This is a genomic window from Mycoplasma sp. NEAQ87857 (assembly GCF_009792315.1).
In the GTDB taxonomy this organism is placed as follows: Bacteria; Bacillota_I; Bacilli_A; order Mycoplasmatales; family Metamycoplasmataceae; genus Mycoplasmopsis.
Window position 1 is genome coordinate 288,357 of sequence record NZ_CP045542.1, and the last position, 230,686, is coordinate 519,042.

Sequence of the window (230,686 nt, forward strand, 5' to 3'; positions counted from 1 at the left end):
CGTTTTTTACTCAGTTAGGAATATTTAATCAATCACTATTTTTGAATTCGTCATTAGCTAATATTTTCTTATCAATGATACTTTCATATTCCTTGCTATTTAAGTTAGTATCATATTCTTTTGTTCAAAAACCATGTTTTTTAATAGCTTTTATAGGTAATGAGACTTTTATAAGATCAATAGTAGTTATCAATTTCGCATCTTTTATGAATTTCTTATAAAATTCATTATATATACTTTTATAATCTTTCTCATATCTGCTGCTGAATAAAAGTTCTTTAGATTGTTTATCAAATTCCCAAGGTCAATAACCGATTTTTTGAAAATCAATAGCGAAAACCGTATTCAATTTCATTTTATTTAATTCATTATTTCAATCATCTATTTCTTTGTTACTATTCTCATTTATCTTATTTAATTTATCAATGTTGTATTTCTTGATAATTAGTTTAGAAATTGTCTCTTCTTTTTCTTGTGTTCTAGAACAAGATACTATGGGTAATAAAACGGATAATGATGCTAATGGAATAAAAATTAGGTTTTTGAGTTTCTTAATATTTAATTTTAGTTCTATACTAAACATATTTTTTATAAATTTCTTTTTCATGATTGCCATTCATTTTTAGATAATTTTTATTTATCCATAGAAGTTTTTTACTTTTATTTTGTGTGCATTTTTATGGATTTTTGCAATATAAATTCTAAATAAAACAATATAAATAGGATAATTTTTAATTATGATTAGCCTATAGTAACTTCCCTTCAGTTTTTTTCTCATTCTATAAGGTTATATTCTGGCTTAATCTTATTTTTTCCTTTTAATATTTCTTTTTTGAAATCTAAATTTAAAAATTCAATACTATTCAATTTAAAGTTTTTAAACTCATCATCTGATAAATGAATTCCTATTGCTTGGTGTTGAGTTTCTTGTTTAGGTTGAACATCCTTTAGATTGATATTTTTAAATTTATAACCTAGACTTTTTCTAACACCATCTATAACATACTCACTATCATAATATAGAAAAGGGGAATCATTATTTCTGTTATGTTTTCCTATATCTTTCACTAGGTATAGTGTATTTTTATTGAATAAAGGTGTAACGTAATTTAAATTGGTCATTAGTAGATGGTTATAAAATGATGTATATTTATACTCTAAATCAATAATTAGAATGTTTTTTTCTTGAATGTTGTTTGAATTTCGATATGGTAGTGATACATATTCATTTATATGTTTCTTAATATTTTCTTTAGATATAAGATATAAATTGATTTTTAATTCAGGGCTTGTGCTTTGAATTTCATTAAAAATTTCTGATTGATAAAAATCTACATTATGTTTCCCACCACTACTTCCGTATTGATAATAAGGTTGGTGAAAAATCAAGATATCATTTCATTCATTTTTTGTAATTAACTTATTTGGAGAAAATTTAAATCTATCGATATAGTTACCGGTAAAGTAGTTTATGTGTATTATTTTATTGTCAGTGTCACTTTTTACTCAAGTGGGTGTAATTAACGAAATGCTAGTCTCAAATTCTTCATTAACTAATATTTTTTTATCAATAATACTTTGGTATTCTTTGCTATTTAAGTTAGTATCATATTCTTTTGTTCAAAAACCATGTTTTTTAATAGTTTTTATAGGTAATGAAACATTTATAAGATCAATAGTAGTTATTAATTTCGCATCTTTTATGAATTTCTTATAAAATTCATGGTATATACTTTTATAATCTTTCTCAAATCTATCTCTTGATAAAAGATATTTAGATTGTTTATCAAATTCCCAAGGTCAATACCCGATACTTCTAAAATCAGCAGCAAAAAGAGTGTTGAGCTTCATTTTATTCAATTGTTTTTCTCACTCTTCTATTTCATCTTCGCTTTTTTCATTTATCTTGTCTAATTTATAAATATTGTATTTTTTAACAATTAATTGTGCAATCCTTTTTTCTTTTTCTTGCGTTCTAGAACAAGATACAATGGGTAATAAAATGGGTAATGATGCTAATGGAATAAAAATTAGGTTTTTGAGTTTCTTAATATTTAGTTTTAGATTTGTATTAAGCATATTTTTTAAAAATTTCTTTTTCATGATGCCTTTCATTTTTTAAATAATTTTTTTATTAACGAAACTCCTTTCTACTTTTATTTTATTCTTTTCTATATTAGATTTTTTAAAATTCTTGCACCATAAAAAGTAAAAAATTAATATAAAAAAAGTAGTATAAACCAAGACAAAAAAAGATGGCATTCATATCCATCTTTCACTCTAGTTTAATATACTCATTTAAATTATTTTCCTATTATCAAAAAAAGTATTAGAAGTTAAAAAATATTAATTACAATGTAAAATTTGCAAAAAATATTAAAAAACATATTTTTTAAGCGTTTTATTAACTTTTTTATTAATGTTGGAAACTTTAAGAATAAAAAAATAATCCTTGATTAAGGATTATTTTGTAGGACCAATTTTTTATTAATCGCTATTGGTTTGCGATAAATATATATACATATTATTAATTAATTTCAATTCATATATATTCTATATAAAAATTAAAATATCTCTAGTAAAAAATGATATTTTGCATAAAAATTGCATTTTTTTATGCAAAATTGCTGTTTTATACAATTCTAATGTATGAATATCAAGGATAATCAGCTATTATGGTTGAAAAATAATGAATTTCTAAACTAATTAAAGTTGTAATTGTAATAACAATTAATAGAATAATTACATCTCTTCAAGAAAATGTTAATTTTCTATATCTGGTTCTTACTGCATAAGGATCATAACCTCTTGTTTCCATTGAATTACCTAAATCTTCAGCTTTAGCAAATGATGAAACAAATAAAGGAATAATTAATGTAGTAAAAGCTTGAATTTTATCTTTTATGTTACCGTGTCTAAAATCAACCCCTCTACTTGATTGAGCTTTCATAATTCTTTGAGCTTCATCTAATAAAGTAGGAATAAATCTTAAAGCAATAGAAATAATCATCGCAATAATATGAACAGGTATAAAAAATAGTTTTAATGGTCATAAAACATCTTCTATTGATTTAGTTAATAAAATCGGTCTAGTAGTATTTGTTAATAATGACATGCTTAAAATCATTATGTAAATTCTAAAAAATACCATTATAGTTCTATTAACTGCATCATAAGAAAATCCATATAAGTTTTGGAATGAAACTTTGTTATTTTGAACAGTTTTTAATACATCTAAGCTAGTTAATTTAGCTTCTACAGTGGATAAAGAATCTTTAGCAATATCTAATGTTTTTATATCACCAGAGTTTTTGACTGCTATTTTTCAAAAACCATTTACAAAATAATTATCTTTTAATACAGTTTCTAAATCTACAGTATATAAATTAACTAAAAAGATAACTAAAGCAATATAAAAAGGAATTTTCACCATTCTTAAAACAGTTAAAAAACTTTTAGTAATCATTAATTGAACAATGATTAGCGGGATTAAAAGTAACCCAACATCAACTACAGATCTAACTAAAAAGATTAAAACAATATAGAAAATATTGATTAGAAGTTTTAATCTTGGATCAACTCTATATAAAAATCCATTTCCAGGGATATATCTACCAAAAACACTTTTCATATTATCCCCTTCCTTTATTAGTTAAATAATTATTTAAAAATTCAGCTAATTCATCAATTGATGTAACTTTAGGTACATCAATTCCTTTAACTCTTAATTTATTAACAAATTCTAATAATTTAGGTGGTTGAAGATTATTTTGCTTAAGAAATTCTACATCATTTAGAATTTCATAAACATCTCCATCTTTTGCAATTTTACCTTTTTTAAGCAATACAACTCTTGAAGCTCTTTCAAGCACATTATCTAAATCATGAGTTACATTAATAATAGTTTTACCTTTTTTATTTAAATCACTTAAAATATCTAATATTTCTTTAATACCAACAGGATCTAATCCTGCAGTTGGTTCATCCACGATTAAAACATCAGGTTCCATTGCTAAAATCCCTGCAATTGCTACTCTACGTTTTTGTCCACCACTAAGTTCAAATGGACTTCTTGATAGATATTCTTCACTTAAGCCAACCATTGCTAAATAATCTTTAGCTTTTTCATAAGCTACTTCTTTACTTTGTCCATAAGCTATAGGTCCAAAAGTAATATCTTCTAAAATAGTTCCTTTAAATAATTGATATTCAGCAAATTGGAATACAACCCCAATTTTTTGTCTTATTTTTTTTGCTCCTTTAAAAGAATGTTTTCTTTTAGGATCAGGATAAATAAACTGAATTAAATCATCTTGTAAAACATATTTAGAATATTTTTTATTTTTAGCTAATTCTTGATCTTTATAAACTCACTCAATTTCTCCCATAGTAGGTTTTAATAAAGCATTTAAATGCTCAATTAATGTGGTTTTACCACTTCCTGTAGCTCCAATTATTCCAATGTATTCACCTTGATTAATTTCAAGATTTAAATTATCTAAAGCTTGAAATTCTCAAGGTGTTTTGGGTGTAAAAATATGAGATAGATTTTTAACTTTTATTTGCATATTTCATTAATTAATTCCTTTTTGTTATATGTTGGAGTTACAGCATTGATTTTTTCACTAAGTTTATAAATAAAAGGTGAATCAATTTTAGCTAATTCAATAATTTCTTTATTATTTAATATTTCTTTAGGTGATCCTGCAGCTACAAGTTCTCCTTTTGAAAATACTAAACACTTATCTGCTAAAATAGCTTCATCCATATCATGTGTAATTGAAATTAGAGTTTTATTTTTATTCCTTTGAATCTCTTGAATAATCTTAATCACACTACTTTTTCCTTTTGGATCTAGCATTGAAGTAATTTCATCAAAAATAATAACTTCAGGATCTAAAGCTAAAACTGATGCTATGGCAACTCTTTGCTTTTGACCTCCAGATAAATGCTCTGGTTCACGTTCTAAATAATCTTGCATATCTACCTTAGTAGCAAATTCTACAATTTTATCTCTCATTTCTGATTGAGGAACTTGTCTATTTTCTAAACCAAAAGCAATATCATCCTCAACTGAAGAACCAACAAATTGATTATCTGGATTTTGAAAAATTATTCCAATTTTTTTTCTAATTTTTCTTAAATTAGTTTTTTGATATTTAATTCCATCAATTTCTAAACTTCCAGATTGAGGTTTTAATAAAGCAACAAGCACTTTTGATAAAGTACTTTTACCACTACCATTATGTCCTAAAACCGCTACATATTCCCCTCTTTTAATTTCAAAAGAAACGTTTTTTAAAGCAGGTTCACCTTCATCAGGTCTGTAATTAAATGTTATATTTTTGACTTTTATCATAGTTAAATTTTAATAAAAAAACTATTTTTATTATGCATTTAATAAATTATTTAATTTGACTATTATGCTAATTCTATATATATTAATTTATTAAATATTATTTAATAAAAGATTAAAATTAATTTATGTCTATTTTTAAACTTCATTCTAATTATCAACCTAAAGGTGATCAACCTCAAGCAATTAAGCAGATGATTAAAAACATTAAACAAGGTAAAAAAATTCAAGTTCTTAAAGGGGTTACCGGAAGTGGTAAAACCTTTACAATGGCTAATGTTATTAAAGAATTTGATAAGCCTGTTTTAGTCCTTTCACATACTAAAACCCTAGCTAGTCAGTTATATAATGAGCTTAAAGCATTTTTTCCAGAAAATGCTGTAGAGTATTTTATTAGTTATTTTGATTACTATCGTCCTGAAGCTTATATTCCTGAAACTGATAGCTATATTGAAAAAGATTCTAAAACTAATGAACAAATTGAAATTTTAAGACTAAGTGCTTTAAATTCTTTAATTACTCGTAAAGATGTAATTGTTGTAGCTTCTGTTAGTGCTATTTTTGGTGCATTAAATCCTGAAGTATATAAAGAATCTTTTTATCGTTTTTTTAAAACTCAAAAAATTTCAATGCATGATTTCATTTATAAATTAATTAATATTAATTATCAAAGAAATGATGTTGAGCAAAAAGTTGGTGAATTTGGAGTTAAGGGTGATGTTATTATTATTCGTCCTGCAGATGAAGAAGAAAATGCCTTAAGAGTTAGTTTTTATGATGATGAGATTGAAGAAATAGCTATTATTAACCATTTAAATAAAAGTGTTATTGAAAAAGTTAATATTTATACTTTATCTCCTGGAGATGAATATGCTACTAGCAATGATGTTTATAGTCAAATTACTCCATTAATATTAGATGAATTAGATAAACAAGTAGCTTATTTTGTTCAAGAAAATAAACATATTGAAGCTCAAAGAATTAATCAAAGAGTTAAAAATGATGTTGAAGATATGAATGAATTTGGACATTGCAAAGGTATTGAAAACTATGCAATGTACTTAGATAAAAGAACTTTTGGTCAAAGACCTTATACTATTTTAGATTTCTTTCCTCAAGATTCATTGATGCTAATTGATGAGTCTCATCAATCTATTCCGCAATTAAGCGGAATGTATAAATCTGATCGTTCAAGAAAAGAAAAATTAGTTAATTATGGATTTAGATTACCTAGTGCAATGGAAAATAGACCATTAACTTTTAATGAATGAGAAACAGAGTTTAATTTTCAAAAAATATTTATTTCAGCAACTCCTGGAGAATATGAATTAGAAAAACAAGATGCTTCAACCATTAATTTATTTATTCGTCCTACAGGTTTAATAGATCCTGAAATTATTATTAAACCTAATGAAAATATTATTGATGATATTTATGACACAGTAATAGATCAAAGAAGCAAAAATGAAAGAACAATAGTTTTTACCACCACTAAAAGAACTGCAGAAGAAATATCTAATGCTTTAATTCAAAAAGGAATTAAAGCAGCATATATTCATTCAGATTTAAAAACCTTTGTAAGAAACGAAATATTAAGAAAACTTAGAATGGGTATTTTTGAAGTGGTTATTGCAATTAATCTTTTAAGAGAAGGAATTGACCTTCCAGAAGTTTCTAAAGTTTTAATTCTTGATGCTGATTCTACAGGATTAACTAGAGATTTAACTAGTTTAGTCCAATTGGTTGGTAGAGCCGCAAGAAACACCAATGGTCAAGCTATCTTTTATACTAATAGAATCACCAAAAGCATTCAAGAATGTTTAGATGATAATGCTTTAAAGCGTAAATTACAAATTGAATACAACCAAAAACACAACATTGTACCAAAAACAATTATTAAAGATATTCCTGAGCCAATTTATGGTCATGGGTTAGATAATGTAATTGATTTATTAATTAAAAAATCTCAAGCAGGAAAACATTTAGATGTTAATACATCGAAAGATAAAAAACATTTAATTAAAGAATTAACCAAACAAATGAATGAAGCTGCTAAAGCTTTAAACTTTGAAAAAGCAATTGAATTAAGAGATATTATTACAGAATTAGAAACACAATAGGAGCAATATGAAAAACAACCAAATTATAATTAAAGGTGCTAAAGAAAATAATTTAAAAAACATTGATTTAATTATTCCTAAAAATAAGTTAATTGTATTTACTGGACTTAGTGGTAGTGGTAAAAGCTCTTTAGCTTTTAACACTATTTATGAAGAAGGGCGTAGAAGATATGTTGATTCTTTATCTTCTTATGCCAGAATGTTTCTTGGAGGAACTAAAAAACCTAATGTTGAAAAAATTGATGGATTGTCTCCTGCAATTTCCATTGAACAAAAAACAGTGCATAATAATCCTAGATCTACTGTAGCAACCATTACTGAAATATATGATTATTTAAGATTATTATTCACTAGAATTGGTAAAGCTTTTTGTCCTAAGCATAATATTGAAATTTCTTCTCAAAGTACTTTAGATATTTTAAAAAGCTTATATAATCAAACTCCAGATTCTAAATTAATAATTTTTGCACCTTTAGTTGAACAACAAAAAGGTACCTTTGTTAATTTATTTGAAAAATTAAAAATTGATGGATTTTTAAGAGTTAAAGTTGATGATCAAATCTTTTTATTAGATGATCCTATTGAATTAGATAAAAATAAAAAACATACTATTGATTTAGTAATTGATCGGGTAAATTTAGAACAAGCAAATTACAATAGAATTTCTCAAGCAATAGATGTTGCAAGTAATTATAGTGATGGTTTAATTAAGGTTTATAATCAAACTGAGAAAAAAGAGTATATTTTTTCTAAAGTTTATGCTTGTATTTATAAAGATTTTAATATTGGTAAAATTGAAACTCGTTCATTTTCATTTAACTCTCCCCAAGGTATGTGTCCTAACTGTAAAGGATTAGGAGTAGAATTAAAAGCTGATTTTGACGCAATAGTTCCTGAACCTTGAAGACCAATTAATTATGGTGCAATTAAATACTTTGAAAACACTGTTAATACATCAAATTTAGAATGACAAACCTTTAATGCTTTATTGGAATATTTTTATATTCCTAAAAATGTTCCAATTGAGGAATTATCAGAAGAAGATATTGACATAATTAAATATGGTTCAGGTGAAGAAATAGATTATGTAATAGTTTCTGAATCTAAAAATCGTTATAGAAAACATGCTGAAATTGAAGGTATATGTACTAAAATTGAACGTTTATATTTTGAAACAAGTAGTGAAAAACGTAGAGAATATCTTAAAAAATATATGGGTTCATTTGAATGTTCAGTATGTAAAGGAGCAAGATTAAACTCTAATGCTCTAGCAGTAAAAATTAATGGTTATAACATTTATGATTTAGTTAAAATGTCAATTCATAATTTATTAGATGAATTGTATAAGTTTAATGAAACTTTTACCGAACATCAAAAACAAATTTCGAACTTAATAATGAAGGAGTTAATTGATCGTTTAACTTTCTTAAAAGATGTAGGTTTAGATTATTTATCTTTAGATAGAAGTGCTGAAACTCTTAGTGGTGGAGAAGCTCAAAGAATTAGATTAGCTACTCAAATTGGTTCAAATTTAAGTGGAGTATTATATGTTTTAGATGAACCTTCTATTGGTCTTCATCAAAAAGATAACATTAAGCTAATTCAAACTCTTAAAAAAATGGTTGATTTAGGTAATACATTAATTGTTGTTGAGCATGATGAAGATACTATTTATAGTGCTGATCATATAGTCGATATAGGTCCTGAAGCTGGAATAAATGGTGGACAAGTAGTTGTTCAAGGAACTATAGATGATATTTGTAATAACCCTAATTCAATTACAGGTAAATATTTATCTAATGAATGAGAAATTGAAACTCCTAATTTATATCGTGAAGGTAATAAAAAGTTCATTACCATCAAAGGTGCTAAAGCTAATAACTTAAAAAATATTAATGTTACTATTCCTTTAGGTAAGCTTATTGTAGTTTCAGGAGTTAGTGGTAGTGGTAAAAGTACTTTAGTTAACGATGTTTTGGTTAATGGATTTGAACATTATCTTTCTAAAGGTGATCATCATATTAAAAAACCTAAATTTAAATCTATTGACGGAATTGAAAACATTGATAAAGTAGTTGCTGTTAGTCAAAGTCCTATTGGTAGAACTCCTAGAAGTAATCCTGCAACTTATACTGGAGTTTTTGATGACATTAGAGAAGTTTTTGCTAATGTAGAATTAGCCAAAGTTCGTGGTTTAACCAAAGCTCATTTTTCATTTAATTTACCTTATGGTAGATGTGAAAAATGTACTGGAGATGGTTTGATTAAAATTGAAATGCACTTTTTGCCTGATGTTTATGTTCCTTGTGATGATTGTAACGGTCAAAGATATACTAAAGATATTTTAGAAGTTCAATTTAAGTTCAAAAACATTGCTCAAGTTTTAGATATGAGTGTAGATGAAGCTATTGAATTTTTTGAAAATAAAAAGAAAATCATTGAAAAATTACAAATTCTTCAAGATGTAGGATTGGGTTATATTAAACTTGGTCAAATGTCTACTACACTTAGTGGTGGAGAAGCTCAAAGAATTAAACTAGCTACTTATTTACAAAAGAAACCTACAGGTAAAACTATTTATGTGCTAGATGAACCAACTACTGGATTACACATTCATGATGTTAAAAAATTATTAAATATTTTAAATAGAATTGTTGATAACGGAGATACTGTATTAGTTATTGAGCATAATTTAGATATTATAAAATCTGCTGATCACATTATTGATCTAGGTCCTGATGGTGGAGATTTTGGTGGAAAAATTGTAGCTCAAGGAACTCCAAAGCAAATAGCAGAAATTTCAAAGAGTCATACAGCGATATTTTTAAAAAAAATTTTATCGAAACTATATTAAGTTAAATATATATAATTAATTAATAATTAAACAAAGGAGATTATGCAAAAAAAAATTAGTGTAGAAAAGGTAATTAAATTTTTTAATTTAAACATAATTAATAAAGATTGCCCAAATATTAAATATGATTACATTTATTTACCAGCTATTAAACGTTTAGGTTTAGAATTAGCTGAATTATTTGTAACAGATCGGATTTATAAGAATGTGATTTCTTGAGGAACTAGTGAATCATTGTGATTTATGCAAGTTGGTAAACAAAGATCACTGAAAGCTTTAAGACATGTCATTAGTCAAAAACCACCTTTAATCCTTCTTTCTAGAGGTGTAAGTAAACCAGCATTAAGTTGAATTTATGATGTAGCTTGTGAATATGGAGTACCTGTAGCTTTGGTTAATTCAAGCTCAAGTGATATTTCTACTAATATTGGTTCTTATTTAAACAACTTTTTTGCTGATGAAATTCAAATTCATGGTTGTTTAGTACTTATTGGTGGAACTGGAGTTTTAATCGTTGGAGAAAGTGGTATTGGTAAATCTGAAGCTGCTTTGGAATTAGTTCAAAAAGGACACATTCTAGTTTCAGATGATTCAGTATTAATCAAAAATACTTCACCAGTATTTATTGGTAGATCACCAAAAATTACTCGTAATTTCTTAGAAGTAAGAGGTTTAGGAATTATTGATATTAAATATACTTATGGAACTTCAGCAGTTACAAGCTCTGCTCCAATTAATTTAGTAATTGAGTTAGTAAGAAAAGAAAGACAAAATGAATTAGATCGTATTGGCACAGAATTTCTTAAATTCCCATTATACAATCGTTTCATTCGTAAAATAATGGTCCCAATTAAAGAAGGAGGATCTGCTTCAAGTTTAATCGAAGCTGCAGTAAGTGCTTATTTATCAAGACATGAAGGCAAAGATATAATTGCTGAAATGGAACAACGTAGAAAAGAGGAGGATGAAGATGAATAATACAATTTATCCAAGTTGAGTACCAGCAGAAGCTTATGGTATTGCAAACCCTAATAATCAAACTGTTTTATTCCATATTGGTAGCACACCTTTTTATCTTTATTCATTAATGATACTTTTAGGTTTCTTATGTTCAATTTTGACAGTATTTTATTTTTGACATCGTGAAAAATTTAAGATTGATACTTTAATGACTTTAATTATTATTACAGTACCTACAGCTATTTTAGGAGCTAGATTAGGATATGTAATTGAAGCATTGTTATATGATCCATCTTTTAGTATTGGTGATTGATATAAAATCTGACAAGGGGGATTAAGTATCCAAGGAGGAGTTACTTTAGCTGCTATTTGTGATTTAATCTACCTATATACTCAAAGAAATGTAATTGACATAAGAAAAGCTGCAAGTTTAGTTATTCCTGCAATTTTAATTGGACAAGTAATTGGACGTTGAGGAAACTTCGGAAACCACGAACTTTATGGAAAAATCGATTGATCTGGTAAAAGTTCATTAGTATTTGGTCATGGTTTTGCTAGTCATATGTTTATTAGTGATAACTACTCTCAAGCATTAGGTTTAAACGGTGCTTATAGATATCCATTATTCTTATATGAAGGAATAGCTAACTTTGTTGGTTATCTAACAATAGTTTGAATAATTAATTTCTTATGATTATTAAAACCTGGGGCTAGCGCAGGATTATACTTCATTTGATATGGTACAGTTAGACTTTCTATGGAACCATTAAGACAAGATTCATTTAATTTATACATTTATGCTTCATTAGCATTCATTATCTTTGGTTTATTAATCTTTAGTTACTTCCAATTCTTTTCAAGAGTTAAATATCAATTAGTTAAACAAAATAAACGTAGAACTTATGTATATGCTAATCCAGAACAATACGCTAATAATGTTAATGTAAGCTCTTTTGGATATTTATACAAAAAACTTATAATTACAAACTTAAAAAAATAATCCATTAGGAGGATTTATGGAAAACAAATACGACCTTGTTATCGTAGGAGCAGGACCTGCAGGATTAAATGCTGCATTATATGCTTCTAGAGCAAATTTAAATGTGGCCTTTGTTGAAAAAGGAGCTCCTGGAGGTAAATTATCATCTACTTCAAAAATCGAAAACTGAATTGGTACTGAGATTGTTGAAGGATGAAAATTAGCTACTGACTTTTTTGAGCACGCTCAAAAATATGGAGCCAAATATGTTTATGGTGATGTTGTTGAAATCAACCGTTTAGGTGATTATGATTTTGAAATAATTTTAAAAAATGGTGAAAAACTATTTTCTAAAACCGTTCTTATTGCTGTAGGAATGACTAATAGACGTCCTACTTTTGTAAAAAACCACCAAATGTATGAAAACAGAGGAATGAGTTTCTGTGCTATTTGTGATGGACCTATGTTTAAAGGTCATCCTACTGTGGTTCTTGGTGCAGGTAATTCTGCAGTTGAAGAATCAGTATATCTTTCAAGCATTGCTTCAGAAGTACATATTGTACTTAAAGATGATAAATTTACTGCTGAGCCTAGATTAGTAGATGATTTATTAAAATTACCTAATGTTTATGTTTATAAAAACTCTCAAATTGATCGTTTAGAAGGTGAAAACTCTTTAGAAAGAGTTTATGTAATTAATCAAGATGGTAAAGAAGTTGAAATTTTTGCTAAATCATTCTTCCCTTACATTGGTATGGAACCTAATGCAGGTTTTGTTAAACATTATGAACACATCTTTGATGATAAAGGATTTATCATCACAAATAACTTTATGGAAACAGCAATCCCTGGATTATTTGCTGCAGGAGATATTAGATCAAAAGATATTCGTCAAATCATTACCGCAGCTAGTGATGGAGCAATTGCTGGTAAAAAGATTGTTGATTTAATTAACGCAGAAGCTAAATAAAACTATTAAACCAAAAGATGAACCTTATAGTTCATCTTTTTTATCGCTCTTAACATAGAAAGTTGCTTTACCCTTACCATGTCTTTCAATATAACCCTCTTCTACAAGTTCCTTTAATGTGTTCTCTACAGTTGCGTGTTTAACACTAGGTACAAGATCTAAAATTTCTACTTTGGTAAATATACCAATTTTCTCTCTAATAGCTCTTTGAATCATTTCTTTTGATGATGCGTTTAAGTCAAAATAATTAACTCTTTGTTCAAAATCAACATAGCTCATTAAAATGATTCTTAGCATATATTTAATAAATGGAATAGGGTTAAAGTCTTGATTATATCAAGTGCTGCTAGCTTGCTCTAAAGCACTGTAATACGCTTCTTTAGTTCGTTCTATCCTTGTTTCTAAACTTATATACCTACTGATTAAATGACCTTCTTTTTGTAATAATAAACTAGTTAATAATCTGCTCATTCTTCCATTTCCATCACTAAAAGGGTGAATGCAAAGAAAATCTAAAATAAAGAGAGAAATAGTAATTAAAGGATTTACATCGTGCTTACTTAAAGCATAATTAAACTCTTTACATAAATTTTCCATTGCTAATGGTGTTTGATTCGGCTCTAATGACCTAAACCTTTCTTTCATACTTCCATCACTATTAACTTGGACAATAACATTAGGAGTATCTTTAAATTTACCACCAAAGCTTTTGTTACTATGTTGATATAAATCTCGATGTAATTGCAAAATGTAATTATTATTAATTGCAATCTCTTGATAATTTTTATTAATTGTTTCTAAAACATCTTTATAACCCAAAATCTCCTGCTCTTCTATATTTAATGGTGTTGTATTGTTTTCTACTAATTCCTTAATTCTAGAACTGGAAGCCATAATCCCTTCGATCTTATTTGAATCTTGGACACTTTCAAACATTGCTACTTTAGCTAAATGTTCTAAGACCGCTGGTTTTTGTTTAATAAACACTTCCATTTTACCTTGATGATAATTAATTAAACTCACTAAATTAACAATTTCGTTATCTCAAGTTCAATTATTATATTTTCTGTAATTAAATTCTTTCATATCTTTTCCTTTTTTTATTCTCCTAAAATTATACAACTTTTAGGAGAATAAAAAATTTATATATGTAATAAATTACTTATTTTTTTAGAAAATTTATAATTATCGATTTTCTAAAAAAAATAAATATATAAAATAAAGATATAAATTGAACAAAGGATAAAAATGAATAGAGAAAATACTGTTTTATTTGGAATGGAAAATTCCTTAAAACTTGCACAAAAAGTGTCAGAACTTACAGGTATTGAACTATCAAAGGTTAACCGTACTGTTTATGCAGATGGTGAAGTTATGATGGTTTCAGAACCTACTGTTAGAGATAAAGATGTATTTATTATTGCATCTACTTCTAGACCAGTAAATAATAATATTATGGAATTATTATTATTTATTGACTCTTTAAAAAGAGCTAGTGCTAGAAGCATTAACATTTGCTTAAGCTACTACGGGTATGCAAGACAAGACCGTAAAGCTAGCGGAAGGCAACCAATTGGAGCTAAATTAGTAGCAGATTTATTACAAACTGCTGGAGCTTCTAAAGTTATTTGTGTGGACTTACACAACCCTTCAATTCAAGGATTCTTTGATATCCCTGTTGATGATTTAAGAGGACAATTCCCTCTTGCTAAAGCTCTTAAAGCTAGAAAAGAAAAATTCACTGTTGTATCTCCAGATCACGGAGGAACTACTAGAGCTAGAAAATTAGCTGAATTAATTGCTGATACAGTTAAAATTTGTATTATTGATAAACGTAGAACTGGTGTTAATCAAACTGAAGTTATGGGATTAATTGGTAACATTGAAAACCAAAATGCTGTTATTGTGGATGACATTATTGATACTGGTGGAACTATTTTAAAAGCTGTTAAAACCTTAAAAGACAATGGTGCTAAAAAGGTTATCGTTGTTGCAACTCATGGTATTTTTACCAAAGGTTTTGATATGTTTGAAAACAATGATGATGTTGAAAAAGTTATTATTACTGATAGTATTGATAACTATGAATTATTAAACAAATACAAAAAATTAGAAATTGTTGGTTTGGGAGAATTCTTAGGTAAAGTAATTAATGCATCACTTAATGGCGGAAGCATTTCAAACGTTTATCTAGACTTTAAAGAAGAAATTAAAAATATGTAATACAAAAATGCAATAGTAATATTGCATTTTTATTTATAATTTTAAAAAAGGTGTCAGTTAGCGTTATATATCAAGTAGAGAGAAGGAATTATGAATAAATTACAGCAATTAATTAATGAATATTGTCCTAATGGAGTGGAGTATAAGAAAATCAAAGATATTTGTGCTGTTTCTAGAGGTGTAGTAATATCCAAGGACTATATTTCTAAAAACATTGGTAAATATCCTGTTTATTCATCACAAACTCAAAACAACGGAATTATTGGATATATAAATACCTATAAATATTCAGGGGAGTATGTTTCTTGAACTACTGATGGAGCATATGCAGGAACCGTATTTTATAGAAATGGTAAATTTAACGCTACAAATATTTGCGGATTATTAGAACGCAAAAATAATGATATTAATATGAAATATCTATCATATATTCTTGGTTCATACACACCTAAATTCGTTAATCAAGCAAATGGTAATCCTAAATTAATGTCAAATGTAATGTCAGATATTGAAATTCCTGTTCCTCCTTTAAAAATTCAAGAAGAAATTGCAAGTGTACTAGATTCCTTTGCCGACCTTACAGCTGAGCTTACAGCTGAGCTTACAGCTGAGCTTAACTTACGTTCATCTCAATATGTCTATTATAGAGATAGGTTACTTGATTTTCGAGAAAATCAAGAAATAAAAATTAAAAAATTAGGTGATTTTTGTTCTGTAAAAATGTGTAAAAGAGTTTTAAGTAGAGATACTAACGATATTAGCGGTATCCCTTTTCACACAATTTCCACAATAGGAGGAAAAAGCAATAAATTCATTTCACAAAAATTATTTAATGAATTAAGAAACAAATATTCTTACCCTTCAAAAGGTCAAATATTAATCTCTACTTCTGGAACCGTTGGCAAAATTCTTGAATTTGATGGTGAAGATCAATACTTTCAAGATTCAAATATTGTTTGATTAGAAAATGATGAAAAGGATATTTTAAACAAGTATCTCTACTATTTTTTAAAAACAAAACCTTGAAGTATAGGTAAAACAAGTACAATTGAAAGACTTTATAATAAAGACATTGAAAATATAACTATTAAAATACCTTCTATTTCTATACAAAGAAAAATTATTTATTTCTTGGATAATTTCGAAACAATATCTTTTGATTTAAATATCGGTTTACCAAAAGAAAGCGAGTTAAGAACCAAACAATACGAATACTACCGTGATCAAATATTTAATTACCTAAATACCGGTGCTGTTGATAGAGCAGAGAGAGAGAGAGAGAGAGACGATCTGAATTAATTACAATTCTTACTCATATATTTGGTCATATTAATGTTAAATTAATCGATGTAACTGAATTTATTCGTGGTGTTTCTTATTCTAAAAATGATGAAATAAAAGATTCTTCAACAGATGATTATATAAATATTCTTAGAGCAAATAATATCTCACTACAAAGTCAATTATTATTTGAAGATATTAAAAAAATTAAAAACACTATTAAAATTAAAGATTCTCAAAAACTATTTAAAAATGATATTTTAATGTGCATTGCAAGCGGATCTAAAGAGCATATTGGTAAAGTTGCTTTCATATCAAATAATATCGAAAACTATAGTTTTGGTGCTTTTATGGCAAAAATTAAAACCTTGAAATCTGCTAACCCTAGATTTATTTATCACTTTTTAACTAGCGATAAATTAAATGATCAATTACATAAATTAATTGATAGTTCAACGATAAATAATATAAATAATGATATTTATTCAAATATAAATATAACTATTCCTTCATTATCTGTTCAAAATAAAATAGTTAATGTTTTAGATAACTTTAAGAAAGTATGTTCTAGTTTAAATATTGGTTTACCCAAAGAAATAGAATTAAGAAATAAACAATACCAATATTACCGTGATCAAATCTTTAACTACCTAAATACTGGTAAGTTTGATAGAGCAGAGAGAGAGAGAGAGAGACTAGATCTAGTTAAATTACTATTATTTATCTTTGATCAAGTTGAGGTCTCTCTTGAAGATATTGGTTATTTTTACAACGGCTTAACAGGTAAAACTCAAGTTGATTTTACTCATAGTTCTAATTCATATTTTGTTTCTTTTATTGATGTGTTTAATAATATAGAAATAAATAATGATTTGAAATTAAATAATAAAGTTCAAATAAAAGAAAATGAAAAACAAAATAAGGTTCTTGTTAATGATTTGCTTTTTACAGGATCATCAGAAAATCAAAACGAATGTGCTATGTGTTGTTTATACAACAAACAAAGCGACGAAAGAGTTTATTTAAATAGTTTTTCATTTGGACTTAGATTATATGATTACAACTTCATAAATCCACATTACTTAAAGTTCTTATTTCACACAAATAACTTAAGATCTAACATCAATAGGTGTGTTAATGGTGTAACAAGATTTAATTTATCTAAGGATAAATTTAAGAAAATTAAAATTGTTATCCCTTCATTATCTATTCAAAACAAAATAGTAAATATATTAGACAATCTCCATCAAATATCAAATGATTTTTCTCAAGGTATACCTTTAGAAATTGCACTTAGACAAAAGCAATATAATTACTACAGAAATTACGTTTTTAGCTTATTAAATCAAAAATATAAAAAGTAAAAAAGTACAAAAAGTAAAATTGTACTTTTTTATTTATAATTAGTACAAAGGATAATATGACAAGTAAAGAAATAGTAAAGAAAAAATGTATTGATAATAATTGAGATTTCTCTCTTTTTGAACAATATGTAAATATGATAGAAGAAAAAAATAAAGTAATGAATCTTACTGGGTTTTCTGGTGAAAGATTATGAACTGAAGGTATTTTAGAATCTTTAGATTTTATGTTAGAAATAACTAAAGATTTAGAAAATGGAACAATTTTAGATATAGGTGCAGGAGCAGGTTTTCCTTCTATACCTTATATCTTGACCAAACCATCTAATAAAGTAGTTATTTATGAACCAATTCAAAAAAGAGTTAATTTCCTAAATGAAGTTATATCAGAACTTAATTTAGGAAATTATATTCAAGTCTTTAAACAAAGAGTTGAAGAAGTTAAAGATAAAAATATCTTTGATATAGCAACAGCTAGAGCTGTTGCTAGTGTTCGGTCATTATTAATGGCAGCATTTCATGTGGTAAAAGTTAAAGGTAAAATGATTTTATTAAAATCTAATTTAGTAGATCAAGAATTAAAAGATGCTAGTGATGTAATTAAACAATTAAGCGTAGATATAAATTATTATAAATTTGATATACCTAATTTAGATAGAACCAACTATATTTTAGAAATAACCAAAAAAAGATCAACTCCAAAGCAATTCCCTTACTCTTGAAAAGAAATCAAAGCTAAATCAAAATAATTTTGAGAAAAGAACATGAACAAAATAGAAAAATTAATTTATGAGCTTTGTCCTAATGGAGTAGAGTATAAGAGAATAAAGGATATCGCAATATTTGGTACAACTAATTTAGTAAACAAAAAAAGCAATATAGAAAATGGTAAATATCCTATTTACAATTCAAGTATTAATATATTTGGCAGAAGTGATAATTATAACAATCCTGGTGATTCTATAATAATTGCTTCCAGAGGCAATGCGGGTTTTATAAATTATTCTAGCGAGAATTTTTTTGCTGGTAATTTATGCTATGTAATTAGATCTAAATCTAATAATTTATTAACTAAATTTATTTATTATTATTTAAAGAATAATCAAGATAAAATTATTAACCAATTAGTATCAAAAGGAGCAATTCCTGCTCTAAATAAATCTGATTTTATTCTTTTTGAAGTGCCGGTTCCACCATTAAGCATCCAAAAAGAAATCGTAAGTGTACTAGACTCCTTCACCGAGCTTACAGAAGAGCTTACAGAAGAGCTTACAGAAGAGCTTAACTTACGTTCAGCTCAGTATGTCTATTATAGAGATAGATTACTTGATTTTGAGGATAATTCACGAATAAAAATAAAAAAATTAAGTGAAATATCTACCATATTAGTCGGTAGAGATAAACCTAATGATTATCTAGAGTATAAAAATGAAAAATATAAGTTTCCTATTGTAAGCAATGGTAAAGGACAAAAGGCAATTTTAGGTTACTCAGATACATTCAGCATTAATGATGAATGTGTAACAATATCAGCAAGAGGAACAATAGGATATTGTGAATATAGAGATTATCCATTCACCCCTGTTGTTAGATTACTAACATTGATTCCAAATAATAATACTAGTGCTAAATTCTTATATCATTATTTATCCAAATATTTTAGTGAAAAAACATTTGATACATCTACAATACAACAATTAACTAGAATAGATATTCAAGATATCAAAATATATGTACCTTCATTATCTATTCAAAATGAAATAGTTAATTTTCTAGATAATTTTGAATATGTATGTAACGATTTAAATATCGGTCTACCTAAAGAAGTAGAACTAAGAAACAAACAATACCAATACTACCGTGACCAAATCTTTAATTACCTAAATACTGGTGTTGTTGATAGAGCAGAGAGAGAGAGAGAGTGGTAGCCTTCTCAAAATACTTCAATATATCTTCAATTCAATTACAATACCTTTATCATATGTAATGAATTATCAACAACCCGCTAAGTATTTAGTTGGTAAAGATCCAAAATATAATAATAAATATAAAACACCTGTTTTGACAGCTGGTAAAAGTTTTGTTTTAGGATACACCAATCAAACAGAAGGTATATATAATGCAAACATAAATAATCCCGTAATTATTTTTGATGATTTTACTTGCGACAATAAATGAGTTGATTTTGATTTTAAAATTAAGTCTTCTGCTATTAAAATATTAAAACCATTTGATGAAAATATTATTAATTTAAAATTCGTTTACTATTGAATGCAAGTTAATATAAATCAAACCAGCAATCATAAAAGACATTGAATACAAGACACTTCTAGCAAGTTAATCACTTTAACTTCTTTATCTATACAAAATAAAATTGTTGATTTTTTGGATAACTTTGAACAAACTATTATTGATCTCAATATAAAATTACTTAAAGAAGTAGAATTAATAAACAAATAATACCAATACCACCGTAATCAAATATTTAACTACTTAAATACTAGTGAGTTTGACAGAACAGAAAGAGAGATTAAATCCAATTAAATCACTATTATTTATCTTTATCAAGTGAAAGTTACTTTATTTTATATATCGCTAATAAGCAGAATGGCCTGGCAAAACCTATTTCTTAAAACAAAATAGTAAATATATTAGATAATCTCCATCAAATATCAAATGATTTTTCTCAAGGTATACCTTTAGAAATTTCACTTAGACAAAAGCAATACACTTATTATCGTAATTACCCATTTGAACTTCTAAGCAAAAAATAATAAAAAATCATATAAGTATGACTTATATGATTTTATTTTTGTTTTCTTTTCATAGTAGGGAATAATAAAACATCTCTAATTGAATCTTTTTCTGTTAATAACATTGTTAATCTATCAATTCCAATACCACAACCACCTGCAGGAGGCATTCCGTATTCTAAAGCATCAACAAAGTCTCAATCTATGTCACTTGCTTCATCATTTCCGTTGTTTTTCTCTTCTAATTGTGCTTCAAAACGTTCTAATTGATCAATTGGATCTGAAAGCTCTGTATACATATTTGCATATTCTTTAGTATTAATAAATAACTCTGCTCTTTCAGTGAATCTTGGATCATCTGTTTTAGCAGTTAAAGGAGAAATTTCAATTGGATGACCATATACAAATGTAGGTTGAATTAATGTTTTTTCAATTAATTCTTCAAATAATTCATTAATAATATGACCTAATTGGAAGAATTTTTGAATCTTAATACCGTGTTTTTTAGCTACTTCTGTAGCTTCTTCAAATGAAATAGTTCTAAAATCTACTCCTGTTGCTTCTGAAACTGCATCAACCATATCAATACGATTAAATGGTTTAGTTAAATCAATTTCTACACCTTTATTAATAACTTTAGTTTTATTTAATTTAACAGCAATTCTTTTGATTAATTCTTCAGTACGATTCATCATACCTTCAATATCAGTATATGCTTCATAAAATTCAATAGAAGTAAATTCAGGATTATGAGTTGTATCAATACCTTCATTTCTAAAAATACGACCAATTTCATAAACTCTATCAATTCCACCAACAAGTAATTTTTTAAGTGGAATTTCTGTAGCAATTCTTAAAACAAATTCTTGATCTAATGCATTATGATGAGTTTTAAATGGTCTTGCTGAAGCTCCTGATAAATAATCGTGTAAAAATGGTGTTTCAACTTCCATGTATTCTAACTCATCAAAATATCTTCTAATTTCACTAATAATTTTAGTTCTTGCTCAAAAGACATTTTTTGATTCTTCATTCATAATTAAATCAACATATCTTCTACGGTATCTTTCTTCAATATCACTTAATCCGTGGAATTTATCAGGAAGTGGTTTTAAAGCTTTTGAAAGTAATTTAATATTTTTAGCTTTAACTGTAACTGCACCTGTATTGGTTTTCATTACCAAACCTTGCACATAAATAATGTCTCCAAGGTCAAAAGTATCAACTAATTTAGTTAAATTTTCATCCATTTTTTTATTAAAATATGCTTGAATTTTTCCATGATAATCTTGAATTAAAATAAAAGGTCCACGCATTGTCATAATTCTTCCAGCAATAGCTGTAGAAAATGCTTTTTCTTCTAATTCTTCTTTAGAATATCCTTCATATTTAGCAGCTAATTGATCTGAATATTCAATATCTTTTAAGTTTTTTGCTTTAGCAAAAGCTTCAATATTATTATCTTTGTAAAAATCTAATTTATTACGTCTAATTAATTCTTGTTCTGTATGTTTTTCCATATTTAACTCCTTATTTTTTACTTAAAGTTAATGTAAATAAAGTATACATTATTTATAAATTTTATGTTATTTACTTATAGCATCAATAATGATTGGTGCATGATCACTTATATTTCTTATTAAATTAAAATCACTGGTTGATTTTTTATATAAATCCTTATATTTTTTAGCTGTAATTTCTTTATTAAATAAATGGTTTTTAAAACCTTTAACAATATCGATTTTAAATCAGAAATTAGGTTCTTCATTATAGTCTCTAAAATCAATATCACCTTCTTTAAATACTCATTTATCATAGCTATTTGAATAACCTGAATGATTTTTCTTTTTTGCAAAAGCGTTTGCAGTAGTTAATGATGTTAAGAATTTAGTATTATTTGCAATGTTTGAAGGGTAAAAACTTTGAGTATTTGATTTTAAATTAACATAATCAAAAATTGATGCTGATTCTTCTTTGATATTAGTATCTCCACCAAAGATGATATTATTTGAGTTTGAAATTGATTTAAAGAATTCAAAAGCTTGAATTAATCCTATTGCTTCTGATATCTCTTTACTTCCTTGATTTTTTATCTCATAAGTTCCATCTAAAATACCTTTAACAGGTGTTTCATTACTATTTGCCTTTACTCCTGGAGAATCAAAATGACCAAAGAAAGTAGTAATTAACTTATTGTTATTTTTAATTCTAAATTGCATACCAAATAAAGGTCTAACAAAACTATCATCTGCATCTAAAACACTTACAACATCATCATTTGATTCAACTTTTTTAATAGGTCCTTTAAATGAATCATACATCTTATTATTGTTGAAATTTACTGGTTCTACTGTTTGGTTATTATAAATAATAGCAATTTGTTCTTTTGAAGTTTTATAATCCTTATTTAAAGCTTGATCAATAGGCTGGAATTTAAAAGAATATTTCTCAACTTTTGCAAAATCATTCATTCATTTAACAATTCTTGCAACCTTAGGACCATCATCATAATTAACTTCAGTTAATCCCATAATATCAGCATTAGATTTAAATAAAGCTGTTGCTATGTTATACACTTTTGATGATAATGCAGTAGATTTTTCTCCACCATAATTTAAGATATTTCAATGAAGAATTCTTGTTCTGTTTGAATCTTTTACGAAATTAGATTCTTTTTCTAATTCTGCATAAGAAATATCTTTGTTTATTGGTGTTTTTGGATTAGTATTTGTTTCACCAGTTGATTCTTTTGGTGTTTTATTTTCGTTATTCTTTGAACCTGATTGATCTTTTGATCCTTGATTATTTGGATTTTTAGATACTTCTATAGCAGGATCTTTAGCTTTATCATCCTTTGATTTTTTACTACCTAAATCAATACAACTTATTGCTGTTGTAGTTGCTAGGGTAGTACTTATTATTAATGAACTTAAGATTATTTTTTTAATTGTTTTTAACTTTGATATTTTCACAGTTATTATTTTACATTAATTAAGTAATTAAAAATAACAGTTAATTAAATTAACTGTTATTTTATATTTATTTAATAATTGGTAATTGTTCTACCATCTTCATATATAGATCCGCCACAGTGTCACAAACACTAGATAAACCAACAGCAACAAATCCACCTTCAACAAAAGGAGTTTTAGCAATCATAACTCTTTGTTGATTATTTAGATCTAGTCCATCAATTACCATTTCACTAGTCATAATTGAAGAACCTAAATCGCAAATAATAATTAAATCATTATTATTTGCAGTTAATAAATTATTTACCTTAGTATTAATATCAACATAATCTGTTCCAATGGTTTCAACATCTAATCCACCAGAATAATCAATTATAAAGACATTAGTAGTTTTTACATCTTCTAATAATTTAGCTAATCCTTTAGCTAAATGATAACTATGACTTACTATCATTATATTAACCATTAAATACCTCATTTACTGATAAGCAAATTAAATAAATAGTATATGATCCAGGATCATAATGTCCTATACTTCTAGGTCCTAAATAACTTGCTCTACCACTTTTAGCAATAATATCTTTAGTTTCTTGAAGTTTGCTATTAGCTCAATTAGCACAATTAGCTACAAATTCTTGATAGTTATTAACTTCTTTAGCTTTTTCTTCTACAAAATAAAGTACATCATACATAGTTTTATTATTGTATGCTGTATTACCTCTTTTTCTTAGTGCTTCATTAGCACTAGCAAAGTAATTAATAAAATCACTATAATCTAAAGCTAAATTATTTGCTTTTAATTCTTTAGCAAATCCCATTAATCAAGTAGCTAATAATGGGCCACTAGATCCACCAACATTAGATAAAATTAACATTGCAATTTTATTTAATTTAGTAGCTAAATCTAAATTATTTAATGATTCTAATTGTTCAGATACTTTTACTAAAGCTCTAGCAACGTTGGTTCCATGATCTCCATCACCAATAGCTGCATCTAATTCATTTAAATAATCTTTATTCTCATTGATGTTTAAAGTTATTTTATTAATTAATTCATTAAATTTCATATCACTCCTAAAGTTTAGTATATGCTCCTGTATCACTTGATTTAGTTAATAAATCTTGTAATTCATCATCTAGTTTTAAAATTGTCAAACTAAATCCAGGCATATCTAAGCTAGTCATATAATTTCCTACTAAAAATTCTACTACTTCTAATTGATCTTCATTAGCTAGTAATTTAATTTTTCTAGCTAAAATATATAACTCCATTAACATAGTAGAACCTAAACCATTTACCATAATAGCAACTTTATTGCCTTTTTCTAGTTTATGATGAGCTTTTAGAATTTCATAAAGTTGTTGAGTGTGTTCATCAGCAGTTTTGATTTTTTCTCTATGAGTTCCTTTTTCTCCATGGATTCCTAAACCAACTTCTACTTCATCATCTGGAATTTCAAATGATTTTTTGCCTAAAGTAGGTAAAGTACAAGCATCTAAAGAAATTCCATAAGATGCTAAGTTGTTAATAGTTTTATTAGCAACTGCTTTAACTTCAGCTAAAGTTGCTCCTAATTCTGCTTTAGCTCCTGCAATTTTATGTACAAATACAGTTCCTGCAATTCCTCTTTTTCCTACAGTATATTCACTATTTTCTAAAGCTATATCATCATCAACTACAACATAATCAACTTCTAAATCATTCATAGCTCCCATATCAGCAGCCATTTGGAAGTTCATTACATCTCCAGTATAGTTTTTAATAATTAATAAAGTTCCTTTTTTAGAACTATAGTATTCAATTGGTGCATAAACAGCATCAGGGGTTGGTGAAGTAAATATTTCTCCTAATACTGCAGCATCAAGCATTCCTTGACCTACATAACCAGCATGAGCAGGTTCATGACCACTTCCTCCACCACTGATTAAAATAACTTTATCTTCTGGTTTTTGTTTTTTAACAATAACATTGTGATCTGGTAGTTTTAATAATTTATCTGAATGAACTAAAGCAATTCCTTGAGCTAATTCACTAACAATATTTTCTACCTTATTGAATAATTTTTTCATAATTTCTCCCTGAAGAAAAACACAGACTAAGCTGTGTTTCATGTTTTATTTTGCTAATGATAATGCTAATGGAATCAAACCAATTAAGATACCAGCAAGCATAGGTGCAGCTCCTGGCACAATTAATCCATATTTAAAATCTGGAGAGGTTTGTTCTCTTGAACTTAAGAAGAATTTTTGAGTTAATGCATATACCATTCTTGGTCCTAAATCTCTTGCTGGGTTAATTGCATAACCTGTAGATGATCCTAAAGACATACCAATAGAAACAACTAATAATGTAACTGGAATTGGACCTAAGTTAGATAGAGATGGGTTTTTACCTATTGCTAAAATAACCCCAATTAACACCGCTGTTCCTACAAATTCGTATGAAAAGTTTCTTCCTGTTGCGTTTGCATAAGCAGGACCTGTACAGCTTGATCCTTTTAAATCAGCATTAGTGCTGTCTTTAATGTGGTTTCAGTTAATAAAGTTTAAAACTACTTGTCCTAGCATTGCTCCAATAAATTGTCCTAAAACATATAACAAGAACAATCCAATTGCTTTACCTTTATTAGCTAATACTCCTATATTACCAACAAGATCATATACAGTAACTGCAGGATTTAAATATCCAGGAGCTTTAAATGCTTGAGCAACAATTACCCCTACTAATACCGCAAATCCTCAAGCAAAAGTGATTAGAACTCAATTAGGTGCAGTGAGTTTAGCAAACATATTTTTGAATTTAACACTAGCAACTACACCATTACCTAAAATAATTAATAACATTGTTCCTAATATTTCTCCAAGAAATATTAGTCCAATTTCGCTACCTGTTGCAGCAAATGCACCCATTATTCCTCCACATCCTTAATTCAATTTAAAGTTCTTTTAACAGCAACATCTCATCCATGAGTGAGTTTTGATACTTCTTTGTCATCCATTTTTGGTTCAAAGACTCTATCAACTTCAGTTGTTTTTTCAATTTCTTCTAAATCTTTTCAGTATCCTGTTGCTAATCCTGCCATAAATGCAGCTCCTAAAGCAGTAGTTTCTACATTTTTAGGTCTAACAACATTGGTTTTTGAAATAGAAGCTTGGAATTGCATTAAGTAGTTAGAATTACTTGCTCCTCCATCAACTTTTAATACTTCAATTTTGCTTTCAATATCTGATGACATAGCTTTAATTAAGTCATTTGATTGGAAAGCAATAGATTCTAAAGTAGCTTTAATAATGTGTTCTTTTTTGGTACCTCTTTCAAGACCAAACATTGCTCCTCTAGAATATGAATCTCAATAAGGTGCTCCTAATCCTGTAAATGATGGAACTAAATATACTTGGTGGGTTTTATCTTTTTCTGCTAGTGATGCATAAAAATCACTTTCAGCAGCATTATAGATTAATCTAAGTCCATCTCTAATTCATTGAATAGCAGCTCCTGCTACAAAGACTGATCCTTCTAAAGCATAAACTGGTTTTTGATTTCCAATTTTTCAAGCTACAGTTGTAAGTAATTTATTTTTTGAAAGAATAGGTTTTTCACCAATGTTCATCAAGGTGAAGCAACCTGTTCCATAAGTGTTTTTAACCATACCAACTTTGGTACATAATTGACCAAATAAAGCAGATTGTTGATCTCCAACAACTCCAGCAATTGGTACTTCACTGGTTGCTCTAAGTGATCAAAACATTGGATCAATATGACCATAAACTTCTGATGATGATTTAACTTCTGGAAGTATTTCACGTGGGATTTCAAATAATTCTAAAAGTTCATCATCTCAATCCATAGTATTGATGTTGAATAATAAAGTTCTTGATGCGTTTGATACATCAATTGCATGCACTTTACCTCTGGTTAATTTTCAAATTAATCAAGTATCAATAGTACCCGCAAGTAAGTTTCCTTTTTCTAATGTTTTTTGTGCTAAAGGCACATTTTTTAAAATCCATCTAATTTTTGTACCACTAAAGTATGGATTAATAATAAGACCGGTTTTTTCTCTAATGACATCTTTATATTCATCTAAAGTGTCGCAATATTCACTTGTTCTACGATCTTGTCATACGATCGCATTATAAACAGGAGTTCCTGTTTCTTTATTTCAAAGAACAACAGTTTCACGTTGGTTAGTAATCCCTACAGCTTGAATATCTTTTGATTTAATTTCAGCTTGAGTTTTTACTGATTGCATAGTTGAAAGTTGAGTATTTCAAATTTCAATTGGATCATGTTCTACTCATCCGCTTTGAGGGTAATATTGAGTAAATTCTTTTTGTGAAACAGCTACGATTTTTGCATTTTGGTCAAATACAATAGATCTACATGAAGTTGTACCTTCATCTAGAGTAATGACATATTTTTTATCCATTTATAACTCCGGTTTTAAAATAAGATTATTTTTTAATATACATCTATTGAATAATCTGGTTTGAAGTCTTTTCTAGGTTCAAGTTTAAGTTCTAATAACTTAACAATTTCTTCTGCAATAGCAGGTGCTGATGATAAAGCAGGTGATTGCATTCCTCCAGCAAGAATAAAATCTTTATTATTTTTTGATTTTCTAATAACAAAATCATTGGTTTCTACATCAATTGGTCTAGAACCTGACAATGTCATAATAGTTCTTTCTAGTTTTAATGAAGGAATGATTTCATGTCCTATTTCTCCAATGTAGTCATATTTAGCAGGAGTTACTAATCTAGTATCTTCTTTTGGAACTCCTTCTTCAGCTGTAGGTCCTACTAAGTAATGACCATCTAATGTAGGAGCAACAATAACTCCTTTTCCATGAATTGTAGGAACTTTAAATAATACAGAGTGAACTAAATTAGGGTCATAGTTATCTAAAATTCTGTATTCTCCTCTTCTGGTAGTTTGTTTGAAATCATCAAATCCATTTTCGTTTGCAATAGTATCTGCATAATGTCCTGCAGCATCAACAACTTTTTTAGCTTTTACTTTAGTATCGTGGTTAATTGTAACAATGAATTCTCCATCAACATATTCAACTTTTGTTACTTCTGAACTTACTTTAAGTTCAGTACCATTTTGTTTTGCTGCACCTAAAAGTGCTTTAGTTGCTTCAACAGGTTGAATTGCAACAGATGATGTACATAATAATGCTCCTAAAACCTTAGGGTTAACATTTGGTTCTCTTTTTAATACTTCATCATGTGTAAGAACTTTTAAATCTTTTGGATCTAATTTATTTTCTAAACCACGGTCATATAACATATGAACGTGTTTCATTTCTTCTTCATTAAATGCAAGAATTAATGAGTCAATTTTTACTCTTGGAAATTGTAAATGCTTAAATCAATCATTTTGTCATTTTTTATTTCCTTCTAGATTAAGTTTTGCTTCGATTTTTCATGGTTCTGGATCAAATCCACCATGAATCAATCCAGAGTTTCCTAATGATGTTTCATTAGCTACTTTAGGGTTTTTTTCTAGCACTAAAACATCTAATTCATATCTAGATAATTCATAAGCGATTGAGGCACCAATAATTCCAGCACCAATAATAACAACGTCGTATTTTTTCATAAATCTCCTAATCTTAAGAAAGTTTTTGTGGTTACCCACTAATCTAATTTTAGTTTTTTTGCTACTAAGTAATTAAAAATAGTGAAATTTATATGAAAATGTGCAAAAAATTACACATTTATTTTTAACAATTAGCTTTTTGAAGCTTCTTTTGGTGAAAGCTATACTTAAAATCAAAAGTTAAATAAAAAAAGAGATCTTGCGATCTCTTAATTATTATTTAGATTATTTTACGATGTTGTAGAAAGCTTTATCTCCGTAGAATTCAGCAGCACCTTCTAATTCTTCTTCAATAGCTAATAAACGGTTGTATTTTGCAATTCTATCTGTACGTGATAATGAACCTGTTTTAATTTGTCCTGTGTTCATAGCAACAGCGATATCAGCGATTGTTGAATCTTCTGTTTCTCCTGAACGGTGTGAAACAACAGCTGTCATGTTAGCTTTTTGAGCCATTTGGATAGCGTCAAATGTTTCTGTTAATGAACCAATTTGGTTAACTTTAATTAAGATTGAGTTCATTGCTTTTTCTTCAATAGCACGTTTTAAAATAGCTGTATTTGTAACTGTTAAGTCATCTCCAACGATTTGTAATTTATCACCCATTTCAGCTGTAAATCTTTCAAATCCTTCTCAATCACCTTCTGCAAATCCATCTTCGATTGAGATAATTGGGTATTTAGCAACAAGAGATTTTAAGTATTCTCCCATTTCTTCTGATGTAAATGTTAATTTAACATCTGTTAAGTTTTCAAATCCAGGTTGTTTTGATTCGATAGCTTTTTGTAATTTACCAAATGTATATACACCATTTTCATATAATTCTGATGAAGCACAGTCCATTGCAATAGCAACAGCTTTTTCACCTTTAGTTGCAGGTACATAACCAGCAGCTTTAATAGCTTCAACTAAGAAATCTAAAGCTTCTTCGTGTGATTTGAAGTTTGGAGCAAATCCACCTTCATCACCAACTTGAACTCCGTGTCCATTTTGTTTTAATAATTTAGCTAAGTTGTGGAATACAAAGTTTGCCATTTGTAATGCTTCTCTGAAAGTTTTAGCTCCAACTGGCATAATCATGAATTCTTGGAAGTCGATTGTGTTTGATGCGTGTTCTCCACCGTTAATAACGTTTAACATAGGAACTGGTAATTGGTGAGCGTTAAATCCACCTAAGTATTTGTATAATGGAATTCTTAATTCATTTGCAGCAGCTCTAGCAACAGCTAATGAAACTCCTAAGATAGCGTTAGCTCCAAATTTTTCTTTGTTTGCTGTACCATCTAATTCACACATTAATAAATCGATTTTTCTTTGGTCTGTAACTTCCATACCAATTAAGTGTGGTGCAATATCTTGGTTAACGTGATCAACTGCTGTCATAACACCTTTACCACCAAATCAGTTTGCTTCGTATTTTGTACCTTTATCTCTTAATTCAAGAGCTTCTCTTGTTCCTGTTGATGCTCCTGAAGGAACCATTGCTGATCCATATCCTTCATATTCTGTATAAACTTCAACTTGAACAGTTGGATTACCACGAGAATCTAAAACTTCACGTGCATGAATTTTTGTAATTGCTGACATATTTCTCCTTAAATAAGTTAAATAAAATGACTATATATAATAGTTTTTAAGTATTTAAATAATACCACATTATTTTATTACTTTTATTTAGTATTTAATCACTCTTAAAATTCTTATAAATAAAAATGTGGAAGTCTTTTCATTAAATATCTTATTTAATTTAAATAAAAATATTTTTGTGGTATTTATACACAAATATTTTTATTTCAAGATATTAAATGCAAAATAAGTCATAATTCTATACTTTTATTTGCCTTATAAATTGTAATTAACTATATTTAATTATAATATTAATTATATTAATAAATAATAGGAGGTTATTTGTGGAAAAGCAAAATATTAAAAGATGAAAAGAAAAATTATTAGACCTTTCTTTGAATAATAAAGCTCTAAATCATAAGAAAAATAAAAACAGTACCATTAACATTGTAAGTCCTGATGTTAAAACTTTTTTAGATCAAATTGTTGGTAAAAGAGAAACAACTATTGGTAATGTTTTTTCTGGTAAAAAAGCATCAAGCAAAGATGAAACTATTACAGTTAATGGTATCCAAGTAGCTAAAAAAGATTATTATACTCAAAGCGAAATTCTTCCATTAATTACTAAGTCTAAAACTAAAAATATTATTTATACTAATGCTTATAGTACTAAACAAAAACAAGTTTTAAGAAACTTATTTAAAATTAGCAATTACTACCACGATGAAAATGCTATTGATGTTTTATTTTTTGCTGTTGGATATTTAAAGTGATATCAAGATAACTCAGTTTATTATGCGCCTTTAACATTTTTAAATGCTGATTTAACACAAAAAAAAGACGGTGAATATTCTGTTAAATTTAATGGTGATGAATTAGTATTAAATGAAACATTAGTTTATAAAATGTGAAGCGAATACAATATAGATATTGAAATGCCTAACTACAGTAATTTATCAATGTATGAGTTTTACAATGAATATAAATCAAGATTTCAAGAAAAAATTAAGGAATTTAAATTAAAAAATTGAGAAATTATTGATCGTATTGATTTATCAATTTTTCACTTTGCAAAAATTGATATGGTTAAAGATATTGAGCAAAATGAAAACAAAATTGAAGAAAGTAGTTTTTACAAAAAATTAATTTCTGACACTAATACTGTTGATTATGGAAATTTAGTTAAAGAAAATCAAGTTGATCAATACATTAATCCTAATTTCTACTATCATAAATTAGATTCTGATTCTTCTCAAGAATCTGCGATCCAGTCAGCTATTAATGGTCAAAGTTTTGTGCTTGAAGGTCCTCCAGGAACTGGTAAATCTCAAACTATTACTAATATTATTACTGAGTTAATTGCTAGAGGTAAAAAAGTATTATTCGTTGCAGAAAAAAAAGCAGCTTTAGATGTTGTTTATAATAATCTTAAAAAAATTGGTCTAAATGATTTTGCTTTACCAATTCATGATTCAAATTTAGATAAAAAAGAAATTATTCAAAACCTATATGAGACATTATTAAAAGCTAGTGAAGGAATTCAAGTTATTTCTGAAACCTATTCAAATGAAAAGGTTGATAGATATAAAAATATTAAAAAAGATTTAAATACCTACTATGAAAAAATAACAACAATAAACCCTCCATTAAATAAAAGTTTATATGAATTATATGGACTATATGGTTTAAAGAAAGATTCTCAATCTTTAATTTTTTCAATTAAAGATGTTGATACTTTTGATGAAAATAAATTATTTACTTATGAGAAAAAAATTGATTTATTTCAAAATAAATTCAAAAATATCAACTTCAACTTTAAAAATAATGATTGATATGGTTTAAATAACCTTTCTAATAACATTAGTTCTAAAGAAAACTTAATTAATTTAATTGAAGAAACTCTTAAATTATCAGAATCTACTCAATATTATTTACAAAATAATTTAAAACCTAGTTTAAAAATTTCTTATAAAGATAATTTAGCTTTCTTACGATCAATTGAACAATTCAAAGAATTTTTAGAACATTTAACTCAATTAAAAAGAATTGATGAAAGATTTAAAAGAATCAATGATCTTTCTCGTGAAATTGAATTATACGAAAAACTTTATAACGATTTTAAAACCAAGGTTGAATTAAAGAAAGAAATATCATCAAATTACAATCTTGATACTATTAATTCTATTGATGGTCAAAGTGCAGTTCATGCATTTAACAAAGCTAATACTTTTGTTAAAAGATTTTTCTCATCAGAATATAGAAAATATAAAAAACAATTATTAAACGCAAGAAACAACAAAAAAGCTTCATATTTAGAATTGAAAAATGAAGCATCATTAATTCATCAAAAACAAGTAGTAAGTTATCAAATTAAAAAGAATTCTAGTCAAGTGATTTTTGATAAAAACTTCTCGGGAATTATTGATTTAGAAAACATTGTTAATGACTTACATTGATATGCAAAATTTATTGAATTATCTAAAAATGTTTTAATTTATGAAAATGATGTAATTTATTTATTAATTAACTGATTCCACAATAAAGATTATGCGTTTTCAGTAATTCATAAATCACTAGAATTATGTACAGAATTAATTGAACAATCTAATAAACTCCAAGATCATTTTGATAATACTATCTTGAATTTAAAATTCTTAGATTCAAGACATTTATTCGATAAATTACAAAAATTTATCGAATCTAAATATGAATTAAATAACTATTTAGAATTCTTATCTTCATACGAAGAAATGAAGCAATTAAATTTAGAAGAATTTGCTAACAAATTAATTGATTCTAATATTCATAATGATTACTTTAATATTTTTACTAAAAGATTTTACTTATTATTAATTGAACATCTATTAGTAAAACAAGGATTAAGTTCTAGTTACAATGGAACCGAAATTCAAAAAATGAAAGAAGAATTTGGTACTGTTGAAAAAGACATTCAAAAAATTGCAGAATTTAAAGTTAATGCACAAATTATGTCTAAAATACCAAATATGAACTCAGTAGAAGGATTAAATCCTTCAATTAAATTATTAGTTCAAGAAGCTAATAAAGATCGTAGAATAATGCCTTTTAAATCATTATTTGAAAAAATTTCTGATCTAATTACCACTATTAAACCTTGTTTAATGATGTCTCCTTTAGCTGTAAGTTCATTCTTTAAAAAATCAGATATTAATTTTGATTGTGTAATATTTGATGAAGCTTCTCAAGTTTGTTCAGAAAGTGCTATTGTTGCATTATTTAGAGCTAAACAACACATTATTGTAGGTGATGAGCACCAATTACCCCCTACTAATTTCTTTAATAGTGATAATTCAGATGATATTTTAGAAATTGAAAAATCAGATACTGATGATTATGATTCAATTCTTACTGCTGCTAAATCATTCTTACCATCTATTAAACTAAGATGACACTATCGTAGTAAATTTGAAGAATTAATTGTTCCTTCAAATAAAGAAATTTATCACAACTTAATCACCTTCCCTTCAATTGCAAAACCTTCAAAATTCCAAGGAATAGAATTCCATAAAGTTAAAGGTATTTTTACTAATCAACAAAACGAAGTTGAAGCAAATAAAATACTTGAAATTCTTGAAACTATTTATAAAAAATACAAAACTACTAAAAGTGTTGGAATAGTAACAATTAATAAAAAACAACAATTATTAATTGAAAATAAATTAGATAAAGCTAGAAATTCTAAACCTTGAATTGATCAGTTTATGAATACAGATAATCCTAGTCCTTTATTTGTTAAAAATATTGAAACTGTTCAAGGGGATGAAAGAGATATTATTATTATAAGTATTTGTTATGCCCCTGATGCTAATGGTAGAATGTATATGCGTTTTGGACCAATTAACTATGATGATGGATACAAGAGATTAAATGTTGCATTCACTAGAGCTAAAGAATCTACAATTATAGTTTCATCAATCTCAGGAGATGATATTAGTATTGATTCAACAAGTTCTAGAGGTAGAAGATTCTTAAAAGATTACCTAATATATGCTGAAAATGGTAATAATAGTTTAGATGATTCAACTCATAAATCAAATTCTATGAATCCATTTGAGCAAGAAGTATATGACTCACTAGTTCAACTAGGTTATGATGTTAGAACCAAAGTTGGATCAAGCGGTTATAGAATTGATTTAGCAATTGTGCACCCTAAAAATCCTGATCAATTTGTCTTAGGAATTGAATGCGATGGTTCAACATTCCATTCATCAAAATCCGCTAGAGACAGAGATAGATTAAGACAAGAAATTTTAGAAAATAGAGGTTGAAAAATCTATCGTATATGATCTACTGATTGATTTAAAAACAAGAATCAACAAATTAAACAATTAGAACAATTTATTCAAAAAAACTTAGAAGAAATTGATAAACCTAAAGTTGATATAACTATAGATAACACAATTGCTTCTAAAGAAAAAGAAACAAATACAACCCAAAAACAAGAGCAAGAAATCACAACAATTGAACAAATCAATAACCAAACTACAATAGGTGAATTATTTGAAGAATATCCTATTTTAGATTTAATCAACTTCTATAAATATAGAAAACCTTTTGATTATATTGATGAAATTATTGAACTTGCTGCTCCTGTTTCTATTGATGAAATTAAAAAATTCATTCCTCAAGTTTATGGAAGACAAGTATTTAACCAAACAGTTAAAAACGATTTTTTAAACTACTTACAAAACCTTGAAAGAGCTAAACAAATTACTTTCACTAATGGGTTTATTTATAGTAATAATAAAAAAATAAAATTCAGAAAAGCAACAACTGATATAAACAAAAGAACTTTTGCAAATATTAGTTTATTAGAAATTTCTGCTGGTATTTTAACTATTTTAAAAAATTGCAAAGCTATTAGTGTTGATGTATTAGTTGCTGAAATAGCTAAATTATGTCTTTATGGTAGTGTTAATGCTGCTATTAAAACTAAAATAAATAATGCTATAAATGTTCTTATTAAAGAAAATAAAGTTACTTTAAAAGGTGATGTTATTGAATTAAACTAAAAATATGCATAATTATGCATATTTTTTTATGACCTTTAGACCTATTGGGGTTTAGTTGTACAAAAAAAATACAGAGATTAATTCTCTGTATTTTGAATTATAAAGTTGTAATTAAATATTAATCTTCATCTTTTGATTGAATATTTCTACGTTTAATGATTTCATCAGAAATTGTTTTTGGACATTTTTCGTAGTGATCAAATTGCATTTGGTATGTACCTCTACCACTTGTCATAGATCTAAGTTCTGTTGAGTATCCAAACATTTCTGAAAGTGGAACGTGTGCTTTAACAATAACAGCTCCATCGTTTCTTTGTTCTTGATCTTGAACTAATCCTCTTCTACGTGATAAATCACCAATTACATCCCCCATGTGATCTGAAGGAACAACTACTGAAACATCCATAATTGGTTCTAATAATACTGTACCAATTTGGTCTTTAGCTTTTGTAAGAGCTTTAGAAGCAGCAATTTTATAAGCCATTTCAGATGAATCGACATCGTGGTATGATCCATCAAATAATGTAGCTTTCATATCAATCATTGGGTATCCAGCTAAAATACCAGCTGCCATTTTTTCTTCAAGACCTTTTTGAATTGATTTAATGTATTCTTTAGGAATTTTTCCACCAACAATTTTATCAACGAATTCAAATCCACCATCTGGGTTTGGTTCGAATTTAATTCATACGTGTCCATATTGACCTTTACCACCAGATTGTTTAATGTGTTTTCCTTCAACATCTGCTGTTTTAGTAATTGTTTCACGGTATGAAACTTGAGGTGCTCCAACTTTAGCTTGAACACCAAATTCTCTTTTAAGACGGTCAACGATGATGTCTAAGTGTAATTCACCCATACCAGCAATAATTGTTTGACCTGTTTCTTCATCGGTGTAAGTTCTGAATGTAGGGTCTTCAGCTGCTAATTTTTGTAATCCTAATGATAATTTTTCTGTTGCAGCTTTTGATTCTGGTTCTAATGCTTGAGAAATAACAGGTTCTGGGAACACCATTCTTTCTAATACAATAGGAGCAGTTTTTTCTTGAACTAATGTATCTCCTGTTGTTGTGAATTTAAGTCCAACAGCAGCAGCAATATCTCCTGCACGACATTCATCGATTTCAACACGGCTGTTTGCGTGCATTTGTAAGATACGTCCAATACGTTCTTTTTGATCTTTTGTTGAGTTAAATACGTAACTTCCTTTGTTTAAAACTCCACGGTAAACACGGAAGAAAGTTAATGATCCAACAAATGGGTCTGTCATAACTTTGAAAGCTAAAGCAGCAAAATCACCATCATCTGTTGCTTTAACAAATACTTCTTCATCTCCGTTGTAAGCTTTAATAGCAGGAACATCTAAAGGTGATGGTAAGTAATCAATAACTGCATCGATCATTCTCTTAACACCTTTGTTTTTGAATGATGTACCACAAACTACTGGGAAGAATTCTGAAGTTAAAGTAGCTTTTCTAATAGCTGCTTTAAATGTTTCTTCATCAACATCTCCACCTTCAAGAACTAACATCATTAATTCTTCGTCAAAGTTTGCAACAGCTTCTAATAATTCTTGACGTTTGATTTCAACAATATCAACTAAATCAGCAGGAATTTCTGTAGGAAATTCTTCTTCTGCAGCTTCTCCGTTGTATGTGATTGCTTGTCTTGTAACAAGGTCAATAATTCCTTTAAAATCTGATTCTGCACCAATTGGTCATTGGATAGCAACTGCGTTTCCACCTAAACGTTGTTTAACAGATGCTACAGAAGCTGCAAAGTCAGCTCCGGCTTTATCCATTTTGTTAACATAAACAATACGTGGAACTTTATAGTTTGTAGCTTGTCTTCAAACTGTTTCTGTTTGAGGTTCAACTCCTGATTGAGCATCTAATACAGCTACAGCACCATCTAATACACGTAATGAACGTTCAACTTCAACTGTAAAGTCAACGTGTCCTGGAGTATCGATGATGTTAATTCTTTTTCCTTTTCAGAATGCTGTTGTAGCAGCTGAAGTAATTGTGATCCCACGTTCTTGTTCTTGAGCCATTCAGTCCATTTGACTAGCTCCGTCGTGTGTTTCACCAATTTTGTGAATTTTTCCTGTGTGGAATAAAATTCTTTCTGTTGTTGTTGTTTTCCCTGCATCAATGTGGGCCATAATACCGATGTTACGGTAATCTTTTAAATCGTAATCTCTAGCCATTATAAATACCTATGATTATCATCTGAAGTGTGCGAATGCACGGTTAGCTTCAGCCATTTTGTGTGTGTCTTCACGTTTTTTGATTGCTCCACCTGTTTTGTTTGATGCATCAATAATTTCGTTTGCTAAACGTAAATCCATTGTTTTTTCGTTTCTTAAACGAGAGTATTGCACTAATCATCTAAGTGCAAGAGTTTGTTTTCTACGAGCAGGAACTTCTGTAGGAACTTGGTAGTTTGTTCCACCAATTCTTCTTGTACGAATTTCTAATTGTGGTGTAATGTTTTCTACAGCTTGTAAAAACACTTCCATTGGTTCTTTTCCTGTTTTTTCTTTAACTATTTCAAATGCTGAATATAAAATATCTTGAGCAATTGATTTCTTTCCGTCAAGCATAATTTGATTAATTAATTTTGTAACTACTGTTGAGTTAAAAACTGGATCAGCTAGTACTTCACGGATAGGCGCTTGTTTTTTTCTTGACATATTTCCTCCTATTTTTAATTAATTTTAATTATGCTTATTTAGCTTTTTTAGCTCCGTATAAGCTACGTCCTTGGTTACGTTTTGCAACCCCAGCACAGTCTTGTGTTCCACGAACAACATGGTATCTAACCCCAGGTAAGTCTTTAACACGACCTCCACGTACTAAAACAACAGAGTGTTCTTGTAAGTTGTGTCCTTCTCCTGGGATATATGCTGTTACTTCCATTCCGTTTGATAACTTAACACGAGCATATCTACGTAAAGCTGAGTTAGGTTTTTTAGGTGTCATAGTAGCAACACGAGTACATACACCACGTTTAAATGGTGATGCCATTTTTTTAGCTTTTTTAATTAATGAGTTGTAGCTAACACTTAACGCAGGAGCGTTTTGTTTTTTAATTTTTGAACTACGACCATTTGTAACTAATTGGTTAGTTGTAGGCATTTTTCTACTTCCTTTCTATAGTAATATAAATAAATGAAAATTAATATTTTTAGTAAGCTATATTGCAAATTTGCAATAAGCGAACATATTATACAACAACTTTGCCGTGTGTATCAACTTTTTTTACAAAAAAACAAAAGATCAACACAATCTTTTGTTTTTAAACATTTGATAATTTCACTACTTTTAACTCATTAGTTTCGGGTTCATAAACATATTTAAAACGTCTTTCTTCAACTTTATATTCTATTTCATCAATGTTTTTGATGAATTTTCTTAACATAAACATAATTAAGTCATAAACCATAATCATTGCTCTAACGTCATTTTCACAATATTTCTTTAAATTAGGTACAATTTGCTTTTCTCAGACATTATCACTAATACTTCCCATATATCTTTGAATTGCTTTTTCCATAGCATCAGTACCTTTTTGCACATCTTCTAATTCTGTATATGGTGTAATTAAATGTTTTAAAGGTAGTTCATCATGAGTTATATATTTTTCAATCTTTTTAATAGAATAAAAGAAATTTAAATACTTAATAGTTGATAAACTTTTATTATAAGTTGCTTTATTAACCTTTTCAAAATCATTAGCTAATTTTGTAGGAATAATATCACCCTTAGTTGTTTCAAAAGCAAAATAATAACTATCACTAGATTCTTCACTAGCTTTTTTTCAATTATTTATATTTTTATAATCAAAACAATCATCTAAATCAACTGTATGAAGCTTAATGTGGTCAATTTTTTGAGTAAATTCATAAATTGATTCATATCTATTATTAAATCATTCTTGAAATCTTTTTACTTCGTTACTTGGGTTTTGTTGATTCATATATTTGATTACACCTTGTTTAACATCTTCATTTCTACTATTTTCATAAGTTTTATTATAAACAACATAATAATCAGCTTTATCAGCATATATTTCATCAATCATTTCACAAATATCCATTAAAGTTAAATTTTTAGTATCTTTAACAATATTTAAACATCTTTCTTCAACACCGTTTTGAGTAACAATAATAGAAACTTGATTAGTTACTTGTCCATAAGGAATTCATCCTTCTAAAATCGGGTACAAATCAGCAAAACCTTCATAGTCATATCAACAAATTCTTGCATCTTTAATATGTAATTGTCTTACTATATTAGCAATATTGACATCAAAATAATTTTGAGCACTATCAAATTCATTTTTTTTATGTAAGAAAGTTGTATTACTTTTTAAATCTGCTGTTTTTAAATAATTACCTGAAAACAATTTATATTCAGGTCCTATTAAATAATTTAATAATATAGAAGTTTTAGTTTTATCTTTTTTAAGGTAGCTAGGAATTGAAATTCCTGATAATGTTTTAATATCACCTTCTTTTTTATCATAGAAATTCTTAGCAACTTTTTCTCTTAAAGAGTTTTCTGTTTCGTAGTTTGTTTGACCTTCAAGTCATAAATCATAATAACGGTATTTATCTTTTGATTCGGTATATAAAAAATATTTATAAGCTTCATAATTTCAAGGTTGTAGTTCAAATTCTAAATATGATTTAGCAATAATTCTACTATAGTAACCAAAATCTCTAATCTCTTCAAAATCCTTGCTCTCATCAAAAGTTTTATATCCATGAATTTCTGGATATTTATTTAAAAATTCATTTACATTTTTTAAATTCACAAAATCATAAGATGCATTTTTTGAAATTGCAACATTATTTCTTTTAATAATTTTTTGATTTTTTATGCAATTATAAAATGATCAACCACGAGTTTTTGAAGCTTCTTTATTAGCTTCATCATATAAAAAATAATATCCAGAAGTATAATAAACACTTTGAGCTTGAGAATAAATTTCTTTAGCTTTATCGCCACTAGGTTGACTAAAACTTCTAGGTCCTGAAAACGCTTCATAAAATGGTATTTTATTAGATTCAAATTGTTTTGTAGCTCTAATAAAAGGATCAACAATGATTACTGAAAAATCATCAACTTTAATATTATTTTCCTTTAAGATTTGATTTAAATAAAAGAATTTATAAAAATAATCTTGATTTGCATAATGTTTGTAAGCTAAATCAATAACTTTGTTATTGATTTTGTCATACATTAAAAATGAACCTTTATATTCAATATCTATTTCATTTGATTCATCTATAAACGAAAATACAGGACTAATAATTAATTTAACTTTTGGATCATTATATAAATCTAGTGTTATTTTTTCTTTTAATTCTTTTGTTTCTTTGATTGAAATATATTTAACTTCTTCAGGTTTAATATTATATTTTTCAACATAAAACTTAATTGCATCATTTTTATAACGATCAAAACTTGTTGCTTTAACCAAAATATATTTATTTGAAGTGTTTTCATTTATTTTTTGATCAAATAAAGCATCTAAATCATGACTAACTTTAAATTCTTCTAATTCAACTAATGAAAAAGAATCTTTTTGAGGTTCGATTGATAAACTTTGCATTAAATCAAAGTCAATTTCTTTTTCTTCTCCATCATTAACATCATCACTGGTATCATTAACTACTTGATCATACTTACTATTTCATTTAAGGTCAAAATATTTATTTTCTATATCAAAAAAAGTTTGTTCAATATCTTTATGAATAAAAAAAGGGTTATAATCAAAAACCCTTTTAAATTTTGATCAATTAATTTCTATTTTTTCTTTATTCATTATTTTCACTCTCAATCATTTTTATTTCTTTATCATTTTCTATTAAATTTGAATCATTTTCTTTTAGAGCAAGATTTTCAATTTTTTTAACAATTTTATTTCCGATATTATATTTCTCAATTTTACTTTGAATTAATCTAATATCTTTTTCTTTTAATAATCTTGCTGTACTTTCAATTGAATCTAATGCTTTTCTAATTGTTTCGGTGTTTTTTGTGATTGTATCTATTTTTTTATTAGCTAAATCAATTTGATTTTTAATTATATTGTTTTTAAACTCTTCAAATTCTTGATAAATTTCATCAACTGATTTTAGTTTAATATCTAAAAATTGTAATTCTGCTTCTTTTTTCTTAATTACATAAAACATATCAATCATCTTATCTACAATATCAATTCTTATAATAAAAATATTTGGATAATTTCTATCATTTTGAATAAAGAAGTTTTCATCAGGTTCTAATTCAGTAACTAATAAAGCATAATCAGCTTTAAATTTAATTCTGTCTTTTTCTAATTTTTCTAAGAAACTAGTATTTTTCTTAGCTCCTTTAGATGAAGCTATTGATTTAGCTTCAATAATTACGCTTGATTTATATACATCATTTTCATTTTGTTTAATTTCAAAATCAACTTTTAAATCAGGCATTGTTCCATCAACTACTTTTGTTGTTTTTTCAACATTAATTGATTCATGAGTTGAATATTTTTCACTCAATATTTCAAAAATCGCTTCTTCAAAATCGTTTCCTATTGTTTTAATATTTGAAGATAATTTTCTAGCTTGATAAGATGTAATTTGCCCTTCAAGGTTTGAAATTTTTTCTCTTTTTTCTAATAATTGTTCTTGTAATGTTTGAATTGCTTGGTCTTTTTGAGATAGATTAAATTCTTTTTCTTGGATTAAAGCTTTGAATTTTGCTCATTCTTCATCTTTAATTCTTTTTTCTTCTTTGAGTTTATAACTTTCTTTTTCGTTATTTAATTTAAGTTGATATTCAAGTTCAATGTTTTTCTTAATTGATTCTTGATTTTGATTGATGTGTTTTAATTCCACTTTAAGCTGATCAATTTCTTTATTTTTATCATTGATTGCTTTTTGAATTTCGTTTTCACTGTTATTTTTTAAAATTTCAAGTTTAGTTAGTAATTGAGTAATCTCATTGTCTTTCTTATTAGTCATTTCTTTAATTTGGTTTTGATTTTCACTTTCTTGAAGTTTAATTCTAGTTAATAAATCAGCAATTTCTTTTTCTTTTTGACTAATTGCTTGATTAACTTCATTTTGGTTATTATTTTTTGATAATTCAAGTTCAGTTTTTAATTCAGCAATTTGGTTATTTAATCCTTGAGTTTCTTTAATTCATTTATTATTAAATTCAGTTATTTTTACAACATATGCTGGTTGTTTTTCAATATTATCTAAGATCTCTTTTTGTGCTTTTAGTTCAATTGCTTGAGTAGTTCTATTCTTATTTTCTTCAATAAATTTTTGAATTATTGCGTTTTCATTCTCGTTAAATTCTTGTAGAGAAAAATAATCTCCTGCTTTAGCATCTTCTAATAATTCAAATTCAAAATTATCAATATTTTTTAATTTAATATTAATTTTTTTAGCCATATTCACCTCTTTTATTTTTATATATTAGTATTATAAATTTATCAACGAATAAAACTTATTTTTAAAAATAATTTTTCATTTATTTTTAAAAATATAAATATATTAATCTTAATTAACTTAAATATATACTATTTAATAATGTTATATAATCATAATTATGTATGACACAATAGCAGCAATTAGTTCAGGTGCTCACATTAATCAAGCTATATCAATAGTTAGACTTTGTGGTCCTGAAGCAGAATCAATTTTTAAAAAAATTTATAAAGGAAAAATTGGTAAAGACCATCAAATTACTTATGGTCATATTTATGATGATGAACAATTAGTTGATGAAGCTTTAATTATGTGATTTACAGGTAAAGAAGTTGATAATAAAGTAATTTATAACAACTATGTTGGAGAACCAATTATTGAAATTAATTGTCATGGTGGAATAGTTGTAACTAATAAAATTCTTGAGCTTTTATTAAAAAATGGAGCTAGATTAGCTGAAAATGGTGAATTTACTCGCAGAGCTTTTTTAAATGGTAAATTAGATTTAGTTAAAGCTGAAGCAATTCATGATTTAATCACTGCTAAAACTTCTGTTCAAGCTCAAGCATCAGTTAATAAATTCAACGGTAAAACTAGTCATCTAGTTGATATTTTTTTAAATAAAATTGCTTTATTAATTGGTATTTGTGAAGTAAATATTGATTATCCAGAATATGAAGATGTAGAAAAAGTTAATGAAACTATGATGCTTAATTCATTAACTGATTTAGTTAATGAATTAAATACTATTATTAAAGTTTCTGAAGATTCTAAATATATTTTTGAAGGAGTTAAAGTTGCTTTATTAGGTAAACCTAATGTTGGTAAAAGTAGTATTTTAAATGCTTTATTATCTGAAGAAAAAGCTATTGTTACAGATATTGCAGGAACTACTAGAGATTTAGTTGAAGCTTCTTATCAAATTAATGGAATGTTATTTAAATTAATTGATACTGCAGGATTAAGAAAAACTAATGAAAAAATTGAAAGTATTGGAATTACTAAATCATTAGAACAAATTCAAAAATCTGATTTAGTAATTCATGTCATTGATCCAACTCAAGAAAATAATGAATACGACAAAATAATTGAGCAAGAAAGTAAAAAATTCAATAAATTTTACTTAAAAGTTCAAAATAAATCTGATTTAGAAGTTAATTCTAATCAAGAAATAATTAATATCTCAGCAATCAATAATGATATTGAACAATTAGAAAAAGCATTAATTAAAATGTTTGCTAATATTGATATTTATGATGAAAGAATCTTTTCAAATACAAGACAATTATCATTAATTAAAAAAGCACAATTAGCTTTAATTGAAGCTAAAAATGCAATTGAATTAGGTAATACTTTTGATGTGATTATTGTTGATTTATATGCTGCTTGAGATAGTTTACAAAATATAAAAGGAAATGTTAATCGTGAAGATTTACTAGATGTTATGTTTAGTAACTTCTGTTTAGGAAAATAATGAGTAAAAAAAGAAATAAATTTGTTGATGCACATAATCATTTAAGTATTGCATATTATAAAAGTCCTCATATCATAGATATGATTGTTGAACAAGCTATTGCTAATAGAATTGAATTTTTTATAGTTAATGGTGGTCATCCAGAAGAGAATTTAGAAGTTATACAACTATCTCAAAAGTATCCTATTATTAAACCTTGTGTTGGAATTCATCCTGAATCTGGTATTGATGGAAATGATTATTTAAAAGTTGAACCATTGATTACTCCTCATATAGTAGGAATAGGTGAAATTGGATTAGATTACTATTACGAAGATGCTCCAACTAGAGAAAATCAAATAGCAAGTTTTAAAAATCAAATTAAATTAGCACATAAATATAATCTTCCTGCAGTAATCCATTTAAGAGATAAAGAAAATGAATTTCAAGCATATCAGGATGCTTATGAAATTCTTAAAGAATTTCCAAATTTAAAATTTATGTTTCATACTTATGCAGGTAATTTAGAATGAGCTAAAAAATTTTTAGAATTTAAAAATTGCTACTTTTCATTTAGTGGTGTTGTTACTTTTGGTAGTGCTAATATTACTAGAGAAGTAATTAAATTTTTACCTTTAGATCGTATTTTAACTGAAACTGATTCACCTTATTTAAGGGTTCATCCTTATACTGGTGATACCAATGAACCTAATACTGTTTTATTTGTTGCTTACTATATTGCTGGATTAAAAGAAGTTGGTATGGAAAAATTTGTTGATCGTGTCAATCGTAATTTAAGGAATTTATTTAATTTATAATGAAAAAGAATAATAAAGAAGTATTTGCAAAAAAGAAATATGGTCAAAACTTTTTAAGTGATAAAAATATCATTAATAAAATAATTAAAGTTTTTGATTATAAAGACCAAAACGTATTAGAGATAGGGCCTGGTAGAGGTGCTTTAACCAAAGAATTAGTTAAAGATGCAAAACAAGTAATCGCTTATGAAATTGATATTGATATGGTTAATGTTTTAAATAATGAAATTCAAACAGATAATTTTCAATTAATTAATCAAGATTTTTTACAATCAGATTTATCTAATTTAGATAAATCTTGAGTTATCGCAAACATTCCTTACTATATAACAACTGATATATTATTTAAGTTATTTGATAATAGAACTAAGTTCAATGGTGCTTTATTAATGGTGCAAAAAGAAGTAGCACAAAGAATTTGTGCTAAACCAAACCAAAAAGATTATTCAAAATTATCGCTTTCAAGTCAATATTTAGCAGATTGTAAATTAGAATTTATTGTACCTGCTAAATGTTTTAATCCTGCACCAAAGGTAGATTCAGCAATTATCAGTTTAGTTTTTAAAAACCAAGAAGAAACAAAAGATTGAGATTTATTAAAAGATTTTTTCAAAATATGTTTTGAAAATAGAAGAAAACAATTAATCAATACATTAAAAAATCATTTTGAAACTCAATCAATTTTAGATTCATACCAAAAAATGAATCTTGATAACAAAATAAGAATTCAACAACTATCATTAGATCAAGTAATTGAATTATTTTGATTATTAAATAACAAAAATACACTTAATTAAGTGTATTTTTTAATTATCTTTTTTTTCCTGAGTTTCCAAGTTTTAACAAAAAACGATAAAAAGAGCATTTTATTGCTCTTTTTTTAACTTTTTCAAAAATTTACATTGTAATTTAAGGTTTTTGAGTTTCTAATATCTTTTTGATAATAGCAAAATCATTTAAATATTGCATATTATCTTTATTTTCTATTAATTTTTCAGTGATAATTTTTGAATTTATCACTTCAACATATTTATTAGCACTTAAAATTGCTTTTATTAATCTTGTGTTAGTAAATCTTTCGTTTTTAACACCTAATACAGGTTCTAAGTTTTTATTTACTAAAGTTAGTAAATATCTCATAAGAACCAATGATATAAAGCATAAAAGAAAATATCCTTCAATGTGTTTGTCACTTCGCACATACACAGGTCTGATTCTTAAAGCGTTTTTTAATGTTCTAAAGTTTTCTTCAACTTGTCATTGTTTTGCATATAAATCAACAACATCTTGAACTGTAAGATCGTGTCTTGATGTTTCGTAAGCGTATAAACCATCAAACTTTTTATCTCTCTCGATTTTTTCATAATCTAACTTGTATGAAGTTGTTTTACCATTTTCAATTTCTTTAAAGAATTTGTATTTTTTACCAGCAAGCAAATCAGCTTGAGCAACAATACCATTTTTAGCTTTTTTATTGAAATTATCAATAAGAATTTGTCTATCTTGTTTATCTTTTTTAGCACGTTTTTCACTATAAGTTATTATTCTACGTCTAGTTCTTCCGTTTGGACGTTTTTTCTGTCATAGCGATTCATAAGTTTCTTCTTTAAATTTAAAATTATCTAAATCAACATATCCTTCAGGATCTTGAGCGAATAATTTAGTTCTTTTAGTAGCGATTTTTAATCTGTAAGAGATTATAAAATCAATATTATTTTGTTCTAGGAATCTAATGTTTTTATTAGTACTCATTCCTCTATCAGCAATTATTGTAACCATTCTAACATTGTAAATTTTCTTGATTTCATTGATAAATGGAATGAAAGTATTTGGATCAGCTGTATTACCTTTAAATAATTTGTAATGGATTGGAATACCATTTTCATCAGTGATTAAACCTACTACAATTTGATCTTCTTTGAATTTTCCATCTTTTGAATATCCAGGGTGTTTAAGACCTAAACTTGTAAAAGTTTCAAAATATACAGTTGATGAATCAAATCACATAACATCAACAGATCTTAGGTTTTTAGAAATTAATGAATTATTGATGTTTTTTAAAATAGTTGTTTTATTATCTGAAAGATAATCTAAAGAGTTGTAAAATGTAGTCTTTTTTGAATCAAATTCAATTTCATAATCAGGAATACTTTCAAAAGTTTTAATAAGACTTTGTTGTTTTAAGATACGTGTTGAAATTATAAATTTCAATATTTTTATTAATTCTTTTGATCTTGTTTCTTTAGTTTTCTCAAAAATATCCAAGTCATTGATTGTGTTAAATAAAACTTGATGACCATAATTAACAACTTTTGATTCAACAACTGAATTTTTAAGAACTTTATTTACTTCTTGCAAAATTTTATCTTTAGGTCATTCAGGATCTCAATTAACACAAGCTTCTTTTAAGAGATTAATTGGGTCTTTTGTAGATTTTTCTAATTTTTCTAAATTACCTAAACCAATACTTCTCTTATAACCTCTAGCATGACCATTTGAGATAGCAACTGTGATGTAGTATGTGTCTTTTCTTTTACTTCTAACAATAATTCACTTTTCTTTTTTCATACTCCTAATTATACCATAATTACAATGTAATTATGTGGAAAAAATAATTTTTTTACTATACGTAGTATAGTAAGTATGGAAAAGTGTTAAAAAATTGGTCAAAACTTGGAAACACAGGAAAAGATGGTCAATATTTAGAGGTTAATTAAGCTTAAACAATAATAAAATCGACAGATATCTGTCGATTTTTGAATCAAGTATTATTGGTCTTTAGCTACTGAATCACGATATTTTAAGCGATAAAAATCAATATATTTATCATTGATTTTTAAAGTGGTTCAAGCATTAGTGGGTTTATTATATATTTTCTTACATAATTCATTAGGTGTATATAATTTTGAGTTATATTTTAGTTTTCCATTTTTATCAAAATGTAAAACTAAATCATCTAATATTACATCATCTTCAATTGAAATAAAATTATTATCAATTAAATCCTTAAATGAAACCTTTAAGGGTTTTTTATCATAAATAGCATATTTTAAATCTTCTTGAGAAAAATCTTCTACAGTTGAATTAATTCTATTTACACTATGTTCTCAATAGTTTTTATCTAACTCAATCCCTAGATATTGTCTAGCTAATTTTTTAGCTGCAACTAAAGTAGTACCTGTTCCACTAAAAGGATCTAGTACAATATCTCCTACTTTAGAAGTAGCGAGTATGATTCTTTCTAATAAAGCTAATGGTTTTTGAGTTGAATGAACTTTGTTTCCGTTTTTGTCTTTTAATCTTTCGTTTCCTGAACAAATAGGAAGTGTTCATACCGATTTCATTTGCTTACCATTATTGATTTGCTTCATTGTTTTATAGTTAAATGTATATTTTGCTTTTTTATTTTTAACTACTCATAATAAGGTTTCTTGAGCATTAACGAATCTAGTTCCAGCAAAATTAGGTGTAGGATTTGATTTAGCTCATACTATTTCATTAATGATTCAAGCGTTTAAATCTTGTAAAATATACCCTAATCGATGTATATTTTGAAATGAACCAATAACTCATAAAGAACCATTTGGTTTTAAAACTCTTAGACATTCAGTTAATCATTGTTTACATTCTTGATCATATTGTTCTAAAGAATCATATTTATCTCAATCATCATCAACACCATTATATTTAGTACCTTCGTATCTAATTAATTCTTTTTCTAATGTCATATTATAAGGAGGATCTGCAAATATTAAATCAACACTATTAGATTCAATATCTTTTAAAATTTGTACATTATCACCTAAGTTAATCTTATTTATATATTTAGATAATGACATATTTATTTCTCCTTATTTTTTATAATGATATTGTAAGTATAATTTTCATTAATTAGCTCTTAGGACAATTTGAAAATTGAGTTTCATTAATTATGTTTTTATTATATATAAAACAATATAACCAAAAAGATTCTTAATTTTATTTAAAAGTTTTGCATTTTAGTTTTATTAATATGATGGTTGAAATAGCATATTTTAATAATTTTGTTATTGAATATTCACAAATTATTAAAAGCAAATATGAAAGTAATTAATTTGAATTTAAATGTTGACAAATTGAGCATTAATACACCCTAATATTCACAAAATAATTATTTTATAATTATTTTGTTAAAATTTTAATATACAAAAATAAGAAAGAGAGACATATAATGATATTAGCAATAGTATTAGGTGTTATAGGAGCAATAGTGTTAATTATAGGAATTATTGCATTGTTTAAATCAATTGTAATAATTCCTGAAACTAGTTTTGCTATTATCCAAAGATTGGGTAAATTCAATAGAATTATTGAACGTGGAATTCATTTAATTATTCCTTTTATTGATAAAGTAGCAGTAAAAGATAACTCTAAAGAAAAAGTATTTGATTTCCCAGCTCAAAGTGTAATTACTAGAGATAATGCTACTATTAAAGTTGATACAGTTGTTTATTTAAAAATAGTTGATCCTAAACTTTATGCTTATGGAGCTGAAAGACCTATAGTAGCTATTGAAATGCTTACAGCTACTACTTTAAGAAACTTATTTGGGGAATTAGAGCTTGATGAATCTTTAACTTCTAGAGAAATTATTAATGCTAAATTAACTAGAATCTTAGATGAAGCTAGTGATAATTGAGGAATCAAAGTTAATAGAGTTGAAATTCAAAATATAACTCCACCTAAAGAAGTTCAAGAAGCAATGATTCGTCAAATGCAAGCTGAAAGAGATAAAAGAGCAAGAATTTTAGAAGCAGAAGGTATTAAACAAAGTTTAGTACTTAAAGCTTTAGGGGAAAAAGAAAGTACTATTTTAAGTGCTGAAGCTAAAAAACGTCAAATTGTGCTTGATGCTGAAGCTAAGAAAGAAAAATTTGTCCTAGAAGCTCAAGGACAAAAACAAGCAATTGATATGATTAATAGTGCTAATTTAAATCCAAATTATTTACAATATAAAGCAATTGAACAAATCAAAGAATTAGCTAATGGAAAAGCTACTAAGATTATTATTCCACCAAACTTAGCAGAAGTTTCTAAAGTAATAGCTACAGGATCAGAGATCTTTGAAAGCACAAAAGACAAATAACAAAAAATCCAATACTATGTATTGGATTTTTCTATTATTTTCTAGTTTTGAACTTAAAGTAATTAATACCTGTGTTATATAAAGTAACAGCAGGGTTTAATGCGTTAAGATCATATAAAACTTTGGTTTTATCAGTGTTTAAGTGAGTGCTTTTTGGATAATTTTGATCTCTATATACATAAACAGCATCGCTACGTGAGTAAGCGTTGATATAACCATAAGTATGATCTGCAATTTGTTGTGGGTATCTAGATTCATCACCAGCAGTAGAATGATCTGGTTTAGTTTTATCATCAGTTTCAGTATTTAATGATGTACCATCTAAACCATAAGTTGGTGTAGTTTTTACTCATTTATCAGTATTTTGAATTAAATACATAGCAAAATTGTCTGGTGTTTCAGATTCTACAGCAGGATTTTCTGCTTTAAGAGATAATCTGTTTCTAATAACTGTAAATCCTTGATATCAGTTATTGTACATATATAGTTGCTTTTTAGTTGAATCATATTCAAAAGCAAATCTAAATAAGTTCAATACTGCTGCAGGCATAGTTTTGGAAACATCATAAGTACCATCATTATTTTTAACAAATACTCTAGAATTAGTTACTCAAGAAGCTTGCTCATTAGTTGTAGTAGCAGGTACTCCTGTAATTGAAGCAGGAGATACTTGAGCAATTACTAATTCATTTGTGGCATCATCAAATCATATTTTAAGTTTTTGCTTATTACTATCAACTGATAGTTGTAAATAAGCACTTAAAATATATGATGTTTGAGGTTGAATTTTGATTAATGTATCAAGAGTTTGCATTTGATCTTCTGTAATAGTATTTCAATCAATAACTATTTCTTTTCGATTGTTTAATACTACGGTTTTAATGATTTCTTTCATTTTTGCAATTGCGTTTTCATTTGAAATATTATCATTTCATCCTGCAAGAGTAGTATTTAATACTGGTTGTTTAGTAGCGTAACCTATATTATTACCATTAAAGAAAATAGTATTTGAATTTACTGGTAATTCTACAGTTGATAAAGTATTAAAACTTAAATTATTAATTTCATATTCAGTTTGAATAGTATTTAAATTAGTAAATGTATTTAAACCATTAGGTGTATATACGTATTTAAGCTTAAATGAAGCAGATTTAGTACCTGTATTTTCATTAGTTGATAAATTAGTTACTCAATCATTATTAGTTTTAACTATATAAACTTTTAAGTTAATAGGGTTAAATACTGAATCATTATCAATTTGAGTAAATGCAAATTGATCAAATAGTTTTAAAAATGCATCTGTGGTGGTTATTTCTAATTGAGTATCATTTGTTGTTGATAATGAATTAATAGTATTTATAAAATCTTCCATAGTGGTTGAAGCTTTAGGAGTAATTAATTGATATCTAGGTTTAGAATTTTGTTCAACATTTAATTGAGCTAAGAAATCATTTTTAGCATCTTCAGTATTAATTCAATTAACAAAAGTATTGAATTTGTTAATTGAATCTACTAGATTATTTTTATTTTGGTCACTAAAAGTAGTATTTAATTGACTATTAATATTACTTGCATCATTTAATACTTGATTATAATCGCTAATTAATTTATCTAATACATTACTATGACTAGCAACTGATTGATTTGCTTTATACAATTCATTAAAAATTTCTTGCAAGCTAGATCTGTTGCTAATAGTTGAAGCAATATTTGATTTAATGTTGTTGATTAAATTAATTAAATTGGTTTTAGCACTATTAACTTTAGCAACAAAGTTTTTAATTACACTAGCTACTTTAGAAGTTTTTACACCATCTAATTCAGTATTTAAGGTATTAATATTATTTTTTAAACCTGCATTATATAAGATACTTAAATTGCTTAAGTTAGTAGCTAATGCAGCATCATTAGTTGTTAAAGCAGTATTAAATGCGTGCATTTCATTTACTATCACTTCTAAATCAGCTTTAACTTTTTGGTTAAATGCTTCAATTTCAGTATCAATGTTTGAAATTTGAGTTGCAATAACTTTTAATACTTGGTTTTGGAATTGTTGATCTGGATCTTGATTATAGTTTTTGTAATCATCTTTATCAAAATCACTAAAGTTATTAAAGCTATTTTTAATTTGAATTAACTTATTATATAAAGTATTTTCATCATCATTTAATCTATTATTAGGATTAGCAAATTCATCAATATAGTTATTTAAATTATTTAAATTATTATTTAAATCTCTAGTTTGAGTTTGATAAAGTGCTTGAATTGCATTTGCATAAACGCTAAATGCTTTAGCGATATTATCATTTAAGTTTTTAATGAAATCTAAATTATTTTTCTCTGTTTCATTAATGTTTAAAGAATTTATAGCTTCTGTGTATTCTTGAGTAATTAAATTAGCATTAGCTGATAAATTATTAGTTACATAAGTATGTAAAGCATTCATTTTAGTAGCAAGAATATTAGCATCAGAGATTTTACTATCAATTAATTGATTAATTTTATCATTTAGAATATTAATTTCATTTTGTTTTAAAACTAAGCTACTATTAATATCTTTATTAATATTAACTGCATTTTGAACTTCGGTTTGTAATTGAGCATAAATAGCTTTAGTATTAGCACTATCTAAATATGATTCATCAGCAATTTTTTGCATTAATAGATAAGTATTAGCTTTATTAATCACTTCTCTAAGCATTTTAGTTTGTTGGAAAATATTTGAAATAGTATTTTCGCTGCTACTATTTTGATCAAAGTATTTATCATAAATAGTTTTAAATACTTGTTCAGGATTTATCGTAGTTGGACCTATAGCATCAATTTCAGCTTTAGCTTGATTATATTTAGTTCTAACTACTTCTTTTTCATCATTAGTTAATTTTTTATCGTTTTTGATTTCTTCACCAAAAACAGAAATTTGGTGATAAATATCTAACTTAGTTAATAAGAAGTTTAAATTATTAATTTCATCTAAAATCACATTATTATTTACTGCTGTTAAATAAATATTATTTACCGCATTTAATTTTATTTGTAAGTTTGATTTTAATTCTGAAACATCTGCACTTATAGGTTGAATGGTATTAATCTTAGCACTAACTGTTTCAACAGTTGTTGCTAAAGAAGTTAAATCATTATAAATATTATTTAAAGTATTAATTTTAGTTTCTTGATCAGCAATTACACTAGCAGAACTTTCATTATCAACAATCATTGAAATAGCATTTAATCTATTAGTTAAGCTATTATACAATGATGGATAAGTATCTTTAATTGGTTGGATATTATCAGTAGTAAATTCTTTGATTTTGTTAAATAATTCAATTCTTTGAGCATTAACTGCTTTAGCATTAGCTAATTGGTTAGTTAATTGTTGAGTTTTATTAATAATATCAGCATTATTTTGATCATTTTTAAATCCAACAGTAGGTACTGCAAGTCACATTTTAGCAATTAAAGCATTAATATCAGTTTCATATCCAATGTATTTAGTATCAGATTTAGCTTGATATCAATCATTAATTTGAGCTTCAACTAATTTTAATTCATTGATTAATAATTGAACTTTGGTGGTTCTAGCTAACAATTGATCTAAAGTAAAATTATTAGCATTAATTGCATCAAGTAAAATATCATTAACTCATTTAGCAAACTCATCACGTTTTTGAGTTCCTAATAAACCATTATTAACAAAGAAATCTATTTGATTAATTTGAGCTACTAAATTATTAATTTCTAATTCTAATGAAGCAGTTTTAGTTAATTGCTCATTTAATTGATCAATACTAATAGCTAATTGTTTTAGTTCTAATGAATTATTACTATCTGAAATATAAGCTTTTTGAGCTTCTAAAATCTTAGCATTAAGCTTATCTTTAAGATCTTGAACTACTGCAGAAGTAGCATTAGTTGTATTGTTTAATGTATCTTTAGCAGCTTTAACGTGTTTAGATAAATCCACAATTAAGTTTTTATTATTATAAATATCATTAATAGTTTCAGAGATTTTTTGAGCTTTAGCTAAAGTATCGGCGTTTTTATTTTGTTCTAAAATATCATCTAAAGCTTTAGTGATAATAGTATTAGCTTCAGGATCTATATCATCTCCTACTAAAGCAGTTTCAAAAATTCTTTTTAATCCTGCTTCATTTTTATTATCAACCTTAAATTCAATTTGAGATCTATTACTATCTTTTAAAGCAATTAATTTACCTTCTGCAGCATAATCGTTTTTTAATTCAGTAAATCTAGTATCTAAATCACTATATTGATTAGTTGATGAAGGAAGAGATTTAGTAATAGCAGCTCTTAGGTTAGCTAATTGTTTTTCAACTTCTGATTCATGAGAATTGGATCTAGAAGCTATATAATCAGCTACCAGTTTTTGTTGAACTAATAATTGTGATTCAGAATCAATTTTATCTTGTAGTGCTTGAAGATCTTTTAGTGAAATATTAGGATTATTAACTTGTTGATTTACAAAATCAACAAATAAAGCTGTAGATTGTTTAATTTGCTCATGTTCAGGAGAAGAACCAAAATCACTAGCATTTAAAATTCTTTGAATTGAAGCTAATTTATTTAAAGTTTTATCTTTTTCTAAAGCTTGTTGAAGTTTTTGTTTATAAGCTAAAAGATCGCTAGAAGTTGTATTATTATCATTTTTAATTGCATCAAATTCAGCTTTAACTTTTAAGTAATTATCAAATTTATCTCTAGGATCATTTGAAATTGCTTTAGTATCAAGCGATACTATAGTGTTTTCAACTTCTTTAATATCAGCATTAAATTGAGCAATTAATGCATCTCTTTGAGCTTTTAATTGCTCAATTTTATTATTTAATTGAGTATTAGCTTGTTCAATTTGAGCTTGAGTTAAATTATTTTGTTGTACATAATTGGCATTTAAATAAACTTTTTGATTTTCCAATAGTTGTTTAATTTGTTGATCAACATCATTAAGATACATTTTTTCTGCTTGTTCAGGGGTTAAAATGTTATTTAACTGATCATAAGTTGAAGCAAAATCATCCATTGCATTAGCTGCATTGATTGCATTTTGCATATTAGCAATTTTATTATCTACAGCATTAGTTGTATCTAAAGGATTTAAATTATTAGCTAGCACACTATTTTCTAAATACTTTTGAATTTCAGGTTGAACATTTTCAAATCCATTAGCATTATCTATAGCTTCTTTTAATAAATTAGCTAAATCATTTTGTTTAGCTACAACATCTGATTTATTATTAATTGAATCAGTGTTAGTAGATTCTAAATTAGCATTAACATTTTGGTTAATTGCTTCTAATTGTTTATTAAATTCTTGTTGAGCAGTAGTGGTTGGATTAACTATAGCATTAGCTTGTAAATTATCATTTAATTTATTTAACTTATCTTTAGCATAAGCTAGAGATAAGTTATCATTATCTTTCTTTAATTGATCTAAAGTATTTTTTAAATCTTTAGAACTTAAAGCATTATTAGCTAATACATCATTTAATCCATAGTTATCTAATTGATTTAATGCTTGATTTAACGCTTGATTTACTACATCAATTTCAGCATTAGTTCTATTAGCAACAAATTGATTTTTAGGACTAGAAGTTAAATCATTTAAATTATTATTTGTAATTTGAACTTGATTTTCAATTTGTTTAACCACATCTATAGCATTAGTTAAATCTTCAATTTGATTAGCTAATTGAGCTTTTTGTTCTTTAGTTAGATTTGGATTTTTAGCAATTTCTTTTAGTTGCTTAAATTTATTTCTAATAGCTTGTTCACCTCTAGAAGGATTAGAATTTTTAGGATAAGCTTGATTAATTGCTTGTTCTAAAGTATCTAAACCACTAGCAGTATTTAAATTAGCTTTTTTAGTATTAATTTGATCAGCTAAACTTTGAAGTAATTTACTTTGATTAGCTATTTGATCATTAGTTAAATCATTTTTGCTAAAAATATCTTTAGCAGTAGCTATTTGATCTTGAGTTTGTTTGATTAATTGATCTAATTCATTTTTTAATCTAGGATTAAATTCTGCAGCATTTTTGTATTCTTCAGAATTTAAAATGCTATTAATGTTATCTTGAAGTTTAGAAGCAATATTATTGTAATCATTAACTGCAGGAGCAATTTGGGTTAAATGTTGTAATTGGTTAGTAATTTCTTTAGCTTTATCTAAAGTTTTAGTATCTAAATCTTTACCACTTTGAATTACTTGTTTAATTTGTTCTGCTTCTATTTTTAAAGCTTTAATTTTATCTAACTGAGTATCTTCTAAATTACTTGGTACATAATTAGGATTACTAAAATCATTAAAGATATTTTCTAAATCAGCTTCAGTTTGATTAATACTATGAGTTAATTTTGAATATTCTTTAATTCCTTTAATCTTATTAGCTAATTGTTTATATTTAATAATTTGATCAGCTAGCGTAAAACTATCAGTGGTACTAAAGTTAGCAATCATTACTAATGAATCTTTATTTAAGTTATTTAAAACTTCTTTAAATAACTCTAATTCATCTTGATTGAAGTTATTGAATCTAGTTAATGACTCATTAACTAGATTAGTTAATTCTTCTTTTTGTATTGATCTAAATTGTTCACGTAGTGAAATAACTTCAACGTTTAATAAATTAGTTAATTCATTATTATTTAAAGCTTGAATATTATTTGCTTTTAAGTAAGTGTTATTTTTACTATCAGCAACTTTTTGTTTTAAGATGTTTAATTTTGATCTAAGATCAGATGATAAAAATGGTTGAAAGATATTATTAGTAAATTCATTAACTAACGAATCAATGAAAGTGTTAATAGAATCAAATTGTTGTTTTAAGCTCAAATATTGATCTATAGTTGTTTCCTTAGATTCTAAATTTGCTAAATTTGATTGAGCAAATTTAGTTAATAATAATGATTCAGGTTGGTTGATTAAATTATTATTTTTAGCATTTTCTACTTTATTAACTAAATCTAAAACTAAGTCTAATTTATTTTTAGCTAAAGATATTAAAGATACAATGTTATCTTTAATATTAATTAAACTAGATTTAGGTTTTAAATTATTATTTGCTGTATTAGATTCAGAATAAGAATCTTTAATTACTTGAATGTAGTTATTATCATTTAAGATTTGATTAAAAACATCAATTGCATGATGTTGTTCAAAATATGTTTTGTTAGCATTAACAAAATCTTGTAATGAAGTTTTAATTTGCTCAATAGTTTTTTGATTATCATCATTGTTTGATGATCGATTAACTACTAAGTCATTTAATTTATTAATTTGATTAACTGTAGTAACTAATTGTAATTGATCATTAACTTTATTATTAAATTGATTAATCTCATTAATTGCATTTAAACTAACTTGTTTATAAAATTGGGTTTTGATATTTGGGTTAATATCTACAAAATAGCTAACACTATTTTGTAGATCTTTTAAGTTTTCTAATGAAATTTGATCATCTTTTAAAGAATTATTTAATAACTTAATAAATTCTGTTTGATCAGCATTATTTTTATTGATTAAAGTATTTAATACAGCACTAGCATTATTTAAATGATTTAAATAAACATTTTTGGTTAATTTATTTAAATTGTTATTTAAATTTGAGATTGAATGATTAATTTCAACTGATAAAGTTGAATCAGTTTGATCATTAAATGAATTGTAATTATTAATTAAAGCTTGAGTTTTAGCATTTAATTGTTCAATATCATTAAATCTAAATGATTTACTTGCTAAAAGATTTAATGCTTGAGCTAAATATTGTCCTTTTTGTTCTTTTAAAGCGACAGTAGGTAAATTATTAACAAAGTAAATACTATCGTTGATTCCGTTATCTTGGTTAAATAATTGATTAATGGTGTCATTTTGTTTATCTAAGTATTTTTTAAGTTGTTCTTGGAAATTATTTAAAAAGGCTTGATTTTGGTTAATGGTATTAGTGTAAAAGAATTGGTTAAAGAATATGTCTAAATCAATATAATCGTCATTAATAAATTGGTTTAATAAATCACTTTCAGTTAAACGTTGTTTTTGTAAATTAAGTAATTTAACTAAATAATCTTTTTGTTCTTGAGTTACACTATTGGTTTTTAATAATCTATTAAAACTATTAACTGTATAACTTAATACTGCATTTTGAAAATTACTTAAGTGATTATTAAAACTTTGAGCATTAAACTCTTGGTTATTTAATTCATTTTTAACAAAGTAATTTAAACCATAAAGAGTTCCAAACTCTTTATCATTCATTTTAATAGGACGATTTGGACTAAAAAGCAATGAAGTAGTTTCTTTATAGTTTTTAACTAAGAAACTATCATTATTAACTTCTTGTTTAGGACTTTTTTTATTAAAGAATAATTCTTTAACTAAAAAAGCTCCACCAATTCCTAATCCTAAAATAGCTACTGTAGCAACAGTAATTTTTAAACTTTTTTTCATGTTTCTCCTTTTTAATGTAATTTCAATTTAATATTGAATTTATCGAATGAAGTTGTTAAACCACTACCAGTAGTGTCTTGACCTGCCTTGTTAAAATATTTTCCAGAAACAAATGATGCAGCAGCTACATATTCATTTATTGTTGTTCTATCTGTTGCTGCAAATCATGCATCAAAACCATTTATAACATTACTTTCAGTTATTGATGAACCCATTAATCAACTTTGATCTAATTTTCTTCATTTTAATTTATTATTTCCTACAGCAAAACTAAATAAGTGGTTTTTATCATTCATTTGTTCGGTTATATATTTAGTGAATTCAATAGCATCATCACCTTCATTATTAACGGTTAAAAATACCCCTCAACTAAATACAGAATTTAATCAGAAGAATCCGATATCAGATGTTTCTTTATTGTAGTATGAAATATAGTTAAGTTGTGTATACATTGTTAATGTACCGTTTAATTTATGACCATTTTCCATAACTGGATTACCATGGTCATCAACCCCTTCTAAAGGCATTTGGATAAATAAAGGTAATCAAAATTCATAATAATCTCCACTATTATCGTGTTTAAACTCAAGGTCAGGTTGTTGAGCTTTTCAGAAAAGCATTCTTTTTCCTTCAGAGTTTTTAGCTTGTCTTCATTTTAGACCTCTACCACCAATAACTCTATCTCCTCAAGAAATTTTAATTCTAAAGTTTGGGCTAGAAGTTGTTGTGTTGTCTGCAGGAGCATCAATATCTGCATCTACATCTTCTGAGAAGTATTGCAATCCTTGTTGAGAAGCATAAGCAGAACTATATTTAGAAAACGCTCCAACGAAGTTGGTTCCTGCAATAATGTTTGGTCATCCAGCTTTTGAAGCATTAAGTAAAGTTTTTGTCTTGAAGTTACTTACTCCATTATTAAACTCTAAGAAATCACTTGTAACTGTAGCAAACTGTTGAGTTTTGAATAATACTCTAATGTCATTAAAGTCTAAACTAAATGAGTCAATGTTTTTGAATGTGCTGTTTGGATCTGTATTAGTAAAGACAAATTTTAAATTAAATTGACTTTCTTTATATGAAGTATCTGATTGGAATGAATTAACAACAAAATCAGTTGCTGAAGGATCTTTTACTAAATAAACTTTAACATTATCTAAGTTATATACGTTATTCCCTTTAACAATGTTGAATTTACTAAATAAATCTAAGATACTACTTTGATTATTTAATAAAATAGCATCTTTACCTTCGATAGTTGTTTTTTGTCCAACTAATGCATCTACTTTCTCTTTAAAGTCATCTGCAAGTGTTGAATCTAAAGGAGTAATATCATTGAAGTGTTCACTAATATAGTTAAAGAATAATAATTGGTTAGTTTTAATAGTTACTCATTTAGTAATATTAGAAGCTTTATTAATTAAACGATTAATGTTATCAATCGCAATTCTAATTTGAGGTTTTTGATTTAATAATTGATTTACTGCATTTAAAGTTGTAGTAATATCATCTGCTAATACTTTATAACTAGTTAATCCTTCATTAAATGGGTTAGTATTTGAAGGATTAACATCTACTGATGGATTATGTGAGAATAAAGTAATAAGATCAGTTAAATTAGTTTTTGAATTTACATATGTAGTTAACACATCTTTAATACTATGTTCGCTAATTGAGTTATTAGTATTATTTAAGATTAAATGAGTAATGCTTTCTTGAACTGCGACATAGTTATTAGCTAAATTATCAAAATTAGTAATTTTAGCAGCTCTAGCATTTTTAATTGTTTCTGTTAATGCTTCATTGTAATTAATATCTTCATTATCAATAATAAAATCATCAATATTTGCTGATTCATAAGTATTGATTTTAGCATTGGTTTCATTAATTAATTGTTGTACTTGATTTAATACACCTAAAGCTTGTAAATTATCATATAAAGTAGGAACATCATCAGTTTTAGTAACTAATTGTTTTTTAAGATAGCTAAATCTAGTTTTAGCTTGAGCTAAATCAGATTTAATATCATTAGTAAAACTTTGGTATACACCTTGAAGATCTAATAATTTAACTTTGTAGTTATTATTAATAAAGTTTTTATAATCTGCTTTATCTTCTGAAGTTGGTTGAGTATCAATTAAGGTTTTAGCTTTATCTAACATAGTTTTTAAAGCTTGGATTTGACTATTAGAAATATTTAAATACTCTTTTAATAATGCAACATTATTATTAGTTGTACTTGTAAAGTATTGGTAGTATAAATCTAATTTATTGTATAAAGCATTAAGTTGATTTTGTTCATAAACAAATAATTTCTCAATTTGCTCATTATAAACTTTTAAAGCGTTAGTTATTTTAGTTTGATATACAACAATACTATTAGCATTAGTTAAATCAGTTGAGTAATTATCAAAAGTAGTAATAGTATCTGCTTGATAATTAGCTAATAATGGTGTATGAGTACCTGTGTAGTTATTTGTTATAAAGTTATAAAGATTATTAGTTGAATTAACAAAGTTAACTACTTCTTTTTGTTTAGTATTTAATAATTGTTCATATTTAGCTACCAATCTTCTAGCAAGTGATTTTTTAGTTAATTCATTATGATTTGGATCAACTAAAGCATCATTAGCACTAGCTGCTAGAGCTTTTAAATTATCAAATAATAACTTCATAGCAGGAGTTTCAGTAGCATAATAAGCACTATTATTTAATAAATCTAAGTATGGTTGAACTAATTTTAATTTAGCTACTAAATCTAAAGAATTAGCTTTAGCTTGATTATAACTATTAGCATTATCTCCAATTAGATATTCATTTAATAAATTAACATATCCATCTTCATTATCATATTGACTTTGAGTTGATAATTCTTTTACTTTTTTTAGAATATTAGCTAAAGGAACTTTTTGAGCTTCAGTTAATACATTATCTGTAGTTCCAGAAGTAGGAATAGCTGCAAGATCTGCTTCTTTTTGAGCTATACCGATAACTAAATTAATATAAGAAGTTAATTTTTGAATCTTAGAAGTAATTCCATTTAAAGTAATAGAGTTAATGTTTTGGTAAAAACTATCTTGACCTGTAGCTATTAAAGTATTTAATTCGCTAATAGTACTTGATACATTACTATTTGAAGCATATTTTTGGGTTTCACTATCATTGATTTTAACTAAAGCGTTTTTAATTGCGTTGTTTAATTCTAAATAAACATTAGCAACATCGTGATATTTTGATACTTCATTAAAAATCATTGCTATATCATGCTCAGTTGCTGCATCTTTTAATAATTCTAATTGCTTACTATAAAAAGCATTAAGTTTATTAATGATAATGGTATTATCACCATTTGAATTATTAATGTTTTGTAATTCTAAAGTTTTAAATCCAATATTTGAAAGAATTTTATCTAAAGCTTCTTTTCTAGCTTGATAAATAGCTTTAGTAGATAAATACTCGCTATCAAGATTTCTTGAGATAGTTCTTAAATTGGTTTCATTAGTATATCCTGGAATAGAATGCATGATCACATCTGCAAGATCTTTAGCATCTTTAGTATATCCATAAGGAGCAATGTCTGCAGGTACATTTTGATTAATGGTTGCTTGGTCAGCTATTTTACTTGCTTGATTATTTAATAAATCTTGAGTTTGAATTAAATCAATTTTAATTAATTGTAAAGTATCTAAAGTCGCATCAGTCGCTTCAGATTTTGTTACAAGAGCATTAATAAATTCTTGCATTTTGGCTTTAGCATCTGCAGGAGTAGCGTATTTATCTGTACCAGTAGGGTAAGTGATAGCTTTTAATAAATCATTAGCTTTAGTAGTTTCTTCTTTAACTGCTGAAGCAATAGTTAATTTATTAGATAAATCAGTTAGCTTGTTTTGAGAAATTACAATATTAGGATATTTTGAGATATTTCCATAAATACTTTGAGCATCAGTAATTGATTCGTTAAGTTCATTGATCAATCTAGTTTCTAAAGCTGAAGGATTAGTTATAGCAGCAATTTGATCTTGATCATTTTTAACGGTTTTAGCTAAATCTAAAATGTTATTAGCATTTTTATTAATTTCTTGGATTTGAGATTCTACAGCTTTAAGTTTTGCTTTAGATCCAGGGCCTTCTTGAATTTGATTAACTTCAGCTTTTAATTGATCTAATAATCCATTAACCCCTGAAATTGCTTGTTTAGCATTTTGATCTTGAGTATTTGGATCAAATAATTGATCAAATTTAGTTCTTGTATTTTCAATCGCTTGAAGTTTATTGTTTTTAACTTCTTCAAACGAGAATGAATTATCTAATGCATCAGATAATTCACTAGTGATATTTGAAATATCTGAAATTGAAGCATCTTTAGTAGGGATTGAATCAGCTAAAGATTCTGCAAGTAAATCAGGATGAATTTTTGATCCTGGTTTAGCTAAGGTATTAATACGATCAGTAGTTTCTTTTTGTTTATTGATTAATTCTTGAAGTTCATTTAATTTTTGAATGTTGTTTTGAACTGGAATTAAATCATTTACATTATCATAACTATTAACACCATTTAAAAGATCATTAATTAAATCTTGCATCTTAGTTTTAGTTGCATTAATGTGACTGTTTGCTTGTTCATTAGCATCAGCATTATTAAATTGATTTAAAGTATTTAATGCTTTTTGAGCTTTAGCGTTAAAGACATCTTTGTTATAAGCAAGATTAATTTGTTTTTGGATTTTATCTAAATCATCAAAAGTAGTAGAAGGTTGATCTTTAATTGCATCAAATTGAGCTAAAAGTTTATTAATTTCAAGATTATTATCATTTGAATTAACTCCCATAGCAGTCAATTTAGCTTTTAAATCATTTATCTTAGTATCAATATCATTCTTTTGATCATTGTATTTTTTAACTAAGTTATCTTTATCTTGTTCTAATTGAGTAGCTAAATTATTAAGTTTATTAATTGCGTCATCAATTCTATGTTTTGAAGAATTAGGATTTTCTAAAACTTTTTGGTATTTATCATATTCAGCTAAAGCGTCAGCATCAACTTTGTTAAAAATAGCTCTAGTTTCATTGTTTGGTGTATCTTTTTGGTTTTTAATTACACTATCTACATTAGCTAAAGCATCTGTAAGATCTTGTTCTGTTTGAACTTTATTTAATCCTTTATCTAAATCTTTAATAGTTTTATTAATTGCATCTAAAGATTGATTTGGATCTAAGTTTGCTGGAATAGAATCTTTTAAGATATCTTGAAGTTTATTATAAGCAATAGGATATTTATCTTTATCTACAGTATTTAATTTCTTAGCAACTGAAGCATCTTTAGCTAAAAGATTTTTATATTTAGCCATTTGTTTAACTAAATTGTTAATGCTTTGAGTATAAGCTTCTTTTTGATCTGGATGACTAGCAGCTTCAGCTTCTAGTTGAGCTTTTTGATTTAAAATATCTTGAATCTTAGAATTTAAATTAGCAATTACTGGATCATTATTAGGATTATCAACAATTAATCCTTCTATTTCTTTACTAATAGCATTTAATTGAGCTTTAGCAACTTCTTGATTTAAAGTTAAAGTAGCAGCAAGAGCTTCTTGGGTTTTTGCTTGATATTCTGCATTTGAAGTAATTTCTGGTTCATTTAAATTATCAAAGAAGTTTTGTAGTTCTTCTGCTTTAGCTTTAGCATCAGCAATTACATTTGCAGGTAAAACTCCTAGATCTACAGTATTGATAACATTATCAATACTTTTTGATAATTTAGTTTTAGCAACATCAAATTCTGTAGCACTAGGAATAGTATCTTTAAGTTTATTGATTTGATCAATAATTTTATCAGTATATTCTTTAGTTTGATTTGAATCTAATCCACTAGGAACGTTGTTTAATTGATTTTTTAACTGATTAATCTTTTGATCTAATTTAGCTTTAATTCCTAATTCAATTCCATCTTTTTGAGCTTCAGCCACTGCTTTATCTAATTCTAAATTAACTACTTCAATTAATTGATTTGAAGTTACATCTTTAGTTTGTTCTTGAAGTGATTTAGTTTTATTAGTTAATTGTTGGTAAATATCATCAACATCATGAGTTAAAGGTTGATCAATTGCAGCTAAAGCATTTTTAACTAATTGATCAATTTGGTTAATATCATTAGCAAATAAAATATTAGTATCAGGGTTAGAGCTAACATCTGCAATTACATTTTTAGATTGATTAACTTGTTTTTCTAAAGCTAATAAGCTTGGAGCTTTAGCTAAATATTGATTAGATTTATTAATTAAAGTAGCTATTTCAGCTTCTTTTTGATCAACTGATTTAGTATTATCATTAGCAATAATATTAATAGCTTTAGCTATTTCACCATTTTTTTGTAATAATGATTTATAACTTAAACTATCTTGATCTTGGTTAAATAAATTATTTAATGATTGATTATTAGCGTTTAAATTACTAATAGCTTTATTAGTAGCAATATTGGTTCTTGCATCAATTTTTAATTGAATTAATAATTGTAATAAAACTTGCATTTGATTTCTAGTAGCTGTTGAAAAAGCACTTACATAACTATCTGCAAGTTGTTTAAAACTATTAAATTTAGTTAAATAGCTACTATCTAAGTATTTAGCATCTTGAGTATTGGTTAATGAACTAAAATCAGCTACTAAATAAGCTAATTCATACTTATTAATTTGACGTAAGATTTCTGCATATTTTAAAGCAGCATTATCTAAATCAAAACTATTTAGTTTTGATGATAAATCTAAAGTAATATCTTCTAGAGTTTTATTTAATTGATTAATTTGATCAGCTGTAAGATCAAAACTTAATCTATTATCTAATGAATAATTAATTTGCATTTTAATTTCTTGTAATAAAGATTTAAATGCTTGGTTATTAGCTATTTCAGCATCAATTTGTTGATTTAAAGTTGAAATTTGATTAAAGAAACTAAAAGCATTAGTGCTATTAAGTTCTAATTTATTTTGACTTAAATTAGCAACATTTTCTTTTAATTGATTGATTTTTTGTTCTGAGATATCTTGATTTGATAGATTTTTTAATCTAATGTTTAAAGCTGTAAGTAATTGTTCATTTGATCTAAAGACAACAAAAGATAGTGCTTGATCTAGCACTTGGTTTAGTTTTAATTGTTTGTCTAATTTAAATGATTTAATTAATTGATCAATGTTAGCATTATCATAGTTTTTATTTGGAATAAATTGATTGATAAAAGTTTCTAGTGCTTTATTATCAAATTTAGCATTAGCAACTAATAATGATGTTTTAGAAATAAATTCTGTTAAGTTTTGGACTAATGGTAAATTAGCTTCTAAAGTAATTTGATAATCAATGTCGTTAGTTAAAACATTTTCTAATTGACTAACAAAATCTAAAATAGTGTTTTTATCATTTTGACTAATAGCACTAGAGTTAATTGCTTTAGATAAGTTTCTAATTGAATTAATTAAACTAGTTGTATCATTGAAATTTTGTCCTTCATTTGATTTAACTTGGTTAAAGATTTTAGCTAATTCCATTCAATAGTCATTAGATATTTCATCTTGATTGTAAGTTTTAAGAATTAAATCACTTAATTCTTTTAATCTTAAACTTTTAAAAACAATTGAATGATTATTAACTGCATTATGATATTGACTATTAACTAAATAAACTTCAGTAAGTAAATCAATGGTTAAACTATTTTGTTGTTCAATTAGTTTATTAACTTGATTACTAAAAGTTGCATTATCAATTAAACCTTTATCAAATTTAGTTTTAATTGAATTAAATTCATTTTTTAAATCATGAAATTTAATTGCTTTAGCTCATTGATCAACAACAGAATTTACTGCAGTTGGTGTATTGTGAAATTGATAGTTTAATAACTTGTTTTCAATCTCTTGATTAAGTTGAATCATCTTAGTAGTAGAACTACGATATTCATTAGAATCAATTAATTGATTAATTAAGTTCTTATCATTTTTTAATTGATTAGCAAATGAACTAAATCCAGGATTATTTTCATTTTGTTTAATGAACTTATCAATTACATCTAACTTAGCATGAAGAGCTTTGTAAATAGTGTTATCAAAATACTCTTTTTTAGCAACTGGTTCTACTTTGGTTTCTTTAGTTTGATTTAGGTATTTATTAAGTAAAATACCAGCAGTGGTTGAACCACCTATTAAAGCTAAAGCAGCTACCCCTCCAATTATTATTTTTTTATTATTCTTGGTCATAATTTCTCCTTTAATGTGAGATATGAAATTTTTTCATATTAGACTTAATATATATATATATATATATTAACCTATATTTATATTTAATATATTTCTTATTATAATTTAATCCAATTAAATGAAAAACTTTTTTACATTTCATAAAAAAATTTAAATAAATTATTCATATTTATGAAATTTTGATATAAATATTTATCAAGAAATAAAAAATAAATTTGCACAAAATGCAAATATGAAAAACAGATCATAAAAAAACCAAAAAGTTATTTTTATCCTACTATCAGTGGTTAGAAATTGCTTTTTTTATTTTGCAGAATAAGTTTTTATAGTGTAAATCACAGCTCTAATTATTGACTTTTATGTGAATAATTTTATATATTGACTATTAAAGTATGGATGAATAAAACTTTTATCGATATATATATATATATATATATTGCATTCAATAAGTTATATAATTAATAATGAATCATATAAAAATGATTCCATAGAATTGATTTATGGAGATTATTATGAAAAAGATGAAAAAAGTTTTAACCTATTCTAGTCCTTTAGCGATAGCTATTGCTACTAGTGTACTAGCAGTTAGTGCTAGTGACAACACAGGTGTAAGTGTAAACACAAATACCAATGTACAAAGTTCAAAATATGTTTTATTTGATTTTGAAATAACTAGAGGAACTGATCATGATTATGATTGAGTTGAAAGTCCAATAGTTCCTTATTTAGAGATTGATAATGTACCACTTTTTGATGTTAAGAAACAAACTAATCTGTTATTTAATGTTAATGATGTGGTTTTTGAATCTAGAATTCCTATTGAAGGATTTAGTTTTGATCAAACTAAAATTACTAACGGATTAACTGGTATTGCTTTAAATGATTATTTTGAAGTAGATAATACTAATGGTCCAAATGGATCGGGCAATCCTAGTGATTCGAATAATAAAACTAAAATATATAAATGAGAAAAACCAACCATTGTAAGTGCAATGTATGATGCAAATACTCATACAGTTAAAGTTAAATTAACCACTAAAGTTAGTGATGCTTATAAAAAAGCATTTAACAATTACTATGGTAACAAACAAGAATTACAAGCTAATTTAGAATTAATGAAACGAATTGGTGGAGATTTATTTCCGTTTTATGAATTACCAAACAACATTAATGAAGTTAATATTAACGATTATTTAACTAGTAAGAATTTTGATAGTAGCGATTCATATAATCGTTTTTATCCTTACAACGATAAAGACTCAAGCGAAATTAATAAATGAAATCAAGAGTTTTTAAAAATCCTTCAAACTAATTATGTGTCAATTTATGGTGATCAAGCAAATAGATTTGGTCCTGGAAGTAGTACAAGAGAAGATGATTATTCAACCTTAGCTTTAAAATTACAAATTTTACTTAACCAAGTAAAAACTAAGATTTCTTCAGTTCTTGTAGGTAAAAATAATGCTAAGTTAAACTTATTAGTAAGAAACTTAAACTATGTTCCATTAACTATTTTTAGACAAGTACAACAAGCTAGAAAAGATTATGCTAGTTTATATAACAGTAGTCTTTCAGATATTGCAGATTTAACTGTAGGTAATAGATGAAATGCTAATGTTGTATATAACTTAATGAAGGTAACTAATCCAAATAACAATACCAGCTTTAGTTTTGCTAAATTTAGACGTTTAGTTACTGATGCTGTTGTTAGAAATAATTTACTTTCAAAAATGCTAGATGTTCAAAAACTAGCACTTGATAACTATAAAACTAGTGCTTTATATACTCATGCAACTAATAAAGAACAATTTGATGCTATTTTAGATAATTCTTTTAAATACATTCAAAAAGGTGTAAATAACACTAGAGGTACAGATTTAGCTGCAACTGCAGATTTAAAAGAAATTGAAAAAATCTATGAAGAAGTTAAAAATTCAATTTACATTTTAGAAAATGATTTTAGTTCTCAAATTAAACAAATTGGTTTGTTAAAAAACATTGATGAATCAGTTAAAACTAATGCATTAAATTATATTGAACAAAATTATGATGAAATTAATGAAAATAAAATTGTATCTAACAAATACTTTAACAACATTCTTGAATACAATAAGTTATCAAGAAATTTAGAAGAATTACTTAATTTCATTAACAAAAATGTTAAACATAGTTTTATTTATTTAAATGGTGCAGATAACATCAATGACTTAAATGAAGCAATTGATAGTGTCTTATTAGCTAAGGATTTAATTAAAACTAACTTTACTAAAGATTTAGATGCTAATGAAATAGTTACAGTTTTAGGAACTCAAGATGCTTACAATGATAATCGTACTTATATTGAGAGACTTAAAATTTTAACTAACAACCTTTATAATGCAACCATTAATTTAACTAGCGGAATTTATCCATTAAATAAAGATGCTTGAAAAGGGATATTAACTGATTCTCAAATTGAATATTTAACTAAATTATATTTACAAGCACCTAGTGAAAATACTATTACTGAGATTAATACTGAAGGTGATGCATTAGCTGAAAAAATGAAAGAATTAAAAGCATTAGTTGTAAAAGCTAATGACATAATGTCTAATCCTAACAATGACAATAATTTTAATTATGTATATTCAACCCCAATTGAAAAAACCTTATTTGAAACAAGTTTAAAAAACATTAATTCATATTTAGAAAATAAAAACTCTTTATACAAAAATGCTACAGAAATTAGTAAATTTATTGCTGATTTACAATTTGCTATTTCAAAATTAAACGGAAATACAGAATTTAAACAATCTACTATTGATTGAGTTAATAAATTAATTAACTTAAATCAAGCTCAAAAAGATGCTTTAAAAGCAGATATTAATAACCAAACAACTACCAAACAAGTAATTGAAATTAGACAAACTGGGTTAAAACTTAATGATGCAATGAGTAATTTAAAACAACTTTATACTACTTATACATCAAGAAAAGCAAACAAAGTTTACTATCGTTCTACCCAAGAAGCTAAAGCTAACTTTGATAAATACAAATTAGAAGCTGAAGCATTATTTAATAATAATTCTAATTTATCACTATATCAATTAGAAACTTTAACCAATGCATTAACTAATGCATATAATAAATTAGTTAATGATCAAATTGCACAACTTAAAATTACAACTGATGCAGTTTTAAGTCAATTTACTTATTTATCAGATAATATCATTCAAACCTTTAGAGATCAAATCTTATCTCAAACTGATAGTGAAATTATTAATGAAATTGAATACAATGCTAGAATTTTAAATAACAAATACCAATTATTAAAACAAGTAATTACTCGTATTGATCACATTAAAACCACAAGTATTTATCGTGATTCAGACCAACAATATAAAGATGATTTAAATCAAATCTTAAACACTTTGACATCAAATGATTCAATCTTTAAAAATGATAAAGGTTTAAGTTTAAGTACTACTGATGTTGATTTATTAATCAACTCATTAGCAAATGCTAGTTTTAACTTAAACGGAAACCCTCAAATTCACAGTCTCCAATATCGTGGAATCAATTATCTTCAAACCTTAAACCTTTTAAATACTAACCAAAGAAGTATTTTCTATACTTTAATCAGAACCGAAAGTGATCCTTTAAAACTTTCAATTTCTAATAATGGTTCATTATTAGTTCAAGCTAATAATGTAGGTTCTTTAATGAATAGTTTAAATGTTGCTTTAAACCTTGCTTTAATTAATAATAAAATCCCAAGTAGTACTAATTTTAGATTCTCAAGCAACGAAGCTAAAACTGAATTTATTACTACCATTAACAAAATCCAAAAACTATTTAATGCTAATTTCTTAACTGACATTATTGATGTTAATCAATTACAAAGCTTATTAGATAGCTTAAATACTTCTAAAGATGTATTAATTGAAAAAGCTCAAGCTAACATTCAATCAGTTAAAGATCAAGCAGCCAAAGCACAAAGCATTTTAGGTGCTAATAATATTGAAGCAGTTAAAAAAGTTATTTTAAACGTTAATAGTTTTGATGAAGTTAAAAACATTGTTGCTATAGTTCAATCAATTGTTAATAAAATTGTTTTACTGAAAGAAAAGATTCATCAAATTTATCCAAATGGTATTCCAAACCAAGAAGAATCAAATAACATTATTCTTTCTAATAAATTATTAGAAATTCAAAACTTTATTACATCTTTAAGTAATAATAATGCTTTTGCATCTTATTTCTCAATTATTAACTTAGACAATTCTTTAAAACAACTAGTTGCAAGTATTCAACTTATTGATCAATTAAATGATCCATTTAAAAATACTTTTATAAGCACTATTAAAAATAATAATATTCTAAGTCTAATTGAAAAATCAATCTTTATTAATCAAATTCTTAGAGTTCCCAATGATTTACAAGAAACAGAAAAAACAGCAAAACTAAATGAAATACTTGCTCAAGCATTTGAACGTACTAAACAAATAGCAAGTTTAAGTATTCAAGATAGCAATAACTCAATTTATTCTTCATTATCAACTGCAATAGTTAATTTCTTTGTTGGAGAAATTAATAAATTATCATTTAATGCTTCAATGGATCAATTAACTAATATCAATACCATCTTAAACCAAGCTAAAACTATTAATTCTAATGTTTTTATTAATAAAAACATTATTAATAACACAGAATTATTCTCAACTAATATTAAGAATCATTTCTTTAATTTATATAACACTATTGACATAACTAATATTAGTTATGATAATTTAGTAATCAAAGTAAACGAATTAAATCAAGAGGTTAAAACTTTTGAATCTAACCTAAATGAATTAATCAATACATATAATTACAGAGCAGATACACAATACTCTTCAGCTTCTGAAAGTTCATTAAATAGTGGTTCAATAAATAATATAAATGGTATAGTTGGTACATTAGCTGTACCTAGTGATTCTAGTTTAAATGATGTACTTACAACTTCTAAAAGTATAGTTTCAAACCTAAAAAGTATTTCATTTGAAACAGTTAATGAAGCAATTAATAAATATTTATCTTTTAAAAATAAGATTTTAGAAGGCATTAAAGAAGATTACAAAAATTATTCTTGAAAAATATTTGAAAAAGATAATAATGTTTTTCCTTTAATAGCAACAACCAATAATAATGGAAATTCTAGCAGATATTCAGGATCAATTCACCCACCAACAGGTAATTATTTAAATAATATCCTTCCTTATCAAGGTGGTGTTCAAGTGGATTATAATTGATTTAGTAGCAAATATGTTGATGCAAGAAAATCAGAAATAGAAAAATTGACTAATGTTGAAGAGATTCAAGATAAAGCATTAGATAATTATGGTTTTATTCATGGTTTAGCTATAACACCATATTACGGAATTCCAACTGATAATTTTTCTTATGGTAATTCAAATAACGAGTATAAAGAAGCATCAAACTTATTTGGAGATCCATATAATATAAGTAAATCTTATGCATATTTATTTAACTTCTTATCTAATTTATTTACTTATGATAATCAAACTAAGGAGAATTATCCATTATATGCAAGTAATTTTCATGGTACAAACCCAACTGTAGATCCTCAAGTTAATCCATTAACAAAAGATACTTGAACATTCGGTAATTTTGATATAGCTAATAACAATGTTTACTATGGTGCTCAAATTTCTAAAACAGGTTATAATGGCATATTAAATATGTTAAAAGGTAGTGATTCAATTTTTGAATATGATGATTCTACTAAACAATTTAATCTAAAACCAAACATAAATTCTTTATCTCAAGTTTTAGATTTTACTTATAAATTTGCTAAGTATATTATTGAAAATAAAGGTTTTGTATCAAAAATACAAGACAGTTATTATAATGGTTTAAACAATCAATTATCTAAAGTAAAAACTGATGAAAGTGGTGATAATTATTCATATAATGAGGAATTAACTTTTGATAATGCTAAAATTTATCTTCCAGATACATTATTTGGTGATATCCCAAATTATAGTAATGGTATTTTTAATAATAATGATTGAAATAGAATTACTAACTATGCAACATTTATGGGATTTTTTACTAGTGGTCATCACTTTGAGTTTCCTGATTTAGTTAATGATAGTAATAAATCTATTTATATAAAAAATATAGATGATATTTATAAAAATACATCATTGAGCAATGCTCAAAAATTATCATTACTTGCAGGTTTTATAAATATTCCTTATGCAGGGGTTGCATCAGTAAAAATTGGTAACAATGATTCAGGTGGCTCTGATCAAGTTGTATGAAATGTAATTGATCCTCAATATGCAGTTATTAATAATAAATTATATTTTGTTAACAAATTTAATAATTTAGTTGGTGTTGGTCTTGGTGAAAAAAGAGATCGTTATCCTAACTCATTTAATGGTTGACAACAATATTTACAATATTGAAAAGAAAACAAAACTGGAAACAGTCCTGATAGTGATAAACCTATATATAGAAAATTAAATCTCAATGATGATTCAATATATTCTAAATGAAAAGATTTTGATTTTTACTTTAAAAACGGACTTTATAATTTAGATAATCTAAAAATTGGACTAAAAAATCTAAAAGAAAGTATTGAATCATCAGGAACAATTGATGCAAATTATACTTTTAAAAATTATGGATTAGGTTTTTATAACACTAGACTCATAACTCCATATTTCTGATTATATAAGCCTAAATTCCTTTTTGGTGATAATGGATTTTTATCTCCAGACGCATTTAATAACTCATCTCTAACTAGATATAGTGATGATTTAAATAGTTATAAAAAACCATCAGGTGTTAGTTTTGCTACAAATGCATTAACTATTTATAAAAGATCTAATAAATGAAAATTTGATATATATAAAGAAGCTAACATTTTATATGAGCCAGAACCACAACCTAGAAATAATCCATATGGTAATAGTGACAGAACCATCTATGATGTTCCACCTGTAAAATCTATTAAAGATATTGCAGAAATTTTAAATAGAATTAATGGTTTTGTGTATAAAGATCCAAATTCTGCTACAGCAAGTATTGAAGTAGTCAAACCTAATAGTATTAATAATGCAATGTTAGATTTATTAAAAGAAGTTTTTGTTAAAAACGTTACTATTAATAATTCATTCTTATTAAAAACTATTATTAATCAATTAAATAATGCATTTGATAGTTCTGATAAATTATTTAGAACTTATGCTGATGTATTAAAAACTAATAAATATATTTATGCTGATTTAGATCTTAAAAATAATTATGATAATTTAGTAGGTTTAAATCAACCACAAAACAATCTTGATAACTTAACACAATATATTAAACAACTTCAAACTACTATTTATAACCAAATTAAAGCTATTGTAGCTAAATATGCAAATAGTAATTTAGTTAGTGATCAAGATAAAGCAAATAAAGAAATCTTAGATACTTTTAATGCTGCTTCTAATAAGATTACATTATTAATTGAAGAAATTAATAATGCTTGATCATTCTTAAATGGTGATAAAAACTATGCTATTGAAAGAATTAATCAATCTAAATTCTTAACTCAAAACCAAAAATTAGCATTTATTGACTCATTAAGTTTAGTTAATAGTAAAAATGCTAATGCAAACAACGTAATTAGTGACATTTTAGATAAAGCACTAAGAAGTGCTAAAGATAATGTAGTTGCTCAAATTAACAATCCAAATAATATTGATTATTCATTTATTCCTAATAATTTAAAAACATTATTTAAAGAAGAATTAGAAAATGATCAAACCAGAGTTATTGGACCAATTGATGAACCAATTGATATCTTAACTACTAACTATCAAAACTTAGCTAATGAAATTATTAATAGTTTAAATACTGTAGATAATTTAAACTATATTGGTGATTATAAAAACGTTTATAAAGATCAAATTAGAGCAATTAATACTAATTCAATTAGTGAATTTAAGAAATTAGCAACACCTATTATTGATGCTGCTACTAATTTAAATACTGCATTTAAAGGATTAAATGAGAAATATAGTTATGCTTTAAGTCCTGAAATTACTGAAATCTTTAACGCTGCAACTACTGCAGGACAAGAAGAATTTAAAACAGTAATTGATAAAGTTAACCAAGTTCTAAAAACTCAAGATTCATCTTTACCTACTGTAGAAGCTATTGAAACTTCTAAACAAGAAATTCAAGATGCAATTGAAAAACTTAAGAGAGCTAAATTCTTAGAAGATAAGAATAAAGCAATTTTAAGAATTGGTGAAATGGAACACATTAATAATGATCTTAAAACCATTTTAATTAATAATATTAAAGATGCAAATGATGAAAAGACCTTTAATAATTACTTAACTTATGCAATTAACATTAATGGTTCTTATGGTAATTTAGAAGAAGTTGAAAAACTTGCAAACATTATCAAAAAAACTGATGCCTTTAAACTTGCTGATGAAGATAAAAAACAATTATTGAATAATATCTTAACTAACGTTAATACATTATTCTTAGATAAAGATAAACTAGGATACAATAATGATCTTCCTGGAGTTGATAAAATTACTGATCAATTAGCTAATGCAATTGCAGCAATTAATGGTGATAAAGAATTAAATAATAAAAAAGCTGAAGTATTAAGATTTATTAATAGCTTAAAATGAGTTAATGATAATCAAAGACGTACCTTTACTTTATTAATTAAAGCTGCTCAATCGGTAGCTATGTTGGATAATGAAAGTAGTTTAGAACCAGGATTAAAACAACAAGCTCGTATGGTTGATGATGATATGGGGGTTATTACTCAATATTTAGCTAACTTACCAACTGAATACAAACAAGAACCAAGAATAACTACTAAAAACTACTACTGAGCAGACAATGAACCTCAAAACAACTATAAAAATAGTTTAACTACTGCAACTAATATTACTAACAAAGTTACTGGAGAAGCTAATGTTGATCCTAATTCTGTAGCTATGATTAAAAATAATTTAATTAACTCTAAAGATAACTTAGATACTTCTGCAAGTTCTAATATTCAAGAAGTAAATACTAATATTAGAACCCTAGGTCATTTATCTGATGAAATTAAAACTAAATTATTAACTTTTGCTAACGCTCAACAAACTATTGATCAAGCAAGAATTATAGTTAAAGCTGCAATGAATCTAGATACTAGATATGGTGATTTTAGTGATTTATTTAAACAAGCAACTTTAAAACAAACAACTAAAGCATATGATGATTTAGATAATGCTCAAAAATCACAATATCAAATCGTTTATGCTGAAGCTTCAAACTTTGAACAAGATTTTAATACTAATGCAAGTTTTGATACCACTAATGATATTAATGCATCTTCAAGTGAAATTAGATTATTAAACAACAAGATTCGTATTATTTTAGCTTTAGTAGGTGCTAAAAATCCACTTAAAAAACAAGCAATTGAGCGTATTGCTGAATCTAATATTTTAACTCCTGATCAAAAGAACAATATTATTAACAATATCTCTAATTTACCTGATGATTCAGATACTTTAGCTTCTGATGTAGATAATATTGTTAATAACGCCTTTAACCAAGCTCAAACTAATGCTAAAGATAAAATTGCTACTTTACCAAATCTAACTCCTAGCCAAGTTGGTAAATTTAATGAAAAAATTGATCGCTCACCTTTAGAACCTACTGGTGGAGTTGGTAATAGTTTAGAAAAAATTGTTAATGTAGCAAATGACATTAACAATGATAGAACACTAGCAAATAATGCAATTGATAAAGCTAATAACTTAAACGATGCTCAAAAAGATAATCTTACTAAACAAGCAGAATCTATAGGTATTGGTACTGATGGATCAATTATTACTAACCCAGAAGATACTTCTGGTTTAGATAGAGCTAAAAATAAAGCTTTAGATATTGCAGATAATGCTAATGCTTTAGATAAAGATATGTCAGATCTTAAAAATAAAACTTTTGAGATTACTTCTCCTGCATTTAACAATGATTTAGCTAAAGCTTCAGAAGAAACTAAAGACATAGTAGCTAAAGCTAGAGATAATGCTTTAAACATTATTAATAAAGCTGGACCAGATGCTTCTAAAGAAGAAGTAAAAGATGCAATTAAACAAATTGATGATGCTATAGCTAAAGTTAAAGATGATCTTAAAACTCTTAACGCTGGAGGAACTATCCAAAACCGTAAAGATGCAGCTATAGATGAAATTAATGATCTTAAAAACATTGCTCCAGAAGTTAAAAAACAATTTACTGATGCTATTACTAATACCCAAGATCCTTTTGTAATTGCTAAAAACTTAAAAGATGCCAAAACTTTAGATAAAGATTATGGAGATTTATTCAAAGCAATCACTGATGCAAATAATGCTAAAGAAACACCTAATTATAAATTTGCTTCTCCTGAAGCTAAAGAAGCATTGGATAATGCTTTAGCAAAAACCAATAATCCTAGTGATCCAATTTTAAATAATGATAATTTAGGTATTAAAGATCAACCAAGTATTATTAATCCAATTGTTAAAGATTTAGAAAATGCTTTAAATGGATTAAATGGTAATAATATTCTTAAAGACGCTAAAAAAGACGCTTTAAAAGAATTGAATAACTTAAATAATTTAAACAATGCTCAAAAAGCAGATATTACTAAACAAATTAATGATGCTAATAGTATTGATGAATTAAATAATGTTGATCCAAATAATCCCGGAATCATTAATAAAGCAACTACTTTAAATGATAAAATGGCTGATTTAGATGGATATATTAATAAATTAGGTCCTGAATATACTTCTAATCCTATAACTGCAACTGCTTATAGTGAAGCTTCTAAAGAAGATAAAATTGCTTATGATGATGCTTTAAAAGCAGCTAAAGATTTAGTTGATAAACAAAATGGTGGAGCAATATTAGATCCTAATGAAGTTAAAAAAGTTCAAGATGATTTAACTAAAGCTAAAGACGCCTTAGATAAAAGTGCCTTTACTAATAATCCTAATGTCTTAAATGACATTAAAGAAGCTGCTAAAAATGCAATTAATAATTTAGAAAACCTTTCAGATCAAGACAAAGATCAATTAAATAAACAAATTGAAGCCTCAAATGATCCTGAAATGATTAATAACGTGCTAAATCCTGCAATTGATTTAGATAACAATGTTAAAAATCTAAAAGATGCAATTGGCAACACCGATAAATTAATTAATAGCAATAAATTCCAAAAAGCTTCTGAAGCTGAAAAAGCTAAAATTCAAGATGATTTAACTAAAGCTAAAGATGATTTAAATAATTTATTAACTAATCCTGATTTAACTACTGCAGATAAAATCAATAGTAGTAATGATTTAATTAATGATGATACTAATAAATTAAATGATAATGTTTTAGAATTTAAGAAAAATCATCCAAATATTACTATTAGTCCTGAAATTGCTAAGAAACTTAAAGACGATGCTATAGCTAGAGTCGAAGGATCAAATATTTTAAATCCTGGTCAAAAAGATTTAATTAAAGAAGCAATTAATTCATTAGCTGATGATTCAGAACTTCCTGATGCTATTGATGATGAATTAAATAAAGCTTTAGATACATCTAAAGCTAATGCCAATAATATTGTTGATAGTGTTAAAGATACTGTACCAAATGTTAATGAAGATACTTTAAATAAACTTAAAGATGAAATTAACAAAGTTAATCTTCCTTCTAAAGGTGTAATTGACAAAGAAATTGATCCTTTAATCAACAATGTTGATAAAGTGATTAAAACCGCTAAAGACTTAAAAGATCAAATTGATAATGATAACAACTTAAGTAATAAGCAAAAAGATGATCTTAAAGATCAATTAAACAATGATTTAGCTAACGCTTTAGATAGCAATAATGTTGATGATGCAGTTAATAACACTAAAGATAAAGTAAATAATGTCTTAAATGATATTAATAAAGCAATCAATCGGGTAGTTCCTGCAAAATACTTAAGTGATTTAGATAAATCTAATACTATTAATCAATTAAAAGACTTACCAATTGATAATAATTTAACTAATAACATTAATGACACATTAACTACAGCTTTAGATAAAGCTAAAGCTATTGTAGAAAATGATATTGATACTGGTAGTGATTTCAATGATTATTCAGCTAGTGATAAACAAACTTTAAAAGATAAAATTAAAGCAGTAACTTTAGCTCCTAGTGGAGTAATTACTGATCCAATTAATAACACTATTGATTCATTTAATCAAGGATTAGATGCATTAAAAGATCTTAAAAATGCTTTAGATCAAGACAATAATTTAACTAACGATCAAAAAGATGCTGTTATTAATGGAACTAAGGACAAAATTAATAATGTCATTAATCCTAATGCTACAGTAAATGATAATAAAAATGCAATTGATCAAGTAATTGATCAAGCAAAAAATGCTATTAATACCTTAAAAGATGTAACTAAAAGAATTGAACCCGCTACTTATTTAGATGATAATCAAAAAGCTAAAGCTATAGCAGATATTAATTCAATTCCAATTAATGATCAATTAGTTAATAATATTAATAAAGAATTAACTAAAGTATATGATCAAGCTAAAGATAATGCTAAAGATACTTTAGATAAATTAACTCCTAGCTTAACTAACCTTTTACCAAAAGATATCAATGCAATTAAAGATCAAATTGATCATTCAATGGTACCTAATGAAGGAGTGATTGATCAACCTTTAGTTAATATTATTGATAAATCTAAAGAAATTAATGATTTATTAAACAATGTTAATAAATCATTAGATGATTCATCATTAGATAAAGCAACTAAAGATAAAATCAAAAACCAAGTAGTTAATAAGTTAATTAACAATCTTAATAATCCAGATATTAATAATCAAATTGATGATATTAAACAAAACTTACCAAAAATTATTGATGGATTAAAAACCTTAAAAGATAATGTCAATAAAACTATTAACTCTATTCCTACTATAGATAAAAATGCTTCTGATGCTGCTAAAGATGCCTTTAATCAAGCCAAAGATAAATTAGATCAAGCATTAGATAATGCTAAAAAAGTTTTAGATTCAAAAGATCTACCAGATGTTAAGACAATTGATAATGCTAATAATGATTTAACTAAAGCGAAAGATGATTTAGATAAAACTTATGCTAAAACAATTATTGATCAATTAGATAAGCTCTCACCAAGCTTAAAACAAGATTTTAATAATAAAATTGATGCTGCAGATAATAATGATCAAATTCAAAACATCTTAAAACAAGCTAAAGATGCTAATGATTTATACAATGATTTATTTAACGCTATTAATAAAGCTAAAGATGCTAAAAAATCAAATAACTTCATTAACGCTTCTAAAGATTTAAAAGATAAATTAAATAATGATTTAGAAAGTTTATACAATAAACCTTTAGATTTAGTAGATAATGATAATTTAGGTATTAATCCTGATACAAGTTTAATTAATGATCAAATTACAAAACTTAACAATGATGTAAAAAACCTTAATGGAGATCAAAGATTAAAAGATGCTATTGATAATGGATTAAAAGTACTAGATCAATTAAAACACTTAAACGATAAACAAAAAGACTATCTTGAAGGTGAAATTAAATTCAGCAATGATGTTGATGTAATTAATAAAGCTACTAAAGATGCTAAAACCCTAGATGATTTAATGGAAAAATTAGCTATTGTAGTAGCTGATGATGATGAGTTAATTGATTCTCAAAGTGATTATTACATTAAAGCAATTAATAAAGATCAAGTAGATTTAAATCTACCAATAGCGAAAGAAATCTTATTAAAAGATAGTGCATATAATCCAGATGCTCAATTTATTCAAGATTTAATTAAAAAGATTACTCTTGGAGCAATTAAACCTGATTATTCATGATTATACTTATTGATTTTAACAACTATAGGTACAATGTTCTATTGAGTTGGTGCTTTATTATCAAAACTTAAACGCAAAAAGAATAAATAAGAATTAAAACCGCCATTTAGGCGGTTTTTTCTTGATATAATACAAACTATGAGATTAAGATATGATAGTACTGCTTTAACTAAATTAGAGCAATCACCTTATTATTTAACTAATTTTCCAATTACCTTAAAAGCAACTGATGTTGTAGAAATTGGTGCAGGTAAAGGAGAAATGATTAGTCAATTAGCTTTAAATAATCCTGATATAACTTATTATGCACTAGAAAAATATCCTACAGTAGCTAATAAGATTTTAAATAAAATTAAAGAGTTAAATTTAACTAATTTATATATAGTTACAATTGATGCTAGAGAGCTTTTAGAAGTTTTTAAAGGTCAAGTTAATACCTTATGATTAACTTTTTCTGACCCTTGACCTAAAAAACATCATGCTCGTAGAAGATTGACCTATAAGGACTTTTTAGCTTTATATCAAAAGCTATTAACTGAAGAAGGGAAGCTTTATTTTAAAACTGATAATGATAAGTTATTTGACTTTTCTATTGAGTCGTTAAATGAAAATAATTGAGAAATTTTAGATTTAACTAGAGATTTACATCAAAGTTCTTATAATCAAAATAACTACCAAACTGGTTATGAGAAAAAATGATCAAGCTTAGGAAAAAATATTAATTTCTTAATAGCAAAACCAAAAACATGAATAAAATAAACACAAAAATACAATAAAGGCACTTTATTGTATTTTTTTTTTTTTTTTTTGAAAAAATGTTTTTTGATTATTTCTAACTTATGCCTATATATAATAAATACATAAAATAAAGTAAAGGAAAAAAGTTATGAACAATAAGTATTTTGTTAAAATGAAAAGCTTGGTAACATTTGCAATTTTAGTATTTATTATGCAACTTGTTATTATAGTTGGATTTTATAAATTCAAAAATGCTCAAGGAGTTAATGTTGAATCTGGATTCTTTAAGTTTTATGTTTCATTAACATCAGTTTCATTACAACCAAAATTATTCTTTAAAAATTTAGGAAAACTTCTTGATGCCGCACCTGATACTAGCTACGTTGTATCAGTTATATTTGCAGTGTTATTCTTCTTATTTAATCTATTTTGCATCTTAACACTTATGTTAATTTTATCAATTAAAACCATTAAATGTTTATTCTGTAGAAATTGACTTGCATTTATTATCTTGATGGTTTTTGGAACACTTTTCAATATATTAGCAATTATTCAATATATTTATCCAGCAATTGTCAGCTTTAGTGAAACCACAACCTATAGCAAAGATATTGAAGCCATCCAAAAAGTTATTTATGACTTATTTGGTAAAAAAGGTCCAGAAGCAATGGTATGATTATTACTAATTGCCGAACTTAGTTTAATTATTGCTCCTGCAGCAGTAAACATTAAAGGAAGAAACAACAGTCTTTACATTCAATAAAATAGAAATTGAGATATTACTTAGTAACTAAGCATATCTCAATTTTTTTATATTGTTTGGTTTAGATTACTCTTTAATCTTTGTTGAATGTAAATTAATTTAACACTAGTTGCTCCTAAGTTTCCAAGTTTTAACAAAAAATACTAAAAAAGAGCATTTAAAACGATCTTTTTTTAACTTTTTCAAAATCTTACATTGTAATTTTAAATAAAACAATTGCTTAAAGTTTTGAAATAAGGAAATTAAATTCTGTATCTTATTTCAATAAAATATATTTTTTTGAAATAAGAGTGATAAAATTATATTAGTATTTCAAAAAAGAGGGTATTATGAACAACGAAAGAGCAGGAAAATGAAGTAAGCAATTATCAGGCGAAATGACTTATTATTCATTTCATCCATCAAAATTGCCACCTAAACCAGAAATAGAAATTGATGATGAGATGTATAATAAATTAATTCATGCTTATAAAGTTCTAGCAATATTAGATGATAGATCATCTTATATTCCTAATATGGACTTATTTATTTCAATGTATGTGCAAAAAGAAGCTTTATTATCTTCTCAAATTGAAGGTACTCAAGCAACTTTGGAAGATATTTTTGATTCCAATATCAGTCAAAACATTAATTTAGATGTAGATGAAGTAATTAATTATATTAAAGCTACTAATTATGCTATACAGAGATTGCAAACCTTTCCATTATGTAATAGGTTGCTTTTAGAAGTTCATAAAATATTACTTGATAATACTAGAGGTAAGGATAAACACCCAGGTGAATTTCGTAGAAGTCAAAATTGAATTGGTGGAGTTAATTCAACTATTAAAACTGCTAGATTTATACCACCAGATGTAAATTATATGAAACAAGCTTTATCTGATTTAGAAATATATATGAATAATGATGATCAATTGGATGATTTAATTAAGATTGCTTTAATTCATTATCAATTTGAAACAATTCATCCATTTTTAGATGACAATGGACGAATTGGAAGATTATTAATTGTTTTATACTTATTAGAAAAGAAAATTATTAAAGCACCTTCTTTATATATGTCATTTTACTTAAAACAACACAGAATTGAATATTATGATAGAATGACTACAATTAGACAAACAGGTGATTATGAGCAATGAATTAAGTTCTTTTTAGATGGTATTTATATTAGTGCTAAAAATGCAATTGAAACGATAGATGAACTAATCAAACTAAGAAATATTAATTTAACTAAAATCAATGATCAAAATTTTAATAAAAGAACTAAAGAAACTGCTATTAAAATTTTTAATTACCTAGAAGCTCATCCTGTTATAGATATTACTAAAACTGCAGCTGATTTATCTATTACTTATAATACTGCTTCTTCAGCTATAAATAAACTTAAAGATTTAGCTATTATTAAACTTAATAAAAATCAAGAAAGAAATAAAGTCTATAGCTACTATGAATATATAGAAATCTTAAAAGAAGGAACAGAAATTATACCTACAGAATAATAATTAAAAATAAAAATTGAGATATTACTTATAACTAAGCATATCTCAATTTTTTTATACTGTTTGATTTATATTTTCCTTATATCTTTGTTGGATGTAAATTAATTTAACCTTGTTTTCATCATCACTTAAAATCACATTCACAGTATCAAGAATCTGAAGTTCATTAAATTCACTTAATGGCATTTGGAATAATGGTTGTTGAACATTATGTGCATTTTCTAAAAAGGTATTAACTCCGATTCTATAATAGTTGTTTAAATTGATTTTAAATGGTAAATCAAACTCATTAGTGTATAAATTAATTCAGTTTTCTAAGTTATTGACATCAGAATCTTTATCAGTAGCAGTTACAAAGATTAAATCTTCATCTAAAAATAAAATTGGTAAGCAATATTTGCTTGTATCATTAGAGAAGTTTTCAACTCCATCTGCTAGCTGAGCATTCATTCGATGTAGATCAAATAATATTTTCTTGTCCATTGTTGCTCCAATTTATAAATAAATAATTTATAACAATGAACTAAAAATAAACTAATTTAACACAAAAATATTAAACTTATGCATTCTTTTACAAAAGATTAAAACGCAAGCGATAATAAGATGATAAAACGACAAATATGTCGTTTTATGTTCCTTTAGTACCTAAAGCATCAAAAATAAAACAAAAGACACTAATATTAGTGTCTTTGTAATTAAATTTCATCTTCTTCATCAATATCTAAATCATCATTTTCTACATCTCCAAAAATTGAGCGATGTACTTTTGATAAAATATCTTTTTGTTTTTTAGAAATTTTTGAAGGTTGGTCATCTTCAGTAATTGTTATATCTTTAACTGTACCATCATCAGTTTTATTATTAGTGAATTGAATTTTCAATTTAGCAAATTCACGATCAGGTTTTTCGTTGGTAAAAATAATTGTAGGAACTATAATAGGATTTCTTCTTTTTTCTTTATAGAATAATGAACCAAGACGTTCAATAATAATTTTTTCAATATCTTCTTTAGTTCAATTTTTAGTATTTTTAATGTGGTATAAAACTGCACCATGAGTTACTCTTTTAGTTTCATCAATTAACTTCTTAGAAGTTTTAACAAAGAAACTTCCTCTAGTAATAATTTGAGGACGACCTATGATTGCATTTTTACTTTTGTCAATAATAAAAACAATATTAACAAAACCACTATCTTTTAATCTAGCTCTTTCTTTAATAATGGTATTTGAAGTAGTTAAAACTGTGTTTCCATCAATATATACTGGTCCAAAGTTAATTTTTTCATCAGTTTTGGTGATAGTATTATTTAGCATTTGATACACTTCACCCTTACGTAAAATTAAAACATTATTTGGATCAACACCATTATCTACAGCAGATTGTCCATGCACAATGCTCATACGATATTCACCATGATAAGGTAAGAAATATTTAGGTTTAGTTAATTGGAAAATTTTATCATGCTCTCATTTATAAGCGTGACCTGAAGTATGTAAATATCCATCAGGACCATTTTCTTTAATAATAGCTCCTAATTTATATAAACGATTAATTAATAATTCTACTACCATTCTATTTCCTGGAATAGGGCTAGATGAGAAAATAACCACATCACCTTTGGTTATTTTAATAGTAGCATGCTTACCATAACTCATTCTTGATAAAGCTGCAAGTTGTTCTCCTTGAGAACCTGTAGTTAAAATTACTAAATCTTTATCAGGGACATTAGGTAATTGTTTTTTGTCAATTAAAACATCATTTCCAACATTAATATAACCTAATTTACGACCAATTTTAATCCCTTGAATCATTGAACGACCAAAAGTAATAACTTTTTTATTTAACTTAGCTGCAAGTTCAATAATAACTTTAACTCTAGTTAAATTTGAAGCAAAAGAAGTAATAATAATTTTTCTTTTAGCTTCTTTCATATGTCTTTCAATATCAGTTAAAATATCACTTTCACTAGGTGAATGATTTGGTCTCATAGCATTGGTTGAATCACTTAATAAAGCTGTAAGACCTTCTTTTCCAATTTGATCTAATCTAGCAAAATCAGTGTAATTACCAATTGGAGTATAATCAAACCTAAAATCTCCAGTACACATTATGCTACCATTTGGGGTAGTTACTCTTACTCCAAAAGCATCAGGAATAGAGTGTTGAGCAGTTCAAAAATCAACTTTACAATGATTCGGGAATTTAAATACATCAGCTTTATTAATTTCAATAAATTCAACTTTTTTTGTGATCTTATGATCTTCAAATTTGAGCTTTAGATATTGGATTGCAATTCTTGGAGCATATATTCTTTTTAATTTAGTTTGCTTAACTAAATAAACAACTCCACCAATGTGGTCTTCATGACCGTGGGTAATAAATAATCCTTCAATGATTTTACCTTTTTGATTAAGATATTCATAATTAGGAATGATACCTTTAACTCCTGAGTTAAATGTATCTGCAAATTTAATACCAGCATCAATTATAAAAATATGATTTTCATGTTCGATTAAGAGAGTTGATTTACCAATTTCTTCAACTCCTCCTAACGCAACTATTTTAGTTGGTTTCATAAATTCTCTCTTCCGTTTAAAAATTAATAATAGTGAAAAGTATAATGAAAATAATTTTAAAAATTATTAACTTGTTATATTATAAAGTAAAAGTTAATTTTATATATTAATTTAACTTGCTAAAGACAGAAATTTTAAAACTTTATTTGTTTTATTTCTTTATTGTTATAATAGTTTTTATGAAAATTAAATTAACACAAAATAAGGATTTAAAGCGATTTTTTAACAAAAAATCACTTAATAGTTTTTTAACCAGCTTTATTCTAGAATTGCTTGCAATTGCTTTTTGAACAATTGCTTTTAAGGTTGATTTTGAATCTTATGGAATGCAATTATTAATTGGATTTACTGGGGTGATTTTAATTACATTATCAATCTTAACTAGATATATTGATAGTGTTTTTTATTCAGATAACATTCTTTTAAATAGATTATTATTGGCTAATAATTCATATTGAAATAAATTTGGTTTAAATATTTTATGAATTAGCCCAATTTTATTTTTTATTTTTAAACAATTTTATTTGTTTAAAAATATTACTTTAAATATTAAAGATAATAATGAATTAAGTGATATTGATTTAGATAAATATCTTAAAGTATTTCAAAATGATGCTTTTGATCGTTTTATCAATAAAAACTTACGTCTAAATACTAGTGAAATAGCAATTAGTGGAATTTTAATGGGAATTTTTGTCATAGTTACTTATATTACTAGATTAACTTTAGCTAAATTTATTGGTTTAAACTTTGAATATGTTTTTTATATTATTTTTGCATATTTATTTAGGTATTTTAAAGGAACTTTTTTAGCAATAGCTTCAGATATTTTAATTTTATTAATCACAGGAAGATTAGGAACTTGATATTGAGCTTATGCTTTAGTACCTATAATGGTAGTTATTTATTCTTCAGTCTTTTTTGATGTTTTTGAGAAAAATAAAACAGTAAGTGTAATTTATTCTAATTTAGCTTTAATTGCAGCTTTTATTAGTTTAACAGTAGTATTTATTTTCCAAGCTCAAGCAGCTGCAGGATTAAATGGAAAAATTAAAATTAGCCAAGTATTTGGATTAAGAAGTATCTCATTATGAGTTGGTATTTTATTAATGATACTTGCAGCAATTTCATTAATCATTACTTGAATATTAACCTTTTTGTTTTTCAAAAAACAAAAAGAACAACTTTTATACTATGTAATTTCATTTGCTTTAGCTACTAGTGTAGTAGTGTTTGTAAGATGAATTTGAGGTCCTTATGCTTTTATTAAATACTATATGTATCTAGGAAGATTTCCAAGTAATTTTGATGTTAAAAGTAAATATATAGCAGTTATGATTCCTATTATTATTAAATCTTTAGTAGCTGTACCTTTATATACTTATTTATTAACCTCATTAATTCATCCGTTAAAACTATTAAAACATAAATTTTTAATAGTAAAAAGTAGCTATGGATATTAATTTTAAATTTCTGTCATTATGACAGAAATTTTTGTTTTTTTGCTTATTTAAGAAAATGAATTTAATGTTTATTTTTGTTTAATCAACAAAAATAAAATGATTAAATTTGCTTGAAAAATTCGCTAAAAATAACTAATAAACACAATGGTAAAAGGCAAAATTATGGTATTATAATTAAATATGATTAATTGAATAAAAAAAATATTTAAATTAACAAATTTTAAACGTTTTTTTATTAGTGCAATTACCATTATTTCAACTATTTTAGTTATTGTTTTTGGAAGCTTCTTTTATGTTTCAAAAAACGTAAATAAATCAATTGAATACGGTGGTGGTGTTGAAGTATTAGTTAAAGTTAAAACTGATGATTCTAATCAAAAAACTAGTGATAATTTAGTTAATACAGTAAGAGATTCATTACAAAATAGATTAACCGGAGGTACTGGTTTAAACGGTATTACTGTGTCTAATCAAGGTGAATCTGTTTTAAGAATTACTCGTAGTGGATCATTGAGTAATGATGAACTTAAATCATTTGAACGTGAAATAGTTAATAAACCAATTTTAACTATTACTGACACTGAAATGAGACCTTTATTCCAAAAAGAAGGGGATACAATTGCTTTTGTTAAAGATGCACCTCAAATTTTAGAGCTTCAAACTAACATCAACAAATGAATTCCACCTTTTTCAGCAGCTAAAGCTGAAATTGGACCTACTGGTCAATGAAGTGTATTGATTGATTTAACTGATAGTTCTGCAAAAACTGCATGATTTGAAGCTACATCATACATTGCAAGTTTACCAATGGGTAAAAATAAGATGTTAATTTGATTAAACATTAATGATTTAATCAAAAAAGCTCAAGATGAATTTCCAGATCAATGAGCTAAAGCTAACTTTAATTTATGAAACTTTATTCATATTGATGAAATGGCTAATAATCCTTTAAAAGAACATCAAATTAAAGCTAAAGATTATTTAATTTCAGATCCTTCAGTTCAACAAGGGATTGATAGTGATAAAACTGTAATTAATGGTAGTTTTAATCAAACTACAGCAACTAAATTAGCTACTGGAATTACTTTTGGATTAAGTAATTATTCATTGAATATTGAACAAACTAACTATATTGATTCATCAAAGAATCAAAATTCATTCAATTATGCAATGATTGCTGGAATAGTTATTTTTAGTGCTATAGCATTATTTATGATCATTAATTATGGTTTATTAGGTGCATTAAGTACTATTAGTATGGCTTTATACATCTTTTTAACCTTATTAATGTTTAGTGTTTTAAGAGGCGAATATTCTCCTTCAACACTTGCGGCATTAATTATTGGAATTGGTATTAGTGTTGATGCTAATGTTATTACTTATGAAAGACTAAAACGACAAGTGTATCAAGGTGATTCGTTTAGAAAGTCCTATAAAAACTCAAATCGACAATCATTGTCATCAATTATGGATGCTAATATCACCACTATTATTGTTGGGTTTATCTTGTTCTATTTTGGAACTATCAATGTTAAAGGGTTTAGTATTATTTTAGTACTATCGGTATTATTTACTCTTTTAGTAATGTTAGTTTTCCAAAGATCTTTAGCAACATTAATAGTTAATAGTGGATTTTTTGACAATAGAACTTATTTATTAGGAATTAGAAAAAAATACATTAATAATAAAACTAAATTAGGTGCAGTAATTGAAAGAAATGACTTTTTAAAACAATCAAAATGATTTGCTTTAGGGTCTATGATTTTTATCTTAATTTCAGTTATTATTTTTGCTTCATTATCTATTAAAGCTAATGATTTTTGAGCTGGAGTAAATAGAAGTATTGAATTTAGTGGTGGAACATATATCACAATTGCTCCTAGTGGAGATACTAAAGCTTTAGATTTTGAAACCGCAAGCAAAATCAAGCAAGCTATTATTGAGCAAAATCCTTTAAATTTAACTAATATTAATCACATTATTTCAATTAACAAGTCATTACAAATTAATAATCAAGATAGTTATATTTTATTAATTAAAACTAACCAAACTATTGCCGAAGCTATTAAACCTAATATCAATAGTTTATTAACCGCAACTATTGATACTATTCCAAACTTAAACTTAAACTTTGTAATTTTACCTAGAACTGTGTCAATTACAGAAGCAAATCACATTGTTCAAAATGCAACTATTGCAATATCAATTAGTTTTATTGGAATTGTGCTTTATTTATTATTAAGAATGAGCTGAACATTCTCATTTGCTGCAATTATTGGTTTAATTCATGACTTTTTAATGGTAGTTGCTTTTATTGTAATCACAAGATTACAAGTATCAAGTATAGTAGTAGCTGCAATGTTATCAATTTTAGGTTTAAGTATCAATGATACGGTAGTTACTTTTGATAAAATTCGTGAAACAATTAATACCCAATATGTTAAAAAGATTCTAACTAAAGAAGATATTAAACACATTGTAAATACTTCAATTGCTGAAACATTAAAAAGAAGTTTATATACTTCATTTACAACTATTTTTGCAATTGTAGTGTTATTATGCTTCCAAAATGCTACAGACTTTACATTTAACATTGTTATGCTATTTGGTATTACAATTGGAGTTTATTCATCAATCTTTATTTGTACATGATTCTGAAGTAAAGTTGAAAACTTACGTCAAAAAGGAATTAGAAAAAGAATCGAAAGTGGTTATTGAAATATTAATAATCCAGAAGAACAAACATTTAATGGAATTAATGATTATGTAGCATAAACAGTCAATTTCATTGACTGTTTTTCTAATAAATTTTTATATAATATATTAACAATAAAAAAAGGAGTTTTATGGCAAAATTTATCGACGAAGTTAAGATTATGGTGCAAGCTGGAAAAGGTGGAGATGGAATGATTTCATTCCGTAGAGAAGCTCATGTTGACAAAGGTGGACCTGATGGCGGAGATGGTGGAAATGGAGGAAACATCTACTTTGTAGGTGATTTAGGAAAAAATACACTATTAAGCTTTTACAAAAATAAACATATAGTTGCAGAAGATGGAGTTAAAGGGGGACCTAAAAACCTTTATGGAGCTAATGCAAAACATACTTATATCAAAGTTCCTATTGGTACTTTAGTTTACAATGGTAAAAAATTAATTGCTGATGTAATAGAACCTGATGTTCCATATTTAATTGCGAAAGGTGGTAAAGGTGGTAGAGGTAATAATAAATTCAAAACCGCTAAAAATACCGCTCCTAGAATTTGTGAAAATGGAATGCCTGGAGAAAAATTTGAAGCTCACATTGTGTTAAAAATTCTTTCAGATGTTGGATTAATTGGAAAACCTTCAGCAGGAAAATCAACTTTCTTAAACATTGTTTCTAATGCTAAAGCCAAAGTAGCAGAATATGAATTCACTACTTTAGTACCTCAATTAGGAATGGTTTCATTCCATGATAATTCATTTACTGTAGCTGATTTACCTGGATTAATTAAAGGTGCATCATTAGGTAAAGGATTAGGAATCCAATTCTTAAAACACATTGAACGTTGTAGAGTAGTTGCTCATATTATTGACTTTGGTTCTGAAGAAAAAGATCCAATTGAAGATTATGAAACAATTTGTCAAGAAATTAAAAATTACAATTTAAAACTAGAAAATAAACCACAATTAGTTATTGCTAACAAAAGTGACTTAGAACATTTTGATCAACATTTAGCTAAGTTTAAAACTAAATATCCTGAAATAGAAATTATTCCTATTTCAGCTATTAATCATAAAAACATTGAACCAGTAAAAGCGGCAATGTGAAAAATGATTTCTGAATCTAACCTTCAACCAATTGAAAATGAAGCTGAAGAAATTAAAGTAATTGAATTTGAACCTGATTATGAAATTTTTTCACCATTCAAAGGTTATTATGAAGTTAGTGGTAAAAAAGTTGAAGAACTTTATCATAAAATTCCAATTGGTACTTATGATAACTTAGTTAGATTTAATAATATACTTAAAAAAATTGGTGTATGAGAAGAATTGGTTAGAAAAGGGATTCAAGTAGGAGATACTGTATCTATTTATGGACTTCAATTCCAATGAGAGGATGAAGAGTAATATGCAATATGTAAGAGATAGCTTTAGTTTTAATGAATTTACTAATCAAGCTAAATCTATACTTCAATCAACTGTAAAGCAAGAAGTGGCTAATGCTTTTACTCCTAAAATTGCTCAACAATTAAAAGTTAATAAGACTCGTATAATCATTTCGTTATCAGTCTTTTTAGCTTCTTTTTTAATTGGTGCAATAGTTTCATTAATTACTTTTAATTCAATAGCAATGATAGTATTTACTGCAATTTCAGCAATTGCATTAATTGTTACAACTGTTTTTTTAATAAGTTATCGTAAAACAGCTAATTATCTAAGTAAACAAATTCAAAGAAATTTAAATAGTGTAGAAATATATAATAAGATATTACAAATTATTGATCAAGCATTCCATTATCATGGAAATTCAATTACTTATGCTGATAATAATTTGGATTTTAATAGTGTAGACATTAATATTAAAGAACATGATTGATATCGCCCTTCAACCGTAGAAAGTACTGCTAAAATTATTCGTACTAGTAAAAAATCATACTTTGACATTGATAACAAATATCCAATTTGTAGTCAAAATGTAATTTGAGAATATGTTTATCGTACTAAAGATAGAGAAGAAAAGAAACATTATTATGCAACTTTATTAAAAATTGATACTTCAAAGTCTAAAAGTAAGAATTTTAACTTTGGTATGTTTAGTCGAAACTGTGTTAATGGTAAAAAAATTAAATTAGAAAATAATGAGTTTAATAAAATAATGCAATTATACTCAGATAATGAGTTAGAAGCACGTAAAATGTATACTCCTTTAGCAATGGAGAACACAGTAAAACATTATGCACAAAATCGTAAAAACCAAGCAAGTTTTAATTTAGGAATTGTTTCACACAATGATACAGTTTATGCTTCATTTTTAACTCCAGATAGTGGATTTTTAAATATTGATGTACCAATGTCTAGTAAAAAAGAAAAAATAGAAAGCAAAATTTTAAAAGATATTATTGTAGATGTCTTTACTTATTATTATATTATTGCATATCTTTTTATACCGTTATATTTAGACTAGAAAGGATTTTATGGAAGAAAATACAACAATAGAATCGCAAATGCAAGGTCTATCAAGTAATGAAGCTAAACAAAGATTATTACAAGATGGACCTAATGTATTAAAAAAACATCAAACCAAAAGTGTATGGAAGATGTTTTTAGATCAATTTAAAGATTTTATGATCATTTTATTATTAATAGCTGCAGTAATTTCATTCATTGTAGCTATTTATAATTATTTTGCTAATGGTAGAATAACCACAGCTAATACAATTGTAGATTTTGTACAACCATTTATTATCTTAATTGTAGTAGTATTAAACTCACTTCTTGGTACTTATCAAGAAATTAAAAGTAATCAAGCAGTTACTGCTTTAGAAAAATCAAATGAATTAAATGCTAAAGTAATTAGAGATAATCAAATTATGATTATCCCTTCACATGAAGTAGTAGTAGGTGATTTATTAGTAGTAGAAGCAGGAGATGCTATTTGTGCTGATGCTAAAATTATTGATTCATATACCTTTTCAGTAGTAGAATCTGCACTTACAGGAGAATCTCAAGCTGTATATAAACAAGCTTTAGATAATTCTAATCATCATAAACTAGCTTTAGGTGATAGAGTTAATATGATTTATTCAGGTACTTATGTAGTTTCAGGAAAAGCTTATGCAGTAGTTACTGCTACTGGAGATAAAACTGAATTAGGAAAAATTAACTCATTAGTTAATGAACAAGAAGCTACTTTAAGTCCATTACAAATTAAACTTAATAAATTAAGTAAAATTTTTGGTATTTCAGGAGTTGTATTATTGTTTGTTTCAATGATACTTCAAATTGTATTAACTAATGCTTTTAGTGGAATATGAAATAAACCTGAAGTATATACTAATGCTATGGTTATAGGTATTTCATTAGCTGTAGCTGCTATCCCTGAAGGTTTAATTACTTTTACCACAGTTTTATTAGCTATTGGGGTAAGTAGAATGACTAAAGAAAATGTTATTATTAAAGCATTTTCTACAGTTGAAACCTTTGGTTCAACTAATATTATCTGTTCAGATAAAACTGGTACTTTAACTCAAAATAAAATGTCAGTTGTTGAGTTTTATGATGTATTAAAACCTCAAAGTGATTTAGAAAACTCAATGGCTTTAGGTGCGTTTGTAGCTTGTTGTGATGCTGATGTTACTGTAAATGAAAAAAATGAATATATTGAAGTAGGTGATGCTACTGAAACAGGTATTTTACGTTTTGGAATTGAAAATAATAATACTAGTCAAATGTTTTTTGATAAATATCAAAAATTAGATTCTTTACCATTTGATAGTACTAGAAAAGCAATGTCAATTTTGGTTAAATTAAACGATAAAGAACAATTAATTATCACCAAAGGTGCTCCAGATGTGATTTTAGCTAAATCAATTAATGCTTCTGAACATGAGTATCAAATGGTTGAAAAATGATCAAAACAAGCTTATAGAGTACTTGCTGTTGCTTATAAAAAAGTTTCAAATCATTCAACTATTAGCATTGAAGATGAAAATAATTTAACTTGTTTAGGGTTAATTGCTTTAATGGATCCTCCAAGAGAAAATGTTAAACAAAGTATTCTTGAAGCTAAACAAGCAGGAGTTAAAACAATAATGATTACAGGTGATCATTTAACTACTGCTGTAGCTATTGCAAAAAACTTAGGTATTTATAATGTTAAAGATGTAGCATTAACTGGTAGTGAATTAGCTACTATGAGTGATGAAGAATTAAGAGAAAAAGTTAAACATATTTCAGTTTATGCTAGAGTAACTCCAACAGATAAATTAAGAATTGTTAAAGCTTGACAATATCATAATCAAGTTGTAGCTATGACAGGAGATGGTGTTAATGATGCTCCAGCATTAAAAGCTGCAGATCTTGGTTGTGCTATGGGAATAACAGGAACTGATGTTTCTAAACAAGCTGCAGATGTTATATTAACTGATGATAATTTTAATACCATTGTTAAAGGTATTAAAAGTGGTAGAGAAACCTTTGATCGGATTAAATCAGTTATCTTAAACCTTTTAGTATCTTCAGTTGTTGAAATTTTTGTAATGATGATTGGACTATTTTTATTTAGATTTATTTTTAAAGATCAAATTAGTACATCGGAATTTATTATCCTTTCAGCAGCTCAATTATTATGAATTAATTTATTAACTCATGGACTTCCAGCAATTGCTTTAGGTATGACACCAAATGATGAAGATGTAATGAAACGTAAACCATTTAATAAATATGACAGCATTTTTGCTAATGGAATGGGTAAAAAATTAATGATACATAGTTTAATTCTTACTTTCTTTTCATTATTATCATATTTAATTGTTGGTTTAATTGCTAAAGCTAATTTAATTATTGGGGAAGATTTTGTTAAACTAACTTCTACCGCTTGTTTTATTACTTTAGGTATTGGATCAAGTATTAATGCATTAAATTTAATGAGTAAAAATAATATTTATCGTTGTGGAGTAACTAAATATAAATTAGTTTATTTAGCTTCATTATCAAGCTTTGTCTTAATTTTATTTGCAGCATTTATTCCAGGAATTAATACTGCTTTTGGAATGTATGATGTATTAAATAATCAATATTTAGCAGTTTATGCATTAGTTCCTATTGTATTAGGATTTGGTTTATTAATTATTGAAGAATTCAAAAAAGGAATAATAGCTTATAAAGAAATTAAAGCAAGTTTTGAATAAAAAAATTAGGTAATATTATTTACCTAATTTTTTTATTATTTAATTAATAAAGATTCTTCATCCATTTCTTTAGGTTTAGCTACTCCTATATAATCTAAAACTGTAGGGGCAATGTTAGCTAATTTACCGTCTTTTAATTTAACATTTTTATCGGTACAAATTAACATAACAGGACTAGAGGTATGTTTAGTTGCTGGTTTTCCATTAGCATCTTCAGTAATTTCAGCATTTCCATGATCAGCAGTAATAAATACTGTTAAATCATTTGCTTCAGCAAATTCAACAATTCTTCTAATTTGAGTATCTAAAAAGCTTACTGCTTGAATAGTTGATTTTAAATTTCCTGTATGTCCAACCATATCAGGGTTAGCAAAGTTCATAATTGTTAGATCATAATTTTTAGCATTAGCTAATAATTCATCTGTAATTTCTTTTGCTGACATTTTTGGAGCATCTGCATAACTTTCAACTTTTAATGATGGGACCATAATTCTATGTGAGTTTTTAAACTCAATATCATTTCCTCCATCCATAAAGTAAGTAACATGAGCATATTTTTGAGTTTCAGCTAATCTAAGTTGAGATTTATTAGCTAATTCTAAAACTCTACCAATAGGCATTGATACTTCCATTTCATCAAAAGCAATAATTGTATCAATTCCTTCGTATTTCATCATTGATACAAATTTACTAATTTTTACTGGATGAGTAGGTTGGTTATCATATAATGGTGAACCAATAAATAAGTGAGTTAATTGTCTTGCTCTATCAGGGCGGAAGTTAAAGAAGATAATGCTATCTCCATCTTTAGCAAATGCACTTTTATCTAAATTAGCATTTACTGCAGGAACAAAGAATTCATCTGTAATTCCTTCATTATATTGAGCTTTAACATAATCTAAAGCTGAAGTGAATTTACTATCACTATTTCCTAAAATTGCTTCATAAGCTTTTTCAACTCTATCAAACATTTTATCACGGTCCATAGCGTAAAATCTACCACTAATTGATGCAATATTATATTTATATTCATCACATAATGCTTGAAGTTTTTCGATTGAACTTTCAATTGATTTAGGAGCAACATCTCTACCATCTCCAAAAACATGCACTGAAACATTTTTTACACCATTTTCATGAGCTGCTTTTAACACTTCAAATAAGTGATCTTCTAATGAATGAACTCCTCCAGGAGATAATAATCCCATTACATGTAATGTTGCATCTTTTTCTTTAACATCATTAAAAGCTTCTAAAAATGCATAATTTTTTCTAAAGGTTCCATCATTAAGTGCTTTTTTAATTAATGATAATCCTGTATAAACCACAGTTCCAGCACCAATGTTTAAATGTCCAACTTCTGAGTTTCCCATTTGACCTGCTGGAAGACCTACAAATTCTCCACTAGCTTGAATAACACTATTTGGATATTCCTTAAAAAGTTGATCAAACATAGGTGTATCTGCTAAAGCAAACCCATTACCTTGAGTTTCTTTTCTAAGACCTAATCCATCAATAACAATTAAAATTGTCTTTTTCATAAGTTTCCTTTCATTAATTATTTAATTATTAAAATTAATTATAAATTTTATTAAATAATAAAATATACTTTTTATTATATGATATTTATAAAACTTTATATTTTTTAAATATTAATTTTTTACTGCTAACAAAATTATTTTTAATTTATTTTGTTGGTTTTATAAAGCATAATTTTAATTTAATTAAATTATAAAACTAAAAGCTAAATAATACAGCATTAAAGATATCTCTAGCAATGTGTATTATTTTAGATAATTGTTGTATAATTGAAAAGTTAAATTTAAAATATTATTTTTAAACAAAAAGGAGTGAATAGTGGTTTATAATCTATCAAAATTTTTCTATCATTTACGGAATAAATGAATTGATTTTTGAGCAACCAAAGCACTGGTTAAAAAATTCTTTTATACATCATTACTTTTAATCATATTTATTATTGGTACAACAATCACAGCTCCTTATATTAAAGTAAGTAATTTTAATGCATTATCAGAAAATGCATTTTTAAACACCTTAAACCTAATAGGTGGTGGTGGATTACGTCAATTCTCACTTTTTGCTTTAGGGATAAGTCCTTTTATTAATGCTTCATTGATTATGATGATTTTACAATCTAAGATTTTTCCTCCAATTCATAAACTTAGTCAAAGTGGACCTCAAGGAAGAAGAAAAATCAACATCATTACTCGTTTAATGACTTTAGCAATTGCTTTTCCACAAGCTATATTTTTAACTAAATCATTAGCTGCAGGAACTTCTGCATTTATTCAAATCACATTACCAGCAAATTCTATTTTTTCTGAAACAGCTATGGCATATTTTATTTTGCCTATGATTTTAGTTGCTGGATCTTTATTTGCTTTATTTTTATCAGAACAAATTACAAATAAAGGAATAGGTAATGGAACTAGTTTAATTATTTTTACTGGTATAGCTGCTAGATTACCTTTTCAATTCCAAACTGCTTTTAGAACTTATGTTGAAGGTGGTACTGAATCTAATGGTACTTTAGTTGGTGTAATTAATTTTGTAACTTATTTAGCTATTTATTTAGTAGTAATTATGATTATTGCAATAGTTTATGTAGCTGAAAGACATATTCCAATTCAACAAATTGGAGCTGGTAGATCTAAGAGTTTAAAAGAAATGGGTAAATTACCTATTAAATTAAACCCAGCAGGTATTATGCCAATCATTTTTGCGATGATGGTTCTATCATTTCCAACTATGATAGCTAATTTACTACCAAATACTAATGCTTCAAGAGCTTGAATTTTAGAAAACTTACAATTTACTAAACCAATTGGATTTTCATTATTAATGGTGATTATTTTTGTTTTCTCCTTAATTATGGGAATTCAGCAATCTAAAGTTGATAAAATAGCAGAAGATTTTGCTAAAAATTCAACCTTTATCCCAGGAGTTAGACCTGGAGAAGAAACTCAAGATTATTTGATTGCAATTGTATTTAGATTAAGTGTCTTTTCATCAATTTATTTATTGATTTTAGGAAGTATGCAATTTGTTGAAATTATGACTGGTATTTTACCTCAAGCAATTTCTTTTGGTGGAACATCATTAATGATTTTAGTTTCAGTATCATTAGAAACTATAGGACAATTACAAGCAAGAAGAAAATCAAATAAATTAGCTAAAGCTAAACGTAATACCACAACTTACTTAGAATCTTCAAATGAAGATAATAAACACGAAGGGTTATTATGATAGAAAAAAATATTATTTTTATGGGACAACCTGGTGCTGGAAAAGGTACAGTTGCAAGTATTTTAACTTCTGAAACTGATTTATATCATTTATCAACAGGTAATATATTTCGTCAAGAAATATCTAATCAAACTCCATTAGGATTACAAGTTAAAGAAATTGTTTCAACTGGTGGATATGTTCCTGATGATATAACAAATGCAATTGTTAAAAATGCAATCACAAAATTAAATCAAGAAAACAAACATTTCATTCTTGATGGTTATCCAAGAACTATTGATCAAGCTAAATTTTTAAAAAGCTTAGATAATTACAATTTCTTAGTTATTGAATTAAGAGTTGATCAAGATGCTGTTATTGAAAGATTAAGTGGTAGAAGAACTTGTCCAGCATGTAATGAAGGATATCACATTAAGTTTAAACCACCAGTAGTAAGTGGTAAATGTGATAAAGATAACAGTGATTTAATCTTACGTGAAGATGATTCTCCTGAAAGAGTTATTCACCGTTTAAATGTTTATAAAGAGCAAACTGCTCCATTATTAAATTACTATCAAAATAATAATGAATTGATTATTGTAGATGCTTCAGACACACCTCAAAATGTTGCTAAAAAAGTATTAGAAATAATTCAAAACAATGGTAAAATATAAGTACTTTTTACAGGTACTTACATTTTTTTATTTTAAATAATTAAAAAAAAGGAAAAATTAATGATTCATATTAAATCAAAAGATGAAATTAATAAAATTACAATTAGTTGCAAAATCTTGGCAGAAGTTAAACAAGTAGTTTATGACTTTGTAAGACCAGGAGTTTCTTTAAAAGAAATTGATCAATTAGCTTTTAAAGAAATAATAAAGCGAGGAGCTAAACCTGCTTTTTTAGGTTTATATGGCTTTCCAGCAACAGCTTGTATATCTGTAAATGATGAATTGATCCATGGTATCCCAAGTGATTACATTGTTAAAGATGGAGATCTTGTAAGTGTTGATTTAGGTTGCATTTATCAAGGATATCATAGTGATAGTGCTTTCACCAAAGGTGTTGGTACTATTAGCGAAAGTGACCAAAAAATTATTGATGTAGCCAAAGGTGCTTTTTTAGCAGGATTAAACGCTATTAAAAAAGGTGCTAGAGTTGGTGATGTGTCATATGCTATTGGTCAATATATTAAACAACATAATTTATATACACCTGATGAATTTTGTGGTCATGGAATAGGTAAAGCTTTACATGAAGATCCTAATGTTCCAAATGATGGAAGACCAAAAACTGGTCCATTATTAAAAGACGGAATGGTGATTTGTATTGAACCTATGATCACACAAACACCAGGAATTAAGATGTTAAACGATGGTTGAACTGTTGTTTCAAGAGATGGTTCAAACACCGCTCATTATGAACATACAATTTTAATCAAAAATGGTAAGGGTATTGTCCTTACGAAAGGAATTTAATTGGCTAAAGACGCTATTAAAATAAAAGGTGTAGTTAAAGAAGTTTATTCAACAGATTTATACTCAGTTGAATTAGAAAACGGATTAACTGTAAAAGCTCATGTTTCAGGTAAAATGAGAATTAACCATATTCGTATTTTACCAGGTGATACTGTTGATGTAGAAATAAGTCCTTATGATTTAACTCAAGGACGTATTAGCTATCGTCACAAATAATTAAGGAGAACAAATGAAAGTTAGAGCAAGTGTTAAAAAAATGTGTAAAGATTGTAAAATCATCAAACGTAAAGGTGTTATTCGTGTAATTTGTGCTTTACCAAAGCATAAACAAAGACAAGGGTAATTGAAAGGAATTAAATGGCTAGAATTTTAAACGTTGAAATTCCAAACGACAAACGTGTTGTTATCTCATTAACATACATTTATGGAATTGGAAAAACTACAGCACAAGAAATTTGTGCAAAAGCAGGAGTTGATGTAAACTCTCGTGTAAAAAATTTATCAGAAGAAGAATTATCAAAAATTCGTGAAGCAGCTAAAGAATATACAACAGAAGGTGACTTACGTAGAGAAGTTACTTTAAACATTAAACGTTTAATGGAAATTAAATGCTACCGTGGAATCAGACACCGTAAAGGTCTTCCAGTACGTGGACAAAGTACTCAAAAGAATGCTCGTACACGTAAAGGTCCTAGAAAAACTGTAGCAGGAAAGAAAGGTAAATAATAATGGCTCGTAAATCAAAGAAAAAGAACATTACTAATGGTGTAGCACACATCCATTCATCAAACCAAAATACTATTGTTACTTTTGCTGACGAAAACGGAAATGTTATTGCTTGATCTTCTGCTGGAGCAATCGGATACAAAGGTACTAAAAAGAAAACTCCATATGCTGCTGGATTAGCTGCTCAAGCTGCTGCTGAAGCTGCTAAAGAACATGGAATTAAATCTGTTAAAGTTGAATTAAAAGGTCTTGGAGCAGGAAAAGATGCTGCAAGAAAACAAATTGAAGTTTCAGGAATTACTGTTACTGAAATTAAAGATGTTACACCAGTTCCACACAACGGAACAAGACCTCCAAAACGTATCTTAAAACGTGAACGTATGAAAAAATAATTCGTAATTGAAAGAAGGTAAAATGGAAAAAATGAAAAAATTGGTTTATTTAGAAAAACCACAAATTAGACAAGTTGGTGATTTTGAAACCACTTTTGTTCTTCAAGGTTTAGAAAGAGGATTTGGAAACACTTTAGGTGTTGCTCTTAGACGTGTTTTACTATCAAGTATTACTTCTTTAGCACCTTTCTGCATTAGAATCGAAGGTGTTGAACACGAATTTCAAACAATTAAAGATGTTGTTGAAGATGTACCTACTTTAATTATGAATTTAAGAAAAGTACGTTTCTCATACAACCCTGAAACTATTTTAGATACAGATATCATTAAAGTTACTCTTTTTGCTGAAGAAAAAGGACCAATTAACTCTCATTATTTAGAAGTTAGAAATAACTTAGGTATTGAAGTTATTGATCGTAATTTACACATTGCTGATGTAATGAGTGATAATGCTTTAAAATTAGAAATTTTCTTACGTCCTGGACGTGGATTTATGTCTTTTGAAGAAAATAAAGCATTCTTAGCAAAAAAAGAAGCAGAATTAGATTCTGACATTAAAAAAGGTAAATTTATTGCTGTTGATTCAAACTTCTCACCAATTGAAAAAGTAAATTACAACGTAGTTGAATTAAACTCATCTTCAAATAGAATTGAAGAAGAATTAGAATTTAATATTAAAACTGATGGAACTGTTAAAGCTAAAGATGCTTTAAGAACTGCAAGTGAAATTTTAATTGGACATTTACAAATTATTGGTGATGTTGAAAATATGGAAATTAATTTATTTGAAGAAGAAGTAAAACAAGAAGAAACTAAAGAAGAAGATGATATTGATATTAATCAATTAAACTTATCAGTTCGTTCACTAAACGCACTTAAAAGAATTAAGAAAACCAAACTTTCTCAAATTGCCTCAATGAAGTTAGAAGAACTTGAAAACACCAAAAATTTAGGTAAAAAATCAATTCAAGAAATTATTGAAAAACTTCGTGAACATGGTTACGAATTAAAAGAAGGAGATGAATAATATATGGCAAATCCAAAACAAATTTATTCACGTGATACAAAATGAAGAAATGGTGTAATGCGTTCATTAGTTAGTGAATTATTAGCTAACGGAAGAATTACTACAACTTTAACAAGAGCAAAAGAAGTAAGAAGACACGCAGAAAAAATGATTACTAAAGCAAAAAACCCTACTTTAGCTAATCGTCGTGCAGTTGCTGGATATGTACGTCCAATTGTTGTTGAAAACAACGAAACTGTATTAACACACTTATTTAAAAACGTAGCACCAAAATACGCTGAAAGAAACGGTGGATACACAAGAATTATTAAATTACCTAAACGTTTAGGTGATAACACACGTATGGCTATCATTGAATTAGTTTAATTATTATAATTTGAGCTTTTAACCTACAACTGAATAATAAAGTTGTACTTAAACCTAAAACCTAAATGGTTTTAGGTTTTTATTTAACTTAGTTTTACTATTGATTACCGCTATATTAAAGCCCTAACAATACCTAATAGCATTAATAAAACTTTAAAAATTTAGTACAATTTATTAAAAATATTAAATTTTGAATGATTTTAAAATTTAATATGAGTAAAAATTGAACTTTTATATTAAAGGGGTAAATATGAATAAATATCCTTCAGTTGAATTACCTGAAAGAACAAGGATTTTAAACAAAAATAATAAAAAATATGTTTATTATTCAATATCTTCAGAGTATCAAAAAGGTAAAAAATATAGTATAGACAAAAGAGTTTTAATTGGAAAAATTGATCCAAATAATCCTAAGAAAATGATACCTAATGCTAAATATTTTGAAATATTTGCTTCAGATGAGAAACTTGATGATCTTCAAGATGATCAGTTTAATTTTGCACAAAATTTTGGACATTTTATTCTATTTGAAAAGGTTGTTCAAGATCTAGGTCTTGATCAAGTTTTAAAAGAAGTTTTTAAAGACAATACAGATATTATAAAAGCTCTTTCTTATTATTTTTTAACTAACCAAAGCTTAATAATTGAAGATTTTGAAAAATGAACATTCAACAATTATTGTGGTTTAAAAAGCACTCCTTCACAAACTGTAATCTTAAAACTTTTAAATAAATACATTAATGGTCAAACAATCTTTGATTTCAATGTAAAATGAGTTAAACATATCCAACAATTATTTAAAGATGTTAAGAAAGTTTTTGTTAATTTTGATGAACACAACTATTCTATTGAAGGAAACGGCTCAATTATTAATGTGGTTTATTTGAATGATCAACATTATGGATTACCTCTTTTTTATAAAACTTATTTAAACTTTGTTTCTAGTCAAACTAAATGATTTATCATGGGTGAGGAAGCTTATAATCTAGGTTTTAAAGACGTATCTTTTGTTATTGATAAAAGTAATGGTACATCAGAGAGCATAAACCTTATGGATGAAATAAAACAGAAATTTATATGCATAACCCAAACTCATACAAAAACAATTAAAGATCTCGTTGAAAAACACAAAAATGATATTCAACAAAATGCATTTAATTACATTGATGATTTTGATGTCTATGGAATAAAATCTAAAGAAAAAGTTTATGACGATATAGATAAAAAATTTAATACATATATTTTTTATAGTTTAGAAAAAGCAAATGAAGAAATTAATTCATTTAAAAATATAGCTAAACTACTTAAGGAAAACTTTTTAAATATTGAAAAAGTTAATGACAGCATACTTTGAGCTTCAGAAGAATATTTAACAATTAAATATAATAAGAGAACAAAGCATATTCAAGGCATAAATATTAATAAAGAAAAATTACAAGAAGTAATTGATCAATCAGGATATTTTGTAATTATATCTAATACAGACTTAACAATTGAAGAAGTGTTAGAAATGTATGGAATAAAAAATAATATTGATAAAATATTTAATAAAGTAAATCAAGATAGCGATATTTATGAAACTCATTTAATAGATACAACAATTATTAATTCAAACATATTTATCGGATTTATTTCAGCTATAATTTCATCATTCATTTATTTTAAAACTAAAAAGTTAAGAAGCTATGATCCTGATATAACCTTATCTACAATAATTGATGAATTAAATAAATATATCGTTTTAAATGAAAATGGAAAACTAAAGAGAAAATATAAAATAACAACAAAACAAGAAGAATTTTTTAATTGTTTTGAGATAGATGAAGATTACATTTTAAGCTTCATAAATAAATTAAATGATTGTTAACCTAAGTTGTAAAATCAAACTAGTAATAATAATTAAAATTGATAATTACCTAGCGTTTCTTTAAAAAAGTACCAAAATAATAAAATAAATATTTTTGGTATAGAGATATAAAAATAATGTATAATTGTTTTATTATGACTAAAAAAGTAAGAGGAAGAAAAAGAGTTAATAAAAGTTTAGCTTGAGTAATTGCTAAACAAACAACTCAATATGCAACATATTTATCAGCATGTTTAAAAGATTCAACAAAACCAGGTTATATTAAAAAGTTTGGAATTGGAAATCTCAAAATTTATGAAGAAAAGTGAGAAAATCCAATTGAATATTTAAAAGGTTTATTAAAAGAAGCTCCATTACATTATGAAAGAGAAGATATTTTAAAACTTATTAATGAAGAAACTCAACAAGAAGATGTTAAAAGTCAAGTATTTGAAGAATATCCTGGTATAGAAATTGTTTCTGAATTATTTAAACATTTTGATTTATTTAGAAAATCTAATTATGATAAAAATAATGATTTAAATTTATTGGTGCATAATCAAATTTTTCAAGATATTATAAAGCATCAATCAATGATGCAAACTTATTTAAAGAATAATAAAAAAGATGGATTAGCATTTTATAAAGAACTATTCAATAATTCTTTAGATTATATTTATGAAAATAAAGATCAGATTCTTTTTAATTTGAATGAAGCAATTATTGAGAATAAAGATCGTGAAATGGATATTCTTTGATTTGATACCACTAGTTTTTGTTTTGATGATATTATTAACAGTGAATCAGAACAATCTATTGATTTAAATAATAATCAGTTTATTGTAGGTATGATCAGTGATAAAAATGGTATACCTATTCATTATAAAGTATTTAAAAATAAAATAGTAGATAGTAAAGCTCTTGTTTCTAGCGTTTTAGAAATAGAGAAATTTTATAATATAAAAAACATTACTATTATAGTCAATGAAAATGTTACTTTTGATGATAAAGATGCAAAATCATTAGAAGAAAAAGGTTATAAATTAATTTTTACTAATAGTTCAAAAGAAACAATTAAAGATATTAATGTTTATGATAGACAATGAAAAATTAAGAACAATATAAGCTTTTGAAAAGAAAACTTGCAACTTAGACCAATTGATTTTTCAACAGAAAAACAAGTTCTGGTTCATATAGCATTATGCTTTATTTCATTGGTTATGATGAATTATTTAACTTATAAAGTTAATGCCACATTAAAACCTAAACAAGCAATTACAAGAGAAGATATTATAAGAGCGATTAAAGAAGTTTGAACTAATAAAGAATATATGAATAAGATTCTAGTTAAAGAGATACCTAATTGAAACGAAGCTCGTGATATTTATTATAAACATATTAAACTTATTAAAACCACTTTAGATATTTTAAAAGCAAATTAAAAACCAACTAGACATTTGATTATGTCTGGTTGGTTTTTAATTATTTGTCACCTAAGTATCCTTGTTTTAATGAGTCTAAAATGGTTTTTCAAGCAGGTTGTTGCTCTCTATGTTTATCTTTTAAGTTTGTATAATAAATATAAACAAGTAAATCTTCTTTACTATATCTTCTATCTGAAGTAGAACTACTTCCATAAACATAGTCATTAGAGAATTCTTTTGTAGTACTGAATCAACCTCTATTGATTTTAATTCCTAAGGCTTTTCTTTTTGTGTCATCTAAACTATCATATTTATCTTTAAATTCTTTATTTTTCAAAATATCTTTTCAAGCAGTTTTGATTGAATCAGTAATAAAACCTTTAGCATCTACTGAAAAACTATTTCAAAATAAAGTTTGACTTATTTGTTTAGAAACATATCATAAAATAAAAGTATTTAAACGATATAAAGCTTGGTATTCACTAGTTAATTTATGATGATCAAAGAATGTTTTATTATCATTGGTGTTTGAATGTTTAGCATATTCTCCATTAGTTGCTTTGATAATCATTTCTTTAATTATAGGTGTATATAAAGTTTTAACTAAGTTTTCTACTTTGCTTTGGATGTTAAAAATATTAACATCAAATTTAAATCCATAAGATTTTTCATCACTTGAAGTTGTAGGATGAATAATTTTAGAAGCTATAAATGAATAAATTCCTGAAGTTTTAGCTAAATCAATATCACCACTAGTGTTGTATTCATATGTTGAACTAGTAAATAATAAATTAACAAATTTAACTCAGTTTTGATCACCTATAGCAGTAATGATTTTACTTAAGAAAGTATTTTGGTTAAGTAATTTATCAAATGATATTTGTAAATGATCATTAAGTACAATAGATAATGCACCATTAGTAAATGCTTCAATAAATGCTTTTGAAGGAGAAGTAGCTTTAGAATAATCTACATTAGCAATATTTTTATAAATTGAAGTAACAATTGTTTTAAATTCATCACTATTAACAATGGTATCTAAAGCACCTTTTAAAACATTATTAATTAATGGTTCATCATTAGCATTAACTACCATTCCTGCATTAGTCATTTTTTGCATTACAATTTTAGTTAAACCTTTGTAGAATAAATCATTATTTTTATTTAAAACTTCTTTAAATAAAGAATACATTTTTGATTCTAAAGGATTATCTTGCTCAGTTAGATGTTTTTTAAGAATATAACTAATAGCTTGAGTTCAAGAATTAAGTTCTTTAAGTTTATCAACATCATTAACTACATCATCAATTACTGTATCAACTATACCAATAAAGTGAGTATTATTTAAAATCTTGATTAGTACTTGGTTAACTGTATTAATATCTTCTTCAGATTCAGAATTAAAGACTAATTTAGCTAATTTTAAGTTAGCTGTAGCTTGAGTGATGATATTCTCATTACCTAAGAAACTAGTTACTATAGCTTTTAAAGTTGTTTTGAATTTTTCAGCATTAGTTTTATGTTGATCACTTCCAGCAAATAAAACATCTGAAACAATAAGTTTAAAGTTATTATAATTGCTTAAGTTTAATGAACTTAATAATTTAGTTGATAAGTTAGCTAGTGATTCTTTTAAATTACTTGTATTGTTTGCAAATACATCAATTAAACCATTTAAAAGATTTTCTAAAACACCAACTCTATCTAAGAAATTACCTAAATCATCAACTATTAAATCAATATAAGCATCAATACCTTCTACATTTGCTAAATTCAATTTAGCAATGAAGTCTTTAATAATTGATTTAAAGATGTCTTTGATTTCTTCATTATTTAAATTATCTTTAATAAATTGTTTTAATTGAGTTTTAACACTAGTTTTATTAGTTTCATTATTAAAGTAATTATGAAGAGTTTGATCAAAACTTGTATAAGTTTTAATAGTATCTTTATTAGTAAATAAATATTCAATAAAATTTGAAGCTAAAGTTTTTAATTGGGAAGCTTTAAGAACGTTGTTTAAAATAGTAGCAAATTGTTCTTGAGTAATAAAGCTTTTGAAAATAATATCTTTAGTTGATTGAGATAAATTATTTAAAACCAATTGACTAACATCAAGGTTTTGAACCACGTTATTAAATAAGTTACTTATAACAGTTTTAATTGTTTGAATATTATTGCTTAAATCGCTATTTAATAAGTCATTAATTACTTTTTGAATAGTAGTTAAATTATTTTGATCATTAAATAATTGTTTAAGTTGAGTAATGGTGGTATTAAAACTATAATTATTAGTTTCTAAACCTGAAATTAAATCACTAATAATACTATTGCTTAAGTTTAAAGTAGCATCTAATGATGGAAGAGTTTTTAATAAGTTTTTAATTAAACTAGTTTTATTTTCTTCAGTAATAGAATTAAATACTTTGGTATTTAATTCATTAGGTAAATAAGAAACTACTAATTTAGCTATTTTATTAGCAAATGTATCATTTGCTAATACTTTAAATAATAATGGTTTAAGTTTTGATACTAATACATTATTGGTATTAGTATCTTTAACTATTAATTTAATTAAATCTAAGTATGAGTTAGTATTTTTAAATTCATTTAAGTTATTAAATACTTTATCTAATAAAGCGTTTTTAAATTCTTGATCTTTTAATAATTCTAATATCTTAACTCATATATCATCTATATTATTACCATCAGTAGCCAATTTATTTTTAATCTCATTAGCCACTTCAGTATTATTAGCTATATTTTGTAAAATGGTAGAAAGAATTGATTTAAATTGAGCTTGATTTTCTTTGGTTAAATTAATACTATTAAAGATGTTTTTAACTACTTGATAATTTGATAAATCAAAGATTGAGCTTAAATCATTAATAAAATGATTGAATAATTCACTAAAGTTATTTGAATTATTAAATGCTTGAATCATCTTATTTGATAATTGTTCAAAAATATTATTTGAATTAATGTAATTAACTACTATGGTAGTTAAATTAGTAATTAAAGCACTTTTATCAACGGTAGATAAATTATCATTTAAATGATAATTAACTAATAATTTATTAACTATAGCAGTAATTAATTGATTAGTTGCTGGTTCATTTAAAGCATTAGTAAATAGATTTTTAGTTAATTGAACAACATTAGCATTAATAGCTTGGTTAGTAATTAAGTTTTTAATTAAGTTAAATGGATCATTTAACTGATCAATTCAATTATTATTTGAATTAATTAAATTATTAACCATTGTATGTACTAAGTCTTTAAATGGTTGTTGGATTAAAATACTATCAATAAAACTATTTAAATATGGTTTAACTGAAGCATCAAAGAAGCCGCTATTAATTGCATTAATTTGTTGATGGATAAAGTCTTTAACTGTTTGGTTAGTTGTTAAATGATCAAAAATTTGATTAATTAAAGTTATTAATTTAGTTTTATCTAAAGCGGTATTATTCAATACTGCTTTAAAACCTTGTTGGATAATACTTAAATAATTATTTTGAATATAACTTGAAAGATTAGTATTAACAGTATTTAAAAACTCTTCTAAAGAATGATATTGTTTATTGTTTAATGAGTTAATAATTAAATCAATAAAACTATTTTGTTGATTATTGGTTTTTAATAATTCAACTACACTATTAACCATAGGTACAATTACACTGTTTTTAGTATTTTGATCAATAGTAATATTATTAAGTTCTAAGTTTTTAACTATTACATTAGTAATAACGGTTTTAATTGAATCATTATTTAATATAAATTCTAATAATGATTTTAATTCGGTAGTTAATGAATTAAAATCAATTACTTTTAATACTTCTTGAATCAATTGATCTAAAGAAGTTACATTGGTAAAGTTAGTAATATTTGATAAAACATTTTCTAAAGTTTTAAAGAAAATATTTTTAAAATGTTGATTATTTAATAATTGAGTTAATAAGGTTTTTAAATCATCTAAAGCAATATAACTATTAGATTTTTTATCAATTTGAGTTGCTAAAACATTAACTAATTGTTGGTTATTTTGAGCAAAAATATTTTTTAAGATGGTAATTAAAGCATCTTTAGAATGAGTAAATACTTCTTTTTGAGCTACTTTAGCCAAAAATTCTACAATATTTTTACCATAATCTGCTTCATTTTTAGTATGAAGTTGTTGATCAATAGCACTAACAAGATAAGTGATGAAGCTATTAATTGAAATATGACCATTTTTAGCTAATTGATTAATTAGAGCATCAGTTACTAAATTACTAAAGCTAAATTCACTTTCTAATAAATCATATAAGTTCAATGCATCTTTAAGTAAAGCATTTTTTTGTTCTTGACTAACACCTGTAAAATAAACACTATATTCACTATTGGTTAATAAAGTATTTAATACTGATTCAAATGATGATCTAAAGTTTGCGTCATTAATAATAGTTTGAATAAGAGATTGTAAGCTTGGTTTAATAGTATTAACTAATTCATTATCACTAAATAAAGCTTTAATTAAATCAGTATAATTATCAGCATTTTTAACATTGTTGTTATTTATAACTGTTTTAATAACTTGGTTAGTTAAATTGACAATAGCACTATTTTCATTTGCATGATTTAAAATTGAAGTTAAAACATTTTTAACATTAGTTTCATTTAAATTAAATTTAGATCTTAAATCATTAAATAAATTAGTTCAAACTCAATCTATGATTTTAGAACTATTTTCGCTAGTTAAATATTTCTTTAATACAGCATTACTAATATTAATTAATGTTTCTTGGTTATTAGGTCTAAATAAATTACTATTAACTATTGATTTAACAAAGTTGTAATTGTTAAAATCAATAACGCTAGATAAATTAGCTATTAAATTATTTTTAAATGATTCAAAATCTACTGTAGTATCTTGTTTAAAGGTATTTATAGCTAAATTAAAGATTTTATCTACTAAAGTTTGATTTAAATCATAATCAATAATTTGCTTAATTGATAATCTTAAATCTCTTGCAAAATCAACATTAATAGTTAAATGTTCATCAATTAAATACAACCCTTTATTAATTAATAAAGTTAAAGTTCGATCAATATCACTAGATAATAAAGTGTGAATTAAATTATCAATTAAATTTTTATTTTGTTCTAGAATATTAGTATTTTTTAATCAATTAAAAATAATATCAGTGTTAGATTGATTTGAAGTTGTTGAAGTTAATAAATGATTAACTAAATTACTAATTAATTCAAATCAATCAGGATTATTTATTTGACTAGCAATTAGATTAATTAACTCAGATTTATTGTAATATTGACTTTCAGGTAAGATATTTTTAACCAAGTTCAATACTTTAGTTTTAGCTACATCACTTGTTGAAAATTTATTTAACAAGTATTTAACTAATTTAGTTAAATACTCTTTATTGCTTGAAGTATCTAAATCACTAATATTATGTAATAAATCTTGGATTTTACTTAAAATATTTGAACCAAATTCACTAGCAAAAAATTCTTTAGTTTTATCTTTAATATTAGTTAAGAAACTATTTAAATCATTAGTTTGATTAAATGCTTGATGATCATTTAAATATTTTAATCATTTAACAATTAAACTATTTTCTGAACCTAAATTATGTAAATTGTTTACTACATTATTAATAAATGCATTAGTTTGATCAAGGTTTACTTGATAAAAATCATTAAAATGAGTACTAAATAAATTAGTAATAATATTTTTTATCGCTTGAATAAAATCATTATCACTAGGATTAAATATTGATTGTCAAATATTTTGATTTTGATTAATTAAATAATTAAAATCAATTTTACTTATTAATAATTTAATTAAATCATTAAAACTGTTGATATCATTAAAGTTTCAATCACTTTCAATAATTTTATTAAATGATTGAGTTAATAATGTATTGACATTAGTGTCATTTAATAATTTTTTAACAATAATTTTTAAATCTTCATCACTTAAATATTGATTAATATTAGCCTTAGTTGTTTGGTTAATTGAACTTAAAATAGTATCTAAAATAAAATCAGTATTAGTTTTTAAATAATTTAAAACATTATTAAAAATAGTTTTAATTGATTCTTTATGATTAGTTATATTTGCTTGGTTTATATTTTTAACAAAAGTTAAAATTAAATTAGAAGCATTATCATAATTAAATCAATCACTAAATTTATGTTTAATTAAGTTAAATAAATCATTTATATTGGTTAATTGATCATTATTAGCATACTCTTTTAATGTGTTAATAACTAAATCAACTAAGTTAAATTGACTAATATTTCTTGTGATTAAGTCATAAATATTAGTTAAAATAGCTGTTTTTTCAGTTTCGTTTACATTATGAAAAATTCAACTAAGATTAGGATTATTGGTAATTAATTTTAATAAATTAATTACTGAAGTTTTAAAGTTATCATCAGCTAAATTATGAGTAATCAACTCTTTTAAATGAGTTTCAATAGTTGTTAAAAAGCTTGGATTTTTTAAGACAGTTACAATTAAATCACTAAAACTAGTTATATTTTTATCTTTAAAAGTATCAAGATTTAACACAAATGATACTAAGTCTTTAATTAATAATTTAGTATTATCTTGCACTAAAATATTTTTAAGTAAGTTTAAACTAGCTTGAGTTAATTGGTTATTATTGCTTATTTGACTAAATAATTTATCGATATTTTCAGTAGTTAAATACTTATCAATTAATAAGTTTGCAAGTTTTTTAATACTTGCTAATTGATTGGTATTTTGATCTTGATATAAAGCTTTTAATACTTGATTTACTTGAGTAAAGCTTAAATTACTAATAGCGTCTTTAAATGATTCTAATAATAATGAGTTTAATTGAGTTAAATCTTTAGTAGTGGTTAATTTAGTTAATAAATTGCTAATAAATTGCTCAATTAAATTACTTTGACTTAAAGATTTAAGTACCAAAATACTTGAATCTGCTAAGTTATTAATATCGTTATCATCTAAAGCTAAATTATTATTAGTGATTAATAATTTTAATAATTTTACTAAGGTGTTTTTATAGTTAGATTCTTTGATTTGTTTAGCAATTACAGGAGCTAAATATTTAATCATTGAAGCGTTGAAGTTAGCATCTTTAAATAAAGCACTAGCAATGTCATTTAAATTAGCTGAAGCAATTGTAGTGATTAAATCAGTGTTTGAAAGTAAAAACGGAATTGCAGCATTAACTAAATGATCAAAATTCGCATCATTTAACACGTTTTGTAAAATAGCTTTAACTTCAGTTGGGTCAATAAATTTAATTACATTTTCACTATTTAATAAAGGATCTAAATAATTTTTAATTAATAAATCTTTAAGATCTGAGTTAGCAATTTGTTTATATAAACCATAAAAAATTTGACTAACTATATCTTTATTTTGTTGAATGATATCTGAGTTTAATAATCTTGAAATTAATACTTGTGGTTCGCTATTAAATTTAGATTTTAAAATGTTTAAGATTTGATTTGGTAATTTAGCTAAAACAGCTAAAACATCACCTTGATTAGTTGCAGTAGATTTAGCTTCATTTAAATTATTAACTAAAGCATTTGATACTTCTTCAACTAAGTTTAAATCATTAATTAAACTTATAGATTTATCAGTTAAATCAGAAGCAAATTTTTCTTTAACTTCTTCAGTAGAATTAATTCTTAATTTTTGGATTCCTGAAAGAATTAAACCTTTAAGTACTGGTTTGAAATTAGAGTTATTAAAAATATTTTTTAGAATATTTTTAATATTATCTTGAATGTGATTAATATTAATTAATTCAAAAGTTTTTAAAGCGATTTCATTAGCATTTAAAGTATTAAATGATAATTTGCTTACATTATCTAAAATCGCATCAATTAATTCATTAGCAATAGCTTTTAAATCATTTGAATTAACTATTAAGTTTAAAAATTCAATAATTTGATCTTGATTAATGAATTTTTGAAGCTGATTTTGAATATCAAATGGAATATTATTGTAAATCAAGTTTGATGCAAAACTTAAATCTTGATTAATTAATTGCTTAAAGATATTTTTAAGCAAGTTAATAGTATTAGGATCTTTAAAAGTATTATCACTACTTAAATCATTAATGATGTATTTAATATTATTGGTATTTGAAAAAATATTAATAAGTGATTTTTTGACAATTGATTCTAAGTATTCTTTTATATTATTGAAGCTAAATTGATCAAAATTATTTAAAAATTGCTCAATAATATTTTTTAAGATTGAAACATTAGGATTTTCATTTAATTTTAATGCATAGAAAATTAAGTTTTTAATACTATTTAAATTAGCATCATTAGCTTGAATATTAAATTTAGAATTTAAGTAATTTAATAAAGTATTAGCAATAGGATTTATCACTTTTGAATGTTTTAAAATGCTTGAAATTCAAGTATTAATATTTAATGCTAAATCATTTTTTTGATTATTTGATACGGTATTAAATGAAATACTATTAATAATATCTTGAATTGAACCTGCATTTTTAATGTTGTCAATGTTATCAATAATAATATCAACAGTAGTATCAATAATTTTAGCTAAATTAGGATTTAATTCACTAGTATTATTGTTATTTCGATAAATGAAATTATTAATTAATTCTGTAAGATCATCTGAAGAAATATTTAATTGTTCAATAGAACTTAGTTTTTGAACAATTAAATTAACTATGCTAGATTTAAAGTTAATTAAACCATTTTTAATAATTGATTTAATTAATAACTTAAATTGAGCACTATTTTGCTGAATTAAACCACTTTTACTAATAGCAGTAATAATAGATACTAAGTTTTCTTGATTGAAAAATGCTTCTTTAGCAGCTTTAATAAAAGTATCTAAAGAATAATTGTTAGTATTAACTAACTCAATTAATTTAGCTTGCAATTGAGTAAAACTACTTTGAATTACATTTGAGTTTAATAAAGCATTATAAAAAGTATCTGCTCCTTGAGTATCATTAGCAAATAAAATATTGCGTAATATACCTTGAGGATCCAGTGATTTATAAATGCTATTATCAGTAATAAAATCTAATACTTCTAAAGTAATTTGATTAAAAGTATCAATTAAATCAACTAATCTTTTACCATAATTGCTAATACTACGTAATGGATCTACATTAGTTTCGCTAATAGTTTTATTATTTAAATATTCATTAACATTATCACCAAAAATTTGCTCAGGAGTTTCAACTGGAGCAATTTGGTATTTAGCTAATGCACCATCAGCATCAAGGAATTTAGTATTAAATCCATATTTAGGATTGTAATCTTTAAGCAATAATGAAGGATTGGTTATTTTTAAATAGATATCTTGAGCTATTTTTTTATAACCTTTTGTGCTTGGGTGAATATCAAAATAAATGCTGCTAAATTTATCAACATTTTCTTTTCAAAAATCACTATTATATGGATCGATGAAGTTAATATTTTGTTTTATAGCAACTTCTTTTAAATTATCGTTTAATAAATTCATTACTTCATCTAAGGGGCTAACTTTTAAGTTAGTTCCTAAAACTTTAGCTATAGCTTGATCTAAAATGGGTTTAATTCCTAATAATGGAGTAGGATAAGAAACTAAATTAATATTAGCATTAGGAGCATATTCTTTAATTTTAGCTACAAATTTGTTTAATCTACTTTTGATTTCAGGAACTGTATCACTATATACTTTATTAACAAAATCCAAAGCATCAAGGTATGAAGGATTTTTTGAGTTTAGATTTTTTAAAACTTCAACAATATCTTGTTTTTTAGAATTTTTAAAGACCAAATGGAAAAAGTCATTTGCTCCTAGAGTAAAGGTAATCAAATTACTTTGAGCCAATTTATTTTTAACATACTCAGGAGTAATTCCTAAAGGTAGAAGTTTTTTATTAAGAACATTATTATTTTGAACACCATCAAGAAAGTCAATTCAGTTTTGAGTTGTCGCTCCTGAAATTGCATAGTTATTAAAGTCATTAACTCGATGGTTATCGTTTAAGATATTGGCTAAAAAAGCAGGATAAGATAAACCTCTAATTTCACCATTAACAATTGATCCTTGATAGTCTTTAGGTAAAGTGCCATCAAAACCTGCTGTTAAACTATCTCCAAGAGCTAAATAATTAATTTTATCGCTTTTAGCAATAAAATTACTTGAAACAACTCTTTGAGATCTTTTACCATAGTTATCTAAGTAGTTGCTATCTTTATGGTTATCATCTTTTTTATTAGCACCACTAGAAGTTCGTTCTTTATCAATCTTAGGTAGTGTTTGTTCAGGTTTATTGTTTTTGTTATTAAATATACCAGGATCACTAGAATTAATTTTTCTACTTGAACCAGGTGCTGCACAAGAACTTAAAAAAGCGATTGAGCCCAAAAGTGCAACAGAAGTTGAAATTATAAATTTTCTTTTTTTCATACTTCTCTCCTTTAACTTTTTGTGTTTATAATATAATACTAATATAATACCAAATTACACAAAAAGTAAAATTGTTAAAAAAATACCAAAAACCCTATTTTTTTAAGGTATTTGGTATTTTTTTAAACTTTTTGATCTTTTAAAATATTTAATTATTTCTTAACGATAAAACTAAGGAGATAGTTTTATGAAAAACCTACCACATTGTTTGTGAATTTAATATTCACTAGTTTTAAGTTGCTTAGGATGAATTGGGTTTTTATTGTACTTGATTTTGTCAATTTTCCCATTTTTAACAAAGAACACTTTATCAGCAATTGGTTCAATTTCAGGGTCGTGAGTAACCATAACAATAGTGATACCATATTTTTTATTAATTTCATAAAGATAACTAAGAACTATTTCAGAAGTTTTTTCATCTAAAGCTCCTGTTGGTTCATCTGCAAAGATTAATTCAGCATTTTTAGCTAAAGCTCTTAAGATTGAAATACGTTGTTGTTGTCCCCCTGACATTTGAGATGGAAGTTTATTTTTAACATCATCCATATCAAAATCAGTAAATAATTGATGAATATCAAGTTTCTTATTTTTATCTTTTTGTAAGTATGATCCAGTTTCAACATTATCATAACCATTTAAGTTTTGAAGTAAGTTGTAATTTTGGAAAATGAAGCTTACATGCTCACGTCTAAATAAAGTCAGTTTTAAATCACTTAAATATGGTAAGTTTTTATCACAAACTACCACATGACCACAACTTGGACGATCTAATCCACTAATTAAGTTTAATAAAGTTGATTTTCCTCCACCAGATTTTCCAAAGATCATAACAAACTCACCTTTGTTAATGGTTAATGAAACATTTTTTAAAACTCTAGTAACAATATTTCCTGAAAGATAGTATTTTGAAACATTTTTAACTTCAATAATAGCGTTTTCACTATTTTTCATATCAATAAATTCATCTTTAGGACGTTTTTTATTAGCTGCATATCTTAATTTTCTTGCGATTGAACGATCTACAACAGCTCTATTACTTCCACCTTCAGCATTTAATACTTCAAAAACATTCTTTTTAGTAATTTTGGTATTTAAATCTTTTTTACCAATTACGACATCATCAGCTTGTTTTTCAAGTTCAATTTCTGTAGTAGCTGTATTATTTAAAATTTCAATTCTAGCTTCTTTATTTTCAATGATTTGTTCTACTTTATTATCAGTAGTTTCATTGTTAGTTTCTATATTTTTATTTGTCATATTATTTACCTTTCAATAGATCAATTGCCTTGATTTTGTTAATATTTCTTCATGATAGTAATGAAGTTAATGAGAATATACTAAAGATAATCACTATAGTAATAATTGTATTTACCGGAGTTAAATACAATGGGATTGAAATCAATGCTGATGTGGTTAAGAATCCTACAAATAATGACATTATACCAATTGTAATTGGAATTGCAATTAATAATGCTAGTAGGATAAATGGTATATAAATACCAAAGAACATTTTTATTTTTTCTTTTTGAGAGTATCCTAAAACACTTAAAGTAGCAATATTTTTCTCATTTTCTTGAACTAAAATAGTTGATACGATAATTAAAATAATTATTGCTAAAACGAATGAAATAATAGACATACTTGTAATAATAACTTGTGCAGTTTGAGCAATAATTTGAGTATATCCAACTTCAATATCTTTACTTCCTAATGAAGAAGCAATTGGAAAATACATCTTATTATCATAACTTTGGACAAAGTTGATAATATGATCTTTTGCATTATTTTTTTGTCTATTTCATTCATTAATGATCTCTTGATCACTAGTACCTGAAAAATCAGGATTTAAGAATTTAATAATTTGTTGTTTAGTATATCCGTTATTAAACATTACTCCATTATGTAAAGTAGTTTTAAATCCTGATGCTTGATCATTAATACCAAATATAGCATCATAAATATTATTTAAATCATTTGGAGTTAAGTTATTTGGATTTATACTATCAGAGCTTGATCAATATCCATTTATTGGATAAATAGCAGAAGAATATAATAATTGAATTGGTAATTTAGCACCTGAAAAAATTCCATTAAAAACTTCTGTTGAAGGATTATGTTGAAGTAAATTTAATCCTACTAATTGATCAATTGCACTTTTTGGAGCAATAAATTCTGTATTAATAAAGGTTTGATTAATAGCATGAACTTTAAATTTATAAACGCTATTATCAATCTTATTAGTTTTATTAATTCTATTTAATATATTTTGTTGATATCTAGTTGTTTTATTTAATATAGGTAGTTCAATGACATCTCCAACATTTAATTGGAATAAATCACTAGCAACCTTATTAATAATTAAAGGTATTTCTACATCTTTAATTTGATTATGGTTAACATTAGTTTGAATATCGTTAATTTCTTTTAATAAATCTTGGTTATTATCAACTATTTTAATATATTTTGAGTTTTCTAAATAACCATAAATTTTAATATTAGTATTTTCAATTTGGCTATCAGCATATGAATAAACTTCATCTAATTTTTTATTGTAGTAAATACCACCAAAAGAAACAAAGAATTCATAAACTTTTTTATCTTGTGGTCAGCGATTTTTATCAACTTTAGCATTTCATTTATTAATAAATTCATACCCATTAATTAAAAAATCACGATATTTTTTTCTAATCTCAGGATCAACAGTAACTTGTTTTTTAACAAAGTCATTACTAAATGGATTATATTCAAAATATCAAAAGGTTCCTTTAGCAGGATCGTCTGGATTTTGAATATATTTAAAGAAATATCCTCCATTAGCATTTAATTTAGCAGTAGCTATTGGATCGATGCTTCTTGCACCATTATCAGTTGAATTAAAGTATTCTAAATCATCTTTTAATGTTCAAACTAAGTTGGTTTGACTTCGTTCAAGTAATTTACCTACATTATCTCTTACTTTAATAACTTGAGATTTTAAAGTATCAGGTAAAGTATTATAAATTACACTTCAAGGGTCAAAATCACCACTAGCTCCTGGGATTTTAATATTAACTGAGAATTGAGTAATAATATGAGGATCAAATTGTCCTGGATTTCCATTAACGGTATTATTTGGATTAATAATTTCTGAAACTCCAGGTTTAAAGTAATCACTACGATATCTTTCAATTTCTTCAATGTTTCCATTTGGAACATATAAGCTATTGTTTAATTGTGCTTTAGATTCATCATAAATATTAATTGCTTTTCCTTCAGTTGTAGGAGTGATTAAATCATATTTAAAATTAAAGCTACGATGTTTATAAGTTTGTTTAACTGCTTTATCAAATACTCCAAAAGTAGATAACCCTAAAATAGTCATTGATGAAGCTAAAATTATACTAATAGCAAATGAAGTTAATTTTCAAAATCCATTAAATGCTAAAGCGAAAGAGAATTTATTTTTAACATTTTTGAATTTAACCATTTGTTGAGTTTTATTATATAAAGCACCAGTATTTAAATCAGATAATCCACTCATTAATTCAATTGGTTTAACTCTAAGAGCTTTTAAGGTAACCAAAATAATTAATCCACTCATTGCTGCTCAAGGAATAATGATAGTTAAAGCAAAAATTAAAGGATTAAAACTTAAAGTTTGGATTGGGAAAGTTCAATAACTAGAAAGTACATTCATTCCATATCCATGAAGCACAAATCCAGTAATATAACCTAAACTTGCTCCAATAATTGAAATAATAACAGCAAAACTAGTTAATGAAAAAGCAATTTGTAATGGTGAATATCCTTGAGATACTAAAATTCCTATAACTTTGTTTTTGTTAGCAATATATCTTTTGATAACAAAAACAATAGAAACAGAAACTAAAACAATAAGAATGATTAATAATCCACCACTAGTTAAGTTTAATGTTGAAATCATTGATTCAATAATTGAGATTCTAGTACTACGTTCTGGGTTAATTGGATCTAATTCATTAACTTTAAAGACTCTTTTAAGGTTGATCTTGTCATTAATTTGTTGTTTAACAAAAGTTTCAAGATTATTTTGGATTGAATCAAGATCTCTTTTATCAACGTTTAAAGTTAAATAATTTTTAACAGTATTAGCTGAATAAACTTGTTTAATTCTTTTAAATCCAATGTTATTAACATAAACTATAGCTTGATCTTGAGTATTAACTTGTAAATTATTTTCATCAATTAAAGGATAAATATAATCATAAGTTAATCCTTGACCAATAATAATAAATTCAATTCCACTAATATTAATTTTATAATCGCTAGTTAAACTATCAACTAAACGTTTAACTTCTAAAGGATTATGTGGAATTGGTCCATTATAGATTTTTTTATGATTATTTTGTAAATAAGCATAATTAACTTTAGCTAAATAAGCACTAGATTGACTAAAACGAATTAAGTTTTGTTCATAGTTAACATCTGTAATACTATTTAATAAAGCTAATTGCAATTTAATTAAATTTAAGCCAAAAGGAGACATTGTTTGAGCAATTACATCATTTTGAGCTTGGAATTTAATAAATTTATCATTATCTATTGCTAAAGCAATAGTGTCATTTGATTCAATAGTAGGAGGTTTAAATCCTGCTTTTTGATTGTTGAAAAATAAATCATTAATAAATTCATAAGCAGTAGTTTCATTTTGGAAAATACTTTCAAAATTAGCTAACTTATTTGATATTAAATAAGCTAAATTAGCATTATTTGAATCGCTTGAAGTAATATCAGAACTATTAACTAACAATCATAATAATAATTGAGGAGTTTTATTTCTTAATAATGGGTTTAATAAAACATCTGAAATACCTAAACTACTAAATGATTTATAGTTTCCCATTTTAACAAAGATATTATTAATAATCTTGTAATTATGGTAAATAATATCTTGTTTAAATACCCCATTAATTAAACTATTAATTACATTAGCAAATAATCCTTTATAAGGATAATGATTAGCATAATCATTACCAAAACCATAATACATATCACTTGCAGCTAAATATGAAAGATTTTTAGTTAATAATAATTCATTATCATTAATAAATTGTTTAAATTCTGGATATTTAGCTACTAAAGCAGCTAAAGCACTATTGGTATATTGATCATTTTGCTTGGTGAATAAAATATTTTTAGCATATAAAGGATCAGCTAAAGAAATAGATACACCAAATCCATTTGAAACTGTAGCTAAATTATTACTAAAAGTTAATGGGAATTCAAAAGAATTAAATTGATCAATTAATTCTTTTTGATTAAACAACTTTAATAAATCATTTGCAAAAGCAACTTTTTTAGCTAAATCAATATTTTCTAATCCATAAATTTTTCATCAAGGTTCAAAAATTGGATAAGCAAATTTAATTAAATCATAATCATTTGATCAATTAACTGCTAAAAATTGATTTAATGCACCACTAATTAATTGGTATAAAGCATTTTGATTATCGTTTAATGAACTACCAAAGTTTTTAAAGTAATCAATCACTGCACCTAAAGATGAATTAGTTGATAATTTATCAGTTGGAGCATAAGCTAATAAGTTTAATATTTTTTGTCATTTATTAACTTGTTTTGTAATTTCTGCTTGATTAATTTCAGTTTTTGAATTTCATTCAAAAAATAAGCTAGCTAAATATTTTTGACTTTTAAGCAATGAATCGTAAGATAAATGAGTTTGATTTTTAATTAATTGGATAAATAAACCTAAAGCATAAAAGGTATTACTATTATAGTTTTGATTAATCAACTGCTCTATAGAAGGTGGTTGATGTTTAGTTTGATTATTTGAAGAATTACTTGAACCTGAAGGATTAGCTAAAGCAAAGAAATCAAATAAATCAAGCTTATTAGGATCACTAGCAGGAATTTGTAATTTTAAATTTTTATCATAAGTAATAGTAGTTGCTTTTGATGAAAGATTAAACATTTTAATCAATTCATCTTTAAATCTTTTATTTGAACCTGGGGTGTTAAAAATTGATTTAAAGAAAGCATAAATAAAATCTGCATCTTTTAATGTTCCTGCAATGATATATTCATATCCACGAACTGAGATTTTTAAATCATGATCAGGGCGATCAAATGGAATTTCATATTTTTGTTGTTTGATTTTACTATCTAAAATTGAACGATATAAATCTAAATCAAAAGCTTTAATAAAGTATTTAACTCCATCTAATAAATTACTAAATGCTTGATCACTATTTTTGTTATAAGCATTAATTTGATTAATGATATTGCTAATAGAATCAGGAACAAAAGGTAAAAAAGCTTTAATTAAATTATTTTGATTTTCAAAATCAGTATTTAAAGCATATTTGATATCAATATTATCAACTAAAGTAATTAAATTGGTTTTTAATTTATTAACATTAATTGATTTAAGCAATCATAAAATAATTTCATGAATTGAATATTTATATTGATAGAATTTTTGACCTAAATGAGCTTTAATGTATTCACTATTTACTTCATTACCCATAGCATCATAATATTTATTATGGAATTTTTGGGTAAATTCTTTAGTGAAATTAGTAAATGAAACTCAATCAACACTATTAATAATATTTTTAACAGCATCAATTACTACTAAAGGATCTTTTGAAAGATTAACTAAAGCAGTAATTTGTTGTTCATTTAAAAAATCAATTTTTAAAATGTTGTTAGCAAAGTTTTTAAAGCTAATTAATTGCTGTATTAAGTATTGTTTTTGTTGTTCAATGCTTCTTATATTATTTTGATCATAAGTAACTAAATGTTTAACTCTATTAAATAAGGTATCAACAATTTTAGCTAAATAATCACCATTAGGATTATGGGTTAATTCATATAAAGTATCAAGCATTAACTTAGGTAAGATTGAAAAAGTAAAGGTGTTATTAGCAAAGATTTTATAAAAATCATTTGCGGCAAAACTAATTTTTATAGCACGAATTAAAGCATAAATTTCATCATTAGTTAAAAAACCTAAGCTTGATAATTGACTATTTAATAAAGCTTTCTCAATGTTATTAATTGCAATTGATAAATTATTATCAATTTTAGCTTCAGCTACTATTTCAGGTTTAGGTGATCTAATTCCTAAAGGAACATAAACATTATTGCTATATCCAGGAACTACAGTAGCTCAACCTGCAGGATCAATTTTAGCATCTAAGGTTCATTGATTTAATTCTAATAATGCTAATAAATCATTTTGATCTAAAGCAATATCTTTAATATTTTGATAAACAACATTATGTCATTCATATTGATTAGTATCTTTGTTTAAAGTTTTTTTAACAATAACAAAAGTTTTACCATCTTTATTGTAAATTTGGTTAGCTATAGCATAACCATTACTTGGAGAATAATTACCATTTTTATCAATATTTGATAAATAATAGATTTTAGCATTATAAAAAGTATTAGTTTCTTTAGTTAAAGGGTTAGTAACATATAAAGTTACATAATCAAATTTTGGTTTAACAAAATTTGGATCAATACTAAAGTTAAATGCAGCATAATTTAAATATTGAGTTACTAAATATGGAGGTAATTGTTTGGTTTTATAAACATTATCCAACTCACTTGCTCCAATATTTAAAGTCGAATTAGGATCGTTGATTAATTGATCTAAATTGTTAGTAATACCATCAATTTTTTTATGCTCATCTCCAGTATTAACAAAGTGAAATACTTGTTTTTTATTATTGTTAAAGCTATCTACTGTAATAGATTCTCTAACTCCAATTAATGGATGATTTAATTCAGCTTTATTTTTAGCGGTATTGAAATTATTATTACTATATTTACTATTATTAATTAATTCAATTGCTTTATTATAAATACTTAACTTAGTAATTTTTAAAGCACCATCTTTAATAATATTGAATCTTAAACTTTTAATATTAGGGGTAATATAGTTTGGATATTGATCTAAACTAATATGATCTTTATTTTCAATTTGACTAATAGTTTTAGTTTCAGGATATTGATATTTAGCTAATAAACTATTATTTTTTGAAAAATATAATAAAGCATTATTAATTTCATTATATGAAACAAAACCTTTTTGTTCATCGGAATTAAATGGAATTTTTTCTAATAAACCAGTAGCGGTATTATATTTAAAATAAAGAGTTTTAATACTTTTTTGTCAAAATGAAAATTCTTTTAAATATTCTGGAAGAACATTATTGTTAGTGCTTTTAATATTTTCGATGTAACTTTTATAAGTTCCATCTCAATCTTTAGCATGTAAATCATCATAAGTTGAAGTATAATGCTTTCTTAAATAGTTTTTTACTACAACTCTTTTAGTAATTCATTCAATTGGTAAATTGTATTCTTGATTTGGTTTAAAAGTGTAAAAAACTTGATATTTACTATAAGGTAATAAAGTATTAATATCACCAATAAGTTGGTTAATATTGAAACTAGTTTTTAAGTTTAAGTTAAATAAATTATGCTCTCCATTTAAATAATCACTACTTAAAGAAGCGTAATTAATTAAATTGGTATTAAAAGTGCTTGGAAAATCTTTAACATAAACATTGTCCTTAGTTAATTTAAAACCTAAATTATTTGCAATTTGATTAATATCTACAGCATAATAAGGTTCATTATTTTGTCTTCAATCATTTTTAACCAAAATATCAAAGGTTGCTACTTTTGTTTTTAGATTAATAAACATAGTTTGTAATTGTGATAAATAAACCTTATTATTTAAGTTATTAATATAAGCTATATCACTAAGTTTATAAGTTTTATCTAAAGTAATAGTATTTAAATCATTAAGCAATACTTGATGTTCTAAATTAATAATTGCATCGTTTGATCAAACATATAAAGGTAATTTATAATCATTAATTACACTAAATGTTTTAGTTAAACTATTGTTATCAGCATTAATATGAATTTTAGTTTCTGAACCATCAAATAAATGAGTTAAATCTTTGATACTTAAATATAAATTGTTATTTGAATTATCTAAAGGTTTGAAGTTACTTAAATTAACAAATCCTTGTTTATATAAAGGTAAATTATTACTATTATTTTTAGTTTGATATTTTTTGATCTCATCTCAATCAACTAAAAAATCACTAGTTTCACTATTTGCTTCATTATATTTAATAAAAGTAGGATCTAAATCCTGATTATTACGAATTTGGTTATCAATTTGACTTTTAGTTAGTCCATTTAAATAATAACCATCATTATAAGCATTACCATTAACTGGTAAATTTAAATCAACAGTTAAATTATGTGCCTTAGATTCATTTTTATAGTTATTAAATTGTTTGTTCATTGCTGAACCAACACTATTAATTAAGGTAAATATTCCAGTAGTTAAAAAGATTAATAAAGTTAATCCAGCAACTACTACTTTATTTTTAGTTAAGGACTTAAAGACTTCTTTAAATAAATTTTTCATATTCACCTACCTTATTAATTTTCATAACTATTTAAATATCCTTTTTTAAGAGCTTCAAACAGAATATCGTAATTTTTGCGATTCTTTTTGAATCTATTAGCATCATTTAAATATCATAAATGTGAAGGAACACTATTTGCACTATAATTTCATCATTTTTGACTATAACTAGTATTTCCACTTAAATAATTTCAATTACCAGTTCATCCACCTAAATCTTCTCCTAATCCAAAGCTTAATAATATTTTTTTATTAGTTGCTGATCATTTATTATCGTTTAATAATTCTTTTAATTTAATCCCTGTAAGATAATCTTCTTTATAGCTAGCACTATTAGCTCTCATAAATGATTCAAAGACATTATTTAAAGCAATTCCTAAAGTTGAAACTACTGATAATTGACCTAAACCATTTCAGAAAATAAATTTATTATGAACTGCTCCTTGATTATTTAAGAATCACATAATAATTAAGTTTAATCTAAATAATAATTTATATTCATCATTTAATCAATACTGATCAACATTATAACCAGTTCAATTCATATGTTGCTTTTTATAATAAGCTTTACTAATCATTTCCCGAATTACTGGACGATATAAACTAGCAATTAATTCTGCTGCATTACCAATAATGTGGAAGATGTTTTCATCTTGTTTAAATACAAAAGGATTAGGTTTAAATGCAGGAGTATTTGAATTATTATTGTTATTTGAAGGTCTATTGTTTGAATGAGAACTAGAAGGTAGATTTAAAATACCTGCAAGAGCTTGATAAATTCCTGTACGTCTATTATAATCGCTTACTTCAAACAATCTAGTCATTAATTTAACATAATTACCATCAGCTTCACTTTCGTTTTCACCAAAGCTATTTAAAATTCCAGGTAATCTATTACGTAAATTAAAGATTTTGTGTAAGGAAATAATATTATTATTTCCTTCTTTATAAGTAATTGGTGATAATAAACCTTCAATAATAGCTTGTTTTAATTGTAAACCACTTACACCTTGTTTGAAAGTGGTTTTTTGAATATTTGAATAAATATTATTAAAAATATCATTAAATCAATAATCTTTAGAAACAAACTCTTTTAATACACCTTTTAAGATTTTAGTAAATAATTCAACATCACTAGTATTATTAAATGCATATCCTGCAAGTTGCATTTTTTGAACTAATATTTTAGCTAAACCCTTAAAGAATAAGCTGTTGCTATTTCTGGTGTGATCAAAAGTAGTTTTAATTCATTGTTTTAGTTGTTCTTTTAGTTCATTGCTATTTTGACTACGAACTAAAACATTTAATGCATCAATTCAACTATGAGCATTGGTATATGAACTTGAATGATCAATAACATTATGTAAAATGATTTTAAATACTTTTCTTAAATGTTCATTAGTTAAGAAACTTTCAATAGTTTTATTAACTATGTTATAACTTTCAGCATCATTGTTTCCTAAAATTAAATATGCTAAGTTTAAATCTTTAATAATTAAACCAATTCTTGAAACACTATGATCACTAGGAGCTATTTCATTTGAAATTAAACGATCAAGAATTTCATCTAACAATTGTTTAACAATTTCTTTATTATTAGAAATTAATGGATCATTTAAGATTTTTTTAACTACATTAAAGTCTTTAATATCTAAATTAGCTAATGCAACATCTTTGATTGTTGAAGTAAAATCATAGATTGAATTTTTGGTTTTAATTGCATTAACCATAGCATTAATTACAGGATCAATAATCTCTCAACGTTGTATTAAATCACCAAATCCTTCAGCTACTTTTTGTAAATAAGCATCATATTTATTGGTATTAATTTTTAAAGTCAAGTTTAAAAAGTGTTCTTTAATAATGTTTTTTAAACTTGATCTAAAAGCGTTAGTTTTAAATAATTCAATAAAAATATTTTTTAAATGTTGCTTGAATGTAGTTTCGTTAGCTGTAACACTTAAATAATTTTTTAATATTTCAATAACAGAATTTGCATTAGTAATAGTTGATGGATTAGATAATAAGTAATTAATTAAATCAACAATAGTTGTATTAATTTCTTGAATATTAATTGTTTGATTAATAATATTGGTAAATTCTGTTTGAGAAATAAAGTTAGTACTTATATATTGTCTAGTAGCTTCAGGGAAATTATTTCAAATATTAGTACCTAAATTTGGTCCAATAACACTTAAAGCATAACTTACAGCATTTTTAATAAATGCTAATAAATCTTGTTTATTAGTAATTAAGTCATTTTGTTTAAAGATATCTTTAAATAAATCTAAAGCTCTAGCATCAGAGTTTCAGTAATTAAAGTATAAATTCGCTTTAGTTTTAACAATGTTAAACAATGAAGTAGTAGAAATATTTAAACCATTTTGTCCAATTTGGTTTGCTAAATCTAAAATTAAAGGTGCAATTAAACCATTGTTATCAGCTAAATTAGTTTCTAAAACATCTAATAATGGAATTAATTGTTCTATTAAAACTTTAGGATTTGAGACATTAGTAAAAAGTCTATCTTTAAGATTTAATTTAGTTAATTGTTGCAACGCTTGTTTTGCAACAATGTTTTTAATAGAACTATCATTTAATAAAGTAAATAATAATTGTTTTGCATTAGTTGCAAAAGTATTATTAAAACTAGCATCATTAAAGATATCTTTTAAAATATCAATTCAGCTATGAACGTGATTTAAATTAGCTTTATTAGTTTGATAATTAGTTAAAACTGCAATAGCTCTTTGATAAACTAAACTTAAATTATTTTGTAAATTAGGTAAGTTTAAAATACTATTTAATGCACTAATTATTTCAGTTTTATCAATAAAGTTAGCATCAGTAGAATTAACATTATTAATTAAAGGTTGAATTAATGAAGCTAATGTATCTTTAATTTGATTATTATCTTTTAAGTAATTTACTACTTGATTAATGATATTATTTTTTAATTCTTGATTATGTTTAACAATGGTTTTAAGATTAAAAATAATTTGTTTAATTAAATCAAAATTGTTGAAATTAAAAATAGTTAAAATTCCATTTTTAAAATTATTTAATCATTGATTTACATCATTAGCATTATTAAATGAATCAAAAATTAAATTAATTATTTTTTGTTTATAAGTAGTATTACCAGTATTTTCGTTTAAGAAATTATTAAAATCAGTAATTAAACTTTGAACAATAATAGATAAATCAAGATTTTGAAGATTAATTCCTTGTTGTCTTAATGCTGTTTCTATAGCATTTTGAATTAAGTTAGCAAAATTATTATTGCTTAAGCTAAAGTTAAAAATATTAGTTATATCTGTTATTAATTGTGGTTTTAAATTGCTTCTAGAAACTACATTTTTAACTAAAACAAAAATATTATCTAAATCATTTTTTCAATTTCTATTAGCAATTAATGAATGAGCAATTTGTTTTAACATTGTAGTAAAATTGCTATTTTTTGAGATTGTATTAATTAAACTACTTAATTGATCAAAATTAATTCATTGACTAATTTGAGTATTAGATTTTAAACTATCTAAATTATTATTGATTAATAAAGCAATTTGATTATTTTTACTATAAGCGTCAATAATTTGATCTACTAATCAATTTAAAGTATTTATGTGATTGCTATTATTAAAAATTGGAGCTTCTAGCGAATCTAAAACTTTAATAATGAATTGGTTTTTATTAGTAGAAATTTTTGAATTTAAGATTTCTTGTAATTTAGCAGGTATTTGAGCTAAAACACTAGCAGGATTAGCATTATCAATTGCAAGTTTTAAATTATCAAACACAGTAGTTAAAACTGGATTAATAATGTCTAAGTTTTTAATTACAATAATTAAATTATTGATTAAATCTTTTAATAAAGCATCTAATTGTGTTTCTTTAGTAGTAATATTAATGTTTAAGTTCACTAATTGATCTTTAATAAATTTAACAATAATGTTGTTAATTTCATCATTATTAATTAATGAGTTAATTAAGTTAGTAATTTTAGTTGAAAGATTATTAATATCTAATGAATTAATAATTACTTTAATTAAATCATTAAAACTATTAGTTTGAGTGATTTTAGTTATATTATCATCACTTAATAAACTTGAAATAGTTGAAGTTAAAATTTGATTAAAGTCATCATTTCTTAACACAAATCCAATTAAGTTAATAAAGTTACTTTGGTTAACAAAAGTTAAAATTTTATCTTTAATTGAACTTGGAATTAAATTAAAGATTAATTTTGAAGCAAGATCAATATTTTGTTGATTTTTAAATAAATGATTAACAATTTTTAAAACATCACTCTTAAGAGTTTTAAATTGATCAGAACTTAAGATTGCTTTAATTACAGTTAATACTTTAGATTCAAAATTATTTCCTGCAAAAATTTGTTTTAATCCTTGAATTAAAGAATTAATGATACTTGTAGCATTGAAATTTAATCCATTATTTTGCACACTATTAATTAATGTTTCAAAAAGCAAGTCTGATAAATTAAGATTTTGATCCAAGATATCATAAAGCGATAATAAATTACCTGCAAATTGTTCTTTATTTTCTATTGGTTCAAAGAATCTTCTTAAAGATTCAGAACTAATAGTATTAGCAATAATTTTATTTAATAATTGTTTAGTTGTATTATTTCTAATTACTTCAAGCAATATTGCTTTAAATGGGGTTTTAAAACTATTTACAATAGCTTCTTGTTTAAATAAATATTTAACTAAATCACTATAACTATTAATTGAAGCTAAATCAGTATCATTTACTGATGCTAAGGTTTGAATAACTTGTTGACTTAAAGAATGCAAAATAGTATTAATATTAGTTGAAATAGTTTGATTATTAATGAAATTATTAATAAATTGATCTATATCACTTACTTGAAGATTTAAAGCACTAGCTATATTTTGTTTAGTATTAGCATCAATATTAGTTAATAAATTATGAATTGCTTGTTGATTTAGGAATTTATTAATTAAATTATTAGCTAATTCTTTAATTAATAAACTATTATGCTTAATTACGTTTGAAGCTAATAAAGATTTAACAACAGCAAAATTATTGATTGCTAAATCTTTAAGTTTATTAACTAAAAGGTTAATAAACTGTTGGAAATCATTGCTTGATAATAATGCATCACTTACTTGATCTAATACTAAATTAATAATATTTTGATTAGTGTTTAAACTAATAATTCATTCTTTTAAATCTTTTAAGGTATTAACGGTAATTTTGTTATTTGAAGCAAGATTGTTTGAACTTAGTACATTATTAACATTTGATTTAGTTAAAATTAGATTTAAAATATCATCATTTAAGTTCAATAAAACTTTTTCTAAAAGTTTATTTAACATAAATTTATTATTAGCATCTAAGAAATTAATATCTTTAATAAATTTAAAAATAAAATCTCTTAAATTTAAAGTTTGATTATTTAAATCATAATCAATTACACTATTGATTAAATTAGATACAAGGTTTCTTAAATTAAAATCTAAATGATTATCACTATTAATGATGCTAAGAATAAAGTTTTTAAGTGTTGATTTTTCTTCTGTTGAGAAACTAGCTAAATTATTAATTAAGTTATTAATTAAATCATTTTGTATTGTTGAATCATCTAAAGTATCAAGTAATTTATTAATTAAACTTAAAATGTATTGTTTATTATTGCTAAAAATAGGTGATTGTTTAAATGATTTAATTAAATTAAATCATTTACTACTAATATTATTTTGTTCAATAAAATTACCCATTAATTCTAAGAAGTAATTTAATAACTGATTTGGAATAGTTTTTAAGTTATTTAAATTATTTTTATTAGCATTAAATAATTCAAATGCTTTATCAAACAATGGTTGATATAAATGATTTTGTTTTAAAATATTAACAACATTATTAACTAAATCTGCAATTAAATTAGTAGTTAAATTTGCATCATAGAATTTCGCAAAATTAAGTTTTAAGAAATTACTTAAAACTCTTACAACTAATTGCTTAATTACTTGATTATTAGCTAAATTATTAATTAAATCATTTAATGGTTGTTTAATTGAATCATCAATTTGAGAAACAATATAGCTAATTAATTGGTCTAAATTATTAATATTTTGATTTTTATAATTATTAACTACATTAGTAATGGTATTGTGAATCGCTTGTTTTAAACTTGAATTATTTTCTGGTCAAATTAAATTATAGAAATATAAAGTATCACTTGCAGATAATAAATTTGAATTAATATTACCTAATAATTTAGTAATTAAATCTCTATTATTTAAAACATTTTCTAAAACAATTACTAAATTAGCTTTAATATTATTAAATTCAGTGGTTGAAACTGAATTTAATACTGTAAAAATAAATTCATTAAGATTTAAATTATTTAATAAATTATTAACTATTTGATTAATAAAAGCGTCTTTAGTTGCTAAAGATAATTCAATATTAGTTTGATCAATTGCAATTAATGCTTTATCTAATAAATATGATTTATGTCTAAGTAAAATAGTAATTAATTGATTAATAAATTCTTGTTTATTAGTTATATTATTAAAAATTCAACTTAATTGTGTATTTGAATTTAATTGTTGAACAATTAAATTCTTAACCATTGGTAAATCTAAAGCATTAGCAATAATTTGTTTAGTTTGATTTTTAAATTCATTATCAGCGTTTTTAAATTTATTAAATATATTTGAAATTAATTCTCAATCTGCTAGATTTAAACTATTTAAAACAGTGTTTGGTAGTTGATTAATTAAATTGTTAATATTAAAAGGTTTAGATAATAAATTAAAGACATTATCAATTAATAGATTAAATTTATTAGTAGTTTTTAACGCATCTAAAATTCAATTAGTTAATTTTAAAACATAATCATTAGCTAACACTATTCCATTATTAGCAGCAAGATTTTTAATATTTAATGCAATAGTATTGTTTAAATTACCTTCAGCAATATAATTTGCAAGAATTGGTTTAATAGTTTGTTTAATTAAATCTAATAAATTAGTATTATTTGCTAGATCTTCAATAATTGAAATATCAAAACTTTGATTTTTGATTAATTTTAATAATTTATCTAAAAAAGCATTATTAGAAGCTAAATTATTAATTAAATCAGGAACTATAGCTACTAATGAATCAAAAAATGATGGTTGATCAATAATTAAATTAATTAAATTGTTTACTTCAGTTAAATCTGCATAATTAGTAATTTTATTAGTTAAATTAGGTAGATTATTTTTAATTAAGTTAATAATATTGTTTCTTTGTTGAATAATTAATGCTTGAATAATTTCAATAATTATTGCTTTATTATTCGTGAATAATGGAGATTTAATTTTTTGGATAATAAACTCAGCTAATGATTGATTATTTAAAACATTTGATTTAATTATTTCAACTATAGAATTAAGACTATTTTTTAAATTATCAACTATATTTGATGGATTAGAATTTCTTATTACGTTTGATAAATTATCAATAATAGAGTTTAATAATCTATTATTATTTTTGGTTAAAATACTAATTAATTCAGTTGCTAAATCATTAGCTAAATGATTTGTATCAGCATTTTGTTTATTAATGATTTGAGCAATCATTTTATCAATAATATTAGTTAAAATATGATTAATATTAGGTGCAGAAACTATATTATTTAAAGTTTGTTTAACTAAAGGTAATAAATGTACATTAAGTAATTTAACAAATTCAAAAATAATTTCATTTAAATTATTTTTGTTAGCAAAATTTTGGAAATTATCCAATACTACATCAATTAATTTAACTACAGTGGCTTCAAAAGCATTAGCTTGTTGATTATTAACTGTAATATTAGTTTTTAAAACTAAGTTAATTACATTTTCTAAAGCATTATCACCTAAAAAATTATTAATTTGATCTTTAACATTATTTGGAACTATACTTAATAATAAATTAGCTTTTTGAGCAACTGTAGTTTGATCAATAAATTTTTGTTTAACTATTTGATGTAAAAAGTCTTTTAATAATTGCTTGTTATTAGGATTTTGAATAAATTTACTTTGAGCAATTTTAGTAATTAATTTGCTTATGTTATTAAATCCTTGCTCTCCTCCAAAAGTATTACTAATAGTTAATTGGAAAGCACTTTGAGCAATTTGAGAAATATCACTTAAGCTTAAAGTGTTAAAACTAATTAAAAAGTTATATACAAAATCACTAATAATATTAAAGTCTTTTAAATTCACTTCAACAAAATCAACCACATCACTTACAGCTTGATGATAAATAGTTTCTTGATTATTAGGAACTAAATTAAAGTGTTTTAATAAGTTAAATAAAGCTTCAATAATAGGTTGTTTAATTTCAGTTAAAGCTTTATAAATTACTTGATTAAGTGAAGAAGCAACATTTTTGATTGCTTGAATGTGTTGTTGTTGGATTTGATCAAAATCAGTTAAATTAGGATTATGACTAACATTGTTTAAATTTTGGTATAAAAAGGCAATAATTAAATCTTTATAAGATTTAACATCATTAAAATTTGAACTATTTAAAATAAAAGTATCAATTAATTTATCAGTTAAATTAGTAAATTCATTGCTTTTTAAAATTCTTTCAATTGCAGAAGCAAAATCACTAATAGATTGATCATTATTTAATCCTAAAAAGCTTAATTTATTTGAGTTAGCTTTTAAAAGATTTGTAATTAAATCATTACTATATAGTTTAATAAAGTTAGAAATTATACTTTTCAAACCTAATTTAAAATTAGTTTGATTATTAATAATTAAATTATTTTTAGTTAAACTGGCAACTAAATTTGCTACATTAGTTTCGCTTAAAATAGTATTTTTAATTGCATCAATAAATGAATTAAAGTTTAATTCATTATTTTGTTTTAAAGTTTTTAATGATGTTTGAAGATTGAATAAAGTAGTTTGAATAATGCTTGAATTTAAAATGTTATCTGCTAGTGTAATTGAATTATTAGTAGCAGTTGTGTGGTTATTTGCATCATTGAAAAAGATTTTACGTAAATAACCATCAGGATCTAATTCTTTATAATAGCTATTTCCTAAAGCAAAATTTAACATTTCTACTACAATTTGAGAGAAAGTATTTGATAACTCTTGGATTCTAATTCCAAAATTATTATCATCCTTAAGAGCTAAATCTTGTTTTTCATTAGCATCTTTATCACCTAAATAATCTTTGGTTGAAGCTCCTAGTAAATCTTTGGGGTTATTAGTTGTTTCAATTTGATATTTAGCACTTAAAGCATCAGAATTTAAGTATTTTTGATTAAAATCATCATAAGCATAATCACTTAATTTTAATGAAGGGTTGGTGATTTTTAAATAAATATCTTGAGCCATTTTTTTATAAGCTTGAATTGAAGGGTGAATATCAAAATAAATACTAGTAAAATCATCAAGGTTTGATTCTCAATATTGTTTATTAAAAACATTAATGTAATTAACATTATTTAAATTAGAAATATCTTTAACAGTACCATTAATAACATCAATAATAGTATCAAAGACATCAATGTTTATTCCTTGAACTAATGAAGCAATTTTTTGATTAATTAAATCTTTAATTGCTAAAAAAGGAGTAGGGTAACTAATTAAATTAATATTGGCGTTTGGTGCATATTGTTTTAAAGTTTTGATTAATGAATCAATATTATGCTTAAATTGCACAAAAGTTTTTTCGAAAACTTTTGTTAAAAAATCTACAGCAACTTTAACACTACGGTTAGGACTAATTAAGTTTTTAATAACTCCTAAAAGATCATCTTCGCTAGCACTTTTAAATAATAAATATAGAAAATCATTAGCTCCTATAGTTAAAGTAATTAAATTAGCTTTAGCTAAGTCTTGTTTTAGTTGATTAAGATTAATCTTGTTTTGTAAAACATTATTCTCAAAGATCGCTTGGTTATTAGTATTGTTTAATAAAGATAATCAATCTAAAGCAGTAGTTCCTGATACTGCATAATTATTAAATGAATTTAAACGTTGAGCTTTATTAAAAATTCTAGCTAAAAATGCAGGATAAGAAACTCCTGTAACTGTATTATTGAGAAATTCTCCTGGAAAATCTTGTGGTAAAGCACCATCAAAACCTGCAGTGATTGAATCTCCAAGAGCTAAATAATTAATTTTTTGATCTAAAGCAATAAAATGATTTGATTTAGCTCTTTTAGCTACTTTGATATCATCTACAGGACTTATAGGATTAGATTGAATAGGTTCAGGAGTTATTTCTTTAAATTTATTAGGATCAATAATAGGCTTAACAATTTTATGAATTGGATTATCTGATTTAATTTTTTTACTGGAACCAGGAGCTGCACAAGAAACAACTAGCGACACAGAAGTTAAGGTAGCTAGCGTTACTGATATGATTTTTTTATTAGATTTAAGCATAATTTCTCCATATTTTTAAAATATAAATAATTTATATTTTAAACTTTTTTGAGTTTTATTTATTTTTACCATAAAAACAAAACACTCTTTAAGAGTGTTAAATGTTGCGATAAAAATTTGAAATTAGTTTTAAAACAAACTTTTCTTTTGGGAATTTGGTTGATAAAAGTTCTTGCATATGCATAGCAAAAACTTGCTCATCTAAATGAGGTACTTCTAAAATATTAACTTGATGTTGATCAAAATTAACCCAATCACTTCATCTAAAATCACTACTTACAATTAAATCACAACCTTGATCATGTAGTTGATTAATTTGACCAACATAACCACTACCACTTAAAAAAGCAATGTGATTAAATTGTTGATCATCATTCATTACATTAGTTCTTAATGCATTTAGATTTAATTTATTTTTTAATAAATCTACTAGTTGATTTAAGGTTAATGAGTGATTAACAATAGCACTAAATTTAGCACTATTAGTATCAAAATATTGATTTAAACCTAAATATTTCACTATTTGATAAGAAGTTCCATAAAGTTCACAATCATAGTTAGTGTGCATACTATAAACTGTGATTTGGTGTTGTTTTAATAATTTGTGTAATTCTTGTTTATATGGTGCTTTTTCTTTTTCTAAAGCTTTAGTTGCTTCAAAATAAAAAGGGTGGTGTGTCAAAATTAAATTGCAATCATTATCAATTGCAGTTTGAATTACTTCTAAAGTGACATCAATTGCTAATACTGCACCTTTAAATTTTTTAGCTTGATTAAATTTAACGCTATATCCACTAGGATCTCAAATTTCTTTGTTAGCTAATGGGTACATTAAATCTAATTGTTGAATAAATTGTTTTAATTTCATGATTAGTTTTTAAGAAAGTCCTTTAAGTTTTTACCGTGTTTTGAGTTATTTTTTAATTTACGTAAGATCTTGTTTTCAATTTGTCTAATTCTTTCTTTAGAAACCCCTCCACGATCTCTTGCAAGTTCTTCAAGTGAATGAACTCTATATCTATTACCTTCAGCATCAATTCCAACTCCATAACGCTTACATAATAGTTCTTTTTCATCTGGTTCTAAAGTAGTTTGAATAATTTCTTCTAAAACTTTTGATAATTCTTCTTGTGAAGCATAATCAACTGGTGAAATAACATTATCATCTTTAACAAAATCACTGAATGATGAATCATTTTCTTTACCAACTTGTTTATCTAAAGAAATAGGATCAATGTTAATTTTACGAATATAACGAACTTTTTCAGCTGTATATCCATTACCAAAACGTTCAGCAATTAATTCATCTGTAGGTTCTGCACCTAATTCTTGTTGTAATTCACGCTCAATTTTAGAAATTTTATTAATGGTTTCAACCATATGCACAGGTACTCTAATGGTTCTAGCTTGATCTGCTACAGCTCTTGTAATAGCTTGTCTAATTCATCAAGTTGCATAAGTTGAGAATTTAAATCCTTTATTTACATCATATTTTTGTACTGCTTTTAAAATACCAGCATTTCCCTCAGAAATTAAATCAATAAAGGTTAATCCACGGTTTTTGTATTTTTTAGCATTATTAATAACTAAACGTAAGTTTCTTTGGATTAATTTATCTCTAGCTCTTTTTCCTCTAAAACCACCTTTTTCCATTTGTTGAGCTAATTTTTTCTCTTCTTCAATGGTTAATAACTCACCATATTTACCAATTCAACGCATGTATCATTTAACAATATCATTGGTTTCTGTAAGTTTATTATTAAGGTTTTTATTTTTATTTTTATCTTCACTAAGATCAACATCAGCATCAAAATCTAATGAAAGGTTTGAAAAAGGATCATCCATATCGTCATCAAAGTCATCAGTTAACTTCTCATCATCATCGTCTTCTTTTTCTTCATCTTCATCTTCGTCATCTTCTTCGATGTCATCATCGTCTGTGTTTAAGTAATCATCAGTATCATCATCTTCAAAGTATTCTTCATCATCTGAATCATAATCACCAAAATCATCATCGTCAATGTTAATGTTTGAGTCATCTATATCTTCAATATCTGATTCATCAATTTCTTCTATGATAGTTTCTTTTTTGCTTTTACTTTTTTTAGTGTTTTTTACTTGTTTAACTTCATTATTAAACTCTTCAACTGAGTAATCATCATTATCACCAGCATCAACATCATCTACAATTAAGTTGTTTTGATTTAAAACAGCTAAAAATTCATCCATTGCTTCTTCATCAACAAACATTTTCTTTTTAGCTAAAAGATCAAAAACTTCTTCTTGTGAAAAGTAGTCTTGTTTTTTGCTTTTCAGTTGAGATTTTAAGTATTTAATAATTGAATCAAATTCGTACATATGATGCTCCTATCATGTAATTTTTTTAAATTTGCTTTGAGAAATTTTCATTAATTTTTCTCTATGTTCTTCTAAGTGTAAAAATACAGGTGTATTATTTTTTTTGTTTTGTTTAATTAAATATTGATTATCATCAATCTCTTGTTTGATAATTGGTGCAATTAAAATTGAACCACTATCACTTTTGAAAGATTGTTTAAGTAAATCAATAATGTAATCAATAATTGTTAAATCAATTTTATTTAAATATTGTTGATCAACATTGTGTAAGATCTCTAAAACATTATTTCTAAGGTTTAATTTCACATTATTAATAATGTTTAATATGTCATTTTTATTATTATTCTCTATAAAATTCAAATCATTTTTTATTTGATTAGATAAATTATCAAAATAACTATCAGCTTGAGCTTTTAATTCATTTGTTATTTCTTTTTGTTTTAAAACTTGAATTAATTGCTCATTAAATAGTGTATGCAAATCAAAGTTTTTTACTTCAAAATAAAGCTGATGTAATTCTGGGTATCTAATTTTATAAAACTCTTCAGTTTCATCATGTTTAAAAAAAGCTTGATGAATATTAGGGTTAGCTAAGGTTAAAACTAGTAGTTTAATTCTTGTATTTGATGCAATAATCTTAAGTAAATCATTTTTATTTTTATGTGATAAATTGTGTTTTGGCAAAATAACTTGATTATTTTGATTAATATCAAAATTAGTTAATTCAAAATCACTGAAATTATTATTAAATCTTGTTTGATTATATTGCTTAGGTTCATTTGTTTCTGTTTGATATCCATAATCTTTATTTAACTTGTTTTTAATGTAGTTAATTTCTTGTACTGAAGCAAATTCTAAAGTATCAAATAATTGCTTAGCAAATTGATCAATTTTTCCAAAATTAACATCAGTATGTAAATTATGCACTTTAATTAAAGCGTTATAAATAAAATCAACTACTGAAACACTATTACGATCAACTAACTCTTTTAAAGCACTAGCACCATATTGCTTAAGAATTTCATCTGGATCTTTTAATAAAGGATTTTTGATAACTTCTACAGCAACATTATTTTTTTGTAGAAACTTAATTGATTTAATAATAGCATTAATTCCTGCTTGATCATTATCTAAGAATAATTTAACTTTATATTTGCTAATTAAACGTAAATGATCGACCGTTAAAGCTACTCCCATTAAAGCAACAACATTATGAATATTAGCTTTATAACAAGCAATAACATCCATAAAACCTTCAACAATAATTATTTCTTTTTGTGTAGTAATAGCTGGCTTTGCATTGTGTCAGTTATATAAAATCTTTGATTTATTAAAGATGATGGTTTCAGGAGTATTGATATATTTAATACTATCATTTGGATCAATAGTTCTAGCACTAAAACCAACTATATCACCAAATTGATTTCTAATTCCAAAAGTTAATCTTTGACTATAGATTAACTTTTTATTTTGGTTTAATAAACCAGATAATTCTAAATCAATTTCATTAATATTTAAACTATTAAAATAATCTAAAGTTTCTTTAGTAGTAGCAAAACCAATATCAAATTTATCTCTAATTTCTAAATCATCTAATCCTCTAGAAGATATATATTGAGTAACTTTAGGATTAGAATTTTTAGTTATTTCCAATTTAAAAAATGAGTTAGCTAAATCCAAAATTTCAATTAATCTTAAACTAGTATCAGTATAGTTTTTATTAACTTGATAATTACTGATATCAAGATCAATATTAATTTTTTTAGCTAAATTATCTAGTGCTTGATAAAAATTTCATCCGTTTTTCTTCATTAAGAAAGTTAATGCATTACCACTAACATTACAAGAAAAACAGCTATAAATATTTTTATTACTAGATACACTAAAACTTGGAGAACTGTCTTGATGAAAAGGACATAAACCTCAATAGTTATTACCTTTTTTAGTTAAAGGTAAATATTCACTAATAACTTCAACAATGTTGTTTTTAGCAATTATTTCTTTAACTAAATCATCGGAGATTCTTGTTTTCATCATTTCTCCTTTCATAAGCTAATTATAAATATTTGTGTATATCAGAAACAGGGATACGAATTTGTTCCATTGTATCTCTGTTTCTTAATGTAACTGTATTATCGTTTAAAGTATCATAATCAACTGTTAAACATCAGTAAGTTCCAATAGCATCTTGTCTTCTATAACGTTTACCAATTGATCCTGCTTCATCGTAATTTACTGCAATACCTTTATCTAATAAATCATGATAAATTTCTTTAGCTTTATCAGAAATTTTTTTAACTAAAGGTAAAACACTAATTTTGTATGGAGCAATATTGATAGGGAATTTTAAAACTACTCTACTATCATTTTCTAATTCTTGATTTTCATAAGCATCAGAAATAACAGCTAACATTAATCTGTCTAAACCAATACTTGGTTCAATTACATAAGGAATAACTTTTTGATTAGTGTTAGGATCTAAATAATCTAATGATTCTCCAGTAGCATTCATATGACTTTTTAAATCATAATCAGTTCTATTAGCAATTCCTAATAATTCACCTCAACCAAATGGGAACATGAATTCAATATCACTAGTTCCTTCTGAATAGTGAGCTAATTCCTCTTGTTCATGAGCTCTAACTCTAATACTTTCTTGTTTGATTCCTAATTTTAAAACAAAATCATAGCATTTTTGTACATAGTAATCAAATCAAGTTTTAGCATCTTCAGGCATTGTGAAGAATTCTAATTCCATTTGTTCAAATTCTCTAGTTCTAAAAATAAAGTTTCCAGGAGTTACCTCATTTCTAAAACTTTTTCCAACTTGACCAATTCCTAAAGGCAATTTAGCTCTTGAAGTTCTTAAAACATTTTTAAAGTTAACAAATATACCTTGAGCAGTTTCAGGACGTAAATAAACTTTAGATTTAGAATCTTCAACTACCCCTTGATAAGTTTCAAACATTAAGTTAAATTGTTTAATTGAAGTTCAATCAGTTTTAGCACCATCATACTTTGTAATATTTTGTTTAATAAACTCAGTCATTTCTTCAAAAGTCATTTTTTCAGGAATGATGTTAGGATCTACTTCTTGAATTAACTTATCAGCTCTATAACGCTTACCATTAACTTTATTTTCGATCAATGGATCACTGAAATTAGAAACATGACCACTAGTTACTCAAACTTGAGGGTTCATTAAAATCTTGCTATCAATTAAATAATTGTTTGGTTCTTTTTGAATAAACTCTTTTTTTCATTGACTTTCAATATTGTCTTTCAATAATGATCCTAAAGGTCCATAATCTCAAGTATTAGAAAGTCCTCCATAGATTTCGCTTCCTTGAAAAACAAAACCAGTATTTTTTAAATGATTTACGATTTCTTGCATTTTTTCTTTATTATACATAGTGCATATATTTTACCAAAAATAACTTAAAAAATATGATATATATTTAATACACAAAAAAGAAAATTTATATTTTTTTTCAAAAATATTAAAAAGGTTATTTTTTACAGTTTAATAACTTAAAAATTAACTTTTTAAGTCAATTAATGAAAAATTAAATTAATAATTTTATAAAAAAATTTATTGAAAAATTAGCCATATTACAATTTGATTTAAGAGCAATATGAAATTTTTTTCATATTAAATTTCACACAAAATTTACTTGTAATATCACTAGAATAAAAGTGCTTAAAAAATGATATAATAAAAGACAATTATGAAAGAGACAAAAATAACTAAAAAACCAATATTAATTTTTTCAGGACCTAGTGGAGTTGGTAAAGGAACAATCGAGAGATTGTTATTTGATTTTGATGAATTAAATCTATCTTTATCTTGTTCAGCAACAACCAGAAGTAAAAGAGATGGAGAGTTAGATGGAATCCATTATTACTTTATTGATGTTGATGAGTTTAGAGATAAAATCAAAAAACGTAAATTTTTAGAGTTTTCTTATCATTTAGGTAATTACTATGGAACTTTATATTCTGAATTAGATAAGATTCACCAAAAAAATAAACTTCCAATGTTAGAAATTGAAACTCATGGGGCAAAACAAGTAATTAATAAATTATCAAAAAGTAATCAAGATAAATATAACTTAATTACTATTTTTGTATTACCACCTTCAATTGATGACTTAAAGAAACGTATTTTAAATCGTGGATCAGAAAATAGTAAAACCTTAAAAGAAAGACTTAAAAAAGCACAAAGCGAAATTGAAGAATCATCAATTTTCAAATATAAAGTTATTAATGATACTCCAGAAAGAGCCGCTGAAGAAATTAGAATGATTTTACACAAGGAGCTAAACATTGATTAAGTATGCAATGATTTCAGAAACAGGAAACCATCGTGCTAAAAATGACGATCGAGTGAATGTTTTTGAAAAAGATGACAATGTTTTAGCTATTTTATGTGATGGTATGGGTGGATATCAGTATGGAGATTTTGCTGCTGCAACTGTAGTGACTGATATTGGTTTAGATTTTATTAATTCTTTTTCATTTATCGATAATATTCAAGTTAAAAAATGAATTTTTTCTGCTATTGACAAAGTAAAAAATCGTTTAAAAAAAATTAGTGATAATAATAAAAATTATTCAAAAATGGGTACCACTATTGTTGGTGCTTTAATTATCCCAAGTCAAGAAAGAATTTTTGTATTTAATGTTGGTGATTCTAGATGCTATGCATTAACTAAATCACAAGATTTTGTACAAATTACCAAAGATCAAAATGTAGCTAATAAACTTATAGCTGAAGGATTACCTGAAAAATCAGCCTTTAGTTTAAGAGTAGCAAGACATTTAACTAGTGCTATAGGACCTTCAAGCAAAACTGTAGTAGAAATCTCAGATTTTGATCAAAAAAGTTATGCTAAATTACAAAAATTAATTTTAACAAGTGATGGAGTTCATGAATTTGTAAGAAAAGATGAACTTAAATACATTGTTTCTGATCAAAATGATGTTAAATACATCGCTAATAAACTAATTGAAACAGCAACTATTAATGAATCTAATGATAATATGAGTGTAATCGCAATAGAAATGGAGTAAGATAATGAACAATTTTCATAATGTATTACCTAATTCAAAGTTATATGAGAAATACGAAATAATCAAAGTAATAGGTTCAGGTGGTATGGGTGCTGTTTTTTTAGTTAAATCTAAAATTTATCCCAATCAATATTTTGCTTTAAAATACCGTCATAATGACTTAAATGAAGCTAATAAACAACGTTTTATAGCTGAATTAAAGTTAATTAGTAGACTTAAATCAAATAATATTCCTAAATTATATGATTCTTATGTTGATGATAGTGAGCAATATTATGTAATGGAATATATTGAAGGTCAAACTTTATACAATTTAATTAAACAAAATGGTTTTTTACAAACTCGATTAGCTATTAACTATATTAAACAAATTGCTAGAGCTTTAGGTGAATTACATAGTGCCAATATTATTCACCGTGATATCAAAAGTCAAAATATTTTAGTTGATAAACTTCATAAAGTTAAAGTTATAGATTTTGGTATTTCGATTTCAGATGATAGTCAACGCTTAACTAAAACTAACGCTGTAGTATGTAGCCCTTATTATGCAGCTCCTGAATTTGCAATTAAAAATGCTGAAATCACCAAAGCTGCAGATATTTATTCTTTAGGGGTAATGCTATATGAAATGTTAGTAGGAGATTATCCTTTTAGAGGTTCTTCAGAAGAAGAAACAATTTTAATGCATAAAAATTCAGAACTACCTAATCCAAGAAATTTTAGAGATATGCCTCAATCATTATCAAATGTAATCATTAAAGCTACTGCTAAAAATCCTAAAGACCGTTATGAAACTGTGTGAGATTTTATTAAAGATATTGAAACAGTGCTTACACCTGAGCGAGCTTTAGAAAAACCTTTATCTACTAAAACTGCTAAAAATAAAATTTCATTAGTTAATATTATCAATTCTAAAACCTTTTTAGCTGCTGCTATTACTGTTATTGTTGTAGCAATAGTTGTTTTAAGTGTTTTATTAGCTTTAAATATAGGATAATTATGCATAAAATACATAAAATTATTGCTAATAGATACACTGTGTGTGATCAAGATTATAATTGTCAAGTGCTTTCAGCAGCAGGGAAATTAAGATTATTAGATATAACTCCTGTAGTTGGAGATAATGTAGAAATTAATGAACATCAAATTATTGAAATCAAAGAGCGTAAAAATTGATTTATTCGTCCTAAAGTAGCAAACATTGATCAAATGTTAGTCTTTATGTCAGTTAAAGAACCTAAGTTTCAACAATTTTTATTAGATAAATATTTAGCAATTATTGAATATGAAAATATTGAACCTATTATTTGTTTAACAAAGGTTGATTTAGCTTGGGATTTAGCTTTAGAATTACAAAACCAATATCAAAAAATGGGTTATAAAGTATTTTTGATTAATAATACTACTAAAGAATTAAGTAATTTAAAATCAATTTTTAAAGATAAATACTCAGTATTTATGGGTCAAAGTGGAGTTGGTAAAACTACTACTTTAAACTCTTTAAGTAATAATAATTTTGATACTCAAGCAATATCAAAATCCCTAGGAAGAGGAAAACATACTACTAGAGTAGTAGAAATTGTACCTTTTAATAATGGTTATTTAATTGATACTCCAGGATTTAGTTCTTTAGCTATTCCAATTGATGCTTTAGAATTAGCTCATAGTTTTAATACTTTTAAACAATTATTAGTTAATTGTAAATATCGTTCTTGCTTACATTTAAATGAAAATGAAGTAGATTGTGCTATTAAACAAGCTGTAACTAGCAATTTAATTCCACAATTTAGATATGATAATTATGTCAAATTGCAAAAAGAATTAACTGAAAGGAAATTTTAATATGCAAAAATATGTTACACCAAGTTTATTAAACATTAATGAAGGACAAAGAATTAATGTTGCTAATGAATTAATTAAAAATGGTATTAAATGAATTCATTATGATGTAATGGATGGTAATTTTGTACCTAATACTGCTATTAGTGTGGAAGAAATTAATCAAATTCATAATGATGGATTAAAACATATTAAAGATGCTCATTTAATGGTGGCTAATCCTTATGATTATGTAGAATCATTAAAAAATTGTGATATTTTAACTTTCCATTATGAAGCAATAGAAAATGATTTAGCTAAATTTAAACAGTTTTTAGATGATAATTATGATGAATTAAAAATTGGTTTAGCAATTAAACCAAATACTAGTGTCCAAACCATTAAACCATTTTTAAATAAATTAGCTTTAGTATTAGTTATGTCAGTAGAACCTGGAAAAGGTGGACAAAAATTTATTCCAACTTCAATTGATAAAATTAAAGAATTAAAACAATTAAGAATAGCTAATAATTATGATTATTTAATTCAAGTAGATGGTGGGATTAATGATACTACTGGTCCTGAATGTTTTAAAGCCGGAGCAGATGCTTGTGTTGCAGGAACTTTTTTAGTTTTTGAACCAACTAAAGCTAAAATTGATTCAATTTTAGGTAAATTTGCTAAACACAATAAATAACAAAACAGCAGAATTTCTGCTGTTTTTTGTATAAAAAAATAACCCAAAAAGGGTTATTAAGATACTATTTGTTTTTGTTTACAAAAGCATCTAAACGTGAGTGTTTTCTAGCACCTTTATTAATGTGGAACACTCCTTTAGAAACAGCTTTAGCAATAACTTTGTGAGCAGCAGCAACTAATGCATCAGCATTTTCTGCTTTAGCTAAAACAGCTTCTCTTGCTTTACGGATAGCTGTTTTAACACGTGATTTCATTGCAGCGTTTTTAACTCTAGCAGCTTCCATTTTAGCAATACTTTTAACTTTAGATTTAATGTTTGCCATAAATCCCTCCTTTTTCATTTAGTTTGAAAAATCAACTATATTATAGTCTAAAAGTTAGGTTTTTAAATAATAATTTTAGTAAAATATAAATATGACAAAGAAACTAAGAAAATTTTTATTATTAGGTTTAACAAGTATAACTGCAGTAGGTATAACTGGATGTAATTTACTTGCTAAACCTAATGTTGAAAACCCACCTGTAAATATACCAACAACCCAATCACACTATATTAAAAATATTGATCAAAATTATGTTTCATTATATAGTTATATGATTAATAATTATGCAGTAGCAAATACCAGTAAATGATTTTCAAGCAATGATCCATTTATTGAATTAGAAGTTGCTAATTTTGAAAAGAAAGATCGTAAAGCGTTTAATGAGCTACAAAACTTTACTAATGTAAATGAAGCTAATCTTTTTGTACGTAATTATGCTAACAATCACTTATTAAAACCAATTGTAAAAAACTTAAATAATGATTTTAAATTAATGAGAAGTTTAGATTCATCAATTAACTTAATGAAAAAATTAACTACATTTATTAACACTTATACTAATCCTAATGAAGAACAATTAAAAATCTCTGAAGAACTTTTTGAAGTTTTAAAATTAAGTATTTTAAATTATAAAAATAGTATTGTAACAGCTCAAATTAACAAAATGGTGTCAAAAATCAATTTAACTGATAACCAAGATTTAAATAACTTAAAAACTAAATTAAATGATTTAACAAACTTAGAAAAGACAATGAAATTAAAAGATACAACTACTTTATCTGTGGTTGATAAAATTGAATTTTATAATAAATATTATGATGCATCAAATTTAATTATCAATGAGTTTAAAGAAAAAGTTTATCCATTGTACTTAAAGGAATTAAATAAATATAATAAAACAATATTTAACCAAGTTAGACCAATTCTAAAAGGAAAAGCACTTAATCCTTTTGCTAGTCCAGTTAATAATTTACCTAGAATTGTAGGATTATACTTAAATGAAAATGAAATCCAAAATAACACCTTTATTAAAAAATACAAAGAAAAAGGATATCATTTTATTCCTAATAATCAATCAGTTGATCTAGGTAAATTCCATCAAATAGTAGTTAAAACTAATTTACTAACTCATCCATTACAAATTGCACAAGTATATAAAACTTCCGAAGTTGAAAATCATCCAAACTTTAGTAATAAGTATTTAATTAAAATGAAACTGGTATCTCAATATTTTCATCCAAAAGTATTTCCTTTTGTATCTAAATCACCTATTAGTAGTGAATTAGATCCTAAATATGCTGTTTATAACTTTAATTATTTTGGTATTAATGATTTTAATTTTAATAACCACGATTTAAATATTAACTTGAGATATAAAGTTGATGACAATTTATATGTTCCAAATACTCAATGAGATCAATATTTCTACAGTAATAAAGATGTACTAGTGGCATATAATTATCCTAAACCTATTTCAAATATTGCTGTTGATGTATATTTTGAAATTACAAAAGAACAATATGATGCTATTATTAACCCTAATAATTTAACTTCTAGCGAAAAAATTCCTGTGGTTAATAATTACAAAGGTGATAAAGGTAACAAAAACCTTGGTATTGAAATTAAAAACACTATTATTAATCAACTTAATGCAACTGACAAAGAACAATTATTAAACGAAGATGATAAAGTTTTTAGTAATTTCAAACTAAATATAACTTTTAATTAATTTAAAAAATCAGATAATTTTATCTGATTTTTTTATTCTGTTTAAGAATAAAAACTGATATTGAAAATTTTAAAATATAAACATAATAACAGAAAGGATTATATGACTGAAACAAAAATTAAACAGACAAATACATCAGCTTTTAAACGTCATTGACAAAGTTTAAAAGCTGGTTTAGAACGTTTTGGTAGAGCTTTAATTATTCCTATATCAATTTTACCAATTATGGCTATAATTGGTGCTATAGGATATATTATGATATCTGCAGGAACTAAAACTGGAGCTATACATAATGCTACATTTAAAGCTTTTGCTAATGGTATTAAGTTGCTTGGAATGTCTCCAATTTATAACTTAGACATATTATTTGCTATTGGTTTATCTGCAGGGTTAGCTAAAACTGAAAAAGTTTCTGCTGCATTAAGTGGTATAGCAGCTTTAATTAGTTTTTACTTTGCTGCTAATGTATTATTAAGTTATACAAACTTAAAAGACTCTTTACCTAAAGCTGAAGTTGGTAAACTTGAAACCATTCAAAGATTTGGTAAATATTCTAATGGGTTTAATTTAAATGCTTTAGGTGGAATTTTAAGTGGATATGTAGGTTATAAAGTACATCAATATACTTATAAATTACAATTTCCTAAAGCTATTGCGTTCTTTGGAGGACCTAAATTTTCTCCAGTAGCTACATTTATTATTGGTTTTTTAATTGGGTTACCTTTAACTTGAATTTGAGTTTATGTTTATAAAGCAATGGCTGCTATAGGTAGAGGAATTAGAGATCTTGGAGCTGGTGGATCATTCTTATATGGATTTACCAATAGATTACTTTTACCATTTGGATTACACAATGTACCAAATGCTATTTTAAGATATACTCCAGCTGGAGGAACTTGAACTTATACACCTGTAGGTGGAAAACCTGAAACATTTGAAGGATTTTACAATATTCTTTTAGCTAAATTGCAACATGGAATTAAAATAACTCCTGCAGATTCATTAATTAGTGTAGGAACTTATCCAACAAATATCTTTGCTTTACCTGGAGCTGCTGTTGGAATGTTTTTAGCAGTACCTAAAGCAAGACGTAAATTAGCTGCACCAATTATTTTTGGAGCAGTATCTAGTTCTATTCTTTCAGGAGTTACTGAACCTATTGAATTTACATTTATTTTCACTGCACCTTTATTATGAGTAACTCATGCCTTTTTAACTGGATTTACTTATATGTTTATGTATCTTTCAGGAACTGCAGCAATTAGTGGAACTGGTGAAGGTATTATTACATGATTTATTTATAATGCTCCTGCATATGAATTAGTACCTAGGGTATGAATGTTATGAGTTTTAGGTCCTTTATTCTTTATTGAGTATTTAGTAGTATTTTACTTTATGATTACTAAATTAAACTTAAATACCCCAGGAAGAGACGCTGAAGAATTTAAACTATACACTAAACAAGATTTTAGAAACAAACTTAAAAATCAATCACTTGAGGATTCTTCAAGTGATAATCAAACTACAATTAACAATGATTATAATATTGAACAACTATTAGCAAATCCGATATTAGAAGGTGAAAAAGCTGAAGATATTAAAAAAGCAGTAAATTTAATTACTGCTTATGGTGGATTTAGCAATATGAAAGAAATAGGCGCTTGTATTTCAAGGTTAAGAATTGCTGTAGTTGATAAAAACTTAGTTAATAAAGATCTTATTAAACAAAATGGTTCATTAGGAATTGTAGATTCTGGAGAACAAGTACAATCAGTTTTTGGTGCAAAAGCTATGGTTTATGCACGTATTATGAATTTAATAAAAACTATCGAATAAAATGGAAAAATTAGCAATTATCATAGTTGGTTCATTTTTAATCTTATTTTTCTTTTTAATTGCTTCAATGATTTTATATCATCGATGTAAAAGAAAGATTAATTACATTATTGATGAATCAATTCCTTATAGAGAACAATTATATAAAACCTTTATTAAATACTTTCCGTATGTTTTATATATGTGTGGTGTAATATTGGTTTTTGTTATGATTAAGATCTTACTTTAAAGATAAATTAAAATATTTGTAAAAAATAAATTAATGAAAATATTAAACAATAATGGATCAACATAAAAATCACAATAATCTTGAATAATAAAATTATTAAACTGTTTTAAAGTTAAGTTATTAATTGCATGATTACAAAAAGCAAACAACGCAGCTCCATTATTGGTTGCTAAAACACTAGGGATAATAGTTTCTGCAGTAGTTGCAGAATTACTTACCATTATAACTAAAGTATTTTCATCACTATTATAAGCTTGAGCATATTTAGAAGCAAAATCGCTAGACATTTTGATATTTAATCCCATACGTTGTAAATGGGTATAAATATCAAATAAAGCTCGATAGCTTCCACCAGAAGTGATAATTAATATCTTTTGAGCTTGTTTAATCATTAAAGCAATTTGTTTAAAATCATAATTACTTAATACTTTTAAAAATAAAGCAACATTATTATTAAATTGTAATAAGGAATTTTGCTTATCTTTAGTTAAAAGCATCTTTTTACCTTTGTATTTAATGATTTCTTGCTTAAAGCTATTAAATGAATCATAACCTAATTTAGCAACAAACTTACTAATAGTGCTTTGAGTGGTTAAACATAAATCAGCTAATTTAGTACTATTTAACTTTTCTATATCTGATAGATGAACTAAAATAGTATGTGCAACAAAAGCATTAACATCATCCCTATAAGTAAAATTAAGCAATTTCTTAATTAAATTAGAATTTTTTACATTTGTTTCCATAAACATAATTATATAAAAAAGAGAAAGAAGAATTTATGAAATATGATTATCATATGCATACAACTTACTGCAAGCATGCAGATGTAAGTGTTGAACAATTAGTTGCTCAACACATCAAAAACCAATTTCTAGAAATTGGAATATCAGATCACATCCCTTATCCAGGAAAATTAGATTCTAAAGACAACGCTAGAATGTATTTGAATGAAATGCAAAGTTATTTAAATGAGATTAAACAACAAAAAGAGCTTCATAAAGATAAAATTAAAATACTTAGTGGTTTTGAAAGTGAATATTTTCCTTCAATGCATCAATGGTATTTAGAATTATTAAAAAAAGATGATGTTGATTATTTAATCTTAGGAATTCATGCTGTAGAGAACTTAGATCCAGAAAATAACTTTAATAAAAATTGCACAAATCATTTACAGCTTGAAAGATATTTCAAAGCATTAGATCAAGGAATGAGAACTAATATGTTTTTATATGCAGTGCACCCAGATTTTTATATGAAATCATTTGAAGTGTGAGATGATAAATGCATAGAACTAGCAAATAAAATTTGTGATTTAGCTTTAGAATTAGATTTTCCTTTAGGTTTTAATATTAATGGTTTATGAAAGGGTAAACGAGTTATAGGTAATGTATATCGTAATAAATACCCAATTTATGAATTTTGACAAATAGTAAAAGCTAAAGGGGTTAAAATCGTTTTAGAATCTGATATTCACCATCAAAAACAATTGTATGACAATGATATAGTAAATAAAACTTATCAAGTTTTAAATGATTGAGGGTTAATTGATTTAGTTATTCCAAGACCCAATATTGAAAGATATCATTCAAAACTTAAAGAACTAAACATTAAATAGTAATTAAAAAATCACCAATATTATTGGTGATTTTTGTTATTTGCTTAATGAAATATCAACATCAAAATTATGATTGTCATCAATAATTTTTTGATTAATTTGAGCCACTAAATCTTGAACTAATTTAAATAAATCATCAAACTTAGTAGTTAATTGAGTTATTTCTAAATTTTGATCTAAAGCTTGTTGTAATTGATCAACTTTATCTTTTAATGTTTGATTATTGCTATAATCAAACATTGCTTGAGTTTTAGTATAAGTAATCAATGCATTAGCTCTTTTAGTTAATAATTCTTGATTGTTAACTGATTCATTATTATTAATAATAGCTAAAGTATCTTTTGGTAAAGAAATAGTAGGCTTTAATAACTTGGTAAATAATTCTGGAGCTGCTAAATTAAATCCGTATTTAACATTAGCATCATTTAACATATAAACAGTTTGACTTGGTTGATCTGATATAGCAAATTCAATATTTAAAATTGGTTTAGCAAATTCATTTTTAGCATTGTAGTATCAATTAAATGATTTAATTGATACTGTTTTAACTTGGTATAAGCTATAAGTTCCTAAAGAAGTATTGATATCTTGATCTTTAACTTTGTTAAAAATACTATCTTTAAACTTTGAAAGATCTAATTGAATAAACATATTATGATCAACATTAGTTTCTTGATCATTTAAATTGTTATATAACTTGATATTATTTGAAATATCAAATGAAACATAGTTATTAGGACTTATTGCAATTGAAGTTAAAATATCAGGTTGAATAATTGGTGTATAGGTATTGAAATTACTTTGATCTTGAGTTGGTAAGTTAGCAATTTGATCATCAATTGCAGTGATTTGATTATTAATAGCAGTAATTATATTGCTAATATTTTGTAGTGTTTTATTATCGTCTTCAGTTTTATTTTCTTTGTTATCTAATTCTTCTTTTTTGGTATTTAATTCTTGTAATTGAGTGTTTAATTGTTCTTTATTTTCGTTTAATTTTTCTTTAATTTTTTTGATATTTGCAAAAATAGGTACTGTAATTTGTTTATTGTTTGAAATTTGAATGTCTTTGGTTGAATTAATTAAATAATTGGTTGATGATATTTGACTAATGGTAGATAATTGTAAAATTTGTTGATTAATTGCTCCTGCAATTATTTTTAATTCTTTTTCTAAATCATTATTTTTATCAACTAAATTACTTAATGAATCAAAAGCATCATTAATAATATTTTTTAATTGATCAAATTTGACTCTAATTTGATCAAAACCTTTATTGTTATTGATTTTAACTTGATTATCTACAGCTCATTTTGGTAAATTTGAATCATTTAAAGCGTTTTGTAAATTGTTATATAAGTTACTAATATTAGCAGTTAGACCTAAAGTCATCATACCGTCTAATTGTTTAAATATATTTTGAATGTTAGTGTTGCTTTCACCTTTGATAATATTAAAAACAAAACTATTACCTTGCAAGAATCTATTCATAAATTCTAAAATTTGTTTTACTTTATCAGTCATTTGTTGAATGTTTGTAGCTGGATTTTTGTTTAACTCAGTAACTAAATCATTAAATGATTGATTTACTTGAGCAAAAACATTGTTGTTAGGGTTTGAAAAAGCTAAATTTAAATATTCAAATGGACCAATTTGTTTTAGCTTAGTAATTTTTAATAATGATTCTTTATAGACTTTTAATAGATTATTTAACAATTGATTTCATAAATTTGTAGTTTTATTAATGATTTTATCTTTGATAAAAATCATATCAGGATTGGTGCTATTAGTATTTAATTGATAATTAAAATCAAACAATAAAGGTTGTTTAATACTGTTATTTAATTGTTGTTCTATAAAATTAAAAGCAGCATCGTTAAATGTTATGATTTTACTTAAATCAAAAGTTGATAAAGAAGTAGCTGTAGGATAAATATTTTCTACCTTATATTCTTTTTGATATGCGTTTTTAAATTCATTACTTGTAAAAGCGTTTCAAACTATACCATTTAGAATTTTGTATTTTTCACCTTCTTCAAGTAATGTATCAACTTCTTGGATATTAAATTGTTTTTTATTATTAATTTGTTCTACAATATTTTTTAATCAAGCATCTGATTCATCAACAACTGATTTTAAACTACTAATTTCTTTAATTTTATTAACTAAATCAGGATTTTTATAAATATTATCAAATAGATTTTTTGCATTTTGAAGAGCATATGTTAAGTAATTATCTTTAGTTTTAACTTTAATAAGGTTCAAATATCCTTCTTGAATAATTGCAACTAATGAACTAATTACTAAATCGGTATTGATTGGTGATTTAGCGATTTCAGTTTTAAGTTGATCAACTTTGTTTTTAAAACCATCAATTTTGACATCTTCTTTAAAACCATCTAAAAATTTATTTAATTCATCAAGTTTCTTAGAATCGTTATTAATGTTATTAATATCATTAATAAATTTCATAGTTTGTCCAATACCACTACGAATAACAAACATATCTACAGTAGTATGAATTTTTTGAATATTATTTTGTAATTCATTTACTTTAATATTTGCTACATAATTTTTAAACTGATCTAATTTAAATTTATTATCTTCCATTTGATTAAATTGTTCTATACCATCATAAACGTTTTTAATGATGTTGTTTAAATTTAAATCAAGATCATCTACAATCAATTGATTTAATTCATCTTTATTTTTTAACTTATATTTATTTTCGTTTGATTCTGTACATGATATTAAACTAGGAACTAATGCCACAACACTTAAAACAAAACTGCTTTTTAACAAAAAATGGATCTTTTTTTTTCATAATGTCAATTATAACAAATATTAAATTTAATATTTTTTATATAAAATAATTAGCTTAAAATGAATAATTTTATTCATTAAAAAAGCACGGTTCCCGGTTTAAGGGTCCGTGCTTTTAGTTTCCTAGTAAAATATATATAGAAAAAAATAAACGAAAGGAAACCAACTTAATTATAATGAATAAACGTAAAAGTCCAATAGTTAAACCTATTTGCATTAAACAATTCATCTCAAACCATTTAAATAATAAACAAAATATCAAAGTTTATAAGCATTACCTTTTTAAGAAAACTAAAGTTGATACAGACTTTTATATTCAAGTGCTATCATCAAAGAGAAAGTTTGACCCTAATCATTTTAACGTATCAAGTGTTATGATAATGGTTGATCGCCTAAAGAGTAATAATAGCTTAAAAGAGATATCTAAAGAGCTTGGATTTAGTCGTAAAAGCATTGTTTCAAACTTTAATAAACTAATGAAATTTAACGACGTTAAACACTTTCCAAAACGTCAAAGATGCAATAATTGCGGTCAGTACTTTCAACAAATTCAATGACTTAATATTAAAAATTGATTTGACTCTAGAAACCAAGCTGAACAACATAGAAACTTTTTACAAAAACAAATTATGAAAAATAGATATAAAGATTTCTTTGTTTATTTAAATGAAGTAACTAAAAATTACAATAAGAACAAATTTAAAAAAGTAAGTGTTAGAGCTATTAAAACTTCTATTTTTAACATTAGACTAAACTTTATAGAAAGCAACCCAAATTCATATATCACTAGCGAACAAAGTATTTACCACTTACTGAAATTACCATATTTAAACCTTCCTATAGACATTTTACCTATTGTTTCAAAACGTGGGTATAGTTCTGTTTTATCTAGAAAACAAGTACAAAAGAAAAAGAAAATTGGTTTAAACATAAAATATCGTAGTGAAGAAATTAATTTAAGACAAAACTTTTTTGACTATGAAATGGATACAGTAGTAGGATCAAAAAGATCTAAAACTGTTCTTTTAACATTACTTAATAGAAAAAGTAGAAAAGCTTACTCAATCAAAATTGGTAGAACTGCTTTAGCTGCTAAAGAAGGTTTAGAAACCTTAATTAAAGCATTTAATTTAAGAATAGATAGCTTAACAATTGATAATGGATCTGAGAATTATTTATTAGATAAAATTGATTGTATAGGACAAATTTATCACTGCGATCCTTATCGATCATCACAAAAAGGTTCAATCGAAAATATGCATAGAGAAATAAGACTATTTTTCCCAAAAGGAAAAACTTTTGACAACACTTCACAAGAAGAAATTCAAGAGATAATGAACAGAATTAATAACAAAACAAGAAAATCATTAAAATACAATGGGAAGTACTTATCACCTAATGAGTACGAAAGAATTCTCTTTGCTCAATCTTGTTAAATTTACATAAAAAACAATTTTTCTAACATAAATTTTGAAAATTTTAATTTTGCGACTTTTGTGTTTTGTACAAAACACATCTTTTTCTACATCCTTTTTTAGTAATTTATATGAAATATTATAGAATTTAACTATATAGAACTAGGTACTTGCTTAAGTACTTTTAAAATCTCTAAAACCAAGAACCGTAAAACTTTAATAAATATATATAATTTTACCACAATACTAGTAAAAATGACATAAAAAATAGTATAATACTAATAAAATTTATTTTATTAGTATTAAGGAGCAGCAATGAAAGATAAAACACTGGATAATCCAATTAAACAATCAGAAAAAGAAAATCATAATGAAGTTGAATTAAACCAAGATATTGAATATGATTATGAAGAAAATAATCGTATGGTATTTAAGAAAAAAACCAAAGTAGAAGCTAAAGAAATTGAAGAAGAAATAGTTCCTCAAGAAAGTGATGAATACCAAGTTCAATCTCAAATTATTGAAGAAACTACTGAGAGACTAGAACCAATTAAAATTGATTCAGAGATGCGTAATTCTTTCTTAGAATATGCAATGAGTGTTATTGTTTCACGTGCTTTACCTGACGCTCGTGATGGGTTAAAACCTGTTCATAGACGTATTTTATATGATATGGCTGAATTAGGAATGACTCCTGCAAGTCAACATCGTAAAAGTGCAAGAATTGTAGGGGATGTATTAGGGAAATACCACCCTCATGGTGATTCTTCAGTTTATGAAGCAATGGTTCGTATGGCTCAAGATTTTTCAATGCGTTATCCATTAGTTGATGGTCATGGTAACTTTGGTTCAATTGATGGTGATGGTGCTGCTGCTATGAGATATACAGAAGCTAGAATGTCAAAAATAGCAACAGAAATGCTTGATGGTATTAAAAAAGATACAGTTAATTTTGTTGATAACTATGATGCTAGTGAAATAGAACCTTCGGTATTACCTTCAAGATTTCCTAACTTATTAGTTTCTGGAACTACAGGAATTGCTGTAGGTATGGCTACTGAAATTCCACCACATAATTTAGGTGAAACTATAGATGCTGCTATTGCTTTAGCTAGAAATAGTGATATTACTACTAAAGAATTAATGCAATACATTAAAGGACCAGATTTTCCTACTGGAGCTATTATCTTAGGTACAAAGGGGATTTATGAAGCTTATGAAACAGGGAAAGGAAAGATTGTAGTCCGTTCTAAGTGTGAAGTAGTAGAAAAAGCTAATGGTAGATCTCAAATTATTATTCATGAAATACCTTATGCATTAAAGAAAACTACTTTAGTTCAAAAAATTGCTGAACTTCATAAAGATAAAGTAGTTGAAGGAATTAGTGATCTTAGAGATGAATCTAACCGTGAAGGAATTAGAATTATCTTAGAAGTTAAAAAAGGATTTAACGCTGATATCTTATTAAACAAATTGTATCAACGTTCTCAATTACAAAGTAATTTCAACGTTAATATGGTTGCTTTAGTCGATGGAGAACCTAAATTATTAAACTTAAAACAATCTTTAGAAGTTTATTTAAAACACCAAAAAGAAGTTGTTGCAAGAAGAATCAGCTTTGATTTAAATAAAGCTCAAGAAAGAGCTCACATTCTTGATGGTTTAACCATTGCAATTAATAATATTGATCAAGTAATAGAAATCATTAAAAAATCTAAAACCGATAATGAAGCTCAAGATAAATTAGCTGCTAGATTTGATTTAACTGAAAAACAAACTAAAGCTATTTTAGATATGAACCTAAGAAGACTTACAGGTTTAAGTATTGAAAAAATGCAATTAGAGCTTGAAGAGTTGCATAAAGAAATTCAATACTACCAAAGTATTCTTCAAGATGAAAATAAACTTGTAGAAACCATTATTGATGAATTAACTGAAATTAAAAATAAATACTCTGATCCAAGACGTACTAAAATCGATGAATCAGGTGTAGGAAATATCTCAGATGAAGATTTAATTCCAGAACGTCCTATTGTTATTACAAGTAGTGTTAATGGATATGTAAAAAGAGTTGATTTAGATGACTATAATATCCAAAAACGTGGTGGAGTAGGTTCTAGATCAATGAAAACTTATAGCGATGATGATATTAGTAATATCATCAACGCAACTACACACACTGATTTATTATTATTCTCAAACTTTGGTAAAGCTTATAAAATTCGTGGTCATCAAATTCCTGAAGGTTCAAAACAATCAAAAGGTATTCCATTTGTTAATATCATCCCATCATTGAATGTTAATGAAGGTGAAAAAATTATTTCAATCTTAGATGTTCCAAATTATAATGATAATTTATATTTAGCAACTATTACTTCAAAAGGTATGTTCAAAAAAACAACCTTAGATAACTTTGAAAACATTAGAAGTAACGGATTAAATGCTTTTAAACTTAATGAGGGAGATCAATTAGTTAGAGCCTTTATTGTTGCTGATGATGATTTAATATTAATCGCTAACAACGATAAACACATTGTTAAATTTGAAGCAAATACAGTTAGAGCTATTGGTAGAAACTCATTAGGGGTTAAAGGGATTAACTTAAGCGATGATCAAAAAGTAGTTTCTTGTTCATCATCTAGAGAAGGTGAATACATTTTAACCATTGGAAGTAATGGATTTGGTAAATTAACCAAACAAGAAGAATTTAGAACCACCAAACGTGGTGCTAAAGGAACTATTGGTATCAATTCAAATAAAGCAGGAAATTTAGTATTTGCTAGATTTGTTACTTTAGAAGATGAATTATTAATTATAACTGCTAAAGGTATTACTATAAGAACACAAATTGATCAAATTAGTGAAACCTCAAGAAATACTAAAGGGGTAAAAATAATTAACCTTAAAAATGATGATGAAATAGTAGCAATTGATGTTATAAAAAGTTAAAAAGTGCAAAAAACGCACTTTTTTTAATAAAAAATTAACTTTTTTTATTTTTTAAGAGTAAAATATAAATGAAATAAAGTTAACAATATTTCATTTAATCAAGGGGGAAATTATGAAATCAACCAAAAAAACTTGCAAAACAAATTGTTGCTCAACTAGTGTTTGTGAAACTAAAACAAACCAAGAAGCTCAATGTTGTCTAGATCAATGCAATTGCAATGAATGTCAATGTGCTAAAGAATGCCAACAACCTTCAAAAACCAAAGATTGCAAATGCAATACCACTAATACTTGTGATGAATCAAATGATTCTTGTGCTGAACAAGATGAATGTAATACTTGCGAAATGCAAAGCTCTTGTGAATGTGAAATTACTAATAATTGCCAATGTGATCCAAAAGATCATTGCAAAGATGATGCTGAATGCAATGAATGTAATGAAGAAGATTCTTGTGATTGTGATGATGAAACAGATTGTGATTTAGATTGCAACGATTGTGTTTGTGATCAATTAGATCAATGTGTTTGTGAAAATTGCAATTGCAAAGAATGTGAATGTGATCTATAATAAATTGGAAATTTTTGCAAATTTCAATCACTATATTTGCTGTTTATTATAAATAGTAAGTAAATTAAGTAAAATATTATTAGGGAAACCTAATAATATTTTTATTTACAAAGGATGATAAAATGAAAAACTCCAAACTTGCTAAATGCAAAAAAGTTCCTACATATGAAAAAGATGTAGATATTTTTCACAAAAAAGATAAAAATAAGGAAATAGATTTTGGTAGACTTTCAAAACTTGATAAAGAAGAATTAAAAAGCTACGATAAAGAAGAAACAACCAAAGAATGTCATTGTAGTCAATGTACTTGTGAATCTTCAGATTTATGTAATGAATGCACAAATTGTACTTGTGCTAATGATTATGAACCTGATGATGAAATCATTGAAGAAGATATTATATTTGATCTAATGGATCAAGATTCAAAAGCTTAATAATATAAAAAAATCAACCTTAATGGTTGATTTTTTTATTAAACTTCTGCAGATCTTGAACCAGGTCTTATTCTATTGGTGTTCGCAATTCTTTTAGCTGTGTTTTTTAGATAATTAAATGATTGAAATTCTGGAGTGTCTAATGAAAGTTTTGCTCCTTCAGACTCATCACCTTTAATCAATTGAATAATATCTTCATCAAACACTTTATTTCTAGTAACATAATCTACCGCTGCTAATAATTTGCTTATCGCAACTGATAATGAAGCATCGTCTATAATATTATTTTTCATAACATATTGCATTTCATTTCTACCAGGTATTGATCTTAATTCAAAAAATTCTTCAACAATTTTATTGTGTAATAATTGTAACTCTAAATATTTAACTTTTTGTGAATCGCTTAATTCGTTATCAGCGAAAGTAGGAAATACATTAGCAAAAGATAATCCTTGGAATTCAGGAATTTCGTTATAATATTTTCTTACATCATTTATTGTAGTAAATGAAGTACCTTTCTTTCCTAAACTGTATCTACTTTTTATGTTGTTAAGACTTTTTACTCCACTAGGTAAAGGATTACCTTCTGAAACAATTAATGCACCATAAGTACCTGCATCTAATATTTCGATGTAGTTAAAATTATAATTAAGTTTATCTAACACATCAACTACTTTATTTCATTCGTTTATTAAATTAGTAGCTTGTTCAACTGTTGGTTCTTCATAAGAATATAGTTGTGTTTGATCTTTTAATCATTTGAAAGCTTCTTGGTATTTTCTGTAGGTAGTAAAAGTGTATTTTTTATCTACAGTACCACTTAAAGTATGTTTAATAATTGAATAATAAACTTTTTTAACACCATCATCTGCTAAAAATGCTTGATATTTAGCAAGTAAATCATCATAGTAATTTTTATATTCCACTAAAAATTGATCAATTGTTGAAGAATTAAATCTTGGAGCTTTTGCACTGTATGCTGATTTTAAGCTTAATAATTTTTCTTTTGCATCATCTGAAGTTAAATCACTAGCGGTGATTGTATCTGGTTTTTGATTAGACAATTGAACTAAGTTTTGAATTTTGCCTTTTAAAACACTGATATTGTATCTTATTTCACTTGCTTGCAATGTTTTATTTAATAGGTCAAAAACTTTATCAAATTCAGCTTGATATTCAGGTAATTTAGCTTTCTCTTCTTCTGAAGAATCGCTCTTCATAGCTTTAACAACTTTTTCTCTTAAAGTAAATAAATCATAAAATTTGCTTAACTTAGCGAAGTATAATTTATTTTCTTTATTTAATGCAAAATTGATTTTATCTAATAAAGTAGCATTTGCTGCAGGTTGCTCATCGTTGTTTCATAAATTAGCAACTGTAGGAATTGAAGGTGTTGGTTGAGAAGGTTGATTATTATTTTCTTCACCACCTTTATTTGGTTGTTCTGGATTTGAGTTACTTGGATTTTCAGTTCCTGATCCTGACTGATTTCCTCCTCCTGGGTTTTGATTTCCAGGATTTGAATTAGTTGGATTTTCTGTCCCTGACTGATTTCCTCCTCCTGGGGTTTGATTTCCTGGTGTTTGTGTTCCCGGGGTTTGTGTTCCAGGGGTTTGTGTTCCAGGGGTTTGAGTACCAGGATTTGTTGGTTTTTTAGCATCATTACTACATGCAATGGCAACTAATGGTGTAATTGCACTTGCTGTAGCAGTTAATGTTAATAATAATTTTTTAAATTTCATATTTATTCCTTTATTTATAATTACCTTGTTTTCATTCTTCAACTTCTTCTAAAGTAGCTAAAACATAATGGTCATCATTAATTTTTACTCACTCAGGTTGATTTTGCTCATTATAATTATGTATTTGTGGGTTATATACATAACCAATTAAGCTACCTTTATTCCCATGAATTGAAGGAACTGCATCTAAAAGACTCTTGGTATATGGATGAAGTGATTTTTTCATAATCTCTTCAGTTGATCCAACTTCTAATAATCTTCCTTTATTCATAACAGCAATTCTATCTGAAATATATTCAACCATTCTTAAATCGTGAGCAATAAATAAAATAGTTAAATCAAACTTTTCTTTTAAATCGTTGAATATATTAACAACTTGAGCTTGAATAGAAACGTCTAATGCTGATATAGGTTCATCAGCAACTAATAACTGTGGTCTTAAAACCACTGAACGAGAAATACCAATTCTTTGTTGTTGTCCTCCTGAAAATTCTAAAGGATAACGTCTAAGAACTGATTCATCTAAACCAACACTTTTTAAAATGTCTTTAACTAGTTGTCTTTTACATTCTTTTTCAGACATTTTATTTAATTGATCACGTTTAGATAATTGAGCAGTTAAATATTCTACAGCTTCTTTAGTTTCTTCTAATTGATTTAAATCTTTTAATAATTGAATGTATAAAGCTTCATAAGCTCTATCTTCATTAAAAGCAACTTCTGCTGATAGTTGTTTTTGGTATTCATTGAATAATGATGCATGTTTTTGTTCATCTAAAAATTCTTTGTATAAATGTTCTTGCACTTCTTGATCAAAGTTATATAAGAAAATCTCTTTAGCATTTTTAGTATTATTCAATCCTTCAGATACAACAGCTTCAACATTAACATGAGGGTTAAGTGAGTTAGCTGGATCTTGAAAAATCATTTGAACTTTATTAACCATAAAGTTTTCAATTTCTAAATACTCTTTTAGCTTTTTACCAAATTTTAAACCTCTTTTAAGTTTTCTTGGTAATGTTCTGTTTAATAGTTTAATTTCTCCAAAACTATAAGGTACTAAACCAACTAAAGTTTTTCCAATAGTTGATTTACCACTTCCAGATTCACCAACTAAACCTAAAACTTCACCTTTATATATATTTAAACAAAAATCGCTAACAGCTTTAAATGCTTTTGAACCACTTCCGTAAGTAATATCAACATTTTGCAATGAAGCTAAAATAGTTTCATTGTGTTTAGGAGTAAGCATGTCTTGTGTACCTTTAACTTGTTTACGAATGATTTCTTCTTTAAGAAATCATTTTTTTCTAACTTCAATAAAATCTGACATCTTATTTATTAGCTTCTTGTTTAGCTAAATACTCCTTTCATAATTTTTGAATTAATTTTGGTGGTTCATACTCTGGTGCATTTTTATCTAATAAAGCTGATTTAACCCTATGAGTTTCTGATACATAGTAAAAATCAGGTTCTTTTTCAAAATCAATCATTAAAGCATAATCATTTCTGACTGCAAAAGCATCTCCAACAATATTATTTAAGTTTGAAGGTACTGAACCTCTAATAGTAGCTAATCTTGATCCAATGTTAACATCTGGCATACTTAGAATTAATCCTCAAGTATAAGGGTGTTGAGGGTATTCTAGAATTTCTTCTGCAGTACCTTCTTCAATAATTTGTCCTGCATACATAATAGAAATATAATCACTAATTGATGCAACCACTCCTAAATCATGAGTTATAAACACAATTGATAACTTAAGTTTTTCTTGCAGATCTTTTACAACATCTAATACTAAAGCTTGAACAGTAGGGTCTAATGCTGTAGTTGGTTCATCCATAACTAAAATTTTAGGTTCTAAAGCAACAATAGCAGCAATAACTACCCGTTGAATCATTCCTCCAGACATTTCATGTGGATAAAGTTTCATAACTGCTTCAGGGTCGTTAATTTTAGTTAATTTTAAAAATTCTATAGCTCTTTGATATGCTTCTTTTTTAGTTTTTACTACTTTATTTAAAAGCATACCTTCCATAATTTGTGGACCAACTTTCATAGTTGGATTTAAAGTAGACATAGGGTTTTGAAAAACTGCTGAAACTACTTTACCACGATAGTGAGATCTTTCTCAATCTCTAAATGAAAATTTCTCAACGTTATTGTTATATAACTTAACTTCTCCAGAATCAATAACTGCATTATCTCCAGTTAAACCATATAATAAAGAAGTTATAACTGATTTACCACTACCACTTTCACCAATGATTGAATGCACTTTTCCTTCATAAATTTTAATACTTGGACCTCTGAGAACTTTATTTTTTTCTCCAGGTCTAGCAGGATTTAAGAAAGATAAATGAATATCATTAATTTCTGCAGCAATTTTTAATTTGGTTCCATCTTTAAATTCTTGATATTGTACATTTTTATAAAACTCATCTCAATTAAAACTACTTCTTCTTGATTTGAAATTGAATTTATCTTTTACTTTAGCAACAAATGCTTGAAAAACATTAGAGGAATTAGTTTGATTATTTTGATTATCTTTTTGCATCATTCTCCTATCTTTGTCTTCTTAAAGCATCTTGGATGCTTGAACCAATTAATTGCACAGAAGCAGTAATTAAAATTAATAATGTTGATGGAATAAATACATATCTTAAATATGATGGGAATACTTGTTGGCCTGCTGCAATTAAGTTTCCTAAAGTAGGTGTATCTTTAATTGATAAACCAATGAAAGCTAAACTAGCTTCTGAAAGAATAACTCCAGGAATAGCAAATACTAATTGAGTAACTAAAATTGGAATAATAACAGGAACGAAGTTTTTAAGAATTTTAATTGTAGGAGTTCCTAATACTCTAGAAGCAGCTACTCATTCAAAGTTTCTTGCTCTACGTACTTGAGCTCTAACTTGTAAGGCCATTCCAATTCATCCAGTTAAGGTTAAAGCAAACACTGTAATACCAAAACTTGGTTTAGTAATAATAGTAACTAAAATCAAGATTAAGATTGATGGAACGTTACTTACAATTTTAATAATAAAAGTAATTATTTTATCAAATCAATCAAATTGACCCATTACTATACCAACACTAACTCCAACAATTACATTTATTGCTACAACTGATAATGATAATAATAAGGAATATCTTAATCCTCATCATAATCTAGCTCAATAATCTCTACCAACTTCATCAGTTCCTAAAAAGTGATATACACCACTATTATCGTAAGAATTAACTGGTAAATCTTTATGGAAAACATTAGAAGCTACAGGATCTTGAGTGGTAAATGGAAGTATCATTGCTAGTATAAAAATAATTACAATAGTAACAAATCCAAATACACCAGCAAAGTTTTTAGAAAAACGATATACAAATTCTTTAAATACTTTAGTTTGAGCACCTAAGTGTTGAGTTTCATTATATTCAAATACTTTTCCCGCAAGTTTTCATCCTTGATAGTTAAATGGTTGAACAACCATATTTGGCTTTAAATCATCATCTTCATTAATTTCAGCTACATCTTGATTTTCTCTTATTTTATTAGCTTTTTTATTAATTCAATCTCTTAATTTTGACATTATTTAGCCTTTCTTCTAACTCTAGGATCAATTGCTTCATATAAAATATCTCTTAGAGTATAAGATAAAATGGTAAGCAATGTATAAAGTGTAATTAAAAATAAAATAACATTATAATCTTTTGATTGGATCGCTTGAAGGAATGTAGCTCCTGAACCTGGGATGAAAAAGATTTGTTCAATGAAAAATCCACCAATGAATGATCCTAAAACAACAGCAGGGAAGAATGTTGCAATAGGGAATAATGAAGGTTTAAGTGCATGTTTTCACACAAAACGGTTTTTACTTAAACCTTTTAAATATGCAAATTTAGCATGCACAGAGTTAATTTCACGATTTCACTCTGTACGAATATATTTGATGTAAACTAGAATACTACTTAATGATAGAGCTAACCCAGGTAGAATATAGGTTAAAAAGTCCTTTTCTTCAAATGCATAAGGTAAATGAATTGAACGACCTATGAAAACTAATACTAAAGCAAAGATTAATGATGGAACTGATGAGAAAACACTAATAATAATTGTTGAAATATTGTCAGCTAAACCTCCTGGGTTTTTCCCGACATAAACACCAATACTAATTCCTAGTACTACTGTAATTAAAACTGAAAAGATACCAACTAAGAATGATTTATAAAATCTTTCTCAAATAAATGAGTTAATTTCTTGTCCAGGGAATAATGATAAAGAAATACCAAAATCCCCATGTAAAATACCTTTTAAGTAATTGAAATACCTTTGAATTAAAGGTAAGTTTAAACCATATTGTTCTTCAATCGCTGCTCTTTGGTTAGCGTCTTTTAATCCTGCAGTTAATGCATTTGAACCAGGAACAATATTGATTAAGAAAAATACAATAGTAATAACAATTCAAGCAACAATTATAAACTCAATGAAAGTTTTAATTAATTTTCAAGTTGATTTTAAAATTGGTGAATCTATTGCTAATAATTTTTGTCAAAGTTTTAAAGATGTATTCCTCTGGTTTGACAAAATAACGTGATTATCATCGTTTTTAATTTTTGTTTTAAACAGCATTAATTATCTCCCTTCTACGTTTAATGGTAACCCTGGTCTAGGTGGTTTTGTTACATCATAAGCATATTGTAAGTCAAAAGTGAATAAAGAACTAACTCCTCCTACTTTTGATATTTCTCAGTTAGTATCAACCTCCATTAATGGAATAACAGGTGAAGCATCTCTAATAATTTTTTCAAAAGTACCAATTAATGAATAAACATAATCTTGAGTTCATCCTTGATCTTTATCTGCTTGACTAAAGTTTCCTGAGAAAAATCCATTTAATCTATCTGAATATTCTTGAATATCTTCATTATTTTTAATGAATGATAGTTCAATTGCTTTTTTTCATAAATCTAATTGTTGAGAATTAGGTGTTATGGTTTTAGTAGTTTCGTTTAATCTTGCACTTGCATTTTGAGAATTTTTATAAATTTCATCGATTCCAAAAACATTAAATACATATGAATTTAAAACAGATTGTATGTTTGTTTTTTTCATATTAGTATTATTTAATAATAAATATCTAAGTAATTGTTTAATTTGCTCAGCACCAATAGCTACTTTTTCTTTATCGTTTAATTGATCTTGTACTTCTTTAAGAATTGTATTAGCTGTTTTTTCACTAAAATTACTAATTTGAACAGTATTTTGTGATTGTTTTAATCTATTAAATTGTTCTTTTAATTCTGCATTTGAGTTGATAATATTTTGAATTACTTGAATTGGATGAGCTAATACTTGTTCAGCAGTTTGATTGGTTGAAAGTAAGTATTGTTGTACAAAATAATCAGCATAAATGAAATCACCAACTGGATTATTTTTAAATCCAAACAATGTTCCTTCAAGACTATTAATTCCATCACGTTTGAAAAATGCAGCAATGTAATCTTGAGGATTATTACCTCCAACACGGTCAAAGTTATCATAGATCATGTCGAATTTTCCAGTTTCTAAGAAAGCTGAATAAGTATTTCCTGGTAAAGTTCTTACATCAAGTTTAATAAATCCGTTTGAAGCTCTTTCGATTTTTTCTTTTAAGAATTCTCCAGCTTTATTTTGTTCAGCTGAATCACCATTAACTAAGAAGCTAACAGTTACATGATCAACATTAGGATGTGCTTTTTTGTATAACTCTACATAATCCATTGTAGTTTTTGGTTGATAGTAAATATCAGTTCTAATTGTTCTTTCGAAATTGAATTGTTTTGCTAAGTGAGTAATGAAATCTAAATTTTGTAATCTATGAGTTTCATTATTTTTAGTTTTATAAGTTTTATCTTCAAAGAACATTTCTAAGTTTCTACCATCAAATGTTTTATATTGACCATAAGCAGTTCAGTTAGTTACTGGAAGAGTAAAGTCTCATCCAACATAACGCAACATTTCTTCACGGTTAATTGCATAGAAAATTGCATTTCTTATGTTTTGATCTTGTACAGCACTATTTCCATTACTTTCTTGATCTAAGTTAAATGCTAAAGCAATAGTTCCATAACCAACATTTTTCTTTAAATATTTACGATATTCTTTACTTGTTCAATAATCATTAATTTTTGAACCTGGAATAGTGGTTTGTGAAATAATACCATCTTCAAATAAAATAGAGTTAACATTTCTTTGAGTTGAGAAAATAATTTTAACACTATCAGGAATAACGTTTTCTACATCAAAGTAATCTCTATTTTTTCTTAAAATAATAAATCCTTGAGGTCCAAAAACAATTTCTTCAGGACTAACTTTAAATGGTCCTGTGGTTAAGAAATTACTGGTTGAATTACCGTATTTTAATATTCCTCCACCTTGAGTTTCAACATATTTACGGTTAATTGGGAAAATTCTTGATAAAGTACTTGAAAGTAAGAATGATAAATTAGGAGTTCCATTTTCATTAAAAATCATTGTAAAACTGTTTTCAGAGTTAGATAATCCTTTTGAACCTGCTTTTAGAATTTTTTGTCCAAATGTTTTTGAAGAACTATCTTCATCTTGTACCACAGTAAAAGTTTGATAAGGGTTTACATAAGGATTTTTAACTAAAGTAACTTCATATTCACCTTTTGCATCTTTGATTTTAAATTGTTGTTTATCTAAATTAAGATCAAAATTAGGGTTGTATTGAATGTTGTTGCTAATTAATGAATTTGGATAGTCTAAGAATAATTGACCAGTATAAAACCCAAATGATAAAGCTGCATTTTTGATTTCTTCAATTTCTTTAGCGTCATTTTTTGATTGAGATTGTCATACTTTTTGATTTGGATCTTGAACATACTCTCCACGACTGTTTTTAATGTAGTTTCTTCTACCTCATGGATTTTTGTAGAATCTTCCATGCACTTTATTATATTTAATTTGAGCATTGATGAACTTTTCAGCTCCTTCAATGTTCATTTTTTTAATTTGGTCTAATTTTTCAGATCCTGTATTGAAATCTAAAATATATTCTAAGTAATCTCTTAAATCTTGTGAAGTTACCACATCACCATTACTTCAAAAGTTTTTATTATCATTGGTATAAGCAGTAACAGCCATATAGTTATTTTGGTTTTTTGGGTTAGGAAAAGCATATAAGGTTGCATCACCTAATGCAATATTACCACTAACATCAGAACGTCCTACTCCTCCAAAAATACTAAAATCTTGTAATGGGTATGATGAACCTGTCATTCTATTAGTTCCATTTTCTTTATTTAATGAACTTGAAGCAAACCCTTGTTCTTTAGGATCTTCTTTAGTTCTTGTAATGTACTCATGGAAATTAGCTGTTTCAGGACCTAATTTTCCTTCTTTACCTTCTTGAATATCCATAATCACAAATGAATATCTACCTGTATTTAATTGTCTTTTTAAAGCATCAGTAGGACCATTTTTAAAGTATGATAAAACCAATGAAGGTAAAATTTTATCTAATGATTTTTTAGTAATGTAATTTAAACTACTAATTGGTTCACTAACTAAACCTAAATCATAAGTTGCAGTATCTTTTTTAAGATTATTAATATTAGTTGGTGTATCTAATTTACTCTTAAAGTTTTTTTGATTCTTAGAATCATCATTTTTGGTTTCTGAACTAGCACAAGCTACTGCAATTCCCATAATAGGAGTTGTAGTTAATGCTAATAACGAAAGTTTTCAATTTCTTTTTTTCATAATTCTCCTATTATCCAATATTGTTAAACTGATAATTAATTCCTAATATTGCTTTACCAGTTTTGGTGTTATTTTTTTTCTCAGCATAAATTTTAATTGGTGCTTGAGAAGCTAATTTTCCATTTTCCCCAATAACATCTTCGCTTCCAAGTGTAAAGTTTCCAACTACTTTTTTATCTTTATCAGCAAATTCAACATAATATTGTTGTTGAGGATCTAATAATTTATCTCTATATTTAGACATATAAGCATAATCACTAATTCATGATCCATATCCATATTCTGATAAGTATTTTTTAGTTGTTCCATCTCCTTGACGTGTTAAATAGAAAATGTTATTAGTGTTTTTTGAATGAATTGGTAAATATGCAATATCTTTAGGATTGTTGATGTTAGTAAATTTTAAGAATTTAGCTTGTTTTAATAAGTCTAATGAAGCAAATCCATATAAAGTTACTGCATCATAATCTTTATTTCTATTAATTCCTGAAATAGTTCTATTACCAACTCCATAGTTTAATAATTGAGAAACAAAGAATGCTTCAGGTTGATTATCAACTAAAGTTTTACCATCAAATGATGTTAATCTTCTTTCATCTTCTGGAATAATTACAGGATTTCTATTATCATCATAAAGTTCCATTTTAATTTTAGCTTTTTGAGCTCTATCAACAAAGTATCCATTTTGGTGTTTTAATAATTTACCAAAGTAACTTGATTCTCTTGTTTCTCTGCTTGAGCTTGAAAGATTGTTTTTGTTGAATAAAATTAGAGTTTTATCAGCTTGTTGTTCATTTTTCTCATATTGATTTAAACGTTCTTTAATTAAGTTTAATCTATCAGATCTAGCTTCTTCTAATTCTTTTTGAATATCTTTAAGTTTAAATCTTTCTTTTAAATTTAATTCATTGTTTTTGAATTTAGCATCTAAAACAGTTTTTTCATTTGTTAATTTTTGAATTTTGTTATCTAAATCATCTTCTTTATTTAATGTTTCTTCTCAAACTTTAAGATTTAGTGCTCTTATTGCTTTATTTTTTCTTACATCTGATACCCAACTAAACGCTTCATTGAATTTCTCGCTACTTAATTTAATTGAATTTAAAAATTCTAAGCTAGTTACATCAACAATATATTCTAATCCTGTTTGCCCTTCATTAATATCTTTTAAGTATTTTGGTGAATTTCCAAAATTATCAATTGGAACAAAAGTAGTTTGAACATAATCTCTAGTTAATGTTTCAGCAATTGTATAAATATAATCAGTAAATTTATCGTTTAATAATGGTTCAACTCTAGTTGCAAAATAAGTAGAAGCATCATTTGAAGGAGTTCCGGTTGAAAATTGTGAATACACAAAATCACTATAGAAACCTTTAGCTTTATAACCTAAATCTTTTCAAGTTATTATTCCTCCAAGGAATAATAATAAATCTTGAGCATCAACATTTGCACCATAATCTTTTAAATTATTTTTTTCTAAGAAGCTTGCTATTGCTCTTTGGATTGCATTTGGCGAAACACGTTTACCATCATTAAAATCAAGATATGCATCACTAGGAACATATGAACGATAAATATTTTGATTTTCAAAATATACTCCATAATCTTTTGATAAGAATGCAGCATTTTGTTCCATTTGAGTTAATGGGTTAAAGTTTTTAACAAATAACATTAATCCTGATTCTCTAAAACGTTTCATCGCTTCATTAGCTAATAATTGTTCATTAGCAATAATTGCTTGATTATTAGGATCATTTTCTTTCATTAATTGAGCTTTAAAGGTTTCGAGGTTAAATTTAGTTTTAACATAATCAATATCTCAATTAAAGATAAAATTATTTTCTTTTGCATTTGATGCAGCTTGATCTAATTTTGCTTTAGAATAATCCATTGCACTAAATGTTAAAAACGCATCTAATGAACTAAATCACATTTGAGCACTAGTTGCATTTGGATTTAAAGCTACAATGGAAGCACCTAAAGATTGAGATTTAGCATCTTTGTTTAAGATGGTAAATCTTGAATTATTAGTATCTAAGTTAAACACTAAATTAGTTAGAGGTTTAGCTAAAGTTAATCCTGATACTTGATTATCATCGTAAGCAAATTGTAAAATACCTGTTCTCATTAATAACGATAATAAATCATCAAATCCTAATTGAATAGCACCTTCAGGAGCTACTAAATCATATTGTTTAGCTAAGTCTCTTAATCTAGAAAGATTATTACCATAAATACTTTCATTTAATAAAGTTGATGATTGTAATCTTGGCATAATATATTCATTATTACCAATTTTAACTACCCGGTTAATTTGAGCAAATCTAGGAACAGTATATCCTGTTTGAATATTATAACTAACAGAACTTTGTTTTCATAATCTAGGTAAATCACCTAAACCAGCTTCAACAGTTTTTGCGGTTGCATTATCTTCACCTTGAGCTTGTATTGCTTCACTATTATATAAAGTAAGTAAGATGTCTTCAATAATACTTTTTCCACCAAGAGCTAAATAATGGTATGCTTTACGCATTTTTCCACCAAGCTCTACACCTAATAGGTTATATGATGGATTTTTTTCAATTTCATCACTACGATATTTAATAGAATTAATAGTTCCTTGATCATCAACAGCACCTAGTAAGTTAATAATACTAAATGCAGGATCTGGACCTAAAATAGTTGCAGAATTATTTCATCCACTTTCATGCACTGAATTAGAATAAATGTTTTTGATTGCATCTTCAATAGTTTTAATTTTTTGTTCATAATAATTAGCACTATCTTCATCTAAAGGTGTATTTAACGGTACTACAATTGCAGGAGTTCCATCATTGTTTAATAATTTAACTTTAGTAATAATTAATTTTTCTTGATCATTTGTTTTTGCATCTACTATACTTACTGTGAATTCGTTTTTTGATTCATCAGTAATTGTAACAACTCCAGCATCAATTAAACTACGACCTGAACCATCTTTGATAGTTGAATAAACATCTTTAGCTGAAACTTCAGCAATAATTGATTGTCCTGTAGTTGGATTAGTTCCAAATGCTTTTAATTTATCATCATAATATGGATTAATTGTTCCTGAATGTCTATCAAATGAGTTAGCTAAGAATAAATCACCGATTTTAACTCCTCTTAATTCTGCAGCTTTTGCTAATCCATTAAAATCTTGTAAGAAACGTCTTTTTGGATTTTGATTAATAGTGTCATAATAGCTTGCATTACGGTTAACACTTCCTCAAACATCAGCATCAGCTTCTTTTTCTCAAACTTTTTTACCATCTTTATTGGTTAAGAATTTATATTTGAAAAATTCTCCAGTACTTGTTTCATTGTCTAAAGCATTAACTTTATAAATGTCAATTCCTGTACGAGCTTTTAAATAGTTTTTTAAATATTCAACATTTAAATATCCACTATCATTAGCTCCACCACGTACACTTAATGCACCTGTATAAACACTATTGTTTTCTTTACCAATTTGAGTTAACATTTGTAAAGTATAATGATGACCATATTCGTGAGTTCCAACATATTTTAAGAAATCAGTTGAAATACCTTCAAAACCATCAATAAAACTATATAAAACTAAAGGTAATCCAATACTGTCATTAACGTCTAATCCTTTATATGGGCCATTAACAACTTGATATTCATAAAATCCTTGATCATTTAAAACAGATTCAATATGTGGTCCATTTAATTCTTTTAATAAAAATGGAAAATCTCTAGTAACTTTTTCAATTAATCCTGGATATACTTCATTATAAATTTGGTAATCTCTACTTTTGATTCCAGTTAATAATTGTCCATTTTCATCATAAGTATTGATTTTTTCAGGACCTACATTCATTGTGATTGGTTTAATTGAACCTTGATATTCAACAGCATCTTTAAAACTAGTAAATTGTTCTCTATTAGCTTTATCATCTAAATTATTATTAAATGAAACTAAATAAGTTTGATTATTACTATCTTTTAATGTTACAAATAAGTTAAAAATATTTTTGTTATTAAATTGAGTTTTTTGAACTTCAAAATTAGTTATTTGGTATTTGGTAATTGATTTAGCATTTTCTGGAGTTTTAGCATATTCATATGCTTGACCATAATTTGCAAAAAATCTATCTTGGTTAATTGTTGGGTCGTGATATATATAAATATTTTTATCTAAATAATTATTAACATCATAAAAATCTAAAAAGTTTAAAATTTGTTGATTTACTACTTGTTCTAATTGTTGTAATGAAACAACTTCAACAAATGAATTAAGTGATTTTAAATCTTGTAACACATATTGACCATTAACATCTTGATTATTTTGATCTTTGTAAGTGAATGAAATAATCATGTGTGGAATTTTATTACCTTCTGGGTTGTTGTATTCTAATTGTGAGATTTCAACTTTGGTAATAGTTGCATCTTTAAGTTGATTAAATTCAATATCTTTAAAATCATTTAAATGAGCATTTTTAATTTGGTTAAATTGATCAGCTGTGATTTTTGAATTTAAGAATAATGTTTTTTTCTGCTCTGTAGGTAATTGTGGTTTTGTATTATTTCTATCTATTTGTTTTGGTAATGGTAAAGAGTATTTAGGATCATAATCTTGACCAACAAATAATTTTACTTTTTGGTTTAATAATCTACCAGGCATAATGATGTTTGCAAAAACATCTTTGTAATCAGGTTTATTTCTAATAGTTACATTAGCATCTTTATCAACTGATCTAGTGTAATTATTTTTTACAATCGAAGCTAATGGAATATCTTTTAAGTATTGAGTAACTTGTTGATAAGAAGCTACATCTTTAAAAGCACTATAAGTTAAAGCATCAGTTGCATTTCCTCTACCACTAATGCTGCTATATATAGGTAAAGTCCCAAAGAAAGCATCAGGATAGAATTTAATTTCACTTGATTCTTTATGTAAAGTAGAGTGATCTCCTAATGTAATTGAGTTACCATTTCTTGTTACCCCTGAAACTATTCTAAAGACATTTAAAGTAATAACATCAGGTCCTCAAGCAACATTGTTCATAAATCATTTAGAAAATTCAATAAATTGTTTTGGTCTAACAGCTAAAACATATTCATCAGCAAATATAAATGATCCATATTTAATATTTAAATTAAATGATTCTTTGTATCTTTTAAAGTATTCTTGGTAAAAATCATCGAAGTTATATTTTACTTTTGGCTCACTTATAAATCAAAATTCAGTTCCTTCTTGATTAGTTGAAGCAATAACTTTTGATTTTTGAGGATCATAAATTTCTAATTCAGGTACTAATTGCCCCAAATGTTCAATGATTGATACATTATGTGGTGTATCTTTTTTATCTTTTAAAAGATTTTGTAAAAATTCTAAGAAATTCAATTTAGTTTTATTATTAACTAAATAAAATGATTGGTAATTTAAATCTGTCTGCCCTACTAAGTTATTATTGTGGTAAATATCAACTTTGTCATTGTTTACTCTGTAATCTAAACTAGCAAAATCTTGATTGTATTTGGTTAAATAGTTGGTTTGAAATTCTTTTAATGTATAAGTTTTACTTTTATCATCTAAATAATAAAATTTTGAACCATCGTTTGAACTTTTTGCAACTACGTTTCCTTGATTATCTTTAACATCTAAAGTTGAAGTAGTTTTACCTGATCTAAATTTTGAAAAATCATTTATTAATAATTTTGAATCAATTGGTGATTTTGAACCTAAAACTTCATCTGAATTAGCTGAATAACCAAACATTGAACCAATAACTACTCCTGTTCCTGCGGTTAATATACCAAGTGAAATAAGTAATTTACTAGTTAAAGAAAGTGGTTTTTTTCTTTTCATTGATATCCTTTCTTGTTATTGACCATTAGTTGAACCAAAGGTTCTTAAGATGTTACTAATTGGGTCATTGGTTGCAGTGAATTGTGCTAGCTCTTTTAAGACATTGAAACTAGCTATTTCAGTTGCATAAATTTTTGCCAAGATTAATGGACTAAGTACAACATCTTTTTTATCATAATGTGTATTGATGTATTTAGCATATCCTGTTTTTTCAAAAATATATTTTGTTTTATCGTTTAAGAAATTGTAATATTCAGTTCTAACTTGAGCTAACTCATCTTTTAATTGGTCGATATTATTAGCATTATTTTCTATTGCTGTTAATAAAGCTTGGTTTGCTAAGTAGTATCTTCTTTCAATTTCTAATAATTTAGCTTTAACTTTATCAGCTGAATATTCATTATCATCTGATTGTTGTGAAATATCATTAATATCGATATTAGTAATATTAATATATGGTTTATTTTGATTATCTTCATGACCAAATGATCATAAATCTGAATATTGATTAAATATGTTAATTAATTCTTTATCAAGTTCTTTTTTAGGATCAAGTTTTAATTTATTTAATGTTGAACCATTAATTAAGTTCCATTGTCTAATAAAAGCATATAACTCTTGAGCAGGAACTACATAACTACGTTCGTCAAATGAATTTGCTTGAGCAGTTTGAATTTGCTCTTCAAGGCTTTGAACTTTTTCTTTTGCACTATTTAATTCTGAATCAATAGTTTCTTTTCTTGAAGTGCTAAATGATTCATACTTATATTTTAAATCTTGTAAATCACTTAAACTAGGAGTTGCTTCTGCTGTTGCATAAGTATTAACATTATTAATAAATGATTCATAATTATCTTCATAATCTCACATAATAGCATCTACTGAAGCACCTTCGGTTTGGAATTTTGCTTTTAATTCTTGTAATTTTGGATTTAAAGTTTTGATAAACGTTCATAATACTTCAGCATTATCAGTTTCTGTTGGTCAAGGAGTATTCAATACTTGAGCAACATTGTTTGTATAAAAATCACTAATAGCTTGTTTTTCTTCTAAATCAGTTTTAGCAAAATTTAATCTTTTTACTAATTTTTTATCACTAACTTTAAATTTCATTATTGCTTCTAATGCATCACTTTTAGGATCTACTCCTATAGTGGTTCAATATGAATATAATTTAAGCATTTGTTTAATATATTCATTAGCTAACTTAGTAGCAACATATTTATCAAATGCTTGATTGAAATTATCACTAGGCATATTATTAGCTTTAAAATAAGCTTTTCTAAGATCTGCTTTTAAATCCATATATGGATGGAAATCACTGTCAAAATCTTCTTCATTTGCTTTTGGATTAACTTTAGAAACTATTAAGTTTCAACTTTCAGTTTTTAATTCTTCTGTTTTAGCAGCATATTCTGCTTTTTTAGCATCTAAATCTTGATTTGAAACTAATCATGAAGAGATTTTATCTTCAATTTCATCAAATTGACCTAAAGTATCATAATAATTAACTGATCTATCACTATATTCAAAATAAACTAAGAATTTAATTTCACTCTCAATAACTTCATATAATGTTCTATAAGGTAAAGAATAAATATAATTTGAGCCATTTACAAAAATCATTTCTCTTATTAAAGCTAAAATTGATTTAGCTTTAGTTTTTAATTTATCAACTTTAGCTGAAGGTAAAATTTTATTATTTAATGATTCAGGAAATAGTGATCTAGTGTATGGTTGATTATTAGCATCATTTGGTAATCTTAAGCTTGGTAAATATTGATCACTTGTTATGTCTCTAAAAACATATTTACTCATATTTTGATCTAAACTAATAAAAGCACCAATTTGATCAACTAAATTAGCTTGTTGATCATCTACTAGTGGTTGAAACTTAGTAATTAAATCATCAAAAGTTTTAGTAATACCATCTTTAACTTGTGCTCCTGTTAATGAATTGATTAATCCATCATAAACACTAGCATTATTTGATTTAACTAAATCATTAACTTTTTTAAGCTCATCTAATCTTCATTTTAATAATTCATTGACATATTTACTATAAACTGCATCAGCTAAAATAATTTGATCAGATGAACCATTACCAAACAACTCTAAATATTGAGGATTTTTAGATTGTGCATAAATTTGCTCATATAATTTAGTTAATTTCAATAATCATTGGTGTAAATTCTTTGGAGTTACATCGTCTGTTAAAGTTTCAGCAGCTTCTAAAGCAAATGCACTATATTTTAAATTTAAATCATTGCTTATTTTAATTAAATTAGCATTGTTTGGATTTGCTGTTAATGATTTAGCTAAATGTTTATTAATTTGAGAATAAAATGTATTGATGTAATTAAATGCTTCATAATAAGCTTGTTTAATACTTAGGTTTCTCTTGAAATTTCTTAATTGATAAGCATTAATTTGTGTTTGTAATGATTGAATTTTTCTATCAAGCATTTCTTTTTCTTCAACAGATAAATTAGCTTTTGCTTTTAATTCAGTTTCTACTGCTTCTTTTTCTTTTTCTAATGAAGCAATTTTATTGTTTAAATCATTAATATCATTATTTAATTTAGCTTTTTCTTTTTCAAATAAATCATTTAATGCTTGTCTAGATTTATTAATTTCATCTAATGTAGTACCATTTACTAACATTGAACCTAAATTATTAACTAGTTCATTACTTAATTGATATTGTTTTTGAATATCTTGTTCATTTGAAATTTCACTTAATTTAATTAATAAATTTCTAACTGAATTAGAATTTGAAGCACCATTGGTTTGAAGCAATCTAAGTGTTTCATTAATTTTTTGCTTATTCATATTGATTTTAGCTAATAGCTCATTATCTTTTTCTTTGTCTTTTGGTTTTAATTCTTGATTAACACAAGCAACAACTAAAGGTGTAGATAATATTGGAGCAACCAACAATCATGACTTTAAACCTTTATTTTTCATAAAATCTCCTATTGTTTAAATTCGCATAAAAAAAGTATGCAAAATATTTCCGGGTAAAGCGGAATATTTTGCATACTTTAAAATAGTAAAATTATAAATTATTTAACCATTCCAGCAACTTCTGAAGCAAAATCTGATTGAACTTTTTCAATTCCTTCTCCTACTTCATATCTTACTGAAGCTACTAATTCACTATTATTGTTTGCTAAATATTTAGCTACTGATAATGAATCTTCCATAACAAATGGTTGTTTTTCTAAAACAAATTCTGATAATTGTTTATCTAATCAACCTGAAACGATCATTGACTGAATTTTTTCTGGTTTTTGATCAAAATTTGCAGGTTTTTCAAAATTTTGTTGAATTTCTGTTAATCTTTCTGATGGTATTTCACTAACTAATGTATACTCAGGGTTCATTGCTGAAACGTGCATTGCTACATTTCTAGCTGCATCAGCGTTGTTTCCTTTAACAGTAACAACTGCTGTAACACGTCCGTTGGCATGAACATAAATTCCTAATACTTCACCTTCGTTAGCTTTAACTACTTGAATACGACGTAATGAGATTTTTTCTCCAATAACAGCAGTTGCATTAACTAATGCTTGTTCAACTGTTTCTCCGTCTGATAATTTTAAAGTTAAAGCTTCTTCAACCGTGCTAACCTTGCCATTAAAAATAACTTGAGCAATTTCGTCCATAAGTTTAATAAACTTGTCATTTTTAGCAACAAAGTCTGTTTCTGAATTAATTTCGATTAAAACTGCTTCTTTTTCATTTCCATAAGCAGTAACTGCACCTTCTGCAGCAATCCGTCCTGCTTTTTTAGCAGCTTTTACGATTCCGTTTTCTTTTAATCATTTAATAGCAGCTTCGATTTCGTATTCGGTAGCTTCTAAAGCTTTTTTACAATCTACTAAAGCTGAATTAGTTCTTTGTCTTAATTCTTTGATTTTTTCCATTTTGTTGTCAGCCATAATGTCCTCCTAAGTATTTTAATTGTTTTAAGTTATGTTAAATTTAAATAAATTTTAACATATTAAGTTAATTATTATTGTTGATTTTCTGATTTTTTACTAAAATCTGGTAATACAACTTTTTCATCGTCTTGGTAAGCAAATAATTGTTGTCCACCTTGTGCTTTAACAATAGCATCAGCTAAAACAGTCATAATTAATGTGATTGATTTTGCTGAATCATCGTTTGCAGGAATTCCTAAATCTAAAAGATCTGGATTTGAGTTTGTGTCTAAGATACCAATAACTTTGATTTTCTTTCTTCTTGCTTCTTTAACAGCAATTTCGTCTTCATTAGGATCGGCAACAATCATAATTTGTGGAAGACGTTTCATATTTCTAATTCCATCAAGGTTTTTGTGTAATTTATCTAATTCTTTTTGAAAGTTTAATGCTTCTTTTTTGGTGTATCCTTTAAATCCATTAGCAGCTTTAGCTTCTAATTCTTCCATTTTCTTAACACGAGACATAATTGTTTCGTTATTTGTTAATGTTCCACCTAATCATCTTTCAGTTACGTATAATGATTTTGTTCTTTCTGCAGCAGCTTTAACAGCATCACGAGCTTGTTTTTTTGTACCTACAAAAATGAATTGAGCATTTTTTGATGCTAATTGATTTACTAATGAGTAAGCAAATTCTAAGTATTTTTGAGTTTTGGTAATATCAATAATGTGTGATCCTTTGTTTCTACGGTTAGGAACAATGTAATCTTTCATTTTAGGGTTTCAGGCATGAGTTTTGTGTCCAAAGTATGCTCCTGCTTCTAATAATTTTGATTTTGAAATAATAGGTTGTTTTTGTTCAACTTTTTTTGTATCTGTCATAATTTTTGATTTCCTTCTATTTTAGTTTGTTTTTCAAATTAAATACTTCCAACACCTAGCACTATTTATAAATAGCACACCCAAGTGAATCCATATTTAATGCTTATTATTAAATGTGAATAATAAACTGAGTTATAAATCTCTTTTATATTTTACTAAAAAAGTTATTTTTTAAAAGCGTTATTTAAAGAAAAAATCAGTATCAAAAAACACAGTTTTAATTTATAAAAACTGTGTTTTTTAGATCAATGGTAAGCTTAAATGATAAATCATTCTACTTACTCAAGTTCCATTTTTGGTATATAATGGACTATTTTTAAGTAGATAACAATGTTTATTGTATGAATTAATGATGGTTTTTAAATCACTAACTGCTTGACCTTTAAAAATATCAATTGTTTCATATTGAGAAAACATACTTCTACTATCTCAATTACTTGTTCCTGCTCAAGCAATTTCATCATCAATAATTCCGCATTTAGAATGCATAAAATTCTCATTATAAATATAAACTTCTAATCCAAATTGCATTAATTGTTTAATCTGGTATAAGCTAATTTTATAAACAAATTTTTTATCTGGTAATCCTGGAAAGTATAATTTAACTTTTATCCCTTTTTTTAAAGCTAAAATCATTGCTTTAGATAAAGCAGAAGAAAGAGAAAAATAAGGTGAGCAAATAATAATTTCTTTTTTAGCATTCATCAACATTTGAATTCAATTATATTCAGCAGTAGAATAATTATACGATGGAGAATCAATAGATAAAATCGCTTGATTATCCATTAAAGATAAATCGTAATTATAATTAAAATATAAGTTTGGTTCAATATCTATATTTTTTTTCGTAATAACTTTTCAAAATTTAATAAAAGCTAAATTATAGTAATTTACATATGGACCTGTAATCATATAGTTTAAATCAATTCAATGACCATATTTTTTAGATAATGAAGCATATTCATCTGATATATTATTTCCACCAGAGAATACTAATTTAGAATCAATAATAATATATTTTTGGTGATTTCTAGTAAATGAAGTTGCATTAATAAAAGGGTAATAAATTTTACCAATTCGATAAACTTCTACACCCAGCTTTTTTAATTTATTTAATTCTCTTTTTTGACTAAAAGTAGCACCAAAATCATCTACCAATCATTTAATATCAATACCTTCTTCTTTTTTTTGTTTAATTAAATGGATAAACTCTTTAGATATTTCGCTTTTTTTAATAATGTAAGTAACTATAAAAATACTTTTTTTAGCATTTTTAATGTGTTTAAACACTTCATCATATAAATGATATCCTTGGTCATAAAACTTAATTAAACAAGGTAAAGCTTTATTATTGTTCAATGATTCATATTGTTGTAATTGACTATCATTACTTGTTAGATTAGGAATTAATCCTTGATCAATATAAGTTTGAATATTATATTTAGGATCATTATCTAATTTTAATTCATATTTATTAATAAAAACTAAACCAAAAGCAACAAAAACCACATTACCAATTATTGGAAAAAGTATGATGAAATAGATTCAACTAAACTTAGCGATTTTATTTCTCTTTTGCACATAAATAATAAAAAGAAAAATCATATTTAACACATAATAAATTATCAATAATGCTCAAATATACTCATAACTGAAATTACTAATTAGTAAAATCATTGAAACTAATGAAACTATTAAAATAATGATTTGAACGGTTAATAAGATAAATTTTTTAAGTGAAAAAACCTTTTTATTCATACTAATAATTTTATTAAAAATTTAATAACAAATAAAAGAAAAGAATTAGATATTATTTATCTAATTCTTCAATTCTTTGAATGTGTCTTCCACCCTCAAAATCAGTTTTAATGTATTCATCAATAATTTTTTTAGCTTCATCAAAAGAAATTTGTCTTCCTCCAAAAACTAAAACATTAGCATTATTATGTTGTTTAGCTAAATGAGCATCTTCTACTGAGACTACTCTTGCTGCTCTAATTCCTTTATGTCTATTTAGCGCATAAGAAATTCCTAATCCTGTACCACATACACCAATACCAAAATCTGGATGTCTAGTTGTAATGTAATTAGCTAAATCATTACCTTGAGTTGCATAGCTAATTGATTCTTTATCTGTACTTGGCCCAAGATCTACAGTATCATATCCTAAAGAACGCACATATTCTTGTAATTCATTTTTTAATTGATATCCAGCATGATCACTTGCTAGAGCTATTACTTTCTTCATAGTTTCTCCTTGAATACAAATTGTGTTGTCTTTATATTATATAACTAGTTGGAGAATAAAAAAATTATTGGTTGTATGTGTAAGCATTTTTTTCATTAACCAATTCTTGATATTGGTTATTTTTTTGAATTATTTTTTGTTGAATTATTTTTTTAATGTCATTAATTATTAAATTAGATTCATTTTTTGCATATTTATTAATCAACTTGCAAACACGTTTGTAAGCATTTAATTCTATTTCAATTTTATTGTTTAATTCTTCTTTATCTTGCAATTGAATTAATTCATGATAACAATAATCACTACAAATTTGACATTTAGTATTTTTGGGTTTTATTTTACTTCAGTTGATTAAAAATTTATTATTGTTTAATTTAATTAAATCTTTTTGGGTAATTTTTTTATTTTTTTCACAAGGAAAAATAATATTTAAAACAATAGTTCAATGACTTATATTTAAAAATTGTTCAGTAGTTAAATTTTTAAATAAAGCAAATTTATCAAATAATAAAACTTGTGATTTATATTTATTAATTGATGAAAGAACAGAATTAATCTGACTATTTTTCTTAGCAAAATAATTTAATACAATATTTAATTTCTCTGGATCTTTCATCATTAAACCCATTTTTATCACATCACTACTATTGTATTGACCTAAATAATTTGAATATTTAATATAATCATTTCTAGAAACTCAATCATATCCATTGACATAAGCATACATTAATGAACCTATGTAACTAGCTATAAAACCTGTTTTGTGTTGATTTTTTTGGATAGTTTGATTTTGTTTATTAGCTTTAATAAATTTATCAAAATAATTTTTAACATTAGTAAATGATTTACTAACGTTGTCTAAATTAATAGAAAAATCAGTTAATGAATAACTTGGTAAATTTACTAATTTATTAGTAAATTTATTTTCCAAAGAAGCTCCTCAACCACAAAAAATAAAATTATTACTAGTTATTTTTCCTTTAAAACCCGTTAATCTAACTAAAGCGTTTTTAAAAATTGCTCTTGATTCAGATCAAAACGATTTTCGTTTAATATTTTGTAAATTAAAGAAAATCGTTTGAGTTTTAAAATTATGCTCTAGATTAAATCAACCTATAGTAACACAAATAGGCATATCTTTATCTAATCAATCTTTAGGTTTTTTACGATTTTTAACCTTTCAATTGTTAATTGCTTCAAAATCTAAGAATATCACATAGGTTTTAGATTTAGCAAAATTAATGTTGTTTAACACTTTAGGATTAATTAAGTTAGAATTCATAATTTAATTTTACTAAAAGAAATTGTTTTATAGTCCAATATAAAACAAAATAAAAATATGGTATTAAACCATATTTTTATTTTTTAATGAAAGAACGTATTTTTTTAAGTTTTTGCATTTTAAGCCGTTTTATTTCAAAAGTAAAATATTGCAATTGGTTAATAACAATGTCAAAAACTTCATAAATGGGTTTTGATAAATCTAAACCATTTAAAGAACTTAAAAAATCAATTGTTGATCTTATTTTTTTAATTTTGTTATCTATAAAACTCGATTCGTTATTAGATGATGAATTACTTGTTAAATGATTTATTCATTTATTAGCAAATTCAATATATTCATAACAACTACTTCCATAGTGTTGAATCGCAACATCTCTTAAAATATTTAATTTGGTTAATAGATCTTTTTTTAACAGAGCAATATCTTTAATTTGGTTGTTAATTTCTAAAATGAAGGGTTTATATTTTTCAAGTTGTTGTTTATTTTTTAAATAGTATCAAATACGTTTGATACGGTTTATTGAGTAATTATGTACATCATTTTCAATAGAGTTAATATTTATATTTGAATATTCAATTTCTTTAAGTTCTATTTCGTTAGTATGACAAAATAAGTATAAACCAGCTAATGAATCCCATAAATAATCAATATTTTCAGCCTCTATTTTACGATAATTATCTTCTTCAAGATCAAGTGATTTCAAATAAGTGAAATTTTCAACATCGTCTTTCACATTAAATGTAATGTCATCAAGAGCAATATTGTCAGAACAAATAATTTTTGTTTTCCCTGAAACTAGTCAATTTATAATGTGAGGAACATATAAGTTATTTCAAGAAATAAAGTTGATATTACTTAACACATTATCAGTGATAATGTTAGTTAATTTTTCAATTGAACTTCTTAAATCTCTTTTTACTTTATATCAAAAATTATCCTCACTAATATATTGCAGATCAATTGTTTTAAACAAAAATCGCATTTTCTTTAGTTTAGGATCATAATATCCTAAACTAAAGGCAAAAGGTAAAAATAATTTACTAAAACTATATTTCAATATTTTTAAATGTTTATTGTAAATAACATCAAAATGTATGAAAATGTTATGTTCAATTTTAACCTCTTGAGAACTAACGTCATAAACATCCTTCATACTTAAATTTTATTATTTTTTATTGCTTGAAGTTAGATTTTGCATAAAAAATGAAAAAAATACCACAAAGTGGTATTTTAATTATATTTTTTTATTTTTAAAACTTTAATTCAGGTTCAAGTTATACCTATAGCTAAGATTGAACCTAAAATAAATATCAATAAATTTAAACCAACTATAGCAAATAAAGAGTTACCTTTATAAAATAAAGGATGCTTAAAGTTTAAAAATGCATAAATTGTAGTTTTGGTACTACTAAAAATATTTATTTCTTTTAATTCTTGCTTTAATTGTGGATTATTTAAATAAATATTAGTAACTTTTTCTCCGATAAAAAATGTACTTAAAGCAAATAAATAATAAATAAAAATAAATATAAATGCTCAATATATAACATATTTAGAAACCACTAAATCTTTCTTAATCAAAACAAAAGCAACAATTGCGATCATTGGATTAATAAAGTGAATAATAGTAGTAAAAACAAATCATCAATAAGATTTTTGATTAGATGAGTTTTTAATGTCTTTTAAAATTGAAGGAAAAACTAATCCTCAAAAGACTAAAAAAGTAATTGTTATATATGTAATTGAAATAGTTAAAATGTTTGATATTGCTTTTTTATTTTTGCAAAAAGCAAAAATGATTAATAAAATTCCTGCAGCAAAATTTGAAATATATGTAAAAGTCAATGCTCTTTGTCAAAAGCTTGAAGCTACTTCTGGAAAAATTCTATTTTGAGTTAGATATTTTAATTGTTCGACTGATAATTTTGATCAACTATTAAATAATTCATTACTAATTAAATTTCAAGTACCTAAAAAAGTAATAGATAATAAAACAATTATTAAAATCCCAGAAATAAAACTTACTTTAGAACTATTTTTCTTTTGAAATAAAAAGCTAATATGACTTTGTTTAATTTTTTGCATTAATTATTTTCCTAATGTTAATAATTTAATAAAGCTATCTGCTTTTAATGAAGCTCCACCAACTAAGAAACCATTAATATCTTTTTGTTGTGATAATTCTTCAATGTTTGCAGGAGATACACTTCCTCCGTATTGTACAACTAATTCATCACTTGTAATTGAGTGAATGAATTCACAAACTTCTTGTGCTGTTTGAGGGGTTGCAACTTTACCTGTACCAATTGCTCAAATTGGTTCATAAGCAACAATAATTTTGCTTAAATCTAAGTCATTAACTGAGTGTTTAATTTGGTACTCTACAACTTCTTTTGTTTTGTTTGCTTCGTATTCTTCTAATGTTTCACCAACACAAATAACTGGTACTAAACCATTTTCGATAGCTAATTTAGCTTTTTCATAAACTAAAGCATCAGTTTCTCCGTAGTAACTTCTTCTTTCAGAGTGACCTAAAATTACATATTTAACATTTAAGTCTTTTAACATTGAAACACTAACTTCTCCAGTATAAGCTCCTGAAAGATGATTTGACATATTTTCAGCAGCTACAGCTAATCCATTAAGTTCAACATCTTTAAAAGCTGCTAAATTAGTAAATGGAGCAGCAATACCGTATTCGATATCTGATGCAATTTTTGATTTTTCTGATTGATATAATGTGTTAAATTCTTCTAAGAATTGTTTTGTTTCTGAAAAAGTTTTGTTCATTTTTCAGTTTCCGATAATAACTGTTTTCATTTGTTTCTCCTATTTTTATAAATTAAAAATTAAAATAAAAACTTAATTTAACAAACTCAAAAACGTTTATTAAATTAAGTTGTATTATTAAGCTTCTTTAGCTATTTTAATTAACATTGAAAATGTTTTTGGTTCATTAATTGCTAATTCTGAAAGCATTTTACGGTTAATTGTAACGTTTGCTTTCTTAAGACCATTGATGAATCTTGAATAACTCATCCCTTCAGCTCTAGTAGCTGCATTAATACGAGCGATTCATAATTTACGGAAGTTTCTTTTAAGTTGTTTACGGTCTCTAAACGCATATGTTCATCCTTTAACAACTTGTTGTTTAGCAACTTTGTAACCAATTGATTTGTGTCCAAAGTACCCTTTAGCTAATTTTATTCATTTTTTACGTCTTGCTCTTGTTACTGTTCCACCTTTTACTCTTGCCATTATTGTCTTCCTTTCTAATTTAGATATTTAATTTTCTAGAATAAATAAATGCTCTAGATTAAATCAATGCTTTAAATCTTTTAAGGTCGCTTTTTGACATAAGTGTAGATTTACGAGATTGACGTTTTTGTTTGGTAGTTTTATTTTGTGCTAAGTGTGAACGGTAAGCTTGTTCTCTCATAACTTTACCTGTTCCTGTAACTTTAATACGTTTTTTTAACGCACTTTTAGTTTTCATCTTTGGCATTTAATTCTCCTTCTTTAGTCAATTGACTTTGTTCTTTAAGATATTTAGCTATTTTTTGTTTATTTGGTTGGAGATTCATGTCAAGGAAACGATCGTTTACTAATTTAGGTTCAGTTGATTTATCTGCAATATCTTGCAAGGTGTTATAAAACTTATCTAAAGTATTTAACCCTAAATCTTTTCTCCCGATTTCACGACCCCTTAGTTTAAGCGATACTTTAATACGATCACCTTTAAGTAAAAACTCACGTGCTTTACGACTTTTTGTCATTAAATCATTTTCACCAATCATTGGTGTTAATCTTACTTCACGATTTTGAATATTAGTTTGTTTTTCTTTTAATTCTTTTTGTTTTTTCTTACGATCGTATTTAAATTTTCCATAATCTAAAATACGTGCAATTGGTTTTGGATTAACACTAATTAGTACTAAGTCCATTTTTAGATTTTTTGCCATTTCAATAGCATCTTTTGTGTATTTTACACCGATTTTTTCGCCATCAACACCAATAAGAAACACTTGTTTAAACGGAATGCTTGAGTTTATATAGTGCTCTGATGTTGGTTTTTTTCCTCTTGGTTGAATAATAAATTCTCCTTTAAAATAAAATTAAAAAGTGGTTTCCCACTTCTCTACTAAAAAAGGTATCAGAATTATAAATGATACATTTAATTGTAGCAAAACCCAAGGCTATTACCATCAGGTGAGAAGTGAATTCTACTTTCTGCAATTAAATTCTATATTGCGTATTTATTTTATCACAGTTGCTACTTTTTTAAACTCTTTTTTATTTTTAATTTTTAGACCAAAAAATTACTTATTAAAGTACATTTTTAACACTATTAAAAAATTACCAAAATAGTTATTTTTCATTTAATTTAATACGTTCATAATGCTTCTCGAGATATTTATTAAACTTATCTGTAAGAGCTTTATTGTAATTTAATCTTTTTTTACTTATTTTATTCTCTATACTTTTAATTTCATTTTCTTCAAGGAAATTTTTGACCTTATCTATATTGACTTTAAACATTAAGTTATCGATATCAAAATATATAAAACCTTTTTCAAATTCTTTATCATGGTTCGGACATAATAAGAAACCATTAGCTCCATCTGTGGCTTGTTTTTTAGCTTCTAAATGACTAATTTTATTGTCTTCAAAGTCTTTTTTAATATCTGTAAATCTGTGGATGTGACTAGCTATTAAATTTTCTTTTATTTCATAATCACAAGCAAAGCATTCATTCATAAAATTAAAGAACTTTAAGATATTCTTTCTAAATAAATCTTGCATTCTCTTTAATTGAATTTCTACTTCTTTAGTTGTTCTATCCTTATCGTCAAGAGAAAGTTCATAAGCGACTAATTCATTAATATTTTCATTTTCTATACCAATATCGATTAAAGTCTCTTCTTTACTCTTTGCTTTCTTAACTTCAATATCATAATGAACAAAATTGATTTTTTTAATATTTCATTTTTCTTTTTTTATAGCTAGTAACAAACAAGTTAAAAATGTTTCACCTCATTTTGCTCCTTGAAAAGTCGCAAAAATATTGATTATCCCCTTGGTGTAAACTTCGATATAAGTACCATCGTTTGAAGTATTTCTCTTTCTTAAATTATTCTTTATACCTAGAAAACTCTCTAGACTGTCTTCAAAAACATTTTCTTTTAAAACAATGGTATTACCGAACTTAACACCAATTTCTTTCATTATTTGTATTATCAATTTGATTGATAATGGATTAGGTGTAAAAGATTTAACGTCAATGTTTGAAAAAGGATTAAGAGATGTGTATATTTGGTACTTCTTAATTGACGCTATTTTATAAACACCATAGAATCCTTGTGATAAAAATGTATTTCTTGATCTTAATTTATTATCACTGCTTAACATTTGTGAAAAATAGAAGATTTTTTTCTCACTTTCACAAATAGCTCCTTGAAACTTATAATCACTAGTTTCTTCGAAAATAATATTTTCAAATTTAATATCTTTAATAAATTCATCATTTATTAAAGTGTCGAATATCATTTTATCAATTTGCTCTTTTGTGAGACTCAGGCTAAAGTCATTTTTACACAAGTGTTGTAAATTTGCATAAAATTTTGTTGTTACCTTTAACTTCATTAACAATATTCCTTTTTATCTTTTTTGTAGTTAACACCGTTTCAAACCTTTATTCCGTTTCCCGGAAACATATCATTACAAATTCACATCGATGCAAAACTGGGTCTTTGAAGGTTCATTACATCGTAATTAACATGGTCTTTAGTAAAACACATTCTACGTTTTAAGTGTACATATTGAACCTTTTTAAATTTTTGTAACATGTCGCAAAACTTTTCGCTGTTCAACGCTTGTACTCCAAATATTAATGCTCATTGCTTATCGTTACCGAATTCTAGTATTCTCTCTAATAATTTATGTTTATTTCTAAATGGTGGGTTAGAAATAAGAATATCTCATTTTTCTTCAGGTTCATACTTGTAAAAATCCTGTTCATAAAGAATATGTGAGTAAATAACTTTGTAACCATAATCCTCAAAAGCTTTTACAAAGTTAGAATCCTCAAGGTCGAATGGACATCATATAACCTTATCTTTTGGAATGTTAGCGTTTTTTATAAAGAACTCCACATCTTCATATGTGGTGTATCATTCATCGTCTATAGCGTACCTAAATGCTTTTGTTATATCGGTTTGCTTTCTCTTTAAATGTGTTTTATGCTTATCTATAATGTAATCAATAACTCCTTGAGAAATATTACCTACATTTAAATCTGACGCTAAGTTTTCTAGTTCTATTTTTTTACTCATATCTCCTCCTAAACAGCTTTTAATAATAAGTATTATAAATTTTTATGGGCATTTTATTTTTTTAAATTAATTTTTTTATTTCGTATTCATTAAAAAAGCACGGTTCCCGGTTTAAGGGTCCGTGCTTTTAGTTTCCTAGTAAAATATATATAGAAAAAAATAAACGAAAGGAAACCAACTTAATTATAATGAATAAACGTAAAAGTCCAATAGTTAAACCTATTTGCATTAAACAATTCATCTCAAACCATTTAAATAATAAACAAAATATCAAAGTTTATAAGCATTACCTTTTTAAGAAAACTAAAGTTGATACAGACTTTTATATTCAAGTGCTATCATCAAAGAGAAAGTTTGACCCTAATCATTTTAACGTATCAAGTGTTATGATAATGGTTGATCGCCTAAAGAGTAATAATAGCTTAAAAGAGATATCTAAAGAGCTTGGATTTAGTCGTAAAAGCATTGTTTCAAACTTTAATAAACTAATGAAATTTAACGACGTTAAACACTTTCCAAAACGTCAAAGATGCAATAATTGCGGTCAGTACTTTCAACAAATTCAATGACTTAATATTAAAAATTGATTTGACTCTAGAAACCAAGCTGAACAACATAGAAACTTTTTACAAAAACAAATTATGAAAAATAGATATAAAGATTTCTTTGTTTATTTAAATGAAGTAACTAAAAATTACAATAAGAACAAATTTAAAAAAGTAAGTGTTAGAGCTATTAAAACTTCTATTTTTAACATTAGACTAAACTTTATAGAAAGCAACCCAAATTCATATATCACTAGCGAACAAAGTATTTACCACTTACTGAAATTACCATATTTAAACCTTCCTATAGACATTTTACCTATTGTTTCAAAACGTGGGTATAGTTCTGTTTTATCTAGAAAACAAGTACAAAAGAAAAAGAAAATTGGTTTAAACATAAAATATCGTAGTGAAGAAATTAATTTAAGACAAAACTTTTTTGACTATGAAATGGATACAGTAGTAGGATCAAAAAGATCTAAAACTGTTCTTTTAACATTACTTAATAGAAAAAGTAGAAAAGCTTACTCAATCAAAATTGGTAGAACTGCTTTAGCTGCTAAAGAAGGTTTAGAAACCTTAATTAAAGCATTTAATTTAAGAATAGATAGCTTAACAATTGATAATGGATCTGAGAATTATTTATTAGATAAAATTGATTGTATAGGACAAATTTATCACTGCGATCCTTATCGATCATCACAAAAAGGTTCAATCGAAAATATGCATAGAGAAATAAGACTATTTTTCCCAAAAGGAAAAACTTTTGACAACACTTCACAAGAAGAAATTCAAGAGATAATGAACAGAATTAATAACAAAACAAGAAAATCATTAAAATACAATGGGAAGTACTTATCACCTAATGAGTACGAAAGAATTCTCTTTGCTCAATCTTGTTAAATTTACATAAAAAACAATTTTTCTAACATAAATTTTGAAAATTTTAATTTTGCGACTTTTGTGTTTTGTACAAAACACATCTTTTTCTACATCCTTTTTTAGTAATTTATATGAAATATTATAGAATTTAACTATATAGAACTAGGTACTTGCTTAAGTACTTTTAAAATCTCTAAAACCAAGAACCGTAAAACTTTAATAAATAAAATGAATAATTTTTTATGAAATATAAAGTTTTTCAAAGCTAAAAAGCTGGATTTTTTTGTTAAAATTAGCAATTTTTTATAGAAATTGAAAAATAAATTACAAATAAGTCTTAATTTTATTTGAATAACAGATAAAATTAATACATATAAATATAAAAACAAAACTATAAATATAATGATTGGAGACAGATATGTCAAAAAAACATAAACACATAAATAAAGCATTAGTTGCTTCTGCTACTACTGTAGCAGGGTTAAGTTTAACTGCTATTTCACTTAATCGTAGTGCTAATGTCAATAATTATGATTACACCAACTTTTTTGATTTTAATAATAAGACTGTTTTTTATGATAATGCTGGAGTATTGCCTGCTTGACAAAGTTCTGAAGTTGCTTCAAGTAGTTTGTATTTTACTTTACCAACTAGTGGAAACTTCTTTGATTGATCAGCGTATGCAAGTAATCAAGGAAGATATACGTATCAAAGTAGCTATACAAATGCTTATAGAAATAATGCTATTAAACCAGATATTTGAAGTTGAAATCAAACTGAATATCAATATTTAGCTAATACTCAAGGTATTCCTATTAGTGATACTACAAGAGTTAATCAATTTTTAACTAATGGGTATTGAAGAAGTAGATATACAGCGGGTGGTGCTTTACGTGCTTTCTCATCTAATGATGTTAATTACGCAAACATTCAGCGTATTGATGACGGTGGTTTAAATAGTGATACTCAAACTTGAAGAGTAACCTGAAATACCAATGGTCAAAGAGGGAGTCAAGCATGAAACGAAGGTGGAATGAAGCTTGGATTCTTTTATTCTAATGATTGAATTCCTACAACAGGTAATTTAACCTTTATATTAAGAGTTGCTGGATGAAATCAAAGTGGTCCTAATGCTACAGGTGTTCAATTCCACTTAAATTTAAATGAATATAATAATAATAGAAACTTTTTTGAATTACAAAGAGAAACTCAATTAAGCAGTAATGGTGCTAGAAATAGATTACCACAAATTGTTTTTAGCAGTAGAGCAAACGGTAGAGGTTTCGCTTTAGCTAATATAAACTTAATAGATAGTTATAGTAATTTTGCTCGTCCTGTACCCCCTATATATTCAGGAGCAGGAGCAGGAATTAGAGGTTTCTTTTCTGGTACGACTTCACCATTTCAAATGAACAACTCTGCTCAACAAGGTACTTCAAGTCAAGTAACAGATGTAAACCGTCAAAAATTGCAAAGTGCTTTTGGTAAAGCGTTCACTTTTGATTTTATAGCGCCACCAGGTAATGAGAAATATTATGATATTGCAAACAGTGTTATCTCAACAACCATAACATTGAAAAGAGTAGGTAAAAACTCTACAGGATATGATTACTTAAAACCTGTTAGTGGATATCAACCATCATATTTTGGTGCAACATATAAATATAATACAAATTATAAATCTTATAATGGTGGTAATGGTGATGCTTATGTTAATGCTTATGTAACAAAAAGAACCAACTATAGAAATTTACCAATAGAAATAAATTCATATAAACAAAACTATTCAAACAATACTGAAGGTATTGCTAATTTTGTCACCCCTTTACCTAATTGATATATTTATCAAAATAATAATCGAGTGCAATCAAATGGTTCTACCACTATAGGTTTAAACGAATCAAACTATTCAACTGCCGGAACTTTTGGAAGAGCATTAAATTCACCTATTTACGGATCAAATTTAACCAATTATTTAAATAATCAAGGTCAAAATGGTAATTTAAAGGTTGTAAGAAACCAAACTCTTAATTTCCAAGTTGATCATTTACCATTTAAAGATCCTACAAAATATGCTTTATTCGCTGTTCCTAGAACTAGCAACCGTTGAAGAGATACATCTGTAACCAACAAAACAGATGATTGAACTAAGAAAATTAAAGTAGTAAATTGAGAAAGTTTAAATAACAACTTACTTGTTCTTTACTCTTCATTTGCTGATTCAAACACCCCTAAAATATCTAATACATTTATTTTTGATTGAAACGATGTTCAAAAATACGCTTTTAGAATTAATAAATTCTTAAGTACATCTAACTTAAACCAAGGTCAAAAAGATGCTATTATGAGATTGGTAAATTCATATTCTGATTTATCAACAAGTAATTATATTGATGGTGTTAGATCAAAAGGGAATAATGTGGTCGATCCTTTAAGAATGAACGATGGTGATCAAACTAAATATCCTACTTTGAATGTCAACTATTGAAGATACTTAGCTAAGATTAAAACTCTTTATGAAGCATTACCTAATTTAGTAGCTAACCAAGATGTTTTAAAACAAAAAGTAAATCAATTAGTAGCTAATAAAAATACATTTAATTACTATGGATCTACCGCTTCTGAACAACAACAATATAACAATGCTATTGCAGATATTCAAAATAATGTATTAAATTCTTCAGGGACAAGAGCTGTTTTAACCAAAGAGATTCAACAATTAATTTTTGAAAATCAACATTTAAGTGAAAGTCTAGATCAAGTAACTACTGCTTGAAATAATTACCTAAGAACTAATCCAAATACAACTTTCTTCGCACCAACATCAACTGATAGTGGGTCAACAAATTACTATAGCGGATATCAATATAATAGAATTACAAGCATTTTAACTGGTAATCAATATTTTGATCAACAAATGGCACTTTTAAACCCATTTAAATCAGGTAATTCAACAAAAACCGGAGCATTTACTTCAAATACTAACGCAACAAATGCTATTAATCATTTTGTAACTAAATTTAATGATTTAAAAAACACTAATTTCTTTATGTCTAGAGCTGCATTAAACTTTAGTTTACAACCTTTAATTGATGCATTTAATCAAGCAATTACTGCAAAAAATAACTATTATGCTAATTGAGAAATTCCTAATTCTTTATTTAAACAAATTTATCAATTAAGCTCTAGTGCTCAACAAACTGCAGTAAATAATGGTGTAGGTACTGTTAATGCCGCTAATACATTAAGTAATAATGCTGGTATTGTTTATTTCTTTAATAAATATTTAGATAGTTTAGCTAATGGATATAGTGGTGATTGATGATCAACATCAACTAGAAATAATCAAACAACTAATTTTGGATACAATGTTACTTTACCTTTAAAAACTAACTTTAATAACTACGTTACTGCTTTAGTAGAACTTACAGGAAACATCCGTGCAGGAATGTTTGCGGTTAATCGTTTATCACAAATCAAAAACAATAATACATTAGTAAACCAATATGTTAGTCAATTACAAAACATTATTAATAGTGACCAATATCATAGACCTAATAGTAGTTTAACTAAAATTGCTAGTGTTAATACTAGAGTAAATACAATAGTAAATAATGCTTTAGCTAAAGATAAAGAATTAGCTAACAATACTATTAGCTCATTAACTAATTTACCTGCTGCTTTAGCTACTTACTTTAAGAATCAAATTAATAGTGTAAATATCGGAACTATGAGTAATTGATTAAATGGAGTTAATGCCAATGTAGCAAATTACAGTAGTGATTTACATTTAAGTGATTTAGATACAGCTGTGCAACAAAATATTGCTTTAGCTACTGTAGCTAATAGTAAAATTGCTAGAATTAAACAATTTAAATATTTAACTACAGGTCAAATCCAATCATTAATTAATAATGTAACTACTATTGTTAAAGGTAATGGTACATTTGATGCTAAAACTAATTCAATTAATAGTTTAATTTCTCAAGGATTTACAACAGCTAAAAATAATGTTAAAGCTAAAATTAATGCTTTAAACTTAGATAATTCTATTAAACAAAATTATTTAACTTTAAATAATAATGCTGTTATAAATAACAATCTTTCTTATGCACCAGATATTAATTTAACTGTACCTTTAGTAAAAGCACAAATTACAGTTGATATTATTGCTAATACTAATAATTTAACTCCTAGTTTACAAACAGCATATGTTAATAAGATTAAAAACTTACATAATCCATCAATAGCTCAAATTGAAGGTTATCATAATACACTTACTACTACTATTATTGACCCTGTAAGTGCTTTAAATAATCAATACGGTAGAACTATTGAAGTATTAAAAGAAGCAATAGCTGCAATGAATTCTAATAACTATAGACTTTCAAGCAATAAACAAGCGTTTAATACTGCTTTAAATAATGTTAAAGCTTTAGTTGAAACAGTTAATGGTAGATACTATGGAAAATTTGATCTTAGTCGAAGACCTGATATTGCTAATAAAACCAATATTCTTGCTAATGCTTTAGCACAATTAAATGGATATAAACAATTAGCTAAAAACAAAATTGCTTCTTTTGATCATTTAACTCAAGCTCAAAAGAATACTTTTAATCAACAAATTCAAGCTTGAAATTATTCAACAACAGACCAACAAAATCAAGCAGTAAATGATATTGTTAATAGTGCTTTTACTCAAGCTAAAAACAACGTAAAGGTTCAAATTAACCAACTACATTTACCAGCAACATATGCTAATTACTATAATAACAAAGTTGAAACAGCTACTTTAAACAATGCTAATAACCAAGATTTAGATAGTAATTTAACTTTACCTTTAAAATTAGCTCAAAATTCTTATACAGTTAATAACATTAATAACTTAAGTACTACTGTTAAAAATCATTTCTTAGATCAATTAAAAAACGTAACAAATGCTAATAATATTGAACCTATAGTTAATAGTGCTAATAGCTTAAGCACTAAATACCAACAACTTCAAGCAGTAGTTAATAATGCTAATTCATTATTAACTAATAGCAATTACTTAGATTCTACACCAAGTGTTAAAACTGCATTTGATAGAGCTTTAGCTACTGCTAAAGGTTTATATAACAATAATTTAGGTAATAATAGTAATATCACTAATGTTGATAATGCTTTAAACAATTTAAATGCCGCTATTATTAATCTTGATGGATATAAAGTTCCTATTATTAACACTATTAAGAACTTTGAATATCTTAATGCTACTCAAAAACAACAGTTAGAACAAGAAGTTAATGGATGACATATAGCTAATTCTGCAGTAAATACTAGTAAACAAGCTTTATACAATAAAGCTCTTAATTTATCTAAAGCTAATGTTAAAGACCAAATTAATCATTTAACTAATTTAAGTTCAGCTAACAAAACTTACTTTAATGGATTAATTAATGCTAGTCATTTAGCAACTAATTCACCTTTAGATAGTAATTTAACTCAACCATTAAACAAAGCTAAAGTAGCTAATACTATTAGTGGTTTAAATAATCTTGATTCTAGTGTTATTCAAGGATTTATAGATCAATTAAAAACTTCAAACAATAATGATCAAGTATTAGCTAATGCTAATACTTTAGCTAATGAATATACTAAATTACAAACAGTATTAAATCAAGCTCAAGATATCAAAACTCAAAACTTACCTAAATACCAGTATGCTTCTACAGGAACTAATGGTGCAAAAACTATTTTTGATAATGCTTTAGATGCTGCAAACAGAGCATTTACCAACCAAAAAGGTAATAATAATTCTTTAACTGCAGTTACTAAATTATTTAATGATTTAACTAATGCAATTGAAGGATTAAATGGAGTAGTTGCTCAAAGTCAAAACGCTTTAAAAGAAGCTATTGCAAAAGCAACCGATTATAATGATTCACTAACAGATTATCCTAATATCAAAAAACATCTTACTGAAGCTATTAATCAAGCAAAAGCTGTAGAAGATTCAGATAATCCTGATACTTTAAATAAAGCTACTAAAGCTTTAAATGATGCATTAGAAAATGCTAAAAATACCACTAATAGTGCTAGTGAATTAAAAGATACTATTACTAAAGCTTTAGATGAAGTTAATAATGTTACTGATCCAACTATTAAACAAAATCTTACTGATGCAATTCATAATGCTCAAAACGCATTAGATAATACAAATCCTAATGCTAGTGAGATGAATCAAGCTAACCAAGCTCTTAAAAATGCTTTAAATAATAGCTTACATCAAGATGCATTAAACAATTTAAATGATGCTATTAATCAAGCTAAAGCTTTGAATAATACTATAGGAGATGTTGCAGGAGTAAAAAGCAATAATTTTGATAATGCTTTAAGAGCTGCAGAAGCAATAAATAATTCTAGTTCTACTGATGCTATTAATCAAGCATTAACCAACTTAACTCATGCTAATACAGCTACAAGCGATAACATTGAAGCTAAAAGAGCTGCTTTAGCTAATGAAGTTAATGGTTTAACTCATATTAGTGCTGCTATTAAAGCTCAAATTAAAAATTATATTAATAAACCTGCTACTAGCTTACCTGATGCTGTAAGTGCAGTAAATAATGCTAAAGAGTTAAATAATGCATATAATGATTTAAATAATATGATCAACTCTGCTAATAGTGCTAAAGCTACAGCTAACTATACTCAAGCAAGCACTAACACTCAAGATGCATTAAATACTGCTATAACTGATAGTCATCCTTATGTAACTAATGGAGTAGGTAAAGTTGCAGATACTAGTCATTTACCTTCATTAACTCATGCTTTAGATACTGTAAAAAATATTACAGATAAAATTGATACTGCTATTAAAGGATTAGATGGAAATAGCAGAATCTTAAGTGCTAAAGATACTTTAGCTAACACTATAGCTAATGCAGAAGCTAAATTAAATACTAATGGATTAAATAATTATCCTAATTTACAACATCAGCTTGAACAAGCAATTAATACTGCTAAACAAGTATTAAATTCACAGAATTTAAATGATATTAATCAAGCCAATACTAATTTAACTAATGCAATGACTAATAGTGATAAGAATTTAGCTGCTGCTAAAACCTTATCAGCTACAATTGCTAAAGCTAATGAAACTTTAAGTAATTTATCACCTAATATTGCTTCAGAATTAACCAATGCTATAAATAACGCTAAACAAGCGTTAAATGAAGCAAATGCTAATAGCAATAGCTTACAAACAGCAGATCAAACTTTAAATAATGCTATTACTAAAGCTATTGATGATCAAGCAGCAATGGATAATGCTAATGCCTTAGATAAAATTAGACAAGCAATTAATCAAGGTCAATATTTAACTGATTCAATTAATAATTCAGGATTAAATGATACTAATACTATTAATGGTAATTTACCTACAGTATTAGCTAATGCTAAAAATGCATTAGCTAATGATGCAGATAATACCAATGCATTAAATGCTGCTACAAAAGCTTTAACTGATGTTATACCTGTAGCTGTAGAAAGATTTGTTAATAGTGCTAAAGAAGCATTAAATAATGCTATAACCAAAGCTCAAAGCGTTAAATCAACTATTGATACTAATAATACAACTAACAATCCTGAATTATCTAAATTATCTGATGCATTAGCTTCAGCGTTAGCTAATGCTCATACTGCTATTACTGAAGGTAATCCAGTGACTATAGCTGAAAATGCTAAAACATTAAAATACTTAGCAGATCAATCATTAGCAGATAATGGATTAATTCATGCTATAGAAAATGCAACAAATTATGCAAATACCACTTTAACTCCTAGTGATAATCCTGAGCAATATAATTCAATTAAAGAAACCTTAGAAAATGCAATCAATGCTGCTAAAGCCGTATTAGATGATCCTAGTTCTACTGCAGATCAAATAAATCAAGCAACTAATACTTTAAATCAAGCATTAGAAGCATCAAAAGCAGCTAAAGCTGAGCAAGATGCTTTAGCTTTAAAAGAAGCAAAAAATAAAATAAATACTGCAATTGATAATGCTAAAAAAGCTATTGCTACTATTGGAAATAATCCAGTATTAGGAGATTTACCTACAGCACTAACTAATGCTGAAAATGCATTAGATGATTCAAATAATCCTGCTTATAACAATACTAATAAGCTAAATGATTTAACTCAAGCATTAAATGAAGCTACAGAAAAAGCTTTAGCTGATAATGCTAAATACTTACACGATCAAGCATTACAAAATCTAAAAAATACCTTAGATCAAGCTAATAACGATGTTCCAAACATTCATAATGCTACTATTAAACAACAATTAAATGATGCTATAACTAAAGCAAATGCAGTTTATAATAATCCTAATAGCTCTACTGAAGCTATTAATGAAGCTAATAGTACTTTAACTAATGCTTTAGATCATGCAAAAAATCTTGATCAAGCATTAAATAACTTAGAACATCAAATTGCTATTGCGAATAATTTAAATCATATTATTGGAAATAATGGTTTAAAATCTAATGATTTTGATCAAGCATTAGCTACAGCTAATAATGTCAATAACCCTAATAGTACTATTGAAGAAGTTAATAATGCTTCAGCGGCTTTAGAACAAGCAAACAATAAAACTGAAACTAATGTTATTGCTTATAAACAAGCTACAGTAACTAAGATTCAAGATTTAACTCATATTAATAATGAGTTAAAAAATCATTATATAGATCAAGTAAATAATACTGATACTACTATTGATCAAGTTAATACTGCATTAGCTAATGCAACTAAGTTAGATGAAGCATATAAAAAACTTAAAGATGCTTTAACTACTACATATGACTCTAATATTGCTTCAAACAACTATACTCAAGCAACTAATCAAAATGTTTATACAGATGTAGTAAATAAAACCAAAGCTAAATACTTAGATAATAATTCATTATTAGGTAAAGCTTTTGAAACAGATACTGATACTACAGTTAATAATATTAATGATGCTATAGATGCATTAAATAATGCTTATCATCAACTTAATGGTGAGCAAAATATTGCTAATAGTTTAAGAGATTTAAATAATGCTTTAGATCAAGCTAAAGATTTACATACTGAAATAGCTACTAATCCTTTATATAGTGATATAGCAAGCACTTTACAAAATGCAATTGATAAAGCAAATGATAGTTTAACTTCAGTTAATGTTCAAGCAATTAATAATGCTACCAAAGAATTAACTAATGCTATTAATGATGCTAAAGAAAATAGCTTAAAAGCTCAAATTAATAAAGCTAAAGAAGTGTTAAATGATACTTTAGCTAATAATCCTTTATATGCTAAAGTTAAACAAGAGTTAAATAAAGCTCTTGAAAAAGCTAAAACTGTATATTCTATACCAAATAATGCTAATAATGATTATGAGGAAAGTAAAACATTAGCTGAAGCAATTACTAATGCATTAAATAACAAAAACTTAATTGATGCAACTAATGCATTAAATAATGTTGTAGAAAAAGCTAAAGAAGCAGTAAGTAAATTAAGTGATCCTATTTATCATTCAGTAGTAGATACTTTAAATAACGCTTTAACTGAAGCAAATGATGTATTAACTAATAATACTGATGCTAATAACCCTAGTGATATTAATAATTTAAATAATGAAACTAAGAAATTAACTGATGTATTAACTAAAGCTTTAGCTGATGCTAAAGCAATTAATCTTGCTCATCAAAAAGAATTAGCAAATAATGCAATTAATGCTTTAACTCACATTGATAATACTTTAAAAGATCAATTTAAAAATCAAGTAGCTACAGCAGATAATGTTGATAGTGTATCAAGCATTTTAAATAACGCTCAAGCATTAGATGGTGCTTATGGTGATTTAGCTGATAGTTTAGCTAAAGCAGATAACGCTAAAACTACTATTGCTTATACTCAAGCAACTAATCAAGATCTTTTAAATAATGCAATTAATAATGCTAAAACTAATTACCTAGATTCTAATAACTTAGGTACTAAAGATAATATTGCTGAAGTTAACAAACAAGTTCAAGCAATTAATGATGCAATTGATGCATTAAATGGTGATGAAAAATTAAAAGCTGATAAAGCTAAAGCTTTAGAAGAATTAAATAATTTAACTTACATTAATAATGCTCAAAAAGTAGCTTTAGGTAATAAAATTAAATCTGCTTTAACTACTGAAGATGTTGAAACTCAGTTAGCTAATGCTAAAGCAGTTAATGAAGCTATGAAGCAATTAGCTGAAACAGCTACTATGGTAAATAACTTCAAAGATACTAATAATAACTATAAATTTGCTACAACTAGCGATCAACAAGAATTAGATAAAGAATTAAATTCTGCTAATAGTTTAATTAATAAAGATACTGGAGCTGCAATAGTTGATCCTAATGCTATTAATCAAATTAATAGCAATTTAAATACTGCTTATACTAAAGCAGATGCTTCAGGTAAAGAATTTATTGATAACATCAATAAATCTATTGCTTCTTTAGGTGGAATATTATCTGAAAATGCAATTAAGAAATTACAAGATATAGCGGTTGATCAACCTAATAGAGATAGTGCTATTTCATTTAAAGACGAAGCAAGCAATGTTGCAGTTGCTGCAACTAATTTAGCTCATCAAAGTCAAAAACTAAAAGATACTGTTGATTCTAGTGAAAGTATTAAAATCTTTGACACATATAACAAAGTTGATACAGATGTTAGAAGTAAATTAGAAGCTGAAACTAATACCGCTAAAGAATTATTAAATAACTTAAATGATCCTAACTTCACTGATAAAAATGATGTTATTACTAAGATTAAACAATTAACTAAAGCAAATGATAGTATTATTAATTCTTTAGGAATGCTAACAGCTCCTAAATTCCCTGCAGCAAGTAGAATTATTGCTTCAGAAGTTTTATCTTTAGAAGATAAAAAAGCCTTTGTTAAACAAATCTTTGATATTAGCGAAGATCAAGATCCATCAAATATTGCAATCCAAGTTAAAGCAGTATTACAAAAAGCCTTTATTAAATCTAAAGAGATACTTCAAAACTCAATTGCAACTAATTCATATTTAGAAAACTATAAACAAATTAATCCTGAAGGATTTAAACAATTTGAAAATAATTTAAATAATGCAACATTAGATGATAATTCTACAGCTGCAGTTGATGATAATATCTTTAGTATTTACAATAAAGCAATTGTAGATGATGCAAAACAAAATGCATTAACCACTATTGCAAATAGCAATAATTTAACTCCTAGTGTTAAAGAATCATTAACTTCAATGGTTAATAACATTTCAAGTGATAATATTAATACCAAAGTATTAAAAGAAACAACTTTAAATGATATTAATACTATAGCAACTCATACTAAAGATTTAAACGATGTTTATGGACCATTAATTACTAAAGTTAATCAAGCAATAGCTGCTAAAGCTACAATTAATTACACTAATGCTTCAAGTGATTTAAAAACTAACTTAGATAATATCTTAAGTGATATTGAAGCTAATTTATTAGATAATAAACTAGGTAAATTAGATTACTCAGAAGCTAATATAACTACTATTAAAGCTAAATATAATGCTTTAACTACTGCAATAGATGCATTAAATGGTCAAGAATTATTAGATAATAGTATTAAACAAGCTAAAATTGATCTTCAACATCAATATCTAGATCAAGTTTTAACTAATAAATTTATTAATCAAATTGATCATTCTACTTCTAGTGCTGAGGTAGAAAATATCTTAACTCAAGCAAATAACTTAAATGATGCTTATAAACAATTGTTAGATCAAGTTAATAGAGTTAAACAATTAAAAGCTAATAATGATATTAATTGAACTAATGACACTTCAGGTAATAAAGCTAAAATAGAAGATATATTACAAAATACTTTAGCTAATTATTTAACTAATAGTTTAGGAACTAGTGAAGATATTAATCAAGTACATTCATTAACTCAAGATTTAATGAATGATATTAATAACTTATCTGCTAGTGGTTATAAAGATCAAAATAAAGAATTAATTAATAGTTTAACTAACATAAGTAATAGCTTAAAAGAACAATATAACAATCAAATTACTAATGCAACTACTGCAAATCAAGTAGAAACAACAGTAAATGATGCAGAAACTACTAACCAAGATTATGCACCATTAACTAAAGCTTTAAAAGATGCTAAAGCAGTAATGACTACTCCTTTATTTACTGATGCTAATGATGTAGCAAAACAAGCATTAACCAACATTGTTGATCAAGTAATAAATAAAACTTCAGATAATACTAATATTGTTCAAGATGATTTAGGTAATATTAATAAATACAACGCTAATAGTATTAATACTGATGCTAAAGCCATTGAAGATGCAATTAAGAATCTTGATGGAAATATTCGTCCTGCAATTAAACAAGGATTAAATAATGAATTAACTAAAGCTAAAGACTTTATTAATTCATTAAAAGATAAATTCCATAATAATCCAATTAATAATATCGTTAATAATTTACCTGATGTTATTTCTAAAGTTGAAAACGATTTAGCTAATAATGATGTAAGTGCTAAAGATTATTTAGATGATATTGATCAATTAAAAGATGCATTAAATAATGCAATTGCTAATAATCATGCATTAATTAATAATGAAAATGATTTAGCTAATACTATTAATCAAGCTAAGGAATTAGCTAACCAATTAACTAATAGTCCTTTAGCTAATGATACTAATGTAGTTAAAGCATTAAATGATGCTATTGATCAAGCAACTAATACTTTAACTAACTCAGATGATTTAAATAATGTTGCTAAAGCAAATGATGATTTAACTAAAGCAATAGCTAAAGCTAAATTAGATCATGTTATTAATCAAGCTAGTGATGATTTAGCTCATAAATTAAATAATTTAACACCTGAACAAAATCAAGCATTAACTGATGCTATTAACAATGCTAATAATGTTTCAAATAATGCTAATTCTTCAACAGATCAGTTAAATAATTCAGCAAATAACTTAGAACATTCATTAGCTAAAGCTAAAGCTCAAGATGCAATTAATAACGCTAATAAAGTAATTGATCAAATTAATAATGATATTAATAACTTACCAGCAAATGATCAAGAAGCAATTAAGCAATTAACTAATAATTTAAAAGATCAAATTGATCAAACATCAAATGATTTAACTAATAATGCTAATAACAGCACTTTAAACAATGATGCAGCAAAATTAAATAACGATAGTGCTAATGCTTTAGTTCATAGTGCTATTATTAAAGCTAATAGCTTTAAAAATAGCTTAAAAGATAATTATCCTACTATTACTAAAGATTTAGATAAAGCAATTAATGATGCAGATCAAGTAGTTAGTGATGCTCATAGTAGTGATGAAGCTAAAATTAATGCAAGCAATAATTTAAACAATGAAGTTAAAAAATACCAAGCTACTAAGGATCTTGAAGATGCTAAAAACGCTTTAAACAACAGTTTAAATGATGCTAAAGCTTTAAAAGATGCAATAGATAATTCTAATCTTCCAGATAATGTTAAACAAGATTTAAACAATGCATTAAATCCTATTATCCAAAACAATCAAAATAATTTAGATAATGCAACCATTAACAATACTACTAGTGTTAATGATATCAAGCAATTAACTAATAAACTTAAAGACAATAAGCAAGATTTAGATGATAAATTATCAAAAATTAAAGATCAATTTAACAATCAATCAGTATTTAATGATGCTAAAAACAAACTTCAAGATGCAATTAAATACGCAAATGATGTTAAAGACTCTATTACTCGTAATAATGATCCAGTAATTGCAGATAATACTAATATTGCTAATAGCTTAAAAGATGCTATTGATCAAGCAAATAATACTTTAGATAATAGTAATAATTTAGTACCAAATGCTAATAATGCAAATGATTTAACTAAAGTAGCAGACAATTTAATTAATCAAGCTAATAAAGATAAATTAAATAGTACTATTAATCGTGCTAAAGAAGTAATTAATGATGATCTAAAAGATCTTAATAATCCTGTTTTTGATAAAATTAAACAAGATTTAACTAATAGTATCAACGATGCAACTAATGTCTTAAATGATCCTAATAGTTCAAATGATGCTTTAACTAAAGCAACAAGTGATTTAAATAATGCAATCAATGATGCAATTAATAAAATCACTCAAGAGAAAAATCACTTATTAAAAGAAGCAAGAGATAAATTAGCTAATACAATTAAAAAATCTCAAGATGCAACTCAAGGTATTACTGATCCTAAGGTATTAGGCAATTTACCAAATACCATTAAAAAAGCTAATGATATTTTAAACAATCCAAATAATCCTTTAGCTAATAACACTAATGCAATTAATAAGATGATTAACAAAATCATTGATCAAACTAAACAAGCATTAGATAATCAAGATAAAAAAGTTTTTGATACTAATGCTAAAGATCTTCAAGATAGCATTAATCAAGCTAATAATATTATTAATTCATTAAATAATAATCCTGATAAAGATAAAATCTTAGGCAATTTACCTAATGTTTTAAATAACGCAAACCAAGTTAATGATCAAATTCAAAATAAAACATTAACTCCAAGTGACAATGATAGTATTCAAAACACTATTAATGATTTAAATAACGCAATCAATAAAGCATTAAACAATGAAGCTAAAAACAAATTAGAAAAAGCTTTAGTAGATGCAAATAAAGCCCTAAAACAAATTGAACCATTTTCTAAAGCTGCTAAAGAGCTTCAAAGCACAGTTGATAATGCTAAAGATGTATTAAATAATCCTAATAGTTCAACTAAAACTTTAAATAAAACTGCAGATGATTTAATTAATACTACTAAGAAAGATTTATTAATTAATGCTAGAGAAAAATTACAAGATTTAATTAATCAAGCTAAAAAATTAATCACAGATGCTAATGGTAATAATGAAATTATTGGTTTATTACCATTTGCTATAGCAGATAGCAATAAAGTATTAACTAGTTCAAATGATTTAGATCAATTAAATAATAGTATTAATGATTTATCTAAAGCTTATGATAAATCATTAAATACTTTAAATGAGCATGATCAATTAACTAATGACTTAGATCAATTAATCAATCATGCCAAAGATTTAATTGCTACTTTAGGTAATGATAAAAGTGTTATTTTAAATCTTCCTTTAGCAACTGAAAATGCTATAAAAGTTATTTCAAATAACAACAATACAATTCAAGAACTAAAAGATAGTATTAAGAACTTAAAAGATGCTTTAGAGCAAACTCAAAAAGCCTTTAATGGATTAGTTAATGATATTGATCAAGCTAATAATGAAATCAATAAATTAAATAATCTTGCTCCTAGTTTAAAAGATGAATTTAAAAATCAAGTAGCTAAAGCTTTAGATCAAGCTCAAATTGATCAAATAGTAGCTAAAGCTAAAGGTCTAGATCAAGATTATCAAGCATTAAAAGATGCAATTAATAAAGCAATTGATTTTACTAATAGCAATAAATTTAGATTTGCTAAACCAAGCTTGAAAAATAAATTACGTGATTTAATTGATTCAGCTACTATAGATAATATAACTAATAATAATTACCAAGGATTAATCGATAGTCCTGAAATAGTAAAAGACTTAACTGATAGAATTAACCAAACCATTGATCAATTCTCAAGTATTGATGCAACCAATGGTGGATGATGAATGGTTATCTTTGGTATTTTAGGAACTACTGCTTATTGAGCTGGAGTAATTTTAGGATTTAAAAAACGTAAAAAGAAACAAGATCAATAATTAAATAACTTAAATTTATAAACAAATTATTTTAAATAAAACTAATAAAACCACCTAAATTTTTAGGTGGTTTTATATTATTAATTAATAACAAAATTAAGCTTAAATTTCATTAAATATATACAAAAATCAACATATATTTAATACTAAATAGTATAATTAAGAAATGAATAAAAATAATTTAAAAATAGTTATTTTGACATTATTAACCTTTGGATTGATTTGAATAAAATGAAACAAAAAGAAACACCAACCAGAAAATACAATTTATCAAAATGATAAATTGCCTTTTAAAATTTCCTTGTTATTAGATGCATTAAAACCAGATAATATTTTAGAAATTGACCAAAAACCTTCAAGAGTTAAAATAATGGTTAATCAAGCTGATATTATAGATTTAGATGCTATTAAAAAGCTTAAAGGTATAAGAGGAGTATTTTTAAAAAGTGATAGTATCACACTAGTTTTTGGTGAATATTCACAAGTTATTGCAAAGGAGTTAAGTAATTATGTTAAATAAAAAGTATCAAGTTATTTTAGATAATTTATTAGATGTATCAGATAATGATTCATCTATTTTTACTAAAGTAGATAATAAAGATTTTTTTGATATAACTAAATTATTTGGTTTAGAAAAAACCAAAGCCTTAATTAACTCAAATGAAATAACTTATAGTGTTTTTGATCAATATCATGCTAATTTAATTACTCAAGCTCAAGAATTAACTACTTTTGAGCAATTACAAGATTTTATTAACCAAAATAAAAACGAGTTTATTAATCAAGAAATTAAATTTGATAATTTTGATCAAACCAAAAACCAAGTAGTAGATTTATTAGCTAAAAAACTTAACCAAAACAACTTAGTATGAAAAATTTTAAACAATAAAGTTAACAACATTTTAGATCAAACTAATATTTGAGCTTTACATGTTGGATTTATGTTTATTACTTTTAGAAAAAATGATCGCACTATTTATGCTCCTTTATTTTTCAAAAAGGTAAATATTATTTTTGAAGATGGTAAACCTAGTTTACATTTTTATGATGAAATTGAAATGAATGAAAAACTATTTTACTATCTTAAAAATCAAGGATATGAATTTCCGTTTAATATGAAACCTGGAGTGCAAAAAATTTCTGAAGTGGTATGAGCATTTAAGAACAAGTTCCAAAATGCTTATCAAATGCCTAACACTATTTTGCAACCATTTAGTAATCAAGTAGCAACTTTAGTTAATAATAAAGAAATTAAATTTACTCCTGGAATAGTTGTTGGTTTATATCAATCATTCAATGGTCATGCACGTAATAGAATGAAAGAAATCATTGAAAAGAATGAACTTGATTCTATTATTGAGGTTGAATTTAATAAAAATAAATATAAAGACAAAATTAATAAATGAATCTATAACCCTAAATTATCATTGTTTAAGATTGCTGAATCTAACTTATCACAAGATAAAGCAATTTTAAGCTCATTAAATCAAAACACTGTTATTTGAGGACCTCCTGGAACTGGTAAAACTCAAACAATTGCTAATATTTTAACTAACATTTTAATCTTTGATAAAAATGTTTTAGTAGCTTCACAAAAAAAAGCTGCTTTAGAAGTTTTAAAAACTAGATTAGATCAATTAAATATTTTTGCGTTATTTATTTTAACTAATAAAGAAATGCGTAAAGATTCATTTTATCAACCAATTCAAAAATATATTGAATTAATTGAAAATTTTGATTCTGCTAGTGAAATCGAACATTCACCAAACATCAATTCTGAAGAGTTGGATTTTATTTCTCAAAGTAGTGAATATTTAAATATCCCTACTTCTAAACAAGCACTAGAAGCTTATTATTATCTATCAAAGCACAAACCTGATTTTGATTTTGAAAAAGATATTGATTTTATTATTAATTTACCTAAGAAAATCAAATATCCCTCAGGAACTTTTAAAGGTAATACCGCTAAAGAATTAATTAAACGCTCAAATATCAAATACTTCCCTTTTACTTCTAAATACTTTGAATTAAAACGAATGGGAAAACAAATTGATGGTGAATTAAAAGGATTTAAAGGTGATTTACAAGAATTAATTGATCTTTTAAGAGAAGGATCAAATAATTTACCTTTAAGTGATGAGAAAAATCCATTTAATTATTTAAATAAATTAATTAAATTAAACAAAAGAGTTAATCGAGATTTAGTAGTTGCTGATCAAGAAGTGGTTAAAAACATTATTCTTGAACGTGTAGTTGCAAAAATTAAGCAATTTGATCCTGAAACTAAAGAACTATTTTCAGATTTTGTTAAAAGTGCAAGAATGCTTAATCTTGAGCCTCATCAATTTATTAAAAAATACCTTAAGATAATTAATATTCTTTATCCTATTATTATTACTACATTAAATACTGATTTATCACATTATTCAAAAGAAGAATTTGATTATGTAGTATTAGATGAAGCAAGTCAGATCTATATTGAACAAGCATTACCAATTTTATACTTAGGTAAAATTAAAATCATTTCAGGTGATGTACAACAAATGCGTCCAGTAAATTGATTTGGAAATCATATTTATGATAAAAGTGTCTTTGGTAATGTTGAATCAATTTTAGAATATGCTATTTCTTTAGGTGTTCATCAAATTTTATTAGATAAAAACTATCGTTCTAATCATGCTGAATTAATGACTTTCTCAAGTAGATTCTTCTACGATTCAAAACTTGATGTCATAGATACAGCTAAAACAGCAACATCAAAACCAATTGAATTAATTAATATTGATGGTCAATGAGAATCAGGAATCAATAAAAATGAAGCTAAAGAAGCTATTAGATTAGTAATTAATAACCTTGAAAAATATAACAAGATTATTTTATTAGCTTTTAACTCAAAACAAGCTAATTACATTATTGATATTATTTATAAAAAATTCCCTCGATTAGAAAATGCAATTAATAATAAGAAATTATTAGTTAGAAACCTAGAAAATATTCAAGGAGATGAAGCAGATTTAGTTATTGTTACTTTAGCTTATGATAAAACTACTAGATTAGCAAATACTTATGTATGTAAAGCTAATGGTAGAAATGCATTAAATGTTGCTATTTCTAGAGCTAAAGAAAAAATGATTGTAATTAAAACTATTAAAGCTGATCAAATTGTTAAAACTACTGAAATTACAGAAGATTTAAAAACATTTAGAAATTGATTAAAATTCTTAGAAATGAATCAAGAACAGAAAAATAAAATTCTTAATAATGTCTTTAAACATAATTCAACTAATGAATTTTTATTAGCTAATAAAAATAATTGGTTTAATGAAATGGTTTATAACAAAATAGCTCCTTTAATTGCTAATGAACCTAATGCTGAGTTATTTAAAAACTATACTGTAGGATCAGTAGTAATTGATTTAGTAATTACTTATAATAAAAAACCTTATAAATGTATTATTTTTGATAACTTTAATTATGGAAATAACATTGAAAATTATGCTTTATTAAGAGATAAGATTCGTTTCTTAAAATCTAAGAAATATGATATTGCTGTATTTAATCCAATTAGCTGAATTAAATACCAAAACCGTATTGCTAGATGATGTTCTTACAACAATTATGCTTCATTCAACAAAGATAATTTAAATAATCATACAAGCTCATACTTCATTAACAAAGAATCAATTACATATCAAACCTTAGAAGAAAGTCTTTTAGGAGTTGAAAAAGAATTTGATGCTTTAGGTAAAACCAAAGTAGTAAAATTAAAAGACAAAAACGTTAAAATCAATGGTAGTAACCCTAAAGGTTTAACTCAAACCAAAGTTATTGAAGTGGTAGAAAACGATAGTGTTACAATTGATTTAACCACCAATGATAACACTATTAATAAATAATATGAAAACAACCCAATTACTGAAAGTACTTTCAAGTGATGTTAAATTAAAATTAATCATCCACTTATATTCTTGTAAATTACACGAATGTGATGTTAGTACTTTTGTTTCATTACTGAATGAAAAACAAGCTAATATATCTAAGCATTTAAGTGATCTTAAACGCTTAAAAATAGTTAATACCATTAGACAAGACAAACATATTTTTTACTACATTGAACCTTCATTCAAAGATCAATATCAACCTTTATTAGATGCTTTGATTAAAATTCAACATTTAGAGAAGTATGAATGCGAATGTGCCTTATAACAAAAAACACATCACTTAGGTGATGTGTTTTATTTTGCGATTAAGCAGTAGGTTGGGTTGATGAGTTTAATCATTGAGTCATAAATGAATAAAGGGTAGTGATGTTGTTATCAACTACTACAATAGCAGTTACTGCTTGTGATAGAGTTAATCCGTTGATGTAGTTTCTTGAATTTGGTTTAGCAAATACTCCATTATCTTTATAAACTTCTTCAACAGTTGATTTAATTTGTTTGATTGTTGCACTAATTAAAGGACTAGCAGCAGTTATAGCTTTTTGGTAATCACTTTCATTAATAGCTCTATATCTTGATCTATTGTATCCTACAAGTCATAATATTTCACTTTTCATAGAAGTTACAGTTTCGTTATATGTTGTTAAATATTCACTATTTAAAACATTAACATCTGCTTTCATTTTTTCAATTAATGCAAGCGTGTCTGCTTTATTTTTTTCTAAGGTAGCAATAGTTTGCTCTAAATAAGTAATATATTGTTTTGCACGATCAACCGCACTTTGTTTAGCTGATATTTTAATAAACGCAAGTCAGCTTGTATCTTTTTTAGCTTCCTCTAATTCTTTTTCTTTATCTGGTAATGTATCTTTTTCATTTTTTAATAAGTCTTTATTATGGTTGATCATTTTGTCAAATGAAGTTTGTAGATCAGGATTTTGTCTTTCAACTTCTTTTAATAAAACAACATTCTTTAATTTATTTTCTAAATTTGATTTATCTTGTTTTGCTAAAGCATCTAATTCATTTGTAGCTGCTACAATTGCATTATAATCTTTTGCTGCTTCAACTAAAGTTGTTAAAGCTTGGTGTTTTGCTTTAATGTCAGCAATATCAGTAGCTAAATCAGTATTATAAACATCAATAATTTCAGTTTGAACTGTAGATAATAATTGTTTAGATGTAGCTAATTGAGTTTCTAATAATTGATTAATGGTATTTATTGCATCGTTTAAGTCAGTTATACCTTGTTTTAAGCTGTTAAAATCATTATTTTGATCAATATAGTTATCAGTATATTTATCAATTAAATCTTTAAGTGGTTGTAAGGTATCTGCAAGATAGTAAGTTTTATTAGCTTCATAAAATTCATTAGCTTTATCTCTAGCTTTTTTAACAAGTTGCTTAATATTACCATCTATTGAAGCTTTGATTAAACTTAATTGATTAAATAATCATTCATAATTAGTTTTTTGAAGCATCGTATTATTAACGTTTGATACAGAAGTAAAAATTGATTCTAATTGATCAAAAGTAGGTTTAGCTTTAGCTTCTGCTGAATTAGGTTGATTATTTTGTTCTAAAGTAGCTTTTAAGCTTTGAATTAAACTAGATACTAAATCTTTTAAATCTTTTGTATAAGTAGTTAGCAATAATTGATAATTAGCTTTAGTATTAGCATAATCTTTATCTTGCATATTAGCTGTTAGATCGTTTATTATGCTATCTAAATTGCTTAAGCTATTTGCTTGATCAGGATGTTTTTGTTTAAATTGTTCAATTGAAGCTAATGATTTTTGTACTTCTGTATTTAAATCAGCATTCATTTGTTCAATAGTAGCTAATTTTTGATCAATTTTAGTTGCTAAATCATCTAATAAATTATTAATATCACGTTTTTTACTAATTAAATCACTATTTGTATCTAAATTAATTTCTAATAATTGTTGTTTAATAGTTGCTAAATCAACTAAATAATCTTTAGTTAAATCGCTTGGTAATTTAGCTAAAACTTGATCTTTTTTAGCAGTTAATTTTTGATATACATCTTTATTTTCTTCTCTTAATAAATTAACTTTAACTACTTCTTGAGCTAAATTAGAAGTAGATTGAGTTAAATCAACATATGAAGAATTAGCATTTAATTCTTTAGCTCTAGCTAATAAAGAAGCTAAATCTTGATTGTATAATCCATTAACTACTTGTTCTGCTTTTGTAATTTCTTCTTGAAGTTTATTCAACTGAGTTTGTTTTAAGTTGGTTAAATCAACTTGAGCTTTGTTTAGTAATTGTTCTAGTTGTTGCATTGCATCATTAGTAGCTTCTAGGGTTGAATTTTTTTGAACATCCAATGCTTGAAGTTTATCATTTAATGATTTTGCTAATTCTTGTGCAAGATAATTAGCAATAGCAAAATCTTTAGCTTTAGTAGCTAAAGTTTGATAATCATTGTACGCTTTAGCTTTATTGCTAATAGTTTGTTCTAATTCTTGTTTTGCTTGGGTTAAAGTTGTTTTTTGATTATTTAATACATCTAAAGTTGCATTATTGCTTGGAGCTTGTTGTTTTAAATTTTGATATTTATCTAAGTCATTTTTTGATAAATATTCATTAGTTAATAAAGGTTTGATAGCTTCAAGTAATTGATTAACCATTTGGGTTAATGATGTTTTAGTATTGTTGTATTCTGATACTAAACTATTGTATTTGGTACTTAATTTTTCAAAATCATTTTCATTGTTTAAACTGTTTTTTAAATCATTGACTTTATCTTTAGATAATAAAGCTAATTCCTCAGGTTTTTTAGATAAAAATGTATTGATTTTATCCTTTAATTCTTTAATTTTACTATTATCTACCTGTGGTTTGGTTTCATTACAAGCTACTGCTATTGTACTAGCAATAGCCATGCTTGAAGTACTTGAAAGTACTAATAAAAACTTACTTATCTTTCTCATAATTATAAATTATATATATATATATATAATGTTGAAAATAGTTATAAAACATGCTCTAATTTTATGGAAATTTACACATATAATCCCTAATTTTCTTAGTTAAAAGAAAAACACATCACAAGTGTGATGTGTTTTATTTATAGTAAGCAATTTTACCTAAAATACAAGGTTTATCTGCTCCTGTTGCAGAAGGTAAATTACCCGGAAGATGATTGAATGTTAAATAACCTAAAATAGCAAAAGCAATTGCTTCTTTAGCATCAGGATTTATATTTAGCTTACTACTTGAATACACTTTAATAGGATTTAATAATTTCTTTAAATGATTAACTAAAGTGCTATTGCTTGCTCCTCCACCTGAAAGATAAACTTGGTATTTAGTATCAGGTTGGATAATAAATTGTTTATAGCTATTAGCTATAACCAAAGCAGTAAAATAAGTTACACTAGCAACAAAATCATACTTATCAACATTGGGAAACAAGGTTAATAATTGGTTAAAAAAGTTAATAGAATATTTTTCTCTACCAGTAGATTTAGGTGGGATTAAATCATAATAATTATCATTTAATAAATATAAAATCATTGAGTGATTAATTTTACCTAAAACAGCAATATCACCATTAGCATCATAATCTAAGTTAAAAAAGTGTTTAACAGCTAGATCTATTAATACATTACCTGGACCATTATCAAATGCAAAACAAGATTGAGGATCGTTATTTATTACTGAAACATTAGAAATTCCGCCAATGTTTTGGAATAATAAAACTTTATTAGTTTGATGAAACAAAAGTCATTCAGGACAAGGAACCAAAGGAGCTCCTTGACCATTATTGGCTATATCACTAGGTCTAAAATCACCAATTACATTTAATTGAGTTAATTGACTTAAAACACTAATATCACCTAGCTGTAAAGTACTTTTAGTTTCAGAGTCTTTAGGATCAATTAAATGATAAATGGTTTGACCGTGAGAAGCAATGAAGCTAATTTGATCTTTATTAAGATCAAATTCCTTAATAAATTGATTAACTTGATTAGCATAAAAGATTGCAAGTTCAAAATTTAATGAACATAAATCTCTAGCATAAATTAAAGAATTAAAAGATTTTAAAATCTTATCTTTTAATTCTTTGGGATAACTATAAGTTTTAAAAGCTAACAATTTAGTTTTAATATTAGATGAAGAAGGATGAATTTCACAATAAGCAACATCTAAACCATCACAACTTGTACCACTCATTAATCCTAATGCATAAGTTTTATTTATCAAATTTAAACCTTTCTAAAGGTTTAACCAAATCTAATAACATAACTTCATCTGGATGAATTTTAGCTACTAGGTTTTTACCTAAATCAACATTATCACAATCTTTAAGTACAATTTGTAATTCTCCTTTATATTGAGCATAATTAGAATTACAAATTACTACATCACCTTTATATAACTTTGTAGGTGTATTATTTGGTTTAAAATCATAATTTTTATATTTAACTCTAGAAGCAGTAGATCTAATAAAATATTCATTAGTATCTCCACGTCTAAAATGATGATTTAAAAATAAGATTTCATTATCTAAATCAGTATTATTAACTAAAGATTCTTTAGTTAATCTAAATGATTTATATTCACTATCAATCATACTTAAAGCTTTTAATTCATCTTCATTTGCAAATGAATTACCAATAATAACATCATCAATTAATTCTGTAGCATAAAGTAATTTAGTTTGAGCTACAATATCTAAATCTCTACATATTTCCATTGAGCATAATCCATGATTTAACTCTCAAGGACCTATGCTAGCATTATTTGAAGTAACAAAAGCTGCAGTTTTGATGTAGTTTTGTTTAAATTTAGCTGTAATTTTGGTAAAAAATTCATATGATAAACCAGTATATCTTTGAGGATAAAAATTATGACTAGCTCATAATTTTGATTTCTTTGGATGATAAGAAAGTATATTATCAAAATACTTATTATCATTTGAAATATTAATTTCAATGATTAAATCTTGCTCATTGAAAGTCATATCTGCTTCTTTTTTACCATCAAATCCCATATCTAATCTAATGCCATCAGCTTTTAATTGTTTAAAGAAAGTTAAATCATTGTATGATGCATTAAATTGATCAAAGACTCTAGGATTAACATCTAAAATTACTATCATATTTTTGCTATGAATATAATCATTGATTGATGAAAAAGTTTGAATTAATTGTTCTTTAGATTCTTTAGCACTTAATAAACAAGAAAATACTCGTTTAAAACCATATTTTGCAGCAGTATCAATATAAGCAATTATTTGATTGTAATCTTGTTTTTCTGGATAAATTGAAATACCTAACATTTTGTTCCTTTGTTATTATTGTTGTTAAATTTAGCTTCTTTTAGTTTTTTAGTTTTATGTTCTTTTCATTTGTTTCATCGTTCAAGAAATACAGCAGTTCATATTCCAAAAAAGAACATACAAGGATAAGAGGTAGCGTATAAAGTGATATTAAAATTGACCTTAGCTATAACCATTGGCAATCCAATAATAAAAATTAATAAAAATGGTCCAAGTAAGAAAATTCAAGTTTTAATTTTAGCAAATATTAAAGTATGTGTATTTAAGTAATTAGCAATTAAATAACTAATGGTTAATACTGCTATTCAAGAGATATAAATATATCATTCAATCATTATTTATCCTTAAGAAGCAGAAACACCTTTAAATCTATTTCTTATAGATCTAGATTTAAGTTCTTTAGTTACTTGTTCTCTAATTTCTTTAGCATCATATTCAAGGTTAGCTTTTTTAGCTTCTTCAATTCTTTCAGTAATTACCATTTCAATTTCTTCTTTAAGCATTTTATTGTCATAAAGTTTAGCAAATGGTAATCAAATTAAAGCACTAATAGCCATTAAAACAAAAGTTAATACTAAAGCTTTTCAATCTAAACCAGTTGATAAAAATGCACCAACAGGAGTTGGTAATGTTCAACCAACTAAGTTAATTGGGGTTGCTACAATATTAAATTTTAAAGCTAAGAATGATACAGTTCCTAAAGCTAAAGGACTTAATATCGCAGGAATAGCTAAAATCGGATTTAATACTAATGGATAACCAAAGATAATTGGTTCATTAATATTAAAAATACCAGGTAGAATTGAAGGATAAGTTACAGAACGAATGTATTTACTTTTAGCAATTAATAACATTACAATAATTAATCCAAAAGTAGCTCCAGCTCCTCCAATTCAAACAAATCATTGGAAAAATGGTTCAACAATAATGTTTGCACCATCTTTAACGTATAATTGTGAAAGTTTTAAACTTTGTTGTAAGGTTTGGTTTTGAGCTAAAGCAATTAATCAAAATGGTCTAGCTAAAGAACCTATAACTGCAAGTCCATGAACCCCTGCAATTCATAATAGCATAACAAAGACAACTACTACAAAAAATCCAAAGTAGTTATTACCAGCAAAAATTGATTGTAATGGTGAGAATAAGAAGTTCATATAACTATGAATATCAAATTTACCTAAGTTAAAAATTAAAGCTGCAGGTATCATCACAAATAACATTGGAATTAAAGCGTTAAATGGTTTTGCAACTACACTTGGGACACTTTTTGGTAGTCTTATTGTGATTTTGTATTTAATACAAAATCTAAACATTTCAACTGAAGCTATAGCAATGACAAAACCACCAAAAATAGTTGCAGTACCAAAGCTTCCAGTAGTAAATGATGGATTACCTATAGTTTTATAAGTAGGTCCAACAATTGACATTAAATAAGCAATAATAGCAATTAATACCGCTTGTTGATCATCTAATTTATAGGATTTAGCTAAACTTCGTGCAACTCCTATAACTGCAAAAAATCCAAGCATTGGGTATGTTAATCGATATGGTAAGATCAATAATGAGGCATATCTACCGTTTTGAATTGGTAATAATACATTAACTCCTAATGTATTATTTTTCCCAATTGGGAAAAAGAATATAAATAAAAAGGTTGAACCAATTAATAAAATTGGAATAGTTGAAATCATTCCATTTCTAATTGCTTCAATATAGCGGTTATTACCTAATTTAGCCATAATTGGCATAAATGTATGCTCAACTGATTGGAAAAATTTAGTCATTCCGCTAGTGAATGCGTTTTTAGCGTGCATTATTCCTCCAATACTTTTGCTATATTTGTTAATAATTTATTAGTTCCTAATGGTGAATATTCAGCCATTGAAATTTGATAAATCTTTTTATTTCTTGAACTTGCAATTTCTTGCATTTGTTCAAATTTATGTTTGATTTGAGGAGCAACAAGCAAGATATCAAAATCTTTATCATATTCATCAATTTCATTTGCACCAATAGCATCAGCACTAAAATTGTTGATATTCAGCTTTTTTGCTTCTTTTTCTAGTGCTTGAATCAGCATAAATGTGCTCATTCCACCAGAACAAATTAATAGTATTTTCATTATGCACTAACCTTTCTTTTACTAATAATATAAATAGTTAGTTTGTTAATTAATAAAACACCTACTATTGCAAAATAAACAAACACTACTGATAAAAGACTATATTTAATAACAGTATTAGTTGCTTGAGCAATAGCTAAAGAATCTTTAGCAATTATTTGTCCATTAGATGCTAAATCTAATGGTGTTGTAGTTTTATAACTAAAAGCACTATAAATGACAACTACTACACTTACTAAAGTTAATAATCCACCATAAATTAAGGTGTATAAGTTGCTTTTTTGTTTTACTGCTTCTTTATCTTTAATCATTGCTGAAGCAAATTTAAGATAAAAGAATACTGCTAAACTAGTAAAGAAAGCCATTAAAATTACTGTTACAATAAAATTAGTATTTGAATAATTTAAATTACTTTGAGTAAACACACCTTTCTTTTCTTCTAATAAAGTTGGAACAAAAGAAAGAGTTGCAACAATAGATAAAATTGTACTAATTAAACTAAAACTAAATATTTTGTTTAACTTTGATTTAAACATTTTTACCTTTCTAAGTGAGTTTAGACTCAAACTTTTTGATAAATAAAAGCATTTTTTCAGCCATTATTAATGCATTTTCAGCAGACATAAATTGATCTTCTGCATGCACTAGTAATAATGAAATATTACTTTTTTCTTCTTGAGCTTCAATGGTCAATAGTTCCATATGAGCTTGATGAGTTTTATTTAAAAGGGTTTTACCTTCTTTAATTTTTGAGTTTGCAAGATCATAATTTAATTCCAAAGCACAATCATATGCTTCTAAAAACAAGGCTTTAGCTTCTCCGCTATAAGCTATAATCTCAAAACAAGCTAATTCAATTTTATTTTTCTCCATATATTTCCTTATATTTGTTTAATGCTTGATCATAAGTTAAATTATCTTCAATCATCATTAAAGATAATTTAACGTTTTTAGTTTGTTTAAAAACTTGTTCAATTAAGTTTAAATCAGCTTTAGTTATTGATTTAATCATATTAATACATCTTTGTTCTAATTTGTAATTAGTTGGCACTAGGTTGATCATATAGTTGTTTTGAACATAACCTAGTTTAATCATGATGGTTGAAGAGATGATATTACATACCATTTTTTGACTAGTTCCAGCTTTCATTCTAGTAGATCCAGTAATAGCTTCAGGACCTGTTTTAATTGAAACAAAAACTGTTGGCAAAGCTTGATAATCTGAATGTTCTACATTACAAATTAATGCAGAATCAGCATTAATTTGTTTAGCATATTTAATACCACTAATAACATAAGGAGTTCTACCACTAGCTGCTAAACCTACTAAAAAGTCATTGCTATTAAAATTAATGCTTTTTAAATCCTCTATTGCTGCTAAAGAATTATCTTCTGCACCTTCAATTGCTTTACATAAAGCTTCTTCTCCACCAGCAATTAAAGCTATAACTTTATCATCTATACCAAATGTTGGATAAATCTCAGTAGCATCTAATACACCAATGCGACCACTAGTTCCAGCACCAATATAAATCAATCTTCCTCCATTTTTGATCTTTTTATAAGCTAAATCAATAATCTTTGCAATTTGTTCGCTGACTAATCCAACTTCTTTAGCCACAAGTTGGTCTTCATAATTAATTTTTCTTACAATATCTAGAGATGATAAATTAGATAAATTTTTAGTTCTTGGATTAGATTGTTCTGTATCTAATGTATGAATTAAATTTTTAGTCATTAAAGAGTTCGATAAACTAAAATACCAGGTACCTTAGCTACATCATATGGTTTATTATTTTTAGAATCGAAATTACGATCTTTGATGTAATCTACTAATTTAATATCTCTAACTGCATCAGGGTTTTTAGCTGTACCTTTAGCGTTTCGATAATATGCTACACCGTCTTTAAAGATTAAATAACCACAGTGAGTTACATCTAATCAAGTGTTTAATCCACCAGATGCACCTGCAGCTAGCATTATTAAATCACCATCTTTAAAATACTTAGCTAATAATTGATCACTTAAAGCTGATGCTTTTAAATATTTAATAGTGCGTTTTTCAATTGGTACTGTTTTAAGTACTGGTTCAAGTTTACCTTTAACATCTTTACCATTTTTGTTAAAGGTGTGTTCAACTACTATATTATTGTAGTCATCACCTAAAAGATCTTTAGTCAATAAGTCTTGAGCAATTTTAACTGGACTATAAGCTCAGTCAGTAAAGAAGTGTCTTCTATTGCTGTATGAAACTTGACCATTAACATATCTTGTATTTTTTAATGCTTCAATAAATGTATTTCAATCTCTAGCATTTAAGATCGCATTAACATAATCAAAATAAGTAAAGCAATCTAAATCAACAATATCTGCTACTAATACTTCAGGATTATTAGCATCTCCTATTAATCTATTAGCAACATATTTAGTTCCTAATAACGCTTCACTAATTTTGCTAATTAATTCATTTTTAGTAATATTAGGATTATTTTGTTTTAATTGCTTTTTAAGAGCTATAAGTTCTGCAACTTTTTGCATACTTTTATCATTTGTTAAAACTGTAGTGTTTGTAGAACTATCTAAAGTAACATTTTTAATATATTGGTTACTTGTAGATAAATCATTAGTTAATTTTTTATTTGTAGCTTCTAAATCTACAACTTTTTTAGCTAAATCATTGTTCTGCTTAGCACTTTCAGGTACTGAACAAGATACTGCTAAAGCTATTGGAGCAATAGCAGAGCCTAGACTTAAAAGGGATACAAATTTATTTAGTTTCATATTAACCTCCAACTTTTATTACTACACCTTTATTTTATAAAATGTGAAAACGTTTTTTTAAAATATTTTACAAATTACTTTAAATTTTGTAAAATATTTTATATGAATAAAGAAAAAACAATGCTATCACATAATGATGCTTATATTCTAAAATTGATTAAAACAATTGACCATTATCCCGATCAAAATATTAATAAACATATTGCTCAAAGTTTATTGAATAAGGTTAAAAACAAAAAGAAGTTGTACAAAGCAACTACTTTTTGTGAAGAAATTGCAATAAGCCCTGCATCATTATCTATGTTTAGTAAAAAACTTAACTTCACTAATGTTAAGGAGTTGATTTTTATTCATAATAATTCACTTAATTTAGACAAAATTATTGATAAAGAAAAAAATCAACAACTAGTAAAAGCTGCTAATTTAATTAATAAGGCTAATAAAATCTTATTTATTGGAGTTAGTAGTTCAATTGCCTCTAACTTAGATTTTCACATAAAGCTAGTTAGAATGAATAAAAATTCGATCTTATTATGAAATAAATATGAACAAGTTGGTATTTCACGCATACTAACAAGTAAAGATGTTATAGTAATTAACTCAATTTCGTTATCACATAAGTGAATGATTGATGTCATTAAAAATACTGAAGCTAAAATTATTTTAATTTCATCATGAATTCCTAAAGAAATTGAAAATAAAGTTTCGTTCTTTTTTCAAATTAAAGGTAAAGAGCGTCATGATGGATTAAGACTCTTTACTTTAGAAGGTAGATTATTAATCACTGAAATTTATTACAAAATATTTAAAATACTAACCGAAGATTCAACTAACTACAAATATTTAGAAAAATCTGCTTATAGATAGGAGAATTATGGAAATTAAAAATATTACAATTGTTAATCATGATCAAACGATTAATAATGCTGATCTTGAAACACAAGAAGGAAAGATAATAAAAATTACTCCCAAAGAAGGAATGGGAGATTATTATTTAGTTCCTGGTTTTATTGATACTCATATTCATGGCTTTTATAATTATGATGTAATGCAAGGAAAAGAAGCTTGTAGTGTAATTTCTAAAGAACTAGCTAAACAAGGTACTACTAGCTTTATGCCTACAGCTATGACTGGATCTATGCAAGAAATGCAATTAGCTTTAAGTAATATTGCTAATAATTCAAATTGAACTAGTAAATTTCTTGGGATTCATATTGAAGGACCATTTATTGGATTAGCTAAAAAAGGAGCTCATGATCCAAAATATTTAATTGAAGCAACTAATAAGATTATTGATCAATTAAATACTAGTGCTAATGGTAAATTACGTAAAATATCATTTGATCCATTAATGGTAAGTTTAGATACAATGAAACACATGCAAGATAATAATATTATTCCTTCTATAGGTCATAGTGGTTGTAATTATGCTTTAGCAGAAGAATATTTTAACAATGGTTGTGATTCTGTATGTCATTTATGAAACGCTATGAGTGGAGTAGATTCAAGAAATCCAGGATTACTTCAAGCAGCATTAACTAATAATAATTGCTATGTGGAATTAATTTGTGATTTGTTTCATGTTAGCAAAGAAAGTATTTTGTTTACTAAAAAGAATAAAGATATTAGTTCAATTATTGCAGTTTCAGATGCTATAAAACCTGCTTATTATCAAGATGGAGATAATATTTCTGGTGGTATTGAAGTAACTAAAGAAGGTAAAAAAATTGTTCTTAAAGGAACTAATACAATTGCAGGTAGTGGAATTTGTATCCATGATGCATTTGTTAATTTAGTTAATATAGGTTTTAGTTTAAATGAAGCAGTTGCTATTACTTCATACAATGCTGCTAGACATTTAAAACTAAATGATTTAGGAATAATAGCAGTTAATAAAACTGCAGATTTTGTGTTATTAGATAAAAATGATTTATCTATTAAAGATGTATATATCAATGGAGCAAAAATTCAAAGAGGTTAAAAATGAAAGTTATTAAAACAAAAGATTATCAAGAAATGTCTCAAGTAGCATCACAAATGATTATTGATGCAATTAATAAGAAAAATGATTTAAAAATTTGCTTTGCAACTGGAGGAACTCCTGTTGGTACTTATGCAAATTTAATCCAAGCATATGATAATAAACAAGTATCATTTGATAAAATTACTACTTTTAATTTAGATGAATATGTTAATTTAGCTATTGAAAACCCTTGTTCTTATCATTATTTTATGAATCAAAAACTTTTTGATCATATTAATGTAGCTAAAAGCAAAATTAACTTCCCTAATGGAATTGGTAATATAGAACAAAATGCTAAAGATTATGAAGCAACTATTAAAAAGCATAATGGAATAGATTTTATGATTCTAGGAATAGGTACTAATGGTCATATAGCGTTTAATGAACCTGGATCAAAAATGACAGATCGTACTAGAGAAGTACATTTAACTAATAGTACTATTAAATCAAATCAAATTTATTTTAATGATATTTCAGAGGTTCCTAAAACTGCAATTTCTATGGGAATAGGAACCATTTTAGAGGCTAAACAAATTATTTTATTAGCTAATGGTGTATCTAAAGCTCAAGCAATTAAAGATACCATTGAAGGAGAAATTACATCATTAGTTCCTGCAAGTTTCTTACAAACTCATAAAAATGTAACTTTAATTATTGATCAAGAAGCAGCAAGTTTATTAGATAAAAATTAAAGTTATTTAACTTTTTAAGCACTAAAAGATTAAGGTTTTTAATATATAATTACATTATGAAAAAATTAGGTATTATTATTGATTCTTTTTCAGGTTTAACTAAAGAAGAAGCAAATCAACAAGGTTTTTTATTTTTACCTCTCCAAGTGGAAATTGATGGAGTAGTTTATGAAGATGGTATTGCTGATCATGTTGAAATATTAAAAAAATTAGCTACTGCTAATTCATTCTTATCATCATTACCAAAGCTTGAAACTATTGAAAAAGTATTACAAGAAGCTTTAAAAGACTTTGATGATGTTTTATATATTGGTTTAAGTGAAAATTTATCTTCAACAAGTAAGTATGTTAAATCTTTTGCCAAAGATTATAACAATGTTTATGTAGTAGATAATCATTTCTCAGGAACTCAATTTGTTGAAGTTGCAAATCATGCATTAAAACTATATCAAAATGATACTCCTATAGCAGATATAATTAAAAATATCGAATATATTTCGAACCAAAGTTTAACCTTATTAGTTCCTATTAAACTTGATTATATGATTAAAGGTGGAAGATTAACTGGGGTTAAAAAGTTCATTATGTCTGCTATTTCAATGATTCCAATTTTATCTTACTTACCTAATGGTACAGTTAGTCCAATTGCTCTTAAACGTACAATTAATGGTGCAATTAGCAAAACTATTGCTAAAGTTTTAGAATTTTGTGATGAAATTGGTGAAAGTACAATTAATTTAATTCATGGAATTGATGAAAAAGTTAACAATTTAGTCAAACAAGCATTAAAACAAAATAATATTACAATACAAAACACTTCAACTACTTCTTCAGTAGTGGCTATTCATACAGGTCCTGAAGCTTTTTGTATTAATGTAATGCCAAAATTAAAGTAAAATGAATTGAAAATCTACATCTAATTTTTACTTACCCAATAATGACAAAGCTATTTATCAAACCATTAAATTAGCTAAAAAAATTGCAAAGAAAACTAAAACTGATGACATTGATTTAAAAGAGCATAAAAAGTCTAAATTCTTTTATTATCTAGCAATAATTGCTATGGTTTTAATCTTTTTAGCTTTTGTTGCTCTAGCGATTACTTTTATTATGTTAAAAATCAAATAAAAAAGCATTTTGTTTATTCAAAATGCTTTTTTTTAATGCTTAAAATCCATTAATTAAAGTTAAAAATGAAAATCCTAAACTAAATACAAAATAGGCCAAAATAGTATATGAAATAAAGATTGCGTTTTTAATTTGGTTTTTTTGCTCATATAAAGTAATTAAATATGATGCTAAAGAAACATAAATATTACTTGGAAATGAAAATAGATTCATATGTCTAACAGTTAATAATAAAATAAATAAAACTACTCATAAAATCGATACTACTTGAAAGAAATTTAAATCTAATTGGTCTTTAATTGGTCCTTGAGTAATAACTACTAATAAAATAAATAAAGCAATAAATCCTATATCAACCAAAACATTTTTTTGGTTGATGATAGTTACATCTTTATGTGATTTAGTAAAGCGAAATTTCTTTTTAATAATAATTCAAGTACTAGTAGCTAAAATAGTAGCTAATAAATGTACTAAGAATAAGTATAATAAATTAATATAATTAGCTTCTTTAGCACTATTGGTCAAAATAGTATGAATTAAATTACTAAAAGTAAATAATAAACTACCCATAGGATTAATAGTGGGTAGTATATTAGTGTTGTTTAAATTACTATTAATTGTTAAAACTTTATATAAAGAATAACCAATAATAGAAGTTAATAATACTCCTAAAGAGTATATGATAGGAAAAATAATTTTATATTTAATGAACTTATTGCCTAAATAAGTAGCAATAAAAGATACTAAGATCAATAAATATAAGCTTATTAATTCACTAAGTGCAATTTGTCAATTAAACGTTGTTTCTAATATGTTCATTATTTAACAAATTTTAAAGCTGCTTTTAAATATTGGTATCCTGAAATATAACTAAATGCAACAGCTATAATAATTGGTAAATTACCTAAATAATTAACTAAAATAATTGAAAGATTAGAACTAGTAAATAACAAAGCATTTAAATTTGTTGCGTTTGAATTAATACTAAATACAATAATTGAAATAAATAATGTAATAGCAATTCCAAAGCTTAATAATAATGTTTTGATTTTACCGTATTTATTGGCTGCAATTGAGTAATTGTGTTGAACTAAAATGGTTCTAGCTCCTGCAACTATTAAATCTCTTGCAATAAATAAAATTAACACTCATAATGGTAATAAATTAATAGTTGTTAAATAAATTAAAGCTGAGTTAGTAATTAATTTATCTGCAATTGGGTCAAATAATTTTCCAAAATCAGTGACTTGATTTTTTTCTCTTGCAATTTTTCCATCAAAATAATCAGTTACCATTGCTGCAATAAAAATTAATAAAATAAATACATTAATAACTATTAATTCAGTATTTTTTATAAAAAAGACAGCTTTATTTCAAGTGTAAATGTTATATCCTGCAACCATTAAGATAAACATTGGGATAAATAATAATAATCTTAAAATTGTTAGTTTATTGGGTGTATTAAGATTGTTTCAAAAGTTTTTGATATTCATTTTCAACCTCCATAGCTAATTCTTGTTGATCTTTAATTTCAATAACATCAGTTTCATTGATTTTTTCTAACTGTTGTTTGTAATTTTGAACATTTTTATTAAATCATTCTAAAACAAAAGGTAGTTTTTTAGTTCATAAATTACTATTGGTTTCTTTTAACATTAATAAATTCTTTTTAAAATCTAGATATTGTTCACTTTCGTCAATGTATGAACGATATTCAATTGAATTTAAAATTTTGTTAAGGTAACTATCTGATGCTTTAACTAAATCAGACATTTTATATTCACCAACACTAGGAACAAAATTTTCCATTTGTTTGCTGTTGTTTTGAATTAAAGCATCAATTTTTGCACAATTTTCATAAGCAAATATTGTAGCTTCTTTTTCAATCCGCTTAATTTCTTGTTGAGTTCTTTTTCTAGTGATACGATCTTTGATAAATGAATAAACAAAAAACACAGTCACTAATAAAAGTAATACTCCAACTAATATATATAAAGCTATATTCATAATACTCCTATTTCTTAATTTTTAATGATCATTTAGGATCTTTAATTACTTTAAATTCATCCATTTTACTATCTAACTCTTCAACAGTATAATTAGCTCCTGCTTTCATACTCCCATATAAAAAAGCACTAAAAGCTTTAAAGTCAAATGATGGTTTAGGTTGAACTAAAGTATATGTTACTCTACCTCCATTGCTTAAAGGTTCATTAATTTCAATTTCGGTATTTTTAACAATTTCTTTAATTCTAGCATTTAATTCTGAAACTTCTTTTTTAGCTTCGATTAATTGTTCTGCTAAAAGTTTAAGTTTTTCAATATCTGCTACTTTTTTATCCATAATTATTATACTCCTTTATAATCATCCTACTGAATGAGCTAGTTGTAATACACCAATATTTAAACCAAAGAATATCAAAGTTGAAATAGCATCACTTAAAGTGGTTAAAATTGGAGCAGACATAACTGCAGGATCTTTTTTGAATTTAATTGCTGCTAAAGGGATTACTGTTCCTAAAAATTTAGCAAAGACAACTACAATAAATAATGAAATAGAACTAGCAATAATAACAAATGATAATTCTTTTCAAGGAATTATTTTAGGTATCGCTCCTGAAGTGTCAGTTCTAAAGTATGGAATAGCAAAATATAAATATAATCTTATAACATTGATTAAAAACATTATAAATCCAATAATAGAACCTACAGATACTTCTTTTCAAATAACTTTTTTAATGTCTTTTTTATCAATTTCACCTAAAGCTGCAGCTCTAGTTACTGTGGTAGAACTTTGACTACCAGCATTACCTGCAGACCCTGAAATAATTGGAATTAATGAAACAATAATTGCACTAGAAATAGTAATACCAATTTCATCAATTACTGAGTTACTTAAATCAGTAAATTGTTGAATGATAAATTGGCTCATTGTTGCTGAAATCATTAAAATAATTAATCATAAAACTCTACTTTTTACAATTGATAAAACTGTTGTTTTTAAATAATTATCTTCAGCAGCTTCAGGGTTAATCCCTGCCATTTTATACATATCTTCAGTTGCTTCTTCTTGAATAACATCAATAACATCATCTGAAGTTATCATCCCAATTAAATGATTATCCTTATTAACTACAGGTAAAGTAGAACGGTCTTGATCTGAGAACACTTGAGCAGCAAGTTCTTTATCATCAAATGGATGCACACTAACTACAACACTAAATAAGTTTTCTACTACTTCATTTTCATTTGAAAAGACCAATTCCTCTAAAGTAATATCTCCTAGCAACACATCATTTTGATCTACCACATAGAAATTATGTACAATTTCTTTATTTTTATTATAATCAGCACGAATTTTACTAATTGCTTTTTTAGCAGTTCAATGAGATTTAATAACTGATAAGTCAACACTCATAATGCTTCCAACTTGTTCATCGTTGTAAGCTAAAATACTGTTAATCTTATCACGCTTTTCTTGTGAAGTTTGTTCTAGAATTTTTCTAGTGATATTTGCAGGAAGTTCTTCTAAAACATCTGCAAGCTCATCAGTTTGAAGTTCATCTAAAATTTTAATTCCTGAATCTTCGCTAAATGCTATAGCTAATTTTGTTTTAGTATCATCTTCTAAATAAGAAAAAACCTCAGCAGCTTCATCAGCTCTTAATACTCTAAAAATATAAATTTGTTCATAAACATCTAAAGCTTCAATAGCTTCAGCAAAATCTGCATATGTATATTCTTCTTCAAGTTCTCTAACAGCTTTAACGCTTTTTTGGGCAACTAATTGTTTTAATTGTAATGTTAAATCTTCAATTTTAATTTCTTGCATCTTATTGTTCTTTTAAGTATTTAATAAGTTGTTCTTGGAATTCTTCAATTTTAACATTGAAAATTCCAGTACCTTTAATGATTTTAACACTACCATTTTCTTCAGAAACCACAATTGTAGTTGCATCACATTGCTCAGAAATACCCATAGCAGCTCTATGTCTAGAACCATAATTATTTTCAACACTTTTTCTAGTTATCTTATAAAAAGTAGCTGCATAGTAAATTTTGTTATCTCTAATTACAACTGCTCCATCATGTAAAGGAGAGTTTTTATTAAAAATTGAAATTAATAAAGCTGATGAAATGTTAGCATTCAAAATAACTC

General features: G+C 25.6%; 134 protein-coding genes (2 of these 134 only partly in view). 59 read left to right on the forward strand and 75 right to left on the reverse strand.

Annotated features, from left to right (window positions below; genetic code table 4):
- From GE118_RS01170 to GE118_RS01190, 5 genes are all read right to left on the reverse strand, one after another.
- Positions 1-616, reverse strand: partial view of a hypothetical protein gene (locus tag GE118_RS01170; RefSeq protein ID WP_158763628.1) — the start only. It extends 857 nt beyond the left edge of the window; 616 of the gene's 1,473 nt are visible here — the first part of the coding sequence; its start codon is at positions 614-616; its stop codon lies beyond the left edge, outside the window.
- Positions 617-741: 125 nt separating this feature from the next.
- On the reverse strand, positions 742-2,103 hold the full coding sequence (locus GE118_RS01175) for a hypothetical protein (protein ID WP_158763629.1): 1,362 nt from the start codon (positions 2,101-2,103) through the stop codon (positions 742-744).
- Positions 2,104-2,632: 529 nt separating this feature from the next.
- Positions 2,633-3,631: an energy-coupling factor transporter transmembrane protein EcfT gene (locus tag GE118_RS01180; RefSeq protein WP_158763630.1), complete on the reverse strand. Its 999-nt coding sequence runs from the start codon at positions 3,629-3,631 to the stop codon at positions 2,633-2,635.
- Between the two features lies 1 nt (position 3,632).
- Positions 3,633-4,568 (reverse strand): energy-coupling factor transporter ATPase, encoded by a 936-nt coding sequence (locus GE118_RS01185; RefSeq protein ID WP_158763631.1) that lies wholly within the window; start codon positions 4,566-4,568, stop codon positions 3,633-3,635.
- A complete protein-coding gene (locus GE118_RS01190) occupies positions 4,559-5,359 on the reverse strand; it encodes an energy-coupling factor transporter ATPase (protein WP_158763632.1) in 801 nt (266 codons plus the stop codon). Before GE118_RS01190 ends, GE118_RS01185 begins: the two co-directional genes overlap by 10 nt.
- Positions 5,360-5,484: 125 nt before the next feature.
- Between GE118_RS01190 and uvrB the strand changes: the two genes are divergently transcribed.
- The 5 genes from uvrB to GE118_RS01215 are packed head-to-tail and all read left to right on the forward strand — an operon-like array spanning position 5,485 to position 13,239.
- Positions 5,485-7,476, forward strand: coding sequence for an excinuclease ABC subunit UvrB (uvrB, locus tag GE118_RS01195; protein WP_158763633.1), 1,992 nt, complete (start codon positions 5,485-5,487; stop codon positions 7,474-7,476).
- Between the two features lie 7 nt (positions 7,477-7,483).
- Positions 7,484-10,330, forward strand: coding sequence for an excinuclease ABC subunit UvrA (gene uvrA / locus GE118_RS01200; RefSeq protein ID WP_158763634.1), 2,847 nt, complete (start codon positions 7,484-7,486; stop codon positions 10,328-10,330).
- Between the two features lie 42 nt (positions 10,331-10,372).
- The gene (gene hprK / locus GE118_RS01205) at positions 10,373-11,308 is read left to right on the forward strand and encodes an HPr(Ser) kinase/phosphatase (RefSeq protein WP_158763635.1); all 936 of its coding nucleotides are present in this window, start codon (positions 10,373-10,375) and stop codon (positions 11,306-11,308) included.
- Positions 11,301-12,290 carry a prolipoprotein diacylglyceryl transferase gene (gene lgt / locus GE118_RS01210; RefSeq protein WP_158763636.1) on the forward strand — a complete coding sequence of 330 codons (990 nt, stop codon included), beginning with the start codon at positions 11,301-11,303 and terminating at the stop codon, positions 12,288-12,290. Before hprK ends, lgt begins: the two co-directional genes overlap by 8 nt.
- Before the next feature lie 16 nt (positions 12,291-12,306).
- Complete coding sequence (locus GE118_RS01215; protein ID WP_158763637.1) at positions 12,307-13,239, forward strand: NAD(P)/FAD-dependent oxidoreductase; 933 nt, start codon at positions 12,307-12,309, stop codon at positions 13,237-13,239.
- Between the two features lie 24 nt (positions 13,240-13,263).
- Here the strand turns inward: GE118_RS01215 and GE118_RS01220 are convergent, their stop codons facing one another.
- Positions 13,264-14,325, reverse strand: coding sequence for a Fic family protein (locus GE118_RS01220; protein WP_158763638.1), 1,062 nt, complete (start codon positions 14,323-14,325; stop codon positions 13,264-13,266).
- Positions 14,326-14,487: 162 nt separating this feature from the next.
- On the opposite strand from GE118_RS01220, the gene GE118_RS01225 reads away from it, so the two are divergent.
- From GE118_RS01225 to GE118_RS01250, 6 genes are all read left to right on the forward strand, one after another.
- Positions 14,488-15,462, forward strand: a complete 975-nt coding sequence (locus tag GE118_RS01225) for a ribose-phosphate pyrophosphokinase (RefSeq protein WP_158763639.1) — start codon at positions 14,488-14,490, stop codon at positions 15,460-15,462.
- 90 nt (positions 15,463-15,552) lie between these two features.
- On the forward strand, positions 15,553-16,761 hold the full coding sequence (locus GE118_RS01230; RefSeq protein WP_158763640.1) for a restriction endonuclease subunit S: 1,209 nt from the start codon (positions 15,553-15,555) through the stop codon (positions 16,759-16,761).
- Between the two features lie 44 nt (positions 16,762-16,805).
- Entirely contained in the window at positions 16,806-18,107 is a 1,302-nt protein-coding gene (locus GE118_RS01235) for a restriction endonuclease subunit S (protein WP_255473581.1), read from the forward strand.
- Positions 18,108-18,163: 56 nt separating this feature from the next.
- Positions 18,164-18,853 carry a 16S rRNA (guanine(527)-N(7))-methyltransferase RsmG gene (rsmG, locus tag GE118_RS01240; RefSeq protein WP_158763642.1) on the forward strand — a complete coding sequence of 230 codons (690 nt, stop codon included), beginning with the start codon at positions 18,164-18,166 and terminating at the stop codon, positions 18,851-18,853.
- Positions 18,854-18,868: 15 nt separating this feature from the next.
- Positions 18,869-20,032 carry a restriction endonuclease subunit S gene (locus GE118_RS01245; protein ID WP_158763643.1) on the forward strand — a complete coding sequence of 388 codons (1,164 nt, stop codon included), beginning with the start codon at positions 18,869-18,871 and terminating at the stop codon, positions 20,030-20,032.
- A 58-nt stretch (positions 20,033-20,090) separates the two neighbouring features.
- Positions 20,091-20,564, forward strand: coding sequence for a restriction endonuclease subunit S (locus tag GE118_RS01250; protein ID WP_158763644.1), 474 nt, complete (start codon positions 20,091-20,093; stop codon positions 20,562-20,564).
- Positions 20,565-20,910: 346 nt separating this feature from the next.
- Here GE118_RS01250 and lysS read toward each other — a convergent pair whose 3' ends face one another.
- The 9 genes from lysS to eno all read right to left on the reverse strand — a co-directional run bounded on the left by lysS (position 20,911) and on the right by eno (position 31,024).
- Positions 20,911-22,377 carry a lysine--tRNA ligase gene (lysS, locus tag GE118_RS01255; protein WP_158763645.1) on the reverse strand — a complete coding sequence of 489 codons (1,467 nt, stop codon included), beginning with the start codon at positions 22,375-22,377 and terminating at the stop codon, positions 20,911-20,913.
- 66 nt (positions 22,378-22,443) lie between these two features.
- Complete coding sequence (locus GE118_RS01260) at positions 22,444-23,829, reverse strand: MnuA family membrane nuclease (protein WP_158763646.1); 1,386 nt, start codon at positions 23,827-23,829, stop codon at positions 22,444-22,446.
- A gap of 67 nt (positions 23,830-23,896) precedes the next feature.
- Positions 23,897-24,283 (reverse strand): PTS-dependent dihydroxyacetone kinase phosphotransferase subunit DhaM, encoded by a 387-nt coding sequence (locus GE118_RS01265; RefSeq protein ID WP_158763647.1) that lies wholly within the window; start codon positions 24,281-24,283, stop codon positions 23,897-23,899.
- A 4-nt stretch (positions 24,284-24,287) separates the two neighbouring features.
- A complete protein-coding gene (dhaL, locus tag GE118_RS01270) occupies positions 24,288-24,896 on the reverse strand; it encodes a dihydroxyacetone kinase subunit DhaL (RefSeq protein WP_158763648.1) in 609 nt (202 codons plus the stop codon).
- Between the two features lie 7 nt (positions 24,897-24,903).
- Positions 24,904-25,899, reverse strand: coding sequence for a dihydroxyacetone kinase subunit DhaK (gene dhaK / locus GE118_RS01275; protein WP_158763649.1), 996 nt, complete (start codon positions 25,897-25,899; stop codon positions 24,904-24,906).
- 45 nt (positions 25,900-25,944) lie between these two features.
- Positions 25,945-26,739, reverse strand: a complete 795-nt coding sequence (locus GE118_RS01280; protein WP_158763650.1) for an MIP/aquaporin family protein — start codon at positions 26,737-26,739, stop codon at positions 25,945-25,947.
- Positions 26,739-28,259: a glycerol kinase GlpK gene (gene glpK / locus GE118_RS01285; protein ID WP_158763651.1), complete on the reverse strand. Its 1,521-nt coding sequence runs from the start codon at positions 28,257-28,259 to the stop codon at positions 26,739-26,741. Before glpK ends, GE118_RS01280 begins: the two co-directional genes overlap by 1 nt.
- A 32-nt stretch (positions 28,260-28,291) precedes the next feature.
- Positions 28,292-29,437: a type 2 glycerol-3-phosphate oxidase gene (gene glpO / locus GE118_RS01290; protein ID WP_158763652.1), complete on the reverse strand. Its 1,146-nt coding sequence runs from the start codon at positions 29,435-29,437 to the stop codon at positions 28,292-28,294.
- A 225-nt stretch (positions 29,438-29,662) separates the two neighbouring features.
- Positions 29,663-31,024 (reverse strand): phosphopyruvate hydratase, encoded by a 1,362-nt coding sequence (gene eno, locus GE118_RS01295; RefSeq protein ID WP_158763653.1) that lies wholly within the window; start codon positions 31,022-31,024, stop codon positions 29,663-29,665.
- Positions 31,025-31,347: 323 nt separating this feature from the next.
- Here eno and GE118_RS01300 point away from each other — a divergent pair, with 323 nt between their 5' ends.
- Positions 31,348-36,054 carry a DUF4011 domain-containing protein gene (locus tag GE118_RS01300; RefSeq protein ID WP_158763654.1) on the forward strand — a complete coding sequence of 1,569 codons (4,707 nt, stop codon included), beginning with the start codon at positions 31,348-31,350 and terminating at the stop codon, positions 36,052-36,054.
- A 118-nt stretch (positions 36,055-36,172) separates the two neighbouring features.
- Here the strand turns inward: GE118_RS01300 and fusA are convergent, their stop codons facing one another.
- From fusA to GE118_RS01325, 5 genes are all read right to left on the reverse strand, one after another.
- Positions 36,173-38,263 (reverse strand): elongation factor G, encoded by a 2,091-nt coding sequence (gene fusA, locus GE118_RS01305; RefSeq protein ID WP_158763655.1) that lies wholly within the window; start codon positions 38,261-38,263, stop codon positions 36,173-36,175.
- A 15-nt stretch (positions 38,264-38,278) separates the two neighbouring features.
- Entirely contained in the window at positions 38,279-38,749 is a 471-nt protein-coding gene (gene rpsG, locus GE118_RS01310; protein ID WP_158763656.1) for a 30S ribosomal protein S7, read from the reverse strand.
- 34 nt (positions 38,750-38,783) lie between these two features.
- Entirely contained in the window at positions 38,784-39,194 is a 411-nt protein-coding gene (gene rpsL, locus GE118_RS01315) for a 30S ribosomal protein S12 (RefSeq protein ID WP_158763657.1), read from the reverse strand.
- A gap of 160 nt (positions 39,195-39,354) precedes the next feature.
- Positions 39,355-41,889 (reverse strand): UU173 family protein, encoded by a 2,535-nt coding sequence (locus GE118_RS01320; RefSeq protein WP_158763658.1) that lies wholly within the window; start codon positions 41,887-41,889, stop codon positions 39,355-39,357.
- The gene (locus GE118_RS01325; RefSeq protein WP_158763659.1) at positions 41,882-43,510 is read right to left on the reverse strand and encodes a DUF2130 domain-containing protein; all 1,629 of its coding nucleotides are present in this window, start codon (positions 43,508-43,510) and stop codon (positions 41,882-41,884) included. The genes GE118_RS01320 and GE118_RS01325 overlap by 8 nt, the downstream gene beginning before the upstream one ends.
- A 157-nt stretch (positions 43,511-43,667) precedes the next feature.
- Between GE118_RS01325 and mnmE the strand changes: the two genes are divergently transcribed.
- From mnmE to rsmA, 3 genes are read left to right on the forward strand one after another with little or no spacing between them, the layout of a single operon-like run.
- On the forward strand, positions 43,668-45,020 hold the full coding sequence (gene mnmE, locus GE118_RS01330; protein WP_158763660.1) for a tRNA uridine-5-carboxymethylaminomethyl(34) synthesis GTPase MnmE: 1,353 nt from the start codon (positions 43,668-43,670) through the stop codon (positions 45,018-45,020).
- A complete protein-coding gene (locus tag GE118_RS01335) occupies positions 45,020-45,817 on the forward strand; it encodes a TatD family hydrolase (RefSeq protein ID WP_158763661.1) in 798 nt (265 codons plus the stop codon). The genes mnmE and GE118_RS01335 overlap by 1 nt, the downstream gene beginning before the upstream one ends.
- Positions 45,817-46,614, forward strand: coding sequence for a 16S rRNA (adenine(1518)-N(6)/adenine(1519)-N(6))-dimethyltransferase RsmA (gene rsmA, locus GE118_RS01340; protein ID WP_158763662.1), 798 nt, complete (start codon positions 45,817-45,819; stop codon positions 46,612-46,614). The genes GE118_RS01335 and rsmA overlap by 1 nt, the downstream gene beginning before the upstream one ends.
- Positions 46,615-46,726: 112 nt before the next feature.
- On the opposite strand, the gene GE118_RS01345 is transcribed toward rsmA, so the two are convergent.
- Complete coding sequence (locus GE118_RS01345; protein WP_158763663.1) at positions 46,727-48,385, reverse strand: IS1634 family transposase; 1,659 nt, start codon at positions 48,383-48,385, stop codon at positions 46,727-46,729.
- Positions 48,386-48,585: 200 nt separating this feature from the next.
- Positions 48,586-49,656 (reverse strand): site-specific DNA-methyltransferase, encoded by a 1,071-nt coding sequence (locus GE118_RS01350; protein ID WP_158763664.1) that lies wholly within the window; start codon positions 49,654-49,656, stop codon positions 48,586-48,588.
- A 371-nt stretch (positions 49,657-50,027) separates the two neighbouring features.
- On the opposite strand from GE118_RS01350, the gene GE118_RS01355 reads away from it, so the two are divergent.
- Positions 50,028-50,942, forward strand: coding sequence for an SPFH domain-containing protein (locus GE118_RS01355; RefSeq protein ID WP_158763665.1), 915 nt, complete (start codon positions 50,028-50,030; stop codon positions 50,940-50,942).
- Between the two features lie 34 nt (positions 50,943-50,976).
- Here the strand turns inward: GE118_RS01355 and GE118_RS01360 are convergent, their stop codons facing one another.
- Complete coding sequence (locus GE118_RS01360; protein WP_158763666.1) at positions 50,977-59,403, reverse strand: hypothetical protein; 8,427 nt, start codon at positions 59,401-59,403, stop codon at positions 50,977-50,979.
- A gap of 11 nt (positions 59,404-59,414) precedes the next feature.
- Positions 59,415-67,637 (reverse strand): hypothetical protein, encoded by an 8,223-nt coding sequence (locus GE118_RS01365; protein ID WP_158763667.1) that lies wholly within the window; start codon positions 67,635-67,637, stop codon positions 59,415-59,417.
- Positions 67,638-68,149: 512 nt separating this feature from the next.
- Here GE118_RS01365 and GE118_RS01370 point away from each other — a divergent pair.
- The 4 genes from GE118_RS01370 (at position 68,150) to GE118_RS01385 (ending at position 84,580) form a co-directional block, all read left to right on the forward strand.
- The gene (locus GE118_RS01370) at positions 68,150-81,667 is read left to right on the forward strand and encodes a GA module-containing protein (protein WP_158763668.1); all 13,518 of its coding nucleotides are present in this window, start codon (positions 68,150-68,152) and stop codon (positions 81,665-81,667) included.
- Between the two features lie 48 nt (positions 81,668-81,715).
- Positions 81,716-82,336 (forward strand): tRNA (guanosine(46)-N7)-methyltransferase TrmB, encoded by a 621-nt coding sequence (trmB, locus tag GE118_RS01375; protein WP_158763669.1) that lies wholly within the window; start codon positions 81,716-81,718, stop codon positions 82,334-82,336.
- A gap of 151 nt (positions 82,337-82,487) precedes the next feature.
- A complete protein-coding gene (locus tag GE118_RS01380; protein WP_158763670.1) occupies positions 82,488-83,078 on the forward strand; it encodes a hypothetical protein in 591 nt (196 codons plus the stop codon).
- 329 nt (positions 83,079-83,407) lie between these two features.
- Positions 83,408-84,580 carry a Fic family protein gene (locus GE118_RS01385; RefSeq protein ID WP_158763671.1) on the forward strand — a complete coding sequence of 391 codons (1,173 nt, stop codon included), beginning with the start codon at positions 83,408-83,410 and terminating at the stop codon, positions 84,578-84,580.
- 54 nt (positions 84,581-84,634) lie between these two features.
- Here GE118_RS01385 and GE118_RS01390 read toward each other — a convergent pair whose 3' ends face one another.
- Both GE118_RS01390 and GE118_RS01395 read right to left on the reverse strand, forming a co-directional pair.
- The gene (locus tag GE118_RS01390; protein ID WP_158763672.1) at positions 84,635-85,063 is read right to left on the reverse strand and encodes a hypothetical protein; all 429 of its coding nucleotides are present in this window, start codon (positions 85,061-85,063) and stop codon (positions 84,635-84,637) included.
- Positions 85,064-85,275: 212 nt separating this feature from the next.
- Positions 85,276-87,156, reverse strand: coding sequence for a ribonuclease J (locus GE118_RS01395; RefSeq protein WP_158763673.1), 1,881 nt, complete (start codon positions 87,154-87,156; stop codon positions 85,276-85,278).
- 179 nt (positions 87,157-87,335) lie between these two features.
- Here GE118_RS01395 and GE118_RS01400 point away from each other — a divergent pair, with 179 nt between their 5' ends.
- The 5 genes from GE118_RS01400 to GE118_RS01420 all read left to right on the forward strand — a co-directional run bounded on the left by GE118_RS01400 (position 87,336) and on the right by GE118_RS01420 (position 96,513).
- Complete coding sequence (locus GE118_RS01400; protein ID WP_158763674.1) at positions 87,336-88,619, forward strand: hypothetical protein; 1,284 nt, start codon at positions 87,336-87,338, stop codon at positions 88,617-88,619.
- Between the two features lie 180 nt (positions 88,620-88,799).
- Entirely contained in the window at positions 88,800-91,394 is a 2,595-nt protein-coding gene (secDF, locus tag GE118_RS01405) for a protein translocase subunit SecDF (RefSeq protein WP_158763675.1), read from the forward strand.
- Positions 91,395-91,465: 71 nt separating this feature from the next.
- Positions 91,466-92,731 carry a GTPase ObgE gene (obgE, locus tag GE118_RS01410; RefSeq protein ID WP_158763676.1) on the forward strand — a complete coding sequence of 422 codons (1,266 nt, stop codon included), beginning with the start codon at positions 91,466-91,468 and terminating at the stop codon, positions 92,729-92,731.
- A gap of 1 nt (position 92,732) precedes the next feature.
- Complete coding sequence (locus tag GE118_RS01415; RefSeq protein ID WP_158763677.1) at positions 92,733-93,788, forward strand: DUF3137 domain-containing protein; 1,056 nt, start codon at positions 92,733-92,735, stop codon at positions 93,786-93,788.
- 10 nt (positions 93,789-93,798) lie between these two features.
- Complete coding sequence (locus GE118_RS01420; RefSeq protein ID WP_158763678.1) at positions 93,799-96,513, forward strand: cation-translocating P-type ATPase; 2,715 nt, start codon at positions 93,799-93,801, stop codon at positions 96,511-96,513.
- Positions 96,514-96,548: 35 nt separating this feature from the next.
- Here the strand turns inward: GE118_RS01420 and gpmI are convergent, their stop codons facing one another.
- Entirely contained in the window at positions 96,549-98,054 is a 1,506-nt protein-coding gene (gpmI, locus tag GE118_RS01425; protein ID WP_158763679.1) for a 2,3-bisphosphoglycerate-independent phosphoglycerate mutase, read from the reverse strand.
- Positions 98,055-98,370: 316 nt separating this feature from the next.
- Between gpmI and secY the strand changes: the two genes are divergently transcribed.
- The 11 genes from secY to GE118_RS01480 all read left to right on the forward strand — a co-directional run bounded on the left by secY (position 98,371) and on the right by GE118_RS01480 (position 107,039).
- Positions 98,371-99,783: a preprotein translocase subunit SecY gene (gene secY, locus GE118_RS01430; RefSeq protein WP_233262759.1), complete on the forward strand. Its 1,413-nt coding sequence runs from the start codon at positions 98,371-98,373 to the stop codon at positions 99,781-99,783.
- Positions 99,777-100,433 (forward strand): nucleoside monophosphate kinase, encoded by a 657-nt coding sequence (locus GE118_RS01435; protein WP_158763680.1) that lies wholly within the window; start codon positions 99,777-99,779, stop codon positions 100,431-100,433. The genes secY and GE118_RS01435 overlap by 7 nt, the downstream gene beginning before the upstream one ends.
- 60 nt (positions 100,434-100,493) lie before the next feature.
- Entirely contained in the window at positions 100,494-101,240 is a 747-nt protein-coding gene (gene map / locus GE118_RS01440) for a type I methionyl aminopeptidase (RefSeq protein WP_158763681.1), read from the forward strand.
- A complete protein-coding gene (gene infA, locus GE118_RS01445; RefSeq protein ID WP_158763682.1) occupies positions 101,241-101,456 on the forward strand; it encodes a translation initiation factor IF-1 in 216 nt (71 codons plus the stop codon).
- Positions 101,457-101,469: 13 nt separating this feature from the next.
- The gene (gene rpmJ, locus GE118_RS01450; protein ID WP_027333497.1) at positions 101,470-101,583 is read left to right on the forward strand and encodes a 50S ribosomal protein L36; all 114 of its coding nucleotides are present in this window, start codon (positions 101,470-101,472) and stop codon (positions 101,581-101,583) included.
- Between the two features lie 14 nt (positions 101,584-101,597).
- Entirely contained in the window at positions 101,598-101,966 is a 369-nt protein-coding gene (gene rpsM / locus GE118_RS01455) for a 30S ribosomal protein S13 (protein WP_158763683.1), read from the forward strand.
- A 2-nt stretch (positions 101,967-101,968) separates the two neighbouring features.
- On the forward strand, positions 101,969-102,358 hold the full coding sequence (gene rpsK, locus GE118_RS01460; protein WP_158763684.1) for a 30S ribosomal protein S11: 390 nt from the start codon (positions 101,969-101,971) through the stop codon (positions 102,356-102,358).
- Positions 102,359-102,389: 31 nt separating this feature from the next.
- On the forward strand, positions 102,390-103,385 hold the full coding sequence (locus GE118_RS01465) for a DNA-directed RNA polymerase subunit alpha (protein ID WP_370452050.1): 996 nt from the start codon (positions 102,390-102,392) through the stop codon (positions 103,383-103,385).
- A 3-nt stretch (positions 103,386-103,388) separates the two neighbouring features.
- Complete coding sequence (gene rplQ / locus GE118_RS01470) at positions 103,389-103,751, forward strand: 50S ribosomal protein L17 (protein ID WP_158763686.1); 363 nt, start codon at positions 103,389-103,391, stop codon at positions 103,749-103,751.
- 250 nt (positions 103,752-104,001) lie between these two features.
- The gene (locus GE118_RS01475) at positions 104,002-105,618 is read left to right on the forward strand and encodes a hypothetical protein (protein ID WP_158763687.1); all 1,617 of its coding nucleotides are present in this window, start codon (positions 104,002-104,004) and stop codon (positions 105,616-105,618) included.
- Positions 105,619-105,752: 134 nt separating this feature from the next.
- Complete coding sequence (locus GE118_RS01480; protein ID WP_158763688.1) at positions 105,753-107,039, forward strand: hypothetical protein; 1,287 nt, start codon at positions 105,753-105,755, stop codon at positions 107,037-107,039.
- Positions 107,040-107,079: 40 nt separating this feature from the next.
- On the opposite strand, the gene GE118_RS01485 is transcribed toward GE118_RS01480, so the two are convergent.
- The 8 genes from GE118_RS01485 to GE118_RS01520 all read right to left on the reverse strand — a co-directional run bounded on the left by GE118_RS01485 (position 107,080) and on the right by GE118_RS01520 (position 143,116).
- Positions 107,080-117,477 (reverse strand): SGNH/GDSL hydrolase family protein, encoded by a 10,398-nt coding sequence (locus GE118_RS01485; RefSeq protein WP_158763689.1) that lies wholly within the window; start codon positions 117,475-117,477, stop codon positions 107,080-107,082.
- A 216-nt stretch (positions 117,478-117,693) separates the two neighbouring features.
- Positions 117,694-118,734, reverse strand: coding sequence for an ABC transporter ATP-binding protein (locus GE118_RS01490; protein WP_158763690.1), 1,041 nt, complete (start codon positions 118,732-118,734; stop codon positions 117,694-117,696).
- 1 nt (position 118,735) lies between these two features.
- Complete coding sequence (locus tag GE118_RS01495; RefSeq protein ID WP_158763691.1) at positions 118,736-126,916, reverse strand: ABC transporter permease; 8,181 nt, start codon at positions 126,914-126,916, stop codon at positions 118,736-118,738.
- 14 nt (positions 126,917-126,930) lie between these two features.
- Entirely contained in the window at positions 126,931-137,346 is a 10,416-nt protein-coding gene (locus GE118_RS01500; RefSeq protein WP_158763692.1) for an SGNH/GDSL hydrolase family protein, read from the reverse strand.
- Between the two features lie 97 nt (positions 137,347-137,443).
- Positions 137,444-138,214, reverse strand: coding sequence for a Nif3-like dinuclear metal center hexameric protein (locus GE118_RS01505; protein ID WP_158763693.1), 771 nt, complete (start codon positions 138,212-138,214; stop codon positions 137,444-137,446).
- 2 nt (positions 138,215-138,216) lie between these two features.
- Positions 138,217-139,704 carry an RNA polymerase sigma factor gene (locus GE118_RS01510; protein ID WP_158763694.1) on the reverse strand — a complete coding sequence of 496 codons (1,488 nt, stop codon included), beginning with the start codon at positions 139,702-139,704 and terminating at the stop codon, positions 138,217-138,219.
- Between the two features lie 9 nt (positions 139,705-139,713).
- Complete coding sequence (gene dnaG / locus GE118_RS01515; protein WP_158763695.1) at positions 139,714-141,753, reverse strand: DNA primase; 2,040 nt, start codon at positions 141,751-141,753, stop codon at positions 139,714-139,716.
- Between the two features lie 7 nt (positions 141,754-141,760).
- A complete protein-coding gene (locus GE118_RS01520) occupies positions 141,761-143,116 on the reverse strand; it encodes a glycine--tRNA ligase (RefSeq protein ID WP_158763696.1) in 1,356 nt (451 codons plus the stop codon).
- Positions 143,117-143,432: 316 nt separating this feature from the next.
- Between GE118_RS01520 and gmk the strand changes: the two genes are divergently transcribed.
- From gmk to GE118_RS01545, 5 genes are read left to right on the forward strand one after another with little or no spacing between them, the layout of a single operon-like run.
- Positions 143,433-144,038, forward strand: a complete 606-nt coding sequence (gene gmk / locus GE118_RS01525; protein ID WP_158763697.1) for a guanylate kinase — start codon at positions 143,433-143,435, stop codon at positions 144,036-144,038.
- Positions 144,031-144,777, forward strand: coding sequence for a PP2C family serine/threonine-protein phosphatase (locus GE118_RS01530; protein ID WP_158763698.1), 747 nt, complete (start codon positions 144,031-144,033; stop codon positions 144,775-144,777). The genes gmk and GE118_RS01530 overlap by 8 nt, the downstream gene beginning before the upstream one ends.
- A gap of 4 nt (positions 144,778-144,781) precedes the next feature.
- Positions 144,782-145,774, forward strand: a complete 993-nt coding sequence (locus GE118_RS01535; RefSeq protein WP_158763699.1) for a serine/threonine-protein kinase — start codon at positions 144,782-144,784, stop codon at positions 145,772-145,774.
- A gap of 2 nt (positions 145,775-145,776) precedes the next feature.
- The gene (gene rsgA / locus GE118_RS01540; protein ID WP_158763700.1) at positions 145,777-146,619 is read left to right on the forward strand and encodes a ribosome small subunit-dependent GTPase A; all 843 of its coding nucleotides are present in this window, start codon (positions 145,777-145,779) and stop codon (positions 146,617-146,619) included.
- 1 nt (position 146,620) lies between these two features.
- A complete protein-coding gene (locus GE118_RS01545) occupies positions 146,621-147,292 on the forward strand; it encodes a ribulose-phosphate 3-epimerase (protein WP_158763701.1) in 672 nt (223 codons plus the stop codon).
- Positions 147,293-147,356: 64 nt separating this feature from the next.
- On the opposite strand, the gene rpsT is transcribed toward GE118_RS01545, so the two are convergent.
- Complete coding sequence (gene rpsT, locus GE118_RS01550; protein ID WP_158763702.1) at positions 147,357-147,617, reverse strand: 30S ribosomal protein S20; 261 nt, start codon at positions 147,615-147,617, stop codon at positions 147,357-147,359.
- A 91-nt stretch (positions 147,618-147,708) separates the two neighbouring features.
- On the opposite strand from rpsT, the gene GE118_RS01555 reads away from it, so the two are divergent.
- From GE118_RS01555 to GE118_RS01565, 3 genes are all read left to right on the forward strand, one after another.
- Entirely contained in the window at positions 147,709-149,346 is a 1,638-nt protein-coding gene (locus GE118_RS01555) for a hypothetical protein (RefSeq protein ID WP_158763703.1), read from the forward strand.
- Between the two features lie 102 nt (positions 149,347-149,448).
- Positions 149,449-151,182 (forward strand): PTS transporter subunit EIIC, encoded by a 1,734-nt coding sequence (locus GE118_RS01560; RefSeq protein ID WP_158763704.1) that lies wholly within the window; start codon positions 149,449-149,451, stop codon positions 151,180-151,182.
- Position 151,183: 1 nt separating this feature from the next.
- Positions 151,184-151,411 (forward strand): hypothetical protein, encoded by a 228-nt coding sequence (locus GE118_RS01565; RefSeq protein ID WP_158763705.1) that lies wholly within the window; start codon positions 151,184-151,186, stop codon positions 151,409-151,411.
- Here the strand turns inward: GE118_RS01565 and GE118_RS01570 are convergent.
- Complete coding sequence (locus tag GE118_RS01570; protein ID WP_158763706.1) at positions 151,408-152,157, reverse strand: MurR/RpiR family transcriptional regulator; 750 nt, start codon at positions 152,155-152,157, stop codon at positions 151,408-151,410. The two genes, GE118_RS01565 and GE118_RS01570, sit on opposite strands and share 4 nt — an antisense overlap.
- Positions 152,158-152,192: 35 nt before the next feature.
- On the opposite strand from GE118_RS01570, the gene GE118_RS01575 reads away from it, so the two are divergent.
- The gene (locus tag GE118_RS01575) at positions 152,193-153,029 is read left to right on the forward strand and encodes a histidinol-phosphatase (RefSeq protein ID WP_158763707.1); all 837 of its coding nucleotides are present in this window, start codon (positions 152,193-152,195) and stop codon (positions 153,027-153,029) included.
- 36 nt (positions 153,030-153,065) lie between these two features.
- Here GE118_RS01575 and GE118_RS01580 read toward each other — a convergent pair whose 3' ends face one another.
- The gene (locus GE118_RS01580) at positions 153,066-155,831 is read right to left on the reverse strand and encodes a hypothetical protein (protein WP_158763708.1); all 2,766 of its coding nucleotides are present in this window, start codon (positions 155,829-155,831) and stop codon (positions 153,066-153,068) included.
- Between the two features lie 197 nt (positions 155,832-156,028).
- On the opposite strand from GE118_RS01580, the gene GE118_RS01585 reads away from it, so the two are divergent.
- From GE118_RS01585 to GE118_RS01600, 4 genes are all read left to right on the forward strand, one after another.
- Positions 156,029-157,288, forward strand: coding sequence for an IS30 family transposase (locus GE118_RS01585; RefSeq protein ID WP_158763524.1), 1,260 nt, complete (start codon positions 156,029-156,031; stop codon positions 157,286-157,288).
- A 294-nt stretch (positions 157,289-157,582) separates the two neighbouring features.
- The gene (gyrA, locus tag GE118_RS01590) at positions 157,583-160,216 is read left to right on the forward strand and encodes a DNA gyrase subunit A (RefSeq protein ID WP_158763709.1); all 2,634 of its coding nucleotides are present in this window, start codon (positions 157,583-157,585) and stop codon (positions 160,214-160,216) included.
- A gap of 112 nt (positions 160,217-160,328) precedes the next feature.
- Positions 160,329-160,784 carry a hypothetical protein gene (locus tag GE118_RS01595; RefSeq protein ID WP_158763710.1) on the forward strand — a complete coding sequence of 152 codons (456 nt, stop codon included), beginning with the start codon at positions 160,329-160,331 and terminating at the stop codon, positions 160,782-160,784.
- A gap of 122 nt (positions 160,785-160,906) precedes the next feature.
- Positions 160,907-161,218 (forward strand): hypothetical protein, encoded by a 312-nt coding sequence (locus GE118_RS01600; RefSeq protein WP_158763711.1) that lies wholly within the window; start codon positions 160,907-160,909, stop codon positions 161,216-161,218.
- 38 nt (positions 161,219-161,256) lie between these two features.
- Here the strand turns inward: GE118_RS01600 and GE118_RS01605 are convergent, their stop codons facing one another.
- The 21 genes from GE118_RS01605 to GE118_RS01705 all read right to left on the reverse strand — a co-directional run bounded on the left by GE118_RS01605 (position 161,257) and on the right by GE118_RS01705 (position 191,258).
- Complete coding sequence (locus tag GE118_RS01605) at positions 161,257-162,960, reverse strand: hypothetical protein (RefSeq protein ID WP_158763712.1); 1,704 nt, start codon at positions 162,958-162,960, stop codon at positions 161,257-161,259.
- Positions 162,961-162,970: 10 nt separating this feature from the next.
- Positions 162,971-164,293 (reverse strand): ABC transporter ATP-binding protein, encoded by a 1,323-nt coding sequence (locus GE118_RS01610; protein ID WP_158763713.1) that lies wholly within the window; start codon positions 164,291-164,293, stop codon positions 162,971-162,973.
- Position 164,294: 1 nt separating this feature from the next.
- Entirely contained in the window at positions 164,295-165,518 is a 1,224-nt protein-coding gene (locus tag GE118_RS01615) for an ABC transporter ATP-binding protein (RefSeq protein WP_370452051.1), read from the reverse strand.
- Between the two features lie 7 nt (positions 165,519-165,525).
- Positions 165,526-166,551, reverse strand: a complete 1,026-nt coding sequence (locus GE118_RS01620) for an ABC transporter permease (protein WP_158763715.1) — start codon at positions 166,549-166,551, stop codon at positions 165,526-165,528.
- A complete protein-coding gene (locus GE118_RS01625) occupies positions 166,551-167,591 on the reverse strand; it encodes an ABC transporter permease (protein ID WP_158763716.1) in 1,041 nt (346 codons plus the stop codon). The genes GE118_RS01620 and GE118_RS01625 overlap by 1 nt, the downstream gene beginning before the upstream one ends.
- Positions 167,592-167,594: 3 nt before the next feature.
- Complete coding sequence (locus GE118_RS01630; RefSeq protein ID WP_158763717.1) at positions 167,595-170,726, reverse strand: ABC transporter substrate-binding protein; 3,132 nt, start codon at positions 170,724-170,726, stop codon at positions 167,595-167,597.
- A 10-nt stretch (positions 170,727-170,736) separates the two neighbouring features.
- Positions 170,737-176,583 carry a PDxFFG protein gene (locus GE118_RS01635; RefSeq protein WP_158763718.1) on the reverse strand — a complete coding sequence of 1,949 codons (5,847 nt, stop codon included), beginning with the start codon at positions 176,581-176,583 and terminating at the stop codon, positions 170,737-170,739.
- A gap of 15 nt (positions 176,584-176,598) precedes the next feature.
- Positions 176,599-179,550 (reverse strand): hypothetical protein, encoded by a 2,952-nt coding sequence (locus GE118_RS01640; protein WP_158763719.1) that lies wholly within the window; start codon positions 179,548-179,550, stop codon positions 176,599-176,601.
- A 98-nt stretch (positions 179,551-179,648) separates the two neighbouring features.
- Positions 179,649-180,527, reverse strand: coding sequence for a translation elongation factor Ts (tsf, locus tag GE118_RS01645; protein WP_158763720.1), 879 nt, complete (start codon positions 180,525-180,527; stop codon positions 179,649-179,651).
- A 74-nt stretch (positions 180,528-180,601) separates the two neighbouring features.
- On the reverse strand, positions 180,602-181,393 hold the full coding sequence (gene rpsB / locus GE118_RS01650) for a 30S ribosomal protein S2 (protein WP_158763721.1): 792 nt from the start codon (positions 181,391-181,393) through the stop codon (positions 180,602-180,604).
- 240 nt (positions 181,394-181,633) lie between these two features.
- On the reverse strand, positions 181,634-183,151 hold the full coding sequence (locus GE118_RS01655) for a phospholipase D-like domain-containing protein (RefSeq protein ID WP_158763722.1): 1,518 nt from the start codon (positions 183,149-183,151) through the stop codon (positions 181,634-181,636).
- Positions 183,152-183,203: 52 nt separating this feature from the next.
- Positions 183,204-183,641, reverse strand: a complete 438-nt coding sequence (locus tag GE118_RS01660; protein WP_158763723.1) for an RpiB/LacA/LacB family sugar-phosphate isomerase — start codon at positions 183,639-183,641, stop codon at positions 183,204-183,206.
- 64 nt (positions 183,642-183,705) lie between these two features.
- Complete coding sequence (locus GE118_RS01665; RefSeq protein ID WP_158763724.1) at positions 183,706-184,923, reverse strand: hypothetical protein; 1,218 nt, start codon at positions 184,921-184,923, stop codon at positions 183,706-183,708.
- Between the two features lie 76 nt (positions 184,924-184,999).
- Positions 185,000-186,079 (reverse strand): hypothetical protein, encoded by a 1,080-nt coding sequence (locus GE118_RS01670; protein WP_158763725.1) that lies wholly within the window; start codon positions 186,077-186,079, stop codon positions 185,000-185,002.
- A gap of 77 nt (positions 186,080-186,156) precedes the next feature.
- On the reverse strand, positions 186,157-187,011 hold the full coding sequence (locus GE118_RS01675) for an MAGa3780 family membrane protein (protein WP_158763726.1): 855 nt from the start codon (positions 187,009-187,011) through the stop codon (positions 186,157-186,159).
- A 3-nt stretch (positions 187,012-187,014) separates the two neighbouring features.
- Positions 187,015-187,746, reverse strand: a complete 732-nt coding sequence (gene tpiA, locus GE118_RS01680; protein WP_233262760.1) for a triose-phosphate isomerase — start codon at positions 187,744-187,746, stop codon at positions 187,015-187,017.
- Between the two features lie 87 nt (positions 187,747-187,833).
- Positions 187,834-188,184 carry a 50S ribosomal protein L20 gene (rplT, locus tag GE118_RS01685; RefSeq protein ID WP_158763727.1) on the reverse strand — a complete coding sequence of 117 codons (351 nt, stop codon included), beginning with the start codon at positions 188,182-188,184 and terminating at the stop codon, positions 187,834-187,836.
- A gap of 58 nt (positions 188,185-188,242) precedes the next feature.
- Complete coding sequence (rpmI, locus tag GE118_RS01690) at positions 188,243-188,431, reverse strand: 50S ribosomal protein L35 (protein ID WP_158763728.1); 189 nt, start codon at positions 188,429-188,431, stop codon at positions 188,243-188,245.
- Positions 188,412-189,020 carry a translation initiation factor IF-3 gene (gene infC / locus GE118_RS01695; RefSeq protein ID WP_370452054.1) on the reverse strand — a complete coding sequence of 203 codons (609 nt, stop codon included), beginning with the start codon at positions 189,018-189,020 and terminating at the stop codon, positions 188,412-188,414. The genes rpmI and infC overlap by 20 nt, the downstream gene beginning before the upstream one ends.
- A 274-nt stretch (positions 189,021-189,294) precedes the next feature.
- The gene (locus GE118_RS01700) at positions 189,295-190,569 is read right to left on the reverse strand and encodes an HNH endonuclease (RefSeq protein WP_158763729.1); all 1,275 of its coding nucleotides are present in this window, start codon (positions 190,567-190,569) and stop codon (positions 189,295-189,297) included.
- A complete protein-coding gene (locus GE118_RS01705; RefSeq protein ID WP_233262761.1) occupies positions 190,569-191,258 on the reverse strand; it encodes a sugar-phosphate nucleotidyltransferase in 690 nt (229 codons plus the stop codon). The genes GE118_RS01700 and GE118_RS01705 overlap by 1 nt, the downstream gene beginning before the upstream one ends.
- A gap of 188 nt (positions 191,259-191,446) precedes the next feature.
- Here GE118_RS01705 and GE118_RS01710 point away from each other — a divergent pair, with 188 nt between their 5' ends.
- From GE118_RS01710 to GE118_RS01730, 5 genes are all read left to right on the forward strand, one after another.
- Entirely contained in the window at positions 191,447-192,706 is a 1,260-nt protein-coding gene (locus GE118_RS01710; RefSeq protein ID WP_158763524.1) for an IS30 family transposase, read from the forward strand.
- A 397-nt stretch (positions 192,707-193,103) separates the two neighbouring features.
- Positions 193,104-208,529 (forward strand): GA module-containing protein, encoded by a 15,426-nt coding sequence (locus GE118_RS01715; RefSeq protein ID WP_158763730.1) that lies wholly within the window; start codon positions 193,104-193,106, stop codon positions 208,527-208,529.
- Positions 208,530-208,695: 166 nt separating this feature from the next.
- Positions 208,696-209,049 (forward strand): PTS sugar transporter subunit IIABC, encoded by a 354-nt coding sequence (locus GE118_RS01720; RefSeq protein WP_158763731.1) that lies wholly within the window; start codon positions 208,696-208,698, stop codon positions 209,047-209,049.
- Positions 209,039-212,425: an ATP-binding protein gene (locus tag GE118_RS01725; RefSeq protein ID WP_158763732.1), complete on the forward strand. Its 3,387-nt coding sequence runs from the start codon at positions 209,039-209,041 to the stop codon at positions 212,423-212,425. The genes GE118_RS01720 and GE118_RS01725 overlap by 11 nt, the downstream gene beginning before the upstream one ends.
- A 1-nt stretch (position 212,426) precedes the next feature.
- Positions 212,427-212,735: a helix-turn-helix transcriptional regulator gene (locus tag GE118_RS01730; protein WP_158763733.1), complete on the forward strand. Its 309-nt coding sequence runs from the start codon at positions 212,427-212,429 to the stop codon at positions 212,733-212,735.
- Positions 212,736-212,775: 40 nt separating this feature from the next.
- On the opposite strand, the gene GE118_RS01735 is transcribed toward GE118_RS01730, so the two are convergent.
- From GE118_RS01735 to GE118_RS01780, 10 genes are all read right to left on the reverse strand, one after another.
- Complete coding sequence (locus GE118_RS01735) at positions 212,776-215,427, reverse strand: hypothetical protein (protein WP_158763734.1); 2,652 nt, start codon at positions 215,425-215,427, stop codon at positions 212,776-212,778.
- 133 nt (positions 215,428-215,560) lie between these two features.
- Positions 215,561-216,703, reverse strand: coding sequence for an anhydro-N-acetylmuramic acid kinase (locus tag GE118_RS01740; protein WP_158763735.1), 1,143 nt, complete (start codon positions 216,701-216,703; stop codon positions 215,561-215,563).
- Positions 216,693-217,781, reverse strand: coding sequence for a DUF871 domain-containing protein (locus GE118_RS01745; RefSeq protein WP_158763736.1), 1,089 nt, complete (start codon positions 217,779-217,781; stop codon positions 216,693-216,695). The genes GE118_RS01740 and GE118_RS01745 overlap by 11 nt, the downstream gene beginning before the upstream one ends.
- The gene (locus tag GE118_RS01750; protein WP_158763737.1) at positions 217,775-218,116 is read right to left on the reverse strand and encodes a hypothetical protein; all 342 of its coding nucleotides are present in this window, start codon (positions 218,114-218,116) and stop codon (positions 217,775-217,777) included. Before GE118_RS01750 ends, GE118_RS01745 begins: the two co-directional genes overlap by 7 nt.
- A gap of 9 nt (positions 218,117-218,125) precedes the next feature.
- Positions 218,126-219,595 (reverse strand): PTS sugar transporter subunit IIC, encoded by a 1,470-nt coding sequence (locus tag GE118_RS01755; protein WP_158763738.1) that lies wholly within the window; start codon positions 219,593-219,595, stop codon positions 218,126-218,128.
- Positions 219,595-219,903: a PTS sugar transporter subunit IIB gene (locus GE118_RS01760; RefSeq protein WP_158763739.1), complete on the reverse strand. Its 309-nt coding sequence runs from the start codon at positions 219,901-219,903 to the stop codon at positions 219,595-219,597. The genes GE118_RS01755 and GE118_RS01760 overlap by 1 nt, the downstream gene beginning before the upstream one ends.
- A complete protein-coding gene (locus tag GE118_RS01765) occupies positions 219,903-220,439 on the reverse strand; it encodes a hypothetical protein (RefSeq protein WP_158763740.1) in 537 nt (178 codons plus the stop codon). Before GE118_RS01765 ends, GE118_RS01760 begins: the two co-directional genes overlap by 1 nt.
- 10 nt (positions 220,440-220,449) lie before the next feature.
- The gene (locus GE118_RS01770) at positions 220,450-220,776 is read right to left on the reverse strand and encodes a PTS lactose/cellobiose transporter subunit IIA (protein ID WP_158763741.1); all 327 of its coding nucleotides are present in this window, start codon (positions 220,774-220,776) and stop codon (positions 220,450-220,452) included.
- Entirely contained in the window at positions 220,763-221,641 is an 879-nt protein-coding gene (locus GE118_RS01775; protein ID WP_158763742.1) for an N-acetylmuramic acid 6-phosphate etherase, read from the reverse strand. Before GE118_RS01775 ends, GE118_RS01770 begins: the two co-directional genes overlap by 14 nt.
- Positions 221,641-222,684, reverse strand: a complete 1,044-nt coding sequence (locus tag GE118_RS01780) for an N-acetylmuramoyl-L-alanine amidase-like domain-containing protein (RefSeq protein ID WP_158763743.1) — start codon at positions 222,682-222,684, stop codon at positions 221,641-221,643. Before GE118_RS01780 ends, GE118_RS01775 begins: the two co-directional genes overlap by 1 nt.
- A 102-nt stretch (positions 222,685-222,786) precedes the next feature.
- On the opposite strand from GE118_RS01780, the gene GE118_RS01785 reads away from it, so the two are divergent.
- From GE118_RS01785 to GE118_RS01805, 5 genes are read left to right on the forward strand one after another with little or no spacing between them, the layout of a single operon-like run.
- Positions 222,787-223,551, forward strand: a complete 765-nt coding sequence (locus GE118_RS01785; RefSeq protein ID WP_158763744.1) for a hypothetical protein — start codon at positions 222,787-222,789, stop codon at positions 223,549-223,551.
- A gap of 7 nt (positions 223,552-223,558) precedes the next feature.
- A complete protein-coding gene (gene nagA, locus GE118_RS01790; protein WP_158763745.1) occupies positions 223,559-224,665 on the forward strand; it encodes an N-acetylglucosamine-6-phosphate deacetylase in 1,107 nt (368 codons plus the stop codon).
- Positions 224,666-224,667: 2 nt separating this feature from the next.
- Positions 224,668-225,399 (forward strand): glucosamine-6-phosphate deaminase, encoded by a 732-nt coding sequence (nagB, locus tag GE118_RS01795; RefSeq protein WP_158763746.1) that lies wholly within the window; start codon positions 224,668-224,670, stop codon positions 225,397-225,399.
- A gap of 56 nt (positions 225,400-225,455) precedes the next feature.
- Positions 225,456-226,295, forward strand: a complete 840-nt coding sequence (locus GE118_RS01800; protein ID WP_158763747.1) for a DegV family protein — start codon at positions 225,456-225,458, stop codon at positions 226,293-226,295.
- 1 nt (position 226,296) lies between these two features.
- The gene (locus GE118_RS01805) at positions 226,297-226,527 is read left to right on the forward strand and encodes a hypothetical protein (RefSeq protein ID WP_158763748.1); all 231 of its coding nucleotides are present in this window, start codon (positions 226,297-226,299) and stop codon (positions 226,525-226,527) included.
- A 39-nt stretch (positions 226,528-226,566) separates the two neighbouring features.
- Here the strand turns inward: GE118_RS01805 and GE118_RS01810 are convergent, their stop codons facing one another.
- The 6 genes in view from GE118_RS01810 to GE118_RS01835 are tightly spaced (at most 15 nt apart) and all read right to left on the reverse strand, a layout consistent with a single transcriptional unit that may run on beyond the window.
- The gene (locus GE118_RS01810; protein WP_158763749.1) at positions 226,567-227,346 is read right to left on the reverse strand and encodes a hypothetical protein; all 780 of its coding nucleotides are present in this window, start codon (positions 227,344-227,346) and stop codon (positions 226,567-226,569) included.
- On the reverse strand, positions 227,346-228,020 hold the full coding sequence (pgsA, locus tag GE118_RS01815; protein ID WP_158763750.1) for a CDP-diacylglycerol--glycerol-3-phosphate 3-phosphatidyltransferase: 675 nt from the start codon (positions 228,018-228,020) through the stop codon (positions 227,346-227,348). Before pgsA ends, GE118_RS01810 begins: the two co-directional genes overlap by 1 nt.
- A complete protein-coding gene (locus GE118_RS01820; RefSeq protein ID WP_158763751.1) occupies positions 227,989-228,534 on the reverse strand; it encodes an MHJ_0274 family protein in 546 nt (181 codons plus the stop codon). The genes pgsA and GE118_RS01820 overlap by 32 nt, the downstream gene beginning before the upstream one ends.
- 7 nt (positions 228,535-228,541) lie before the next feature.
- The gene (locus GE118_RS01825) at positions 228,542-228,871 is read right to left on the reverse strand and encodes a hypothetical protein (RefSeq protein ID WP_158763752.1); all 330 of its coding nucleotides are present in this window, start codon (positions 228,869-228,871) and stop codon (positions 228,542-228,544) included.
- Between the two features lie 15 nt (positions 228,872-228,886).
- Positions 228,887-230,359: a magnesium transporter gene (gene mgtE / locus GE118_RS01830; RefSeq protein WP_158763753.1), complete on the reverse strand. Its 1,473-nt coding sequence runs from the start codon at positions 230,357-230,359 to the stop codon at positions 228,887-228,889.
- A gap of 1 nt (position 230,360) precedes the next feature.
- A protein-coding gene (locus GE118_RS01835) for a DNA integrity scanning protein DisA nucleotide-binding domain protein (RefSeq protein ID WP_158763754.1) crosses the window boundary here: on the reverse strand, positions 230,361-230,686 show its 3' portion. The gene runs 259 nt beyond the window's last position; the window shows 326 of its 585 coding nt (coding positions 260-585); its start codon lies beyond the right edge, outside the window; the stop codon is at positions 230,361-230,363.